Annotated in this window: 210 protein-coding genes, 1 tRNA gene, 1 other RNA gene, 1 pseudogene and 2 riboswitches (2 of these 215 running past the window's edge); of the genes and pseudogenes, 58 read left to right on the forward strand and 155 right to left on the reverse strand. The window is 67.8% G+C overall.

Annotation, left to right across the window (positions count from 1 at the left end):
- The 16 genes from tolA to IP93_RS00615 all read right to left on the reverse strand — a co-directional run.
- Positions 1-621: the 5' portion of a cell envelope integrity protein TolA gene (gene tolA / locus IP93_RS00540; protein ID WP_144810964.1), read on the reverse strand. 351 nt of this gene lie to the left of the window's left edge; 621 of the gene's 972 nt are visible here — the first part of the coding sequence; the start codon lies at positions 619-621; its stop codon lies beyond the left edge, outside the window.
- The gene (gene tolR, locus IP93_RS00545; RefSeq protein ID WP_144810966.1) at positions 618-1,058 is read right to left on the reverse strand and encodes a protein TolR; all 441 of its coding nucleotides are present in this window, start codon (positions 1,056-1,058) and stop codon (positions 618-620) included. Before tolR ends, tolA begins: the two co-directional genes overlap by 4 nt.
- Before the next feature lie 3 nt (positions 1,059-1,061).
- Positions 1,062-1,853, reverse strand: coding sequence for a protein TolQ (gene tolQ / locus IP93_RS00550; RefSeq protein WP_144810968.1), 792 nt, complete (start codon positions 1,851-1,853; stop codon positions 1,062-1,064).
- A gap of 99 nt (positions 1,854-1,952) precedes the next feature.
- Positions 1,953-2,405 carry a tol-pal system-associated acyl-CoA thioesterase gene (ybgC, locus tag IP93_RS00555; protein WP_144810969.1) on the reverse strand — a complete coding sequence of 151 codons (453 nt, stop codon included), beginning with the start codon at positions 2,403-2,405 and terminating at the stop codon, positions 1,953-1,955.
- Complete coding sequence (ruvB, locus tag IP93_RS00560) at positions 2,395-3,435, reverse strand: Holliday junction branch migration DNA helicase RuvB (RefSeq protein ID WP_144810971.1); 1,041 nt, start codon at positions 3,433-3,435, stop codon at positions 2,395-2,397. Before ruvB ends, ybgC begins: the two co-directional genes overlap by 11 nt.
- A gap of 100 nt (positions 3,436-3,535) precedes the next feature.
- Positions 3,536-4,531, reverse strand: coding sequence for an LLM class flavin-dependent oxidoreductase (locus IP93_RS00565; protein ID WP_144810973.1), 996 nt, complete (start codon positions 4,529-4,531; stop codon positions 3,536-3,538).
- A 74-nt stretch (positions 4,532-4,605) separates the two neighbouring features.
- A complete protein-coding gene (locus tag IP93_RS00570; protein WP_144810975.1) occupies positions 4,606-6,525 on the reverse strand; it encodes a potassium transporter Kup in 1,920 nt (639 codons plus the stop codon).
- A 43-nt stretch (positions 6,526-6,568) separates the two neighbouring features.
- Positions 6,569-7,159 (reverse strand): Holliday junction branch migration protein RuvA, encoded by a 591-nt coding sequence (gene ruvA / locus IP93_RS00575; protein WP_144810977.1) that lies wholly within the window; start codon positions 7,157-7,159, stop codon positions 6,569-6,571.
- A gap of 4 nt (positions 7,160-7,163) precedes the next feature.
- Entirely contained in the window at positions 7,164-7,691 is a 528-nt protein-coding gene (gene ruvC / locus IP93_RS00580; RefSeq protein WP_144810978.1) for a crossover junction endodeoxyribonuclease RuvC, read from the reverse strand.
- A gap of 17 nt (positions 7,692-7,708) precedes the next feature.
- Positions 7,709-8,449: a YebC/PmpR family DNA-binding transcriptional regulator gene (locus IP93_RS00585; protein WP_144810980.1), complete on the reverse strand. Its 741-nt coding sequence runs from the start codon at positions 8,447-8,449 to the stop codon at positions 7,709-7,711.
- A gap of 40 nt (positions 8,450-8,489) precedes the next feature.
- A complete protein-coding gene (locus IP93_RS00590) occupies positions 8,490-9,197 on the reverse strand; it encodes an esterase/lipase family protein (RefSeq protein ID WP_242006670.1) in 708 nt (235 codons plus the stop codon).
- A 2-nt stretch (positions 9,198-9,199) separates the two neighbouring features.
- Positions 9,200-9,745 (reverse strand): DUF3016 domain-containing protein, encoded by a 546-nt coding sequence (locus IP93_RS00595; RefSeq protein WP_144810982.1) that lies wholly within the window; start codon positions 9,743-9,745, stop codon positions 9,200-9,202.
- 48 nt (positions 9,746-9,793) lie between these two features.
- Positions 9,794-10,312: a GNAT family N-acetyltransferase gene (locus IP93_RS00600; RefSeq protein WP_144810983.1), complete on the reverse strand. Its 519-nt coding sequence runs from the start codon at positions 10,310-10,312 to the stop codon at positions 9,794-9,796.
- Positions 10,313-10,451: 139 nt separating this feature from the next.
- Positions 10,452-10,742 (reverse strand): DNA primase, encoded by a 291-nt coding sequence (locus IP93_RS00605; RefSeq protein WP_144810985.1) that lies wholly within the window; start codon positions 10,740-10,742, stop codon positions 10,452-10,454.
- Between the two features lie 105 nt (positions 10,743-10,847).
- The gene (aspS, locus tag IP93_RS00610) at positions 10,848-12,623 is read right to left on the reverse strand and encodes an aspartate--tRNA ligase (RefSeq protein WP_144810987.1); all 1,776 of its coding nucleotides are present in this window, start codon (positions 12,621-12,623) and stop codon (positions 10,848-10,850) included.
- Between the two features lie 62 nt (positions 12,624-12,685).
- Complete coding sequence (locus IP93_RS00615; protein WP_144810988.1) at positions 12,686-12,988, reverse strand: FmdB family zinc ribbon protein; 303 nt, start codon at positions 12,986-12,988, stop codon at positions 12,686-12,688.
- 318 nt (positions 12,989-13,306) lie between these two features.
- Between IP93_RS00615 and IP93_RS00620 the strand changes: the two genes are divergently transcribed.
- Positions 13,307-14,017, forward strand: coding sequence for an SIMPL domain-containing protein (locus tag IP93_RS00620; RefSeq protein WP_158636238.1), 711 nt, complete (start codon positions 13,307-13,309; stop codon positions 14,015-14,017).
- 48 nt (positions 14,018-14,065) lie between these two features.
- Here the strand turns inward: IP93_RS00620 and IP93_RS00625 are convergent, their stop codons facing one another.
- Both IP93_RS00625 and IP93_RS00630 read right to left on the reverse strand, forming a co-directional pair.
- The gene (locus tag IP93_RS00625) at positions 14,066-14,542 is read right to left on the reverse strand and encodes a YbhB/YbcL family Raf kinase inhibitor-like protein (protein ID WP_144811490.1); all 477 of its coding nucleotides are present in this window, start codon (positions 14,540-14,542) and stop codon (positions 14,066-14,068) included.
- 273 nt (positions 14,543-14,815) lie between these two features.
- A complete protein-coding gene (locus IP93_RS00630) occupies positions 14,816-16,750 on the reverse strand; it encodes an ABC-F family ATP-binding cassette domain-containing protein (RefSeq protein WP_144810992.1) in 1,935 nt (644 codons plus the stop codon).
- A 140-nt stretch (positions 16,751-16,890) separates the two neighbouring features.
- Between IP93_RS00630 and ybaL the strand changes: the two genes are divergently transcribed.
- Positions 16,891-18,594, forward strand: coding sequence for a YbaL family putative K(+) efflux transporter (ybaL, locus tag IP93_RS00635; protein WP_144810993.1), 1,704 nt, complete (start codon positions 16,891-16,893; stop codon positions 18,592-18,594).
- A 26-nt stretch (positions 18,595-18,620) separates the two neighbouring features.
- Here the strand turns inward: ybaL and IP93_RS00640 are convergent, their stop codons facing one another.
- Genes IP93_RS00640 through btuB form a run of 11 tightly spaced genes read right to left on the reverse strand, consistent with a single transcriptional unit; the run spans position 18,621 to position 29,488 of the window.
- Positions 18,621-19,352, reverse strand: a complete 732-nt coding sequence (locus tag IP93_RS00640; protein ID WP_144810995.1) for an adenosylcobinamide-GDP ribazoletransferase — start codon at positions 19,350-19,352, stop codon at positions 18,621-18,623.
- Positions 19,346-19,951: a histidine phosphatase family protein gene (locus IP93_RS00645; protein ID WP_144810996.1), complete on the reverse strand. Its 606-nt coding sequence runs from the start codon at positions 19,949-19,951 to the stop codon at positions 19,346-19,348. The genes IP93_RS00640 and IP93_RS00645 overlap by 7 nt, the downstream gene beginning before the upstream one ends.
- On the reverse strand, positions 19,948-21,048 hold the full coding sequence (gene cobT, locus IP93_RS00650) for a nicotinate-nucleotide--dimethylbenzimidazole phosphoribosyltransferase (RefSeq protein WP_144810998.1): 1,101 nt from the start codon (positions 21,046-21,048) through the stop codon (positions 19,948-19,950). The genes IP93_RS00645 and cobT overlap by 4 nt, the downstream gene beginning before the upstream one ends.
- Positions 21,045-21,566 (reverse strand): bifunctional adenosylcobinamide kinase/adenosylcobinamide-phosphate guanylyltransferase, encoded by a 522-nt coding sequence (gene cobU / locus IP93_RS00655; RefSeq protein ID WP_144811000.1) that lies wholly within the window; start codon positions 21,564-21,566, stop codon positions 21,045-21,047. Before cobU ends, cobT begins: the two co-directional genes overlap by 4 nt.
- Positions 21,563-23,167, reverse strand: a complete 1,605-nt coding sequence (locus IP93_RS00660; protein ID WP_242006672.1) for a cobyric acid synthase — start codon at positions 23,165-23,167, stop codon at positions 21,563-21,565. The genes cobU and IP93_RS00660 overlap by 4 nt, the downstream gene beginning before the upstream one ends.
- The gene (cobD, locus tag IP93_RS00665; RefSeq protein ID WP_144811001.1) at positions 23,164-24,147 is read right to left on the reverse strand and encodes a threonine-phosphate decarboxylase CobD; all 984 of its coding nucleotides are present in this window, start codon (positions 24,145-24,147) and stop codon (positions 23,164-23,166) included. The genes IP93_RS00660 and cobD overlap by 4 nt, the downstream gene beginning before the upstream one ends.
- A complete protein-coding gene (gene cbiB / locus IP93_RS00670) occupies positions 24,140-25,075 on the reverse strand; it encodes an adenosylcobinamide-phosphate synthase CbiB (RefSeq protein WP_242006673.1) in 936 nt (311 codons plus the stop codon). The genes cobD and cbiB overlap by 8 nt, the downstream gene beginning before the upstream one ends.
- A complete protein-coding gene (locus tag IP93_RS15815; RefSeq protein ID WP_144811005.1) occupies positions 25,072-26,379 on the reverse strand; it encodes a cobyrinic acid a,c-diamide synthase CobB in 1,308 nt (435 codons plus the stop codon). The genes cbiB and IP93_RS15815 overlap by 4 nt, the downstream gene beginning before the upstream one ends.
- A gap of 4 nt (positions 26,380-26,383) precedes the next feature.
- Positions 26,384-27,010 (reverse strand): cob(I)yrinic acid a,c-diamide adenosyltransferase, encoded by a 627-nt coding sequence (cobO, locus tag IP93_RS00680; protein WP_144811007.1) that lies wholly within the window; start codon positions 27,008-27,010, stop codon positions 26,384-26,386.
- Between the two features lie 2 nt (positions 27,011-27,012).
- Positions 27,013-27,594 (reverse strand): hypothetical protein, encoded by a 582-nt coding sequence (locus IP93_RS00685; protein WP_144811009.1) that lies wholly within the window; start codon positions 27,592-27,594, stop codon positions 27,013-27,015.
- A 31-nt stretch (positions 27,595-27,625) separates the two neighbouring features.
- Positions 27,626-29,488, reverse strand: a complete 1,863-nt coding sequence (btuB, locus tag IP93_RS00690) for a TonB-dependent vitamin B12 receptor (protein WP_144811010.1) — start codon at positions 29,486-29,488, stop codon at positions 27,626-27,628.
- 116 nt (positions 29,489-29,604) lie between these two features.
- Positions 29,605-29,850: riboswitch (cobalamin riboswitch) on the reverse strand.
- A gap of 139 nt (positions 29,851-29,989) precedes the next feature.
- On the opposite strand from btuB, the gene IP93_RS00695 reads away from it, so the two are divergent.
- Positions 29,990-32,368 carry a TonB-dependent receptor plug domain-containing protein gene (locus tag IP93_RS00695; RefSeq protein ID WP_144811012.1) on the forward strand — a complete coding sequence of 793 codons (2,379 nt, stop codon included), beginning with the start codon at positions 29,990-29,992 and terminating at the stop codon, positions 32,366-32,368.
- A 236-nt stretch (positions 32,369-32,604) separates the two neighbouring features.
- On the opposite strand, the gene clpB is transcribed toward IP93_RS00695, so the two are convergent.
- The 4 genes from clpB to rluD all read right to left on the reverse strand — a co-directional run bounded on the left by clpB (position 32,605) and on the right by rluD (position 39,097).
- Positions 32,605-35,190 carry an ATP-dependent chaperone ClpB gene (gene clpB / locus IP93_RS00700; RefSeq protein WP_144811014.1) on the reverse strand — a complete coding sequence of 862 codons (2,586 nt, stop codon included), beginning with the start codon at positions 35,188-35,190 and terminating at the stop codon, positions 32,605-32,607.
- Between the two features lie 478 nt (positions 35,191-35,668).
- On the reverse strand, positions 35,669-37,279 hold the full coding sequence (locus IP93_RS00705; protein ID WP_144811015.1) for a SulP family inorganic anion transporter: 1,611 nt from the start codon (positions 37,277-37,279) through the stop codon (positions 35,669-35,671).
- Positions 37,276-38,067 carry a peptidoglycan editing factor PgeF gene (pgeF, locus tag IP93_RS00710; protein ID WP_242006674.1) on the reverse strand — a complete coding sequence of 264 codons (792 nt, stop codon included), beginning with the start codon at positions 38,065-38,067 and terminating at the stop codon, positions 37,276-37,278. Before pgeF ends, IP93_RS00705 begins: the two co-directional genes overlap by 4 nt.
- Before the next feature lie 55 nt (positions 38,068-38,122).
- Positions 38,123-39,097, reverse strand: coding sequence for a 23S rRNA pseudouridine(1911/1915/1917) synthase RluD (gene rluD / locus IP93_RS00715; RefSeq protein ID WP_144811017.1), 975 nt, complete (start codon positions 39,095-39,097; stop codon positions 38,123-38,125).
- Between the two features lie 91 nt (positions 39,098-39,188).
- On the opposite strand from rluD, the gene IP93_RS00720 reads away from it, so the two are divergent.
- Complete coding sequence (locus IP93_RS00720; protein WP_144811018.1) at positions 39,189-40,046, forward strand: outer membrane protein assembly factor BamD; 858 nt, start codon at positions 39,189-39,191, stop codon at positions 40,044-40,046.
- Between the two features lie 38 nt (positions 40,047-40,084).
- Here IP93_RS00720 and IP93_RS00725 read toward each other — a convergent pair whose 3' ends face one another.
- From IP93_RS00725 to sucC, 7 genes are all read right to left on the reverse strand, one after another.
- On the reverse strand, positions 40,085-40,381 hold the full coding sequence (locus IP93_RS00725; RefSeq protein WP_144811020.1) for an addiction module antidote protein: 297 nt from the start codon (positions 40,379-40,381) through the stop codon (positions 40,085-40,087).
- Positions 40,382-40,442: 61 nt separating this feature from the next.
- Positions 40,443-40,730, reverse strand: a complete 288-nt coding sequence (locus tag IP93_RS00730) for a type II toxin-antitoxin system RelE/ParE family toxin (protein WP_144811022.1) — start codon at positions 40,728-40,730, stop codon at positions 40,443-40,445.
- Positions 40,731-40,798: 68 nt separating this feature from the next.
- The gene (locus IP93_RS00735; protein WP_144811023.1) at positions 40,799-42,430 is read right to left on the reverse strand and encodes an NAD+ synthase; all 1,632 of its coding nucleotides are present in this window, start codon (positions 42,428-42,430) and stop codon (positions 40,799-40,801) included.
- Between the two features lies 1 nt (position 42,431).
- Positions 42,432-42,752, reverse strand: coding sequence for a CcdB family protein (locus IP93_RS00740; RefSeq protein ID WP_144811025.1), 321 nt, complete (start codon positions 42,750-42,752; stop codon positions 42,432-42,434).
- The gene (locus tag IP93_RS00745; RefSeq protein ID WP_144811493.1) at positions 42,752-43,000 is read right to left on the reverse strand and encodes a type II toxin-antitoxin system CcdA family antitoxin; all 249 of its coding nucleotides are present in this window, start codon (positions 42,998-43,000) and stop codon (positions 42,752-42,754) included. Before IP93_RS00745 ends, IP93_RS00740 begins: the two co-directional genes overlap by 1 nt.
- Before the next feature lie 388 nt (positions 43,001-43,388).
- Entirely contained in the window at positions 43,389-44,264 is an 876-nt protein-coding gene (gene sucD, locus IP93_RS00750; protein WP_144811026.1) for a succinate--CoA ligase subunit alpha, read from the reverse strand.
- A gap of 13 nt (positions 44,265-44,277) precedes the next feature.
- Positions 44,278-45,444, reverse strand: coding sequence for an ADP-forming succinate--CoA ligase subunit beta (gene sucC / locus IP93_RS00755; RefSeq protein ID WP_144811028.1), 1,167 nt, complete (start codon positions 45,442-45,444; stop codon positions 44,278-44,280).
- Between the two features lie 250 nt (positions 45,445-45,694).
- Between sucC and IP93_RS00760 the strand changes: the two genes are divergently transcribed.
- Both IP93_RS00760 and IP93_RS00765 read left to right on the forward strand, forming a co-directional pair.
- The gene (locus IP93_RS00760) at positions 45,695-47,311 is read left to right on the forward strand and encodes a sensor histidine kinase (RefSeq protein ID WP_144811029.1); all 1,617 of its coding nucleotides are present in this window, start codon (positions 45,695-45,697) and stop codon (positions 47,309-47,311) included.
- A gap of 80 nt (positions 47,312-47,391) precedes the next feature.
- Complete coding sequence (locus IP93_RS00765; protein ID WP_144811031.1) at positions 47,392-48,909, forward strand: sigma-54-dependent transcriptional regulator; 1,518 nt, start codon at positions 47,392-47,394, stop codon at positions 48,907-48,909.
- Positions 48,910-48,945: 36 nt separating this feature from the next.
- Here the strand turns inward: IP93_RS00765 and IP93_RS00770 are convergent, their stop codons facing one another.
- From IP93_RS00770 to IP93_RS00780, 3 genes are all read right to left on the reverse strand, one after another.
- Entirely contained in the window at positions 48,946-49,875 is a 930-nt protein-coding gene (locus tag IP93_RS00770; RefSeq protein ID WP_144811033.1) for a T6SS immunity protein Tli4 family protein, read from the reverse strand.
- Between the two features lie 86 nt (positions 49,876-49,961).
- Entirely contained in the window at positions 49,962-51,443 is a 1,482-nt protein-coding gene (locus IP93_RS00775) for an esterase/lipase family protein (RefSeq protein ID WP_144811034.1), read from the reverse strand.
- Positions 51,444-51,611: 168 nt separating this feature from the next.
- Positions 51,612-54,551, reverse strand: coding sequence for a type VI secretion system Vgr family protein (locus IP93_RS00780; protein ID WP_144811036.1), 2,940 nt, complete (start codon positions 54,549-54,551; stop codon positions 51,612-51,614).
- Between the two features lie 311 nt (positions 54,552-54,862).
- Here IP93_RS00780 and IP93_RS00785 point away from each other — a divergent pair, with 311 nt between their 5' ends.
- The 5 genes from IP93_RS00785 to IP93_RS00805 are packed head-to-tail and all read left to right on the forward strand — an operon-like array spanning position 54,863 to position 60,983.
- Positions 54,863-55,324, forward strand: a complete 462-nt coding sequence (locus IP93_RS00785) for a pilin (protein ID WP_144811037.1) — start codon at positions 54,863-54,865, stop codon at positions 55,322-55,324.
- A 7-nt stretch (positions 55,325-55,331) separates the two neighbouring features.
- On the forward strand, positions 55,332-57,053 hold the full coding sequence (locus tag IP93_RS00790) for a hypothetical protein (protein WP_144811039.1): 1,722 nt from the start codon (positions 55,332-55,334) through the stop codon (positions 57,051-57,053).
- A gap of 57 nt (positions 57,054-57,110) precedes the next feature.
- On the forward strand, positions 57,111-58,838 hold the full coding sequence (gene pilB, locus IP93_RS00795) for a type IV-A pilus assembly ATPase PilB (protein ID WP_144811495.1): 1,728 nt from the start codon (positions 57,111-57,113) through the stop codon (positions 58,836-58,838).
- Positions 58,839-58,841: 3 nt separating this feature from the next.
- Positions 58,842-60,098, forward strand: a complete 1,257-nt coding sequence (locus IP93_RS00800) for a type II secretion system F family protein (protein ID WP_144811041.1) — start codon at positions 58,842-58,844, stop codon at positions 60,096-60,098.
- 21 nt (positions 60,099-60,119) lie between these two features.
- A complete protein-coding gene (locus tag IP93_RS00805) occupies positions 60,120-60,983 on the forward strand; it encodes a prepilin peptidase (protein WP_144811042.1) in 864 nt (287 codons plus the stop codon).
- Between the two features lie 24 nt (positions 60,984-61,007).
- On the opposite strand, the gene coaE is transcribed toward IP93_RS00805, so the two are convergent.
- The 6 genes from coaE to IP93_RS00835 form a co-directional block, all read right to left on the reverse strand.
- Positions 61,008-61,634, reverse strand: coding sequence for a dephospho-CoA kinase (gene coaE / locus IP93_RS00810; protein WP_144811044.1), 627 nt, complete (start codon positions 61,632-61,634; stop codon positions 61,008-61,010).
- Positions 61,631-61,939, reverse strand: coding sequence for a type II toxin-antitoxin system RelE/ParE family toxin (locus IP93_RS00815; protein WP_144811045.1), 309 nt, complete (start codon positions 61,937-61,939; stop codon positions 61,631-61,633). The genes coaE and IP93_RS00815 overlap by 4 nt, the downstream gene beginning before the upstream one ends.
- A complete protein-coding gene (locus IP93_RS00820; RefSeq protein ID WP_144811047.1) occupies positions 61,927-62,184 on the reverse strand; it encodes a type II toxin-antitoxin system Phd/YefM family antitoxin in 258 nt (85 codons plus the stop codon). The genes IP93_RS00815 and IP93_RS00820 overlap by 13 nt, the downstream gene beginning before the upstream one ends.
- A gap of 45 nt (positions 62,185-62,229) precedes the next feature.
- Positions 62,230-63,282: an 8-oxo-dGTP diphosphatase MutT gene (mutT, locus tag IP93_RS00825; RefSeq protein ID WP_144811049.1), complete on the reverse strand. Its 1,053-nt coding sequence runs from the start codon at positions 63,280-63,282 to the stop codon at positions 62,230-62,232.
- A gap of 14 nt (positions 63,283-63,296) precedes the next feature.
- Positions 63,297-66,005 carry a preprotein translocase subunit SecA gene (secA, locus tag IP93_RS00830; RefSeq protein WP_144811050.1) on the reverse strand — a complete coding sequence of 903 codons (2,709 nt, stop codon included), beginning with the start codon at positions 66,003-66,005 and terminating at the stop codon, positions 63,297-63,299.
- A gap of 110 nt (positions 66,006-66,115) precedes the next feature.
- Positions 66,116-67,039 carry a M23 family metallopeptidase gene (locus IP93_RS00835; RefSeq protein WP_144811052.1) on the reverse strand — a complete coding sequence of 308 codons (924 nt, stop codon included), beginning with the start codon at positions 67,037-67,039 and terminating at the stop codon, positions 66,116-66,118.
- 7 nt (positions 67,040-67,046) lie between these two features.
- Here IP93_RS00835 and IP93_RS00840 point away from each other — a divergent pair, with 7 nt between their 5' ends.
- Positions 67,047-67,478 carry a DciA family protein gene (locus IP93_RS00840; protein WP_144811054.1) on the forward strand — a complete coding sequence of 144 codons (432 nt, stop codon included), beginning with the start codon at positions 67,047-67,049 and terminating at the stop codon, positions 67,476-67,478.
- A gap of 313 nt (positions 67,479-67,791) precedes the next feature.
- Here IP93_RS00840 and lpxC read toward each other — a convergent pair whose 3' ends face one another.
- The 17 genes from lpxC to rsmI form a co-directional block, all read right to left on the reverse strand.
- Positions 67,792-68,700 (reverse strand): UDP-3-O-acyl-N-acetylglucosamine deacetylase, encoded by a 909-nt coding sequence (gene lpxC / locus IP93_RS00845; protein ID WP_144811055.1) that lies wholly within the window; start codon positions 68,698-68,700, stop codon positions 67,792-67,794.
- Positions 68,701-69,040: 340 nt separating this feature from the next.
- Complete coding sequence (gene ftsZ / locus IP93_RS00850) at positions 69,041-70,312, reverse strand: cell division protein FtsZ (RefSeq protein ID WP_144811057.1); 1,272 nt, start codon at positions 70,310-70,312, stop codon at positions 69,041-69,043.
- A 184-nt stretch (positions 70,313-70,496) separates the two neighbouring features.
- A complete protein-coding gene (gene ftsA, locus IP93_RS00855) occupies positions 70,497-71,747 on the reverse strand; it encodes a cell division protein FtsA (RefSeq protein WP_144811059.1) in 1,251 nt (416 codons plus the stop codon).
- Positions 71,744-72,556 (reverse strand): cell division protein FtsQ/DivIB, encoded by an 813-nt coding sequence (locus tag IP93_RS00860; RefSeq protein WP_144811060.1) that lies wholly within the window; start codon positions 72,554-72,556, stop codon positions 71,744-71,746. Before IP93_RS00860 ends, ftsA begins: the two co-directional genes overlap by 4 nt.
- Positions 72,553-73,554 (reverse strand): D-alanine--D-alanine ligase, encoded by a 1,002-nt coding sequence (locus IP93_RS00865; RefSeq protein WP_144811496.1) that lies wholly within the window; start codon positions 73,552-73,554, stop codon positions 72,553-72,555. The genes IP93_RS00860 and IP93_RS00865 overlap by 4 nt, the downstream gene beginning before the upstream one ends.
- A 2-nt stretch (positions 73,555-73,556) precedes the next feature.
- The gene (murC, locus tag IP93_RS00870) at positions 73,557-75,017 is read right to left on the reverse strand and encodes a UDP-N-acetylmuramate--L-alanine ligase (RefSeq protein WP_144811062.1); all 1,461 of its coding nucleotides are present in this window, start codon (positions 75,015-75,017) and stop codon (positions 73,557-73,559) included.
- Positions 75,014-76,108 (reverse strand): undecaprenyldiphospho-muramoylpentapeptide beta-N-acetylglucosaminyltransferase, encoded by a 1,095-nt coding sequence (gene murG, locus IP93_RS00875; protein WP_242006675.1) that lies wholly within the window; start codon positions 76,106-76,108, stop codon positions 75,014-75,016. Before murG ends, murC begins: the two co-directional genes overlap by 4 nt.
- Positions 76,105-77,442, reverse strand: coding sequence for a putative lipid II flippase FtsW (ftsW, locus tag IP93_RS00880; RefSeq protein ID WP_144811064.1), 1,338 nt, complete (start codon positions 77,440-77,442; stop codon positions 76,105-76,107). Before ftsW ends, murG begins: the two co-directional genes overlap by 4 nt.
- Before the next feature lies 1 nt (position 77,443).
- Positions 77,444-78,529 (reverse strand): phospho-N-acetylmuramoyl-pentapeptide-transferase, encoded by a 1,086-nt coding sequence (gene mraY, locus IP93_RS00885; protein ID WP_144811065.1) that lies wholly within the window; start codon positions 78,527-78,529, stop codon positions 77,444-77,446.
- Entirely contained in the window at positions 78,519-79,910 is a 1,392-nt protein-coding gene (locus IP93_RS00890; protein WP_144811067.1) for a UDP-N-acetylmuramoyl-tripeptide--D-alanyl-D-alanine ligase, read from the reverse strand. Before IP93_RS00890 ends, mraY begins: the two co-directional genes overlap by 11 nt.
- Entirely contained in the window at positions 79,907-81,391 is a 1,485-nt protein-coding gene (locus IP93_RS00895) for a UDP-N-acetylmuramoyl-L-alanyl-D-glutamate--2,6-diaminopimelate ligase (RefSeq protein ID WP_144811069.1), read from the reverse strand. Before IP93_RS00895 ends, IP93_RS00890 begins: the two co-directional genes overlap by 4 nt.
- On the reverse strand, positions 81,388-83,160 hold the full coding sequence (locus tag IP93_RS00900) for a peptidoglycan D,D-transpeptidase FtsI family protein (RefSeq protein WP_242006698.1): 1,773 nt from the start codon (positions 83,158-83,160) through the stop codon (positions 81,388-81,390). Before IP93_RS00900 ends, IP93_RS00895 begins: the two co-directional genes overlap by 4 nt.
- A 143-nt stretch (positions 83,161-83,303) precedes the next feature.
- On the reverse strand, positions 83,304-83,513 hold the full coding sequence (gene ftsL / locus IP93_RS00905; protein WP_144811499.1) for a cell division protein FtsL: 210 nt from the start codon (positions 83,511-83,513) through the stop codon (positions 83,304-83,306).
- Positions 83,514-83,566: 53 nt separating this feature from the next.
- Positions 83,567-84,508, reverse strand: coding sequence for a 16S rRNA (cytosine(1402)-N(4))-methyltransferase RsmH (gene rsmH / locus IP93_RS00910; protein ID WP_144811072.1), 942 nt, complete (start codon positions 84,506-84,508; stop codon positions 83,567-83,569).
- 11 nt (positions 84,509-84,519) lie between these two features.
- A complete protein-coding gene (mraZ, locus tag IP93_RS00915; protein ID WP_144811074.1) occupies positions 84,520-84,966 on the reverse strand; it encodes a division/cell wall cluster transcriptional repressor MraZ in 447 nt (148 codons plus the stop codon).
- A gap of 387 nt (positions 84,967-85,353) precedes the next feature.
- An RNA gene (gene rnpB, locus IP93_RS00920) (RNase P RNA component class A) lies at positions 85,354-85,705 on the reverse strand.
- Between the two features lie 46 nt (positions 85,706-85,751).
- Entirely contained in the window at positions 85,752-86,573 is an 822-nt protein-coding gene (gene rsmI / locus IP93_RS00925; protein WP_144811075.1) for a 16S rRNA (cytidine(1402)-2'-O)-methyltransferase, read from the reverse strand.
- A gap of 70 nt (positions 86,574-86,643) precedes the next feature.
- On the opposite strand from rsmI, the gene IP93_RS00930 reads away from it, so the two are divergent.
- The 4 genes from IP93_RS00930 to IP93_RS00945 all read left to right on the forward strand — a co-directional run bounded on the left by IP93_RS00930 (position 86,644) and on the right by IP93_RS00945 (position 90,510).
- Positions 86,644-87,993 carry a penicillin-binding protein activator gene (locus IP93_RS00930; protein WP_144811077.1) on the forward strand — a complete coding sequence of 450 codons (1,350 nt, stop codon included), beginning with the start codon at positions 86,644-86,646 and terminating at the stop codon, positions 87,991-87,993.
- Positions 87,968-88,378, forward strand: coding sequence for a YraN family protein (locus IP93_RS00935; RefSeq protein WP_144811079.1), 411 nt, complete (start codon positions 87,968-87,970; stop codon positions 88,376-88,378). The genes IP93_RS00930 and IP93_RS00935 overlap by 26 nt, the downstream gene beginning before the upstream one ends.
- A 67-nt stretch (positions 88,379-88,445) precedes the next feature.
- A complete protein-coding gene (locus tag IP93_RS00940; RefSeq protein WP_144811081.1) occupies positions 88,446-89,828 on the forward strand; it encodes an FAD-binding oxidoreductase in 1,383 nt (460 codons plus the stop codon).
- Positions 89,829-89,925: 97 nt separating this feature from the next.
- The gene (locus IP93_RS00945; protein WP_144811082.1) at positions 89,926-90,510 is read left to right on the forward strand and encodes a uracil-DNA glycosylase family protein; all 585 of its coding nucleotides are present in this window, start codon (positions 89,926-89,928) and stop codon (positions 90,508-90,510) included.
- A gap of 3 nt (positions 90,511-90,513) precedes the next feature.
- Here the strand turns inward: IP93_RS00945 and thiL are convergent, their stop codons facing one another.
- The 9 genes from thiL to glyA form a co-directional block, all read right to left on the reverse strand.
- Complete coding sequence (thiL, locus tag IP93_RS00950) at positions 90,514-91,476, reverse strand: thiamine-phosphate kinase (RefSeq protein WP_242006676.1); 963 nt, start codon at positions 91,474-91,476, stop codon at positions 90,514-90,516.
- A 4-nt stretch (positions 91,477-91,480) separates the two neighbouring features.
- Positions 91,481-91,945, reverse strand: coding sequence for a transcription antitermination factor NusB (gene nusB, locus IP93_RS00955; protein WP_144811085.1), 465 nt, complete (start codon positions 91,943-91,945; stop codon positions 91,481-91,483).
- Positions 91,942-92,439 (reverse strand): 6,7-dimethyl-8-ribityllumazine synthase, encoded by a 498-nt coding sequence (gene ribH, locus IP93_RS00960; RefSeq protein ID WP_144811087.1) that lies wholly within the window; start codon positions 92,437-92,439, stop codon positions 91,942-91,944. Before ribH ends, nusB begins: the two co-directional genes overlap by 4 nt.
- A gap of 46 nt (positions 92,440-92,485) precedes the next feature.
- Positions 92,486-93,601 carry a 3,4-dihydroxy-2-butanone-4-phosphate synthase gene (gene ribB, locus IP93_RS00965; RefSeq protein WP_144811088.1) on the reverse strand — a complete coding sequence of 372 codons (1,116 nt, stop codon included), beginning with the start codon at positions 93,599-93,601 and terminating at the stop codon, positions 92,486-92,488.
- A complete protein-coding gene (locus IP93_RS00970) occupies positions 93,598-94,245 on the reverse strand; it encodes a riboflavin synthase (protein ID WP_144811090.1) in 648 nt (215 codons plus the stop codon). Before IP93_RS00970 ends, ribB begins: the two co-directional genes overlap by 4 nt.
- Positions 94,246-94,438: 193 nt before the next feature.
- Positions 94,439-94,604: riboswitch (FMN riboswitch) on the reverse strand.
- Positions 94,605-94,787: 183 nt separating this feature from the next.
- The gene (locus tag IP93_RS00975; RefSeq protein ID WP_144811092.1) at positions 94,788-95,552 is read right to left on the reverse strand and encodes a class I SAM-dependent methyltransferase; all 765 of its coding nucleotides are present in this window, start codon (positions 95,550-95,552) and stop codon (positions 94,788-94,790) included.
- Positions 95,553-95,587: 35 nt separating this feature from the next.
- Positions 95,588-96,685, reverse strand: a complete 1,098-nt coding sequence (ribD, locus tag IP93_RS00980) for a bifunctional diaminohydroxyphosphoribosylaminopyrimidine deaminase/5-amino-6-(5-phosphoribosylamino)uracil reductase RibD (protein ID WP_144811094.1) — start codon at positions 96,683-96,685, stop codon at positions 95,588-95,590.
- A gap of 64 nt (positions 96,686-96,749) precedes the next feature.
- Positions 96,750-97,271, reverse strand: coding sequence for a transcriptional regulator NrdR (gene nrdR / locus IP93_RS00985; protein ID WP_144811095.1), 522 nt, complete (start codon positions 97,269-97,271; stop codon positions 96,750-96,752).
- A gap of 81 nt (positions 97,272-97,352) precedes the next feature.
- On the reverse strand, positions 97,353-98,621 hold the full coding sequence (glyA, locus tag IP93_RS00990; RefSeq protein WP_144811097.1) for a serine hydroxymethyltransferase: 1,269 nt from the start codon (positions 98,619-98,621) through the stop codon (positions 97,353-97,355).
- A gap of 373 nt (positions 98,622-98,994) precedes the next feature.
- On the opposite strand from glyA, the gene ettA reads away from it, so the two are divergent.
- Entirely contained in the window at positions 98,995-100,659 is a 1,665-nt protein-coding gene (gene ettA, locus IP93_RS00995; protein ID WP_144811099.1) for an energy-dependent translational throttle protein EttA, read from the forward strand.
- A gap of 157 nt (positions 100,660-100,816) precedes the next feature.
- A complete protein-coding gene (gene pyrF / locus IP93_RS01000) occupies positions 100,817-101,629 on the forward strand; it encodes an orotidine-5'-phosphate decarboxylase (protein ID WP_144811101.1) in 813 nt (270 codons plus the stop codon).
- Positions 101,630-101,654: 25 nt separating this feature from the next.
- On the opposite strand, the gene IP93_RS01005 is transcribed toward pyrF, so the two are convergent.
- The 16 genes and pseudogenes from IP93_RS01005 to xerD all read right to left on the reverse strand — a co-directional run bounded on the left by IP93_RS01005 (position 101,655) and on the right by xerD (position 120,766).
- Entirely contained in the window at positions 101,655-102,518 is an 864-nt protein-coding gene (locus IP93_RS01005) for a glycosyltransferase family 2 protein (protein ID WP_144811103.1), read from the reverse strand.
- 173 nt (positions 102,519-102,691) lie between these two features.
- Positions 102,692-103,525: pseudogene (locus IP93_RS01010) on the reverse strand (glycosyltransferase family 2 protein); the annotation flags it as partial.
- Between the two features lie 21 nt (positions 103,526-103,546).
- Positions 103,547-105,772 carry a type II secretion system secretin GspD gene (gspD, locus tag IP93_RS01015; protein ID WP_144811106.1) on the reverse strand — a complete coding sequence of 742 codons (2,226 nt, stop codon included), beginning with the start codon at positions 105,770-105,772 and terminating at the stop codon, positions 103,547-103,549.
- Positions 105,773-105,853: 81 nt separating this feature from the next.
- Entirely contained in the window at positions 105,854-106,648 is a 795-nt protein-coding gene (locus IP93_RS01020; protein ID WP_144811108.1) for a general secretion pathway protein GspN, read from the reverse strand.
- Positions 106,638-107,255: a type II secretion system protein GspM gene (gspM, locus tag IP93_RS01025; RefSeq protein WP_144811109.1), complete on the reverse strand. Its 618-nt coding sequence runs from the start codon at positions 107,253-107,255 to the stop codon at positions 106,638-106,640. Before gspM ends, IP93_RS01020 begins: the two co-directional genes overlap by 11 nt.
- On the reverse strand, positions 107,236-108,405 hold the full coding sequence (locus IP93_RS01030) for a PilN domain-containing protein (protein ID WP_144811111.1): 1,170 nt from the start codon (positions 108,403-108,405) through the stop codon (positions 107,236-107,238). Before IP93_RS01030 ends, gspM begins: the two co-directional genes overlap by 20 nt.
- The gene (locus IP93_RS01035) at positions 108,402-109,292 is read right to left on the reverse strand and encodes a type II secretion system minor pseudopilin (protein ID WP_144811113.1); all 891 of its coding nucleotides are present in this window, start codon (positions 109,290-109,292) and stop codon (positions 108,402-108,404) included. Before IP93_RS01035 ends, IP93_RS01030 begins: the two co-directional genes overlap by 4 nt.
- Positions 109,289-110,008, reverse strand: a complete 720-nt coding sequence (locus tag IP93_RS01040) for a prepilin-type N-terminal cleavage/methylation domain-containing protein (protein ID WP_144811501.1) — start codon at positions 110,006-110,008, stop codon at positions 109,289-109,291. Before IP93_RS01040 ends, IP93_RS01035 begins: the two co-directional genes overlap by 4 nt.
- A 2-nt stretch (positions 110,009-110,010) precedes the next feature.
- Entirely contained in the window at positions 110,011-110,427 is a 417-nt protein-coding gene (gene xpsI, locus IP93_RS01045) for a type II secretion system protein XpsI (RefSeq protein ID WP_144811503.1), read from the reverse strand.
- Positions 110,428-110,498: 71 nt separating this feature from the next.
- Entirely contained in the window at positions 110,499-110,954 is a 456-nt protein-coding gene (gene xpsH, locus IP93_RS01050; RefSeq protein WP_144811114.1) for a type II secretion system protein XpsH, read from the reverse strand.
- 63 nt (positions 110,955-111,017) lie between these two features.
- Positions 111,018-111,452 carry a type II secretion system major pseudopilin GspG gene (gene gspG / locus IP93_RS01055; protein WP_144811116.1) on the reverse strand — a complete coding sequence of 145 codons (435 nt, stop codon included), beginning with the start codon at positions 111,450-111,452 and terminating at the stop codon, positions 111,018-111,020.
- A 78-nt stretch (positions 111,453-111,530) separates the two neighbouring features.
- Positions 111,531-112,748 carry a type II secretion system protein XpsF gene (xpsF, locus tag IP93_RS01060; RefSeq protein WP_144811118.1) on the reverse strand — a complete coding sequence of 406 codons (1,218 nt, stop codon included), beginning with the start codon at positions 112,746-112,748 and terminating at the stop codon, positions 111,531-111,533.
- Between the two features lie 4 nt (positions 112,749-112,752).
- A complete protein-coding gene (gspE, locus tag IP93_RS01065) occupies positions 112,753-114,453 on the reverse strand; it encodes a type II secretion system ATPase GspE (protein WP_199747051.1) in 1,701 nt (566 codons plus the stop codon).
- A gap of 186 nt (positions 114,454-114,639) precedes the next feature.
- Positions 114,640-118,581: a phosphoribosylformylglycinamidine synthase gene (purL, locus tag IP93_RS01070; RefSeq protein WP_144811119.1), complete on the reverse strand. Its 3,942-nt coding sequence runs from the start codon at positions 118,579-118,581 to the stop codon at positions 114,640-114,642.
- A gap of 231 nt (positions 118,582-118,812) precedes the next feature.
- Positions 118,813-119,670: a thioredoxin fold domain-containing protein gene (locus IP93_RS01075; RefSeq protein ID WP_144811121.1), complete on the reverse strand. Its 858-nt coding sequence runs from the start codon at positions 119,668-119,670 to the stop codon at positions 118,813-118,815.
- Positions 119,671-119,812: 142 nt separating this feature from the next.
- A complete protein-coding gene (xerD, locus tag IP93_RS01080) occupies positions 119,813-120,766 on the reverse strand; it encodes a site-specific tyrosine recombinase XerD (protein ID WP_144811123.1) in 954 nt (317 codons plus the stop codon).
- 29 nt (positions 120,767-120,795) lie between these two features.
- Between xerD and IP93_RS01085 the strand changes: the two genes are divergently transcribed.
- The gene (locus tag IP93_RS01085) at positions 120,796-121,254 is read left to right on the forward strand and encodes an RDD family protein (RefSeq protein ID WP_144811125.1); all 459 of its coding nucleotides are present in this window, start codon (positions 120,796-120,798) and stop codon (positions 121,252-121,254) included.
- Positions 121,255-121,269: 15 nt separating this feature from the next.
- Here IP93_RS01085 and lptG read toward each other — a convergent pair whose 3' ends face one another.
- Together lptG and lptF are read right to left on the reverse strand one after the other, a co-directional pair.
- Complete coding sequence (gene lptG / locus IP93_RS01090) at positions 121,270-122,433, reverse strand: LPS export ABC transporter permease LptG (RefSeq protein ID WP_425480006.1); 1,164 nt, start codon at positions 122,431-122,433, stop codon at positions 121,270-121,272.
- Positions 122,382-123,461, reverse strand: a complete 1,080-nt coding sequence (lptF, locus tag IP93_RS01095) for an LPS export ABC transporter permease LptF (RefSeq protein WP_144811128.1) — start codon at positions 123,459-123,461, stop codon at positions 122,382-122,384. The genes lptG and lptF overlap by 52 nt, the downstream gene beginning before the upstream one ends.
- A 208-nt stretch (positions 123,462-123,669) precedes the next feature.
- Here lptF and IP93_RS01100 point away from each other — a divergent pair, with 208 nt between their 5' ends.
- The 3 genes from IP93_RS01100 (at position 123,670) to IP93_RS01110 (ending at position 128,714) form a co-directional block, all read left to right on the forward strand.
- Positions 123,670-125,160, forward strand: coding sequence for a leucyl aminopeptidase (locus tag IP93_RS01100; protein ID WP_144811129.1), 1,491 nt, complete (start codon positions 123,670-123,672; stop codon positions 125,158-125,160).
- Positions 125,161-125,203: 43 nt separating this feature from the next.
- Positions 125,204-125,647: a DNA polymerase III subunit chi gene (locus tag IP93_RS01105; protein ID WP_144811131.1), complete on the forward strand. Its 444-nt coding sequence runs from the start codon at positions 125,204-125,206 to the stop codon at positions 125,645-125,647.
- Positions 125,648-125,810: 163 nt separating this feature from the next.
- Positions 125,811-128,714 (forward strand): valine--tRNA ligase, encoded by a 2,904-nt coding sequence (locus IP93_RS01110; RefSeq protein WP_144811133.1) that lies wholly within the window; start codon positions 125,811-125,813, stop codon positions 128,712-128,714.
- Positions 128,715-128,754: 40 nt separating this feature from the next.
- Here the strand turns inward: IP93_RS01110 and IP93_RS01115 are convergent, their stop codons facing one another.
- From IP93_RS01115 to pssA, 4 genes are read right to left on the reverse strand one after another with little or no spacing between them, the layout of a single operon-like run.
- Positions 128,755-129,207, reverse strand: coding sequence for a hypothetical protein (locus tag IP93_RS01115; RefSeq protein ID WP_144811134.1), 453 nt, complete (start codon positions 129,205-129,207; stop codon positions 128,755-128,757).
- Positions 129,207-129,695: a ribosomal protein S18-alanine N-acetyltransferase gene (gene rimI, locus IP93_RS01120; RefSeq protein WP_144811136.1), complete on the reverse strand. Its 489-nt coding sequence runs from the start codon at positions 129,693-129,695 to the stop codon at positions 129,207-129,209. Before rimI ends, IP93_RS01115 begins: the two co-directional genes overlap by 1 nt.
- A complete protein-coding gene (locus IP93_RS01125; protein WP_144811138.1) occupies positions 129,692-130,177 on the reverse strand; it encodes a hypothetical protein in 486 nt (161 codons plus the stop codon). The genes rimI and IP93_RS01125 overlap by 4 nt, the downstream gene beginning before the upstream one ends.
- A complete protein-coding gene (pssA, locus tag IP93_RS01130; protein ID WP_144811139.1) occupies positions 130,174-130,944 on the reverse strand; it encodes a CDP-diacylglycerol--serine O-phosphatidyltransferase in 771 nt (256 codons plus the stop codon). The genes IP93_RS01125 and pssA overlap by 4 nt, the downstream gene beginning before the upstream one ends.
- A 79-nt stretch (positions 130,945-131,023) precedes the next feature.
- Here pssA and IP93_RS01135 point away from each other — a divergent pair, with 79 nt between their 5' ends.
- The 3 genes from IP93_RS01135 (at position 131,024) to IP93_RS01145 (ending at position 134,053) form a co-directional block, all read left to right on the forward strand.
- A complete protein-coding gene (locus IP93_RS01135; protein WP_144811141.1) occupies positions 131,024-131,431 on the forward strand; it encodes a DUF4124 domain-containing protein in 408 nt (135 codons plus the stop codon).
- A 172-nt stretch (positions 131,432-131,603) separates the two neighbouring features.
- The gene (locus IP93_RS01140) at positions 131,604-133,334 is read left to right on the forward strand and encodes a proline--tRNA ligase (protein ID WP_144811143.1); all 1,731 of its coding nucleotides are present in this window, start codon (positions 131,604-131,606) and stop codon (positions 133,332-133,334) included.
- A 353-nt stretch (positions 133,335-133,687) separates the two neighbouring features.
- The gene (locus IP93_RS01145; protein ID WP_144811144.1) at positions 133,688-134,053 is read left to right on the forward strand and encodes an H-NS histone family protein; all 366 of its coding nucleotides are present in this window, start codon (positions 133,688-133,690) and stop codon (positions 134,051-134,053) included.
- A 172-nt stretch (positions 134,054-134,225) separates the two neighbouring features.
- On the opposite strand, the gene IP93_RS01150 is transcribed toward IP93_RS01145, so the two are convergent.
- Positions 134,226-135,476, reverse strand: coding sequence for a threonine/serine exporter family protein (locus tag IP93_RS01150; protein ID WP_144811146.1), 1,251 nt, complete (start codon positions 135,474-135,476; stop codon positions 134,226-134,228).
- A gap of 112 nt (positions 135,477-135,588) precedes the next feature.
- On the opposite strand from IP93_RS01150, the gene IP93_RS01155 reads away from it, so the two are divergent.
- The 5 genes from IP93_RS01155 to IP93_RS01175 all read left to right on the forward strand — a co-directional run bounded on the left by IP93_RS01155 (position 135,589) and on the right by IP93_RS01175 (position 140,887).
- Entirely contained in the window at positions 135,589-136,710 is a 1,122-nt protein-coding gene (locus IP93_RS01155; RefSeq protein WP_425480013.1) for an ABC transporter permease, read from the forward strand.
- On the forward strand, positions 136,707-137,513 hold the full coding sequence (locus IP93_RS01160; RefSeq protein ID WP_242006700.1) for an ABC transporter ATP-binding protein: 807 nt from the start codon (positions 136,707-136,709) through the stop codon (positions 137,511-137,513). The genes IP93_RS01155 and IP93_RS01160 overlap by 4 nt, the downstream gene beginning before the upstream one ends.
- Before the next feature lie 2 nt (positions 137,514-137,515).
- Positions 137,516-138,442, forward strand: coding sequence for an MlaD family protein (locus IP93_RS01165; protein WP_144811150.1), 927 nt, complete (start codon positions 137,516-137,518; stop codon positions 138,440-138,442).
- 86 nt (positions 138,443-138,528) lie between these two features.
- Positions 138,529-139,149, forward strand: a complete 621-nt coding sequence (locus tag IP93_RS01170; protein WP_242006701.1) for an ABC-type transport auxiliary lipoprotein family protein — start codon at positions 138,529-138,531, stop codon at positions 139,147-139,149.
- A gap of 106 nt (positions 139,150-139,255) precedes the next feature.
- On the forward strand, positions 139,256-140,887 hold the full coding sequence (locus tag IP93_RS01175; protein ID WP_144811153.1) for an electron transfer flavoprotein-ubiquinone oxidoreductase: 1,632 nt from the start codon (positions 139,256-139,258) through the stop codon (positions 140,885-140,887).
- Between the two features lie 69 nt (positions 140,888-140,956).
- Here IP93_RS01175 and IP93_RS01180 read toward each other — a convergent pair whose 3' ends face one another.
- The 6 genes from IP93_RS01180 to rfbB form a co-directional block, all read right to left on the reverse strand.
- Positions 140,957-141,589, reverse strand: coding sequence for a CoA transferase subunit B (locus tag IP93_RS01180; protein WP_144811155.1), 633 nt, complete (start codon positions 141,587-141,589; stop codon positions 140,957-140,959).
- On the reverse strand, positions 141,589-142,326 hold the full coding sequence (locus tag IP93_RS01185) for a CoA transferase subunit A (RefSeq protein ID WP_144811157.1): 738 nt from the start codon (positions 142,324-142,326) through the stop codon (positions 141,589-141,591). The genes IP93_RS01180 and IP93_RS01185 overlap by 1 nt, the downstream gene beginning before the upstream one ends.
- Before the next feature lie 180 nt (positions 142,327-142,506).
- On the reverse strand, positions 142,507-143,406 hold the full coding sequence (gene rfbD, locus IP93_RS01190) for a dTDP-4-dehydrorhamnose reductase (protein WP_144811158.1): 900 nt from the start codon (positions 143,404-143,406) through the stop codon (positions 142,507-142,509).
- A gap of 1 nt (position 143,407) precedes the next feature.
- Positions 143,408-143,968 (reverse strand): dTDP-4-dehydrorhamnose 3,5-epimerase, encoded by a 561-nt coding sequence (rfbC, locus tag IP93_RS01195; RefSeq protein WP_144811160.1) that lies wholly within the window; start codon positions 143,966-143,968, stop codon positions 143,408-143,410.
- Positions 143,969-143,974: 6 nt separating this feature from the next.
- Positions 143,975-144,889: a glucose-1-phosphate thymidylyltransferase RfbA gene (gene rfbA, locus IP93_RS01200; RefSeq protein WP_144811162.1), complete on the reverse strand. Its 915-nt coding sequence runs from the start codon at positions 144,887-144,889 to the stop codon at positions 143,975-143,977.
- The gene (rfbB, locus tag IP93_RS01205; protein ID WP_144811163.1) at positions 144,886-145,941 is read right to left on the reverse strand and encodes a dTDP-glucose 4,6-dehydratase; all 1,056 of its coding nucleotides are present in this window, start codon (positions 145,939-145,941) and stop codon (positions 144,886-144,888) included. The genes rfbA and rfbB overlap by 4 nt, the downstream gene beginning before the upstream one ends.
- 176 nt (positions 145,942-146,117) lie before the next feature.
- On the opposite strand from rfbB, the gene IP93_RS01210 reads away from it, so the two are divergent.
- Together IP93_RS01210 and IP93_RS01215 are read left to right on the forward strand one after the other, a co-directional pair.
- A complete protein-coding gene (locus IP93_RS01210; protein ID WP_144811165.1) occupies positions 146,118-146,864 on the forward strand; it encodes an electron transfer flavoprotein subunit beta/FixA family protein in 747 nt (248 codons plus the stop codon).
- A gap of 18 nt (positions 146,865-146,882) precedes the next feature.
- Positions 146,883-147,824 carry an electron transfer flavoprotein subunit alpha/FixB family protein gene (locus tag IP93_RS01215; RefSeq protein ID WP_144811167.1) on the forward strand — a complete coding sequence of 314 codons (942 nt, stop codon included), beginning with the start codon at positions 146,883-146,885 and terminating at the stop codon, positions 147,822-147,824.
- 169 nt (positions 147,825-147,993) lie between these two features.
- Here IP93_RS01215 and IP93_RS01220 read toward each other — a convergent pair whose 3' ends face one another.
- From IP93_RS01220 to IP93_RS01315, 20 genes are all read right to left on the reverse strand, one after another.
- Positions 147,994-150,222 (reverse strand): FG-GAP-like repeat-containing protein, encoded by a 2,229-nt coding sequence (locus IP93_RS01220; protein ID WP_144811168.1) that lies wholly within the window; start codon positions 150,220-150,222, stop codon positions 147,994-147,996.
- Positions 150,223-150,627: 405 nt separating this feature from the next.
- Positions 150,628-151,314 carry a class I SAM-dependent methyltransferase gene (locus tag IP93_RS01225; RefSeq protein ID WP_158636239.1) on the reverse strand — a complete coding sequence of 229 codons (687 nt, stop codon included), beginning with the start codon at positions 151,312-151,314 and terminating at the stop codon, positions 150,628-150,630.
- Positions 151,315-151,660: 346 nt separating this feature from the next.
- Positions 151,661-152,050, reverse strand: a complete 390-nt coding sequence (locus tag IP93_RS01230) for a GtrA family protein (RefSeq protein ID WP_144811180.1) — start codon at positions 152,048-152,050, stop codon at positions 151,661-151,663.
- Positions 152,047-153,036, reverse strand: coding sequence for a glycosyltransferase family 2 protein (locus IP93_RS01235; protein ID WP_242006678.1), 990 nt, complete (start codon positions 153,034-153,036; stop codon positions 152,047-152,049). Before IP93_RS01235 ends, IP93_RS01230 begins: the two co-directional genes overlap by 4 nt.
- A gap of 5 nt (positions 153,037-153,041) precedes the next feature.
- Positions 153,042-155,153 carry a hypothetical protein gene (locus IP93_RS01240; protein ID WP_158636240.1) on the reverse strand — a complete coding sequence of 704 codons (2,112 nt, stop codon included), beginning with the start codon at positions 155,151-155,153 and terminating at the stop codon, positions 153,042-153,044.
- A 44-nt stretch (positions 155,154-155,197) separates the two neighbouring features.
- Positions 155,198-155,638: a hypothetical protein gene (locus IP93_RS01245; protein ID WP_144811184.1), complete on the reverse strand. Its 441-nt coding sequence runs from the start codon at positions 155,636-155,638 to the stop codon at positions 155,198-155,200.
- 35 nt (positions 155,639-155,673) lie between these two features.
- Positions 155,674-156,600: a class I SAM-dependent methyltransferase gene (locus tag IP93_RS01250; protein ID WP_144811185.1), complete on the reverse strand. Its 927-nt coding sequence runs from the start codon at positions 156,598-156,600 to the stop codon at positions 155,674-155,676.
- Positions 156,597-157,178 carry a D-glycero-alpha-D-manno-heptose-1,7-bisphosphate 7-phosphatase gene (locus tag IP93_RS01255; protein WP_144811187.1) on the reverse strand — a complete coding sequence of 194 codons (582 nt, stop codon included), beginning with the start codon at positions 157,176-157,178 and terminating at the stop codon, positions 156,597-156,599. The genes IP93_RS01250 and IP93_RS01255 overlap by 4 nt, the downstream gene beginning before the upstream one ends.
- Positions 157,179-157,180: 2 nt before the next feature.
- Complete coding sequence (locus IP93_RS01260; RefSeq protein ID WP_158636241.1) at positions 157,181-157,879, reverse strand: nucleotidyltransferase family protein; 699 nt, start codon at positions 157,877-157,879, stop codon at positions 157,181-157,183.
- Complete coding sequence (locus tag IP93_RS01265) at positions 157,866-158,453, reverse strand: D-sedoheptulose-7-phosphate isomerase (RefSeq protein ID WP_144811190.1); 588 nt, start codon at positions 158,451-158,453, stop codon at positions 157,866-157,868. Before IP93_RS01265 ends, IP93_RS01260 begins: the two co-directional genes overlap by 14 nt.
- Positions 158,450-159,481 (reverse strand): GHMP family kinase ATP-binding protein, encoded by a 1,032-nt coding sequence (locus IP93_RS01270; RefSeq protein WP_144811192.1) that lies wholly within the window; start codon positions 159,479-159,481, stop codon positions 158,450-158,452. Before IP93_RS01270 ends, IP93_RS01265 begins: the two co-directional genes overlap by 4 nt.
- On the reverse strand, positions 159,478-162,855 hold the full coding sequence (locus IP93_RS15820; protein ID WP_242006679.1) for a glycosyltransferase: 3,378 nt from the start codon (positions 162,853-162,855) through the stop codon (positions 159,478-159,480). The genes IP93_RS01270 and IP93_RS15820 overlap by 4 nt, the downstream gene beginning before the upstream one ends.
- A gap of 68 nt (positions 162,856-162,923) precedes the next feature.
- On the reverse strand, positions 162,924-163,688 hold the full coding sequence (locus tag IP93_RS01280; RefSeq protein ID WP_144811194.1) for a sulfotransferase family protein: 765 nt from the start codon (positions 163,686-163,688) through the stop codon (positions 162,924-162,926).
- Entirely contained in the window at positions 163,685-164,542 is an 858-nt protein-coding gene (locus IP93_RS01285; protein WP_144811195.1) for a hypothetical protein, read from the reverse strand. Before IP93_RS01285 ends, IP93_RS01280 begins: the two co-directional genes overlap by 4 nt.
- The gene (locus tag IP93_RS01290) at positions 164,539-165,471 is read right to left on the reverse strand and encodes a glycosyltransferase (protein WP_144811197.1); all 933 of its coding nucleotides are present in this window, start codon (positions 165,469-165,471) and stop codon (positions 164,539-164,541) included. Before IP93_RS01290 ends, IP93_RS01285 begins: the two co-directional genes overlap by 4 nt.
- Positions 165,468-166,751, reverse strand: coding sequence for an ABC transporter ATP-binding protein (locus tag IP93_RS01295; protein WP_242006680.1), 1,284 nt, complete (start codon positions 166,749-166,751; stop codon positions 165,468-165,470). The genes IP93_RS01290 and IP93_RS01295 overlap by 4 nt, the downstream gene beginning before the upstream one ends.
- A gap of 168 nt (positions 166,752-166,919) precedes the next feature.
- Complete coding sequence (locus IP93_RS01300; RefSeq protein ID WP_144811200.1) at positions 166,920-168,467, reverse strand: hypothetical protein; 1,548 nt, start codon at positions 168,465-168,467, stop codon at positions 166,920-166,922.
- 395 nt (positions 168,468-168,862) lie between these two features.
- Entirely contained in the window at positions 168,863-170,068 is a 1,206-nt protein-coding gene (locus IP93_RS01305) for a type II secretion system F family protein (RefSeq protein WP_144811202.1), read from the reverse strand.
- A gap of 4 nt (positions 170,069-170,072) precedes the next feature.
- Positions 170,073-171,773 carry a GspE/PulE family protein gene (locus tag IP93_RS01310; RefSeq protein ID WP_199747027.1) on the reverse strand — a complete coding sequence of 567 codons (1,701 nt, stop codon included), beginning with the start codon at positions 171,771-171,773 and terminating at the stop codon, positions 170,073-170,075.
- Positions 171,774-171,848: 75 nt separating this feature from the next.
- A complete protein-coding gene (locus IP93_RS01315) occupies positions 171,849-172,652 on the reverse strand; it encodes an ABC transporter permease (protein ID WP_144811203.1) in 804 nt (267 codons plus the stop codon).
- 132 nt (positions 172,653-172,784) lie between these two features.
- Between IP93_RS01315 and gspG (IP93_RS01320) the strand changes: the two genes are divergently transcribed.
- The 10 genes from gspG (IP93_RS01320) to IP93_RS01365 all read left to right on the forward strand — a co-directional run bounded on the left by gspG (IP93_RS01320) (position 172,785) and on the right by IP93_RS01365 (position 180,581).
- Positions 172,785-173,243: a type II secretion system major pseudopilin GspG gene (gene gspG, locus IP93_RS01320; RefSeq protein ID WP_144811205.1), complete on the forward strand. Its 459-nt coding sequence runs from the start codon at positions 172,785-172,787 to the stop codon at positions 173,241-173,243.
- Positions 173,240-173,641, forward strand: coding sequence for a pilus assembly FimT family protein (locus IP93_RS01325; RefSeq protein ID WP_144811206.1), 402 nt, complete (start codon positions 173,240-173,242; stop codon positions 173,639-173,641). Before gspG (IP93_RS01320) ends, IP93_RS01325 begins: the two co-directional genes overlap by 4 nt.
- Complete coding sequence (locus IP93_RS01330; RefSeq protein WP_158636242.1) at positions 173,638-174,075, forward strand: PulJ/GspJ family protein; 438 nt, start codon at positions 173,638-173,640, stop codon at positions 174,073-174,075. The genes IP93_RS01325 and IP93_RS01330 overlap by 4 nt, the downstream gene beginning before the upstream one ends.
- Before the next feature lie 7 nt (positions 174,076-174,082).
- Entirely contained in the window at positions 174,083-174,670 is a 588-nt protein-coding gene (locus IP93_RS01335) for a pilus assembly FimT family protein (RefSeq protein WP_144811209.1), read from the forward strand.
- A 46-nt stretch (positions 174,671-174,716) separates the two neighbouring features.
- The gene (locus IP93_RS01340) at positions 174,717-175,736 is read left to right on the forward strand and encodes a type II secretion system protein GspK (RefSeq protein WP_144811211.1); all 1,020 of its coding nucleotides are present in this window, start codon (positions 174,717-174,719) and stop codon (positions 175,734-175,736) included.
- 259 nt (positions 175,737-175,995) lie between these two features.
- Positions 175,996-176,760, forward strand: a complete 765-nt coding sequence (locus tag IP93_RS01345; RefSeq protein WP_144811212.1) for a hypothetical protein — start codon at positions 175,996-175,998, stop codon at positions 176,758-176,760.
- Positions 176,757-177,341 (forward strand): hypothetical protein, encoded by a 585-nt coding sequence (locus IP93_RS01350; RefSeq protein ID WP_144811214.1) that lies wholly within the window; start codon positions 176,757-176,759, stop codon positions 177,339-177,341. The genes IP93_RS01345 and IP93_RS01350 overlap by 4 nt, the downstream gene beginning before the upstream one ends.
- Entirely contained in the window at positions 177,338-177,829 is a 492-nt protein-coding gene (locus IP93_RS01355; RefSeq protein WP_144811216.1) for a hypothetical protein, read from the forward strand. The genes IP93_RS01350 and IP93_RS01355 overlap by 4 nt, the downstream gene beginning before the upstream one ends.
- Positions 177,826-179,991, forward strand: a complete 2,166-nt coding sequence (locus IP93_RS01360) for a type II secretion system protein GspD (protein ID WP_144811217.1) — start codon at positions 177,826-177,828, stop codon at positions 179,989-179,991. The genes IP93_RS01355 and IP93_RS01360 overlap by 4 nt, the downstream gene beginning before the upstream one ends.
- 68 nt (positions 179,992-180,059) lie before the next feature.
- On the forward strand, positions 180,060-180,581 hold the full coding sequence (locus IP93_RS01365; RefSeq protein ID WP_144811219.1) for a hypothetical protein: 522 nt from the start codon (positions 180,060-180,062) through the stop codon (positions 180,579-180,581).
- Between the two features lie 118 nt (positions 180,582-180,699).
- Here IP93_RS01365 and IP93_RS01370 read toward each other — a convergent pair whose 3' ends face one another.
- The 5 genes from IP93_RS01370 to IP93_RS01390 all read right to left on the reverse strand — a co-directional run bounded on the left by IP93_RS01370 (position 180,700) and on the right by IP93_RS01390 (position 185,270).
- A complete protein-coding gene (locus tag IP93_RS01370; protein ID WP_144811221.1) occupies positions 180,700-181,866 on the reverse strand; it encodes a cystathionine gamma-synthase in 1,167 nt (388 codons plus the stop codon).
- 40 nt (positions 181,867-181,906) lie between these two features.
- The gene (locus tag IP93_RS01375; RefSeq protein WP_144811222.1) at positions 181,907-183,283 is read right to left on the reverse strand and encodes a pyridoxal-phosphate dependent enzyme; all 1,377 of its coding nucleotides are present in this window, start codon (positions 183,281-183,283) and stop codon (positions 181,907-181,909) included.
- Between the two features lie 101 nt (positions 183,284-183,384).
- Positions 183,385-183,603 (reverse strand): HP1242/YdcH family protein, encoded by a 219-nt coding sequence (locus IP93_RS01380; protein WP_144811224.1) that lies wholly within the window; start codon positions 183,601-183,603, stop codon positions 183,385-183,387.
- Between the two features lie 339 nt (positions 183,604-183,942).
- Positions 183,943-184,890: an OmpA family protein gene (locus IP93_RS01385; protein WP_144811226.1), complete on the reverse strand. Its 948-nt coding sequence runs from the start codon at positions 184,888-184,890 to the stop codon at positions 183,943-183,945.
- Positions 184,890-185,270, reverse strand: a complete 381-nt coding sequence (locus IP93_RS01390) for a DUF4398 domain-containing protein (protein ID WP_144811227.1) — start codon at positions 185,268-185,270, stop codon at positions 184,890-184,892. The genes IP93_RS01385 and IP93_RS01390 overlap by 1 nt, the downstream gene beginning before the upstream one ends.
- A 94-nt stretch (positions 185,271-185,364) precedes the next feature.
- On the opposite strand from IP93_RS01390, the gene IP93_RS01395 reads away from it, so the two are divergent.
- Positions 185,365-186,480, forward strand: a complete 1,116-nt coding sequence (locus IP93_RS01395; protein WP_144811513.1) for a PilT/PilU family type 4a pilus ATPase — start codon at positions 185,365-185,367, stop codon at positions 186,478-186,480.
- A 16-nt stretch (positions 186,481-186,496) separates the two neighbouring features.
- On the opposite strand, the gene maiA is transcribed toward IP93_RS01395, so the two are convergent.
- The 6 genes from maiA to rplM form a co-directional block, all read right to left on the reverse strand.
- Complete coding sequence (maiA, locus tag IP93_RS01400; RefSeq protein WP_144811229.1) at positions 186,497-187,159, reverse strand: maleylacetoacetate isomerase; 663 nt, start codon at positions 187,157-187,159, stop codon at positions 186,497-186,499.
- A 111-nt stretch (positions 187,160-187,270) separates the two neighbouring features.
- A complete protein-coding gene (locus IP93_RS01405) occupies positions 187,271-188,257 on the reverse strand; it encodes a fumarylacetoacetate hydrolase family protein (protein WP_144811230.1) in 987 nt (328 codons plus the stop codon).
- A gap of 83 nt (positions 188,258-188,340) precedes the next feature.
- Positions 188,341-189,108, reverse strand: a complete 768-nt coding sequence (locus tag IP93_RS01410) for a hypothetical protein (protein ID WP_144811232.1) — start codon at positions 189,106-189,108, stop codon at positions 188,341-188,343.
- Between the two features lie 126 nt (positions 189,109-189,234).
- Positions 189,235-189,309: transfer RNA gene (locus IP93_RS01415), tRNA-Gln, on the reverse strand.
- A gap of 36 nt (positions 189,310-189,345) precedes the next feature.
- Positions 189,346-189,738 carry a 30S ribosomal protein S9 gene (gene rpsI, locus IP93_RS01420; protein ID WP_144811234.1) on the reverse strand — a complete coding sequence of 131 codons (393 nt, stop codon included), beginning with the start codon at positions 189,736-189,738 and terminating at the stop codon, positions 189,346-189,348.
- Positions 189,739-189,749: 11 nt separating this feature from the next.
- Positions 189,750-190,178, reverse strand: coding sequence for a 50S ribosomal protein L13 (gene rplM / locus IP93_RS01425; RefSeq protein WP_144811235.1), 429 nt, complete (start codon positions 190,176-190,178; stop codon positions 189,750-189,752).
- Between the two features lie 157 nt (positions 190,179-190,335).
- Here rplM and IP93_RS01430 point away from each other — a divergent pair, with 157 nt between their 5' ends.
- A complete protein-coding gene (locus IP93_RS01430) occupies positions 190,336-191,574 on the forward strand; it encodes a (Fe-S)-binding protein (RefSeq protein WP_144811237.1) in 1,239 nt (412 codons plus the stop codon).
- A 9-nt stretch (positions 191,575-191,583) separates the two neighbouring features.
- On the forward strand, positions 191,584-192,225 hold the full coding sequence (coq7, locus tag IP93_RS01435) for a 2-polyprenyl-3-methyl-6-methoxy-1,4-benzoquinone monooxygenase (protein WP_144811239.1): 642 nt from the start codon (positions 191,584-191,586) through the stop codon (positions 192,223-192,225).
- Positions 192,226-192,263: 38 nt separating this feature from the next.
- On the opposite strand, the gene speD is transcribed toward coq7, so the two are convergent.
- Positions 192,264-193,058, reverse strand: coding sequence for an adenosylmethionine decarboxylase (gene speD / locus IP93_RS01440; protein ID WP_144811240.1), 795 nt, complete (start codon positions 193,056-193,058; stop codon positions 192,264-192,266).
- A 180-nt stretch (positions 193,059-193,238) separates the two neighbouring features.
- On the opposite strand from speD, the gene crp reads away from it, so the two are divergent.
- Positions 193,239-193,925: a cAMP-activated global transcriptional regulator CRP gene (gene crp / locus IP93_RS01445; protein WP_144811242.1), complete on the forward strand. Its 687-nt coding sequence runs from the start codon at positions 193,239-193,241 to the stop codon at positions 193,923-193,925.
- A gap of 6 nt (positions 193,926-193,931) precedes the next feature.
- The gene (locus IP93_RS01450) at positions 193,932-194,315 is read left to right on the forward strand and encodes a TFIIB-type zinc ribbon-containing protein (protein WP_199747029.1); all 384 of its coding nucleotides are present in this window, start codon (positions 193,932-193,934) and stop codon (positions 194,313-194,315) included.
- A 1-nt stretch (position 194,316) separates the two neighbouring features.
- Here the strand turns inward: IP93_RS01450 and IP93_RS01455 are convergent, their stop codons facing one another.
- From IP93_RS01455 to IP93_RS01490, 9 genes are all read right to left on the reverse strand, one after another.
- On the reverse strand, positions 194,317-195,087 hold the full coding sequence (locus IP93_RS01455; RefSeq protein WP_425480007.1) for a haloacid dehalogenase-like hydrolase: 771 nt from the start codon (positions 195,085-195,087) through the stop codon (positions 194,317-194,319).
- Entirely contained in the window at positions 195,084-195,875 is a 792-nt protein-coding gene (gene trpC, locus IP93_RS01460) for an indole-3-glycerol phosphate synthase TrpC (protein WP_144811244.1), read from the reverse strand. The genes IP93_RS01455 and trpC overlap by 4 nt, the downstream gene beginning before the upstream one ends.
- Positions 195,876-195,938: 63 nt before the next feature.
- Positions 195,939-196,976 carry an anthranilate phosphoribosyltransferase gene (gene trpD, locus IP93_RS01465; protein WP_144811246.1) on the reverse strand — a complete coding sequence of 346 codons (1,038 nt, stop codon included), beginning with the start codon at positions 196,974-196,976 and terminating at the stop codon, positions 195,939-195,941.
- Between the two features lie 29 nt (positions 196,977-197,005).
- Complete coding sequence (locus tag IP93_RS01470) at positions 197,006-197,587, reverse strand: anthranilate synthase component II (protein WP_144811248.1); 582 nt, start codon at positions 197,585-197,587, stop codon at positions 197,006-197,008.
- 256 nt (positions 197,588-197,843) lie between these two features.
- Positions 197,844-198,560 carry a hypothetical protein gene (locus tag IP93_RS01475; RefSeq protein WP_144811250.1) on the reverse strand — a complete coding sequence of 239 codons (717 nt, stop codon included), beginning with the start codon at positions 198,558-198,560 and terminating at the stop codon, positions 197,844-197,846.
- A 219-nt stretch (positions 198,561-198,779) separates the two neighbouring features.
- Positions 198,780-200,294 carry an anthranilate synthase component I gene (gene trpE / locus IP93_RS01480; protein ID WP_144811251.1) on the reverse strand — a complete coding sequence of 505 codons (1,515 nt, stop codon included), beginning with the start codon at positions 200,292-200,294 and terminating at the stop codon, positions 198,780-198,782.
- A gap of 118 nt (positions 200,295-200,412) precedes the next feature.
- Positions 200,413-200,559: a hypothetical protein gene (locus IP93_RS15580; protein WP_158636243.1), complete on the reverse strand. Its 147-nt coding sequence runs from the start codon at positions 200,557-200,559 to the stop codon at positions 200,413-200,415.
- Between the two features lie 139 nt (positions 200,560-200,698).
- Complete coding sequence (gene rpe / locus IP93_RS01485) at positions 200,699-201,373, reverse strand: ribulose-phosphate 3-epimerase (protein WP_144811253.1); 675 nt, start codon at positions 201,371-201,373, stop codon at positions 200,699-200,701.
- Positions 201,374-201,484: 111 nt separating this feature from the next.
- Complete coding sequence (locus IP93_RS01490) at positions 201,485-201,817, reverse strand: J domain-containing protein (protein ID WP_144811255.1); 333 nt, start codon at positions 201,815-201,817, stop codon at positions 201,485-201,487.
- A gap of 231 nt (positions 201,818-202,048) precedes the next feature.
- Between IP93_RS01490 and IP93_RS01495 the strand changes: the two genes are divergently transcribed.
- The 3 genes from IP93_RS01495 (at position 202,049) to IP93_RS01505 (ending at position 204,554) form a co-directional block, all read left to right on the forward strand.
- Complete coding sequence (locus tag IP93_RS01495; protein WP_144811256.1) at positions 202,049-202,975, forward strand: phosphoribosylaminoimidazolesuccinocarboxamide synthase; 927 nt, start codon at positions 202,049-202,051, stop codon at positions 202,973-202,975.
- A gap of 114 nt (positions 202,976-203,089) precedes the next feature.
- Positions 203,090-203,566 (forward strand): Mpo1 family 2-hydroxy fatty acid dioxygenase, encoded by a 477-nt coding sequence (locus tag IP93_RS01500; protein WP_144811258.1) that lies wholly within the window; start codon positions 203,090-203,092, stop codon positions 203,564-203,566.
- 91 nt (positions 203,567-203,657) lie between these two features.
- Positions 203,658-204,554, forward strand: a complete 897-nt coding sequence (locus IP93_RS01505; protein ID WP_144811260.1) for a DMT family transporter — start codon at positions 203,658-203,660, stop codon at positions 204,552-204,554.
- A gap of 36 nt (positions 204,555-204,590) precedes the next feature.
- Here IP93_RS01505 and IP93_RS01510 read toward each other — a convergent pair whose 3' ends face one another.
- Together IP93_RS01510 and nhaA are read right to left on the reverse strand one after the other, a co-directional pair.
- A complete protein-coding gene (locus tag IP93_RS01510) occupies positions 204,591-205,469 on the reverse strand; it encodes an SDR family oxidoreductase (protein ID WP_144811261.1) in 879 nt (292 codons plus the stop codon).
- Positions 205,470-205,472: 3 nt separating this feature from the next.
- Entirely contained in the window at positions 205,473-206,705 is a 1,233-nt protein-coding gene (gene nhaA, locus IP93_RS01515; protein ID WP_144811263.1) for a Na+/H+ antiporter NhaA, read from the reverse strand.
- A 93-nt stretch (positions 206,706-206,798) separates the two neighbouring features.
- On the opposite strand from nhaA, the gene IP93_RS01520 reads away from it, so the two are divergent.
- On the forward strand, positions 206,799-208,628 hold the full coding sequence (locus IP93_RS01520) for a methyl-accepting chemotaxis protein (RefSeq protein ID WP_144811264.1): 1,830 nt from the start codon (positions 206,799-206,801) through the stop codon (positions 208,626-208,628).
- A 13-nt stretch (positions 208,629-208,641) separates the two neighbouring features.
- On the forward strand, positions 208,642-210,870 hold the full coding sequence (locus IP93_RS01525; protein WP_144811266.1) for an EAL domain-containing protein: 2,229 nt from the start codon (positions 208,642-208,644) through the stop codon (positions 210,868-210,870).
- A 35-nt stretch (positions 210,871-210,905) separates the two neighbouring features.
- Here IP93_RS01525 and IP93_RS01530 read toward each other — a convergent pair whose 3' ends face one another.
- Together IP93_RS01530 and IP93_RS01535 are read right to left on the reverse strand one after the other, a co-directional pair.
- The gene (locus IP93_RS01530) at positions 210,906-211,643 is read right to left on the reverse strand and encodes a helix-turn-helix transcriptional regulator (RefSeq protein ID WP_144811268.1); all 738 of its coding nucleotides are present in this window, start codon (positions 211,641-211,643) and stop codon (positions 210,906-210,908) included.
- Positions 211,644-211,849: 206 nt separating this feature from the next.
- Positions 211,850-212,803, reverse strand: a complete 954-nt coding sequence (locus IP93_RS01535) for a sodium:calcium antiporter (protein WP_144811269.1) — start codon at positions 212,801-212,803, stop codon at positions 211,850-211,852.
- Between the two features lie 135 nt (positions 212,804-212,938).
- Between IP93_RS01535 and IP93_RS01540 the strand changes: the two genes are divergently transcribed.
- The gene (locus IP93_RS01540) at positions 212,939-213,649 is read left to right on the forward strand and encodes a hypothetical protein (protein ID WP_144811271.1); all 711 of its coding nucleotides are present in this window, start codon (positions 212,939-212,941) and stop codon (positions 213,647-213,649) included.
- Between the two features lie 28 nt (positions 213,650-213,677).
- Here IP93_RS01540 and hmgA read toward each other — a convergent pair whose 3' ends face one another.
- Together hmgA and hppD are read right to left on the reverse strand one after the other, a co-directional pair.
- The gene (gene hmgA, locus IP93_RS01545; protein WP_144811272.1) at positions 213,678-214,979 is read right to left on the reverse strand and encodes a homogentisate 1,2-dioxygenase; all 1,302 of its coding nucleotides are present in this window, start codon (positions 214,977-214,979) and stop codon (positions 213,678-213,680) included.
- A gap of 17 nt (positions 214,980-214,996) precedes the next feature.
- Positions 214,997-216,088, reverse strand: a complete 1,092-nt coding sequence (hppD, locus tag IP93_RS01550; RefSeq protein ID WP_144811274.1) for a 4-hydroxyphenylpyruvate dioxygenase — start codon at positions 216,086-216,088, stop codon at positions 214,997-214,999.
- Between the two features lie 97 nt (positions 216,089-216,185).
- Here hppD and IP93_RS01555 point away from each other — a divergent pair, with 97 nt between their 5' ends.
- Positions 216,186-216,656, forward strand: a complete 471-nt coding sequence (locus IP93_RS01555; RefSeq protein WP_144811275.1) for a MarR family winged helix-turn-helix transcriptional regulator — start codon at positions 216,186-216,188, stop codon at positions 216,654-216,656.
- Between the two features lie 140 nt (positions 216,657-216,796).
- On the opposite strand, the gene IP93_RS01560 is transcribed toward IP93_RS01555, so the two are convergent.
- On the reverse strand, positions 216,797-218,305 hold the full coding sequence (locus IP93_RS01560) for a peptide MFS transporter (protein ID WP_144811277.1): 1,509 nt from the start codon (positions 218,303-218,305) through the stop codon (positions 216,797-216,799).
- 197 nt (positions 218,306-218,502) lie between these two features.
- The gene (locus tag IP93_RS01565) at positions 218,503-219,384 is read right to left on the reverse strand and encodes a tryptophan 2,3-dioxygenase (protein WP_144811279.1); all 882 of its coding nucleotides are present in this window, start codon (positions 219,382-219,384) and stop codon (positions 218,503-218,505) included.
- Between the two features lie 161 nt (positions 219,385-219,545).
- Here IP93_RS01565 and IP93_RS01570 point away from each other — a divergent pair, with 161 nt between their 5' ends.
- The 4 genes from IP93_RS01570 to IP93_RS01585 all read left to right on the forward strand — a co-directional run bounded on the left by IP93_RS01570 (position 219,546) and on the right by IP93_RS01585 (position 226,574).
- Positions 219,546-222,809 (forward strand): lamin tail domain-containing protein, encoded by a 3,264-nt coding sequence (locus IP93_RS01570; protein ID WP_158636244.1) that lies wholly within the window; start codon positions 219,546-219,548, stop codon positions 222,807-222,809.
- A 154-nt stretch (positions 222,810-222,963) separates the two neighbouring features.
- Complete coding sequence (pdhA, locus tag IP93_RS01575) at positions 222,964-224,037, forward strand: pyruvate dehydrogenase (acetyl-transferring) E1 component subunit alpha (RefSeq protein WP_144811282.1); 1,074 nt, start codon at positions 222,964-222,966, stop codon at positions 224,035-224,037.
- Positions 224,038-224,051: 14 nt separating this feature from the next.
- Entirely contained in the window at positions 224,052-225,062 is a 1,011-nt protein-coding gene (locus tag IP93_RS01580; protein WP_144811518.1) for an alpha-ketoacid dehydrogenase subunit beta, read from the forward strand.
- A gap of 90 nt (positions 225,063-225,152) precedes the next feature.
- Positions 225,153-226,574: a dihydrolipoamide acetyltransferase family protein gene (locus tag IP93_RS01585; RefSeq protein ID WP_144811284.1), complete on the forward strand. Its 1,422-nt coding sequence runs from the start codon at positions 225,153-225,155 to the stop codon at positions 226,572-226,574.
- 117 nt (positions 226,575-226,691) lie between these two features.
- Here IP93_RS01585 and IP93_RS01590 read toward each other — a convergent pair whose 3' ends face one another.
- Together IP93_RS01590 and IP93_RS01595 are read right to left on the reverse strand one after the other, a co-directional pair.
- A complete protein-coding gene (locus IP93_RS01590; protein ID WP_144811285.1) occupies positions 226,692-227,813 on the reverse strand; it encodes a fatty acid desaturase family protein in 1,122 nt (373 codons plus the stop codon).
- An 11-nt stretch (positions 227,814-227,824) separates the two neighbouring features.
- Positions 227,825-228,245: the 3' end of a ferredoxin reductase gene (locus IP93_RS01595; protein ID WP_144811287.1), read on the reverse strand. Its footprint extends 713 nt past the window's final position; only the last 421 of its 1,134 coding nucleotides appear in the window; the start codon falls outside the window, past its right edge; the stop codon is at positions 227,825-227,827.

Here is a 228,245-nt window from a genome sequence, read left to right on the forward strand (position 1 = left end):
GGCCGCTGCCGCGCGCGCGTCGGCGATGCGCTGCAACTCGGCCTGGGCCACCTTGGCGTCACGGGCCGCGAGCGCCTTCAGGCGTTTGATTTCGGCCAACTGCTTCTGGCGTTCCTGCTCCTGCCGGGCCAGGCGCTGCCTGCGCTCGGCCTCTTCCTGGCGCTTCTGTTCGGTCAGGTCCACCTGCTCCTGGCGGCGCTTGGCTTCCTGCACCCTGGTCTCGGTGGCGGGCGTTGGCGTCGGACGGTCCACCACCGCGTCCTGGTTGCGCTCGTCGGGATTGACCAGCAGCTCCTGCGGCGCGCTCTGCCGCGGCGCCACCTCTTCCTGCGGCACCGGCTCGGGCAAGGGTTGTGGCACGGGCGCCTCCTCCTCCTCGACCGGTTCGGGCAGCGGCTGGGACTCGGCGACCGGCTCGGGGCGATTGGCCAGCGTGCGTTGCATCGCCCGCGACAGGTCGCTGGCGTCCACCAGCTCGGCCGACACCGGCGACCCCGCCGCGGACGGCGGTCGCTGCGCCTTGGTCCACCACAGGCCCGCGAACATCACCAGGAGCACCAGCGCATGCAACAGCACCGCCAGTCCGATCGCGCGCGAGGTATCGGCGCGGGTTTCCCTCATTGCGCGGCGCCCTGCTTGGGCTGGCTCATCAGGCCCACCTTCTCCACGCCGGCGCGCTGCAGCAGCACCATCGCATCCATCACCCGCTGGTAGTTGGCGGTGGCGTCACCGGCCACGTATACCGCGGCCTTGGGGTCCTGGTTGACGATGGCGCGCAGCTTGGCTTCCAGCGCCTGCGCAGTGACGGCTTCGTTGCTGCCCGCCTCCACCGCCAGGAACAGGTTGCCGTCGCGGTCCACGCTGACCACGATCGGGTCCTTCTTCTCCTGGATCGACTTGGCGTCCGATTGCGGCAGGTCGATGTCCACGCCCAGGTTGAGCAGCGGCGCGGTGACCATGAAGATGATCAGCAGCACCAGCATCACGTCGATGTAGGGAACGACGTTGATCTCGGCCTTGAGCTTGCGCTTGCGGCGACGCCCGGTTGTACCCGCCATCGATCAGGCCTCGTCGAGTTGCGACTGGCGCTGCAGGATCGAGGAGAACTCCTCGGAGAACGCGTCATAACGCACGGCGATGCGCTCGACCTTGGTGGCGAAGCGGTTGTACGCCCACACCGCCGGGATCGCGGCGAACAGGCCCATCGCGGTGGCCACCAGCGCTTCGGAAATACCCGGCGCCACGGTGGCGATGGTCGCTTCCTTCAGCTGCGCCAGGCCCTGGAACGAGATCATGATGCCCCACACCGTGCCGAACAGGCCGATGTACGGGCTGATGGAGCCGACGTTGGCGAGGAACTCCAGGTTGTGCTCCAACCCATCGATCTCGCGCGAGGTGGTGGCGCGCATGGCGCGCTGCGCGCCTTCCAGCTGGATGCGCGGGTCGGCGCCCTTGCGCTGGCGCACGCGGTTGAACTCGCGGAAACCGGCTTCGAAGATCGCCTCCATGCCGCCGACGTCGCGGCTGCGCTCGGTCGCGCCGGCGTACAGCTTGGACAGCTCGGCGCCCGACCAGAAGCGTTCCTCGAAGTGCTCGGCTTCCTTGGCGGCGCGATCGAGCACCGACTTCTTGCGGAAGATGATCGCCCACGAGGCGATGGACGCCAGAAGCAGGATCGCCATCACCAGCTGCACCGGCAGGCTGGCGTGCAGGATCAGCTGCAGCAGGTTGAGGCCATTGTCGCCCGCGGCGGCGGCACCCACGGTACTGGCGACATCCGCCACCGTGCTGGCAGGGGCCTCCTCAGGCAGAGCTTCGGCGGTGGCCTGCAGCGCGGTCAACAGATACGTCATTGCTCGATTCTCCGTGCCCCGTGGGGCCTGACAGGCGCGGTGCGGTGCGCGCCGACGGTGGTTCCGGGTTGTGTGTTGCATGCGGCCTTGCGGCCTGCACTACGGGTTGGTCTGCAGCGGATCGTCCGGCTGTTGTTCCGGCAGATGCGCCTGCAGCTGACCCAGTAGCGGCTGCGGGATGCCCCGTGGCCGGAAGCTGTCGGCATGCAGCGCGGCGATCCGGACCTGCGCGGTGACCAGCAGTTCATCGCCACGGCGGATGGACTGCGCGAACACCATGCTGGCCTTGCGGCACTCCTGCACCGCCGCGGTGATGGACAGTGCATCGTCCAACCGCGCCGGCTTCAGGAAGTCGATCTCCATCGCACGCACCACGAACACCAGACCGTATTCGTTGCGCAACAGTTCCTGCCCATAGCCCTGCGCGCGCATCCATTCGGTGCGCGCGCGTTCCATGAAGGCCAGGTACTGCGCGTGGTAGACCACGCCTCCTGCGTCGGTATCTTCCCAGTAAACGCGTGCAGGCCAACTGAACAAAGGCTCAACCGCCATCGCCGTCACCTTCGAAAAGCCCACCCGTTCCCGTTTTCGGCTTCAGCCCGATGTGGCGGTATGCCTTGGCGGTGGCCATGCGGCCACGCGCGGTGCGGATCAGGTAGCCCTGCTGGATCAGGTACGGCTCGATCACGTCCTCCAGCGTGCCGCGCTCCTCGCTGAGGGCGGCGGCCAGCGACTCCACGCCGACCGGGCCACCGTCGAACGACTCGATGATGGTACGGACCAGGCGGCGATCGAGGTCATCGAAGCCCTGCGGGTCGACCTTGAGCATGGCCATGGCCGCATCGGCGGCGTCACGGGTGATGCCGCCACCGGTCTTGACCTGGGCGTAGTCGCGCACGCGGCGCAGCAGGCGGTTGGCGATGCGCGGAGTGCCACGCGAGCGCTTGGCGATCTCCGCCGCGCCCTCGGGTTCGCAGGCGATGCCGAGGATCTGCGCCGAACGGCGCACGATGCGGGTCAGTTCCTCGGCGTCGTAGAACTCCAGGCGCTGCACGATGCCGAAGCGGTCGCGCAGCGGCGCGGTCAGCAGGCCGGCGCGGGTGGTGGCGCCGATCAGGGTGAACGGCGGCAGGTCCAGCTTGATCGAGCGCGCGGCCGGGCCTTCGCCGATCATGATGTCGATCTGGAAGTCCTCCATCGCCGGGTACAGCACCTCCTCGATCGCGGGCGAAAGGCGGTGGATCTCATCGACGAACAGCACGTCGTGCGGCTGCAGGTTGGTCAGCAGCGCCGCGAGGTCACCGGCCTTCTCGATCACCGGGCCGGAGGTCTGGCGCAGGTTGACGCCCAGTTCGTTGGCGATGACGTGGCTGAGGGTGGTCTTGCCCAGGCCCGGCGGGCCGAAGATCAGCACGTGGTCGAGCGCCTCGCCACGGCCCTTGGCGGCCTCGATGTAGATCTTCATCTGCTCGCGGACCGGTACCTGGCCGAGGTACTCGTCCAGCCGCTTGGGACGGATGGAGGCTTCGATCGCTTCGTCTTCGCGGGTGGCGCCGGGGGCGATGATGCGGGGGTCGTTCATCGGGCTATGTTCGCATGCCCCGCCGCCGACCGGCACCGCCCGCACCGCCCTGGGTGGGCCGCAGCGAAGCCCGGGAACGGCGGCGGGCGAGGCCCGCCACTCATGCGACGCCGGTGAACGCCTCGCTGGCCAGCCGGAAGGAGTGCTTGCGCGCCTCATGGTCGAAGATGTTGCCGGTCAGCATCAATTCGTCGGGGCGATGGCGCTGGACGAAATCGGCGATACCCTCGCGCAGGTCCCGGGCGTCGCCGACCACGCTGCATGCCAGCGCCTGCATGGCCGTCGCCTTTTCCGCAGGCGTGCAGATCGCATCGATATCGTCGATGGGCGGCGGGACCAGTCCCTGCTCCCCGCGCCGCAGGCGCACGAATGTCTGCTGCAGGGTAGTGAACAGGCGCGTCGCCTCGGCACGGGTGTCGGCGCCGATCACGTTCATGGCCAGCATCGCATGCGGTTGCTTCAGGCGCGCCGACGGGCGGAAATCGCGGTGGTACAGGGCCATCGCCTCCTCCATCGCCGCCGGCGCGAAATGCGAGGCGAACGAGTACGGCAGGCCCAGCGCCGCTGCCAGGCGCGCGCCGAACAGGCTGGAGCCAAGGATCCACACCGGCACCTCCAGACCCGCACCGGGCACGGCCTGCACCGCCTGTCCGGGCTGCACCGGCCCGAAGTAGTGCAGCACCTCCTGCACGTCCTGGGGGAACGCATCGGCGCTGTCGTGATAGCGCCGCAGGGCACGCGCGGTGGCATGGTCGGTGCCTGGGGCGCGCCCCAGGCCCAGGTCGATGCGGCCGGGATACAGCGAGGCCAGGGTGCCGAACTGCTCGGCCACCTGCAGCGGCGCGTGGTTGGGCAGCATCACCCCACCGGCACCGACCCGGATGCTGGACGTGCCGCCAGCGACGTGGCCGATCAACACCGCCGTGGCGGCGCTGGCGATGCCCGGCATGTTGTGGTGCTCGGCCAGCCAGTAACGCGTGTAGCCCAGCGATTCGGCGTGCCGGGCCAGGTCCAGCGCATTGGCGAACGCCTGCGCGGGCGTGCCGCCCTCGGTAACCGGGGCCAGGTCGAGCAGGGAGTACGGGATCGTGGTCATCCCACCCAGATGCCGGCGGCGGCGGCGGGATTCAAGGCCGGGCCGCGCTACCACGCGATGGCATCGCGCCGGCCTCAGATCTCGACCTGCGCCCCCAGCTCCACCAGCCGGTTGCCGGGAATCCGGAAGAATCCGGTCGCCGGTGCCGCGTTGCGGTGCATGAAAGCGAACAGCCGGTCGCGCCACACCGGCATGCCGCGATGGGCACTGGCCACCACCGTCTCGCGGCTGGCGAAATAGGTGGTGTCCATCGGGTCGAAATAAATGCCGTCCTGGTCGCACGAGCGCATCAGCGCCAGCGGCACATCCGGGGTTTCCATGAAGCCGAACCGGACCAGCACGCGATGGAAGTCCTCGCCGATGGCATCGATCTTCAACCGCTTGTCCTTCGGCGCGTACGGCACCGTCAGCGTCTCCACGGTCAGGAACACGTTGCGCTCGTGCAGCACCTTGTTGTGCTTGAGGTTGTGCAGCAACGCATGCGGCACCACCCCGGTCTGCGCGGTCATGAATACCGCCGTGCCCGGTACGCGCACCGGCGGCGCCAGCATCAGGCCGGGCAGGAACGTATCCAGCTGGATGCCTTCCTTCTGGATCTCGGCGTGCAGCAGCTCGCGGCCTCGGCGCCAGGTGCGCAGCAGGGTGAACACGATCAGGCCCAGCATCACCGGGAACCAGGCCCCATCAAAGAACTTGGCGCCGTTGGCGATCACGAAACCCACGTCGACGATGAAGAACACCACGCAAAGCGGCAGCACCCACATGCGCCAGCGCGGCCACAGTGCATACGCGACCAGGGCCAGCAGCAGGGTGTCGATCAGCATCGTCGCCGATACCGAAATGCCATAGGCCGAGGCCAGTGCGGTGGAACTGCGGAACATCAGCACCACCGCGAACACGGCGATCATCAGCATCCAGTTGATGTAGGGGATGTAGATCTGGCCGATCGTGGCACTGGAGGTGTGCTTGATGCCCATGCGCGGGATATACCCCAGCTGCATGGCCTGTCGCGCTACCGAGTACGCGCCGGTAATCACTGCCTGCGACGCAATGACCGCCGCCGCGGTGGCCAGCACGATCATCGGGTAAAGCGCCCAGCGGGGCACCGACTCGTAGAACGGGTTGATCACCGCCTCCGGGTGACCGAGGACGAACGCCCCCTGCCCCAGGTAGTTCAGCATCAGGCTGGGCAGGACAAGGATGTACCAGCCATAGCGGATCGGTCGCGCGCCGAAATGGCCCATGTCGGCATAAAGCGCCTCGCCGCCGGTGACGGCCAGCACCACCACGCCCAGGATCAGCACCGAGTGCGAACCATGTTCCCAGAAGAAGCGAGCGCCCCACATCGGATTCAACGCCTTGAGCACCTCCGGTCCCTGCATGATGTTGTGGATGCCGATGGCTGCCAGCGCCAGGAACCACACGCAGGTGATGGGGCCGAAGACGCGCCCGACCTTCTCGGTGCCATAGCGCTGCGCGATGAACACCGCCAGCAGGATCACCAGTGAAGCCGGCACGATGAACCGGTGCAGCCCGGGAGCGGCCACCTCCAGGCCTTCGACCGCGCCGAGCACGGTGATGGCCGGGGTGATGACGCTGTCGCCGAAGAACAGCGAGGCGCCGAAAATGCCGAGGATGCCGATGACGTAGGCCGCCTTGCCGCCCTTGGGCAGCGTGCGCTGCGCCAGCGTCATCAGCGCCATGATGCCGCCCTCGCCGTCGTTGTCGGCGCGCATGATGATGCTGACGTACTTGAGCGTCACCACGATCATCAGCGCCCAGAACACCAGCGACAGGATGCCCAGCACGGTGTCGTGGTTGCCCACCAGGCCGAAGTGCGGCGAGAACGCCTCCTTCAACGTGTACAGCGGGCTGGTACCGATGTCACCAAAGACGACGCCGATGGCGCCGACGACGAGACCGGCCAGCCCCTGCTTGCCGTGACCGTTGGAGGTGTCGTGCGATGCCGGGGTGGCGGGAACGGTGGAGGCCATGGAAGGGTCTGCTTGGAGGGCGGCCATTCGGGCCGCCGACAGGTCAGCGAAGGGCGGACTTTAGCGCTTTACGGATGATGGTGGCGGCATCGTCGCCGGCTTCGGTGGCGTCGCGCGCCATGCGGGCGGCTTCGGCCGGCTTGTAGCCCAGCTGCTGCAGGGCGATGACCGCCTCGGACTGGGCGTCGGCGGGGGCGCCGGGTGCATTGAGCGTGGTGCCGGCGCCGGCCAGGTCGGCGGCGCGGTCGCGCAGTTCCACCACCATGCGCTCGGCGGTCTTCTTGCCGATGCCGGGGATGCGGGTCAGCGCGGTGATGTCGCCGGCCTGCACCAGCCGCGCGAACTCGTCGACGGACACGCCGGACAGCACGGCCAGCGCGATCTTCGCGCCAATGCCGGTGACCTTCTGCACGTCGCGGAACAGGCGCCGCTCGGCCTCGCGCAGGAAGCCGTACAGCGACACGCTGTCCTCCTTCTGCGCGTAGTGGGTGAACAGCGCCACCTCGCGGCCGAGGTCGGGCAGGTCGTAGAAGGTACTCATCGGCGCCTCCAGCTCGTAACCCACGCCGTGCACGTCCACCACCAGCCATGGCGGCTGCTTGTGGACCAGGGTGCCCTTGAGGCGTCCGATCATGCGGTCATGCTCCCTTGCGGCGCAGCAGCGCGGTGGCCACGCCGGTGCGCGCGGCGGTTTCGCGCATGTGCGCGTGGGTCAGGGCGATGGCCAGCGCGTCGGCCGCGTCGGCCTGCAGCTTCATCGCGGGCAGGTTCAGCAGCAGGCGCACCATGTGCTGCACCTGCTCCTTGTCGGCGGCGCCGCGGCCGACCAGCGACTGCTTGACCACGCGCGGGCCGTATTCGGCGATCGGCACTTTGCGCCGCACCACCGTGGCCAGCGCGGCGCCGCGGGCGTGGCCCAGCTTCAGCGCCGAGGTCGCGGACTTGTCCATGAACACGCTTTCGATGGCCACTTCCTGCGGCTGCCACTCGTCCAGCACGCGCTCCAGGCCTTCGCACAACAGGCCCAGCCGCGACGGGAAATCCTCGGCGTCGAGCAGCACCAGCGCCTCGCAGTGCACGTAGGTGCAGCGGCCGCCGGGCGCGACATCGATGATGCCCACGCCGGTGCGCTGCGAACCCGGGTCGATGCCGAGGATGCGGGTCACGGGATTGGCCTGCGCCGTCAGGCGTAGGCGTCCTCGCCCAGGTCGGCGTTGGAGTAGACGTTCTGCACGTCGTCCAGATCTTCCAGCCAGTCGAGCAGCTTGGCCACCTGCTGCGCGGTCTCGCCCGCGACGGCGATGTCGTTGTCGGCGCGGTAGGTGACTTCGGACTGGTCGGCCTTCAGGCCCGCGGCGTCCATCGCCTCCTTCACGCTGGCGAACGCGTCGGGCGCGGTCAGCACGTCGATCGAGCCATCCTCCGGATACACCACGATGTCATCGGCGCCAGCCTCGATCGCGGCCTCGGTGACCTGCTCCTCGTTGGCGCCGGGTGCGAAGCTGAGCACGCCGGTCTTCTTGAACATGAAGGCGACCGAACCATCGGTGCCCAGGTTGCCGCCGAACTTGCCGAAGGCGTGGCGCACGTCGGCCACCGTGCGGACCTTGTTGTCGGTCAGGCAGTCGACGATGACGGCCACGCCGCCCGGGGCGTAGCCCTCGTAGCGGATTTCCTCGTAGCTGATGCCTTCCAGCTCGCCGGTGGCTTTCTTGATGGCGCGCTCGACCACGTCCTTGGACATGTTGGCGTCCAGCGCCTTGTCGATGGCCACGCGCAGGCGCGGGTTGTTGCCCGGGTCACCACCGCTGCTGCGGGCGGCCACGGAGATTTCACGGATGATCTTGGTGAACATCTTGCCGCGCTTGGCGTCTTGTGCGCCCTTGCGGTGCTGGATGTTGGCCCACTTGGAATGGCCGGCCATAGGGTTCTGCGGTCCTGGATGGAGATGTTGCGGCGCGGAATTATAGGCCGGCCGGCGGCCGCGCGCTGTCCGCGACGCCCCGGCCGGCGCGGTCTTCGCCGACGGACGGCCCGGAGGCGGCGAACCGCCCCCCGCCCAGGAAGCTCAACGCCAGTTGCGCCGCCACCTCGGAGAACAGCAGTCCGGAGTGGCTGGTGGGAATCACGGCGTGGTCGGCCAAGCCGGGCAGGCAGGTTTCCGCGACCGCGACGGTGCCGTCGTTGGGGCCGGGAAAGCGGCCGAAGAACTGCCCCAGGCCCAGCGGCTGCTCGCCCGCGACCACGCCCACCTGGGCCTGTCCGCGCCACGCCGGACAACCCGTGCGCAACAGGTCCGCGGACCGGCCCAGGCATGCCGCCCCCAGGGCACGACTGGCCAGCCCCGTGGCCGCGGCGCTGCCGGCCAGGGGCGAGCCGAGGCAGACCACCCGCCCGACGGGCAGGTCGGGATGGTGCTGCAGCGTGCGCAACGCCAGCAGTCCGCCCAGGCTGTGCGCTACCACGTCCCCGGGTGCGCGCATGGCTTCGGCCAGGGCGGGAATGACCGCGTCGGGGCCGCGCGTCACCGGCGCGTAACCAAACAGGTGCGGCACGTACCCGGCCTTGCGCAGGCGATGCGCATGCCAGCGCATCGAGGCACGCGGCATCCACAGGCCGGGGAGCAACAGGACCCGACGACCGCCACCGTCAGCCGCCGGACCGCGGTGCATGCTCAGCGCCCACCCAGCTCGCGACGGAGCCAGTCGTCGAGCAGCCGCTTCTCGTACCGCAGCGGATCGGAATCCATGATCGACTGCCGCTGCATGAAGCCGACGTCGACCAGCCTGCGCTCGCCCTCGGCGATCACCGCACCGCTGCCCGCCAGGTGGCGGAAACGGAGGTGGATGCGCGGCGGGTAGATGTCACGCACCACACGGAAGTCATGGCCAACGGCTGCGCTGCGACCCGGCTCGTATTCGCCCGCCCGGTTCACGTCCATCAGTTCCACTTCAAGTCGCTCGCCGGGCGCCAGCATTGGTTCGGCTTGCCGGCGCAGGTGCTCGGCCAGCGGGCGGATCCACTGGCCCCGGTCCACGGGCATGGCGCCCCACGTGGGTTCCGAGAACCCTTGCGGGTCCTGCCAGGAGACCGCCACGGGGCTCGGCCCGGCCAACGCACCTGCGCCGATGGCCTGTCGGGTACTCGCGCAGCCAGCGGTCACCAGCGCGGCGACCAGCGCCAGTCCCGACCAGTGCCTGATGGAAAGATGCCGTCCCATCGCCCTGCTCCTCGTTGGGGGGATGACGGGATTGTGCACCCAAACCGGTTAACGCGGCGGCAGGCGGCGCAGGATGAATTCGTGGTCGCGGACGCGACCGACCGGAAACTCGTAATCGCCCACGTGCTCGAAACCGGCGCGGGCGTAGAAACGCTGCGCGCCGAAGTTCTCCGACCACACGCCGATCCACAGCGGGCGCGGACCGTCGCGCTCCAGCCAGTCAAGCGCGGCCTTGAACATGCGACCGCCCCAGCCACCGCCCTGGTGCGACTGCAGCACGTACAGGCGTTTGAGTTCGCCGTCGCCGGGTTGGACATCCGGGTGCGGCAGCCCGCATGGGCCAGCGGCCGCGTGGCCGATGGCCACGCCATCATCTTCCAGCAGCCACACGGCGTAATCAGGGTGGGCGAGGATGACGCGTTGCCTGTCGACGTCGTAGGCCTCGTCGAGGAACGCGGCGAGGTCCTCGGGCGGGTACAGGTGGTCGAAGGTTTCGATGAAGGTGCGGCGCGCCAGATCCGAGAGGACCGGCGCGTCGTCGACGGTGGCGCGGCGGAGGGTTGGCATCACGTTTACCGGGGGAAGCACTGGCGAGGCCTGCAAAGGACGGAACGCGCAGCAGCCACGGTGGCGCCTATCTCAGGCATTTCCATGGTGCATCGGGAGGACACTTGTTTCGACGCCGGCCAGTGGGCGCAGTGAAGACTCAGGCGTCGTCCTCTTCCTCGTCGCCCTCTTCTTCGTCCTCTTCTTCATCCTCTTCCTCGTCGTCCTCTTCTTCCTCGTCCTCTTCGTACTCGTAATCGTCTTCGCCGAAGTCCTCGCCGTCCCAGCGGCCTTCGCCATCCGGCACGAAGGCCAACGACATGGCGTTGGGCGCGGTGCCCACGCGCACCAGCCAGCCGCCGAACACGCGGGCGCGCTCGGTCACCAGGGCGGTGTCGGCGCCTTCATTGGCCAGCTTTTCCCACTGCAGGGCAAATGCGGTTTCGTTCATTGCGAGGACTCCAGGAACGGGGCAGCAATCGGGTGCGGCGTGCGCCGCGGCAAAAAGAACGGGAACATCATTGGCAGACCTGCGAAACCTACTGGCTCGGCCCAATCAGCCCGACTTCGCGGCAGGTTCGCGCACCTGCACGTGCACCTCGGCCAGCTGCGCGTCGGGGATCGGCGACGGCGCGTCGGTCATCAGGCACTGCGCTGAGGTGGTCTTGGGGAAGGCGATGACGTCGCGGATCGACTCGCTGCCGGCCATCAGCGCGGCGATGCGGTCGATGCCGAAGGCGATGCCACCGTGCGGCGGCGCGCCGTACTTCAGCGCGTCCAGCAGGAAGCCGAACTTGCCCTGCGCTTCCTCCGCGCCGATGCCGAGCAGCTCGAACACCGCCGACTGCATCGCCGAACTGTGGATGCGGATGGAGCCGCCGCCGATCTCGTTGCCGTTGAGCACCATGTCGTAGCCACGGCTGACCGCGGTTTTGGCATTGGCGCGCAGGTCGTCGATGGAGTCCACGGCCGGCGCGGTGAACGGGTGGTGCAGCGCCACGTAGCGGCCTTCCTCGTCATCCCACTCGAACATCGGGAAGTCGGTGACCCACAGCGGGGCCCAGCCGTCGGCGACCAGGTGGAAGTCCTTGCCGGCCTTCAGGCGCAGCGCGCCCATGAAGTCGCTGACGGTCTTGTACTTGCCGGCGCCGAAGAAGGCGATGTCGCCGTTCTGCAGGCCGATGGCCTCCAGCAGTGCCTTGAAAGCATCGTCGGCGAAGAACTTGGCGATCGGCGAGTTGACCGCGCCGGCCTCGTCCAGCTTGACGTAGGCCAGGCCCTTGGCGCCGTACTTGGCGGCGTGCGCGGCATATTCGTCGATCTGCTTGCGCGACAGCGACGCGCCGCCCGGGATGCGCAGGGCGACCACGCGGCCATCCTCATCGTTGGCCGCATCGGTGAAGACCTTGAACTCGCAGCCCTTGACGAGTTCGGCGACGTCCACGAACTCCAGCGCGATGCGCAGGTCCGGCTTGTCCGAACCGTAGCGGCGCATGGCCTCGGCATAGGTCATGCGCGGGAACTCGCTGGCGAGCTCCACGCCCATCACTTCGCGGAAGACGTGGCGGATCATGTCCTCGGTGAGGTCCTGCACGTCGCGCTCGGCGACCCACGCGAACTCCATGTCGAGCTGGGTGAACTCCAACTGGCGGTCGGCGCGCAGGGCCTCGTCGCGGAAGCAGCGTGCGATCTGGTAGTAGCGGTCGAAGCCCGCCATCATCAGGATCTGCTTGAACAGCTGCGGCGACTGCGGCAACGCGTAGAACTCGCCCGGGTGCATGCGCGCCGGCACCAGGAAGTCGCGTGCGCCTTCCGGCGTGGCCTTGGTCAGGATCGGTGTCTCGATGTCCTGGAAACCTCGTGCATCGAGGTAATGGCGCAGCGCGGACACCAGCTTTGTGCGGGTGCGCATCTTGCGCTGCATCGCCGGGGTGCGCAGATCGAGGTAGCGGTACTTGAGGCGGATGTCCTCGCCCGGGTTCTCGTGGGCGTGGAACGGCAGCGGCTCGGCCTTGTTCAGCAGCTCGATCTTCGTGGCGACCACTTCGACCTTGCCGGTGCGGATCTTGTCGTTCACCGCATGGCGCGCGCGCACCACGCCGGTGATGCGCAGGCAGTCCTCGTAGCCCACGGCCGCGGCGGCAGCGAGCACTTCGGCGTTGCCGGCGGTGGCCGCATCGGGCTCGGCGACGATCTGGACGATGCCTTCGTGGTCGCGCAGGTCGATGAAGCACAGGCCGCCCAGGTCGCGGGCGACGTCGGCCCAGCCGCACAGGGTGACGGTCTGGCCGATCAGCGCCTCGTCGACGAGGCCGCAGAAGTGGGTACGCATGGAGACTCCGGGTCGATACGGACCGGCGTGGGGCCGGCGAGCCGCCTAGTTTAGCGGCTGAGTCAGGTCCCTGTAGCGGGCTTGCTGGCAGCCGGCTTGGCTTCGGGCTTGGGCTCCGCCTTCGCCTCGGCCTTGGGGGCGCCGCTGGTGCCCTCCCCGGCCAGGTTGCGCTTCTTGTCGCCGTCCTTCTTGAAGTCGGTCTCGTACCAGCCGCCGCCGGCCAGGCGGAATTGCGGGGCAGTCAGCTGGCGGCGCACCTGGGGCGCCCCGCAGGACGGGCAGTCGGTGGGGTCGGCGTCGGACATCTTCTGTAGACGGTCGAAGCTGTGGCCGCAGGCGGCGCATTCGAAGGCGTAGATCGGCATGGCGTGGTGCGTGTGGGGTTTCGGCAGGAAAGGGCGGAGGCACCCGGCCGCGCGCGAGGGCGCGCCCGGACCGGGATTCGGGGCATGGATGCGGGCTCGGGCGGACAGAATCAAGCCGCCGCCCGTGCACGCCACGATACAGCGCGTGCGTCTCGGTCGCATGCGGGATGCGTCGGACGCCCCGGCCAGCGGCGCCCGCGGACAGCGACTGCGGCAGGCCGTGCAGCCCGTCGAAAGCTGCCCGTGCGCGGGCCATCGCGCAAGACCGGGTTCAGGTTGGGAGGCTATGCTGCGGGTTCATTCGCAAGGAGACGCGTCATGGCCCAATCCCGCTCACTTCTGGCCGCGGTGGTGGTAGCCGCGGGCCTGGCCGGCGCCGGCTGGTTCGCCTCGCAGGGCATGGCCCGCCTCAAGACCCAGGACCGCTACGTCACGGTCAAAGGCTCGGCGGAGAAGATCGTCGATGCCGACCTGGTGGTGTGGCCGCTGTCGCACACCGTGGCCGGCAACGACCTGCCGCAGGTGCAGCGGCAGCTGGACGCCAACACCGCGACGATCCACGAGTTCTTCACCAAGGCCGGGTTCAAGGCCGACGAGATCGTGGTCTCACCGCCACGGCTGGAAGACCGCTGGGCCTGGGCCTATGGCGAGAACCGGCCGCCGGAACGCTACCGGTACTCCACCACCGTCACGCTGCGCACCAGCCGGGTGGCCGATGCCATCGCCGCGGTGCGCCGCACCGGGGAGCTGGTCAGCCGCGGCATCCTGATCGGCGGCCAGGACGGCGGCGGCAGCGCGCCCACCTTCGACTACACCCAGCTCAACGCGATCAAGCCGGCGCTGATCGCCGAGGCCACGGCGGCCGCGCGCAAGTCTGCAGAACAGTTCGCCAAGGACTCGGGGGCGCGGCTGGCCGGCATCCGCAGCGCCAACCAGGGCGTGGTCTCGATCAATGACCGCGACCAGGGCAGCCCGCAGGTCAAGACTGTGCGGGTGGTGACCACGGTGGAGTATTTCCTCCGCGACTAGTTGTACTTGTCGCGGGCCGACCGCATCGAAACGCGCGGCAGACAGCTCTCAGCGTTGGCGTTGGTAGGTACCGACCAGCGCGGTGTGGGCCAGGATGCGCCCCTCCATCGCCTTCATCAGGTGCGCCTTGTCCGGCTGCCTGAGGTCGGGCAGCACCACGTCCAGCGCGTAGAGCTTGTGGAAGTAGCGGTGGCGCCCGACTGGCGGACAGGGCCCGCCATAGCCCGTGCGTCCCCAGTCATTGGTGCCCGGCCGGGTGCCGGCGGGCAACTGGCTCGCCGCCACGCCCTCGGGCAGGCCATCCGCGTCAGGCGGCAGGTTGTAGAGCACCCAGTGCACCCAGGTCATGCGCGGTGCGGCGGGATCGGGTGCGTCGGGGTCGTCGACCACCAGCGCCAGGCTTCTGGTGCCTGCGGGCATCCCCGACCAGTGCAGCGCCGGCGAGGCGTCGCCGCCGTCGCACGTCAGGCGCGCGGGCATCGACGCCTCGTGTGGGAACGCCGTGGACGTCAGCTGCAGCGGCATGGTCGGCTCCTTGGCACCGCCGTACCCGCTCGCGAGGAGGCTTGCGAGGGCCAGTGCGGCACTGGGTACGGATCGGGCAACGGGCATGGCCCCGCTCCTGTGGACAACGCAAGTCTGTCCCCACTGCGGTTAAGCCCGTGCGTGCGTCACACCGCGACTGCCAGGCCGCTCAGGCGAGGTCGCTTCGAGCCCGGTCGCTTCAAGCGGGGTCGCTGCAGGTCCGATCGCTGCGGACCGTGCCTCTTGCAGGCCGGGCGCCACGAGCCGAGGCAGTCAGGCCGCGTCGTACAGCGACAAGTACGCCTCTTCCGCCTCGGCCAATTGCGCCGCCAGCGTGACGCGCTGCTGTGACAGCCCGGGCACGTCGGCATAACGCGTGGGATCGGCCAGGTCCATGTCGATGGCGTGCAGCTTCGACTCCAGTTCGGCCACGCGGGCCTCTGCCTGCGCGAGCTTGACCGGGTTGGCCTTGCGCGATCTGGCAGCCGGGGCTGGCGCCGCGGCGGCGGTGCGCGTGCTGGCGACCGCGGCGGTTTCGGCCACGCCGGGCATCGCCGCGCTGATCGCGTCCAAATCGTCCCCGCCCTTGCCGGCCTTCGCCGCCTTCACCTGCTTCACCGACTTGCCGTCGTTGCTGTTGTCGCGGCTGCGCAGCCAGCTGGCGTAGGCGTCCAGGTCGCCGTCGAACGGCTGCGCCACGCCATCGGCCACGCGCCAGAAGGTGTCGCAGACCAGGCCGATCAGGTGGCGGTCGTGGCTGACCATGACGATGGCGCCATCGAAGTCACTGAGCGCCTCGGCCAGCGCCTCGCGCATTTCCAGGTCGAGGTGGTTGGTCGGCTCGTCCAGCAGCAGCACGTTGGGCTGGGTCCAGGCGATCATCGCCAGCGCCAGTCGCGCGCGCTCGCCGCCGCTGAAGCCGTCGACCGATTCGAAGGCGCGATTGCCGGGGAACTGCCACTTGCCGAGGAAGTCGCGCAGCGCCTGCGTGGCCACGCCCGGTGCGATGTCGCCCAGGTGGTCGATGGGGCTGCGGCCCTCCTGCAGCGACTCCACGGTGTGCTGGGCGAAGTAGCCGATGCGCAGGTCCGGATGGCCGCCGCGCTCCCCGGTGAGCAGCGGGATGTCGCCGACCAGTGACTTGACCAGCGTGGACTTGCCGGCGCCGTTGGGGCCGAGCAGCGCAACGCGGTCGCCGGCCTCGAGGATGAAGCCGACGTCCTCCAGGACCACGTGGTCGCCATAACCGCAATCCGCATCGACCAGGCGCAGCAGCGCGTGCGGCAGCTTGGCCGGTGCCGGGAAATCGATGTGCAGCGAACGCTCGGCGCGCACCGCCTCGGTGCCGGCCAGCTTTTCCAGGCGCTTCATGCGGCTCTGCGCCTGCTTGGCCTTGCTGGCCTTGGCCTTGAAGCGGTCGATGAACTTCTGCAGGTGCTCGCGCTCGGCCTGCTCCTTCTCGTGCGCGATCTGCTGCTGGCGCAACTGCTCGGCGCGCTGGCGCTCGAAGGCGGTGTAATCGCCCACGTACAGCTTGGCCTTGCCCTCGTTGAGGTGGATGGTGTGGGTGGACACGCCGTCGAGGAACTCGCGGTCGTGCGAGATCATCAGCAGGGTGCCGGGGTACTTGAGCAGCCACTGCTCCAGCCACAGCACCGCGTCCAGGTCGAGGTGGTTGGTGGGTTCGTCCAGCAGCAGCAGGTCGGACGGGGTCATCAGCGCGCGCGCCAGGTTCAGGCGCACGCGCCAGCCACCGGAGAACTCCTTCACGGCGCGCTCGTGGGTGTCGGGCGAGAAGCCCAGGCCGTGCAGCAGCTTGCCGGCGCGCGCGGTGGCGTCGTAGCCGTTGAGCTCGGCCAGGCGCAGGTGGGCGTTGGCCACCGCTTCCCAGTCTTCACGCTCCGCGGCGGCGCGTTCGGCGAGGATGACCTTGTGCACCTCGGCATCGCCGGAGAGCACGAACTCCAGCGCGGGCTCGTCCAGCGCCGGGGTTTCCTGCGCCACGCTGGCGATGCGCACGCGGGCAGGCACGTCGATGTCGCCACGGTCGGCTTCGACCTCGCCCTGGATGGCGGCGAACAGCGACGACTTGCCGGTGCCGTTGCGGCCGATGACGCCCACGCGCCAGCCGGCGTGCAGGGCAAGGTCGACGTTGGACAGCAGCAGGCGTTCGCCGCGCCGCAGGGCGAAATCTCGGAAGGCAATCATGGCGACATTGTACGTGGCCACGATAGGCGGCAGGGATCTAGGCCGGAAGGCCTTGCCGGATCGGGGCCTTTGGATCGGGTTCCGGTTGTGAAGGCCGAAACCAGCCCTTATACCTGTATGTCTTGGCCTTGGGAGAGCCGATGCACCACACGTCCCTGATCGCGATCCTCGTCGCCGGCTTCGTGCTGGCCTTCATCTTTGGCGCACTGGCGCAACGGCTACGGCTGTCGCCGCTGGTGGGCTACCTGATTGCGGGTATCGTGGCGGGGCCGTTTACCCCGGGCTTCGTGGGCGACCAGACGCTGGCGCCGCAGCTGGCCGAGATCGGCGTGATCCTGCTGATGTTCGGCGTGGGCCTGCACTTCTCGCTGCGCGACCTGATGTCGGTGAAGGCCATCGCCGTGCCCGGTGCGATCGCGCAGATCGCGGTGGCCACGGTGCTGGGCTGGGGCCTGGCGCGAATGCTGGGCTGGTCGCATGGCGCCGGCATCGTCTTCGGCATCTCGCTGTCATGCGCCAGCACGGTGGTGCTGCTGCGCGCCTTGGAGGAGCGCCGCCTGCTGGATACCAGCAAGGGCAAGATCGCGGTCGGCTGGCTGATCGTGGAGGACCTGGCGTGCGTGCTGGCGCTGGTGCTGCTGCCCGCGCTGTCGGGCCTGTTGAGCGGCGAGGCGGCGGATGCCGTTTCCGTGTGGAAGGCCATCTTCTCGACCATCATCAAGGTCGGCGCGTTCCTGCTGGTCATCCTGCTGGTCGGCCGCCGGGTGATCCCGTGGGTGCTGGAGCGCGTGGCCGGCACCGGCTCGCGCGAGCTGTTCACGCTGTGCGTGCTGGCGATCGCACTGGGCGTGGCGTTTGCGTCATCGGAACTGTTCGGGGTGTCGTTCGCGCTGGGCGCGTTCTTCGCCGGCATGCTGCTCAACGAGTCGGAATTCAGCCACCAGGCCGCCAACGAGACACTGCCGCTGCGCGATGCATTCGCGGTGCTGTTCTTCGTGTCGGTCGGCATGCTGTTCGACCCGTCCATCCTGCTGGAGCGCCCGCTGCAGGTGCTGGCGGTCTGGATGATCATTGTTTTCGGCAAGTCGGCGGCCGCTTACGTGCTGGTCCGGGCCTTCGGCAAGGACCACGGCACCGCACTGCTGATCTCGGCCAGCCTGGCGCAGATCGGCGAGTTCTCGTTCATCCTGGCGGCACTGGGTTTGCAACTGGAGATCCTGCCGCAGGAAGGCCATGACCTGGTGCTGGCCGGCGCCCTGCTGTCGATCATGACCAACCCGCTGATGTTTGCCTGGGTGGATCGCTTGCGCAATCGCGAAAAGACGCAGGCCAGCGACGAGGCGACGGCAGCCCAGCGTGCGGCCGACCACCTTGCCCCCGGTGTCACCGAGGCGTTGTCAGGCCACGTCATCTCCATCGGCTACGGCCGCGTGGGCAGCGAACTGGGCCGGCTGCTGAGCGCGCGCGACGTGCCAGTGGTGGTGATCGATACCGATGAGGACCTGATCGCGCGTGCGCGTGCGAACGGCATCCCCGCCATCCGCGGCAACGCCGCCAACGAGCTGGTGCTGCGCGAGGCGGCGCCGGAGCGCGCGACCACGGTGATGCTGGCCATCCCCAACGTGCTGGAGGCCGGTGAGATCATCGCCAAGCTGCGGCTGATCAACCCGGCGCTGACCATCGTGGCGCGCGCGCACAGCGATGGCGAGGTCAAGCACCTGCTGGAACATGGTGCCGATGGCGCGGTGATGGCCGAGCGCGAGCTGGCGCACAGCCTGGCCGAGATGGTGATGGCCACGCCGCCCTATCGCGGCGACCACCACCTGCCGCCTGCCGTGGCTTGACGGTATGGGCGCCCTGGGTGGGCGCCTCAATTGATCGCGAGCACCCAGGCGACCATCGCTGCAGCTTCCACGAGTTCGGCCAACGCACCCGCGGTGTCACCGGTAAATCCGCCCAGTCGTTGCAGGCATGCACGACGCCACAGCACGAATACCAGCGCGGTCACCGCCAACACCAGCGCACCGGCCATGCCGAACGCGAATGGCACGACGGCGGTGGCGAGCACTGCGGTCATGCACAGGCCACGCCGTGCGTGCAGCAGGCCGGTGCCCATGCCCAGCACACGCGCGTAGGGCGTGGTGAGGAAGGCCAGGGTCAACGTGGCCCGGCCCAGCAGGGGTGCCAGCAGCAATCCGCCCCACGCATGTGGCGGCAGGCTGGCCAGCGCGGCGAACTTGAGCAGCAGGAGCAACACCACCGCACTGACCGCCATGGGGCCACTGCGCGGGTCCTTCATGATGGCGAGCGTGCGTTCGCGGTCGCCCAGGCCACCGACCCAGGCATCGGCCGAGTCGGCCAGGCCGTCCAGGTGCATCGCGCCGGTGCTGGCCACCCAGACCGCCAGCATCACCGCCGCGGCGAGCAACGGCGGCGCATCGCGCAGCGACCACGCAACGCCCACCAGCATCGCACCGAGGGCTGCGCCCACCAGCGGGTAACACGCCAAGGATCGCGCCTGCGCGCTGGTGTCGGCAAACACACCGGCCGGAACCGGCACGCGGGTCAGGAAACCAAATGCAAACAGCAGTGGTTTCAGCATCGGGCACCCACAACGGTCTGCTGGTTGGCGGCGACAACGTCACCTGCGCGGGCGCGCGATGGCCACGGCAGGCGATGGATCGACGCGTGCGCCACATCGATGCCGGCCATGTCGCCAAAGCCGCGGCGCTCCACCATGCAGCGCAGCAGTCGGATGGCGCCGCCGTGGGTGATCACCAGCACGCGCTCGCCTGGCTCGCCGACCGCTTCGTCCAATGCTTGCGACAGACGCCCCGCGAAGGCGTGGAACGTTTCCGCGCCCGGCGGTGGATGCGCCACTGGATCGGCCCAGAAGCGTCCCAGCGCCTCGGGCTGTTCCTCGCCCAGGATTTCCAGCGGCATGCCCTGCCACTGGCCGAAGTGGTATTCGGCCAGGCGCTGGTCGATCCGCAGCGGGAGCCCACGCTGGCTGGCCAACTCGCTGGCGAAATCGGCACAGCGCCGCAGCGATGAGCTCACGATGCTATCCCACTGCCGGCCCGCCACGGCAGCGCGCAGTTGTGCCCAGCCCTGCGCGGTCAACGCGTCATCCAGCTGGCCGCGGTAGCTGCGTTGCCCGGTGTCCCCATGGCGCAACAGGTCGAATCCGGCAGCAGTCACGGCTTCGACACCCCGGCCTGATCGAACGTGGCCATGCGGTTGTGCAGCGCGCACGCCAGCCGCAGCAACGGCACTGCGGCAGCGGCACCGCTGGCCTCGCCCAGGCGCAGGCCCAGGTCGAGCAATGGGCGCGCGTCCAACGCCTGCAGCAGGCGCGCGTGGCCCCGTTCGTGCGATCGATGGCCGAACAGCAGCCACGGGCGCACGCCGGGGTTGATCCGCACCGCAGCCAGTGCCGCGGCAGTGGTGATGAAGCCGTCAACCAGCACCGGCACCCCTGCCTGCGCGGCCGCGACGAACGCGCCGGTGAGGGCGGCGATCTCGAAGCCGCCCAGCCGCCGCAGGTATTCCCGCGCCACGACGGCATCGGCATTGATCCGGGTGTCGGCAACGACATCAGCGTCGACTTCAACGTCGGGGCCACGGTGCAGGGCCAAGGCCCGTGTGACCACGGCCGCCTTGTGCGCGATGCCCGCACTGCCCAGCCCCGTGCCCGCTCCCGCCAGTTCGTCCGGGCCGGCATCCAACAGCGCACAGGCCAATGCCGTGGCCGCCGTGGTGTTGCCGATCCCCATCTCGCCGCCTATGAACAACTGCGCGCCGGTCGCGGCGGCCTGCGCGACGCTGGCCGCGCCGACGGCGAGCGCCGCGTCCAGTTGCGCCGCGGTCATGGCCGGGCCTTCGCAGACGTTGCCAGTGGCGGGCGCGATGATGCGGCGGGTGACACCGGCGATCTCGCCGGGATCGTTGACCGTACCCAGCGTGACCACGTCCAGGGTGGCGCCGAGTTCGCGCGCCAGCACGCTGATCGCCGCGCCGCCGTTGGCGAAGTTGCGCACCATCTCGCCGGTCACTGCCTGCGGAAAGGCGGAAATGCCTTCCGCCGCGACGCCGTGGTCGCCGGCAAACACGCTGATCCACACCCGGTCCAGGTTCGGTGCTTGGCTGCGCTGCAGGCCGGCCAGCTGGATGGCGATGGTTTCCAGGCCACCCAGTGATCCCAGTGGTTTGGTCAACTGGCCTTGTCGGGCGCGCGCAGCGTCGATGAAGGTGGAATCAGGTGTGGCGCAAGCGGCTTCCAGCCAGTGCAGGGTCATTCGGGAGATCCTTTCAGGGTAAGCGGCAGGCCCGCCGCGACGAACACGACGCGGTCGCACCGTACGGCCAGTGACTGGAGCAGGCGCCCAGCCTCGTCGACGAAGCGGCGGGTCAGTTCGCCCATCGGCACGATGCCGAGGCCGACTTCGTTGCTGACCAGCAGCACATCGCCGGGCAACGTGGGCAGCGCGGCGAGCAGCGCATCGCGTTCGGCGACCACGCACGCAGGATCGGGATGGCCCAGCAGGTTGCTCAGCCACAGCGTGAGGCAGTCGACCAGCAGCACGCGGTCGGCGCGCGCGTGCTCACGCAGCGTGTTGGCCAGCGCGAGCGGCTCCTCGACGCATCCCCAGTGCGCAGGGCGATGCTCGCGATGGTGGGCGATGCGTTCGGCCATTTCGGCGTCGGCCGGCTGCGAGGTGGCGATGTAGATGACCTCGCGTCCGGAGGCGGCGGCGAGGCGTTCGGCCAGCGCGCTCTTGCCGGAGCGGGCACCACCGAGGATCAGGGTGTTCATGCAAGGCCCATCAATGCTGCGATTCGGGTGGTGTCCAGGTGCTGCTCCACCGCGTCGGCCAGGCGTTCGATGCTGGCTTCGCGCAGGGCGTGCAGGTCGAGGCTCGCGGCATCGTCCAGACCCGCCCAGCGAAGCCAGTGCGCCAGCGCCTCGGAGTCGTCGAACAGGCCGTGCAGGTAGGTTCCGATCACTTGCCCATCGCTGGAGCAGGCTCCGTCCACACGGCCGTCTCGCAGCTGCACGAGGGCTTGCGCGAGGCCCACGCCCTCGGTGATGCCGCAATGGATTTCGTAGCCGCGAATGGAGGCGCCATGCGTCCGGGGCGATTCACTTCCAGCACGCGGGCGTTCCACGGACAAGACACGCGATGTCGATGTCGACGTCGATGACGTTGACGTTGACGTTGACGTTGACGTTGACGTTGACGTTGACGATCGAGCGTATGACGTGGGTTCAGGCAGGAACAGCTGCCCTTCAACCATGCGCAACTGTTTTTTCGGCGCCAGCGTCGTCTCCACGTCCAGCCAGCCGAGTCCCTCGCTGACGCCCGCCGGTCCTTCCAGGCCGAGCGGATCACGCACGACGCGGCCCAGCATCTGGAATCCGCCGCAGATGCCGATCACCTTGCCGCCATACCGCAGGTGCCGCGCGATCGCCTTTTCCCAACCCTGCGCGCGCAGCCATGCGAGGTCGGCGCGGGTGGACTTGGAGCCCGGCAGCACGATCAGGTCCGCCGGTGGTGGCAACTCACCCGGCCCCATGACGCACAGGTGCACCTGCGGATGCGCGCGCAACGCGTCGAAGTCGGTGTGGTTGCTGATGCGCGGCAGCGCCGGCACCACCACGCGCAGTTGGCCATCGCCCTGCGCGGTGACGGCGCGTGGCAATGCATCCTCCGCCTCCAGGTGCAGGCCATGCAGGTACGGCAACACCCCGAGCACCGGCTTGCCGGTCTCGCGTTCCAGCCAGTCCAGGCCCGGTTGCAGCAGCGCGATGTCGCCCCGGAACCGGTTGATGACGAAGCCCGCCACGCGCGCCCGCTCGCTGGGCGACAGCAGCGCCAGCGTGCCCACCAGGTGCGCGAACACGCCGCCGCGGTCGATGTCCGCCACCAGCACCACCGGGCAATCCACCGCCTCGGCATAGCCCATGTTGGCGATGTCGCGGTCGCGCAGGTTGATCTCGGCGGGGCTGCCGGCGCCTTCGACCACCACCAGTTCGTGTGCGGCCGACAGCCGCGCATGCGACGCCAGCACCGCCTCCATCGCGACGCGCTTGTAGTCGTGGTAGCCCACCGCATCCATGTTGCCCACCGCGTGCCCGTGCACGATCACCTGCGCGCCGGTATCCGTGTTGGGCTTGAGCAGCACCGGGTTGAAGTCGGTGTGCGGCGGCAAGCCACAGGCCTGGGCCTGCACTGCCTGCGCCCGGCCGATCTCGCCGCCATCGACGGTGACCGCCGAGTTCAGCGCCATGTTCTGCGGCTTGAACGGCGCCACGCGTGCGCCGCGTCGCCGCGCCCAGCGGCACAGCGCCGTGACCAGCGCGCTCTTGCCGGCATCGGACGTGCAGCCCTGCACCATCAGCACGCGCGCGGTCATCGCGATACCTCGGCCAACGCGTGGTCCAGGCGCTGGAAGTCGGCCTCGTGCAACGGCAGCCCAAAGCGCAGGCTGGCCGGGTGTTCGAACAGCCGGACCAGGATCGCCCGGCGCGCGAGCGCGTCATGCAGTTCCGCGGCCCGCGCATCGCGACACCACTGGAAGAACGCCGTACCGCCGGTCGGCGACAGGCCGTTGGCCCGCAGTATGGCGTCCAGCTGCGCAGTGCGTTGCCGGAGTCGCGCGCGTGCCCCGGCCTGCCAATCGCGATCGGCAAGCGCCTGTTGCACGGCATGGCGCGCAGGACCGGCCAGCGTCCACGGACCCAGACGCTCGCGCAGGGACTGCAACAACGCCGGTGCCGCACACACGAACCCCGCGCGCGCACCGGCAAGCCCGAAGAACTTGCCCACCGAACGCATCACGACCAGGCCTTCGCCGCCACTGTCCGCACACAGGCTGTCGTCCGGCGTCGCATCCATGAAGGCTTCGTCCACCACCAGCCAGGCCCCGCGCGCGTGCAGGCGTTCATGCAGGCGGAGCAGCGCGGACCGGTCGAAGACATCACCGCCCGGGTTGTTGGGATGGATCAGCACGACCACGTCGAGTCGCGCGTGCTCGTCCAGCAACGCGTCGGCCGACAGGCGTTCGACCCGGTGGCCCGCCCGCTCCCACGCATGCGCATGCTCGGCATACCCGGGCGCAAGCACGCCTACGCGCGAATGCGGCCGCAGCAGCGGCAGTGCCTGGATCGCCGCCTGCGAACCGGCCACCGGCAACACGTGCGGCGCACGGTAATAGCGCATCGCCGCCTCGACCAACCCGTCGTCATCCTCGGGCAGACGGTGCCAGGCACGCGCGGGAATCGGCGGCACCGGCCACGCCTCGGGGTTCACGCCGGTGGACAGGTCCAGCCAATGATCCGGTGCGATGCCGTAATGCCGTGCCGCGCGCAGCAGGCGGCCGCCGTGTTCAAGCATGCCAGGCCTCCAGCACTGCACTGAGCGCGGTGGCCAGCCACAGCGCGGCCAACCACGCGAACACGCCGTGACGAACCAGTCTCAGCGCCGAACGGATGGTCGACGCATCGGGCGGGGCGCCCTCACCCAATGCCGGGCGCTGCGTCCAGGTGCCGTGGTAAGGCGCTGCACCGCCCAGCCGCACGCCGATGGCACCGGCGCCGGCCGCCATCACTGGACCCGCGTTGGGGCTCTTCCATGCACGCGCCTGCGTCTTCCAGCTTCGCCATGCGCGGCGCGTGTCGCCGCACAGCGCGTAGGTGGCCGCGGTCAGCCGCGCCGGCACCAGGTTCAGTCCATCGTCGATGCGTGCCGCGGCCCAGCCGAAACGCGCGTATCGCGGGGTCCGATAGCCCCACATCGCATCCAGCGTGTTGGCCAGCCGGTACGCCACCGCGCCGGGTGCGCCCAGCAGCACGAACCAGAACAATGCGCCAAACACCGCATCGCACCCGTTTTCCAGCACCGACTCGCTGGCGGCGCCGGCGACCTGCGTGGCATCCAGTGCACTGGTATCGCGGCTGACGACCTGCGCGACCGCGGTGCGTGCCCGGGGCAGATCGCCCTCCTCGAGTGCGTCGGCAATGGGCCGTGCGTGGTCCCACAGGCTGCGGTGACCCACCGTCAGGTACAGCAGCACTGCCGACAAGGCCATGCCCAGCCCAGCTGAGTACGCTTGCGCCGCCTGCACCGCCCAGGCCACCAGCGCCACGAGGGGCGCCACCACCACGCACCACGCCAGCACGCCCGCGGTGCGCCGGTCGGCATGCAACACCCGCTCGATCATTCCGGCCCAGCGTCCGAAACCGACCAGCGGGTGCAGGCGCCGCGGCTCACCCCATGCGGCATCCAGCAGCAGCGCCGCCGTGGTGGCAATGGCCACGCTCAAGGCCGTAGCAGCCGCACCGCGGCGGCGGGGTTGGAGGGAAAATAGAAGTGCACGAAGCTGGCGGTCAGGCGCCGGTCGCGGTACACCGCCTCGCGGCTGGGGCCACCATTGGGGTTGGTCGCGGTGGCGAGCGCGGGTGCGGCAATATCGGCCTGCGCATAATGGAACGTGTGGCCGCGCAACGTGCCCTCGGGCAACGTGACCTGCTGCAGCCCCAACCCGGCCAGTCGCGGCTGCAGGCGCGCGCTGCCTGCCAGGAGTCCGGCCATGGGCCGCATGTCGCCCTCGCGATCGGCCAGGGCGTCCAGCCCAAACAGCAGGCCACCGCATTCGGCCAGCAACGGCTTGCCGGCGTCGCGGTGCGCGCGCAACGCGGCATGCAGGTCCACGTTGGCGGACAGCGCATCCAGGTGCAGTTCGGGATACCCCCCGGGCAACCACGCCGCATCGGCCGGCGGCAACGGCTCACCCGCCAGCGGCGAGAAGAACCGCAGTTCCGCGCCTGCCTCGCGCAGCAACTCGAGGTTGGCCGGATAGAGAAAACAGAATGCATCGTCACGGGCGATGGCGATACGCACGCCGGCCAGTGCGCCGGCCACGGAGGCGGCCTCCGCTGTCGCGCCCGTCCACGGCGCGAACGCCACCGCCGGAGGCAACTCGGTACTCGCATGCCGCGCCCACGCATCGGCCAGTGCATCGAGCGTGCGATCGACACTGCCCACCTCGTCCGCCGGCACCAGTCCGAGGTGGCGCTCGGGCATCGCCAACGCCGGATCGCGCGGCAGTGCGCCCATCCACCGCAGCCCTACGGGCAGGCTCTGGGCCAGCAACGAGGCGTGGTAGTCACTGCCCACGCGGTTGGCCGCCACGCCGTGCACGCGCAGGTCGTCGCGGTAGCGCGCCAGACCCAGCGCCAGCGCACCAAAGGTCTGCGCCATGGCCGAGCCGTCGATCACCGCGAGTACCGGCAGGTCGAAACGCACCGCCAGGTCAGCGCTTGAAGGCGCGCCGTCGAACAGTCCCATCACTCCTTCGACCAGGATCAGGTCGGCCTCGGACGCGGCCGCGTGCAGGCGCGCACGCACGTCGGCCTCGCCGTTCATCCACAGGTCGAGCTGGTACACCGGTGCGCCACTGGCGCGCTCCAGCACCATCGGGTCGAGGAAGTCCGGACCGGTCTTGAACACCCGCACCCGCCGCCCCTGGCGCGCGTGCCAGCGCGCCAGCGCGGCGGTGACGCTGGTCTTGCCCTGCCCCGACGCGGGCGCGGACACCAGCAAGGCAGGGCAATGGTGTGTGTTCATGGCCTCAGAGCTCGATGCCCAGCTGCGCCTTGATGCCCGCCTTGAACGCGTGCTTGACCAGGCGCATCTCGGTCACGGTATCGGCGGCTTCCACCAGCGCATCCGGCGCGCCACGGCCAGTGATCACCACGTGCTGGCGCGGCGGGCGCGCGGCCAGCGCGGCCAGCACCTGCTCCACCGCGATGTACTCCTTCACCAGTGCGATGTTCAGTTCGTCCAGCAATACGAAGTCGTAGGTCTCGTCGGCCAGCATCGACGCCGCCACCGCCCACGCGGCCTGCGCCGCGGCGACATCGCGATCGCGATCCTGGGTTTCCCAGGTGAAGCCCTCGCCCATCACGTGGTAGTCGAGGCGATCGGCAAACGCGTCGCCCATGGTGCGGAAGAAGGCATCTTCGCCGGTGGAGAAGCTGCCCTTGATGAACTGCACTACGCCGCAACTGAAGCCGTGCCCCAGCGAGCGCGCCAGCATGCCGAAGCCCGACGAGCTCTTGCCCTTGCCGTTGCCGGTGTTGACCACCACCACGCCACGGTCGATGGTGGCCCGCGCGATCCGGCGGTCCACCAGTTCCTTCTTGCGCTGCGCCCGTTCGCGGTAGCGCTCCTCGGGCGTCAGCACGTCCTCACGCATGCTCAGGCCCCGGCCATGCGGCCGGCATCACGCTGGCCCAGTGCCCGCGCGACCACCGCATGCACCACCAGCGCGACGACCACATAGGCCATCGAGGTGCGCACGAACATCGGCGCCCAGTGCATCAGTCGCGCCACGTACTCGGCGAAGTGCGGCTCGGCGTAGCGCCCCCCGAGCCAGTAGAACGCGCCATTGGAGATCACGAACGACAACGTGTTGGCCAGCAGCGCCACGCCAGCCGCCATTGCCAGCGAACCGGCCGAGGCCTGCAAACGGCCTGCGAACACCCGCCCCGCGTACCACAGCACCGCATATGCCGGCAGCAGGAACGAATACGCCGGGGTGATGCAGAAGTCGCTGGTGCCGGCGTAGCGCACCGACACGAAGTCGAGTGCGCCCGCCAGGGCGACGAAGCCAAGGAACGCCAGGTGCCGGCGCACGTACAGGCCACCGAGGAAGAACACCGCCATCGATGCATCCGGAAGGTGGATGGCCGTGCCGAAGTGGCTGAAACGGGTCATGCACATCAGTACCGCCAAGGCGGCCACCATCACGACGGTGTTGCGGGTATTCAAAGGCTTCATCGAACCGATCTCCTTGTGACGAAGGACTGGCTTACTGCGCCGCGTAGCGCAGGGTCAGCATCCAGGTGCGGCCGGGCTGGGCGTAGAACGCCGCCGTCTCGTACTGCTTGTCGAAGACGTTGTTGACGCTCAGGTTCACCCGCCACGCCGGGTTGAACGCATAGCCGGCGCGCAGATCGGTGGTGGCGTAGCCGCCCAAGCGATGGGTGTTGGCCAGGTTGTCGTAACGCTCGCCGGCGGCGGTGACGCTGGCGCCGACGTTGAATGCACCGAAGCTGCGGTCCGCGTCCAGACGCGCGGTCTCGCGGGCGCGACGCGGCAGGATGTTGTCGTGGTTGCTGCCGGTCGAACGGTTGCGCGGATCGATCCAGGCCGCGCTGCCACGCAGGTCCCAGCCGGCCAGCTGCGTGCTGACGCCCAGCTCCGCGCCCTCGATGCGGGCCTCGTCGATGTTGATCGCGTAGCACTCCCAGGTGGGCGTGCAGTAGGTGCCAATCAGGTCGTCGACATCGGTCTGGAACGCGTTGAGCGACCATTCGCCCCAACCGTGCTTGCCACGCAGGCCCAGTTCGGCGCTGCGCGAGGTTTCCGGGGTCAGCGCCGGGTTGCCGTAGAACGGGAAATACAGCTCGTTGAAGGTCGGCGCCTTGAACGCGGTGCCGTAGCTGGCGGTCAGGCGCAACGCTTCGGTGAAGTCCCAGCCCCACAGCGCGCTGCCGGTGGTCTTGCCGCCGAACTGGCTGTTGTCGTCGCGGCGCACGCTGGCCTGCAGCGAATGCCCCCCGAAGCCCTGCTGCCACTGCGCAAACCCGGCGCGGTTGATGCGTTCGGTCACCGCGTACAGCGTGTCGCTGTCCACCTCATCGCGCACCCAGTCAAAACCGGTGGTCAGCGTACCGCCGCCGAAATTGAAATCAGCCTGCAGGCCGCCCTGGTCGCGGTCGGTGCGGAACAGACTGAGGTACACACCGTCGTTGAACTGCCGGCTCTTGTCCTCGCTCTGGCCGAGGTTCAGCGTGAACGTGGCGAGGTCGCCCGCCCGGTAGCGCACGCGCGCACCGCCCGTCTGCTGCACCGTCCTGGCCTCGTTGCCGGCATAGATGCTGCCGTCGTACTCGTTCTCGCCCTCGGCGCGCAGCGCACGCAGGTCCACGTTCCACGCGTCGCCGAAGGCATAACCGCCCTGAGCCGACACCGAGTTGTTGGTGTAGCCATCACGGTCCGGGTCGTAGCCGAAACAGCCGGTGGGGCTGACGCAGGCATTGATGCCATCGGTGGTGTCGTGGGCCACGTTGAGCGCGTACCAGCCCTTGTCGCCGCGGCCTTCGACGCCTGCGGTGGCTTTGTACGTCGATTCGGTACCCGCGCCCACGCTGAAACTGGGCGAGAACGCCACCTGCGGGCGCCGGGTGAAGATCTGGATCACGCCACCGATCGCCTCGGAGCCGTACAGACTGGAGAATGGCCCGCGCACCACTTCGATGCGTTCGATCTGCTCGACCGGGATGTCCTGCAACGCCGCCTTGCCCGACGTGGCCGACCCCACCTTGAGGCCATCCACCAGCACCAGCACGTGGTCGGACTCGGTGCCGCGCAGGAACAGCGAGCTCTCCTTGCCCGCGCCACCATTGTTGGCGATGGACGCGCCCGGCACCTTGCGCAGCAACTCCGGCAGCGAGGCCGGTTGCAGCCGCTGGATCTCCTCGCGGTCGATCACGGTCATCGCGGCCAGCGTGGCGTCCTGGGTACGCGCGGTGCGGGTGGCGGTGACGACCACGCCGTCCAGGTCGGTGGCCTGGCCTTCGGCGAAGGCGGGGACGGCACTCAGGGTGGCGGCCAGCGCCAACGAAACCGCCAGCACGTTGCGGCGGGTACGGGAATTACGGGAAACCATCGGGTACTGCTCCTTGGCCGCGCCTGCCCGCGCGGAAAACGTTGGGAATGGACAGGCGGCAAGAAAGGACGCAGACGCCACGCGCGTGCATGGCCCCCGTGACATCGCCCACCGCATGTCAGGTCATGCCAGTGGCCGGTCTCCGGGCTCGCGGGTGGGCGCTTTCATGCGTCCGGGGACGGCGCCTTCCCGTGCCGATGGCACAGTGGCATTCGCCGGTCCCGACCCGTCCTGGGTCACCTCGCCTACCGTTGCGGGGGCAGCTCCGGAATTGCCACGACCATCGACCAGACGGCGGGCGCACCGGATTCCCGTTTCAACCACCGGCTTGGCCGGCGGTCACCTCAGGCAGCGGGCATTCTAGCACCCCCGGCCCGTTCCGGCCTTATGCCCTTTGCGTGGGTCGCATATGACCAAAGAATATATCTTTTCATCCGGATGAATATTGCAGGCTTGTGAATATCCGGTTAATCATTGGTCGACCCCCTACCCGGAACGCCCATGACCCGCCTGCCCCTGACCGCCGCCATTGCGCTGGCCCTCGCCGCCCCGGCGGCCTTCGCCCAGACCGCGCCGACCACCGAAAGCGATGCCAAGACCCTCGACCAGGTAATCGTCACCGGCACCCGCGTCTCCGACCGCACCGTGGCCGAGTCGCTGTCACCGATCGACATCATCACGCCGGAAGCACTGAACGCCACCGGCACCACCGAGCTGGCCACCGCGCTCGCGCGCGCGCTGCCCTCGCTCAACTTCCCGCGCCCCGCGCTGACCGACGGCACCAGTGCGATCCGCCCGGCGCAGCTGCGCGGCCTCTCGCCCGACCAGGTGCTGGTGCTGGTCAACGGCAAGCGCCGCCATGCCTCCTCGCTGCTCAACCTCAACGGCACCATCGGCCGCGGTTCGGCGCCGGTGGACCTCAACACCATCCCGGTCTCGGCCATTGCCCGCGTGGAAGTGCTGCGCGACGGCGCCTCGGCGCAATACGGCTCCGATGCGATTGCCGGCGTGGTCAACGTGGTGCTCAAGGGCGCCGAATCGGGCGGAAGCCTCGCCGCCACCGTGGGCCAGTACTCCGCGGGCGATGGCGAGCAGGCGCAAGTGGCCGGCGACAACACCTTCGACCTCGGTGGCCGCGGCTTCCTCAACGTGGCCGCGCAGATGGGCACACAGGACCTCACCAACCGCGCGCGGCCGTTCGCGGGTACGCCGGGCCCGACCCAACCGGCGCTGGGGCAGAAGGCGTTCGTGATCGGCGACCCGGAAGTGGATTTCGGCGCGGTCTCGTTCAACGCCGAGTACGACCTGACCGACAGCATCACCGCGTACGCGTTCAGTGCGATCAGCAACCGCGACATCACCTCGTTCGCGTTCTTCCGCGCGCCCAACAACCCCACGCAGAACATCCGGTCGATCTACCCCGACGGCTACCTGCCGGAGATCAACAACGTCTCGCGCGACCGTTCCATCGTGGCGGGCCTGCGCGGCGAGACCGCCAACGAGTTCAAGTGGGACGTGAGCTACAACCACGGCTACAACAACCTCGAGTTCTTCACCCGCAACACGCTCAACGCCAGCCTCGGCCCGACCTCGCCGACCTCGTTCTACGACGGCGCGCTGGAGACCACGCAGAACATCCTCAACGCCGATTTCAGCAAGGCGCTGGACTGGGGCCTGGCCTACCCGGTGACGCTGGCGTTCGGCGCGGAGCTGCGCAACGAGAAGTGGAACCAGTCGCCGGGTGAATTCGGCTCCTATGCCCAGGTCGGCAGGCTGCCAGGTGGCGCGCAGGGCTTCGGCGGCTTCGCGCCCAGTGTGTCGGGCCACTACGACCGCGACAGCTGGGCGGTCTATGCCGACCTGGAGGCCGATATCACGGATCAGTTCTCCGCGGGCGCGGCGGTGCGCTACGAAGACTACGACGACTTCGGTAGCCAGACCTCGGGCAAGCTGTCGGCGCGCTATGCGTTCAACGATGCGGTGGCGCTGCGCGGCACGGTGTCCAGCGGGTTCCGCGCGCCGTCGCTGGCGCAGCAGAACTTCCAGACAGTGAGCACGCTGTTCCTGGCCGGCATTTCCGATCCGTTCGAGGTGCGCACGTTCCCGGCCAGCAGCCCGACTGCGCAGGCGTTCGGCGCCGAGCCACTGAAGGCGGAGGAGTCGCTGTCCTACAGCCTGGGCCTGGTGCTGCAGCCGCTGGATGCGTTGTACGTGACCATCGACGCCTACCAGATCGACGTGGATGACCGCATCGTGCTGTCGTCCAACCTGACCGGTACCGCGGTGCGCACGCTGCTGGAATCACAGGGCATCTTCGGCATCAACGGCGGCCGCTACTTCACCAACGCCATCGACACCCGCACCCGCGGCGTGGACGTGGTGGGCAGCTACCGCTTCGCACTGGATGGCGGCACGCTCGACCTGACCGGTGGCTACAACTACACCGAGACCGAGATCACCCGCGTGGCGCCCAACCCGCCGGAACTGGCCGCCAACGGCCTCAACCTGGAGCGCATCGACCGCACCGAGCGCGGTCGCATCGAAGATGGCTTCCCGCACACCAAGTTCCTCGCGTCGGCCACGTGGGACTTCGCCAGCTGGGGCTTCAACGTGGGCGCCACCCGCTACGGCAGCGTGACCACGCGTCCGTCCAGCGCGGCCAACGACCAGACCTTCGATGCCAAGTGGCTGCTGGATGCCTCGGCCACCTACAAGCTCGACCGCTGGGCCTTCACCCTCGGTGCGGACAACCTGCTCAACGAGTACCCGGACGAGAACACGTTCCCCAACTCGACCAACGGGCAGTTCCCCTACAGCAACCTGTCGCCGTTCGGCTTCAATGGCGCATTCGTGTACGGGCGGGTGGCGTACAAGTGGTGATCAACACCATCGCCTGATCGGGTCGCCTGATCGAGGCACATGCCGCCGATGGTGGCATGTCCCGCAAACCGCAAGGAAAACGCAAACGGCCCGGGAAATCCCGGGCCGTTTTGCTTCCGTTTAAAGCCAGGTCGGATGGTCATATCTGTCGCCTTCCGCTTGGCAGTGCGGTGCATGCTGACACGGCTCGGCGCAAAGCAGCGCGCGCACTGCCAACCTGATGCGCACGCCCGGCCTCAGCCTTTGCGGAACACCAGCGCCCCGCCCTCGGCCTCCACCTGCACCGTGTCGCCGTTGGCGAACTCGCCGGCCAGGATGCGCTGCGCCAGCGGATTCTCCAGTTGCTGCTGGATCGCCCGCTTCAGCGGCCGCGCGCCATACACCGGATCGAAGCCGACGTTGCCCAGCAGGTTGAGCGCGTTGGCCGACAACGCCAACTTCAATCCGCGCTCGGCCAGGCGCTTCTCCAGGCCCTTGAGCTGGATCTTGGCAATCTCGCGAATTTGCGTTTTGTCCAACGGGTGGAACACGACAATGTCGTCGAGGCGATTGATGAACTCCGGGCGGAAATGGCTCTGCACCACGCCCATCACCGCGGCCTTCATCTTCGTGTAGCCCTCCGCCGTGTCGTCCGTGGCCATGTCCTGGATCATCTGGCTGCCCAGGTTGCTGGTCATCACGATGACGGTGTTGCGGAAGTCCACCGTGCGGCCCTGCCCATCGGTCAGGCGACCGTCGTCCAGCACCTGCAGCAGGATGTTGAACACGTCCGGATGCGCCTTCTCCACCTCGTCCAGCAGGATCACGCTATACGGGCGACGGCGCACCGCTTCGGTCAGGTAGCCGCCTTCCTCATAGCCCACGTAGCCCGGAGGCGCGCCGACCAAACGGCTGACTGAGTGCTTCTCCATGAATTCGCTCATGTCGATGCGCACCATCGCGTCGCTGCTGTCGAACAGGAACTCGGCCAGCGCCTTGCACAACTCGGTCTTGCCCACACCGGTGGGGCCGAGGAACAGGAACGAGCCCGACGGCCGGTTGGGATCGCTCAGGCCCGCACGCGAGCGGCGCACCGCATCGGACACCACCTTGATCGCCTCGTCCTGCCCGACCACGCGGCCGTGCAGCACCTCCTCCATCTTCAGCAGCTTCTCGCGCTCGCCTTCCAGCATCTTGCTGACCGGGATGCCGGTCCAGCGGCTGACCACCTCGGCGATCTCCTCGGCGGTGACCTTGTCCTGCAGCAGGGTGAAACCCTTGGTCTCGGCTTCCTGCGCGGCGTGCAGCTGCTTCTCCAGCGTCGGCAGCGTGCCGTACTGGATCTCACTCATGCGCGCGAAGTCCTGCTTGCGCTGCGCGGCCTCGAGTTCCAGCTTGGCCGCTTCGATCTGTTCCTTGATCTTGGTTGCGCCCTGCAGCGTGGCCTTCTCCGCCTTCCACACCTCTTCCAGGTCGTTGAACTCGCGCTCCAGCGTGGCAATCTCGGCTTCAAGATCGGCCAGGCGTTGCTTCGACGCCTCGTCCTTCTCCTTCTTCAGCGCCTCACGCTGGATCTTCAACTGGATCAGCCGGCGCTCCTTGCGGTCCAGCTCCTCCGGCTTGGAGTCGATCTCCATGCGGATGCGCGACGCAGCCTCGTCCATCAGATCGATGGCCTTGTCCGGCAACTGGCGGTCGGCGATGTAGCGGTTCGACAGCGTGGCCGCGGCGACGATGGCCGGGTCGGTGATCTCCACGCCGTGGTGCACGGCGTACTTCTCCTTCAGGCCGCGCAGGATGGCGATGGTGTCTTCCACCGACGGCTCGCCGACGAACACCTTCTGGAAGCGGCGCTCCAACGCCGCGTCCTTCTCGACGTACTTGCGGTATTCGTCCAGCGTGGTCGCGCCGATGCAGTGCAGCTCGCCGCGGGCAAGCGCGGGCTTGAGCATGTTGCCCGCGTCCATGCTGCCTTCGGCCTTGCCGGCACCGACCATGGTGTGCAGTTCGTCGATGAACAGGATCACCTGGCCTTCGTTCTTGGCCAGGTCGTTGAGCACGGCCTTGAGGCGTTCCTCGAACTCGCCGCGGAACTTGGCGCCGGCGATCAGCGCGCCCATGTCCAGGCTCAGCACGCGCTTGCCGCGCAGGCCTTCGGGCACTTCGTTGTTGATGATGCGCTGGGCCAGGCCTTCGACAATCGCGGTCTTGCCCACGCCCGGCTCGCCGATCAGCACCGGGTTGTTCTTGGTCCGGCGCTGCAGCACCTGGATGGTGCGACGGATCTCCTCGTCACGGCCCACCACCGGGTCCAGCTTGCCGCTCTCGGCGCGCGCGGTCAGGTCGATGCAGTATTTCTCCAGCGCCTGGCGCTGGTCTTCGGCATTTTCGGATTGCACGCTCTCGCCTCCGCGGATCTTGTCGATGGCCGCTTCCAGTGTCTGTTTGTTGGCGCCGGCGGCCTTGAGCGCCTTGCCCACGTCACCGCCCTCGTCCAGCGCGGCCAGCACGAACAGTTCGCTGGCGATGAAGGCATCGCCGCGCTGCTGGGCCAGTTTGTCGGTCACGTTGAGCAGGCGGCCGAGGTCGTTGCCGACCTGCACGTTGCCGGCCTGGCCGGTGACCTTGGGCAGTTTTTCCAGTGCTTCGCCCAGGCGCTCGCGCAGCAGCGGCACGTTGACGCCAGCCTGTGCCAGCAGCGGGCGGGTGCTGCCGCCCTGCTGGTCGATGAGGGCGGCCAGCAGGTGTGCCGGTTCGATGAAGTTGTGGTCGCGCCCGACGGCCAACGACTGGGCGTCGGCGAGTGCCTGCTGGAAGCGCGAGGTGAGCTTGTCCATCCGCATGGGGTTTCCCCTTCAAGTCATGGGCGGCCAGTAGGCCGCAATGCTTTGCAGATGCGGCTGGGGGCCGCGGGAATCAAGCGTGTTTCAAGGCTTGTTCAGGGAGTGTGGAGGGTTGGGGTTGGGGGGACTTGATCGGGCTCAAATCGGGCGCATTTTGTAGTGTCGGCTTGGGCGGAGGTGTTGGTCTGAGGAAGAGCGTCGGCTTCGGGGGGGGGGCGGCGGCGGACGGGCGGGGCATTGCTCCTCCGCTCCGTCGGCACATCCTGTGCCGAGTCGCGGCCGCCCGCCATCCATGGCGGGCTCTACGCAATACCCCACCCATCCGCCACCGCTACGCGACGTGGGGCGTCGCGGTGCTTGCGTCGAAATACCCACGAGGGAGGCTGCTCTACCGCAGGCAGGAACCCTGCCACGTACGGCACAGTCATCGGCGCGCCGCTCACCTAGTTGCAGCCGGACTAGACCACGGTCGTTGGCGTCAGGCCGTAGTGTCCAGACGCACCGGATCACGCTGCAGGGACAGGGCCGCCAGCAACGCGGCCAGCGCCAGATATGCGCCCACAAACTGCCCCGAGATCTGTCGCGGCAGGCCCTCAAGGTTCCACGGCAGGTAGATGCCGCCCTGCGGGTGCACGGAGTGGATGATGCCGAACAGGGCCAGCGCGGCGCCCGCCAGCAGGAAGGCGGAGGCGCGCAGCAGGCGGCCGTCGATCATGGCGGCGACCGCCGAGATCCAGATCATCGCGGTGATGATGAAGCCGTTGCCGAGGGTCACGATCACCGCCATCTCGGGCAGGCCGTGGCTGTCGCCAGCCTGCATCAGTCGGGCGAAGTGGTCCGGGGCGATCCACGCGGGGTTGCCGGCCTTGATCGACAGCATGTAGGCCACCGATGGCAGGAAGCCGAGCACCATCGCGGTGGTGTGCCTGGGCGGGGTGGCGTGGAAGGCCTGCGTGGTGATGTCCAGCGCCACGTACACGATGATCGGCGCCAGCACCGCCAGCGGCAGCCACTGCACCAGCCCCGAGACCAGTCCGAGCATGCCGCCGATGCCGATGAACAGGCCGGTGAGCAGGGTGTAGCCGCTGCGCGCGCCCATGTGCTTGTACGCCGGCTGGCCGATGTACGGGGTGGTCTGCGCCACGCCGCCGCACAGGCCGGCGACCAGCGTGGACAGCGCCTCGGTCAGCAGGATGTCACGGGTGCGGTAGTCGTCACCCGCCGCGCGGGCGCTCTCGCTGACGTTGATGCCGCCCACCACCATCAGCAAACCAAACGGCAGCAGCAGCGGCAGGTACGGCACGGTGTAGGGCAGTCCATCGACAAAGCCCAAGGTCGGCCACGGGAAGGCCACGGTCAGCGCGGTAGCCTGCGGCCACTGGAAGCCCGGCGCGCCCAGGCCCAGTGCACCCAATGCGTAATACAGCGCGGTGCCGAACACGAACGCGACAAACACGCCCGGCAGCTTGACCGGCAGCCGCCCCTTCGCCACCAGCACGTACAGCAGCAGGCCCAGCGTCACGAAACCCACCACCGGCGAGCGCAGCGCCTCGACCAGCGGCAGGAAGCCCATCAGCACCAGCGCGATGCCGGCGATGGATCCCAGCAGGCCGGCGCGCGGCACCAGCCGCGTCACTGCCTCGCCGGCAAACGACAGCACGAACTTCAGCGCGCCCATCACCATCAGCGAGGCCATGCCCAGCTGCCAGGTGGCATTGGCCGCCGCGGCCTCGTCCATGCCCGCCTGCTTGAAGCCCGCGAACGCCGGCCCCAGCACCAGCAGCGCCATGCCGATGCTGGTGGGCGCGTCCAACCCCAGCGGCATCGCGGTGACATCATCGCGGCCGGTGCGCGCAGCCAACCGCCGCGCCATCACCGTGTAGATCAGGTTGCCGACCAGCACGCCCAGCGCGGTGCCGGGAAACATGCGCCCGTACACGACCTCCGCCGGCATGCCGAACAGGCCCACCAGCGCCATGGCGATGAAGCCCAGGATCGACAGGTTGTCGACCACCAGGCCGAAGAACCCGTTGAGGTCGCCCGCGACGAACCAGCGGCGCGGTGTGGAAGTGGAAGTGGACGTGCTCATCGCCCCGGCTCCATCCAGACCAGCGAGACCATCCGCCCGGTGCGGCGATCGCGGCGGTGCGAGTAGAAGCGGTCCGGTGCGGACAGCGTGCACAGGTCGCCGCCGCTCACGCGGTCGGGCGCAATGCCTGCCGCCGCCAGCCGACGCCGCGCCAGCGCGTACAGGTCCACATGCCAATGGTGCTCGCGGGTGCTGGTGAAGGCGCTGCCGGCGGCCCAGTCGCGCGAGACGAAGGCGTCGTACACGTCCACGCCGACCTCGTAGCGCTGCGGCCCCGCGGCCGGCCCCAGCCAGGCACGCACGCGGTCCGGTGGCGTGCGCATCGCGGCCACCGTGGCCTCCAGCACGCCATCGGCCAGGCCGCGCCAGCCCGCATGCGCGGCGGCGACCTCACTGCCGTCGTCGACGCAGAACAGCACCGGCAGGCAGTCCGCCGTGAGGATGGCGAGCACCACGCCGGGCTCGGAGGTGACCGAGGCGTCGGCTTCCGGCAACAGCATGGGCGGCACATCCAGCCCGAAGCGCACCACGCCAACCCCATGAACCTGCCGCAACCAGCGCGGCTCCGACGGCAGGCGCGCGTGGGCCACCAGCAAGTCGCGATTGCGCGCCACATCGGCGGGATCATCGCCCTCCGCGGCCGTGCAGTTGCCCATGTTGAAGGTATCGAACGGCGCCTGCGACACGCCCGCGCCATGGCGCAGCGTGGTCAGGCCATGCACGCCCCGCGGCGCCGGCCAGCCCGCACGCAGCCAGGGCATGCCATCAAGGTCAAGGGGATCGGTCATGGCGCGCTGCTCTCCACAGGGTGTCGGTCGCCTGGCGTCAAACGCCGGCCGCGCCTCAGCGGCTGGAGGCCGCCGCGGCCTCGGCATCGTCGTGCAGCACCTTCACCAGTGCCTGCATGTCGGCCGGCATCGGTGCGCTGCAGCGCACCGGCTCGCCGGTCACCGGGTGGGAAAATTCCAGTGTCTCCGCGTGCAGCGCCTGGCGACGGAAACCGCGCAACGCCTCGATCAGCTCCGGCGACGCGCCCTTGGGCAGCTTCAGCGACCCGCCGTAGAGCGGATCGCCCACGATGGGGTGCTTGAGGTGCGCCATGTGCACGCGGATCTGGTGCGTGCGTCCCGTCTCCAGCCGGCATTCCAGCAGCGTGTGCGCGCGGAAGCGCTCGCGCAGGCGGAAGTGGGTCACCGCGTCCTTGCCGTCCTCGCGCACGGCCATGCGGATGCGGTCGCGCGGGTGGCGGTCGACTGGCGCGTTGGCGGTGCCACCGGAGACCAGCGCGCCCACCACCACCGCCAGGTACTGTCGGTGCACCTGGCGCCCGGACAGCTGTTCGATCAGCGCGGTGTGCGCCGGCAGCGTGCGTGCCACCACCATCACCCCCGAGGTGTCCTTGTCCAGGCGGTGCACGATGCCCGCGCGCGGCAGGTTGGCCAGCGCCGGGTCACGGTGCAGCAGCGCATTGACCAGCGTGCCCGCCGGGTTGCCCGCACCCGGGTGCACCACCAGCCCGGCGGGCTTGTTGATGACGATGACGTGCTCGTCCTCGTACAGCACATCAAGCGCGATGTCCTCCGGCTCGGAGTGCGTCTGCACCTCCAGCACGACCGTCACGGTGACGGTCTCCCCCCCGCGAACGGGATCGCGTGGGCGGGCCACCTGGCCGTCCAGGCGCGCGTCCCCGCTCTTGATCCACGCCGACAACTTGGAGCGGGAATAGTCGGGGAACAGGTCGGCCAGCACCGCATCGAAGCGGCGGCCGGCGGCCTCGTCCGGGACGGTGGCGGTCAGGGTCTGGGGGGCCTCGGTCATCTGGGCTGGCTCTCGCACCCGGTTAAGGGGCTGGTGGGCGGGGGCTGCTATTATCGGCCCTTCACGCCCCAAGCGCCCGTCGATGCCGACCATGACCCAACGCTCCGCCCTGTTGCGCACCACCGCCCTGCTGCTGGCCATCACCGTCGCCGGTTCCGGCTGCGCCCGCATGGGCAAGATGTTCAAGGACGAGAACGCCAACGAGGGCCAGCCCGTCGAGCAGTTGTACGACAAGGGCCACACCTCGATGAAGAACGGCAACTGGGCCTCGGCCGAGCAGACCTACAAGCGCCTGGTCGCCCAGTATCCGTATGGCGAATACACCGAGCAGGCGCTGATCGAGACTGCGTACGCGCAGTTCAAGTCCGGCAAGCACGACGACGCGATCAGCAGCATCGACCGCTTCATCCGCACCTACCCCACGCACCGCAACATCGCGTACCTGTACTACCTGCGCGGGTTGGCGAACTCCAACCGGGACACCGTGTTCCTGCAACGCGTGTGGCGCCTGGACGCCAGCCGCCGCGACATGGCTACGCCGCACCAGGCCCACAACGATTTCTCCATCGTCGTCGACCGGTACCCCAACAGCCGTTACGCCGAAGACGCGCGCAAGCGCATGAACGAGCTGAGCGACCTGTTCGCGCGGCACGAGCTGGACGTGGCGCTGTACTACCTGCGTCGCACTGCGTACGTCGCTTCGGCCACCCGGGCCAAGTATCTGCTGGACACCTATCCGCAGAGCACCTACGAGAACGACGCGATGGCCACGCTGGCCGCCGCGTACACCGGGCTGGGCAACGAGGCGCTGGCCAGCGAGGCCAAGCGCGTGCTGCAGGAGAAGGCGCCCAACCATCCGTACTTGGCCGGCAAGTGGCCGGACTACCCGGGCAACTGGCGCAAGCTCAATCCGTTTGCGGGTGAGAAGTCGGCGCTGGATATGGATTGAGGGGAGTTGTGGCTTCGGTGGGGGGCGGTGTTGCCGCCTCAGGCCGCGGTAGCGTGCAACTGCACGCCAAGCGCCTTGGTTACCTTCAGCACGGTGGCGAAGTCCGGGCTGCGGTCACCGGATAAAGCCTTGTACAGGCTCTCGCGTGAGAGGCCGGCGTCGCGGGCCACCTGACTCATGCCCTTCGCGCGCGCAATGTCGCCAAGCGCCTTGGCAATGAACGCTGCGTCGCCATCTGCCTCGGCAATGCAGGCATCCAGGTACAGCGCCATTTCCTCTGCCGTCCGCAGGTGCTCGGCAACATCGTAAGTTTCGGTGGTGGTCTTCTTGCTCATGACGGTACCTTTGCGCCTCTTCAGATACGCCCACGCCACAACTAGACTGGCGCGGCACGACTTAGAGATTGCGGGCGAGTTCGTGCGCCTTGCGGATATCCCGCTGCTGGGAGCCCTTGTCGCCCCCCACCAGTAGAACCACCAACGCATTGCCTCGTTGCGTGTAATAGACGCGGTAACCGGGGCCAACATCGACGCGCAACTCGGACACCCCACCGTCCAGATGACGGTGATCGCCCGGATTACCCATCGCCAAGCGCTCGATACGCGCCTGGATGCGGGCACGGCCCACCAGATCCTTCAGCCCCTCCATCCAATCCCTGAACTCGAGGGTGCGCCTGATCTCCATGGCGTAAGTGTATCCCACTGGCTACACCTTGGCAAATCCCATCCGTCGTCCGGCACGCGCGCCGCGCCTCAGGCCCGATACCCGTTAGTGATCGGATAGCGCCGTTCGCGCCCGAATGCCCGGTGCGAGACCTTCGGTCCCGGCGCCGCCTGGTGCCGCTTCCACTCACCGGTGCGCACCAGGTTCAACACCCGGTCCACCGTCTCGGCGGCAAATCCTGCCGCCACGATCTCGTCGCGCGATTGCTCCTGGTCAACATGGCGCAGCAGGATCGCGTCCAGCACGTCATACGGCGGCAGCGAGTCCTGGTCCTTCTGGTTCTCGCGCAGCTCGGCGCTGGGCGCACGGGTGATCACGCCCATCGGGATGACCGGGTCGCCCACCGTGTTGCGCCAGCGCGCCAACGCGAACACCTCGGTCTTGTACAGGTCCTTGATCGGTCCGTAGCCGCCGCACATGTCGCCGTAGATGGTGGCGTAGCCGACCGCGTATTCGCTCTTGTTGCCGGTCGTCAGCAGCAATCCGCCAAACTTGTTGGTCAGCGCCATCATGATCGCGCCGCGGCAGCGTGACTGCAGGTTCTCCTCGGTCACGTCCACGTCGCGGCCTTCGAACACCTCCGACAACGCGCCCAGGAAACCCTGGAACGGTTGCTCGATAGGCACCTCCAGCAGGCGCACGCCCTGCTCACGGCATTGCTCCAGCGCCAGGTCATTGGACAGGTCGGCCGTGTAGCGCGACGGCATGCGCACCGCGGTCACGTTGTCCGCGCCCAGCGCGTCCACGGCAATGGCCAGCACCAGTGCGGAATCGATGCCGCCCGACAACCCCAGCCATGCCTTGGTGAAACCGTTCTTGTGGCAGTAGTCGCGCGTGCCGCGCACCACCGCGCGCCACGCCAGCGCCTCGCGGCTCTCGTCGCCATCGCCCGTCCACTGGCAGGCGGCGAACCGGCGTTCCTTCGCGTCATAGTCCACCACCAGCCACTGATCGGTGAACGCCGCTGCGGCCGGATGCACCGCGCCATCACCGTCGGCCACCACCGATGCACCGTCGAACACCAGCGCATCCTGCCCGCCCACCACGTTGAGGTAGGCGATGCCCACGCCATGGTCGCGCGAACGCTCCTCGATCAACGCATCGCGCTGCAGGTGCTTGTCGCGTTCGAACGGCGAGGCATTGGGCACCAGCAGCAGCTGCGCGCCCGCGCGCACGGTCGAAGTAACGGGCTCGTCGAACCAGAGGTCCTCGCAGATGACCAGGCCCACGTTCACGCCATTGACCGCGAACACGCAATCGCCGCCATCCGGATCCACGTCGAAATAACGGCGCTCGTCGAACACCGCGTAATTGGGTAGCTCGCGCTTGCGGTAGGTGTGCTCCACCCGGCCCTCGCGCAACACGCTGGCCGCGTTGTACACCACGCTGCCCGCCGACTGCGGCCACCCCACCACCGCCACGATGCCCTTGGCGGCGCCCGCCACCCGCTGCACCGCCGCCTCGCATTCAACCAGGAACGACGGCCGCAGCAACAGGTCTTCCGGCGGATAACCGCTGATCGCCAACTCCGGGAACAGCACGATGTCGGCACTGTACTCATCGCGCGCGAAGGCGATCATCTCCGCGATGCGCTCGGCGTTGGCCTGCACGGCCCCCACCGGGAAGTCGAATTGCGCCATCGCGACGCGTAGCGTGGTCATGTCAGATCCCTGATATCAGCAAATCGAGCGCCGCCAGTATGGCCGCACGTTCATGGGAAAGGTCAGCCTCGATCACGCCAAGGTCCGCCACCTCGGTGGCGGCCAACAATGGCACCACCAGCACATGCGACTTTCCGTTGACCTCCAGCATAGGGGCCAGTGACGAAATCGGGGGCGGATGTCGGCCGCGTACCACCGGCACCATCGGCACCACCACCCGAGTCCCCGTTTCCGAAATCAGGTCGCTCTGCACGTTCAGCAGCAAGGGGTATGCCGAATGCGTAGCCGCATTGCGGTTGCGGTAGACGCAGAACTGGCGCATCAGGGCTTGCGGAACATCGGACTGAACACCCCGTGCTCGGCCACCCACGCGTTGTAGCCCTTGATCGCCTCGCGGTTCTCGGCCAGCCAACGCTCGCGCTTGCGCGCCCGCACCTCGGCCTCCAGCGCCCGCTCCAGCGTGGCGGACAGGTTGATGTCCAACGCCCGGGCCTCTTCCAGCAACCCCTGGTTGATGCTCACGTTGGTAGCCCGCTTGCCGTAACCGGCGTAGTCCTCACGAATGCGCATGAATCCACCCTCAACGATGCGCATTTATAATGCGCATACCGGACCTGCACGTCAACAGCCCCCACACAGCCTGAAACAGAGCAGGCTTGTGGAGAATCGAGGAGAAATCGGCCGTGGGCCGTGTGCCGTGGGCCGCCTCACCGCGTGGGAGACCAAGCTTCGCTCCTCCCCCAAGACCTCTTATCGGTTGGCGGGAGGCGGAGCATGGGGGTATTGCGGAGAGTCGGCCATGGATGGCCGACGGCCCCGACTCGGGGCAGGATGCCCCGACGGAGGGGCGCAGCAATGCCCCCATGCTCCGCCTCCCCCCGTACCGCAACACACACCGCACCACAAAAGAGAAAGGCCACCCGAAGGCGGCCTTCCCCAACACACAAAGCGCAACCGCTTACTTGGCCAAAAGCTTCGCAATAGCCGCACCCAGGTCGCCCGGCGACTTCACCGTGGTCACGCCCGCCTTCTCCATCGCGGCGAACTTGCCCTCGGCCGTGCCCGAACCGCCCGAAGCGATCGCACCGGCGTGGCCCATGCGCTTGCCCTTCGGCGCCGAGGCACCGGCGATGAAACCAACCACCGGCTTGGTCACGTACTGGCTGATGAACTCCGCCGCTTCTTCCTCGGCCGAACCGCCGATCTCGCCGACCATGATGATGCCTTCGGTCTGCGCATCGTCCTGGAACAGCTTCAGGCAGTCGATGAAGTTCAGGCCGTTGATCGGGTCGCCGCCGATGCCGATCACCGTCGACTGGCCCAGGCCCGCCGCGGTGGTCTGCTTCACGGCTTCATACGTCAGCGTGCCGGAGCGCGAGACGATGCCGATCTTGCCCACCGAGTGGATGTGGCCCGGCATGATGCCGATCTTGCACTCGCCCGGGGTGATGACGCCCGGGCAGTTCGGCCCGATCAGCACCACGTCGTCGTAGCCGTTGAGCACGTTCTTCACGCGCAGCATGTCCAGCACCGGGATGCCCTCGGTGATGCACACGATCACCTTGATGCCGGCGTCGGCCGCTTCCATGATCGCGTCGGCCGCGAACGGCGGCGGCACGTAGATGACCGAGGCATCGGCGCCGGTCTCGGCGACGGCGTCGGCCACGGTGTTGAAGACCGGCAGGCCCAGGTGGGTGGTGCCGCCCTTGCCGGGGGTCACGCCGCCGACGACCTTGGTGCCGTACTCGAGCATCTGCTCGGCGTGGAAGGTGCCCTGCGAGCCGGTGAAGCCCTGCACGATCACCTTGGTGTTCTTGTTGATCAAAACGCTCATGGTGTCGTTGTCCTTACTTGCCGGCGACGGCCGCAACCGCCTTCTTAGCGCCGTCGTTGATGTCGTCGGCCGGGGTGATGGCCAGGCCGGAGTTCTTCAGCAGCTCCTTGCCCTGTTCCACGTTCGTGCCTTCCAGGCGCACGATCACCGGCACCTTGACGTCCACTTCCTTCACCGCGGCGATGATGCCCTCGGCGATCATGTCGCAGCGCACGATGCCGCCGAAGATGTTGACGAAGATCGCCTTCACCTTGTCGCTGGACAGGATCAGCTTGAACGCCTCGGTCACGCGCGCCTTGGTCGCGCCGCCGCCCACGTCGAGGAAGTTGGCCGGCGAACCGCCGTTGAGCGAGATCACGTCCATGGTCGCCATCGCCAGGCCGGCGCCGTTGACCATGCAGCCGATGTTGCCGTCCATGGTGACGTAGTTGAGGTCATGCTGGCTGGCCAGCACCTCGGTCTCGTCTTCCTGGCGGATGTCGCGCATCGCCACCAGTTCCGGGTGGCGGAACGAGGCGTTGTCGTCGGAGTTGATCTTGCCGTCCAGCACGGCCAGGTCACCGTTGGTGAGGATGGCCAGCGGGTTCAGCTCGACCAGCGCCAGGTCCTTCTCGTGGAACAGCTTGAACAGGCCCAGCATGATCCTGGTCAGCTGGCCGACCTGCTTGGCGTTCAGGCCCATCGCGAAGCCGATGTTGCGGCACTCGAACGGCTGCAGGCCCTGCACGTAGTTCACGTTGAGCGTGTGGATGGCTTCCGGCTTCTCGGCGGCCACCTGCTCGATGTCCATGCCGCCTTCGGCCGAGGCGATGAAGGTGACCGAACGGGTGGAGCGGTCCACCAGCACCGACAGGTACAGCTCCTTGGCGATGTCGGTGCCTTCGCACACCAGCACCGAGTCGATCGGCAGCTCGACGCCGGCGGTCTGGTAGGTCGCCATCTTCGTGCCCAGCAGCGCCGAGGCGTACTGCTTCACGTCGTCATACGAGCGCGCCAGCTTGACGCCACCGGCCTTGCCGCGGCCACCGGCGTGGATCTGCGCCTTGACCACCCACAGGTCGCCGGGGATGGTCTTGGCGGCTGCGACAGCCTCGTCGGGAGTGCGGGCAACCACACCGACCGGCACCGCGATGCCGTAATCGGCAAAGAGCTGCTTTGCCTGGTATTCGTGAAAGTTCATGCGTCACCGAGGGGAGTTGGAGTCATCCCATGCGGGGCATCCGGCAGGCCGGCGCGCGGGCAATGGGGCCGGCCATTGTCGCCGATCGGGCCCCCGCGGGCAAAATCGACCTTGGGCCAAGAACCCGCCGCCCCGGCGGGAGCGGCCGCGCCACGAGCGCGCGGGACGCTGGACATGCCGCCCATCATCGCCCCGCGGCAGCCGGTGACCTCGGCCTATACTCGCCCGGAACCCCGCAGGACGCCCCTCTTTGCTCTTTTTCCGCCCCACCCCGGACGCCTCTGACGCCGACCGCGCCCTGCGCCGGGAGCTCTACTTCTTCACCCTGTACCGGGTGTTCGAGGCGGTGCTGCTGGTCTTCGTGCTGTTCGGCCCACTCCCTGACCTCGCGGGCGATGCGCGTCACCCGGTGTTCGCACGCGGCCTGTCGCTGGCCTACCTGGTCGTGTCCGTGGTGCTGTTCCTGGTCGGCGGCCGGGGCGACGTCCGCATCCACACCGTGGTCGGCGTGGCCGTCGACCTGCTGCTGGGCACCCTTGCCATCCACGCCCTGCCCGCCAGCGGCGCCAGCATTGCCCTGATGCTGGCTTTCAACGTCGGCGCAGGCGCGCTCTTGCTGCGCACGCGCTACGGCATCGCGATTGCCGGCCTGGCGACCACGGCCCTCATCGGCGAGTACACCTGGAGCCACCTCGTGGAAGGCGGCGCCGGCATGACCCTGGGACAGGTACTGCTGACCTCCGCCGCGTACCTGACACTGGCCGGCCTCACCAGCACCCTGGGCCGGCAGCTGCGCGAGGGCTACAACCTGGCCGAGGCCCGTGGCGCCGAAGCCGCGCAGCTGTCGGAGGTCAACGAGCTGATCATTCGACGCATGCGCACCGGCGTGCTGCTGGTCGATGGCCAAGACAACATCCGGCTGGCCAACGAAGCCGCCTCGCTGCTGATGGGCGAAGCCGGCGACGCGGACGCCCAGGGCATCCGGCACCTGGGCGTGGCCCTGCCGGAGCTGGCCCGCCGCCTGCAGCGCTGGCGCGCCGGGGAAACCGAAGCTAGTCCCATGCAGATCAGCCCCGACCAGCCCGAGGTGGTCCCGCGCTTCACCCGGCTGTTGGCCAACAGTGACCAGGTGCTGATCTTCCTCGACGACACCGCGTTGGCCGCCCGGCGCGCGGAGTCGCTGACCCTGGCCACACTGGGCCGCTTCTCGGCCAGCCTGGCCCACGAGATCCGCAACCCGCTGGCCGCCATCAACTACGCGGTGCAGTTGCTGGAGGAGTCGCCCGACATCCCCACCGCTGACCGCCGCCTGCTGGAGATCATCCGCCAGCAAGGCACCCGGATGAACGGCATTGTCGAGAACGTCCTTGGCCTGGCGCGGCGCGATCACGCCAAACCCGAGCACGTCGATCTGGGCGAGCAGGTCCGCCAGTTCGTCGATGACTACCGCCAGGGCCACCCGCTGGAGGACGACACCGTCCAGGCCACCACGCCCAAGGCGCCGGTGCCCGCACTGGTCGACCCCCGCCAGCTGCACCAGGTGCTCACGGCCCTGGTCTACAACGCCCTGACCTATGGCCGGATGCCCGGCCAGCCCGCGCGGGTGACGGTGCGCGTGACGGCCGACGGCAGCGGCCAGCCCATGATCGAGGTGCTCGACCGCGGCCCCGGCATCCCCGAACGGGTGCAGAGCCAGCTGTTCCGCCCGTTCTTCACCACCTCCAGCCACGGCACGGGCCTTGGCCTGTACATCGCCCGGGAGCTGTGCCGCGCCAACCAGGCCAGCCTGGACTATGTGCCCGTCCCGGGTGGGGGCGCCTGCTTCCGCCTGCGCCTGCAGGGGCCGACCACGGCACGGCGTACCTGAATCCGACGGAGCGCACAACCCTGCAATCCCGCGCTTGGCCGCCCGGGCCCCATCAGTTATCGTCGGCGCCGGAGGATCGGATGGCAGAAACCCGCAGTGCATTGGTAGTCGACGACGAACGCGACATCCGCGAGCTCCTGGTCATGGCCTTGGGCCGCATGGGTTTGCGCTGCGACACTGCCTCCAGTCTTGCCGACGCGCGCAACCAGCTCGCGCGGCAACGCTTTGACCTGTGCCTGACCGACATGCGCCTGCCGGACGGCTCGGGCATGGACCTCGTCGCCGAGATCAGCCAGAAGCACCCCGAGACCCCGGTCGCCATGATCACCGCCTTCGGCAATGTCGAAGCGGCCGTGGAGGCCCTCAAGGCCGGCGCCTTCGATTTCGTCGCCAAGCCGGTGGAGCTGGGCGTGCTGCGCGACATGGTCCGCCACGCCCTCGACCTGCACGAGAAGGCCCCTCCCCCGGCCACGGTCGTGGATACCGTGGCCGCGCGTCTGTACGGCGACTCTCCCGCCATGACCACCCTGCGGGCCACGCTGGCCAAGGTCTCCCGCAGCCAGGCCCCGGTGTACATCGCCGGCGAGTCGGGCGTGGGCAAGGAACTGGTCGCCCGCACCATCCATTCCGAAGGCAGCCGCTCCGACGGCCCCTTCGTCCCCGTCAACTGCGGCGCCATCCCCGCCGAGCTGATGGAAAGCGAATTCTTCGGCCACAAGAAGGGCAGCTTCACCGGCGCCCATGCCGACAAGCCCGGCCTGTTCCAGGCCGCCGATGGCGGCACCCTGTTCCTGGACGAAGTGGCCGAGCTGCCGATGCACATGCAGGTCAAGCTGCTGCGCGCCATCCAGGAGAAGTCGGTCAAGCCGGTGGGCGCCAACATCGAGATCCCGGTGGACGTGCGCATCCTGTCGGCCACGCACAAGGACCTCGCGCGGATGGTGGCCGAAGGCCGCTTCCGCCAGGACCTGTACTACCGCATCAACGTCATCGAACTGCGCGTGCCGCCGCTGCGCGAACGCCTGGACGACCTGCCGGGCCTGGCCGACAAGATCCTGCAGCGGCTGTCGAACCACCAGGGCCGCGAACCGGCCCGCCTCGGCAGCGACGCGCTCGCTGCCCTGCGCGCCCACCCGTTCCCCGGCAACGTGCGCGAGCTGGAAAACGTGCTGGAACGCGCGATGGCGCTGGCCGACGGCGAGACCCTCACCGCCGATGACCTGTGCCTGCCGAGCGTCGCGTCCGCTCCGGCGACGGCGGGCCTTGCGGCCGGCACCTTGCGACCGGCCGTGCCTGCCACGTCCGCTCCGGTGGCTGTCGCGGCAGAGGGCGGCTACAGCAGCAGCTCGTTCAACGCCACCTTCGGGCCGCCGTCCCACTCGCATTCCGGCGCCGCCGCGGCGGGCATCGACCCGCGCACGCTGGACCCGCGCGACACCGCCACCAGCGCCCTGCCCTCGTACATCGAGGAAGTGGAGCGTGCCGCCATCGAGCACGCCCTCAAGGAAAACCGGTACAACAAGACCAAGACGGCCGCGTCGCTGGGCATTACGTTCCGGGCGCTGCGGTACAAGCTGAAGAAGCTGGGGATTGATTGAGCTGACGGCGGCCTTCATGCCGGTCGGCGGCTTCCGTTAGTTTGAGGTTGACCCAACGGCCCCCGGGCGGAGGCGAATCGAGCCGAGAATCGCGTCCCAGAACGCCAAGGCCTCCTCGTCGTTCGCGAAAGGAGCGTCGATGACCTCGCCGTTGTCGTCTGATTCGGCGCTGGTGCTCAGTTGCAGGGACATGAAGGGAAACTCGATCGAATCCGCCTGACCTTGCGACTCCCATAGGAACTCGTACGACCGCTTTCCGTTTTCATTGGCCCGGACAAGCAGTTCCTGTCCCTTGATGGGACCAATGTTCCGGTCGCGTCGCCTCAAGGTACTCGTGCCGTCCAGCAACGAAACGAGCATCGCGGGCACCAAAGGGACCCGGGACAGCAGAGGCCTGTCGGGGTTACCGGTGACGTAGCTGTCGTAGGAGAGTGTGACCGTGGGGTAACCAGGGACGTCAAGGCCCACGGCCACCTCCTCAGCGTTCAGTTCCGCGCCCTTCAAAAAGCCTGCCTCGATACAGAACCCCGGCGCTGCAGGCATCTCCTTATCGCCGCGATACCGAATCGACCCGGCAAGTTCGCGGCTGTATGCCTTGATCTCTTCGAAACGGCTGGCACTGCCATCGGTCGACATGGTCAAGGTGATCGCCGGCTGCTCGAAATGACTGAACAGTTCGTAGTGATGAAGGATCCGACTGGCGTCACTTGTCCACGACACCAATTCGGTCTGTCCCGGCCCGAAGTTTCGCGACTCTACGAACATGGTTCCGCCACGACTATGAAGGGCTTTTTTCAGCTCATCTTCCTTTGACTGGAGGCGCTTCAAGTAGACCGAAGTACTCTCACCGCGCACGACCTCAATGTCGTTATCCATGTACTTGAATCGACCAACAACCTCCGTCCCAGATGGCACCTCCAAGAGATAGCGACCTAAACAAACCTTCTCCTTGGCTTTCGCTTGCATAAGGCTTCTGTTCCTTTCCGATCCTGAAATTGGCAGGGCAATGAAGATTGCCGCAATGGCCACGAAGCAAATATTTCGACAAGTATTCATGCCCAGTTTGCGTTCCCTGCAATTCTCACCAAGCTATATAGAGTCGCCCACTGTGTTCGAAGATCCTCGTAGCTGGCTTGATGCTCGTAGCCCTCCGTTCGCCCTTTGGCGTTCACCCGCGCAAACTCTCCTCGCCCTTCGCTCCCGTGACGAAAGCGGGCAGCTACGGAACTGCCTGCCGGAGCAGACCCAGATGTTGCGGGGACGGTCCCGTCGCCTGCGTCAACCGCGTCCGCAAACGAGAGCTTGAAGGGCGCGAATCCTTCGGCGGACATCTTTAGATCTCCCTCGCCGTCGTCCTCAACTAGCGCAACACCGCTCAATCGGACCACGGGCCTGCCCTTCCAATGAATTGCCGCCCAACTTCGATGACGCAAGTCGTCGCCGTAGTGAATATAGGCCGGGGTAGGAAACCGTTCCGAAATGGCGTCTTGAAACGCTTTTACCGCCTCGATGCGCACGTCAAATTTGTCAAACCTGCTCGCTCCGCGCTTTGAAGGAGCTACTCCAGCCGGATCCAAGTGCTTTTCGTTATGCGCTGGCACCAACCCATACCACTCCCGACTCTTGTAGATCTCCTCGTACGGATCCTTCTCCGGGAGCCATTGCGCATCGTTGTCAACCATGCCGCCGAGCTTCAACCATGGCTTTCCCCCGTTGTAATCGCTGGTGGGTACCAGCTCCAACGCACCAGGAGAGTTGGCCATCACGGCCGTGACTTCCGCGGCGTTGCTACCAAGGATGACTTGGGCGACACCGTCATATCCGCAGCGGCAATGATGATAGGTGGCGGGTGCGCCGGTCGCCGGCATCACGCCATGAACTACTCCCAGTAACTTCCCGTAGTCATGGAGGCACGCAACTGCGCGCCCCACCAGCCCGCCCATGGAATGGGTCACCAGGATGACCTTCTCCGCGGCTTCGCCGGTGCGCTTGTAGTGAGCAAGTACGACGTCGTCGATGTAACGGATGATGTCCGCACCTGAGTCTTTATTGGACTGCAGCCAGTTGTATCCACCAGCCCAAACGTCGTATCGGTATTGGGCGGCATGTTGCAGGTCATCCATGGTCAACGGCGCGCCTTGCATCTCATCCCCATAGTCGGTTGGATTTCGCAGCCCCTCTTCGCTCCACCATCGCAGGAGCTCGCCCGACTCCATGATGTTGTTGAGTGTCCGCTCCATCTGACACATCACTGGCTGGTAGGCGGAACGCATAACCGTTCCCCAGCCTCGCTTTTTCGCGGTTTCTTTGTCCAGCGTTCCCTCTGTATCGATGGGACCGCGGGGATCGATCAGTACATTGCTGGGATCCAGCCGGCGCTGACGTGTCGCAGCACCACGAAACCAATAGCTGAACAGCTGACCGACGGCACTGAGGATTGGACCGACGCCATCCATGTTGGGCGGCCGCCATACAGCTTCCCCCTTCTCTGCACCGCTCTTGTTCTTGCCGGCAGACTGCAGGTTGGTGCCCATGATCCCCGGAAGAAACACGATAGGTATAACCGCGGAGGGACCCGCCAAGATGACGCATTCCGTTGCATCTGCCTCGGGCGTCAGAACAGTGGTCGCGGTAGGGCACTCTCCATGTCTGGCTTGCAGCGGAACAATGTAGGGCTGATCAATCCTTGTCTCGTACACGGCTCATTCCTTGCCTAACACTCGAATCCTTACTTGCTCCGGCCCCAGTCCCTTCTGGATGGGCAATCGACCCTCACCGTCAGTGACCAGCCGCAGGATGGCCCCATCTTGCCGGCTGACCTCCACACGCATATTTGCCATCGGCGTGCCCCGGACGCGATCGCGGACCACGTAGCGTTGATCGAACCGACTCTGGGGCCAGTTGTTCATTTCTCGACTGAGGTGCGCCGGCCCCACGAACTCCTTCCTCCCCGCATGCACCGTGATCTGCCCCGGGCACGCGATGGCGATGTTCCCGCCTTCAATCGTGATGCTCGCACCGCCGCTGGTCGCCAGATGCACCGCCTTGCCTGCTGCCAATTCCACTTCCGCGTGGGCACTTACAACGCGCAGGCCTTCGCGGGCCTGAAGCTTGATTGAGTCGTTCTGGGCCTGCAGATCCAGGTCGCCTTCCGCAGTGACGAGGCTCAAGGCCACGTCTTCTTCCAGCGCCCCCTCCACAGTGCCCGCCAGCCAGCCGATGGCCTGGCCTGCGTGCAGGCGCAGGTCGCCGGCTACGGCCAGGTTGCTGGCTTGGCCGCTGGCCAGGGTCAGGGTCTTACCTGTGCTCCAGTGCAAGCTCTGACCGGCGACGAGGCCGATGCCAGCCGGCGCGGCCAAGCCCAGTAGGGCGTCGGCCATGTGCGGCACATCGGCCCCGCCAGTTTTTCCAGCGTCTTTCCCGGCCGCCCGCGCAGGTGTGCCACTCACCCCTGGCGCAGTCGACGCGCTGAGCCAATCCGCGCCCGGCACCAACGCCCGCGCACTGGCATGCAACGCGCGCAGCGGTGGCGCATCGGCGGCCAGCGCGGACTGTCCGGGTGCGTTCACGCCCGCGTGTGCGGACAGGCGGCAGGTCGTATGGGTGATGGCTATGCCTGACATCGATGCGGCAAGTTCGGCCGCCTGTTTGAGCAGGGCTACGGCCGACACGTGCTCACCCGCGGGCGCGTCTTCATTGGCGCCGTAGGCACTGATCCACAACCCCCGCTCGGCACGCAGCGCGCCCCACAAGTCGGTGCGCAGCTCGAAGCCACCCCCGCGCGCAGCACCCCGGTGGTTGTCGTCCTGGTGGATCAGGTAGCCCAGGGTGAGTTCGCTTGCGGCATGGGTGGTCGCCAGTTGCAGGCGCAGCTCGCCGTCGCTGTCATCCAGCACCAACCGGTTGTGGCCGGCACCGCCGAACTCCTTCGATTTGAAGCCCACCATGGCCGCCGCATTGCGGTCGCCCTCGGGCCCCGGACTGGCCCCGTGCCACGGCGGGGCGGCACCGCCAGACAGATTGCCCTTGCCGCCCGGGGCCGGATCACCGCGACCGTTGTAGACCGTGCCCACCACCACCGGCCGGTCGACGTCGCCCTCCAGGAAGGCCACCAGGACCTCCTGGCCAATGCGCGGCAGGAACTGCATGCCGAACCCGGGCCCCGCATAGCGCTGGGCGACCCGCAACCAGCACGAGTCCAGGGCGGTGGCGGCTTCATTGCCATCGCTGCGCGGCCCCGCCACATCGCCGTCCTGCCAATGGAAGCGCACCCGGATGCGCCCCATTGCATCACAGTTCAGTTCGTGGGCACCGTTGGCGTGTAGCGCACCGTCAGGCCCAACCACACGGGCGGTCTGGTAGCCGACACGCGCCTTCTCCACCCGCATCGGACGCCAGCTCTTGGCGCGCGGCTGGGCGATGAAGGCGTTCGCGTACCCGACCCGATGCGCGGTGGTTCGCACCGCGGCCCACGTGGTGGCGTCGACATCGGGCACCGCATCCGGCAGCCCGTCCCCGAAAACCTGCAGGCCTTCGGGCAGCGGATTGGTGCCCGCATGCCAGACGCCCAGCACGGCCAAGTCGGACGGCGGCGTGGCACCACCCTCCTGTGGCGCCGCCAATAGCCTGAAGCCAACACCCGCGCGCAGGCCACGAGCCGTCCCTGTCCCCACCCATTGCGCCTGCTGTGCCTCCATCGCGCACGCCATCAGGCCCACCGCGTGTTCGGCATGGGTGCGGCTGGCAAAGGGATAGGCACCCAACGGCGCATAGTGCTCCAGCCCCACATCAAGACCGGATGGCCGATGCAGCGGTGCAGCCGCCGTCACCGTGGTCATGGTGCGGTAGTCCGTCCCGAGCACCGTGAGGGACGTGGCACCCAGTGTTTGCATCACCCCGATCGCGGTGATGGCATCGTATTCTTCCGCCGCGTCGGCGCGGTGCAACCGGATACCGGTTGATGCCGTCGACACATCCGGCAGGACCGTGCTATCCGAAAAGATCACCAGGCGATGTCCGGCAGGCGCGTCGGGTGCCTCTTCCAACCGCACCCCCAGGCCCTCTTCCGCGAGCAGCCGAGCCAGGAAGTGGGCGTCGGATTCCCGGTACTGCACGCAGTAGCTGCGGAGTGGCCGATGGGCTAGGAAAGGCCCGACATCGTCCGCGACGCGCCAATCCGCCCACGGCGAGTAGTCGGCCAGCACCGTTTGCACAATGGCCAGCAGGCCGGCTTGCTGGAAGACGCGACTGTGCCGACTCTGGGTCAGCAGCCACGGCCAAGGCACCAGTTGCAGCCGGTGCCGAAACGCCCGCAGGTCCCCACCCCGCTGCTGGACGGAGGCGACCAGTCCGCTCCGCGACACGCCACTGCCGTCGGCGGCCCGCGTGGCCAGCGTGGCGGGCTGCCCGATGGCCGCGGTGAGGTCGGGCGAGGTGGCCAGCAGGTCCACCCAGTACTCGGCGAGTACCAGATCGGGGGTTACGGGATGCGGGCCCAGCGCCTCGCGGCCGTGCCAGCAGGTCACCACCCACGCGGCATGGGCGGGCGCCAGGGCCGGCACCTCTAGGCTATGGGGGCGGGCTGCGCCGGACAGGCGCAGCCAATCGGCCAGACGGCCGGGAACAGAAACTCCGCTGTTCATGTGTCTCTCCGTGACAACGGCGACAGCGTAGCCCAGCGCGGGCGCGGTTGTCTCGCTGATCACCGAATGATGTGACCCTTTACGTCACTTTGTCGACCCGCAAGGTGACGTCATTGGTCACACAGTCAGGTCAATTCATTGCATCCGGCGTGACTGCGGCAACACTTTCGGCAACCCAAGGCGCCGTGTCCGCACTTGGCATTGTTTATGCGTATGCTCTTGGTGCACGTGCACCAGCACGGCAAGCCGACGGACCGGGGAAGCCGGACCTGCAGGCACGTGAGCTCTAAATCACTCCTAGGGGAAATACCATGAAGAAGAACATGCAAGGCTTCACCCTGATCGAACTGATGATCGTTGTGGCGATCATCGCTATTCTGATGGCGATCGCGATTCCCGCGTATCAGGACTACACCGTTCGTGCCCGAGTCAGCGAGGCGGTTAACCTCGTCGCGCCCGCCAAGCTTTCTGTGGCCGAATACACCCAAGACAAGGGCTCACTCCCGACTGACTCCGCCGCCGCTGGCTACACCAGCGCGTCTTCGAAGTACGTTTCGGGCATTGCCATTGCCAACGGCGTGATTACTGTCACGTTGGCCACGTCTGCTGACCTCGCCGGCATGTCCGGCCAAACTCTAACGTTCACCCCGAATTGGACCACGGGTGCAACTCGCGTCGATTGGTCTTGCTCAATCGCCTCGAACACCAACTACAAGTACGTCCCCGCCACCTGCCGCAACACGACGGCCAGCTCTTCGGCATCCTCTAGCTAAAAGCGCAATGCTGACCGTGATGGACCCAAAGGACCCCGGCATCGCCCGGGGTCTTTTTTTCGCGAAAGCCAAACCTGTAGCTATTTCGGCCATTATTGCGTTCACAATCACGCTCGTTTGGCTGAAAAGCGGGTTTTCAGCTTTTGACGACGGCGCCTATGCCTGGGCAATGGAAGAGCTTTTCTCTGGCAAGGTACTTCATCGGGACGTGCCTTGGCCCCACCCCGGTTACGTACTGTGGATCCTCCTGCCCTTTGAGCGTTTTCTGGAGCAGGACATTGCGAATTACCGCGCGCCCCTGCCGTGGCTCGCGGCCTTTACAAGCGCATGTGTGACCACACTCTTCCGCAACCCTTCTGCTTCGACGGGCGCACTTTGTGGCATCACTATTTCCGCTCTTGGGTTTGTTCAATTCGCCACCTACAGCGCGAGTTGGTTTGCGGTCGCGTGCATGGCGGGGAGCGTTGCAGCGGCACACAACTCCCGTAGCACCTCAGGAGCAAGCCGCACTATCCTAATTGTCACAGCGGGCTCGTTCGCTGGACTGGCATTTGGCTTTCGCGGCCCAAACGGGGTAGCAGCCTTGGTTGCCAGCTGCATGATAATCGCGCAAGTCGAAGCGAATTCTTCGCTACGGCCCGCCTCAGCATTAGACGTGGGGCTTGGAATGTGTTTCGCCCTGGCGGGACTCGTGATTTTCGCGCTGGCGGGCGACATTGAAAAGATCTACCTCGCAACCCCAGCAGTGCTAGCTTGCGGGCTAGCGACAGCAGCGGCCCTGCGAGGGAAACTTAAAACCCAAATCATCACGCTAGTCCAGCTAGCGCTCGGCTTCTTGTTGTCAATATCGCCGATAATTGCGTGGGCCATTGTCAATAACGCCACACGCGAAATATTGACTGACATTTATGAAATACCTCTTAGGATAAGCAAGGGTGTGGACCCCTACCACCCAAATGGCATCAAAGATCTCATCTCGCAATTCCTAGAAATAATCGACGGGAACTTATCCGGCATCACGTCGATGAACCTGATAGTGTTTCTCCTATTCGTAGCGAGCCCCGCCATCACAGTCCTCGCGCTGCGCAGAACGAACCAAAGCCCACACCCATCCTCAATGTGGATTCTTGCGGCATTCTCGGCAGTGGGGATACTTTCCTTGCCTCGGCTTCTCTACGCTTGCTATGTCATCCCATTTACAGCGCTTACCATTTACCAATGCTTTGAGCAGCGCAAGCGCTCCGGAATTACCCTCCTCTTACTGTGCGGAGTTTTTCTTTTCATTTCCCCCAGAGGATTATTCCCGGGTAGCTTTGGGTGGATGACCAACAAGTCAGGTATTGAGGTCGCGACATGTCCAGTTGACAGATGCTCGGTAAAGCTTGACGCAAGAGCCGCCAGCTTCTTCAAAACGGACATTGAAGTACTTCGCAACGCATACACCCCGGACACTCCCTATGTAATTCTGCACACTTCCGCCCCTTACGTTTACTTTCTCGACAACCCAACCCCCTTCACCCTGAATCGATACGACTATCTTGGCAGTTATGAAGAGACCGCTAGTTTTCGCTCGGAGTTTTTGTCGAACCCGAAGTTGATAGTCGCCGTTCCCCGGGACGAGGCAGATAAACATCAAGCACTTCTTACGGACTACAATCTGGACAAGACGGAAGGGCGATGGCTATTTTATAAGAGGGCAGCTGTCCAGCTAAGAACGAACTCGCCATGAACTCGTTCGATGTCTGACAAAGGCCTGCGTAAGCATCTCTTCCTGAAGGACACCTATATGAGCGCGACTGCAAACGCCAATCTGGTGGGAGTTACTGGTATTGCACGGCGCTTGGTCTTAGATGGCGCGCTGGATGAACAACGCGCGCGTGAAGCAATGGCAACCGCCACGGCGGACCGCAAGCCATTGGGCCTTTGGCTTGCCGAGCAACGCTGGGTCACCCCCGCGCAATTAGCGGCTGCTAATTCTGTCGAGTTCGGCACGCCCCTGTTTGACGTAGGCGCTCTGGATCCAGCCCTCTCGGCCATCAAGTTGGTCGACGAAGAGCTGCTGCGTAAGCACAACGTCCTTCCGTTACTTAAGCGCGGTAACCGCGTGTACCTGGGCGTTTCTGATCCCACCAACACTGCCGCTCTGGATGCCATCAAATTTCAGACCAACCTGGTCGTGGACGCCGTGCTGGTGGACGAGGACCGTATTCGCCGAACGCTAGACCAGTGGTTGGCGGCAGCGGACGCTCTGGCCGGTGATATGGACGACGGTGAAGGTCTCGAAAAGCTGGAGGTATCGGGCGGCGAGGATGACATTGCCGCCGGTGACGCTGGCGTAGACGCGAAGGGCGACGACACCCCGGTCGTCAAATTCGTCAACAAGGTGCTGGTCGACGCTATCCGCCGTGGCGCCTCGGATATCCATTTCGAGCCCTACGAGACGGACTACCGCGTACGCCTGCGTATTGATGGCCTGCTCAAGCAGGTGGCCAAGGTGCCACCCAAGCTCTCCCCCCGCATCGCGGCCCGCCTCAAGGTAATGGCCCAACTGGACATCGCCGAGAAGCGGGTACCCCAGGATGGTCGCATCAAGCTGAATCTGAGCAAGAGCAAGCAGATCGACTTCCGTGTCAGCACCCTGCCCACCCTGTTTGGCGAAAAGGTGGTGCTGCGTATTCTGGACGGGGGCGCCGCCAAGCTGGGCATCGACAAGCTGGGCTACGAGGAGGAGCAGAAGGCCGCCTTTCTTGAGGCCATCCACAAGCCCTATGGCATGGTGCTGGTTACCGGCCCCACGGGTTCGGGTAAGACGGTGTCGCTGTATACCGCCCTGAACATCCTGAATGACGAGCACCGCAACATTTCCACGGTAGAAGACCCCGTGGAAATCCGGGTGCCGGGTATCAACCAGGTGCAGATGAACATCAAGCGCGGCATGACCTTTGCCGCCGCCCTGCGCAGCTTCCTGCGCCAGGACCCGGACGTGATCATGGTCGGCGAAATCCGCGACCTCGAAACCGCCGAGATTGGCATCAAGGCGGCTCAGACCGGTCACATGGTGCTGTCTACCCTGCACACCAACGACGCCCCCCAGACCATCGCCCGCCTGATGAACATGGGTGTGGCGCCGTTCAACATCACCAGTTCGGTCACGCTGGTCATTGCCCAGCGCCTGGCCCGCCGGCTGCATGACTGCAAGCGCAGGGTGGACCTGCCCGAGCATGCCCTACTGGCCGAGGGGTTCACCCCCGAAGAAATCGCGGCCGGACTCACGCTTTTCGAGGCCGTGGGTTGCCCTGACTGCACGGAAGGGTATAAAGGACGGACGGGCATCTACCAAGTGATGCCCATGACCGAGGAGATCCAAGAGATCATCCTCGCAGGGGGGAATGCCATGCAGATTGCCCAGGCAGCCGAGCGCTCTGGTGTCAGTGACCTGCGTCGGTCCGCCCTGCGCAAGGTCAAGGCAGGCGTCACGAGCCTCACCGAAATCAACCGTGTGACCAAGGACTAAACCATGGCCGTGTCGCGATCCGCAGCCAAGCAGACCCCCGAGGTGCGCCGCAAGGATGCGCTGCCCGTCTTTGTCTGGGAGGGCAAGGACAAGCGCGGCATCGTCATGAAGGGTGAGCAGGTGGGCAAGAACGCCAACATCATCCGCGCTGAACTTCGCCGCCAGGGCATTGTTCCCACGGTGGTCAAGCCCAAGCCCAAGCCGCTATTCGGGTCCGCCGGCAAACGGATCACCCAAGGCGAGATCGCGATTTTCAGCCGTCAGATCGCCACCATGATGAAATCTGGTGTGCCCATCGTTACTTCCCTCGAGATTATGGCGGGGGGGCAGAAGAACCCCAAGATGAAGGAGATGCTGAACGGAATTCGGGCGGATATTGAAGGGGGCTCGGCTTTCAGCGAGGCATTGGCCAAGTATCCGGTTCAGTTCGACCAGCTCTATCGCAACCTTGTCAAAGCTGGCGAGTCTGCAGGTGTACTGGAAACTGTGCTGGACACAGTAGCCAGCTACAAAGAAAACCTCGAGGCCCTAAAGGGCAAGATCAAAAAGGCGCTGTTCTATCCGGCGACGGTCGTCGCCGTTGCAATTTTGGTGAGTGCGATCCTGCTGATCTTCGTGGTTCCCCAGTTTCAAGCCGTCTTTTCCAGTTTTGGCGCTGATCTGCCAGCCTTCACAAAATTGATCATCACGGCCAGCGACTTCATGATCGCCTATTGGTGGGCAGTGCTACTGCTTGTAGGTGGCGCGATCACAGGGTTAGTCATGTTGAAGAACCGGTCACCCGCGTTTGCAAACTTCATAGACCGAATGATGTTGAAGCTCCCAATCGTGGGCAAGATTCTGCATGAATCGTCTATCGCACGCTTCGCCCGGACCCTGGCGGTGACGTTCAAAGCAGGCGTACCCTTGGTGGAGGCGCTGGACACCGTAGCAGGTGCCACGGGCAACCAAGTGTATGAAAACGCCGTGTACCGAATACGCGACGACGTCGCGGTTGGCTACCAAGTGAATATGGCCATGAAGCAGGTCAACCTGTTCCCCCACATGGTTGTGCAGATGGTGGCTATTGGCGAGGAAGCAGGTGCCCTCGATACGATGTTGTTCAAGGTCGCCGAATTCTACGAGCAAGAGGTGAACAATGCCGTAGATGCCTTGTCAAGCTTGATGGAACCGCTGATTATGATTGTGTTGGGCGTGGTGGTAGGCGGCATGGTCATCGGCATGTACCTCCCCATCTTCAAGCTCGCCGCCGCGATCTAAACCGCAGGACCGCACCCCGCAATGGCCTTCCTAGACCAGAACCCCGCCATCGGTTTTCCGCTGGCGGCCGGCCTCGGCCTGCTTGTCGGCAGCTTCCTGAACGTGGTCATCCTGCGGCTGCCTCGCCGCATGGAGTGGCAGTGGAAGCGCGACAGCCGCGAGATCCTCGGCGAGCCCGATACCTACGACCCGCCGCCGCCCGGCATCGTGGTGGAACGTTCGCACTGCCCGCACTGCAAGCATCAGCTGAGCTGGTACGAGAACATCCCGGTGGTCAGCTGGCTGGCGCTGGGCGGCAAGTGCCGCAGCTGCAAGGCCCCCATCTCCGCGCAGTACCCGCTGGTGGAACTACTGACGACGCTGCTGTTCCTGGCGTGCGTGTGGCGCTTTGGTTTTGGCTGGCAGGGCTTCGGGGCCATGGTGTTCACCGGCTTCCTAATTGCCATGTCGGGCATCGACCTGCGCACCCAACTGCTGCCGGACCAGCTGACCCTGCCATTGATGTGGCTGGGGCTGATCGCGGCCGCGGATAACCTCTACATGCCCGCCAAGCCTGCACTGCTGGGCGCGGTGGCCGGCTACGTCAGCCTGTGGAGCGTGTGGTGGGTGTTCAAGCAGCTCACCGGCAAGGAGGGCATGGGCCACGGCGACTTCAAGCTGCTGGCGGCCCTTGGCGCCTGGGTCGGGCTCAAGGGCATCCTGCCCACCGTCCTGCTCTCGTCGCTGGTGGGCGCGATCATTGGGTCGATCTGGCTCGCGGCCAAGGGCCGCGACCGGGCTACGCCGATCCCGTTCGGCCCTTACCTGGCAATTGCCGGGTGGATCACGTTCTTTTGGGGCGAACAGCTGGTGGACGGCTATTTGAAGCTGGCCGGGTTGGCCTGACCGACCGCCGTCACGGGGGCGATCTCAGGCCCCGACGCGCGCTTCCACGGCGAGGCGTCGGTACAGGCGGTCCAGCGCCTCCACATGCGCCTGCAGGGCCGCCAACGGCCCGTCATTGACGATCACGTCGTCGGCCACGGCCAGCCGCTGCTCCCGGGTTGCCTGCGCGGCAATCATGCGCTGCGCCAGGGCGGCATCACTGCCGTCGCGGGCCATCAGGCGGGCCTGCTGCACTTCCGCGGGGACATCCACCACCAGAATGCGGTCCAGCCAGGCATAGGCCTCGCGGCCGCCGCCCTCGGCCAGCAGGGGGATGGCCGCAATGGCATAGGCGCCGGGCGCGGCCTCGCAGGTGGCGCGCAATTGGGCGCGCACGCGGGGGTGGATGATGGCTTCCAGCCGGCGTCGCGCGGCTTCGTCGCCGAACACGTGCTGGCGCATGGCGGCGCGGTCCAGCGAGCCATCCGGCGCCAGGATGCCTTCGCCGAAGCTGGCGACCACTTCGGCCAGCCCCGATGAGCCGGGCGCTACGGCGTCGCGGGCGGCAATGTCGGCATCCGCCACGGTCACACCCAGCGCCTCGAACCGGCGGGTGACCTCGCTCTTGCCTGAGGCAATGCCGCCAGTGACGGCCACGATGTAGTCGCTCATTCGCTGCCCCCACGCAGGCCCGTCACAAGGCGCTCGGTGCGCACGACGTGCAGGATGTACACGGTGCCGGCCATCAAATCGTGACGGTACAGGATGCGGCACGGCGGTTCGACCAGTTGCCGGTACCGCCCGTCTGGCAACTCTGGAACGCCGGGACCGCTCTCGGGATGACGGCCCAGTTGCTCGACGCGCTGCAACACGCGCTGCACAAGCACCGCCGCGGCGAACGGGCTTTCAATCGCGATGTAGTCGGCAATCGCATCCAGATCGGTTACGGCCGGTTCCGTCCAGACTATTTCAGCCATCGTGCCAGGCGATCCTTCGCGTCGGCGTGGGTCAGGGTGCGTCCGTCCTGGACGGCTTGTTCGCCGCGGGCGATCCCTTCGAGAATCTGGACCCGGCGCTGCATGGACTCGAACGTGTCCACATCGACGAGGTAGGCGCTGGGCAGGCCATGTTGGGTGATCAGAATCGGCTCGCGATCCTTGGTCAGGCCCGCAATCAGCTCCGTGGCTTGGCGCTTGAGCGTGGTGACGAGTTCGATGCGCATAAAAGTGACACTAAAGTATCCCTTGCTGGAATTCAAGGGATGGACTCAGCCCCACCACGCACGGATGGCGGCGATGCCCTGTGCGCCGTGACGGCGCGCCTCCGGCAGATCGGCGGCGCCAAGGCCGCCGATGGCGTAGATGGGCAGCGAGACCGCCTCGCGCAGGCGGGCGAAGGCGTCCCAGCCGATGCCGGGTTCGCCGGGGTGGCTGGGGGTGGGCTTGAGTGTGCCGAGCACGGCGAAATCGCAGCCCAGGTCCTGGGCGCGGCGCAGGTCTTCAAGCGTGTGGCACGAGGCGCCGACGGGCACGCCGTCGGGCATGGGTCGGCGCGCGGGCTCGACCAGTTGCGCCGCACGCAGGTGCAGGCCCACGCTCAGCTGGGCCGCCAAGGTGGCGTCGCCGTTGACCAACACCTCGGCGCGCGCGGCGCGGCAGCGTTCCGCGGCTACGGCTGCCAGCAGGGGCCAACGGGCGGGGTCGTGGCCATGGGCACGCAATTGCACGCGGCGGATGCCACTGGCGAGCGCGCGGTCCAACGCCTGCAGCCATCGCTGCTCCGCAGGCGACAGCGGCTGCGGATCGCGACGCAGGCGTTGCCCGATCTGGCCGAGGTTGCCCACCACCCGGTCCACCGCCGACAGGACGCCCGTCGCACCGGGCTCCGGCGTGACCAGGTAGCGGTCCGGCTGTCCCAGTGCAGCCACCACCGGAACATCCGCGGGGGGCATCTCGTAGGCGGCCAGCTTGTGCGGGGGCACCCACACCAGCGCCTGGCCCTCGCGGCCGCGCGCCGTGCCGCTGAACGCGCGCACTTCGCGCACGTCCAGGCTCAAGTGCTTGTCGGGGTACTGCTGGGGAACGGTGATGACGTGATCGCCGATCTCCGCTTCGATGCCCAGCTCCTCACGCAGCTCACGCACGAGCGCGCCTTCGGGCGACTCGCCGGGCTCGCGTTTGCCGCCGGGGAATTCCCAGCGGCCGGCCAGGTCCCGGCCCTCGGTACGACGGGCCAGCAGGATGCGGCCGCGGGCGTCGCGGATGACGCCCGCTACAACCTCGATCGACCGCCGCGCCGGCTCAGCCACCGGCGCGGACATCGCGGACGCCTCGGTCAGGCGAGCTGTCCATGGCAGTGCTTGTACTTCTTGCCGCTGCCGCATGGGCAGGGGTCGTTGCGGCCGATGTTGGCGAAGGCGGCCTCGTTGACCTGCGCGGCTTCCTCGTCGGCGCCATAGCCGCCGGCGTCGGCGTGCTGGAACTGCATCTGCCGGGACTGCGCTTCGGCCTGGGCGCGCTCCTGTGCTTCCAACGCCGCGATCTCGTCCTCGGTCTGGATGCGCACGCGCGCCAGGAAGGTGGTCACTTCGCGCTTGACCTTCTCCAGCATGTCGCTGAACAGCTCGAAGGCTTCCTTCTTGTATTCCTGCTTGGGCTGCTTCTGCGCGTAGCCGCGCAGGTGGATGCCCTGGCGCAGGTAGTCCATGCGGGCCAGGTGTTCCTTCCAGTTCTGGTCCACCACGTTGAGCATGATGTGGCGCTCCAGCATGCGCATGGTCTCGGCGCCCAGCGCCTGCTCACGCGTGCCGAAGTATTCGTCCACGGCCTTGCGCACGTGTTCGGCGATGCCTTCGGCATCCAGCTCCTCGTGCTGCTTGACCAGGCCCTGCAGGTCCACCTGCACGCCCAGATCCTCGGCCAGGGTGGCCTGCAGGCCCGGCAGGTCCCACTGCTCGTCCACCGAGTTCATCGGCACGTAGCGCTGCACGATGTCGCCCACCACGTCGTCGCGGATGCCCAGGATGTTCTCCTGGATGTCCTCGGCGTCCAGCAGCTCGTTGCGCTGGCCGTAGATGACCTTGCGCTGGTCGTTGTTGACGTCGTCGAAGTCGAGCAGGTTCTTGCGGATGTCGAAGTTGTGGGCCTCGACCTTGCGCTGCGCGTTGGCGATCTGCTTGGTGACCAGGCCGCTCTCGATGACGTCGTCTTCCTTCAGGCCCATGCGCGCCATGACCTTCTGCACCCAGTCGGCGGCGAAGATGCGCATCAGGTTGTCTTCCAGCGACAGGTAGAAGCGGGACGAGCCCGGGTCGCCCTGGCGGCCGGCGCGGCCGCGCAACTGGTTGTCGATGCGGCGGCTTTCGTGGCGCTCGGTGCCGACGATGTGCAGGCCGCCAGCGGCCTTCACTTCCTCATGGCGCTGCTGCCACTCGGCCTTCAGGCGCGTCTTGGTGGCGTCGTCCACTTCGCCTTCGGCTTCCAGCGCGGCCAGTTCGGACTCCCACGAGCCGCCCAGCACGATGTCGGTGCCGCGACCGGCCATGTTGGTGGCGATGGTGATGGCGCCCGGGCGGCCGGCCTGCGCCACGATGTGCGCTTCGCGCTCGTGCTGCTTGGCGTTGAGCACTTCGTGGGCGATGCCCGCTTCGGTCAGTTGCTGGCTCAGCAGCTCCGACACCTCGATCGACGTGGTGCCCACCAGCACCGGCTGGCCCTTGGCGTTGGCGGCCTTGATCTCGTTGGCCACGGCGCGGTACTTGCCGGCGCGATTGAGGAACACCGCATCCGGGTAGTCCTTGCGCTGCACGGGCTTGTTGGTGGGGATTACGATCACTTCCAGGCCGTAGATGCTCTGGAACTCGTAGGCCTCGGTGTCCGCCGTGCCGGTCATGCCGGCCAGCTTCTTGTACATGCGGAACAGGTTCTGGAATGTGATGCTGGCCAGCGTCTGGTTCTCGCGCTGCACCGGCACGCCTTCCTTGGCCTCCACCGCCTGGTGCAGGCCGTCGGACCAGCGGCGGCCGGCCAGGGTGCGGCCGGTGAACTCGTCGACGATGATCACTTCGCCATCGCGCACGATGTAGTCCACGTCGCGCTGGTAGATGGCATGCGCACGCATGGCGGCGTTGAGGTGGTGGACCACGGTCAGGTTGCGCGGGTCGTACAGCTCGTCGTCGTCGCTGAGGATGCCGGCGCCGCGCAGCAGCGATTCGGCGTGCTCCTGGCCGGACTCGGACAGGTGCACCTGCTTGCCCTTCTCGTCCACCCAGAAGTCGCCTTCGCTGTCTTCCTTTTCCTGGCGGCTGAGCTGCGGGACGATGCGGTTGACCTTGATGTACAGCTCCGGCGACTCGTCGGCCGGGCCGGAGATGATCAGCGGGGTGCGCGCTTCGTCGATCAGGATGGAGTCCACCTCGTCGACGATGGCGTAGTGCAGGCCGCGCTGGAAACGGTCTTCCTTGGCCAGCGCCATGTTGTCGCGCAGGTAGTCGAAGCCGAATTCGTTGTTGGTGCCGTAGGTGATGTCGCTTGCGTAGGCGGCGGCCTTGTCGCCGTGCGGCATGCCCGGGTACACCACGCCCACGCTCAGGCCCAGCCAGTTGTACAGCTTGCCCATCCACGCCGAGTCGCGGCGCGCCAGGTAGTCGTTGACGGTGACCACGTGCACGCCCTTGCCTTCGAGCGCGTTGAGGTACACCGGCAGCGTGCCGACCAGGGTCTTGCCTTCGCCGGTGCGCATCTCGGCGATCTTGCCCAGGTGCAGCACCATGCCGCCGATCAGCTGCACGTCGTAGTGGCGCATGCCAAGTACGCGCTTGGCGGCCTCGCGGCACACGGCAAAGGCTTCGGGCAGGATCTTGTCGAGCGCTTCACCGTTGGCGATGCGCTGCTGGAACTCGGGGGTCTTGGCCTGCAGCTCGCTGTCGCTGAGCTTCTGGATCTCCGGCTCGAGCGCGTTGATCTTGTTGACGGTGCGTTGCAGTTGGCGCAGCAGGCGGTCGTTGCGGCTGCCAAAAACGCGGGTAAGCAGGCTGTTGAGCATGGACGGTTCCGAAGCGGAAATGAAAACAGGGCGCTGGGCGCCCTGTCTTGGCGGTCGTTCATTCTAGCGTGGTGGCGGGTCAACGCGCTTTCAAGCGCTCGCCACCGGCCTCAGCCGCGGACTTTCACCTGCAGCGGCGACTGCTGGCTCAGGAACTTGCGCGGGTTGACCACGGCGCCGTTCTGCCACACTTCGAAATGCACGTGGGCGCCGGTGGAGCGGCCCGACGAGCCGGCCTTGGCGATCTCGGTGCCGGCACGGACCAGTTCGCCCACCCGGCGGGTCAGGCGTGAATTGTGCGCATAGCGGGTGACAAAACCGTTGCCGTGGTCCACCTCGACGGTGTGGCCGTAGCCGGAGCGGTCGCCGGAAAAGCTGACCACGCCGTCGGCGGCGGCCAGCACCGGGTCGCCCACGTTGGCCTCGAAATCGATGCCCTTGTGGAACTGGCGGCCGCCCTTGATCGGGTCGGCGCGGGTACCAAACGAGGAGGTGATGTACTTGCCCTGGATCGGCTCGCGGCCGGGCACGGCGTTCATCGCCAGCTGGGTGTTGAACAGCAGCGACTCCAGCACGGACAACTGGTCGCCGGAGGCGGCGAACTTGCGCTTGAGATCGTCCATGCCGTCGACCAGTTCGCCCACCGGCATGTCCTCGACGGCATCGCCGCCGCCCACGCCGACCGGCTGGTCAAAGTCGAACTCGCCGTCCTGCAGCTGCCCCATGCGGGTCAGGCGCTCGCCCAGGGCGTTGAGGCGGTTGGCCTCGGCCTGCAGCTCGCCCAGGCGGGCGGCCAATGCGTTGACCTCGCGCTGGGCCTCGCGGCGGATCTTGTTGGTTTCGGCCTGTTGCTGCTGCACGTCGGCGCGCAGGGCGGCGGTGACCGCCAGGCTGGTGCCGCCGCCGAGGACGGCACCGGCGCCCAGCAGGACTGCGATGGCCAGCAACGGCCGGCGCGCGCCCTTGTGGGCCAGTTGGTGCACGAAGCGCAGGAACGGCCCGTGCGATTTGTTTAGGATGGTGTGATAGGTCATATGTCCGATGTCTGATTCCCGATCCCCGCCCTCCCCGCCTTCGCCCCAGGACGCACTTGACGTGCTCATGGCGGCGCCGGCCGGAAACACGTTGCGTCGCGCCTTGTGGCTCGACAGCGTGGACCGTCGGTTACGTCCCCATCTGCCCCCTTCATTGGCGGCGCATGCGCGCCTGGCCAACCTTGAACGCGGCAGACTCGTGTTTGTCGTCGATGCCCCGGTGTGGCACGCCAAGCTGCGGCTTGCGGCTCCGGTGATCCTCGACGCGGCCCGATCCATCGGACTCGACGTGGCCGAAGTCGTCGTCAAGACAACTCCCCCCGTTGCACCGCCTGGGCAGACAACGCGGAAGGCCATCCCCATGTCCGCGGCTGCACTGAAAGACCTGCAGGCGGCATTGGCGTCACTCAAGAACCCTGACCCCACAGGGTCTGACTGACGCCGACCGGGGCCGGATGGCGTGGCGCGCAACCTGCGTGCCGGCCGTCCTTTTCCGGGAGGACGGGGCATCCTAACGGCCGCCACTTCCCTTTTTGTTAAGTCGCCGGAAGCGTTTCGGTAATATATCGTTAAAATTACGTTAATACGTCACGCGACATTCACGTCCGTGACCGGTTCGGCAGTTGGAATGCGTAGGCCGGCGCGGAATGGCCGGGGGGCCGAAAACGTGCGGCCCGGTCGGACCGGACCGGACCGGACCAAACTGGCCCCCGGGCCCGGCCTTCACGCCAGGGCCGATCCGCCTGCGGCCGTCAGACCGGGACGGGAATGCCGTAGGTGACGGGCGCGTGGGCCTCGTCGGCGAAGGTCACTTCTTCCCAGGCCGACTGCTCGGCCAGCAGGGCGCGGACCAGCTTGTTGTTGAGGGCGTGGCCCGACTTGTAGCCCTCGTAGGCGCCGATGATCGGGTGACCGGCCAGGTACAGGTCGCCCACCGCGTCCAGGATCTTGTGGCGCACGAACTCGTCGGCGTAGCGCAGACCGTCGTCGTTGAGCACGCGGAACTCGTCCAGGACGATGGCGTTGTCCATCGAGCCGCCCAGGCCCAGGTTGCGCTCGCGCATGTACTCCAGGTCGCGCATGAAGCCGAAGGTGCGGGCGCGGCTCACTTCCTTCACGTACGAGGCGGTGGAGAACTCGATCTCGGCGCGCGATTGCGAAGCCGGGATGGCCGGGTGGTCGAACCGCACCGTGAAGCCGATGCGGAAGCCGTCATGCGGCTCGAAGCGGGCGATCTTGTCGCCGTCGCGCACTTCCACCGGGCGGGTGATGCGGATGAAGCGCTTGGGCGCGTCCTGCTCGGTGATGCCGGCGGACTGCAGCAGGAACACGAACGGGCCTGCGGAGCCGTCCATGATCGGCACTTCCGGCGCGGACAGGTCGATGTAGGCATTGTCGATGCCCAGGCCGGCCATGGCCGACAGCAGATGTTCCACGGTCTGGATCTTGGCCGGGCCGCGGCTCAGCCCCGTACACAGGGTGGTTTCGGTGACCAGGTCGGCGCGTGCGGGGATCTCCACCACCGGCTCAAGGTCAACGCGACGGAACACGAGCCCGGTGTCCACGGCGGCCGGACGCAGGGTGAGGAAAACCTTTTCACCGCTGTGCAGGCCCACGCCGGTGGCGCGGATCACGTTCTTGAGGGTGCGTTGACGGGGCATAGGCGGGGGAGGCCTTGGGTCTGGTTGCGTTGGCCGGCTGGGGCGGATGAGAACCAATCCCACGTTCAGTCGCGGAAGGTTAGCACGGCCGAACCTGAATCCCGGCGAAAACCGGGGACACAGCGTCCCGCCATTGTCATCGTTGCCGGCAAGACTGGCCGGTCGGCGCCGCATTGGCTGCAGCACGCCGACCGGCCCAATCCCCTGCCCGGAAGGGCTGGGGCAAAGTGTTCCACGCCCGGACAACGCCCTGCGGCATCGCCGGGTACATGGACAGGACACGGCCCCGCGGAGGGGACCGCCGGACGCCGCTGGCGACGGCGCCCGGGTGCCGCGCCGGTCAGTCCGCCTGGCGGCGGAGGAAGGCCGGGATGTCGAGGTAGCTGTCGAAGTCGGCGGCACCGGTGGACGAGGCCGGCTCGGCGGCCGGACGCGCCGCGTTGCTGCGCAGGCTGCCACCGAAGCTGGGGATGGCCGGGCCGGCCGGGTTGAACGAGGCACCGGGGGCGAAGGCGTCGGTGACGTCATCGATCGGCAGGCCTGTGGTGCCGTCCAGGCGGGCGGTGTTGCGCACCAGTTCGACCTGCGGGCGGCGGTGGGTCTGGAAGCCGTTGTCGCGGCCGGTGTCGCGCACGGACTGGCGGGCGGTGGCGCGGTTCAGGCCGGTGGCGACCACGGTCACCTTGACCTCGTCCTGCATGTCCGGGTCGAGCACGGTGCCGATGACCACGGTGGCGTCCTCGGAGGCGAAGCCTTCGATGGTGCGGCCCACTTCGTCGAACTCGGCCATGGTGAAGTCCGGGCCGGCGGTGATGTTGACCAGGATGCCGTTGGCGCCGGCCAGGTTGACGTCGTCCAGCAGCGGGTTCTGGATGGCGGACTCGGCGGCGGCCTGCGCGCGGTCGTCGCCGCGGGCGCTGCCGGTGCCCATCATGGCCAGGCCCATCTCGCTCATCACGGTACGCACGTCGGCGAAGTCGACGTTGATCAGGCCCGGGCGCACGATCAGGTCGGCGATGCCCTGCACGGCGCCCAGCAGCACGTCGTTGGCGGCGCGGAACGCCTGGATCATGGTGGCGTTGCGGCCAAGGACGGTGATCAGCTTTTCATTGGGGATGGTGATCAGCGAGTCGCAGTGGTGGCTCAGTTCCTCGATGCCCTTGAGCGCGACCTGCATGCGGCGGCGGCCTTCGAACGGGAACGGCTTGGTGACCACGGCCACGGTCAGGATGCCCATCTCCTTGGCCAGCTGCGCCACCACCGGCGCGGCGCCGGTGCCGGTGCCGCCGCCCATGCCGGCGGTGATGAACACCATGTCGGCGCCCTGCAGCGCGTCCATCAGGCGCTCGCGGTCTTCCAGCGCGGCCTGGCGGCCGACTTCGGGGTTGGCGCCCGCGCCCAGGCCCTTGGTGACGTTGCTGCCCAGCTGCAGCTGCAGCTTGGCGCCGCAGTTCTTGATCGCCTGCGAATCGGTGTTGGCGGTGATGAACTCCACGCCGTCGACGTTGCCATTGACCATGTGCGCGACCGCGTTGCCGCCGCCGCCGCCCACGCCCACGACCTTGATCACCGCATTCGGGGCCATCTGTTCAACCAGTTCAAAGTGCGCCATGTCCGTGTCCTCGATTGTCTAATTATGTGTGCTGCTTGTTGTGGGTGTCGTGTTGCTGTCTTGCCACTCGGGGATGCGCGTCCTTGCGAACTGTCTTTCGACAACGCGTCCACTTTGTGTCTCGTCGCCTCGCCTGCCTGCCGGTGGCCGCGCCTTCGCGACCGCCGCGTAACGTGTCGCGCCGTCAGAACTCGCCGCGGTACCAGGTTTTCAACTTGCTCAGGAAGCCACCCGCGCGCCCGGTGGGCAGCACCGGTCGGCGCGGATTCTCGATCTGACTGCCCATCAGCAGCAGGCCCACGCCGGTGGCGTGCACCGGGTTGCCGACCACTTCGCCCAGGCCGGTGACGTGCTGCGGGATGCCCACGCGCACAGGCATCTGCAGCATCTCTTCGGCCAGTTCGACCACGCCTTCCATCTTTGCTGCGCCGCCGGTCAGCACCATGCCCGCGCGCACGTGCTGTTCGAAGCCGCTGCGACGCAGCTCGGCCTGCACCATTTCGAAGATTTCCTCGTAGCGCGCCTGCACGGCCTGCGCCAGCGAGGCGCGCGGCATGCGGCGCGGCGGGCGGTCGCCCACCGACGGCACCTGGATCGACTCTTCCGCGGTGGCCATCTGCGCCAGCGCGCAGGCGTAGCGCACCTTGATCTGCTCGGCCTCGGGCGTGGGCGTGCGCAGCATGTGCGCGATGTCCTCGGTGACCTTGTCGCCAGCGATCGGCAGGCTGGCCGAGTGCGCGATCGCGCCGCCGACGAATACCGCGATGTCGGTGGTGCCCGCGCCCATGTCGACCAGCGCCACGCCCAGTTCGCGCTCGTCGCTGGTCAGCACGGCGTTGCTGGAGGCCAGCACGCCCAGGATCAGGTCATCGACCTGCAGGCCGCACTTCTGCACGCACTTGGTGATGTTGGCGGCGGCGGCGGCGGCGCAGGTGACCAGGTGTGCGTGCACCTCCAGGCGCACGCCGGTCATGCCAACCGGGTTGCGGATGCCTTCCTGCGACCCGTCGAGCACGTAGTCGCGCGGAATGGCGTGCAGGATCTTCTGGTCGGCCGGGATGGCGACGGCCTTGGCCGCTTCCAGCACGCGGTCCAAGTCGGCCAGGGTGACTTCGCCATCGCGGATCGGCGCCACGCCCTGCGAGTTGCGGCACTGGATGTGGCTGCCGGAGATCGACGCGTACACCGAGCGGATCTCGCAGCCGGCCATCAGCTCGGCTTCCTCGATGGCGCGCTGGATGGACTGCACGGTGGAGTCGATGTCGACCACCACGCCGCGGCGCATGCCGCGCGATTCGTGCGAGCCGATGCCGATGACCTCGATCGGGTTGCCCGGGCCGTTGTGGTCGGGCGTGTACTCGCCGACCAGCGCCACCACCTTGGAGGTGCCGATGTCCAGGCCGACGATCAGGGATTTGTCACCCTTGCGGTTCATGTCTGTCCTTGCTGCGTGGTGCTGCCGCCCGGCTGTGCCGGTGCGGACGGAGAAACGGGAGCCTCCGGCCTGGCCGGCGCGGGCGCGGGCGCCCAGGACAGGGCAAAGCCGTTGGTGTAGCGCAGGTCGGCGCGGGTCAGCACTTTCTCCTGCTGCGCCAGCAATTGCGGCATCAGTCGCACGAAGCGCTTGAGCCTGGCGCGGGCCCCGCTGCGGCCCACGATCACTTCGGAGCCGGCCGCGGCCAGCTCGCCGCTACGCGCACGCGAATGCAGCACCAGGCTCCAGCTGCCGCGCGCGTCGATCTGCAACACGTCCACATCGAAGCCGATGGGCGTGAACAGTTCGCGCGATTCGTTGTACAGCGCGACCACTTCGGGCACGCGCGATTCGGCGCCGCCCAGTCGGGGCAGGCCCGGGGGCACCTGCACGCCCTTGGCGGGGAACAGGCGGCCCTGCTGCGAGAGCAGGCGGTCATCGCCCCAGCGGGCGAAGGGGCGATGTTCGGTCACGCGCACTTCCAGCACGTCGGGCCAGCGTTTGCGCACGTCAGCCGACTCCACCCACGGCAGCCGCGCGACCGCAGTGCGCGCGCCTTCCAGATCCACGGCAAAGAAGCCGCGCTGCGCGTAGGGCATCAGCGTCTTCTGCAGCAGCGCGCCGTCCACGCGCTGGAACTCGCCGGTCACGCGCAGCTTGGACAGCGGCCATTGCGAGGCCCCCACCCAACCGTTGACCACGGCCACCACCGGCAGCGCCACGAGGGCCACCGCAAGCAACCAGCCGGCGAGTCGCAGGATCGCACTCACGCCGCCGCACCCCCTTGCACGCTGGACTCCAGCACGCGCCAGCACAGCGCTTCGAAACCGATGCCGACCTGGCGCGCGGCCTTGGGCACCAGCGAGTGGCTGGTCATGCCCGGCGCGGTGTTCACTTCGAGCAGGTAGAACTGGCCAGTGCCGCGGTCGCGCATCACGTCCACGCGGCCCCAGCCGCTGCAGCCGGCGGCCAGGAACGCGGCCAGCGCGATGCGGCGGATCTCCGCTTCGGCGTCGCCTTCCAGGCCCGGGCACAGGTACTGGGTGTCCTCGGCGATGTACTTGGCGTTGTAGTCGTACCACTCGCCCTTGGGCACGATGCGGATCGAGGGCAGCGCGGTGTGGCCGTCGCCGTTGGCCAGGATGCCGACGGTCAGTTCGTCGCCGACCACCAGCTGCTCCATCAGCATTTCGCCGGGGTAGCGGGCGGCCAGCGCGACGGCGTCGACCAGGCCGGCTTCGTCGTGCACGCGCGAGACGCCCACGCTGGAGCCTTCGCACGAGGGCTTGATGATCAGCGGCATGCCGATCTGGCGGGCCGCCGCCTGCACGTCGTCACGCACGCCCTGCTCACTGCGCGCCAGGCGCACGTAGCGCGGGGTGGGCAGGCCGACGCTCAGCCACACCTGCTTGGTGCGGATCTTGTCCATCGCCAGCGCCGAGCCGAGCACGTCCGAGCCGGTGAACGGCACGCCCAGCGCGGTCAGCAGGCCCTGCAGCACGCCGTCCTCGCCGCCGCCCTTGTTGCCGTGGAGGATGTTGAACACGCGGTCGACCTTGCCCGCGCGAATGGCGTCGACCAGCGCGGGGATGCCGTCCACCGCGAACGCGTCGACGCCGGTGGCACGCAGTGCATCCAGCACGTTGCGGCCCGAGTCGAGCGACACCTCGCGCTCGGAACTGGTGCCCCCCATCAGCACGGCCACGCGGCCGAACACGGACGGGTCGCTGACGCGGGGAGCGGCGAAGGACAGGTCGCTGGCCGGCATGCTCACGGGGTTTCTCCTTGCGAAGCCGCGTCGGGGAAGCCGGCACGGGCGATGGATTGCGCGGCGTGGCCGATGTCGCCCGCGCCCATCATCAGCAGCAGGTCGCCATCGGCGAGGATGTCGGGAAGCACGCCCGCCAGTTCGCTGGCGGCATTCACCACCACCGGATCGATGCGGCCACGCGCGCGGATGGCGCGCGCCAGCGACTTGGCATCGGCGCCGGCAATGGGCGCTTCGCCCGCGGGATACACCTCGGTCAGCACCAGTGCGTCCACCGTCGACAGCACCGCGGCGAAGTCGTCGAACTGGTCGCGGGTGCGGCTGTAGCGGTGCGGCTGGAAGGCGACGACCAGGCGACGCTCCGGCCAGCCGCCGCGCGCGGCGGCGAACACCGCCTCCAGTTCCCTGGGGTGGTGGCCGTAGTCGTCGACCAGCATGACCTTGGCGCCCCTGGCCGTGGTGGGCTCGGCCAGCAGGTTGAAGCGTCGGCCGATGCCGGCGAACTTCTCCAGCGCGCGGGCGATGGCCTCAGCGGTGACGCCCAGTTGCCAGGCGACCGAGGCGGCGGCCAGCGCGTTGAGCACGTTGTGGCGACCCGGCAGCGCCAGCGTCACCGGCGTGCGCGAGCCGTCCGGCAGGCACAGCGTGAAGCGCATGTGCGGACCGGCCTGCTCGACGTCGACGGCGTGGACATCGGCGTGGTCGCCAAACCCGTAGGTCATCACGTGGCGCGAGGTGCGCGCGGCCAGTGCCGCCACTTCCGGATCCTCGACGCACAGCACGGCCAGGCCGTAGAACGGCAGGCGGTGCAGGAATTCGTCGAACGCGGCCTGCACCTTGGCGAAGTCGCCGCCGTAGTTTTCCAGATGGTCGGCATCGATGTTGGTGACCACGGCGATCTGCGGGTTCAGGCGCAGGAAGCTGCCATCGCTCTCGTCGGCCTCGGCCACCAGCCATTCGCCCTTGCCCAGGCGCGCGTTGGCGCCGGCGGCAAGCAGTTGCCCGCCGATGACGAAGGTGGGGTCGATGCCGCCCTCGGCCAGCACGCTGGCGGTCAGCGAGGTGGTGGTGGTCTTGCCGTGGGTGCCGGCCACCGCGATGCCGCGCTTGAAGCGCATCAGCTCGGCCAGCATCTCCGCGCGCGGCACCACCGGGATGCGCTGCGCGCGCGCTTCCATCAGTTCGGGGTTGTCGGCCTTGATCGCGCTGGACACCACCACGCAGTCGGTGCCGAGCACGTTGGCCGCGGCATGGCCCTTCTGCACGCTGATGCCGAGTGACGCCAGGCGGCGGGTCACGGCATTGTCGGCATTGTCCGAGCCGGAGACCTGGTAGCCCAGGGTGCACATCACCTCGGCGATGCCGCTCATGCCCACGCCGCCGATGCCGACGAAGTGCACGCGCGGGAAGGCCTTGGCGAGGTCGCCATTGTGTTGCAGGCGGCGGCGAAGGGCCGAACTCATGCGGTGTGCTCCAATACGATGTCGGCGACGCGGTCGGCCGCGTCGGGTTTGGCGAGCGCGCGCGCGGCCTGGGCCATGCGCAGCAGTGCTTCGCGCTGGCTGAGGGTTGCGAGGCTGGCGCCCAGGCGCTCGGCCAGGTCGTCGCCCTGCGGCAGCAGCTGCGCGGCGCCGCGCTCGACCAGGTACTGCGCGTTCTTGGTCTGGTGGTCGTCCACCGCCTGCGGGAACGGCACCAGCAGGCTGGGCACGCCCACCGCGCACAGTTCGGCCAGGGTCAGTGCGCCGGCGCGGCACACCACCACGTCGGCCCAGGCATAGGCGGCGGCCATGTCGGCGATGAAGGGTTCGATCGAGGCCGCCACGCCGGCATCGGCGTAGGCCTGCTCGGCTTCGGCGCGCATCTTCTCGCCGCACTGGTGGCGGACTTCGAACGCCAGGTTGCCGCGCAGGCCGGCGATGGCCTTGGGCACCGCGGCATTGAGCGCGCGTGCGCCCTGGCTGCCACCCAGCACCAGCACCCGCAGCGGTCCCTGGCGGTCGGCGAAGCGCTGTTCGGGCGGTGCCACGGCGGAAATCTCCGCACGCACCGGGTTGCCCACCACTTCTTCCTGCACGGTGTGGAAGGTGTCCGGGAAACCGGTCAGCACGTGGCGCGCCAGGCGCGACAGCACGCGATTGGTCATGCCGGGGGCACGGTTCTGCTCGTGCACCACCAGCGGGATGCCGGCCAGTCGTGCGGCCAGCCCACCCGGGCCCGCCGCGTAGCCACCAAAACTGATCACCGCGCGCGGCTGGCGCTGGCGCAGGATCTGCCCGGCTGCGCGCACGGTCGACAGCAGTTTGAACGGCGCAGCCAGCAGCGTGGTGATGCCCTTGCCGCGCACGCCGCGCACCGCGATGGTGTCGATGGCGATGCCGTGCTGCGGCACCAGCCGGGTTTCCATGCCGCCTTCGGCGCCCAGCCACAGCACCGGCTGGCCACGCTCGCGCAGCGCGCGCGCGACCGCAAGGCCGGGGAAAATGTGGCCACCGGTGCCACCGGCGAGGATCATCACCGGGTGCAGGTCGGTATCGGTGGCTGCGGGCTTCATGCGCCCCTCCCGAAGATCGGTTCGATGCGCTGGCGCAGGCGGCTGGTGCCGCGTGCCGCGTCCGCGGTCTTGGCGGCGCTGGCGCGGGCCGCGGTGGCCATGCCCGGCAGCGGCTGCGCGGTGGGCGGAATGTAGGCGGGCGTGCCGGAGGTGGCCGCGGCGCTTTCGCCACGTCGCAACGCCACCTGGCGCTGGGCGCGGTCAAGCTCGTAGGACACGCGCAGCAGCAGGCCCACCGCGATGCAGGTCATCATCACGCTCGAACCGCCGTAGGAAATCAGCGGCAGGGTCAGGCCCTTGGTGGGCAGCAGGCCCAGGTTCACGCCGATGGACACCAGCGCCTGCAGGCCGATCCACAGGCCGATGCCGAAGGCGCAGTAGCCGGGGAAATGACGGCCCATCTCCACGCAGCGGTAGCCCACCCAGAACGCGCGGCCGACGAAGGCGGTGAACAGGCCCACCACCACCAGCACGCCGAGGAAACCGAACTCTTCGGCGATCACCGCCATGATGAAGTCGGTGTGCGCTTCGGGCAGGTAGGACAGCTTCTGCACCGAAGCCCCGAGGCCGACGCCCAGCCATTCGCCGCGCCCCACGGCCATCAGCGCGTTGGCCAGCTGGTAGCCGGCGCCGAACGGATCGGCGAACGGGTCGGTGAACGAGGTGATGCGGCGCATGCGGTAGGGCTCGGCGATGGCGATCACCGCCAGCACCGGCAGTCCGACCATCACCGGCGCGAACATCCGCGGCATGTTGACGCCGCCCAGCACCAGCATGCCCGCGGTGATGGCCAGCAGCAGCGACGACGAGCCGAAGTCCGGCTGCATGAGCAGGATGGCCACCAGCACCACCGCCACGCCCAGCGGCTTGAGCATGGCCGGCCAGGTGGCATTGACCGCTTCGCTGAAGCGCTTGAGGTAGCTGGCCAGCCAGATGATGAAGAACAGCTTGACCGCCTCCACCGCCTGGAAGCCGGCGATGCCCAGGTTGAGCCAGCGGCGAGCGCCGTTGACGGTCCTGCCGATGCCGGGCAGGAACACCAGCAGCAACAGCACGAAGCACGCCAGCAGCAGCCACCAGCTGTGCTGCTCGACCGTCTTGAGGTCGGTGCGCGCGATCCATGCGGCCAGCACCAGTCCGCCGCCAATGAACACGCTGTGGCGCAGCAGGTAGTAGTAGGGGCTGTTGCCTTCGTCCTCGGCGATGGCCACCGACGCCGAACCGACCATCACCACGCCCAGGCACACCAGGGCCAGGGCAATGCCCAGCAGCCAGGGGTCGAATCGGCCCTGGATGGCGTCGAAGCGGGTGGCCTGGCGGGCGGCGGTGTCCATGTCAGCGCACCTTCAGGGTGGCGAGGCCGACCAGCACGAGCACCACCGAGATGATCCAGAAGCGCACGATCACGCGCGGCTCCGGCCAGCCCTTGAGCTCGAAGTGGTGGTGGATGGGGGCCATGCGGAACACGCGCTTGCCGGTCAGCTTGAAGCTGGCCACCTGGATCATCACCGACAGCGTCTCGATGACGAAGATGCCGCCCATGATCACCAGCACCAGTTCCTGGCGCACGATCACCGCGATGGTGCCCAGCACGGCGCCCAGCGCCAGCGCGCCGATGTCACCCATGAACACCATCGCCGGGTAGGTGTTGAACCACAGGAAACCCAGGCCCGCACCGGCAATGGCCGCACAGATCACCACCAGTTCGCCCGCGCCCGGCACCGCGGGGATCTGCAGGTACCTGGCGAACTCGGCATGGCCCGCGGCGTAGGCGAACACGCCCAGCGCGGTGGCGACCAGCACCGTCGGCATGATCGCAAGGCCGTCCAGGCCGTCGGTCAGGTTGACCGCATTGGAGAAGCCGACGATCCACAGGTAGGCGATGGCGACGAAGCCAACGCCCCCCAGCGGCAGCGCCACCGACTTGAAGAGCGGCACGTAGAACGTGGTGGCGGCCGGCACGTCGGCATACAGGTACAGGTACAACCCGGCGGCCAGACCGAACAGCGACTGCAGCGCGTACTTGGTGCGCGACTTCATGCCGTTGGGATCGCGCTTGACGATCTTGATCCAGTCATCCCACCAGCCGATCCAGCCGAAGGCGACCATCACCGCCAGCACCACCCACACGTACTTGTTGCGCAGGTCGCCCCACAACAACACGGATGCGAGCACCGTGAGCAGGATCAGCGCGCCACCCATGGTGGGCGTACCTGCCTTGGAAAAATGCGACTGTGGGCCATCCTTGCGGATCGGCTGGCCACCCTTGAGCTGGCCCAGGCGGCGGATCACCGCCGGACCCCACCACAGCGACAGCGCCAGTGCGGTCAATGCACTGAGGATGCCGCGGATGGTCAGGTAGTTGAACAGGCCGAACAGGCTCTGCAGCTGCTCCAGCCAGCGCGCGAGTTCAAGCAGCATGGGTGCCCCCCTTGTCCGCGCCCACCAGCGCGGTCACGATCCTGTCCATCGCGCTTCCGCGCGAACCCTTGACCAGCACGCGCACGCCCTCGTGCAGTTCGGCGCGCAGCGCCGCGGCCAGCGCATCGTGGCTGTCGTATTGCGTCGCACCTTCGCCAAAGGCGCTGGCCGCAGCTGCACTCAGCGGCCCCAGCGCGAACAGGCGGCGCAGGCCCGCGGCCTTGGCGCGGCGCCCGGCTTCGGCGTGCATGGCTTCGGCGTCGTCACCGAGCTCGCGCATGTCGCCCAGCACCAGCCAGCCCTCGCCGCCGCTGGCGGCCAGGGTGTCGATGGCGGCGGCGAGCGAGCCCGGGTTGGCGTTGTAGCTGTCGTCGACCAGCACCGCACCGTTGGCCAGGGTGTGCGCGATCAGCCGGCCGGCCACCTGTGGCGCCGCGGTCAGCCCTTCGGCAATGACGTCCAGCGGCACGCCCAGCGCGCCGGCCATCGCGGCGGCCGCCAGCGCATTGCGGACGTTGTGGCGTCCGGGCATGGCCAGACGCACCGGCGCCTCGCCCACGGGCGTGACCAGCGTGAAGTGCGAGCCATCGGCATCCAGCGTGATGTCCGTGGCCATGACATCGGCACTGTTGTCCAGGCCGAAGTACACCAGCGAGCGACCGTGCGCGCGCTCGGCGAAATACGGGGCGAAGGCGTCGTCGGCGTTGATCACCGCCGTGCCGTCGGCGGGCAGTGCATCGTAGATCGCGGCCTTGGTGTCGGCCACCGCCAGCAGGCTGCCCATGCGCTCCAGGTGCGCGGGGGCGATGTTGTTGACCAGTGCCACGTCCGGCCGCGCGATGCGGGTCAGGTAGGCAATGTCGCCCGGCTTGCCGGCGCCCATTTCGTACACGGAGAAACGCGCATCGTCCGGCGCGTCGATCACCGCCAGCGGCAGGCCGATCTCGTTGTTGCGGTTGCCGGGATTGGCGTAGGTCTTGCCGGCGCGCTCGAGGATCGACAGCACCAGCGTCTTGACGCTGGTCTTGCCGTTGCTGCCGGTGATGGCCACGACCTTGCCGCCCACGCGCTCGTGCTGCAGCGTCGCGGCCAGGTCGGCCAGCGCGCGCTCGGTGTCGTGCACCACGACCTGTGGCAGGTCCCAACCGGCCACGCGCGCCGGCATGTGCTGCGACACCAGCGCCGCGGTCGCGCCGGCCTCGGCCGCGTCCTGCACGTGCTCGTGGCCGTCGAAGCGTTCGCCCTTCAGCGCGATGAACAGCACCCCCTCGCCGTTGAACAGGGTGCGCGTGTCGGTGGACACGGCGAAGACCTGGCGGTCCTCGCCTTCCAGGCGCCCACCGACCATGCGCGCGATCGCGGAAAGCCACAGCGTCTTCATGCGCGGGCCTCCAGCGCGGCGCGCGCCACGTCCGTGTCGTCGAAGGGATGCTGCACGCCGTTGATCTCCTGGTACGGCTCGTGGCCCTTGCCGGCGACGAGCACGATGTCGTCCGCGGCGGCGGCGGCCACGGCGAAGGCGATGGCCTTCGCACGGTCGCGCAGCACGTGGACGGCCTGCGGCGCGGCGAAGCCGGCCATGATGTCCTGCACGATCCGGTCGCCGTCCTCGGCGCGCGGGTTGTCGTCGGTGACCACGACCACGTCCGCCAGACGCTCGGCGATCGCCGCCATCTGCGGACGCTTGCCGCGGTCGCGCTCGCCGCCGCAGCCGAACACGCACAGCAGCCGTGCGCCGGCATGGCCGCGCAGCGAGGCCAGCGCCTGCTCCAGCGCGTCGGGCGTGTGCGCGTAGTCGATCACCACCAGCGGACGGCGGCCCGTTGGGGCTTCGTCGCCACCGAGGCGGTTCATGCGGCCGTGGATCGGCTGCAACTGGCCCAGCGTCGCGGCAATCGCGGCCGGCGCCTGGCCCTGCGCATGCAGGGTGGCGGCGACGGCCAGCAGGTTGTCGACGTTGAACCGGCCCAGCAGCGGCGAACGCACCGGGTGCACCTCGCCATTGATGGCCAGCTCGAAGTGGATGCCGCCTGCGTCCAGGCGCAGCGACTGTGCGCGCACCACCGCATCGGCATGGCCACGCGAGCTGAAGCCGACGCAGCGCACGCCCTCGGCCAGCAGCGCCGGCAACGTGGCGCCGTACGCGTCGTCGAGGTTGATCGCCGCACCCTTCAGTCCCGGCCACTGGAACAGGCGCGCCTTGGCCGCGCCGTAGGTGTCCATGTCGCCGTGATAGTCGAGGTGGTCGCGGGTGAGGTTGGTGAATACGGCCACGTCGTAGTGCAGGCCAGCCACACGCCCCTGGTCGAGGGCATGCGAGCTGACTTCCATGGCCACCGCCTGAGCGCCGGCCGCGTGCAGCTCGGCCAGCAGGCCGTGGGTGCGCAACACCAGCGGCGTGGTGAAGCCGGTCGGCACCACTTGGCCATACAGGCCGGCACCGAGCGTGCCGACGGTGCCGGCGGTGATGCCCTGCAACGTCCAGGCCTGGGCCAGCAACTGCACGGTAGTGGTCTTGCCGTTGGTGCCGGTCACGCCGACCAGGGTCATTGCGTCGGTGACGCGGTCGTGGAAGTCGTCGGCGATCTCACCCAGGCGTGCACGCAGGTTCGGCACCGCGATGGCACCGTCCGGCGGCGGCAGATGCGACGGTGCGGGTGGCTCGAACAGCACCGCCACCGCGCCCGCCGCCTGCGCCTGCTGCGCGAACTGCAGGCCGTGGGCACCGAACCCGGCGATGGCGACGAACGCGCAGCCGGGCGTGGCCTCGCGGCTGTCCATGACCAGTGCGGAGATGCGCAGATCGCCGGGGATACCGGCGACGTCGGGCAGCAGGTCGGCGAGGCGCTTGCCGCTACTCATGGCGCGCCCCCCATCACCGGCGCCGGCAGGCCGGCGATGCTTGGGGCAGCACTGGGCAGCACCGGGCCATCCTTCACCGGCTTGCCACCGTTGGCCCTGATCCGCTTTGCCTCGGTTTCGGCCTGCGCGGCCAGCCAGGTATCGATGTCGTCGGGCGCCACGTCCATCAGCCGCAGCGCGCCCTCCATCACGTTCTTGAACACCGGGGCCGACACCAGGCCGCCGAAATAGCCTTTGCCCGGGTCCGGGTCGTCAACCACCACCACCATCGAGAACCGCGGGCGCTCGACCGGCACCAGCCCGGCAAAGAACGAAACATAGCGGCGCGAATAGCCGCCGGTGCTGTTGAACTTGCGCGCGGTGCCGGTCTTGCCCGCCACGTGGTAGCCCAGGATCGCCGCCTGCGTGGCGGTACCGCCGGTCTCGGTCACGGTCTGCATCATGTGCAGCACTTCGTTGGCGATGGCCGGATCCAGCACCTGGCGCGATTCGCGCTCCTCGCCCTTGACGAACGTCGGGCGGGTCAGCATGCCGCCGTTGCCCAGCGCCGCGTACGCCACCGCGATCTGCAACGGCGTGGCCGACAGGCCATAGCCGTAGGACATGGTGGCCTTGGTGGTGCCGAACCACTTGGAAGGCTGCGGCAACAGCCCCGGCGACTCGCCCGGGAAGCCGCTCTGCGGCACCTGGCCGTAGCCGAAGCCACGGATGAACTCGTAGAAGAACTGATCGTCGAGCTTGGCCGAGATCTTGGCCGCGCCCAGGTTGGAGCTCTTGGTGATGATGCCAGTGGTGGTCTGGAGGCCGTAATTGCGATGGTCGCGGATGGTGTAGCGGCGATCCAGCGCCATGTAGCCGGGGTTGAGATCGAACACCGTGCTGGGCGTAATCACGCCGGCTTTCAGCCCCGCGGCCACGGTCAGCGGCTTCATCGTCGAGCCCGGCTCGACCACGTCGGTCACCGCGCGGTTGCGGTGTGCGTCGATGTTGGTGCCGCCACCGGCGTTGGGGTTGTAGCTGGGCAGGTTGGCCATCGCCAGCACCTCGCCGCTGGCCACGTCCAGCACCACCACCGACCCGGCGCTGGCACCGGTGCGCAGCAGCGCGCTGCGCAGTTCGCGGTGCGCCAGGTACTGGATGCGGCGATCAATGGTCAGCGTGAGGTCCTTGCCCGGCTCGGCCGGCGTGACCAGATCCACACTCTCCACGATGTTGCCCCGGCGATCGCGGATCACGCGCTTGCTGCCGGGTGTGCCGCGCAGCCAGTCCTCGAAGGCCAGTTCCAGCCCTTCCTGGCCGCGGTCGTCGACGTTGGTGAACCCCAACACGTGCGCCATCGCCTCACCCTGCGGGTAGAAGCGGCGGTATTCGCGCTGCGAGGCCACGCCTGGGATCTGCAGGGCCAGGATGCGCCGCGCCTCGTCGGGATTGATGCGGCGCTTGAGGTAGACGAATTCCTTGCCTGCCTTCTGCCCGACCTTGCGCGCCAGGTAGTCGGCGGGCACACCCAGCGCCTTGGCCAGCTCGGGGATGCGCGCCGGGTTCTTCAACAACTCTTGCGGATTGGCCCAGATCGACTCCACCGGCGTGGACACCGCCAGCGGCTCGCCGTTGCGGTCGGTGATCATGCCGCGCGAGGTCGGAATGGGCAGTTCGCGCTTGAAGCGCGCCTCGCCCTGCTGGCGGTAGAACTCGTTGTGCACCACCTGCAGGTCGAACGCGCGGCCGACCAGAACCACCGAGCACAGGCCCAGCGCACCACCGACCATCACCAGGCGACCGCGCAGGTCGAAACCCCCGCGGCTGCGGCCACGCCCACGGCCGCCGTCGCCACGCAGCGCCTGCAGGCGCGAGCGGATCGCGGCCAGCAGGCGCTGGCCGGGCGTGGCGTGGGGCTGTGCGTCGCGGCGGGTCATGGCCGGATCACCACGGTTTCGGCGCCTTCGGGAAACTTCATGCCGAGGCGGTCACGGGCCACCTGGTCGATGCGGTTGCTCTCCGCCCAGGTCGCCTGCTCCAACTGGAGCCTTCCGAATTCGATATTGAGGTCGTCGCGGGCCTTTTCCAGTTGGCTGAGCTGGATGAACAGGCGACGGTGCTGGTGGCGCGCCTGCACCACCATCAGCGCGGACACGATGTTGGCCACGATCAGCGCTACCAGGGCGATGCGCAGCGTCACGCGGCCACCCCCAGCTTCTCGGCCACGCGCAGCACGGCGCTGCGGGCGCGCGGGTTGGCAGCGGTTTCCTCGTCGGTTGCTTTCTGCGCGCCGTCGATGGCCAGCAGCGTGGGCGTGAACGCCTGCTCGACCGGCATGCGGCGGTTGGCCGGCGGCGCCTTCGAATACCTGGCGATGAACTGCTTGACGATGCGGTCTTCCAGCGAGTGGAAGCTGATTACCGCCAGCCGACCGCCGGGTTTGAGCCGCGCCATGGCCGCGTCCAGGCCGGCCTCGAGATCGGCCAGCTCGCGGTTGATGAAGATGCGGATGGCCTGGAAGCTGCGCGTGGCCGGGTGGATCTTGCTGTCGCCTCGCGGCATCACGGAGGCGATCAGCTCGGCCAACTGCGCGGTGCGGAGCAGCGGCTGCGCGTCGCGGCGGGCAACAATCGTGCGCGCGATCTTGCGGCTTTGGCGCTCCTCGCCGTAGGTCCACAGCACGTCGGCGATCTCACGCTCGTCGGCACGGGCCAGCCACTGCGCGGCGCTTTCGCCGGATTCGGGGTCCATGCGCATGTCCAGCGGCCCGTCCTTGCCGAACGAGAAGCCGCGCTCGGCCACGTCCAGCTGCGGCGAGGACACACCGAGGTCGAACAGCACGCCGTCCAGCCCTTCGGCGGTGGCGGACCACTGCGCCAGCTCGGCGAAGCTGCCGCGGTAAATCGCGACGCGCGCGTCCGCGCCGAACTCACGTTCGGCCACGGCGATCGCCTCGGGATCCTTGTCCATCACCAGCAACTTCCCCTTGGGCCCCAACTGCGCCAGCACGCCGCGGGCGTGTCCGCCCCGGCCGAACGTGCCATCCAGGTAGGTGCCATCACCCATCACGCGCAGGCCTGCCAGCACCTGCGTGTACATGACCGGGAGGTGGCCGGATGCCGCATGCGCGCGGTCCATGCCACCGCCCGTCACAACTGCAGATCGAGCAGCTCGTCGCTCAGATCGTCGTCAGTGATGACCTGACGGATCTGCTCGTGATGCGCGTGCTCGCTCCACAACTCGAACTTGTCGCCCATGCCCAGCAACACGGCTTTCTTCTCGATGCCGACGGCGCTGCGGTGGCTGGGGGGAATGGTGATGCGGCAGTTGCCGTCCAGCTCGACCATGTGGGCCGCGCCCACCAGCTTGAGCTGCATCACCCGGCTGAACTTCTTCACCCGCGGGAGCTTGTTGACGTCGTCGCGGACGCGCTCCCACACGTGCAGCGGATAGATGTAGAGGGACCCGGATTCGAACGGGTTGTAGGTGATCACCAGTTTGTTGCCGCAATCGCGCGCGACAAGGTCGCGGTAGGCGGTGGGCACCGCCAGCCGGCCCTTCTCGTCGATCGTGATGGCGGTTTCGCCCTGGAACATTGAGCACCTTGTGCGTGCCACCTCTAGGCGGGTAGCTTCGCCACTGGAAAACCACAAAAAACCCGGTTTTCCCTCTGATGCCCACCTTAGGCAGGCCCTATAGGGTTGTCAACAACTTTCCAGTGGGAATTTCACTTGGCGCATCAAGGGTTTAAGGCAAACTTCACACTCTTATTCAAGACTTATCCACTAAGTCTTGTTTCGTCTCATATTTTGAGATTCGGCGGGTCTTCACCACCGGATAACAATCACTTGCACGTGGTCCTTCCATCCCCTCCGCAGCCGGGGATGGCGATGGTGCGGTGCGCAAGAATCCGGTAGCCGCTGGTCGCTCCGCGGTCGGACGCGCCATCCGAGCGGCACCGGAGCCTGGGCGATGGAGTGAAGTGGCGGAGCCGGCCGGTAAGCCGGGTTCTGTCGTGGACAGTCATTCCTCTAGGCGCAGCGTCACCGCTGCGCTCAAGCAACCTACCCGGAGACACCGCGGGCCGCGGCATTGCCTCCCTATTTGGTCTTGCTCCCGGTGGGGTTTGCCGTGCCGGTCTGTTGCCAGACTCGCGGTGCGCTCTTACCGCACCGTTTCACCCTTGCCACGCATCCCGAAGGACCGTTCGGCGGTCTGCTCTCTGTTGCACTTTCCGTCGGCTCGCGCCGCCCAGGCGTTACCTGGCACCGTGCCCTATGGAGCCCGGACTTTCCTCGGCATTCTTGCGAATGACGCGACTGTCTGGCCGGCTCCGCCGTGCGTATTGTCGCATGGTTCCAACGGTTGCCGGATGGCGTGGTTATTGGCCGTACAGCGCCTTCCGCGGCGCGCCGCTCAATTCGGCGGCCAGCTTGGCCGCGGTGGACGGCGGCAGGTGCTCGGCCAGCTTGGCGTACAGGCGCTTGCCCTCGGCCAGGCGCGCATCCGCGTCATCGCCCGCGCCTTCGACCACGACCACGAACTCGCCCTTGCGCTGGTTGGGGTCGGCCTGGACCTTGGCCAGCAGCCCGGCGAGCGTGCCATCGAGCACGGTCTCGAACAGCTTGGTCAACTCGCGCGCCAGCACCGCCGGGCGCTGCGGGCCAAAAGCGGCGGCCATGTCTTCCAGCGCCTCGTCGATGCGGTGCGCGGATTCGTAGAACAGCAGCGTGCGCGACTCCGCGGCCAGCCGCGACAGGCGCTCGCGGCGCGCGGCGCCCTTGGCCGGCAGGAAGCCTTCGAAGGCGAAACGGTCCGACGGCAGGCCGGCCACGCTCAGCGCGGCGATGGCCGCACAGGCACCGGGCACCGGCGAGACCCTGATGCCGGCCGCACGCGCGGCGCGGACCACGCGGTAACCGGGGTCGCTGACCAGCGGGGTGCCGGCATCGGAGACCAGCGCGAGCGACTCGCCGGCCTGCAGGCGCGCCACCAGCTGCGCCGCCTGCGCGTCCTCGTTGTGCTGGTGCAGGGCCACCAGCGGCCGCTCCAGGCCGAAGTGCGACAGCAGTTGCCGCGTGTGGCGGGTGTCCTCGGCGCAGACCGCGGCGACCGTGCGCAGCGTTTCCAGCGCGCGCGGGGACAGGTCGCCGAGGTTGCCGATGGGCGTGGCGACGACATGGAGGGTGCCGGGGGTGTGCATCGTGCTTCCACAGGGGGGACGGGTAGAATCCTAACCCGGTCCCCCAGGAACGCCGCATGGCGGCGGCTGCATGTCGATGATGACTGTGTCGAGGAAGTGGATGTTCGCGCCGGTGCTGTTGGCGGCGCTGGCCGGAGGCTGCGTCACCACGCCGAACGGAGGCCCTCGCACCACGCAGGCCAGCCGTTCGCCGCAGATGCAGCAGGCGCAGGCGCTGGCAGTGGGCGCCGCCGCGCAGGCCGGCCCCGCCCGCAAGGCGCAGGATGAACAGATCGACCGGCTGCTGGCGCAGCTCGACAATGCCACGCTGGCGCGCGACACCGCGGCCCTGCCGCAGGGCGACCCCCTGTACAACCACGCGGGGCGCGCGCTGCTGTTGCGCGGCCTGCCGTTGCCTCGTCCGTTCGACCGCAGCGCGTGGAAGTTCGATGCAGGCAACCGCCCCGCCGCCGACCGGGACGGCTACCGGCCGCCGGTGAGGCTGGCCGTGCTGCTTCCGCTGTCCGGCAGCTTGGCTACCGCCGCGGCGCCAGTGCGCGACGGGTTGCTGGCCGGCTACTTCGCCGAGACGCGGGCCAAGCCTGAAGTGCAGTTCTACGACACCGCCACGGGCGTAACCGCTGCCTACGAGCGTGCCGTGGCCGAAGGGAATGATTTTGTCATCGGCCCCTTGGGGCGCGATGAGGTGACCACCGTCTTTTCCCGACCGTCGCTGCCGGTACCGGTGTTGGCGCTCAACCGGGGCGACGTGCCGCCGCCCGCCGGCAACGCCAGCTTCTCGCTGACGCCCGAAGACGAGGGCGTCGCCGCGGCGGAATGGCTGCTCGCGCGCAAGGCGACCCGGGTCCTGGTGGTCGGCGGCGAGGACGACAGCCAGCGGCGGGCCACGCTCGCGTTGCGTGAACGCCTGGGCGAGCGTGGCGCCGTGGTCGTCGACGTCGTCGGCAGCGCCACAACGGATTACGCGTCCCACGCACAAAAGGGCGTCGATGGCATGTTCCTGGCAATCCGTGGCCCTGCCGCACGCGCGGTCATGGCGCGATTCAGCCTGGCTGGATTGACTGGCAAGCCGGTGGTGGCGACGTCGCAACTCCTCTCCGGCACGGGCAACGCCGCGGAGGACGCTGCACTTGATGGCATCGCCTTCCCCGCCGAGACCTGGTCGACGCAGGGAATCCACGGACTGCCGAGTGCAACTGCCGCCGCGGCATTGCTGCCCAGCGCGCAAGGTCCGGCGGCGCGCCTGTTCGCCTTCGGTCATGACGCATGGCAGCTGACTGCCTACCTCGAACGATTGGCGTCATCGGCCGACGGTCGCATCCAGGGCGCCACGGGCACGCTGCGCATTGACGGATTTGGCAACGTGCAGCGCACGCCTGCGTGGTCCACCTTCCGTGGCGGCATCGTCGTTCCGCTCTGACGCGGCCGCGCCGCGTGACCGGCGCGCCGTGGGCGCTTCGGTCGAGGCGGCCGCGCGCGACCACCTGATGACCCAGGGAATGATCCCGATCGCGGCCAATGTCGGCTACCGCCTGGGCGAACTGGACCTGGTGATGCGCGATGGCGACAGCCTGGTCTTCGTCGAAGTCCGTTACCGCCGCGACGACCGGTTCGGCGGTGGCGCGGCCTCCGTGGACTGGCGCAAATGCCGCAAGATCGTCCGCGCCGCGCAGTTGTTCCTGCTGCACCACCCACGCTGGGCGGATGTGCCCTGCCGCTTCGACGTCATTGACGCTGAAGGCGATGCCGCGGCACCCACTCTGACGTGGCTGCGCGACGCCTTTCGCGTGGATGACATTCGATGAGGAGGCCGCAGCGGAGTGCGCTGCACTTCCGGCGAAATTCGCCTGGGTCGCTGGCGGGCGTGCGCCCATGAGCGCCCTGCCCCAGTCGCTGCACGTCGAACTCGCGGCCCTGCTCGGCGACGCCTGGTGCACCGACCCGAGTGAGCGGCTGGCCTACGCCTTCGACAATTCACGGCGCGAGAGCCTGCCCGACGCGGTCGCACTGCCCACCACGCGCGAGCAGGTGATCGCGCTGATCCGTGCCTGCCGCGCCCACCGCGTGCCGCTGGTGGCCCGCGGTCGCGGCACCAACACCACCGGTGCCACGGTGCCGGTGGCCGGCGGCGTGGTGGTGTCGTTCGAACGCATGAACCGCATCCTCGACATCCGTCCGGGCGACCGCTGCGCGGTGGTGGAACCGGGCGTGCTCAACGGCGACCTGCAGGCGGTGCTGCAGCCGCATGCGCTGTTCTGGCCACCGGACCCGACCAGCGCGGCATTCAGCACGGTCGGCGGCAACCTGGCCTGCAACGCCGGTGGCCCGCGCGCGGTGAAGTACGGCGCCAGCCGCGACAACGTGCTCGCGCTCACCGCGGTCACCGGCGCGGGCGAGCTGATCGAGTGCGGCACTGCCACCACCAAGGGCGCCACCGGCTACGACCTGCACCGCCTGCTGGTGGGCAGCGAGGGCACGCTGGCGCTGATCGTGGAGGCCAGCCTGCGACTGACGCCCGCGCCTGCTTCGCGACGCGCGCTGCGTGCGATCTACCGCGACGTGTCCAGCGCGGCGCAGGCGGTGGCGCGGCTGATGGCGCAACCGGTGACGCCGTCGATGCTGGAATTCATGGATGCGCATGCGGTGCGGCTGGCGCGCGACGTGGGCGGCGCCGACCTGCCGGCCGATGCCGGTGCGTTGCTGATGATCGAAGCCGATGGCGATGCGGAGACATTGCCGCACGACATCGAGGCACTGGCCCGCGCGGCCGAAGGCGATGGCCTGGTCTCGCTCGACGATGCCGCCGACGATGCGGCCCGCGCGAAGCTCTGGGCCGCGCGCAAGGCGCTGTCGCCCTCGTTGCGTACGCTGGCGCCGGGCAAGATCAACGAGGACGTGGTGGTGCCGGTGTCGCGCATTCCCGCGCTGGTCGATGGCGTGCAGGCGTTGGCGCGCGAGTTCGACTTGCCCATCGTCTGTTTTGGCCATGCCGGCAACGGCAACCTGCACGTCAACCTGATGTACGACCCGGCCGATGCGGCGCAATCGGAGCGCGCACGCGCCGCGATGGCGCGGGTGTTCGCGCTGGCGGTGTCGCTGGGCGGCACGCTCTCGGGCGAACATGGCATCGGGCTGGCCAAGCGCGACTTCATGCCGCAGGCAGTGACGCCGCCGACGCTGGCGCTGATGCGGCAGTTGAAGGTGGTGTTCGACCCCGACGGCATCCTCAACCCGGGCAAGCTGCTGCCGCCGTGAACGAATCTCGTGCGAGGGCGCGGCGGTTTACAACGCTGGCTATCGCCTGCACCGTTTGCCCTGCGCCTGGCTTCTTTGCTTGCGGGTCGCTGCTTCCATGAGCCGCGAACTGGACCACTTGCTGCGCGACATCCGCGCCTGCCGCATCTGCGAGGCGCACCTGCCGCTGGGTCCCAATCCCGTGCTGCGCGCCAGCGCCACCGCACGCCTGCTGGTGGTGGGCCAGGCGCCGGGCACCAAGGTGCACGCCACCGGCATCCCCTGGAACGACGCGAGCGGCCAGCGCCTGCGCGCATGGCTGGACATGGATGCGGACACGTTCTACGACGAGCGCCGCGTGGCCATCGTGCCGATGGGCTTCTGCTACCCCGGCAAGGGGCCGTCCGGCGACCTGCCGCCGCGGCCCGAATGTCGGGCGACGTGGCATCCGAAGCTGGTGCCGCTGATGCCCGAGGTTCGCCTGACCCTGCTGATCGGCCAGTACGCGCACGCCTATTTCCTCGGTGCGCGGCGCAAGGGCTCGCTCACCGACACGGTGCGCGCATGGCGCGAGTACGCGCCGCAGTACCTGCCGCTGCCACACCCCAGCCCGCGCAATGTGGGCTGGTTCAAGGCCAATCCGTGGTTCGAGGCGGAAACGGTGCCGGACCTGCGCGAACGCGTGCACGCCGTACTGGGCTGAGTCTCAGCCGGAAAAATGTTCGTAACCGGCTCGCGACGGCACCCACGGTCGACCTGCCGCGTCAAGCAAGCGAAGCTGTGCAGTCGCTGCGGTCACGGTACCGATACTGGTGAGCGGAATCGCCATCTCACTCGCGATGCGCACCAGCGCGGCCCGCGATGCGCCGGGTGCGGTGAAGCACAATTCGTAATCATCGCCGCCGGTGGCCTGCAGATGCATGCGCCGCGGTACGTCGAAGGCCTTCACCAGCGCTTCGGATGCCGGTAGCGCCGGGGCATGCACGTCAATGCTCACGCCACTGGCCTGCGCCACATGCGCGAGGTCTGCAGCCAATCCATCGGAGATGTCGATGCAGGCGTGGACCAATCCCACCAGTGCGCGCCCCAGCGCCACGCGCGGCGTTGGCCGATCAAGTCGATCTCGCAGGCCAGAGGCCACAGGTTGGCCAGACGTCCATTGAGCCAACGCACCCGCGGCATCGCCCACGGTGCCGGAGACCCAGACCTCGTCGCCGACACGCGCGGCATCGCGACGCAATGCAAGCCCCGGCGCCACGAAACCATGCACGGTCACCGATACCGACAACGGCCCGCGCGTGGTGTCACCGCCGACCAGGGCGACGCCATGCATCTGCGCCAGGCCAAGGAAGCCATCGAGGAATGCATCCACCCACGCGGCATCGCTGTGCGGCAGGGACAGCGACAGCGTGCACCACGCGGGCATGGCGCCCATCGCGGCGAGGTCGGAAAGGTTGACGGCGAGCGCCTTCCAGCCGATGTCGGCCGGCGCGGTTTCCTCGGGGAAATGCACGCCCGTGTTGAGCGTGTCCATCGCCACCACCAGCTGCTGGCCGGGTGGCGGTTGCAGGATGGCGGCGTCGTCGCCGATGCCCAGCACCACGTCGTCACGCGTGGCCGCGCGCCGGCGGATACGCTCGATCAGGTCGAATTCGGCGGTGCTGCCCACAGACTCAGCGCGAGCGGCCGGCGCCCACTTCCACCGCACGCCATGCGGCGGCGGCATGGTCCAGCACGCCGTTGACGTAGGTGTGGCCGTGCTCGGCGCCGAAGCGCTTGACCGTTTCGATGGCCTCGTTGATGACCACGCGGTACGGCACGTCCGGACGCAGCCGTAGTTCGTAGGCGGCAATGCGCAGCGCGGCGCGCTCCACCGGGTCCACCTGTTCGACCTCGCGGTCGAGGAACGGGGCGAGGGCCTCGTCCAGCGCCTTGACGTGCTCGTCCACACCGCGCACCAGGTCCTCGAAGTAGACGAGGTCGGCGGGCTCCTTGGCCTGCTCGTGGGCGAACTGGGCAATCACGTCGTTGACCTTGGCACCGGACAGTTGCCAGGCGTACACGGCCTGCAGCGCGCGGCGGCGCGCACGCGAGCGGGCAACAGGATCCACGCCATCGGGGCGGCGACGGTTGTTCATTCCAGCACCTCCAGCAGGTCCTGCGCGGCGGGCAACTGGTCCAGCAAGTGGCACATCTCGATCACCACCAGCGCGGCCTCCTCGCCCTTGTTGCCATGGCTGCCGCCAGCGCGAGCCTGGGCATCCTCGAAACGGTCCACGGCGAGCACGCCGTTGGCCACCGGCAGGCCGTAATCCAGCGCCACGCGCATCAGGCCTTCGGAACAGCCATCGGCCACCTGCTCGTAGTGGCGGGTATCGCCGCGCACCACGCAGCCCAGCGCCACCACGGCGGCGTGCTGTCCAGCGGCGGCGATGCGCGCGGCGGTCAGCGGGATCTCCCACGCGCCGGGCACGCGGATCACGTCCACCGCGTCCTCGGCCACGCCGTTCTCGGTGAAGGTCTTGCGCGCACCGGCCACCAGCGTGTCGGTGATGCGCGGGTTCCAGCGGCTGGCGATGATGGCGTAGCGCGCGCCGGTGGGGCTGCGCAGGTCGCCTTCGATGTGGGGCATGTCGGGGGCCGGTCGTGGGGTAAGAGGGTTAGTTTAGCCGCTGGACTCAAAGCCCGTGCGGATCCACGTACTCCACGACCTCCAGGCCAAAGCCCGCCAGACCGATCTGCTTGCGCGCGGTGCCCAGCACGCGCAACCGGCTCAGGCCCAGATCGGCCAGGATCTGCGCGCCCGCACCCGTGCGGCGCCATTCGGTCAGGGCGTGGCCGGCGCCGGGGGTCAGCTCCTCCTGCTGGGCCGGTTCGCGCAGGCGCGCCAGCAGCGCGTCCGGGGTGGCGGTGTCGGCCAGCACCACCAGCGCGCCACAGCCTTCGCGGGCGATGGTCGCCAGCACGTCGCCCACCGCCGGACCGAAGTCCGGCCGGCGCCAGTGCAGCGCATCGGCCAGCGGGTTCTGCACGTGCACACGCACCAGCGTGGGCACGGCCTTGTCCGGCGTGCCGCGCAGCAGCGCGAAGTGCAGCGCATGGCTGAGGCGGTCGCGGTAGGTGGTCAGCTGGAACGGGCCGTGGCCGGTGTCGATCTCGCGGCTGTCCACGCGCTCGACCGTGTGCTCGGTGGCCAGGCGGTAGCGGATCAGTTCCTCGATGGAGCCGATCTTCAGCCCGTGCTCCTTGGCGAAGGCCTCCAGCTGCGGGCGGCGCGCCATGCTGCCGTCGGCGTTGAGGATCTCCACCAGCACGCCCGACGGCTCCAGCCCGGCCAGCAGCGCCAGGTCGGTGGCGGCCTCGGTGTGGCCGGCGCGGTTGAGCACGCCGCCCGGCTGCGCCTGCAGCGGGAAGATGTGGCCCGGCTGGCTGAGGTCCTCGGGACCGGCGTCGGGGCGCACCGCGGTGCGCACGGTGTGGGCGCGGTCGTAGGCGCTGATGCCGGTGGTCACGCCCTCGGCCGCCTCGATGCTGACGGTGAAGTTGGTGTGGTGCGGCGAGGTGTTGTCGCGCACCATCGGCGGCAGGCCCAGCTGGCGGCAGCGTTCGCGGGTGAGCGACAGGCACACCAGGCCGCGCGCGTGGGTGACCATGAAGTTGATGTCCTGCGGCCGCACCAGCTCGGCGGCCATGATCAGGTCGCCTTCGTTCTCGCGGTCTTCGTCATCGACGATCACGACCATGCGGCCGGCGCGGATTTCCTCGAGGATCTCGGGGATGGGGGCGAAGCTCATGCGGGTTCTCCGGGGGTGGTGCCGCTTGCGAAATGGTCGTCGGTGGCGGGGCTGCGATGGGCAAACAGGCGCTCGGCGTAGCGCGCGACCAGGTCCACCTCGAGGTTGACCGCATCGCCGACCTTGGTCTGCTGGAAGGCGGTGTGCGCCACGGTGTGCGGGATCAGCGCGACTTCGAAGCCGGCGTCATCGACCTCGTTGACGGTGAGGCTGACGCCGTCGACGCAGATCGAGCCCTTCTTGGCGATGTAGCGCAGCAGTGCAGTCGGTGCGGTGAAGCGCCAGCGCAGCGCTCGCGCATCCTCGGTGATGCGCTCGACGCGGCCCACGCCGTCGACGTGGCCGCTGACGATGTGGCCGCCGAGGCGGTCGGTGGGGCGCATGGCGCGTTCGAGGTTGACCAGCGCGCCTTCGGGCAATGCACCGAGGGTGGTCAGCGCCAGGGTCTCGGTGGAGGCGTCGGCCTCGAACGCGGTGGCGTCGAAGGCGATGACGGTCAGGCAGGTGCCGTTGACCGCGATGCTCTCGCCCAGGCGCACATCGTCGAACGGCAGGCTGCCCACCTCGATGCGCAGGCGGGCGTCGCCGCCGCGCAGTTCACGCGTGGCCAGGCGGCCGACGCCTTCGATGATGCCGGTGAACATCAGGCGCCTCCCGCAAGCACGCGCCGATGCGCGGGACGGAAGGAGACATGGGCGAACAACGGATGGGACATGGCACGTTTCCCGCGTGGAGGGCGAGCGAAAAACGTCCCAAGGCAATGGCATGCGCGGCGCTCCCCGACCCTGCGAACCGGGAATGCCCCGCCGCGCGCACGGGCGTCGCAGCGGTTGCGCACGCCGTCTTCTTTCATCCGGACTATGACCGTCGGCTCCGGCATTGGACCGGATCTGCTGACCTTTCCGCGGAAGAACCGATGGAAAGCGCTCGCGGGCTCGTTGCTCGGCACGGGGCCGGGCGACCTACCGCCGGTGGGGAGTTGCACCCCGCCCTGAAGACGTCGCGTGGTTGCCGCCGAAGCGGCATCGGCATTCTACCACCGGCCGGCCGCAAGGCCCGTGCGCGGGGGCGCATCCTGCGTGGAACGCTGTGTTGGCGACGCAGGACCGACGGTCGACGATCCGACGGTGGCAGGGCGCACGTCCTCTGGCGGGCCGGAGTGATGGCGCCCGCAAGCCTGGTGGACTCAGGGCTTGCGCCGCAGGTGCAGGAACAGCGGCCAGGTGATGGTGCGTACATCCGCAGCATCGCCCCACGCCGCCGCCAAGGCCGGCGCGTGGTGGGCCACCGGATCGATGCCGGTGACCGCCAGGCAGCGGGCACTGGCCGACATGCTGGACAAGTAGCGCAGGAAATGCGGCAACGACCATTCCGCTTCCAGCCACAGCGACGGCGCCGGCACCGCGGGAAACGGCCAGTCGTAACCGGCGTAGCGCGCATCGACCTGCTCGCGTTCCGGCGGCCAGTGCGGTTCGATGCGGGCACGGAAGGCCGCCACGGCCTCGGTCATGCCCTCGGGAGCGAGGAAGTCGGGGTAGCCCCATGCCGCCAGCACGCCGCCGGGCGCAAGTACACGCTGGCATTCGGCGAAGAACGCCGGCCGGTCGAACCAGTGCAGCGCCTGGGCCACGGCGACCAGTTGCACTGACCCCTCGGCCAGGGTGGTGCGCTCGCCGGGCTCGACCGCCAGCGACACGTTGGCCGCAGCTTCAGCGTGCGCCCAATGCGACGACAACTGCTGGGCACTCGGATCGGTGGCGTGGACGTGGGCGAAGCGCGCAGCCAGCCCACGCGTGGCCTGGCCGCTGCCGCAGCCCGGCTCCCATACGTGCGCGCTGGCCGGCACGTGGGCAGCCAGCGCATCGAACAGCGCGTCGGGATACTCGGGTCGCGCGGCGGCGTAGGCGTCGGCGACGCCGGAGAAGTGGTCCTTGAAACTGCTCGTACCCATCAATGGCTCCTCGTTCCGCCCTGCGGGGGGTGTCCCTATCCGGTGTGCATGGGCTGCAGCAGCAGCCGCACATCGTGGCCGATGTAGCGCGTTTCGACGATGCGCAGGTGGTGGCGCTCGGCCATGGTGGTGATGCCGAGGCCATCGAACATCGGCCGTGCGTTCTCGCCCAGCAGCACCGGCGCCACGTAGAGCAGGATCTCGTCCACCAGCCCGGCGGCCATGAAGGCGCCGGCCAGGGTGGCACCGGCCTCGATCTGCACTTCGTTGATCTCGCGTTCGGCGAGCAGCTTGAGCACGGCCTCCAGGTCGAACAGCCCGCCCTTCACCGGCGCGGTCGCCGCCTGCGCGGTCATGCCGCGCGGCCGTTTCGCGTCGGGAGCGTGGATGTACAGCGTCGGCGCATCGCCCTCGCGCACGCGGCCGCGGGTGACCGTGGCCAGGCCCGGGTCGAGCACCACGCGCAGCGGCGGCAGGAACGGAGTGTCATCGCCCAGCCGCACGGTGAGTGACGGATCATCGGCCAGCACGGTGCCGGCGCCGGTCAGGATGGCGCCGGCGCGGGCGCGCCAATGCTGCACGTCGTGGCGCGAAGCCTCGCCGCTGATCCATTTGGACTCGCCGTTCTCAAGCGCGGTGCGGCCGTCCAGGCTGGTGGCCAGCTTGATCCGCACCCACGGGCGCCCGCGCTCCTGACGCGACAGGTAACCGCGGTTGAGCCCGCGCGCATCACCCACCATCAGCCCGCTTTCGACGGCGATGCCGGCGGCCTGCAGCTTGTCGAAGCCGGCACCGTCGACCTGCGGGAACGGGTCGCGCATCGCCGCGACCACGCGCGACACGCCCGCGGCCACCAGCGCGTCCGCGCACGGACCGGTGCGACCGGTGTGCGCGCACGGCTCCAGCGACACGTACACGGTGGCGCCCTTGGCACGCTCGCCGGCCTGCTGCAGCGCATGCACCTCGGCGTGCGCCTCACCGGCGCGCACGTGCCAGCCCTCGCCCACCACTTCATCACCGTGGGCGATGACGCAACCGACCATCGGGTTGGGGCGCGTGGTGTAGGCGCCGCGCCCGGCCAGGCGGATGGCACGGGCCATCATGGCGTGGTCGGTGGCGGAAAAATGGTCCATCTGTCCTCCAGAAGCGGATGCGGTCACTGCCGGCATGGCCAGGCACTGACGTCGGGCAACGCCGTCAGCGTTTGCGACCCTTGGCGACGGGCTCGGCCTCGCCTTCCAGCAGCGACAACTGTCCTTCTCCGCCGTGGTCGCTTTCCAGCCGGTCGAGTTCCTCGCGGAAATCAGCCACGTCCTGGAAGTCGCGGTACACCGAGGCAAAGCGCACGTAGCCGACGTGGTCCAGCTTGCGCAGCTCGGCCATGACGAACTCGCCCAGCCGGCGCGAAGCCAGCTCGCGCTCGGCGGTCATTCGTGCGCGGTGCACCACGGCGCGTACCGCCGCCTCGATCTGTTCCTCCGACACCGGGCGCTTCTGCAACGCGCGGTCGAAGCCGCTGCGCAGCTTGCGCGCATCGAAGGCCTCGCGGCGGCCATCGCTCTTCACGATGGCCGGCAGCTTCAGCTCGATGGTTTCCAGGGTGGAGAAACGTTCGCCACACGCCTCGCACACGCGACGGCGACGGATGGTGGCACCGTCATCGGACACGCGCGAGTCGATCACGCGGGTGTCCAGGTGCTGGCAGAAAGGGCAATGCATGCGTCTAGGGTGGCCGTTGACGACTAAGGGATCAAGCGGGTGCAAAAGCAGACGCCCCGCAGGAGCGGGGCGTCGCGTGCATCAACCGTAGACCGGGAACTGCTTGCACTGCTTGCTGACGTTCTCGCGCACCCCGGCGATGACGTTCTCGTCATTCGGGTTGTCCAGCACGTCGCAGATCCACTCGGCCAGCGCCACGCAGTCGGCTTCCTTGTAGCCGCGGGTGGTGACGGCCGGGGTGCCGATACGCAGGCCCGAGGTGACGAAAGGCTTGCGCGGGTCGTTGGGCACCGAGTTTTTGTTGACGGTGATATGGGCCTTGCCCAGCGCCTCTTCCGCCTGCTTGCCGGACACGTCCTTGCCGATCATGTCGACCAGCATCAGGTGGTTTTCGGTACCGCCGGAGACGATCTTGTAGCCACGGGCAATGATCACCTTCGCCATCGCCTGTGCGTTCTTCACCACCTGCTGCTGGTACTCGGTGAAAGCCGGATCCAGCGCTTCCTTGAACGCCACCGCCTTGGCCGCGATCACGTGCATCAGCGGGCCACCCTGGATGCCCGGGAAGACGATCGACTGCAGCTTCTTCTCGATCTCCTCGGCCTGCTCGCCCATCGCCGCACGGCTGGCGACGATGATGCCGCCACGCGGGCCGCGCAGGGTCTTGTGCGTGGTCGAGGTGACCACGTGCGCGTGCGGCAGCGGGTTCGGGTACACGCCCGCGGCGACCAGACCGGCGACGTGCGCCATGTCGACGAACAGGTAGGCGCCGACCTTGTCGGCAATGGCGCGGAAGCGCGCCCAGTCGATCTTCTGCGAGTACGCGGAGAAGCCGGCCACGACCATCTTCGGCTTGTGCTCCAGCGCCAGGCGCTCGACTTCGTCGTAGTCGATCAGGCCCTGGTCGTTGACGCCGTACTGCACGGCGTTGAGCAGCTTGCCGGAGATGTTGACCTTGGCGCCGTGGGTCAGGTGGCCGCCGTGGGCCAGCGACATGCCGAGGATGGTGTCGCCCGGGTTGAGCAGGGCGAAGTACACGGCCTGGTTGGCCTGCGAGCCGGAGTGCGGCTGCACGTTGGCGTAATCGGCACCGAACAGCTGCTTCAGGCGCTCGATGGCCAGGTTCTCGGCCACGTCCACGTATTCGCAGCCACCGTAGTAGCGCTTGCCCGGATAGCCTTCGGCGTACTTGTTGGTCAGCTGGCTGCCCTGGGCTTCCATCACCAGCGGGCTGGCGTAGTTTTCCGAGGCGATCAGCTCGACGTGGTCTTCCTGGCGGCGGGTCTCGTCGGCAATGGCCTTGGCGAGTTCGGGGTCAAAAGCTTCGATGCGGGCATTGCGCTGGAACATTGCCACTCCGACGGGTTTGGGGACTGGGGGGGGTTGCCCAGTTTAACGGGCCGTGAAGGCTGGGGCTAATGGGTGGCTTCGTGGGGCGACTGTCTAGCGTCTGGGCGCCGGGCCGGGATGGTCCGCGGCCCCTCCGTCGGGGCAGGATGCCCCGACGGAGGGGCGCAGCCACCCCCACGCTGGCCGGCGACCCCCACCCGAAGCCAAAACAGTCCCCCTGAACAAGAACCGCCAACCACCCCCAGCAAATTGGCGCCAACGCCCGCCATCCGCGATAATGGTGCGATCCCCAGTGCCCCCGGCCCTGCCCCGCGCAGGGTGCCGACGCATGCCCAGCGACGCCCTCGAGGCGCCGCGCCCGACCGGAGCCCCCATGTCGCAATTCATCTACACCATGAACGGTGTCAGCAAGACCGTTCCGCCCAAGCGCCAGATCATCAAGGACATCTCGCTGTCCTTCTTCCCCGGCGCGAAGATCGGCCTGCTGGGCTTGAACGGCGCGGGCAAGTCGACCGTGCTCAAGATCATGGCCGGCGTGGACAAGGACTTCACCGGCGAGGCGCGTCCGCAGCCCGGCATCAAGGTCGGCTACCTGCCGCAGGAGCCGCAGCTGGACCCGACCCACACCGTGCGACAGGCGGTGGAAGTGGGCCTGGGCGAGATCATCAACGCGCAGGCCGCGCTCGATCGCGTGTACGAGGCCTACGCCGAGGAAGGCGCCGACTTCGACAAGCTGGCCGCCGAGCAGCAGCGCCTGGAAGCCATCCTGGCGTCCGGCGATTCCCACACCCTGGAACACCAGTTGGAAGTGGCCGCCGACGCGCTGCGCCTGCCGCCGTGGGATGCGGTGATCGGCAACCTGTCCGGTGGTGAAAAGCGCCGCGTGGCGCTGTGCCAGCTGCTGCTGCAGAAGCCGGACATGCTGCTGCTGGACGAACCGACCAACCACCTCGACGCCGAATCGGTGGAATGGCTGGAGCAGTTCCTCGCGCGCTACACCGGCACCGTGGTGGCGGTCACCCACGACCGCTACTTCCTCGACAACGCCGCCGAGTGGATCCTCGAGCTCGACCGCGGCCGCGGCATCCCGTGGAAGGGCAACTACACCGACTGGCTGGTGCAGAAGGAAGAGCGCCTGAAGCAGGAAGAGAACCAGGAGAAGGCGCGGCAGAAGGCCATCGCCAAGGAACTGGAGTGGGCGCGGCAGAACGCCAAGGGCGGACGCAGCAAGGGCAAGGCGCGCCTGGCGCGCATTGAGGAACTGCAGTCGGTGGACTACCAGAAGCGCCAGGAGACGAATGAAATCTTCATTCCGCCGGGCGAGCGCCTGGGCAACAAGGTCATCGAGTTCAAGAACGTCAGCAAGAAGTTCGGCGACCGCCTGCTGATCGACAACCTGAGCTTCCAGGTGCCGCCGGGCGCCATCGTCGGCATCATCGGCCCCAACGGCGCCGGCAAGTCGACCCTGTTCAAGATGATCACCGGGCAGGAGAAGCCGGACTCGGGCGAGATCGACATCGGCCCGACCGTGAAGCTGGCCTACGTGGACCAGAGCCGCGACAAGCTGGAAGGCAACCACAACGTGTTCCAGGAAGTCTCCGGCGGCCTGGACATCCTCAACATCAACGGCGTGGAGATCCAGTCGCGCGCGTACATCGGCCGATTCAACTTCAAGGGCCAGGACCAGCAGAAGCTGGTGGGCTCGCTGTCGGGCGGTGAACGCGGCCGCCTGCACATGGCCAAGACCCTGCTGCAGGGCGGCAACGTGCTGCTGCTGGACGAGCCGTCCAACGACCTGGACATCGAAACCCTGCGTGCGCTGGAAGACGCGTTGCTGGAATTCCCGGGCAACGCGTTCGTGATCTCGCATGACCGCTGGTTCCTGGACCGCATCGCCACGCACATCCTCGCCTTCGAAGGCGACTCGCACGTGGAGTTCTTCCAGGGCAACTACCGCGAGTACGAGGAAGACAAGAAGCGCCGCCTGGGCGCGGAAGGCGCGCAGCCGCACCGCCTGCGCTTCAAGGCGCTGAAGTAAGCCGTGCCGAAGACGCCCACGCCGAGTGGGCGTCTTTGCATGGCATACGGCGCAGCCAGCTCATACGGCCTGCGCGCAGAGGGTTGATGGGGCAGTCACTGCACCGCTGGGTACGCTAGCCATAGGCGCCTGGGCGCCCGGGCAACAGGAGTCGACGATGGATTTCATGCAGCAACTGCGCAACCGCTGGCAACAGGCCGACTCGCTGGTCTGCGTCGGCCTGGACCCGGAACCGGCGAAGTTCCCGGCGAAGTTCGCGGGCGACCCGGACGCGGTGCTGCACTTCTGCACCGACATCGTCGATGCCACCGCCGAGTTCGCCTGCGCGTTCAAGCCGCAGATCGCGCACTTCGCCGCGCTGGGCGAGGAGGGCGCGCTGCAGCGCGTGATCGCGCACATCCACGCGCGCCACCCTGGCATCCCGGTGATCCTGGACAGCAAGCGCGGCGACATCGGCAGCACCGCGCAGCATTACGCCACCGAAGCCTTCGACCGCTATGCCGCCGATGCGGTCACCGCCAACCCGTACCTGGGCCGCGACTCGATGCAGCCGTTCCTGGACCGCGCCGACCGCGGCGTGGTGGTCCTGTGCCGCACCTCCAACCCCGGTGCCGGCGACCTGCAGGACCTGCTGGTCGATGGCCGTCCGCTGTACCAGCACGTGGCCGGGAAAGTGGCGCGCGAATGGAACGGCAACGGCAACTGTGCGCTGGTGGTCGGCGCGACATGGCCGGAGCAGCTGCGCGAAGTGCGCGCGATTGTCGGCGACGTGCCGTTCCTGGTACCGGGCGTGGGCGCGCAGGGTGGTGATGCCGGCGCAGTGGTGCGCAACGCACGCACCGCCGATGGCACCGGGCTGATGATCAGCAGTTCGCGCGCGGTGCTGTATGCCTCGCGCGGTGAGGACTACGCCGAAGCGGCGGCGGCGGCGGCCAAGGCGTTGCGCGACGAGATCAACCAGCACCGCTGAGGTGCGTGATTGGTCCGCGCTGCGCTCAGCGTTTCAGCGCGGCGCGGAGCACCGAAAGCGGGAACCGCAACCAGATGGCGAGAAACACCGCCGCACCCACCAGGGTGCCGCGCCGCGGCGCCTCGAACTTGCGGAAGTAGCGCCAAAGGCCGCGGTGCTTGTGCCACTCCACGAACACGGGGCGGGAGCGGCTGGAGACGCCGCGCACGTGCAGCACGCGCACGGCATTGGCCACCGCCACCGCGCCACCTGCCGCGCGCACGCGCCGACACAGGTCCAGGTCCTCGGCATGCAGGCGGTAGCCCTCGTCGAAACCGCCGACGCGTTCGTACAGCTCGCGTGGCACCAGCATCAGCGCGCCCGAAACCGCATCGACCGGTTGCAGCGGCTGCGCGTCATCGATGGCCACCGCCAGCATCGCCTTGCCGGTGGGGTTGCGCATGACCCCCTGCAGCATTCCGGCGAAGTCGGGATCGCGGCGGCGCGCCGCCGGGTCGCGGCGCCCCGCCTCATCCACCAGGTCCGCACCGACCAGCGTCGGCGGCGTCGTGGGTGCCAGCGCGAGCATCCGGCGCACGGAATCACGCTCGACCAGGCAGTCGGGATTGACGAACACCAGCCACGGCGTGTCCAGGTCGCGCGCGCCCTGGTTGCAGGCCACGGAGAATCCGGGGTTATCAGGGTTGGCGATGAAGCGCACGCGCGGATCGGCCAGTGCGTGGCGTTGCACGACCTCCAGCGTGTCGTCCGCCGACTGGTTGTCGACCACGCGGATGGCCGTGATGCCCTCGGCCTGCCGCAGGCGCGCCAGGCAGTCGTCGATGGTGCTGGCGCTCTGGTAGGTCACGACCACGGCGCCGACGCCTGCGCCCTCTGGGGCAAGGCTCATTCCGGCGAATCCTGGCCGCCCGTCGCGACCGCGTGAGCACTGTCCGCCGCCACCGCATTCACGCCACGATCCGGGACCGGATCGACGTGGGTGGCAGATTCGGACGTGGCGACTTCGAAGATGTCGGTAACGGGCGTCTCGGCCCCGGGCGCCACGGCCTGGGCCGACGATACAAACAGATCGCCCTGCAACTCCGGCGGCCCCAGCGTGGCCAGCAGCCGGGCCAGCTGCTGTCGCTCCCCGTGGAGCGGGTCGTGCATGAGGAACTGCGCGAGGCGCGAATGCCAGTCGGGCCAGCGGACCGCCAGGCGATCCATGTCCCCTTCCGCAGGCATGCCCTCGCCGGGGCGCGCCACGAACGCGGAGTCGCAAAGCACGTTGCGCCAGCCCAGGCCCGCCAGGCGCAGGCACAGGTCGATCAAGGCGGCATACCATGAGCCGTAGCTGTCCACATCCAGCCCTCCGGCGCGCGCCACGCCGCGCAACAGCACTGCGTGGCCGACGGCGGTGGGCAGTTCGGGCATCAGCGCCGGCATGTGCGCGGCAGCGTGCGACAGGCGCCGGGGTTCGGCCGGCATGGGCCCGATCTCGCCGATACGCGGCCAAGCCGCCGTTTCGCCAGCGTTCGACCACGGGGTGACGGTGGCGATCGCGCCATCGGCGTGCAGGCAACTGGCCATCCGTTCCAGCCAGCCCGGAAGCGGCACCGCATCGGGTGCCAGCACCGCCACGTCCATGCCATCACAGGCGGCCAGCACCTGGCCCAGATGGGCGCTTTCACCCACGCCACGCTGGCGACGGGTGTAGTCGGCCTTCAACCGCGTGCGCGCCATCCAGCGTTCGATGACGGCGTAGCCGCGCGGGCCGGCGCAAGCATCGTCGGCCAGCCACACGCGCGTGCCCGCCGGCGTGCTGGCGTCCAGCGCGGCGAGGCAAGCGTCGAGGGCTTCGTCGTCGGTACCCACCGGCAGGACCACGATGGGCAACTGGCCCTTCGCATCACCCATGCGCACGCCCCGCTTCGGCCATCAGTACGCCCGCTTGGCCGGCAACGGCTTCAGCGCACGGAAGCGCTGGCCGTACTCGTCGGTAAGGTCACGCGCTTCCTGCGGGTTGCGGATGATGGACGGGGTCAGCAGCACCACCACTTCGCTGCGCGTGGTGTTGGTGGAACGCGTGCCGAACAAGCCGCCGATCAGCGGGATGCGGCTCAGGCCCGGCACGCCCGACGAGCCCTTGCTCATGCCATCGCTGATCAGACCGGCCAGCATGACCGTGTCGCCGCTCTGCACGGCGGCTTCGGTCTTGAGTTTGCGGGTGTTGACCGGCGGATTGCAGGTGCCCTCGAAATCCACGCGGTTGCAGCGCGACGGCAGCGGGCCCGGCGAGCTGACTTCCTGCACCAGGTCCAGGAACACCATCCCGTCCTTGCTCACCCGCGGCCGCACCTTGAGGATCACGCCGGTATCCAGGTACTGCACCTGGCCATAGGAGGTGTTGACGCTGGTACCGGGGTTGACGGTGACCGACTCGATGGGGATGCGCGTGCCGACGTTGAGCATGGCCTCGGCGTTGTTGCGGACCACCACCGAGGGGGTCTGCAACAGCTTCAGGTCCGTGACTTCGTCCAGGGCGGTGATCACGGCTGCGGCGTTCTTGCCCAGGAAGGTCCAGCCCAGCCCGGTCGAACCCACCACCCCGGAGACATCGCCCCAGATCTGCCGGCCCAGCGCGCTGGCCAGGCCTGCACCGCCGTTCTCGACCGAGGCATTGACCGCGTTCTCGAAATACCAGTTGACGCCGTAGCTCAGGTCGCCGGTCAGCGAGACCTCCACCACCTGCGCCTCGATGTGCACCTGCATCGGTATCACGTCCAGGCGTTCGATGACTTCCAGGATGGAGCGCCACGCCGCCGGGTTGGCGCGGACCAGCAGCGAGTTGGTCTCCTCCACCGCCGACACGCCCACGCGGCTGCCCTCCACGTCCAGCGTCACCGCTCCGTTGCCGCCGCCACTGCGCGGGCTCAGCGCCATGCCTTCTCCGAGGCCGCCGCTGTTGGTGCTGCCGCCTTCGCCGGTCATCTGCGCAACGCTGCCGTTGCCGCCGTCCTTGAGCTCCACCGACTCCAGGCCCGGCATGAGCGACGGCGCGCCATCACTGGCCGAGCCGCCGCTGCCGCTGCCGCCGAACACCTCGGCCAACCGGTCGGCCAGGTCCTTGGCCTTGATGTACTTCAACTCGTAGGTGAACAACTGCGACTCGCCACCGGCGCCATCGATACGCTCCAGCCAGCTGCGGATGTCGTCCAGGTACGCGGCCTGCGGGGTGATCACCAGCACCGCGTTGGCACCCTCCAGCGGCAGGAAGCGGAACATGCCCGCCACCGGGGTCTTGCTCTGCTCGCCGAACACCTTTTCCAGGTCGGACACCACTTTGGTGGCCTTGCCCGACTTCAGCGGAAACACCCCCACCGACATGCCCGACAGCCAGTCCACGTCGAACACCTCGATCGTGCGCAGGTAGTTCTCCAGTTCGGCGCGGCTGCCGCCCACCGTGATCACGTTGCGCGCGCCGTCCACGCCCACCACCGCATTGGGTCGCGCGTACGGCTTGAGGATCTTCTCCATCTCGCTGGCGGACACGTAGCGCAACGGCACGGTGCGCACCTCGAAGCCGCGCGCGGTCGCCGCCGAGCCAGCGCGCGCGGCGACGTTGCCGGCCAACGCCTGGTCGGCAGCCACGACGTTGTAGCGGCCGCCGCTGTAGACCAGGCGCGCGTTGTTCCAGCCCAGCACCATCTCCAGCAGGTTCATCGCATCGGCCGGACTGACCGGCTTGGGAGTCGCCAGCGTCACCGTGCCCTGCACGCCCGGGGCGATGACGTAGTTCTGTCCCAGCATGTCGCCGAGGATGGCCTTGACCACCGCATGCAGTGACTCGCCCTCGAAGTTGAACGTGGCCTGCCCGCCGCTGCCGCCGAAACTGGGTGGTGGCGCGGACGCGGCGCGACGGTTGATGACCTCGCCGGTGCCGCGGCGGATCTGCGGCTTGGGCTCGGCATCGCTGGCCGCGAGCGGCTGGCGCGTGACCGCGCCCCCCACCGCTTGGGTGGACGTGGCGGCGATACCCGCGGTGCGCTGCAACGAGGCCGGATCGGCGTCGCGGCGCACGTCGGCCTGCGGCACGCTGGCACAGGAGGTGGCGAAGGCCATGCTGCAGCCGAGCCACAAGGCGCGCGTGAGCGGTGATGCCATCGAAGGAATGGCGGCGGTCGCAGACGGGCCGGTACTCGCGCGCAATGGATGGGAAGAAGTCATGACATGCACTCTTGAAGGTTACTTGGCCGGCGGCTGCTGGTTGGCTTCGCGACGCAACTGTTCACGACGGGCCTGGATGCGTTTGCGGATGGCCTCCATCTGGGCCTCCGGGGTAACGGGTGCGGTGGTGGTGCCTGGCGCGGACGTCGCGGGTCGCGCGCCCGGGGACGGCGTGGCGGGGCTCGAATCGACCACTGCGGGCCCTTGCGGTCCCGGTCGCTCGTTCGAGTCGGCCCCTGACGGGGATGGCGTGGCGGACGGTGCCTGCGGCGTGATGGCGGCTGCGCCACCGGCGGTGGGCTTTGGCCCGCCCGTGCCATCGAACACGCGCAGTTCCAGCGTCTTCTGGCCCTCGGGCCCTTCGAACACTGCGCTGCGCGGATTGAGCGAAACCAGTCGCCATGCCGGCTGGGGCTCCGGCGCGTCGCCCAGCTTGACACGCAGGGACTGGCTGCCGTCGGGCGGCTGCAGGATCGCCAGTTGCAGGCGCGGGGTGATCAGCACGCTGGTCAGCACGTAGTCGAAGGCACTGGCGGCATTCGGGTCGCCCTGCCCCTGCAGGTAGAACGGCTTGGGCCGGCGGTCGGTCGCGAACAGCGGGCGTTGCGCGATCTCGTCATACCGGGTGAGCGCGCCAATGCGTCCGGGCACGGGGTTGCGCAGCGGCGGCAGCGGCTTGGCGATGGCAGCCGCGTCCGCCAATGCCGGCAGGCGCCGCCCCATCCCCGCCAGGGCCAGGGTCACCGCCAGCAGGCCCCAGCCTGCGGCGCCGGCCAGCAACCAGGTCAACGGACGGGCGGTTTCAACGCGCACGGGCGGCCTCCGCGGAAGGCGACAGGTAGCCGTACAGGTCGAACGCCACGTCCAGGCCGCCATCGCCCGGATTGCGTGCGCCGGGAGCGAAATACATGCGCTGGGCCAGGATGTTGAGGTTGTCCACGAACAGCCGCGGCGCGCCGCTCTCCAGCGAATGCAGGACCTGCGCCAACTCCGGGTTGCCGCAACGCAGGCGCACCTGCACCACCACGCGGTCGAAACGCTCGCGCTTGGGCTGCCCGGCCAGTGGCGAGCGGTTGGTGATCGCGCAGCTGCGGTTGCCCGGGCTGGCCTCCGCCACCACGCGCTCCAGTCGCTGGATCAAACCGGCGGTCGCCAACTCGGCGTTGCCTTCCGGCAGGAAACCCGGGGTGGCCGCCTGGCGACGGGTGACTTCCGCCAGGCGCCGCGCCACTTCGGGCGCCTGCCCGAGTTCGGCCTGGATGCGCTGCTCCCGTTCGCGCAGGGCGATGATCCGCTCGTTGAGCTGCAGCATCGGCGCCGTCCACCATGGGTGTACCAGCAGGGCATAAGCCACCAGCAGTACCGCCAGCAGCAGGCCAAGAGCCAGCCAGCGGTCGCGTTCAGCGGTTGGTACCGGCATTGCCACGCGGGGCCTCCTTGGTGGCTGGCGCGACCGGTCCGATTTCCGCGCTGAGGGTGAATCGGTCACGCCCGGACGAGGGGTCCGGCTGCAGGGCACCGGTCAGCGCCGGCGAGCGCCACAACGGCGAGCCCTGCAGACGCCCGATCAGCGCGGGGGCTTCGTTGCTGAGACCGATCAGGGTCAGGCGCTCTCCTTCGATCGCCAGCTTTTCAAGGTACGTGCCATCGGGCAGCCGGCGCGCCAGCTCATCGATCACCTCGACCGCCGCGGGGCGTTCGCGGCGCGCGTTGTCGAGGAAGGCCTGGCCTTCGATCAGCGACACCAGCTGCTGGCGCTGTGCGGCGGCCCGGCGGGCCGGCGCCGCATCGCGCTCCAGCCGCCGTTCCAATGCTTCGGCCGCCTGCGTGCGGTTGCCCAGCACCAGCCACAGTGACAATCCCAGGCCGACGATGGCGACGGCCAGCAGCGCCCAGTTCCATGCCTGCCAGGGATCGGGGCGGCGGTGGCGCCGTTCCGGCGGAAGCAGGTTCACGCCCAGCGGCGCCCCGTCGGCACCGGCCACGTCCACGCCAGCCAGCGTGCCGGCAATCGGGCCCAACCGCGTCAACTGGGCCTCCATGGCCTGGCGGGGCACGGCCACCAGTTCGGCATCCAGCTGGGTCGCCCGGCGACCCACGACCCGCACATCGAACACCACGGCGTCGGCGCTGAACGGGGTCTGGCGGTCGATCTCGAAGCCAACCACATCGCGCAGGCGTTCGGCTGCGGCGGCGGGAAGAGTGAGTTCGCGGCGCAGCGCCACGGCCGTGGGCAGCAACAGGGCGCGCGGCAGTTCGGCGGCATGCGAGGAGAGCACCTGGGCCAATGGGTCACCCGCCGCTGCGGCGGACCGCGGGCCGGTGCCCTGGTCGTCGGAGATCGCGGGCAACCGAGCCAGGTCGCGCAGGTCGGTGCCCTGCTGCAGGCGCAGCAGCACATCGTCGTCACCAGGCTGCATCAGCAACCGTCCCGCGCCCAACCCAAGCACGCGCCGCCAGCCGGGCGGCAGCCACGCAACCAGCGCCTCCTTCCACCAAGCCAGGAAGCCACCGGCCCCCGCAGGCACCAGCGTTCCGGCATGTCCCAGTCGGTCACGCAACCGATTCATCGCGATGAAGCTCCTTCCTCCCAACGCAACGCGGTGTAGGCCATGCCTGGCACCGCATTGGCTCCTACGCGAACAACGGCCCGCAACACCGACTCGCGGCCATCGACCAGCCGCGCGCGGCTCTCAATACTATACGTGCCACTCCCGGCGGCCACGACAGCCCCGCCCTCCGTGGCGGCATCCGTGCGTGCAGCCGATGCGCCACGGGCGGCGATCACGGCGCTGCCGTCCTGCCCCATCGCGTCCAGCACCAATGCCGGGGCGAATGCGGGATCCGGGGCGGCGCGGCCACTGTGCACGGTGAGGTAGGGCTCGATCTTGGCGTACAGCGCCGGGGTCATGCCCAGCACCTGCTCCAGTTCGGCGACGCTTTCCAGTTCGGCGTCCTTGGCGCCGTAAGGCAGGCCCGCGGCGGCGTATTCCGGGTCCTCTGCGCCCCCACCAGGCTGGGTCAGCTGGTCGGGATCGCGCCAGTCGAGCACCGCCGCCGCCAGCTGCATCGACCGATCCGCAGGTTCACCCGCGGCGCTGAACAGGCCGGCCAACAGGTTGAGGTCGGACTGGTTGAGGTCGATCTTGCTGTTCTCGTCCACCAGCTTCACCGTGAGCGTTGCGCCGCCATAGGCCCACTCGAAGGGTCGGCCATCCGGCGTCCAGCGCCGACGGGGATCAGTGTCGTCGACGCGGGTGAGCGCGTATTCCAGCCCCGCGCGCGCGATGGCGTTGGCGGCCACGCCGCGCACCAGCGCCTGGCCCTGCATCGACTCCACGCGGGCCGACAGCGCGAAGCCGCCGATCAGGCCGGCCAGCAGCAGCAGCAACCACAGCACCAGCAGCAACGCGGCGCCGCGCGCCGGGCCCGCGTGACGCGGAGGACAGGCCTTCATCGGGTCACCATCTCGGACTCGCCGACGGCCGGCGACGCGACGTTGCTGGCCATGGGCAGCGCGACCACCAGCGGCGCCCATTTGCGGCCATCGGCATCGGTCAGCGACACCTCCACCAGCAGGGGCAACTGGGCTACGGACGTCCAACGCTCCTGCCATTCCCCGAGGCCACCTTCCGCGCCCAGGCCACGGTAGCGGAAGGTGGCCTCGCGCAGGCCTTCGACCAGCACCTCGGGCGGGCGCGGCGGATCCTCCGCGATCGCCTGCCCGGCCAGCACCAGTTGCAGGTCCAGGGTCAGCGCGGTCTGGCCTTCGGCGTCGGCCACGGCCAGTTCGTGCAGGTAAGGCCCGCCACGTCCAAGATAATCGGGCAGGTCGGCGACGAAGCGCAGCCGGTCGGGCTCTCCGCTGAAACGGGCCGATTCGCCGGTTTCCTCGTCCATGCCGAACGCCACGGGGCGCGCCGCCGCCAGCCGCTTGCGCAGGAAGCCGGCCACCGCGCGTTCGCGTTCGCTGCGTTGCGCCAGGGCCTCGCCCCGCCCCGCGGTGCGGGTCGCGGCGCTGAGCGTGGCGAAGGCCAGCGCCAGGGCCGTGGCCAGCAGCGCGGTGGCCAGCAGCACCTCGATCAGGGTGAAGCCGGCCGTTCTGGCGGCACCGCCGCCACACCGGCTGAACGTCCGGGCGCCATGCGTGATGGCGGGGTCGAAGCCATGCATTTTCATGGCACACCCTCGCCGGTATCGGCGACCAGGCGCAGGCTGCGCACGACCAGCCGCTGGCCCGATCGCCCGTCGCCCCATTCCACTTCCAGCAGCACTTCCAGCAACCGCGGAGCCTGCTGGGGAACGGGCACCGGCGTCGCGTCCCGCGATGTGTCGCGCCAAGACTGCACGTCGAGCCGCCAGCGGTAGGCACCGTCCTCGAACTCACCCTCGCGCTGCTGCGGCCGCAACGGGGCTTCCATGTCCACTTCATCCAGCAGCGATCGGGCGTGCAACGCGGCCCGCCCGCCGTCGGCGGCGATGCGCACCTGGCGTGTGGCGCCGGACAGCGTGCCCAGCAGCAAGGTCAGGCCGAGCGCCAGCAGGGCGAAGGCAACGATGACCTCGATGAGGGTGTAACCGCGCTGCGGCATGCCGTAGCGGCGAGGCAGTGCGTGCGGGCGGCCGGCTGGCATGAGGAGGTGGCGGTGGTACTGGTCACGGCTCACGGCGCCGCCTCCACGCGCTTCAGGCGCACCTCGCCGGTCATCCACGCCACGTCGATGCGCCACGCGGCGCGCTCGTCACTGAGCTCGATGCGCCCGCCAGTGGCCGCGCCATCGTTGAAGAACTGGATGGCACCCTCGCCTTGGGTGGGCTGGACTTCACGGGCGCCGATGAAACGCACGCCCAAAGCGGCCGGAATCTCGCCGCTACGGTTGTTGGGCGCCTGCCAGCGGTGACCCTGCGGGTCGATCACGAAGCGCTGCGGTTGCCCGGTGGACAACGCCAGGGTGCGGGTATAGCGCAACTGCGCGGCGATCTGCTTGGCACTGGAGCGCAACTGCATGCCGCGCCAGCCGCCGCCCAACGTGGCCGCGGCCAGCACGGAAATGCCGGCAATCAGCGCGATCACCAGCAGCATCTCCAGCAATGACACGCCTGTCTGCGCGCGCTTCATCCGCTCGGTCCCGCTCCTGCGTTGGCTCCTGCCGCGCGGTCCACGCGTGGGCGTGGTGCCCCGTCACTCGTACTTGATGTCGGTGTCGTAGCTGCTGCCGCCTGGCTTGCCGTCCTTGCCCAGGATCACCAGGTCGAAGTCACGGCCTTCACCAGGCGTGCGGTAGTCGATGGCATGGCCCCACGGATCCTTGAGCTCGGCGGGCTTGGCGTACGGGCCCAGCCAGCCGCTGGCATCCCCCGGCTGGGTGACCAGTTCCTCCAGTGCATTCGGCAGCCGGCCGGTGTCCATCTGGAACGACTCGACCTTCTGCGCCAGCGTCGCCACCTGCGACTTGGCCAGGTTGGCCTTGGCGCGGTCAGCACCGCCCAGCACGCGGCTGCCGACGAAGGTCAGCACGGCGCCGATCAGCACAATCACGATGATGATCTCGATCAGGCTCATGCCGCGTTGCGTGCCGGCGGCCGGCGATCGGGTCAGGGTGTGGTTGATTCGCATTGCATCCATCCGTAACGGGGTGATTCCAGTGTCAACGAGCATCGCATGCCTGCTCCCCACCGGCGAGTCGGCGTTGATTCAGCCGATCGCATTGGTGAGGTCGTACAGCGGGGTGAGCACGGCCAGCACGACCAGCGCCACCACGCCGGCCAGCACGACCGTCACCACCGGCACCAGCGCCGCCAGCATGCGGTCCAATGCCAGTGCGGTTTCCTGTTCGAAGGTCTCGGCGGTCTTGACCAGCATCGTGTCCAGCGCGCCGGATTCCTCGCCCACCTGCACCATCTGCAGGGCCAGCCGCGGGAAGCGTTTGCCCTTGCCCAGCGCGGTGGACAGGGCGATGCCGTTCTTCACCTCTTCGGCGGCGGCTCCGACGTCGGCGGCCAACACGCGGTTGCCCAAGACGTTGCGGCCAATGCCCAGCGCCGCCATCAGCGGCACGCCGTTGCGCAGCAGGGTGCCCAGGGTGCGCGCCAGCCGCGCGGTCTCGACCTTGGCCACCAGCGCGCCGGCGAACCGGCGGCGCAGCAGCCAGGCATCCAGCGCCTCGCGGAAGGCCGGATCGCGTCGCTTGCGATCAAACCACCACAACGCCAGCGCCGGCACGGCGACCAGCACGATCCACCAGTCGCGCACGAACAGCCCGATACCGAGCACGATCTTGGTGAACAGCGGCAACTCGGCATCCAGGCTTTCGTACATCTGCGCGAACTGCGGCACCACGTAACCCAGCAGGAACAGCAGGCTCAGGCCCACCATCACCAGCAGGATGGCCGGATAGATCAACGCATTGACCACCCGCCCCTGCAGCGCGCGGCTGCGCTCCAGGTAGTCGGCCAGCCGCGCCAGCGTCTCGTGCAGGCTGCCGCCGGCCTCGCCGGCACGGACCATGTTCACGTAGAGTCGCGAAAAGGTGCCGTGCTGGCGCTCCAGCGCGGTGGACAAAGAGGTGCCACCGCGCACCGCGTCGCGCACGTCGGCAATGGTGCGCCTGGCCGCCTCGTCCTCGGGCAACTCCAGCAGGATCGACAGCGCGCGGTCCAGCGGCTGGCCGGCACCTAGCAGCGTGGCCAACTGCTGGGTGAACTGCACCAGCCGCGCACCCGCGAACGCCCTGGGCTTGAACAACCCGGCCCAGAACGGCGCGCCACCGCCTTCGCTGGCCAGTCGCGCCTCCACCGGCAGATGGCCCTGCTCCTGCAGGCGCAGCACCACCTCGGCGTCGCTCGCGGCTTCCATCTGCCCGTCGAGCATCTCGCCGCGCGCGTTCAACGCCTTGTAGCGGAACAGCGGCATGGGCTCAGGCGTCCTCGGTGACGCGCAGCACTTCCTCGATGGTGGTCTGCCCGGCCAGCGCCTTGGCGATGCCATCCTCGTACATGGTGCGCATGCCGGCCTGCCGCGCGATCTGCTCGACCTCGCCCATGCCGGCGTGGCGCATCACCGCGCGGCGCAGTTCGTCGTTCATCACCAGGAATTCCATGATGGTGGTGCGGCCGAGGTAACCGGTCGGCGCCAGCGCCGAAGCGCGCGGGTGGTAGAGGAAGATCTCGCCCTCGGGCTGGTAACGGCGCAGGCTGAATTTCTCGATTTCCTCTGGCGACGCCGGATACTTCTCCGCATGCGTCGGCTCCAACCGGCGCACCAGCCGCTGGGCGAGGATGCCGTTGATGGTGGAGGTCAGCAGGTAGTCCTCCACGCCCATGTCCAGCAGGCGGGTGATGCCGCCGGCGGCGTTGTTGGTATGCAGCGTGCTCAACACCAGGTGGCCGGTGAGCGCGGACTGGATCGCGATGCGACAGGTCTCCAGGTCGCGCATTTCGCCGATCATGATGATGTCGGGATCCTGGCGGACAATGCTGCGCAGCGCATGGGCGAAGTCCAGCCCGATCTGCGGCTTGGCCTGGATCTGGTTGATGCCTTCGATCTGGTATTCGATCGGGTCCTCGACGGTGATGATCTTCACGTCGGGGGTGTTGAGCTTGCTCAGCGCGGTGTACAGCGTGGTGGTCTTGCCCGAGCCGGTGGGACCGGTGACCAGCAGGATGCCGTGCGGCTGCTCCAGCACCTTCTGGAACTGCGGCAGGAAGTGGTCGGTGAAGCCCAGCCGCTTGAAGTCGAACACCACCGTCTCGCGGTCGAGCAGGCGCATCACCACGCTCTCGCCGTGCGCGGTGGGCACGGTGCTCACGCGCAGGTCCAGCTCCTTGCCCTGCACGCGCAGCATGATCCGGCCGTCCTGCGGCAGGCGGCGCTCGGCGATGTTGAGCTTGGCCATGATCTTGATGCGGCTGATCACCGCGGCGGTGAGGTTGACCGGCGGGCTTTCGCCGTCGATCAGCACACCATCCACGCGGTAGCGCACCTTCAACCGGTTCTCGAACGGCTCGATGTGGATGTCGGAGGCGCGCAGTTCCACCGCGCGCTGGATGATGAGGTTGACCAGGCGGATGACCGGCGCCTCGGAGGCGAGGTCACGCAGGTGCTCCACGTCTTCCAGGTCGCCACCACCCTCGCCTTCGGCGGTCTCGATGATCGCACCCATCGCGCTGCGGCCCTGGCCGTGCCAGCGCTCGACCAGATCGTCGATTTCCGAGCGTAGCGCCACCTGCGGGCGAACCTCGCGACCGGTGGCCAGACGCACGGCATCGAGGATGTAGGTGTCCTGCGGGTCAGCGACCAGCACGTCGACGGTGGTCTCGGTCTCGGCCACCGGGCAGACATGGAACTGCTTCATGAACTTGATGGTGAGCGCGCTGCCCTCGGGCGGCAGCTCGGGCAGGTCCTTGGCGCTGACCAGCGGCAGGGCCAGGACCTCGGCCACGGTCTCGGCGTGGTCCCGCTCCGAGACCAGGCCCAGTCGGGCGAGCAGCGCCAGCAGTTGGCCCCCGGCCTCTTCCTGAAGGCGTCGCGCACGCCCGAGATCGGCCTCTTTCAGCCGCCCCTTGGCCAGCAACGCCTCGACAATGCGCGTCTCCACGCCGCCTTCAGCGGGCTGGATACTTCCTGTTTCCGTGACCACCGCGTTCACACCGCCTCCGGCAAACCGTGGGGCCTGACTTTAGCAGGTGACGCGAGTGCCACGGATGAGCGGCCAAAGGAGTGGCGACTCGGTTCGCCCCTCCGCAACATGGGCGCCACGAAAGCCCCCGGCCGCGCGCACGAGCCGGGGGCGGTGCGCGTCCCCTCAGCCCACGTGCACGCGCGCGTTGCGGAACATCCGCAGCCACGGCGAATCGTCGCCCCAGTCCCTGGGCGCCCAGCTCAGGTTGGCGCTGCGCGGGGTGCGTTCCGGGTGCGGCATCATGATCGTGACGCGGCCGTCGGGGGTCGACAGGCCGGCGATGGCATCAGCGGACCCGTTCGGGTTGAGCGGGTACTGCGTCGCGACCGCGCCATTACCGTCGATGTAGCGCAGCGACACGTTGGCGGCAGTGCGGTCGATGCCGTTGTCGAACTCGGCGCGGCCCTCGCCATGTGAAACCACGATCGGCAGGCGCGAGCCGCCCATGCCGCGCAGGAACAGCGACGGCGACTCCACCACCTCGACCAGCGACAGGCGGCCTTCGAACTGCTCGCTGCGGTTGCGCAGGAACACCGGCCAGTGCTCGGCGCCGGGAATGATCGGCTTGAGCTGGCTCAGCATCTGGCAGCCGTTGCACACGCCCAGCGCGAAGGTGTCGGTGCGGGCGAAGAACGCGGCGAAGGCGTCACGCAGCGCGCTGCGCTCGAGGATGCTGGTCGCCCAGCCGCGGCCCGCGCCCAGCACGTCGCCGTAGCTGAAGCCACCGCACGCGGCGAAGCCGGTGAAGCCGTCCAGCTGCACGCGACCGCTGATCAGGTCGCTCATGTGCACGTCGAAGGCCTCGAAACCGGTGCGGTCGAACGCCGAGCCCATCTCGATCTGGCTGTTGACGCCCTGCTCGCGCAGGATCGCGACCTTGGGCTTCAGGCCGGTGTTGATGAACGGCGCGGCGATGTCCTCCTGCGGGTCGAAACCCAGCTTCGGCTTCAGCCCCGGCGCGTTGAACTCACGCGCGATGGCCCGTTCCTCGTCGGCACATTCGGGATTGTCGCGCAGCTTCTGCAGCGCGTGGCTGGTGGCCCACCAGGCATCGAACAGCTCGTCCCAGCGCCATTCGGCCAGCGTGCCGCCGTCCTGCACCACGCGCACCACCGGCGCGCTGGTCGGCTTGGCGATGCGCTGTGCGCAGTCGATCAGGCCGTGGCGCGCGACCAGGTCGGCAAACGCGGCGCGGTCCTCGTCGGCGATCTGCACCACCGCGCCGAGCTCTTCGTTGAACAGGGTGCGGAACGGATCCTCGCCCCAGCCATCGAGGCCGATGTCGAGGCCGCGGCGCGAGCAGAACGCCATTTCCGCCAGCGCGGCAAAGGCGCCACCGTCGGAGCGATCGTGATAGGCAAGCAGCAGGCCGGCCTCGCGCGCCTCGCGGATCAGTTCGAAGAAGTCGCGCAGGCGCTGCGGGTCGTCCAGATCCGGCACGCCCAGGTCGCCGCGTTCTTCGCCCTGTCCAGCGAAGGCGGGCAGTGCGCCGTTACCATCGGCCGCGTCGGGATGGCACTGCGCCAGCACCGAGCCGCCGAGGCGCTGCTTGCCGGCGCCCAGGCCGATCAGCCACAACTCGGACTCGTCCTCGCGCGAGAGCAGCGGAGTCAGCTGCTGGCGCACGTCGACCACCGGCGCGAACGCGCTGACGATCAGCGACACCGGCGACACCGACTTGTGGGCCGCGCCGTCGGCGTGCCACTGCGCCTGCATCGACAGCGAGTCCTTGCCCACCGGGATGCTCAGCTCCAGCTCGGGGCACAGCTCCATGCCCACCGCCTTGACGGCGTCGAACAGCAGCGCGTCCTCGCCCGGGTGGCCGGCAGCGGCCATCCAGTTGGCGGACAGCTTGATGCGGTTGAGCGACTCCACCGGCGCGGCGCACAGGTTGGTGATCGCCTCGCCCACGGCCATGCGCGCGGCGGCGGCGGCGTCGAGCAGCGCCAGCGGGGTGCGCTCGCCGATGGCCATCGCCTCGCCGACGAAGCCTTCGAACCCGGTGAAGGTGATGGCGCAGTCGGCCACCGGCATCTGCCACGGGCCGACCATCTGGTCGCGCGCGGTCAGGCCGCCGACGCTGCGGTCACCGATGGTGACCAGGAAGCTCTTGGAGGCGACGGTCGGGTGCGCCAGCACGCGCAGCGCGGCATCGCGCAGGTCCAGGCCGGCCCACTGCAGCGCCGGCCACGGCGCGTCGGCCGGGTGCGCGGTGTCGCGGTGCATCTTCGGCGGCTTGCCGAACAGCACGTCCATCGGAATGTCGATCGGCCAGTCGCGGCCGGGCTCGCGTGCGTTGGCGACGGTGGCACCGTAGCCGACCACCAGGTGTTCTTCGGTGGTGGCGTGGCCCACGACGGCGAACGGGCAGCGCTCGCGCTCGCAGATGGCGGTGAATTCTTCGATGCGGTCCACCGGCACGCCGAGCACGTAACGCTCCTGCGACTCGTTGCACCACAGCTGCATCGGCGACAGCGAAGGATCGTCCTTCGGCACCTTGCCCAGGTCGATCACGCCACCGAGGTCGGAGTCGTGCAGCAGCTCGGGGATGGCGTTGGACAGGCCGCCTGCGCCGACGTCATGCGCGGTGGCGATCGGGTTGTCGGCGCCCATCGCCACGCAGCGGTCGAGGACCTCCTGGCAGCGGCGCTCCATCTCCGGGTTGTCGCGCTGCACGCTGGCGAAGTCCAGGTCCTCGGCGCTTTCGCCGGAGGCCACGGAGCTGGCGGCACCGCCGCCCAGGCCGATCAGCATCGCCGGGCCGCCGAGCACCACGACCGCATCACCGGGCTTGAGGCCAAGCTTGGTCACCTGCACGCGGTCGATGGCACCGAGGCCGCCGGCGAGCATGATCGGCTTGTCGTAGGCGCGCGCATGGGCGCCTTCGTCCAATTCGAAGCTGCGGAAATAGCCGGTCAGGTTGGGGCGGCCGAATTCGTTGTTGAACGCCGCGCCGCCGATCGGGCCGTCGAGCATGATCTCCAGCGCTGGCGCCATGCGCGGGTTGAGCGCGCGTTCGCGCTCCCACGGTTGCGGCAGGCCCGGGATGCGCAGGTGCGAGACGCTGAAGCCGGTCAGGCCGGCCTTGGGCTTGCCGCCACGGCCGGTTGCGCCTTCGTCGCGGATCTCGCCACCGTTGCCGGTGCTCGCACCGGGGAACGGCGCGATCGCGGTCGGGTGGTTGTGGGTCTCGACCTTGATGCAGAACGCCGAGTCGACCTCGGCCTCGCTGCGGTAGGCGCCGGTCGCCGGGTCCGGGCGGAAGCGGCGGCTGGCGTAGCCCTCCACCACCGCGGCGTTGTCGGCGTAGGCCGACAGCGTGTGCTCCGGGGTGTGGGCGTGGGTGTTCTTGATCATCTTGAACAGCGAGGTCGGTCCGCCGTTCACGGTCATGTCGCGGCCGTCGATGGTCCACGACGCGTTGAAGATCTTGTGCCGGCAGTGCTCGGAGTTGGCCTGCGCGAACATCATCAGCTCGACGTCGGCCGGGTTGCGGCCCAGCGCGGTGTAGCGCTCGCGCAGGTAGGCGATCTCGTCGTCGGCCAGGGCCAGGCCCAGGCGGGTGTTGGCGGCTTCCAGCTGGTCCAGCGGGATGCGCTCCACCTCGCCGCGCGCCGGCACCGCGAACAGGCCTTCGCCGGCCTCGCGGCTGTCCAGCACCGACTGGGTCATCGGGTCGTGCAGCACCTTGGCCAGCGCGGCCTGGGTGGCGGCGTCGGCCGGCCAGCCGGCCAGGTCGTAGCGGATGCCGCGCTCCACGCGGTGCACCGGCTGCCCGGCGCCGCGCAGCAGCTCGGTGGCCTTCGACGCCCACGGCGACAGCGTGCCCAGGCGCGGGGTGACGTAGCGGGAGACCGCTCCGGACTCGCGCGGCGCGGCAGCAGCGCTGGCCTGCAGGATGCGGTCGAGCGCCGCGCCATCCGGCGTCTGGCCCGGGTCGGCATCGACCCAATAGACCCACCACGCGCCCAGCAGGCGCAGGTCGGCATGGATGGCTTGAAGGCGGGCTTGCAGGCGTTCGCGGCGGAACGAAGACAGGGCGGGTGCGCCCTCGAGGACGATCATGTCCGGGGAACCGTGCTACGTCGGGCCCGCCATTGTAACCGAGGCCTCACGACGGCGTTGCCCAGCCGCCGGTTGACCCGTGGTCCCTACCACCACGGGCCGTGGCTGACCCCATGCCGCACATGATCGGGGAGCCCCAATCCAGGCCGCCACCCGAAGGGGCGGCCTGGCGTGACAGGCTCGTCTGCGGAAGCACCCCCGCAGGCTGCCCGCAGGGTTCCTGGTGCCCGGTCAGGCGCCAGTGGCGGGCTTGGCGGGGGCTGCCGCCGGCTTGGCATCCTCACCCGACAGACGGTCCAGCGTTGCACGCAACTGGGCAGGCGGCACGTAGCCACCGACCTGGGTGCCATCGCGGGTCAGGATCATCGGCGTGCCGGTCAGGCCGGCGCGCTGGCCCACGTCGTACTGCATGCTCACCGTGTTCTTGCAGTCGACCATCTTGACCGCCTTGTCGGTCTTGGCATCGGTCAGGGCCTTCTTGCGGTCCGCCGCGCACCAGACGGACACCATCTTCTTGTGGTCCTCGCTGCCGATGCCCATGCGCGGGAACGCGAGGTATTCGACGGCGATGCCCTGGCGGTTGTACTCGGCGATCTCGCTGTGCATCTTGCGGCAGTAACCGCATTCCACGTCGGTGAATACCGTGACGGTGTGCTTGGGGTTGGGCGGCGAGAACACGATGCGCTCGCTGGCCGGGATGGTCTTGAGCAGGTCCACGCGCATGCCGGCGAGGGTGGCCTCGCTGAGGTTCTTCCTGGCCGCGACATCGAACAGCGCCCCGCCCGACCCCGGCAGGAACAGGTACTTGCCGTCATCGCTGATGTACACGACCTGGCCACCGACGATCGCCTCGCGGAAACCGGGCAGGGGCGCGGCCGAGACCTTGTCCACGGTGACCTGCGGGCTCAGCTGGCGGATCGCGTCCACCGCGCGCGCTTCCGGCGTGCCGGCCGCCGGCTTGGCCGCGGTCACGGCCGCCGGATTGGCGCTGCTGGCCTGGGCGCCGGGCGCCTGGGCGGACTGCGGAGCCTGCTGGGCGCAGGCGGAAAGGCTGATCGCGCCGAGCGCGGCGATGAGGATGCGCTTCATGAAGGGGATGTGTTCCATGGTGATTCAAGGATTGGACCGCGGCGCAGGACCGGGGTTCCAGCGGATTGTGTCACGACCAACGGCGTACCCGGCCGGGATGGGACCCGACGGTGGTGAAACCGCGATGCACGGCACCCTCGCCTCACCCCCGCGGATGGTGACGGGCGTGCAACTGCTTGAGCTGTTCGCGCGCGACCAGGGTGTAGATCTGCGTGGTGGACAAGGAGGCGTGGCCCAGCAGCATCTGCAGCGCACGCAGGTCGGCGCCGCGGTTGAGCAGGTGGGTCGCGAAACTATGCCGCAGGCCGTGCGGGCTGATCCGTCGCGGCTCGATCCCGGCCGCTGCCGCGTGCCGCTTGACCAGGTGCCAGAACTGCTGGCGCGTGGGCGCCTCGCCACTGGGCTCCAGGAACAGCGGTGCCAGCGCGCGGCGGCCGGCCAGTTGCGGGCGCGCGTGCGCCAGGTAGCGTTCCAGCCAGTGCTGCGCCTCTTCGCCCAGCGGCACCAGCCGCTCCTTGCTGCCCTTGCCAGTGACGCGCAGCGCGCCTTGGCGCAGGTTGACCGCGGTGGCCGGCAGGTTGACCAGTTCGCTCACGCGCAGGCCGGCGGCGTACATCAGCTCCAGCATGGCGCGGTCGCGCAGGCCGATGGCCATGCCCGTGTCCGGTGCCGCCAGCAGCGCGTCGATCTCGCTTTCGGCCAGCGCCTTGGGCAGGGAACGGGGCAACCGCGGCGGCTCCAGCAGTCCAGTCGGGTCATCGCTGCGGTCACCACGGCGCAGCAGCCATGCATACAGCGCGCGCAGGGCCGACAGAAGTCGCGCGTTGCTGCGCGGCGAATAGCCTTCGCGGGTGCGCCAGGCCAGGTAGTCGAACAGCGCGGCACGATCGGCGCCGGCCAGGCCGCCGCCTCGCCCTTCGCGCCAACGGGCCAGTCCTTCGAGGTCGCGGCGGTAGCTGTCCAGCGTCAGCCGCGACAGCCCGCTCTCGGCCCACAAGGCTTCGAGGAACCGGCTGATGAGTGACTGGTCCGCGTCCGGCACGGGCGGCAATGCCATCACCCGTTGGCGGCGTTCGGCAGGGGTGCGCGACGTCATGCCGGCAGCTTAGCGACTATCCTTTCGTGATGACATTGCCCTCCGACACCCCACGCGCGCTCATTGGCTGGCGCCTGCTGGCCCTGTTGTACGACCTGTTCCCGGTGCTGGCGCTGTGGATGGTCGCCAGCGCGCTGTTCACCGCCGGCCACCAGCTGTCCGGTCACGGCGCGCGCGAGAACATCGCGCCTTTCAGCCTGCTGCAGTGGTTGCTGTGGCTGGCGTGCTGGCTGCTCACCGGCGCCTATGCCATCGCCAGTTGGCACCGCGGCGGCCAGACGCTGGGCATGCGCCCGTGGCGGTTGCAGGTATCAGGCGAGGACGGGGCTCCCGCGACGCTGCACGCGCTGCGCATCCGCTATGCGGTGGGCACCGTGTCGCTACTGGCCGCGGGCCTGGGGTTCTGGTGGGCGTGGATCGACCGCGATCGCCTCACCTGGCACGACCGTGCCAGCGGCACCCGACTGCGGCGACGGCCCAAGGCTTGAATCCGCCCCCCGGCATCAGCCGGAACGCCGATGGAACAGCGCCATCGACACCATCACCATGATCAGCGTGGGCAACAGGTAAGCCAGGCGGAAGTCGAACTTGTAGACCTGGGCCAGCCGGACAAACTGCGTCTGCAGCAGCCAGAACGCCAGCGCGAACACGATGCCGATGAACAACCGCTTGCCCAGCCCGCCGCTGCGCAAGCTGCCGAAGGCGAACGGGATCGCCGCCAGCACCAGTGCCAGCGCATTGAGCGCGTAGAACCAGCGACCCCAGTACACCTCTTCGAAATCACCCGCATCCAGGCCGTTGCGCTGCCGGTAATCGATCACCGCCTTCACCTCGGGCGACGGCATGTAGCGCGGCTTGGCCATGCCAGCGGTCAACGCGGCGGTATCCAACCGCGACTCCCACCGCTCCTGGGCCACCTGCTGACGCGACACCGAGCGTTCGCCGAAGGCGGTGCGGGTCACGTCGCGCAGCAGCCAGCCGCCGGGGCGGTGCTCGGCGACCTTGGCCACGGCCATCGACTTGAGCCGCCCATCGGGTTCGAACTCGTACAGGCTGACGTCGCGCAGTTCCAGCCAGCGGTCCTGGCCGTTGTCCCGCTCGTCGCCGCCGCCGGCGTTCAGGATGACCGCGCCTTCGCGCGCCCACAGGCCGGAGTAACGCGCCACGATCAGGTCATTGGACTTGGCCGATGCCTTGAGCGCGGCGGCCTGCCGTTGGCCCCAGGGCGCCAGCGTCTCGCCATTCACCACCATCGCCAGGGTCAGCACCGCCAACGCGCCGGCCACGGTCAGGCTCAATCGCCGGCGTGACAGGCCCACCGCGCGCAACGCGGTCAATTCCGAGCTTGCGGCCAGCTGGCCCAGGGCCATCAGCGCACCAATCACCGCGGCCGTGGGAAACAGGTTGTAGGCGCGCCACGGCGTGCCGAAGGCCATGTAGGCCACTGCCTTGGGAAAGTCGTAGTTGCCCTTGCCGATGTCGCCGACCTCGCTGACCAGGCCCAGCATCAGGTCCAGGCCGAGCAGCACGGCCCAGGTCAGCAGCACCGAACCCAGCACCGCGCGCCCCAGGTAGAGGTCATGGATTTTGGGGAAGGCCCGCCCGAAAACCGCCATCAGCGACGCCCCCACAGGCCGCCCGGGTGGCCATCGCGAACGTACATCCACATGCCCAGCAGAAGCAGCGGCAGCACCAGCCACCACATGCCCACGGCCGCAGGCAGTTTGCCGTCCTCCAGCCAGCCGCGCGCCATCAGCATCAGGCTGGTCGCCACCACGAACCCGAGGAACCCCATGAGCAGGTGGCCATAGCGCGCCTGCCGTGGCGATGAACGCGACAACGGCACCGCCAGCAGCGCGAACGCGAGCGCCAGCAGCGGCGGCGCCAGTCGTGCGTGCACCTGGGCGTTGGCTTCGGGGCGGTCATCGGCCAGCAGCGCCCACGTCGACATCACTTCCGGGTCCTTGGGATCGAACTTGCCCACTCCCGGCGGCAAGCGCACATCATTGCTGGCGTAGCGCAGCAGGCGATAGCCCAGCCCGTCGTGGCGCGGCCCCTCCACCTGGAAACCGTCCTCCAGGGTAAAGAAGCGCTCGCCATCCGGATGCACGGTCAGGTGTCCGCTGTTGGACGTGGTGATGTCCATCCGCTCGTCGGTCTGGCGGTGGATGAAAATGCGCTGGAAGCGGGTGCCGTCGCCCGACATGCCCCCCACGTACACCACGCCACCGCCCGGCAGTTCAGTGAACCGCCCCGGTTCCAGCCCTGCGATCAGCAGACTGCGATTGGCATCGCTGATCATCTGCTTGGAAATGCGATGGGCCGTCGGCCCCAGCCACAGCGAACTCAACGCGATCACGGCCACCACCGGCCCCACCAGCATCATGACCGGCCGCAGCAGGCGGCGCGGGCCCACCCCGGCCGCGGTGATGACCGGCATTTCGGAATCGCGGTACAGCCTCCCGAAGCCGAGCATCACCCCCAGCAGCAGTGCGAGCGGCAGGATGATCGGCAGGTAGTTGAGGAACTGCAGCCCGATCTGCGCCAGCAGCAGCCCCGCCGGCACCCGGCCACTGCTGATGTCGCGCAGCACGTCGGCCAGTACCGCGCCCATGCTGACGATCAGCAGCACCACCAGCACCGCGAAGGTGGACTGGGCGAGTTCGCTGAACAGGTAGCGGTCGAGCTTGGGCATCGGGCCTCGGTGGGTTGGCGGCGCCCCGGTCCGTTTTTCGGGAATCCGGCACGGTGCTTTAGACTTGGGGGTTCGTCCGGCGATGCCGGGCCCGCGAGGGCCCCGCCCGCTGCACATTCTGGCCTGAAACGACCGTTCGCGCCGCCGGATTGTACGGAATGACGCCTGAAACGGCCGTATGGCCTCTGCACCTTCTGGAAACTGCCGCATGACCCTCGAATTCGACCTGAACCGCGACGCGCCCGCCTCCACCACCACCGACTGCCTCGTGGTGGGTGCCTTTGCGGACAACACCCTGACCCCGGCCGGCCAGGCGCTGGACACGGCCAGCGGCGGCCGCCTGCACACCCTGCTGGAGCGCGGCGACGTCAGCGGCAAGACCGGCAAGACCGTCCTGCTGCACGACCTGCCGGGCGTGACCGCTCCGCGCGTGCTGGTGATCGGGCTGGGCGACGTGGGCAAGTTCGGCGTGCCGCAGTACCTCAAGGCCGTCGGCGATGCTGCCCGCGCTCTGAAGAGCGGCCCGGCGGCCGACGCGGTGTTCACCATCGCCGAAGTGCCGGTGGCCGGCCGCGACGCCGCCTGGAACATCCGCCAGGCCGTGATCGCCGCCGACCACGCCTGCTACCGCTACACCGCGACCCTCGGCGAGAAGGCGAAGAAGAAGGTCGAGCCGGGCCTGCGCACGCTGGCCATCAGCGGCAGCGACGAGACCGCACTGGCGCAGGGCAAGGCAATCGCCAATGGCGTGAAGTTCGCCCGCGAGCTGGGCAACCTGCCGCCCAACATCTGCAACCCGGGCTACCTGGCCGAGCAGGCGCAGACCTTCGCCGGCAAGTTCGCGACCACCTCGTGCGAGGTGCTGGACGTGGCGCAGATGGAGGCACTGGGCATGGGTTCGCTGCTGGCCGTGGGCCGCGGCTCGGCCAACGCACCCAAGCTCATTGCGCTGCAGTACCGCAACGGCGGCGACGCCAAGCCCTACGTGCTGGTCGGCAAGGGCATCACCTTCGACACCGGCGGCATCAACCTCAAGACCCAGGGCGGGATCGAGGAGATGAAGTACGACATGTGCGGCGCCGCCACGGTGATGGGCACGTTCGTCTCTGCGGTGGGCATGAACCTGCCGATCAACCTGGTGGTGGTGGTGCCGGCGGTGGAGAACATGCCCGACGCCGACAGCTACCGCCCGTCCGACGTGCTGACCAGCATGTCCGGCAAGACCATTGAAGTGGGCAACACCGACGCCGAAGGCCGCCTGATCCTGTGCGACGCGCTGACCTGGGCTTCGAGGTTCGAGCCGGCCGCGCTGGTGGACGTGGCCACCCTGACCGGTGCGTGCATGGTCGCGCTGGGCAAGTACGCCTCGGGCCTGATGAGCAAGCACGATGACCTGGCGGGCGAGCTGCTGGCCGCCGGCGAGAACGTCTTCGACCGCGCCTGGCGCCTGCCGCTGTGGGACGAGTACCAGGGCATGCTGGATTCGACCTTCGCCGACGTCTACAACATCGGCGGCCGCTGGGCCGGCGCCATCACCGCGGGCTGCTTCCTGTCGCGTTTCACCGAGGGCCAGCGCTGGGCGCACCTGGACATCGCCGGCTCGGCCAGCGACGAGGGCAAGAAGGGCATGGCCACCGGCCGCCCGGTCGGCCTGCTGAGCCAGTGGCTGCTCGACCGCGCCGCGGCGCCGGCTGCCTGATCACCCGTCCTCTCGTCCCCCTGACCTCCGGACCCGCGCCCGCATGGCCAGCGCCGAGTTCTACCTGATCCAGAAGCCGCGGTTCCGCGAGGAGCCGCTGCTGCTGGTGTGCAAGCTGGCGCAGAAGGCGCATGACGCCGGACTGTGGACGCTGGTGCTCACGCGCGACGCCGCCCAAGCCGAGGAGCTGGACGACCTGTTGTGGTCGTTCGACGACGACGCCTTCGTGCCGCACCAGATCGCCGGCGTGGCCGACGAGGGTGACGAGGAAGACGGCGACCACCTGGCGCCGGTGCTGATCGCGCCGCCGTCGGTGGACACCGCGGTGCGCCCGCTGGTGATCAACCTGCGCGACAACCCGGTGGAAGGCAGTTTCGACCGAGTGCTGGAAGTGGTGCCGGCCGACGAATCCGCGCGCGGGCCCCTGCGCGAGCGTTGGCGCCAGTACCAGGCCCGCGGTCTGGAGTTGAAGAAGTACGACATGTAATCCCGGCCTTCGAGGCGGCATAACCCGCTTCGATGGCCAAGCAGATCCTGGCTGACCCGCACACGGGTGAGGGCGCAGCCGCGACAACGCGACGCATGGCAAGGCCACCTTCGGCACCAGGCCACGTCGCGCGTCCATCCAACTTACTGATCGCGACATCCCCATGACCTCGCTCTCCTCCAGCTACGATCCGACCCAATTCGAATCCCGCCTGTACCAGCAATGGGAGAGCAGCGGCGCGTTCAAGCCCAGCGGCAAGGGCCAGCCCTACACCATCCTGCTGCCGCCGCCCAACGTGACCGGCACCCTGCACATGGGCCACGCGTTCCAGCACACACTGCAGGATGCACTGGTGCGCTACCACCGCATGCGCGGGTTTGATGCACTGTGGCAGATGGGCACGGACCACGCCGGCATCGCCACCGAAATGGTGGTGTCGCGCAACCTCGCGCTGGAAGGCAAGGGCGAAACCCGCGACTCGCTGGGCCGCGAGGGCTTCATCGCCAAGGTGTGGGAGTGGAAGCATCACTCCGGCGACACCATCGAGCGGCAGATGCGCCGGATGGGCGCCTCGGGTGACTGGTCGCGCCGCGTGTTCACCATGGACCCGATGGCCGCCGATGCCGTGGCCGAGGCCTTCGTGAAGCTGCACGAGGATGGGCTGATCTACCGCGGCCAGCGTCTGGTCAACTGGGACCCGGTGCTGAAGACCGCGATCTCCGACCTGGAAGTGGTCAACGAGGAGGAAGAAGGCCACCTGTGGTCGATCGAGTACCCGCTGACCGATGGCAGCGGCACGCTGGTCGTGGCCACCACGCGTCCGGAAACCATGCTCGGCGACGCCGCGGTGATGGTGCACCCCGAGGACGAACGCTACGCCCACCTGATTGGCCGCTCGGTGACGCTGCCGCTGACCGGCCGCGAGATCCCGGTCATCGCCGATGACTACGTCGACCGCGAGTTCGGCACCGGCGTGGTCAAGGTGACGCCCGCGCACGACTTCAACGACTACCAGGTGTGGAACCGCCACGTCGGCACCGGCGTATTCGATGCGCTGCCCAACCGCGGCTTGATCAACATCTTCACGCCGGATGCGAAGGTCGTCGGGCGTGCACACGGCGACGCGTCGCACGAAGGCGCCCTCGCCGACGCCAACGCGCTCATCAACATCCCCGCCGCCTACCACGGCCTGGACCGCTACGACGCGCGCAAGGCCATGCTCGTCGACCTGGAGGCCGCCGGCCGCCTGGTCGAGACCAAGCCGCACAAGCTGCAGGTGCCGCGCGGCGACCGCACCGGCCAGGTGATCGAGCCGTACCTGACCGACCAGTGGTTCGTGAAGATGGACACCCTCGGTGCGCGTGGGCTTGAACTAGCGGGCGGCGTCGACGGCAAGCCCGGCAAGGTCAAGTTCGTCCCCGGCAACTGGATCAACACCTACCGCCACTGGATGGAGAACATCCAGGACTGGTGCATCAGCCGCCAGCTGTGGTGGGGCCACCGCATCCCGGCGTGGTACGACGCGGCGGGCAAGGCCTACGTCGGGCGCAGCGAGATCGAGGTGCGCACGCTCAACAACCTCGGCCCGGACGTCACGCTGACCCAGGACAACGACGTGCTGGAGACCTGGTTCTCCTCCGCGCTGTGGCCGTTCAGCACCATGGGCTGGCCCGATCCGGACGCGATGTTCAAGCGCGGTTACGAGCGCTACCTGCCCTCCTCGGTGCTGGTCACCGGTTTCGACATCATCTTCTTCTGGGTCGCCCGGATGATCATGATGACCGACCACCTCACCGGCGAGGTGCCGTTCCACGACGTCTACGTGACCGGCCTGGTGCGCGACAAGGACGGGCAGAAGATGTCCAAGTCCAAGGGCAACATCCTCGACCCGCTGGACATCATCGACGGCATCACCCTGGACGCGCTGGTCGCCAAGCGCACCACCGGCCTGATGCAGCCGAAGATGGCCGAGAAGATCGACAAGGCCACGCGCAAGGAATTCCCCGAGGGCATCCCGGCGTTCGGCGCCGATGCGCTGCGCTTCACCATGGCCGCGCTGGCCGGCCACGGCCGCGACATCAAGTTCGACCTCAACCGCGCCGAGGGCTACAAGAACTTCTGCAACAAGCTGTGGAACGCCACGCGCTTCGTGCTGATGAACACCGAAGGCTTCGCCGCGCGCGACGCGCTGGCGGAAGGCCACGCACCCGCCGTGCCGCAGCCGGTGACCGACGCCGAGCGCTGGATCCTGGCGCAGCTGGAGCGCACGGCCGCCGAGGCCGCGCAGCACTTCACCGACTACCGCTTCGACCTGTTGTCGCAGTCGCTGTACGAGTTCGCGTGGAACCAGTTCTGCGACTGGTTCGTCGAGCTGGCCAAGCCGGCATTGAACGGTGATGACGCAGCAGCCGCCGAAAGCACCCGCCACACCCTGCTGTACGTGCTCGAGCGCCTGCTGTGCCTGCTGCACCCGCTGGTGCCGTTCGTGACCGAGGAGCTGTGGCAGGCCGTGGCGCCCAAGCTGGGCCTTGCCGGCACGATCATGCGCCAACCCTATCCGCAGGCCGGTGACATTGGCGGCGACCATGCCGCCGCCGAAGCCGACGTGGAGTGGCTGAAGGCGATGGTCTCCGCACTGCGCAAGGTCCGCAGCGAACTCAACGTGGCGCCGGGCAAGGCCGTTTCGCTGCTGCTGGCCGATGGCGTGGACGCGGATCGCACGCGCACATCGCGCTTCGATTCACAGCTGAAGTTCCTGACCCGCGTGGAGCGGATCGAATGGCTGGCCGGCGCCGACCAGGCACCGGCCGCCGCTGCCGCCGTCGTCGGTGAACTGAAACTGCTTGTGCCGCTGGAAGGCCTGGTCGACCTGGGCGCCGAACGCGCGCGCCTGGACAAGGAACTCAAGCGCGTGGAAGTCGAGATCGCCAAGTGCCAGGGCAAGCTGGCCAGCGACACGTTCGTCGCCAACGCCCCGGCCGCGGTGGTGGACCAGGAGCGCAAGCGCCTGGTCGACTGGAACGTGCAGCGCGAGGCACTGGCGGCGCAGCGCGCCAAGCTGGGCTGAAGCACGCCGCGGCGGGTTTCGAGCAACCCGCCGCGATGCTTCAGAAACTCTTGTTCTCGGTGGTGATCTGTTCGCGCTCGGCGCCTGCCGAGCGCTCGGCGAAGGCATCGACATCCATCGCGGCCAACGCGCACGTCGCCGCATCGGTCGGCACGCGGATCACCAGCCCCTCCAGCGCGATATACCCGGGTCGCGGGTCCAACTTCTTGCTGCGGGTGACATAGGCCGCTTCGTGCTGGCGCAGCACCACGGCATTGCCGCCATGATCGGCCGCCGCGCGGGCGAGCTTGTCGAAGGCCCGCTGGTAACTGACGCCGCGCGCACCGCGCGTGTCCTTCGAGCCGATCGAGACCGATACGCGCCCCATCTTCGCCTCGACACACCCCGGGACCGCCTCCAGCACCGGGACCGTTTGCGCCGATGCAGCCTCCCCTGCGTGTGCGGGGACCGCCACCAGCAACATTCCCACCACCAGCATCGCTCGCATGGCCATCAACGTTCCTCCCTGAAGATCTCCATTGCCATGACGATGGCGTCTTCACGCCCGTCCCGTGCGGGATAGTAGCGCGGTCGCCGCCCGATCTCGTTGAAGCCCTCGTCGTGGTACAACGCGATCGCCCCCACATTGGAGGGGCGGACCTCCAGGAACACCCGCTCGGCACCGCGCCCGCGCGCGACATGCATGACCGCGCGCACCAGCCTGCGCCCCAGGCCGCGGCCCTGGTGTTCCGGGGCCACGCACACATTGAGGATGTGCGCCTCGCCCGCGGCGATGCTCATCAGCACGTAGCCGATGACCACGCCCGCCTCCTCCAGCACCCACGCCGCATAGTCCGAACGCAGGCAGTCGCGGAAGATGCCCAGCGTCCAGGGGAACTCGTACGCGCGCGCCTCCACGGCATGCACGGCGACCAGATCATCCTCGCGCATCGGCCGCAGGTTGGACGCCGCCGGGGACATCTCGCTGGGGAGCGCGCTCATGGCCGGAACCGCGGCTGCAACGACCGGAGCCGTGGCCACAACGCGCGCTTGGCGGCCGGATTGCCTCGCAGCGCCGGCACGTCCACACCCAGTCGCTCAAGCACGGCACGCGCCTCCGAACGGGTGCGTTGGCCCGTGGCGCGCAACAGGGCGCGCTCGAGGGCGTCGCCGGGCGCGCGGGATGGCATGGCGGCGGATGACCGCTGCGGAGCCACGTCAGCGGGTGCGGTCTGGCGCGGTGATGCATCGCGATTGGCCGGGCGCGGAGCCATTCCGTCGACGGCAGGCGGCCCATTGCCGGGCCCACGTTCACGAACGTCACGGGGGCCCTGACCCGATGGCGGCATCGCCACGCGGACCGGTTCGCCTGGCGACTCCACGGCGAACGCATCCACGCCGGAACCATCGCCGGCCAGCACCAGCACGCGATGTCCCAAGGCCTTCAGCCACGCCTGCTGCTCGGGCGACCACAACGTGGTCATGGCGCCACGTCCTCCGGACGGCGACGCAGGCGACGCCAGGCCGCGTATACCGGCCCGAACAGCGCATAGATCGAACAGATCGCCAGCAACACCGTGGGCGGATCGATGGCGATGGCCACCAGCACCGCGACCACCAGCACCGGCACCAGGAACGGCACGCGGTCATGGCTGGGGCCGGCGCCCTTGAAGCTGTAGTAACGCATGCGGCTGACCATCAGCAACGCGGCGACCACCGTCAGCGCCAGCGCGGCGTAGCGCAGTTCCGTGCCGGTGAAACCGAACGCATCGAACGTCCACACGAAGCTCACCACCAGCCCCGCGGCCGCCGGACTGGCCAGGCCGATGAACCAGCGCTTGTCCACCTGTCCCACCTGCGAGTTGAACCGGGCCAGGCGCAATGCGGCGCACGCGGCATACAGGAACGCCGCGATCCAGCCGATCTTGCCCGGAGTCACGCCGTCCAGCTTCAACGACGCCAGCGCCCAGTGGTACATCACCATCGACGGTGCCAGCCCGAAGCTGATCAGGTCGGCGAGCGAGTCGTACTGCACGCCGAATTCGCTCTGGGTGTTGGTCAGGCGCGCCACGCGGCCGTCCAGACCGTCCAGCACCGCGGCGATGAACACGGCGATGCAGGCGTCGGCAAACTGCCCCTGCGTCGCCGCGATGATCGCGTAGAAGCCCGCGAACATGCCGCCGGTGGTGAACAGGTTGGGCAGCAGGTAGATGCCCCGGTGGCGGGGGCGTGGCATGTGCGGTCGATCCATGTCTGGCAGTTTAGCGCTTGCCTGCCCCCCGGCACGGTGTTGCAATCGGCCTGGCCACCCATTCCAGCCGGAGCCCCGCATGCCCCGCCCCGCCAGCCGCATTTCCGCCGTGCCCGTTGTCCTGGCCGCTGCCGTGCTGGTGGCGCTCGCGCTCCCGGCCGCTGCAAGCAAGGTCTACCAGTGGAAGGACGCCCGCGGCGTGACCCACTATGCCGATGCCCCGCCGCCGGGCCAGAAGGCCGAGCAGCGCAGCCTCCAGCAGCGCGCACCTGCTGCTCCAGCCAAAGCGGTGGTCAACGCCGACTGCAGCAACGCCCGCAGCAACCTCGCGGTCCTCAAGGGCAGCGGCCCCGTGGGCCTGGACGCCGACCGCGACGGCAAGCACGAGCGCGAACTGACCCCGGCCGAGCGCGCCGAACGCACCACACGGGCCGAGGCGGCGGTGAAGACCTACTGCGAAGGCGGTACGCTCCCGCCCGTGCGCTGAGCCCCCGCACCCGCACCCCGGCTGGGCGACGCATGCCCGGCGTCGCCGCCGTCCCGCGAGGCTTTCCACGGGCTGATGCCGGTTGCCTCGCGGCCCGCCATTCCAGCCTTCGTCGGTGACTACGGCGCGCGCATGGCAAAATGGCCGCTTCCCTCCGCGTGAAGCCCTCTCGATGCGCCTGTCGCAGTTCCACCTCCACACCACCAAGGAAACCCCGGCCGACGCCGAGATCATCAGCCACAAGCTGATGCTGAAGGCCGGCATGATCCGCAAGCTGGCGGCCGGCCTGTACACCTGGACCCCGCTGGGCCTGCGCGTGCTGCGCAAGGTGGAGCGTGCGGTGCGCGAGGAGATGGACGCCGCCGGCGCGATCGAGCTGCTGATGCCGACCATCCAGCCGCAGGAGCTGTGGGAGGAAACCGGGCGCTGGGAGAAGTTCGGCGGCCAGCTGCTGAAGATCAAGGATCGCAAGGAGGCCGGCTACTGCTACGGCCCCACCGCCGAGGAGGTCATCACCGACTTCGCGCGCAGCGAGTTGTCCAGCTACAAGCAACTGCCGGTCAACTTCTACAACATCCAGACCAAGTTCCGCGACGAGATCCGCCCGCGCTTCGGCGTGATGCGCGCACGCGAGTTCCTGATGAAGGACGCCTACTCGTTCCACATCAGCGAGGACGACCTGGCGCGCGAATACCGCAACATGTACGACACCTACAGCCGCATCTTCACCCGCCTCGGGCTGAAGTTCCGCGCGGTGTTCGCCGACACCGGCGCGATCGGCGGCAACGCGTCGCACGAATTCCACGTGCTGGCCGACTCGGGCGAGGATGCCATCGCTTTCTCCACCGGCTCGGATTACGCCGCCAACGTGGAACTGGCCGAAGCCGTGGCCCCGGGTCCGCGCCCGGTTGCCGCCGAAGCGATGCGAAAGGTCGACACGCCCACGCAGAAGACCTGCGAGGACGTGGCCGCGCTGCTGGGCATCGCACTGGAACGCACCGCCAAGTCGGTGGCGATCATGGGCGAAGACGGCGAAGGCAACGACGCTGGCGAGAGCGGGCAGTTCGTACTGGCACTGGTGCGCGGCGACCACGTGGTCAACGAGATCAAGCTGGCCAAGCTCGCCGGCCTGGGCGAGTACCGCCTGGCCACCGAGGCGGAGATCGTCGAGCACCTGGGCGCGCAGCCCGGCTTCCTCGGCCCGGTCAACGCATTGCGCCCGATCCGCGTGGTCGCCGACCGCAGCGTGGCCGCGATGGCCGACTTCGTGGTCGGCGCCAACGAGAACGGCTTCCACCTGGCCGGCGTCAACTGGGGTCGCGACCTGCCCGAGCCCGAGGTCGCCGACATCCGCAACGTGGTCGAAGGCGATCCCTCGCCCGACGGCCACGGCACGCTGGGCATCGCCCGCGGCATCGAGGTCGGCCACGTGTTCCAGCTGGGCCGCCGCTATGCCGAGGCGATGAAGTGCACCGTGCTGGACGAGACCGGCAAGGCCGCGGTGCCACTGATGGGCTGCTACGGCATCGGCGTGTCGCGCATCGTCGCCGCCGCCATCGAGCAGAACCACGACGACAACGGCGTGTGCTGGCCCGAGGCGATGGCGCCGTGGCAGGCCGCGGTGTGCGTGATCAATCCGAAGAAGGACGCCGCCGTGGCCGAGGCCGCCGAGGCGCTGTACCGCGAACTCAACGCCGCCGGCATCGAAACCGTGCTCGATGATCGCGGCCTGCGCCCCGGCGCGATGTTCGCGGACATGGAGCTGATCGGCATTCCGCACCGGATCGTGGTATCCGAGCGCGGCGTGGTGGCGGGCACCTTCGAATACCGCCACCGGCGCGCCAACGAGGCAGAGAACCTCGATCGCGCGGGCCTGGGCGTCAAGCTCGGCCTGGCACGCTGAAAACGGCGGCGGATCACGCGGGGCGGACACCCCCCGCGAAACCCCGACGGAAAACCCGGCTGATACAGCCGGGTTTTTCATTTTCCGCCTGCCCGAACCACCGTGTCCGTTCCGGTCCGTGCGCTGGTACGCATGGCGGCTCCCGCCGTTGGGAATCGGCCGCGCGACATCCACCCCGGCGCACGACGGTCCACGCGGGACACCCCGGAAGTTGCGCCGGGATTATCACGCCATTCGCGCCCAACATTTACCGCGATCAATAACCGCACTACCATCGCCCGGTGCAGCGCATTCGCAAGCCGGGATTCCCGGCACCTGTATCCAGATAATCCCCCCCCAATACTGGAGGTTCCATGTCGATCAATCTCGACACCCTGTCCGCCAGGGAACTGCAGGCCCTGATCACCCAGGCCAAGAAGCGCAAGACCACGCTGGCCAAGCGCAAGCCGGTCGCGGCCGTGCGCAAGAAGGTGATGGCGTTGATCAAGGCCGAAGGCTACACCGTTGCCGAATTGTTCGGTGCCGGCGGCAGCACGCCGCGTGCCCCGGCGCCACGCAAGGCCGCTGCGCGCAAATCGACGGCGGGCAGCAAGGTGGCCCCCAAGTACCGCAACCCGGCCAATTCCGCCGAAACCTGGAGCGGCCGTGGCAAACAGCCGCGCTGGCTGGCGGCGCTGACCGGGACCGGCCGCAAGCTGGATGAGTTCCTGATCAAGTGATCGATGGCGGAATCCCGGACCTTCCGGGTTTCCATTGACGGTTAATGACCACAACGCCGGCTCCACGCCGGCGTTGTCACAACCGCCGCCCGCTGGTTCCGGTTTGCGGTTTGCGGTTTGCGGTTTGCGGTTTGCGGAATACTCCTGGCTGCCGCCCCGCGCCTGCGCGGCACTACAGATTGCGCCGCGTCGACAGCAGCAGATTGCCAAACAGCAACCCCGCGATCAGCGCGAGCAGGATATTGATCACCGCCAGCACCGCCTGCTGCCCCGCGCTCACGTCCTGGGTCTGCAGCAGGCTCAGCAGGCCGCGCAGGCTGATGCTGCCGGGCACCAGCATGATGATGCCCGGGACCCGGATGATCGCGCCCGGGCGGTGCCACCAGCGCGCGTAGGCGTTCCCCGCCGCGGTCATGGCCAGCGCGGCCAGGAACACGCCGGCCGGGCTGCCGAATGCCTGGCCGGCAAACCGCGCGATGAGATAGCCCGACGCCGCCGCCAGCATGACCCGCGGGTAATCCCGCCGGTGCGCCTTGAACAGCACCGCGAAGGCGAACGCCGCCACCACCAGCGCGCCCCACTCCACCCAGTCGCTTTGCGGCCGCAGTGCCCGTACCTGTGGCTCCAGCCCAATCAGGTCCGCCACGTACAGCGCGATCACCACGCCCACCGCCAGTTGCATCACCGTGGTGACGGCCCCGGCAAACCGCCCCGTGCCCGACATCAGGTGTTGGCTGCTGAGTTCATTGACCGCGTTGGTCAGCGCCAGGCCCGGCAACAGGACCACCAGCGAAGCGATGATCACCGTGTTCTGGTTCAGTGGCGCCACCAGGCTGGCCACCAGGATGGCCACCATGGCCGCCATCACCGCCGCCACCGCATCCAGCGCTTCGCGCAGTTGTGGCCGGGTGGCGGCGTACTGCACCAGCCATCCGATCAACAGCCCGTTGATACCGGCCACGCCGATGTCCAGCCATGGCAGACGGAACAGCCCACCCACGCCCGCGGCCGCCAGGCCAAAAGCCAGCACCTCCATCAGCTGCGCTCGCCGCCCCGGTGGCTGGTCCAGGGCGCTCATCGTCGCGTGGGCCTCGGCCAGCCCCATGCGCCCGGCAATCACCTCCTCGGCGATCCGGTCGGTCTCGGCGAGGCGGTGCAGGTCATTCTGTCCCAGCGGCAATCGGATCACGCGCGTGGTATCGCGCTCGCCCGGGGGGCGCGTCGGATCGCTGAAGGTCAGGATCATTCCCGTGGGGTTGGACCAGGGCTCGCATTCCACGCCCAGGCGTTGCGCGGTCGCGGTGATGGCGCCTTCCAGGCGTTGCGCGGTGGTGCCGTACAGGTGCAGCCGCTCGGCCAGTTCGATGAGGAAGTTGATGCGGTCCGCGTAACTGGCGGCACTGGGCAGCGCTTGGGTCGACATGCCGGCAAGCATCGCATGCAGGCCATGACACCGATAGCGCCGGGCGCCTGTATCCGTCACCAAGCGGACACGGAGCAGCATCGAGCCTGTATGCTCGCCCCAGCGCCCGAACCTGCCGCCCGCCCCTCCCGTGCGACTGCCCGAGCTCACCGCCAATCCGCAACAGCCGTCGCAGCTCCGCCTCCGCGGCGGCTGGACGCTGGATCATGCCGAAGCGATCGGCCGGCAGCTGTCCGCCGCGCCGGCGGATGCCACCTCCGTCGACGCCAGCGACGTCGAAAGGCTGGACTCGCTGGGCGTGCTGCAGCTGATGCGCTTCGCACGCCGCCGCGACCTCGACTTCAGTCGCTTCACCTTCCACGATCGTCACCGCGCGCTGGTGGCCGCCATCGAGGACGTGGCCGACGACCGCCCCAAGCGCAAGCGCGAGTACGGCGTCAACGCCGCGCTGGAGCGCATGGGCCATTCGGTGGTGGACAACCTGAAGGACTCCACCGCGCTGCTCGGCTTCCTCGGCGAAGTGCTGCTCAAACTGCTGCGCATGGTGCGCGAGCCCTCGCGCTTCCGCCCCACCGCCACCGTGCACCACATGGAGCAGGTGGGCCTGGACGCGGTGCCGCTGGTGGCGTTGTTGTGCTTCATGGTCGGCGCGGTGGTCGCCTTCCTCGGCGCCAACGTGCTGCGCGACTTCGGCGCGGTCATCTACGTGGTCGAACTGGTCAGCATCTCGTTCCTGCGCGAATTCGGCGTGCTGCTGACCGCGATCATCCTCGCCGGCCGCACCGCCAGCGCGTTCACCGCGCAGATCGGCACGATGAAGAGCCGCGAGGAAGTGGACGCCATCCGTACCCTCGGCATGGACCCGATCGACCTGCTGGTGATCCCACGCCTGCTGGCGCTGGTGGTGATGCTGCCGCTGCTTACCTTCGTGGGAATGGTGTTCGGCCTGCTCGGCGGCCTCACGGTCGGCGCCTACGGCCTGGACATCCCGCCGCCGCAGTACCTGTCACGCATGCAGGACACCATGGAGGTGCGCCACTTCATCGTGGGCCTGACCAAGGCGCCGATGTTCGCGGTGGTGATCGCGCTGATCGGCTGCCTGGAAGGCCTGCAGGTGCAAGGCACCGCGCAGTCCCTGGGCGAGCGCACCACCTCCAGCGTGGTGCAGGCGATCTCGATGGTGATCGTGCTGGATGCGCTGGCCGCCATCTGGTTCATGGAGATGAACTTCTGAACGCCGTCCTTGCCCCGGATCCGCGTCCCATCATCCGCGTGCGTGGCGCGGTCAACCGCTTCGGCGAGCAGGTCGTCCACGATGGCGTCGACCTGGATGTCCGCCCCGGCGAGATCCTGGGCGTGGTCGGCGGCTCAGGCAGCGGCAAGTCCGTGCTCATGCGCACCATCCTCGGGCTGCAGGAGCCCTCGGCGGGCGAAATCGAGGTGTTCGGCATCGACGCGCGCAGCACCGATCCGCGGCAACGTCGCGAAATCGAACGCCAGACCGGTGTGCTGTTCCAGGACGGCGCGCTGTTCTCCTCGCTGACCGTGGGCGAGAACGTGCAGGTACCGCTGAAGGAGTACCACCGCGACCTGACCGATTCGCTGCGCTACGAGCTGGCGCTGCTCAAGGTCAAGCTTGCAGGCCTGCCGGCCGATGCGGTGGACAAGCTGCCCTCGCAACTGTCCGGCGGCATGCGCAAGCGTGCGGGGCTGGCGCGGGCGCTGGCGCTGGACCCGCCGCTGCTGTTCCTCGACGAACCCACCGCCGGCCTCGACCCCATCGGCGCCGCCGCCTTCGACCAGCTGATCATGACCCTGCAGCGCGCGCTGGGCCTGACCGTGTTCCTGATCACCCACGATCTGGATACCCTGTACACCATCTGCGACCGTGTCGCCGTGCTGGCCGACCGCCGCGTGATTGCCTGCGCGCCGGTCGCCGAGGTCGAACGACTGGATCACCCCTGGGTGCAGTCGTACTTCCACGGCCCGCGAGGACGCGCCGCACGCGACGCCCACGACGCCAACAAGGACCATTGACCATGGAAACCAAGGCCAACTACGTCCTCATCGGTGCGTTCTCCATCGTGGTGACGCTGTTCATCCTGCTGTTCGCGCTATGGGCCGCGAAGTACTCGTCCGAACGCGGCTGGCAGGATTACCTGGTGATCTTCAACGAGCCGGTCACCGGCCTCAGCGAAGGCAGCTCGGTGCAGTACAACGGCATTTCCGTGGGCACCGTGAAGACGCTGCGACTTGCACCGGACGACCCGCGTCGGGTAATCGCCAGCCTGCGTGTGCAGGCCGACACGCCGGTCAAGTCCGACACGCGCGCCAAGCTGTCGATGACCGGCATCACCGGCACGCCATTCATCCAGCTGACCGGCGGCAGTCCGACCAGTCCATCGCTGATCGAGACCGACCGCCGCGAGGTGCCGGTGATCCAGACCGAAGCGTCGGCGCTGCAGAACATCGCCGATACCGCCAACCGGCTGGTGGCGCGCCTGGACCAGGTGCTGAGCGAGGAGAACGTCAAACGCATCTCCGACACGCTGGCGCACCTGGAAGCGATGACCGGCTCGGTGGCCAAGCAACGCGAGGACGTGCGCTTGCTGATCGTCAACGGCCGCAAGGCCAGCGAGCAACTCACCACCACCTTGGCGGCCACGCAGGGTGCGGTGGAAAACCTGGACCGCGAGCTGGCGTCCAAGCTGCCGCCGCTGATCGCCAAGCTGGACACCACGCTGGCCAAGCTGGACAGCGCGGTAGGCGGTGCCGACACCCTGATCAACGAGAACCGCGGCGCCATCCGCAGTTTCACCAACGACGGCCTGGGCCAGATCGGCCCGACGCTGACCGAGTTGCGGGTGCTGGTGCGCGACCTGCGCCGGATCACCGACCGCCTCGACGGCGGCGCCGCGGATTACCTGCTCGGACGCGACGCGCCCAAGGAGTTTGAGCCGAAATGACCCTGCCTTCGCCCGTCGCCTCCGTCCAACTTGCAGCCACGCGCGCCAAGCGCCCCGGCAAACACGCACAGCCCCTGTTTCGACTGATGCTGACGATGGGCCTGGCATTGGCCATGGGCGGTTGCGCCCTGCTGTCCACCGGCCGCGGCGACGGGGTCGTGCAGTACGCACCCGATCCGCGGGTGCAGCCCGAAGCAAGCTGGCCCACGGTGCGCTGGTCGCTCACCGTCGCCCAGCCGACCGCGGCACGCGCCATCGACGGCGCACGCATCGCCGTGCGCCCCACCCCACAGGAACTGCAGGTGTACAAGGGCGCACAGTGGGCCAAGCGCCCCAGTGAGATGCTGGAGGACGCGGTGCTGCGCGCGCTGGAGGATTCCGGCCGGATTGGGGTCGTCACCCGCCAGGGCGCCGGCATCACCACGGACTACCGGCTGGTGCTGGACGTACGCCGCTTCGAATCCGACTACGCCAGCGGCCAGCCCGCTGCGACCCTCGAGGTCCGCGCCAAACTGTTGCAAGGGTCTGCGCCGGATGTTGTCGCCTCGCACACGTTCACGCAGGCCGTGCCCGCGCGCGATACCGCCGTGCCAGCGGTGGTCGACGCCTTCGGGACCGCACTGGCCGGCATGGCACGTGACCTGGCGGGCTGGACGCTGGCCACCGGTGCCTCCAACGAGGCGACCGCTGCCGCGAAGTCCCGCTGATCCACCCCTGGCCGGGGCACACCTGGCGCTGCCACGGCCCGTTTGACTTGGTGCTCCAGCCGAAACCCGCGACAATGGATGGATTGACGCAAGCGGGGACGCCAGCATGACCGACCAGGCCGAGATTGAACGCGACGTGATGGAGTACGACGTCGTGACCGTGGGCGCGGGCCCCGCCGGCCTGTCGTTCGCCATCCGGCTGAAGCAGCTGAACCCCGACATCTCGGTCTGCGTGATCGAGAAGGCCAGCACCATCGGCGCGCAGATCCTGTCCGGTGCCGTGATCGAGACTGGGCCGCTGGACGCCCTGCTCCCCAACTGGCGCGACAATCCGCCGCCGATCTGCGTGCCCGCTACCAAAGACGAGTTCTGGCTGCTGAGCAGGGACGGCGGCCGCAAGCTGCCGATGCCGCCGGGCATGAACAACCACGGCAACGTCATCGTCAGCCTCGGCGCGATGTGCGCATGGCTGGCGCCGCAGGCCGAGGCGCTGGGTGTGGAGATCTACCCCGGCTTTGCTGCCGCTGAGACGCTGCACGACGGAGACGGCAAGGTCATCGGCGTGCGCATCGGCGACATGGGCGTGGCGAAGGACGGGTCGCACAAACCCGGCTACACCGCCGGCATAGATATCCGGGCCAAAGTCACCGTGCTGGCCGAAGGCGCGCGCGGCCACCTGACCAAGCGCCTGGTCAAGCGCTTCGAACTGGACAAGGACAGCGACCCGCAGGGCTACTCGATCGGCATCAAGGAGCTGTGGCAGGTCCCCGAGGACCGCGTGCAGCCGGGCAAGATCGTGCACAGCTTCGGCTGGCCCGCGGACACCTACACCTACGGCGGCAGCTTCCTGTACCACCTGGACAAGGGCCGCATCGCGCTGGGCTACGTCAGCGGCCTGGATTACAAGGACCCGGAGTACAAGCCGTGGGAGGCCTTCCAGCAGTGGAAGAACCACCCGATGGTGAAGCCGCTGCTGGAAGGCGGCAGTATTGTGTCGGCGGGCGCGCGCGCCATCGTCACCGGCGGCTGGCAGTCGCTGCCCAAGTGCGAGATGCCTGGCGCGCTGTTGATCGGCGACACCGCCGGCCTGCTCAACGTGCCCAAGGTGAAGGGCACCCACCAGGCCATCCGCAGCGGCATGCTGGCCGCGGAGCACCTGGTCGCGTCGCAATTGGCGCCGGAGGGCTTCGACGCCAAGCTGCGCGCCTCCGATGCGATGGCGGAGCTGAAGAAGGTCCGCAACGTCAAGCCGGGCTTCAAGCGTGGCCTGTGGTTCGGCATGTTGAATGCGGCGTGGGAAACGGTCACCGGTGGTCTGTCGCCGTGGACGTTGAAGAACAAGGCGGACTGGTCGTCGCTGGACAAGGTGGGGGCGCAGGAACAGCCGAAGCGGGACTACCTGGAACGCACCCTTGCCCCGCGTGACCGTCTGGCGAGCGTTTATTTCGCCGCCACCGAACACGACGAAGACCAGCCCGTGCACCTGCGCGTGCACGACACCACGGTGTGCGTGACCCGCTGCGCCGAGGAATACGACAATCCCTGCACGCGCTTCTGCCCGGCCGGCGTGTACGAGATCGTGGCCGATCCCGATGGCCCCGCCGGCACCGGCAAGCGCCTGCAGATCAACGCCGCCAACTGCGTGCACTGCAAGACCTGCGACATCAAGGATCCGTACCAGATCATTGATTGGGTCACGCCGGAAGGCGGGTCGGGGCCGAACTACCAGAACCTCTGAGGAAGGCGCACCCGCCTGACGGACAACCGCCGCAGGCAGGTGCACCAAAGGCGCGGCAGGCGCGAGGACTCAGCCGCGCCGGAACGCCACGCCAGTGCTGGCGCGCAGGTCGTCCTCGCTGACGCCCGGTGCCAGTTCGCGCAACACCAGGCCGTCCGCCGTCACGTCCATCACCGCCAGGTCGGTGATGATGCGGTTGACCACGCCCACGCCGGTCAGCGGCAGCGTGCATTCGGGCAGGATCTTGTGCTCGCCGTTCTTGGCGGTGTGCTCCATCAGCACCACCACGCGCTTCACGCCGGCCACCAGGTCCATCGCGCCGCCCATGCCCTTGACCATCTTGCCGGGCACCATCCAGTTGGCCAGGTCGCCCTTGTCGGTCACCTGCATCGCGCCGAGGATGGCCAGGTCGATGTGGCCGCCGCGGATCATCGCGAAGGAATCATGGCTGCCGAAGAAGCTGGCGCCCGGCATCGTGGTCACGGTCTGCTTGCCGGCATTGATCAGGTCGGCATCGACTTCGTCATCGGCCGGAAACGGGCCGATGCCCAGCAGGCCGTTCTCCGACTGCAGCCACACGTCCATCCCTTCGGGGATGTAGTTGGCCACGAGGGTCGGCAGGCCGATACCCAGGTTCACGTAGGCGCCGTCGGCCAGTTCCTGCGCGGCGCGCTGCGCCATCTCATCACGGGTCCAGGCCATTACTTCGCTCCTCGCACGGTGCGCTGTTCGATGCGTTTCTCGGGCGTGGCGTTGACCACGATGCGATCGACGTAGATGCCCGGCAGGTGCACGTGGTCCGGATCGATGTCGCCGATCTCCACCAGTTCCTCCACTTCGACCACGCACACGTTGCCGGCCATCGCGCAGGCCGGGTTGAAGTTGCGCGCGGTCTTGCGGAATACCAGGTTGCCGGCCTTGTCGGCCTTCCACGCCTTGACCAGCGACACGTCGGCCTTCAGCGCGGTTTCCAGCACATAATGCTTGCCGTCGATCTCGCGCGTCTCCTTGCCTTCGGCCACGATGGTGCCGTAGCCGGTGGCGGTGAAGAACGCGGGGATACCGGCGCCGCCCGCGCGCAGGCGCTCGGCCAGCGTGCCCTGCGGGTTGAACTCCAGTTCAAGCTCGCCCGAAAGGTACTGGCGCTCGAACTCCTTGTTCTCGCCCACGTAGGACGAAATCATCTTGCGGATCTGCCGCGTACCCAGCAGCTGGCCGAGGCCAAAGCCGTCGACGCCAGCATTGTTGGAGATCGCGGTCAGGCCCTTCACGCCGGAGTCGCGCAGCGCGGCGATCAGCGCCTCGGGAATGCCACACAGGCCGAAACCGCCAACCGCAAACGTCTGGTTGTCGGCCACCAGCCCGTCGAGGGCGGCAGCGGCACTGGGAAATACCTTGCTCTTCTTGGCCGTGGGGGACACGGCAGTGGCTTCGGCCATGGGGGCACAACTCCATGCGGGAGAGCGCCAAGTCTACCGGTGCGCCATCGCGCCCGACACTGTACGAGAGGGCATGGATGGCCCTCGACGGATCAGGGAGCGCCCACCGGAATCCGCCCGGCCCACCTTTGCATCAGGCATTCGAATGCGTTTCGGGCGTAGACCGCCCGAACACCAGCCTCACGCCGCGTCGCGTACCCGCAATGTTCGGTTCAAGGCCTCGCGCCAGTCCGGCAGCACGACCTTCCATTGCTGACGCAGCGACCGGGTGTCGAGCACCGACCATGCAGGGCGCGCTGCCGGCGTCGGGTAGTCGGCCGTGCTGATCGGTACCACGCGCGGCCGCCTGGAAAGCAGACCCAAGGCCAGCGCTTCGTCAAAGATCGCCTCGGCAAAGCCATGCCAGCTGGTCTGTCCATCCGCCACCAGATGGTGCGTCCCGCCTTCCTGCACCCCCTGCTGCAGGATAGAGGTGGTCACATCCGCGATCAGCCACGCGGGCGTCGGCCCGCCCACCTGGTCGGCCACCACGCGCAGTTCCTCGCGCTCGGCACCCAGCCGCAGCATCGTGCGCAGGAAGTTGTGGCCATGCAGGCCATACACCCAAGCGGTGCGCAGGATGAGATGGCGCACGCCGCTGTCGCGTATTGCCTGTTCGCCGGCCAGCTTGCTGGCGCCGTACACCCCCAGCGGCGCGGTCGGGTCCTGCGGCAGGTACGGGCGCGACGCGCTGCCGTCGAAGACATAGTCGGTGGAGTAATGCACCAGCGGCACGTCGCGTTCGGCGCACGCCTGCGCGATCTCGCCCACGGCGCCCGCGTTGGCGCGGAATGCGGCATCGCGCTCGTTCTCCGCCTTGTCCACCGCGGTCCATGCCGCGGCATTCACCACGATTCCGGGTGCCAGCCGGCGCACGGCGCGCGCCGCTTCACCGGGGACAGACAAGTCCAGCACGTCGCAGCGCGAGCCATCGGGCAAGGCACCGCTGCGGGTGGTCACCACCACCTGTCCCAGCGGCGCAAGCCTGTGACGCAGCGCGTGCCCCACCTGGCCGTTGCCGCCGATCAGCAGGATCCGCATGTCACGCGTCCTGATAGACCGGCAGCCGATCGAGTGGAATGTCGGCCAGCAACGGCGCGGCCGCATCCTTGGTCGACAGTTGCGGTTCGGCCACCGGCCAGTCGATCCCCAGCGCCGGGTCGTCCCAGCGCAGGTTGGCATCGGCTGCCGCGTCGTAGGTCGCCGTGCACAGGTAGGTGAACAGCGCGTGCTCGCTCAATGCCACGAAACCGTGCGCGAACCCTTCGGGGATCCAGAAATGGCGCTTGTTCTCCGCGCTCAACAGTACGGCGGTCCACTTGCCAAACGTGGGCGAGCCGCGGCGGATGTCCACCGCCACGTCCCACACCTCGCCTTCCAGCACCGACACATACTTGCCCTGCGGATTGGGCCACTGGTAGTGCAGTCCGCGCAGCACGCCGCGTGCCGATCGCGAGACGTTGCCCTGCACGAAGCGCGGGGCCAGGCCCAGCGGCGCCAGCTTGTCGTGGTTGAACGACTCGAAGAAAAACCCGCGGTCGTCGCCGAACACGCGCGGCTCGAACACCAGGCAGCCCGGCAGGTCGGTTTCAATGACTTTCATGGGGCCTCAGGGCACGTAGCCGCGGTCGATCAGGCTGAGCAGGTACTGGCCGTAACCGTTCTTGCTCAGCGGCTTGGCCAGGCGGACCAGGTCGTCATTGCCGATCCAGCGGTTGTTCCATGCAATCTCTTCCGGGCAGCACACGCGCAGGCCCTGGCGCGCCTCGATGGTCTCGATGTAGTTCGATGCCTCCAGCATCGACTGGTGCGTACCCGTGTCCAGCCAGGCGTAGCCACGGCCCAGTCGCTCAAGATGCAGCCCGCCTTCGTCCAGGTAACGCTTGTTGAGGTCGGTGATCTCCAGTTCGCCGCGCGGCGAAGGCGCGAGACCCGCCGCGAAATCGCTGGCTCGCCCGTCGTAGAAGTACAGTCCGGTCACGGCGTAGCTGGACCGCGGCGCCGCCGGCTTTTCCTCCAGCCCCACCACGCGCCCGTCCGCGTCGAACTCGGCCACGCCGTAGCGCTCCGGGTCCCTGACCCAGTAGCCGAACACGGTGGCCCCTTCCAGGCGTTCATCCGCGCGCCGCAGCATCGCGCTCAGGCCGGGGCCATGGAAGATGTTGTCGCCCAGCACCAGGCAGCTCGGGCTGCCGGCCAGGAACTCGCGCCCGATCAGGAACGCCTGCGCCAGGCCGTCGGGACTCGGCTGCACGGCGTACTCGATCTTCATCCCCCACTGCGAGCCATCGCCCAGCAACGCCTTGAACAGCGCCTGTTCGTGCGGGGTATTGATCACCAGCACTTCGCGGATGCCCGCCAGCATCAACACGCTGAGCGGGTAGTAGATCATCGGCTTGTCGTACACCGGCAGCAGTTGCTTGCTGATGGCCTGGGTGATCGGGTACAGCCGCGTGCCCGAGCCGCCGGCCAGGACGATGCCCTTGCGGCCGCTGGTGGACGCCACCGGCACATGGCCGGTCATGCCACGCCCCCGATGCGCTCCAGGCGGTAGCTGCCGTCCAGCACGCGCTGCACCCACGGCTGGTTGTCCAGGTACCAGTCCACGGTGCGGGCGATGCCCTCCTCGAAGGTCACCGACGGCGCCCAGCCCAGTTCGGACTGCAGTTTGGAGGCGTCGATGGCATAGCGGCGGTCATGACCCGGGCGGTCCTTGACGTAGGTGATCAGCGACTCGCGCGCGCGGCCGTCGGCCAGCGGTCGGCGTGCATCCAGCAGCGCGCAGATCGCCTTGACCACGGTGATGTTGGTGCGCTCGGCATCGCCACCCACGTTGTAGGTCTCACCCACGCAACCCGCCTCCAGCACGCGACGGATCGCGGCGCAGTGGTCGCCCACGTACAGCCAGTCGCGCACGTTCAGGCCATCGCCGTACACCGGCAGCGGCTCTCCGGCCAGCGCCTTGGCGATTACCAGCGGAATGAGCTTTTCAGGGAATTGGTACGGGCCGTAGTTGTTGCTGCAGTTGGTGGTCAGCACCGGCAGACCGTACGTGTGGTGGAACGCGCGCACCAGGTGGTCCGAGGCCGCCTTCGACGCCGAGTACGGCGAGTTGGGCGCGTACGCCGTGGTCTCGGTGAACCGGCCGGTCTCGCCCAGCGTGCCGTACACCTCGTCGGTGGACACGTGCAGGAAGCGGAACGCGTCGCGCGTCGCAGCGTCCAGCGCCTTCCAGTAATCGCGTGTCTTTTCCAGCAGGGCCAGGGTGCCCACCACGTTGGTCTGGACGAAGGCAGCAGGGCCATCGATGGAGCGGTCGACGTGGCTCTCGGCAGCGAAGTTGACCACCGCGTCGGGCCGGTGCTCGCGCAGCAGGCGCTCGACCAGTCCGGCATCGCCGATGTCGCCCTGCACGAACACGTGGTTCGGGTCCCCGGCCAGCGCGGCCAGCGTGTCGAGATTGCCGGCGTAGGTCAGCGCATCCAGGTTGACCACTTTCACGCCCGCCCGGATGGCATCCAGGACGAAGTTGCCGCCGATGAAACCGGCGCCGCCAGTCACTAGCCACGTTGCCATGCTGCTCCAGGAATCGATGGGTACGACCGCTCATTGTAGCGGGGGCACGTGGCCGGATCCGGCGACACTTTCCCCAACCATGCGGTATGGTATGGCAAGTCACGGGAACCGCCGCAACCGGTTAAAATGCGCGGTTCATGGCTCCCGGGCCCTCTCCCACCAGGAATTCCCGCACGATGAAGATCCTCGTTGGCTACAAGCGCGTGGTGGACTACAACGTCCGCATCCAGGTCAAGCCGGACGGCACCGGCGTGGTCACCGACGGCGTGAAGCTGTCGGCCAACCCGTTCGACGAGATCGCCCTGGAAGAGGCCCTGCGCCTGCGCGACAAGGGCATCGCCACCGAGGTCGTGGTCGCCACGATCGCCCCGGCCGACGCCCAGGCGCACCTGCGCAATGGCCTGGCGATGGGCGCCAACCGCGCCATCCACGTGGTCGCCGACGGCCCGCTGCAGTCGCTGACCGCCGCCCGCGCCCTGCTCAAGCTGGTGGAGAAGGAGCAGCCGGACCTGGTGATCCTGGGCAAGCAGGCCATCGACGACGACGCAAACCAGACCGGGCAGATGCTGGCCACCCTGTGGGGTCGCCCGCAGGCCACCTTCGCCAGCAAGCTGGAGGTGGCCGACGGCAAGGCCACCGTGACCCGCGAGGTCGATGCCGGCCTGGAAACGCTGGACGTGGACCTGCCGGCGGTGGTCACCACCGACCTGCGCCTGAACGAGCCGCGCTTCATCAAGCTGCCTGACATCATGAAGGCCAAGAGCAAGCCGCTGGAGACCATCGCCTTCGCCGACCTGGGCGTGCAGGAAGGCGCCGGTCTGAAGACCACCCACTACGCCGCGCCGGCCAAGCGCAGCAAGGGCGTGATGGTGAAGGATGCGGCCGAACTGGTCGCGGCGCTGAAGGCCAAGGGCCTGCTCTGACTTCGAGGAATTAACGACATGTCCAACGTCCTGATCGTCGCCGAGCACCTCGACGGCAAGCTCAACCCCGCCACCGCCAAGTGCGTGTCCGCCGCCAAGGCGCTGAACCCGGCGGCCATCGACATCGTGGTGCTGGCCGCCGACCCGGCCGCCATCGCCGCCGAGGCTGCCGCGATCGACAGCGTGCGCAAGGTGCTGGCCGTGGCCAACGCCGCCAATGCCAACGCCATCGCCCAGGTGCAGGCCCCGCAGGTGGCCGCGCTGGCGGCCGGCTACAGCCACGTGTTCGGCCCCTCCACCACCTTCGGCAAGGATCTGATGCCGTGCGTGGCCGCCCTGCTGGGCGTGTCGCAGGTGTCGGACGTGATGGCGGTGGAAGGCAGCCACACGTTCAAGCGCCCGATCTACGCGGGCAACGCCATCGTCACCGTCGAGGCGCCGGCCAACGCACCGGTGGTGGCCACCGTGCGTACCGCGTCCTGGCCGGAAGCCGGCAAGGGCGGCAGCGCCGCGGTCGAGGCAACGTCGGTCGAGGCGTCGCTGCCCGCCCACACCCGCTACGTCGGGCTCGCCGCCGGCAAGTCGGACCGTCCGGACCTGCAGAGCGCCAAGCGCGTGGTCTCCGGTGGCCGCGGCGTGGGCTCGGCCGAGAATTTCAGGATCATCTACGACCTGGCCGACAAGCTGGGCGCGGCGGTCGGCGCCTCGCGCGCGGCGGTGGATGCCGGGTACGTGCCCAACGAGCTGCAGGTGGGCCAGACCGGCAAGATCATCGCCCCGGAGCTCTACGTGGCCGTCGGCATCTCGGGCGCGATCCAGCACCTCACCGGCATCAAGGACGCCGGCACCATCGTCGCCATCAACAAGGACGGCGATGCACCGATCTTCGAGATCGCGGACATCGGGCTGGTCGGCGACCTGTTCCAGTTGCTGCCGGAGTTGCAGGCGCAACTGGGCTGAGACCACTGCCGGGCGGAGCGTCCGACCGGCAGCGTGCGATGATGGGGCCGGGTGGCCCAGGGACCGCCGCGCCGCTCGGGCGATACCGGGCCCACGGGCGCCGGAACGCCGAATGGAAAATGCGAAGGGGCGGATCAATGATCCGCCCCTTCCTTGTTTCCCGACCCGGTCAGTCGTACTGCGGCAGGCTGGGGTCGAACGGCCGCCAGCCGTCGCCGTAGTACTCCGGCGCCGTGAACTTCGCCTGGCCGGCGATGTTCAGCCATACCTTGCTCTGGTTGCCGGTGGCGAACATCAGGTCGCCGCGACCGTCGCCATTGTAGTCACCCGCCGCCACGAGCGAATAGGGTTCGCCAAAATCACTGGTGCCCGCATTACCAACGTAGATGCCCGAGACGACGCTCGCACCGTCCATCTGCCAATAGGCCATCTGCGAACCCGAACGCCACATCAGGTCGGACTTGCCGTCGCCATTGAAATCGGCCGATGCGTAGGGCTGCCAACCGGAGCTGTAGTAGGGGGTGAGGCCGGACTCCGCGAACCGGCTGTTACCCTGGTTGATCCAGAACTTGACATGGAAGCCATTGGCCAACGCCGTATCGGCCAGGCCGTCGCCGTTGAAATCGCCTGCCGCCACCAGCCGGTATCCCATGCCGGCATTGCCCGTGTATCCCTGGTCGCGCTTGTCGGCGCCATCCATGAACCAGTGGGCCACCTCGCTGCCATTGCGCCACAGCAAGTCGGCCTTGCCGTCGCCGTCGATGTCCATTGCCGCGAACGGCTGCCAGTCGGGGCCGTAGTAGTACGACTTGGTGTGGACGAACGTCTGCTGCCCGTTGTTCATCGAGATCAGCAACTGGTTGCCCGTGGTCCAGGCCAGGTCCACGAAGCCGTCGCCGTTGAAGTCGCCTGCGGCGATCACGCGGTACCCCGGGCCGGGTTTGCCGACCCAGCCGGAGCCGATCGTGGCCAGGGTGTTCTTCAGCCAGAACGCCGCGTCGCCCTGTTTGTGCCAGAACAGGTCGGACATGCCATCGCCATTGACGTCCATGGTCGATTTGCGCGACGTCACGGGCACCTGGTCGGCACGGAATGCGGCGATGGTCGGGATGGTCTGGTTCAGGCTGCGCGCATTGTCGGCCTGGTTGGCCACGCCGCAGGGGCGGCCGCCACACATCGTGATCGCGGGATTGGAGAACACCCGGTACCGCGTCTGGCTGCTATCGCCATACGCCATCACGGTGTAGAAGTTGCCCTGCGTGGCGTCGGTCTTGTACCCGAACGACCATTCGAAGGCGCCGTAACTGAGATCACCATTATCAGTGGCCGTGGCGCGGTCATGCTGGGAGCCCATGTTATGGCCCAGCTCATGGGCCAGGGTTTCGTCGCGGCAGAAGTAGTTCTTGCCGTCCTCGCCCAGGTCCGTGCCATCGGACACCACCGAGTAGCCGAAGTACTCGTGTCCGGCAACGATCGCGACCTTGCCACCGCCAATGAGCCAGGCGATGCCGCAGCCATCGTTCTCTGGCGTGTGGAACTTGCGCACCAGCGAGACCAGGTCCGCACCGTAGCGATCGCGCGCTGCGCGCAACTCATTGAAAGCGGGCGCCGGCGTGGTCCGCGTGGACGGCGCCTTGAAGCCCGTCATCTCCTGCAGCGCAATCTCATTGTCGGTGGCGTCCGGATATTCCACGCGCATGGCGTGGACCAGGCGCACGTTGGCGCCCACCTGGCTGTTGACGTAGGACTGGTTCACCACGTCCACCAGATAATGCAACCGGGTCAATGCCTGGGAGTCACCGCCCAGACCGGTCGCGAACCCGCCGGTATAACCGAGCAGCACATCAACCGTGGTGCCCGAGGCCGCGGTGGCGGCCGCGGTCGTGACCTGCCGCACCAGCGGCTCCACCTGGTCACCGGCCATGCCCTGGCCCGCCAGTGTCGGCGGCAGCAGATAGTCGGGGCCGGTCGGATGGGTGGCCGAATTGCGGACCTGCGCCAGTTGCACGGGGTCGGTGGTGATCAGCCAGGTCTGACCTGCCTGGGTCCACACACGCATCGACGGCTGCCCCGGCGCATCGATCGAGCCGAACACCGCCTTCTCGCCGAACGTGAGGATGACCTCCCGGTCGCCATCACGCCCCACGAACGTCCAGTTGCCATCGGGATGCTCGACATGGCGCTGGTAGCTGAATTGCAGCGGGGTGCCATCGGGGGCCGTCAGCCGCAACGTGCCCTCGGCAACGGCTCGCAGTGCATGGCTTTCGCTCAGCGAGACGGGGTGCCAGGCATAGGCGTCGTGCACCTGCGCCGGCGACGCAGCCCGCAACAGCAACTCACCCCGGTCGGGCAGCGACGCGATCGAGCCCGAGCCCTGGCGCCGCCCAGTCCGGGACATTACCGGGTCGCCACCCGCCAACCCGGCAGTTGCCTGCCCGGTCACCTGCCCGTCCGAATCTCCCGCCGCCAACGCCTGGACGCCGTAATGCCCGGCGGTGCCTGCAACCGCCAATAACCCGATCGCCAGACATACTGAACGCAACTTCCCCACGTAAGAAACCCTCAACTGCCAATACCCGTATCAACGCCCGGCCGTCGCCGCGCCCCTACCTTACTCCAACCGGACAGGGCGGGATTGAATCGCGGTCCATCATCATCCAACCATTCAGGCGGCTGAACGCCACCCACGTCGTTCCCGGGTGTGATCACCGCTGGCGAAAAGCAGATCGGTGCGGTCGTTGCACTCGCCGACACCGGTGACGGTTACCCGATATGGCTCACCGCAAGCAAGGACGGCAAGACGCTACCCCGCAGGTGCGTTTGAACGCTGCCCAAGCTTTGTCGCGACAAGGTACTGCGACCAGCCGGTCGCAAGCCAGAAGGCCGCCTGACGACCAAACGGATCTTCGGCATCGCGAAAGGCGGCCATGAACTGATCTTCCAGCCAAGGCATGCGGATCACGCCGCCGCTCTCGATTTCGAATCCCGCAGCCTCAAGCCCCTCCACGACGGTGGCCCTGGACGGCAGGTCGCGATGAGTCGCATCATCGTGAAAATGCGTGATCATGAGATCGACGCCCTGCGCCTTCGCCTCAGGTTGCCGCACCTGGTTCAGCGCATTCTCTGATGGCCACTCGATATAGACGCGCCCCTTGGGCGCCATACGCTCACCCAGCCATGCAGCCAGCGTGTCAGGCTCGGCGATGTGTTCGATGAAGTGGGAGCACAGCACAGCATCGAACTGCAGTCCGTTGAAGGCCGGCGGAGCCAGGTTCCAGTCGCCGAGCTCCCAACTGGCGAACGCATCGAAGTGCTCGCCCTTCTCAAGCCCATAAGCGTGGCACTCCAGATCCGAACGGTCAGGCTCCGGCCAGCGCAGCAACACAGAAAGCGAGCCGTCGCCTGCGCCCAAATCCAGAACCCGTGCGCCTCTAGCCAGCATTTTCAGGAACGCGGTTCGCGGATGCAGCATGGCATAGAGCTGCTGCAAGGCACCATCGTCAAGTAGCGCCTGACGGGGTCGACGGTACCACTCTGTTATCTGGTCCAGATCCATTCCGTATGGCCAAGAACACTTGGCAACGCCTGAGAGGCAGGCAGAGTGGCGGAATTCACTGGCGTGCGCAATCGTTCCCCGACAACCCGAGATCTGAACTGCGGATCTTTCGGCACTTTGAGGCTGCGCATCCAATGCGACCTCTGTTCCACCGCGCTCCAGATCGCGCGGGTGGCGGATAAACTCATCCGCTGGCCATCCGGCGCGAGTTCCAATGCGTCGCTCACGCTTGTTGCCAGTTGAGGTCAGCGTCGGCACGCAACTTGTTTCGCGCGGCACACTAACGGTAGATCCAGACGCGTGACAGCAGGAACGCAACCGCTGCCAACCCCACGTCGACCACCGGTTTGGCCGCCCACGCCCAACCCAGCCCGACTAAGCGGTCGATGGCGTACATGGCCGCCGAACTGACCAATGTAAGCAACCCCCAAGTCGCCGCGTAACGACGGAATCGGGGCCATCCAAGGCGGCCCCCCGTTTCGGTGCGGAAGGTGAAGACGCCATTCAGGTAGAACCCAAGGCAAGCGCCGAACAACCGCCCAGCGATATTGGCCGGAACCGCGGGTACGCCCAACGCACTGATACCGACGAACATCCCCCAGTCGACCAGCAACTGCGCCGCGCCGACCAGTCCATAACCCACGCTTTGACGGAGCAGCAAGGTGCTCATCGCTGGTCGTGCGTCTTCAGGAGCGGACCGGCAATGCGGCCAGCAATCGGCATCCGTGGCACCGACGCGATGTCGTAGGAGAGAAACGCGAGCAGCAACTGCAGGCCTATCAAAATGGGCATGGCAGCCAGCATCACCGTCCCGCTCGACGCGAACTGCGCGGTGCTATTTGACAACCACCACTGGTACGCACCAAAGCCCGTCCCGAACGCCAACATGGCGACGCCGAAGAGCAACTCAAGCGAGGCCACGGAAAGGTCACGCAAGAAATAGTTGTAGAAGATCCGTTTGGCAAGATTACGCAGGTGTTTGGACAGGAACTCCCCCAATACCTGGCCTATCCTCAAGTTGCTGGCTTCGTCCTCGTACTTGGCATCCATTGGCACGTCCATCACAACCGCACGGTACGTCCCCAGCCGGAACAGCATGTCAGTTTCAAAAAAATAGCGCTTGCTGAGGCGCTCATGCGGCAGTGCTGCAGCCACCCGCGCCGAAATCGCGGTATAGCCGTTGGTGGGATCGAAAATGTCCCAGTACCCGGTCGAGAACTTCGCCATGAACGACAGCACAGCGTTGCCGAACAGCCGGATCCCGGGCATGCGCGCAATATGCCGGAGATCGTAGAAGCGATTGCCCTTGGTGTAATCGGCCTCACCCCGGAGAATCGGTGCAACAAATCGCGGAATCAGCGCCGGGTCCATCTGGCCGTCGCCATCCACTTTCACAATGACGTCCACGCCCTCGTCGATCGCATGGCGATACCCCGTGAGCACGGCCCCGCCTACTCCCTGATTGTGCTCATGAAACAGGACCCGCACTCGCGGGTCGCGACATTGCTCCACCACCAGATGTCCCGAGCCTTCCGGGCACGCATCGTCCACCACGACGATGTGCGATACCTGCGGCCCCATGCCCTCGATGACCTGCAGAATATGCCGCCCCACCTTGTAGCTGGGAATCACGACCGCAACGGTCGGTTCAGTCACGGAAATCAATGCTGGTCACCAGGGTGAATGAGTCGATGCGCTTCGTCGCGCCGTCGCTGGAAGCCTCGATCGCAACGCACCGGGCCGGAAATCGGCCCCCACAATTCCGCAGACCCTGCGGAATCGATGCGTGTCAGGCCGATGCGTTCCAGTGCCTTGCTCAATGCCGACCCTGGGGCGCGCCGCCCGACGACATGGGTTACCCCCATGGCTCGCACCAGTTGTTCCCAACGCCCACCTTCGGGGTCGGCATCAGCCCAGGCACGGGCCTCATTGAGCCTCGGGTCGTACCAGGCCATCGCACTGGCACGCCCATAAAACCCACCGACAAATGGTGCCTCAGGATCGGCCATCAGCACGCAAGCCTCCGGTGCGTCGCGGGTCAGTCGCGCCAGCAGCGCACGCTCCGGCACAACCATCCGCTCGATCACGGCCGATGCAGTCGCCCCATCGCGGGCCAATCGCGCCCAGTGGTTGTCGTGTGCAATCCAGCTGGTGGTAGGCATCAACACGATGTTCACCAGCACGATAACCAGCGTCAGCACGTACAGCACGGCTGGCTTCAAATACCGCGCCAATCCGACCAGCCCAACCGTGGACAGGACCGCGATAGCCGGAAACACATACCGCAGGTACTGGACCTGCCAGAAGAGCAAAACGCCGGCTGCGGCGAACCACAGCGCGACCCAGCGACCGGCGTGCCCACGCACAATTTCGGCCACCACGCCCGGCAAGGTCGCCAACAGTGCAATGCCGGCTGCCCCGGCATACGACTCGGCGAAACGCTTCGTGTCGAACGTGAGATCCCAAAGGGTGCGCCAGTCGATACCGGCATTCCAGCGTTCATCCTGAAAATTGACTGCCGGCATGTAGGGAGACTTGAACACCGCATTGAATAGCGGAAACACCGGATTTCCGGTTACCAGCGTCGCGTAGGCGTAACTTGATCCGCCGATGACCGCCGCCACCAGCACCAACGCGAGCAGTTTCCCTGCCGCGCGCTCCCGCAATAGCCTCCAAGTCATCAAGACCAAGACCGGAAGCACATAGATGGCGTTTGCGGTCTTCAGCCCCGCCAGCAGGCCCAGCATGGCACCGGTGACCAACACAGAACGCGGCTTGCCCTTGCCCGCAATCATGTCCGCAGCCAGATGCAGCAACACGGCCGCGGACGCACCGTCGACCTGCATCGTCGACGCAAAATGCGCACTCAGTGGATGGGAGGCAAACAACGCGGCAGCCGCCCAGCCCACCCGTGCCGAACCACCGATGGCGATCGCCAGTCGGTACGCGCCGGCCATGCCAAACAGTAGCCATAGCGCATCGACCGCCGCTCGGGCTTCCTGCGCCGCGAGCAGGGCGGTGACACCATGGAGGACATTGCTCGCCCACGGCGCCACGGCCCAGACCTGACTGGAAACGTCCAGTCGGTAGTACCCGCCGGACAGCAGTTGATCGGGCAGCAGCAGATGCGCGGCGTTGTCGTCGTAATTGAGCGTTGGCAGCCACAATCCAAGCGCGGCCACCGCGGCCGCGACCACTGCCATGGCGACACTGGCACCATGTTCGCGGGTCGCGTGCTGCCAAGCTCCTGCGGCCCGTCGAACCTGTGCCGTCAGGTCGCGTCGGCACAGCAGGATGACGGCGCATGACAGCAGCAGATACACGCGCGGTCCGTGCACCTGGAATGGCAGCAGCCAGCCCACGATCGCCGCGACTACCGCCATTCCCGCCAACCCGCTGGACCAGGGCGACACCACCCGCTCACGATCCAGCAGGCCCCCGATGGCCGCGCTGACCAGCAGCAGGACAATCCCCGCCGATACGGTCATGGGACCGGCGTAGTAGACGACTCCGGCCACCACCGCCGCCACCATGGCGGTGACCGCGGCCGTAACCGACCACGACCGCCGCGTGACTCCCCAGGCAATTGCCGCTACCACTGCCAATACGGCAAAAAGCTTGAACAACAACCCGAGGTAGTCGGCGCGCACCTCGCCCAACAGCTGATAGCGATAGACCCCGAACGCGACACCGCCTAACGGCAGCAGCAGTAGCCAGCCGATCCATCGCTCGCGCCAAGTCAGTGCAGGCAACGTCACACTCGCGGATTGCACGGGATTCTCCGGCGAACTACCCGATGGGCAACGACAGGGTCAGGTTACTGGCAGGGCAGACCCGAAACTTCATGGCTGGCCAGCTCCTTGCCCGTGGCAGCATCCAAGAGGTGGAAGCGAACACCCGCGACCACCCATTTACCCGTCTTCGCCTCGCCAGTTGCGCCGCCGGCAGCAAAGGTCTTGCGCTTCGGCGTTTTGATACTGTCGACTTCAATGCGGACGGCGCTGACCGCCGCGTCGTTGACCCGCCACTTGACCGTGGAAACCACTTTATCCTGGCCGTCGCACATATGGACGGCACCCGGCTCAACCACGAAGTCCACTGGGGAATTGACCGCCGAGGCCGTCCCCGCGGCGGTGGGAACCGGGCTCTCGGCAGCCGCAGGCAACGGGAGCGAGTCCACCGGCGGTGTATTGCGCGAGCATGCGACAAGGCCTGCAACGGAGACGGCGGCGAGCAGAGTCAAAGATTTGATGGTCATTTCGTCATCCTGGGACGTTGTTTGGAAGCGAATGCTCAGCAGCCGAGGTTAGCGGCCTGCAGCGCCCCCTGCAGCGAAAGCGCCCAACGGGTGCGCTCCTGGTATTCCGCGAAATACAGGTAGGAGCGTGCCGTTTCGAAGGCGGCATAGTAAAATAGTTCATTACGCCTCAGCAGGTCCTCGTTTTCGGCAACTGGCTGGTATATCCGCTCGTCAAAGGTAGGCGATTCGGACGGCTGGTATTCGGCACAAAAAGCGAACGACTTGCCCGGCAGCCCCCCCACCCGCAGCCCATGGCGGGCGAAGATCGCCGACACTGCTCGCAGCGAGTAGCTGATGATGTGCCCGCGTCGCAACGGATCCAGGTAGGCCGGATCCTCATTGCGTACATACTCGGGCATCCCGGTGTTGAACAGCCAGAAACTACCTGGCGCACTCACTCTGGCAATGCCCGAAACCAGGTCATCCAGCATTTTCGGCGTGAGATGCTCGACCACCTCGATGCAGACGCCCGCATCGAAGGTCCCCTCCAATTCATCGACGCTCCCCACATGGAAGTTGGTGCCGTGGACGGCATAGGGTGGCGGAAACTTCTCAACACCATGAAAGACCTCGCCATTGGTATCCAACAGCTCCTGCAGCTTGCACAGCAGGAAGCCAGGGCCAGCGCCGACATCAAGAAAGCGGTGCACCGGCCTGCGGCAATAGAGGATCGCCTCCCCCGCACGGCACAGCGAGGCGCCTGCGGCACGCTCCAACGCACCCGCCCGCTCCTGCTCCCAGTATTCGCTGGCGTACTCCCCCACCAGGGCGACACCGGCATCCATGTCCGCAATGACCTCGGGTGCAATGTGAATGCTGCCGCACCCCCCGCACAGGTAGTAGGGATAGCCGTCGACAACCGCGTAAGGGGCACTCGCCCCGGCTTCACAGACCGGACATGCCACGTTGCTTCTACTCATGCCGCCTCCCTGTCGAACATCGCCCTGATGGCTTCCAGCCCTACCCCGCCGGGAGCGACCAAAATGCTTCGCCCCACCCCAGCCGCACGCGCCGCTTCGATGTCACTGCTCTTGTCACCGACCAATACCGATCGTACAGGGTCGATACCCATACTTTCGATCGCAGCCAGGATCATGCCCGGCTTGGGTTTGCGGCACAGGCACTGGCGCAGGTAGTCACCACGTCCGGCCTCGGGATGGTGGGGGCAAAAGAACGTCGCCGCAATGCACGCACCGCGCGCGGCGAACTCCTCGTGTACCCAGTGCGTATACGCGACGAACGCAGCCTCGTCATACAAGCCGCGTGCGATCCCTGCCTGGTTCGTGACCACCACTGGGATATAGCCCGCCGCCATGGCGCTGCGGACCAGTTCGAAAATCCCGGGCACCCAATCCGTTCCCGCGGGAGTATGGACGTAACCGTGATCCAGATTGATCACACCATCCCGATCAAGGAACAGCGCTTTGTGCGGCGCTGGAAGCCGCTCCATCCAGGCTTGCACCGCAGGGTTCAACACATGGTGCGCAACGGCGGCCACGATCAGCCGCCGAATATCGTCTGTGCGCGCAGATAATCGTCCGGTACCCCGATATCGATGAAACCCCGGGTATCGGCATAGCCACAGACGCTGCCGGCCGCGGTCATCGGGACCAGCACCTCCGTCTCGAAGGAGTACGCCTCCAGCTGCGGCAGCGCGGCGATCGCCTTGGAGCCTAGAAAGTAGCACCCGGCATTGACATACCCCGGACCACTCCCTCCTTTCTCCCTGAAGCGCGTGATCCTGCCGGAATCGCACTCCACGGCGCCATAACGCGCAACGTCATCCACCCGCGCGAGAGCCACGCCGATGTTCGCGCCGGATTCCGATACCGCATCGGCAATCCCGGCCGCACTGTAGTCGAGGTAGGTATCGCCGTTGAGCACATGCACCGCGTTGCCGCGCAGTCGCTGGCAGGCCTGCCGCACGGCTCCGCCAGTCCCCAGCGCATGCTGCTCGACCGAATACTCCACCTGCATGCCTCGCCATGAGGCGCCAATCGCCGCCTCCACCACATCGGACATGTAACCCGTGGCCAGCACCACGTGGCGGATGCCGTTGTCGGCCAATTGGTCCATCACCCAAGCGAGGAACGGCCGTCCCGCCACAGGCGCCAACGGTTTGGGCAGGTCCGGCACCACGGCACGCAGCCGCGTGCCGAGCCCGCCGACCAGCACGATGGCTTCGTCAGCGGGCTTCACGCGGGTGCATCTCCGACTCGATAAGGGCGCACAACAGGTGGCCCAGGAACTCATGGCCCTCCTGGATGCGCGGGGTCTCGCTGGAGGGCACCTGGAAGCAGGTCGTGCACAGGGGCGCCAACTTGCCACCGCCCTCGCCGGTGAAGCCGATCACCGCGATCCCGCGCTCGCGGGCGGCGTGCGCCGCACGCAACACGTTGGGCGAATTACCGGACGTCGAAATGGCGATCAGCACGTCACCACCTCGTCCCAGCGCCTCCACCTGCCTCGCAAATGTGTAGTCGTAACCGTAGTCGTTGCCGACTGCGGTGAGGATGCTGGTGTCCGTCGTCAGCGCGACCGCCGCCAGGCCGGGACGGTCGTAGTAGAAGCGGCTCACCAGTTCACCCGCCCAGTGCTGGGCGTCGGCGGCACTGCCGCCGTTGCCGGCGAACATCAGCTTGCCACCCGCACGCAGCGCACCCACGCACACGTCCACGGCGCGCACCAGGTCATCGGCGATGGTGGCGTCGCCCGACATCCGCTGGAAATTGGCCAGCGCCTTCCGGAACTCGGCGGAAATGAAATCCTTCATCGGTTGGCCCTCCAGGCGACGGCGCCATGCGGATTGAAGTGGAAATCGAGCAGGGTGCCACCCTGCATCCGCAGCGCGGCCGAAAGCCGCACCCGGTCTCCCGGATCGCACACGAACATCATGAAGCCGCCGCCACCGGCGCCGGACACCTTGGTCGCCACGGCGCCGTGCGCCATGGCCGTCGCCTCGGCCGCGTCGATCATCGGGTTGGTGATGCTGGCCGCCATCCGCTTCTTCGCCTCCCAGCCGCGCTGGAAGGTGCGCGCGAACGCATCAAGGTCACCGCGCAGCAGCGACTCCTTCATCTGCACGGCCTCGAGCTTCAGCTCGTGCATCGCGTCCACGGACCGCTGGACGCCACCGGCTGCATTCCGCGCCTGCTCGTCGATGATCCGCGCGGACTCGCGCGACACCCCGGTGAAGTACAGCAGCAACGAGGCTTCCAGCTCCGCCAGCAGCCAATCCTTCATCCGCAGCGGATTGACGATCACGCGATCACCCGCATGGAACTCCATGAAGTTGAAGCCGCCAAACGCCGCCGCGTACTGGTCCTGCTTGCCACCGGCCAGCCCCAGGTCCTCGCGCTCGATGGCGTACGCAAGGTGCGCGACCTCGTACTCGCCCAGCGGCAGCGAGAAGTACTCCGACAGGGCCGTGACCAGCGCCACCACCAAGGTGGACGACGAACCAAGCCCGGACCCCGGCGGCGCATCGGAAAAAGTACGGATCCGCAGTGGCGGTCGCTCGCCGTTGAGGAAGTCGCGACAGATGCGCAGGTACGCGCCCGCCAGCAGCTTGACCCCCGGATCCACCGACTCCGCGTCAGCGGGCTCGCAACGCGCGTGCACGCCCTGGTCCTGCGCGTGCAACTCAAGCTCGCCATGGCCTGCGTCATCCACGGTGGCATAGGCGTACTTGTCGATGGTCGCGTTCATCACTGCGCCACCGTGCAGGTCGCAATACGGCGCGACATCGGTGCCACCGCCAGCCAGCCCCAGGCGCAGCGGCGCCCTCGCACGCACGATCACGCCGTCGCCTCCGTCCGCGCACCGGCGGGCAGGCCGCATGCATCCAGCAGCGCGGCGGCCATGGCCTGGCGCGAGTACCGCGCACTCACGTATTCCGCTCCCGCGCGCGACGCCTTGCGCCAACGCGCATCGTCGCCGAGCAGCGCCACGATGGCCTGCGCGATGGCCTGCTCGTCGTCATGCACATCGGCCACGCTGGCCAGGCCAGGCAGCCCCTGGGCGCCGACCGTGGTCGTCACCAGCGGCAACCCCTGCTGCAGGGCCTCCACCACTTTGCTCTTCACCCCTGCGCCAAAACGCAGCGGCACCGCCGCCACCCGCGCGCTGCCATAACGCCGCGCCAGTTCGGCATCGGAGACAAACCCGGTGACTTCGACCCGCGAACCCGCGAGCGCACGCACCCGTTCGGTGGGATTGGAGCCGACCAGCGCCACGCGCACGTCGGGGTGCACGGCCCATACGTGCGGCATGATGGCTTCCACCAGCCATTGCGCCGCGTCGACGTTGGGCGGATGCCCGAAACCGGCAACGAACAGCACGCCAGCGCGCGCGTCCGGCTCGGCACCGCCGACGAAGTCATCCCAGGCATAGGCGTTGATGCCACGCGCATCCACGCCGGGCTCCAGCGCCTTCACCTGCATGGCCTCGTCGTCGGAGGGGTACAGGACCACGTCGCTGGCACGCCAGAGGCCACGTTCCATCGCCTCCATGGCGGCGCAGGCGGCGTCCGGCGCCGTCCCGGTACCCAGGACCCGCGCTTCGTCCTGCATGCGGCGGAAATGCAGGTCGTGGCCGTAGTAGACGATCCGGCCGCGGCAATGCCGGCGCACCACATCGACCAGCGGCGCGGCGACATGCGGCCGCGACAGCAGCACCGCATCGAAGGAGCCACCGTGCTCGCGCATCAGGCGTTCGAAGCCGCCCTTCCAGCCGCGGCCGTAATAGACCTCCACGCCCATGCGCTGCAGCGCGGGCGAGTACTCGGGGTCGCGGTGCAGGTTCTCGGGCCAGAACTTGACCACGCAGCCCGCTTCCACCAGCCGCTGCAGGAAGGCGAACATCGTGCGCGAGCCCGCGTCGCGGTCGGGTTGCGGCACGTAGTGATCGACCACCAGCACCACCGGCCGGTCCCAGGCACGGTCGCGCGCGCGCAGCAGGTCCATCCCGTTCGGGTAGTGCCGGGCCAGCACGTCGCGCCAGCGCTGCAGGAAGGTCTTCTGGTTGGCCACCTGGTATGCCTTGATCCCGGCCCCGGTATCGGTGCCGTGCGAAATTCCCTCATGGTGCACCACCACCGAGAACGGCGTGTAGTACACCTCCAGCCCTTGCGCCCGCACCTGGAAGGCCAGGTCGGAATCTTCACTGTAGGCGGGGACATAGCGCACATCGAAGCCCCCCAGCGCACGGAACAGCGCCGTGGGCAGCAACAATGAAGCACCGGAGCAGTAGTCCACCCGGCGCACGTAATTGAACTCGGCGGCCTCCGGATCGCCGAGGCGACCCCAATTCCAGGCCGAGGCGTCGCGCCACACGATACCGCCCGCCTCCTGCAGCCGGCCATCGGGATACACCAGTTTGGAGCCGACCATGCCGGCATCCGCATGCGTCTCCATCACCCGCACCAGCTCGTCCAGCCAGCCCGGCAGAACCTCGGTGTCGTTGTTGAGGAAGCAGACGTAGTGGCCGCGGGCCAAGTCGAGCGCCTGGTTGCACGACAGCAGGAAACCGAGGTTCTCCACATTCTCGTGGTAGCGCAGGCCCGGCACCCCACGGAATGCCTTCATGGCCGGATCGTCCGAACGATCCTCCAACACGAGAACTTCGAATGTGGTGCGGTCCGCCAGCTGGGCCAGCGAGCGCAAGCAGCGTGAGGTGTAGTCGGGCTTGCCGTAGGTGGGCACGACCACCGTCACGACCGGGTCAGCCACCTGCGGAAACGACAGGCCGTCTGTCCAACCGGCGGCATCGCCAAGCGCGTGTTCGATCGGCGACGCGAGCGGGCTCAAGGATGGCGCCTGCAGCAACGGCGCAGCCGGCAAGTCCACCTGCGTTGGCGTGCCCCTGACCCGGGCCATCAACCACCGCAACGGCGCGGTCATCCGCCACGACGTAGACCCCAGCACCTGGTCCATGTGCTCGGTCAATGTCATCGCGTGGCCCTGCCAGGCGCGCGCCGTCTCCGCCCACACGTCAGCCCGCTGAACGACTGCCTCCAAGGCACCTCGTGTGTCGGCGAGCTGACGAGAAAGGGTTTGATGTGCATCGCGCGCATCGCCAAGCTGACGGGAAAGCGCCTCATACGCACCGCGCTCGCGCGCAAGCTCACTATCCAGACGCTGCGCCCACGCGATCGCATCCGCATGTTCCTGCACGGCCTTGCCATGCCATTCACGGACTTCGGCCAGTTGTGCATCCAACGCCAATGCCCAACCGGTACGCTCCTCCAACTCGCGACGTACGGCCCCGACCTCGGCTTTCGCCTCGGTCGCGTCGTGGCGGTTGACCATCAACATCGCCGAGAGCCCGTCCACCACCCCCCGCGCGGGCGCAAGCAATCGATCGAACGTCGCCGCGGCCGCTTCCAGCGCGGGCAGGGCGACATCACGGTCGCCTACGGCGGCGGCCAGGGGATACACCAACGGAGCGCATTCCGGGTCTGGCGCGCGCGCAGCGTGGTGATGGCGCAACGGCGGCGCCAACCAGGCATCCACGGCCGCGTCCACGTCGGCGTCACGGCGCACGGGTAGTTCCAACGCCGCGGCCACGCGCTCGATCTCTACCCGCCAATTCTCCAGCATCGCGTCATAGGACAGCACCGTATGCGGCAGCCCCTGCGTGTCCGCAACCGATTCCAGCAGATGGCGCGCCCACAGCAACTGCCCCACCGCCTCGGGCAGGTTGTCGCGGCGCTGCAACGACTGCGCCACCTCCAGCGGGCTGCGGGTGACCAGCAGCGCCTTGGTGGCCACGCCGCGCGCCTGCAGCAGGTCCCGCCACAGCGGCACGAAGCGGCACATGCGCGGGTCCTTCACCGCCCAGAACGGGGCCTGGCCGAACTCCCGATCCACCACGCGCTGCAGCGCCTCGCGGGCCACCTGCGCGGCCTGCGACCCCAACCAATCGACCGGCAGCGGCCTGGGGTCATCCCAGGCCATGCCCAGGTCCGCCAGCAACCGCTCATGCACGGCCACGACCGCCTGGTGCTCCCAGAAGCCCCCCGGGTTGTCACGCCCCGCGGCCATGAGTTCAGAGCCGAGGTCCGCACCCAGCAGGTTCAACGCACGCGTCACGGCAGAGGTACCGCTGCGATGCATCCCCAGCACCAGCACGGCCACGGGCGCACCGGTGTACCCCGGGCTGGCAACGGCGGTCATTTAAGAAAATAACAAGCAGACATTCGGGCGATTATACCGGTGCGCCCCGGCTCCCCGCGCCGCCGCGGTCAGGCCCAGTCCAGCCCAAATTGTGTGCGCGCCGTCGCCATTTCCCGCCGCAGCAGCCAACTCAGCACCCTCCAGCGCAAACCGCGCCGCGGCAAGGGCGGGTACCCGCCTTCAAACACCCGCGGGAATGTCATGTCCGCCACGGGCTCAACCCCTAGAAAGCGGCACACACGCGCCAAGGTTTCCGCCGGTGCTGCCGCCAACTCCTCATTGCGCAACACCAGCACTTGCTCGCGGGGAAAGTGTGCGTACAGGTTGGATAACTGCGCCGCATAATCCCCGCGTCGGCGGTAACTGTGCCGGCGCAGCGGCGACCGGGGCGCCAGGTCATCCAAGTGACCGCGCAAGCGCCAACGCTCCAGCAGCATGGCGGGCCAGAACGGCCAGGACTCCCAGCCCCGCTGCCGCTCCATCCGGTAGTGGGAATACGCCCGCTCCACCGGATGGCGCAGGATCAGGACCCAGCGCATGCGCGGGTTGTAGGCCGCAATGCGCCGCACGATGCGTGGCAAGAACACATAGACGGGCGTGGCATCTCCGTGGATGCGTGGCACCGCCGTGGTGACATCGCCAAAATGCGCCGCGTACCACGCATCGACGTCTGCCGCCGACCAGCCCTCATCAAAGTCCGGGGCGTCAAACACGTGGGCCTCCTTGTCCCGCGGCAGCGCCAAACCGGGATGGCAGGCCAGAAACTTTGCCAGCGCGGTCGTGCCCCCCTTCTGCACGCCGCCCACCACAAACTCGACCCGCGGCGGGCTCATGCGCCCCCTCCAGCGGCGAGGCCATCCGCCAGATCCACGATGTCGGTCTCGCGGTAATAGTCCCGCCAGGCGCCAGGCGCAGCCAACAGGCGTTCTGCCAGACCACGGCACTGTCCGGCGTCGTACAGCCGACTGGCATTGCGTTCTTCCAGCGGCCGGCACGGAACCGCCAGCCCGGTCGCGCGCGCCAGCACCGCACCACCGCTGGCCACCACCTGCTCGTAGGCCAGGATCCGCTCCGGCGGCAGGTACGCCGCATACCGGGAGAACACCCAGTCCAGCAACAGCAACTGGCGCCCCACCCGATCCGGCTCCGCATCCAGCCGCGCCCTGAGCGACGGGTCCAACCGCTCGCCCGCCGGCATCCGGCCCTGTGTCACCGGCAGGTCCACCGAATGCCACGACGCCAACACCGCCAACGGGTTGCGGATCACCGCAAAGGTCTCAAAGCGCGTCGCGAGCTGCGGCAGCAGCGCGGTAAAGGCCGCGTTGTGCTTGATCACCAGTGTGAACGCCGGGCCAAGCGGCTTGTCGATGCGGATCTCGCCGCGATGCGCCTGCCTGATGCGCTGCCCATCCGTGCCACGCTGATGGCCGAACGGATTGTCGGGTACCGCACCCCCGACGTGGTTGGAGATGGCGCGCCCCTGCGCCAGCAGCGATGCCCGCGACTGCGCGAAAAAGGCGTCGATCATGTCCAGTGCAGCCTCGGGGTCATCCTGCGGAAGCCGCTCCACCTCCATCGGCTCGAACAGGGCGACGGCGTTGTCCGCCTCACCCAGCAGACGGCAGCACAGCGTGGTGCCCGAACGCGGCACACCCGTCAACGCAATCCGGCGTCCACCAGTATTCACGGCGTGCACACTTCGTCGAGCAGGTGGCCGAAGGCCTCGCGTTCCGCCGCAAGCGAGTGCCGCGCGGCCGTGGCCCGGCCGGCCGCCACCAGCGACTGGCTGTCCCGGTCCGACAACAGGCGCTCCACCGCAGTGACCAGCGCGGGCACGTCGGCGGGCGGCATCAGGCAATTGACCCCGTCCCGGGCGTACTCGCCGCTGCCACCACAGGGCGGCATCACCACCGGGCACCCCAGGGCCATGGCCTCCAGTCCCGGCAGGAAGAAGCCCTCGGTCGCATGCGGCAGCAGCACCGCCACGCGGGCCCCGGCCAGCGCCGCCAGAAAGCGCGGGCGCGGCAACCACCCATCCGACAACTCCGACGCAATGCCACGTTCGCGCAATGCCGCCTGCAATGCCGCACCCAGCGCCGGCTGCTTGAGTGCACCGATGAACACACCGGAGCGGGACCCGCTGGCCTGCGCCACCGCAGGCAGTGCAAGGCCCGCCGGGATGGTGCGTACCGGGCCATTGACCTCACCGGTGGCCAGGATCGCATCGGCCACGGCGGTGCTTACGCAGATCCGCCACGCACGGCGGCGCAGGAAGTCGCGTAAAGGCAGATCAGGATCCGGCCGTGCATGCCGCACATGCTGCACCAGGTTGATCACGCACGGAGCACCCGGGCTCGAGTCCGAGCCCGCTGGCAGCGCCTGCCAGTCCATGCCTGCAAGGAAGACGATGTCCGCCTCACCCGGCTGCCACGCCCGCACGATCCGTTCGGGCGTCTCCATCCACGGATTGCTGGCATCGCACAAGGAATCGGCTGTCAGATACACCTGCGCATCCCACCCCAGTGCGAGTGCGTGGTTGAAGTAGTCCCAGACCTTGCCGTGGCCCCCGGTATATCCCCGGAAGTCCCGATGGAACAGCATGCGTCCGCAGCTCATGCCCCGGACCCGACTCCGGACTCGACCCCGGTCCCAACCTCGATTTCCATCGGCACCGGGAACAGGCCGGTAAAGCGGTCGCGGCTGTCATCCACCACCTCGAACGACAGCCACCCTTCCTGGCGCGACAACACCGTGGTCCGTTCCAACGCCGGCGAATCCACCACGCGGGTGCGGATGCGGTAGATGCCCTGCTGGAAGGACGCCGCCATCGCCACGCGCAGGCGAGCCACGCCTTCGGTCCGGGGCAGCGCGATCCGGCGCCCGGTCAGCTGCAGGCCGCGCCCGTCCAGCACGTCAAAAATCAGGTGCGGATGCTCCACCGCCGCGTGCAGCCGCACCTGCAGTTGCGCGTCCAAGCGGTCGCCATGGCGCAGCGCCACGTGGCGCGCGCCGCCGTTCACCGTGGCCCCCACCACGCAGGCATCGGCCAACCCATAGCCACCGTCGATACGCTCCAGTTGCTCCGCACGCTGGTCCTGCAGTGCCGTCAGGGCGCGCTTGTGGGTACGGTGCAGGTATTCGGTGATGACTTCATCCGGCAACCCCTCCATCACGATGCGCCCGCGCTCCAGCAGCATGGCGCGATGGCAGAACGCCTTGACCGCGTTGAGGTCGTGGCCGACGAACAGCAGCGTGGTGCCGCGCGACAGGATCTGGTCGATCCGCGCCATCGCCTTGGCCTGGAACGCCGCATCACCCACCGCCAGCGCCTCGTCCACGATCAGGATGTCCGGGTCGGTATGCACCTGCACCGCGAACGCCAGGCGCAATGCCATGCCCGAGCTGTAGGTCTTGACCGGTTCGTCGATGTAGTCGCCGATGTCGGCGAAGGCGACGATGTCGTCCATGCGCTCGCGCACCTGCGCGGGCGTCAGGCCCAGGATGGCGGCGTTGACCTTGACGTTTTCGCGGCCGGTGAGCTCGGGGTTGAAGCCGGAACCCAGCTCCAGCAGAGCGGCGACCCGACCGTTGACCACAACGGTGCCTTCGCTGGGGGGCAAAACCCCGGCGACGATCTGCAGCAAGGTGCTCTTGCCGCTGCCATTGTGGCCGATGATGCCCAGCGCCTCACCGCGGCCCAGCGTGAAGCTGAGTGCGCGCAAAGCCTGGTGGTAGTGCAGGCGTTCCGCGGCTTGCTTTCGCAGCCACCCTGCGAGCAACGGGAATGGAATCAACACCGACAACCGGTACAACAGCGGCACCCACAAGCGACTGGCGGGCGTTGCCCAGAGCCGGTAGGTCTTGCTGACGTCGCGGACCGAGAGTGCCGGCTGCACCGCTGCATCAGCCGGTAGGATCGGGGAAGCAATCAAGCGGGGGTGGCCTGTGTCGGGAGGCCTGGAACCGAGGCCACGACGAGTGTGTAAGGCCCACAAGGATAAGCCAAAACAAAAAAGGACGGGCGGCTTGCGCCGCCCGTCCCGGGTTACCTCACTGAGCCAGGATTAACGCTTGTCCGGGGTCAGGTTGGTGATGGTGCCGGTTTCCAGGTTGCGGTTCAGGGCCGAGCCCACCAGGCCGGCGCACTCGCCGTCGGCGGTCACGTACCAGCGACCAGCGCCGTCGCCGAAGCTGCCGGTGCCCTTGGCCGAACCGTTCTCCAGGTCTTCCGAGTTCAGCGTGACCGAGGTGCCCACGGCCATGTTGAACTTGATGGTGCTGTCACCGGCGACGCCGTTGTCGTCCTGGGCGGTCAGGGTGACCGGGCAGGTGATCGGGCCGTTGTTGGTGAAGCGCAGGAACGACTGGGCACGGCTGTTGGCGGCCGGGTTGACGTTCTGGAACTCCAGCACGGTGCCGTTGTAGCGCAGCGGCAGCAGGGCGCCGAGGCGGGCCGACGGATCGATCACGTTGGCGTTGGCGAAGTCGATCTCGACGTTGGCATCCACCAGCTGCGGCACGATGGCGGTCGCGGCGGTGGTGGCGAAGCAGACGAACAGCGTGCCGCCGTTGGCGCCACCCCAGTCAGCCGCGACGGTATCGAAGGTGATCGTGTTGCCGCCGCTGATGATGCCGTTGCCGTTGCCACCGCCGATGGCGGCATCGCAGTTGGCGGCCGCGCTCAGGTACACGCGGTCATTGCCCGTGGCGGCATTGAACGCACCGAAGTCGGTACCGGTCACGGTCACGGCGATAGCGTCGTTAGCGGCGTCGTACTGGAACACACCCGCGCCCGGGGTGCCGGAGTTGTTGGCACCGGTGAAGCCGTCAGCGCGCACGGCACCCAGAGCACCCACCTGAGTGATGCCCAGGGCGATCGAGCCGGCGTTGAACTGCAGACGGTCGGTGTCAGCGCTACCACAGCTGTTGCCGATCTGGCCGTTCGGCGAGAAGCGCAGCTTGGCGGCCACGGTCGGGTTGGTGCAGGTGCCGACGTCGATGCGCTTCAGGGTGTCACCGTTCTGCGGGTTGACCACCACCGTGGTGCCCTCGACCGAGGTCGCCAGCGCGGCGCCGGTGATGGTCTGGAACACCTGCGCGGTGTTGGAGTCGAACAGCTCGATGGTCACCGGGACCGAGCCACCGTTGGCCAGCGCGCCAAGGTTGATCAGGTCGATGTCGCCCGCAGCCCAGTTCAGGAGCGCACCCACGGTGATGTTCGGGACGGCCGGGGCCGGGGCCGGGGTGACCGAGAACACGGCAGTGGCCGAACCGGCCGCCGGAATCGCAGCGGCAAGTGCCGGCGCGGAGTAGCCGACAAGAGCAGCGCCCTGCGTCGGAGCAACCGTCGTGGTGGCGAAACGCACGCCATTGCCCAGCGTCACGCGCACGCCGAAGCCAGTGGTGCGGCCGATGATGTTGTCGGTCGAGACGGTGGAAATGGTGTACGCCGCCGTGTTCGAGATGGCGGCGTTCTGGCTGCCGAACAGGTTGCTGGCGAACGTGGAATTCGTGTTGGCCGGGTAACCGGCCGTGGCCGCCATCGCAACGGCCGGCAGCGACAGGGCTGCGGCAACGGCGAGCGCGACGGTGTTCTTGTGGAACTTCGACATGTCGATCAACTCCATGAGGTTTTGAAAGTTAACTTACGTGTAGCTCTTTACCGGCCACCTGCTTACCCCGGTACCGTTGGGCACGCCCTCTGGCAACCGGTCGCTTTCGTGAACCCGACAAAGAGGTTTAATGAAACATCCCCTCGAGTCCCCGGACAGCAAGCTACGGGGGGCACGTTAACCAAGCGTTACTGCATCCGTCAAGCGTTCGTAAAGCGGGCAGCGTCCCCTCCCCCCTTTGCGGCCCCTGCTCGCCGCCCAAAAAGGGCGTCAGCAGAGAAAGATTCTTGAGTTTGTTCAGCCTGTCAAGGCCGCAGGCACCCCGGGCGCCACGATTTTGACACACTAAATAGTGTACCAACGGGCACCAGGTGTGCACCCGGTCACGAACCGGATCATACGGCAATGTCGTTGGCACTGGTGATGGCCAGGATGATGCCGATCATGATCACGCCAATCATCGAGCCGATCAGCAGGATGGCGATGGGCTCCAGAAGCGCCAGAAACTGCTTCATGCGCGTGCGCCCGGACTCCTCGCACATGCGCGCCAGCGACTGCAGCATGGCCGGCAACTCGCCCGAGCGCTCGCCCACCCGCACCAGGTTGTAGCCGGTGGCGGTCAAGGTGCCCTGTTCCTCCAGCGCATCGGCCAGCGTGCCGCCATTGCGCACCGTACGGGACGCTTCCTCCAGCCGCGCCCGGCGGCCCGGGGCCCTCACACCCGCCTGGGCCAGCCCGAGGGCCTCCATCAGCGGCACGCGGTTGCCCAGCAGCGTGGCCAGGATCCGCGCCCACGCGGCGGTCTCGGACTCCACCCGCCACGTGCCCAGCACGGGGACGCGCTCGAGCTTTTCGTACCAGCGCGCCACGGTAATGGGGTTGCGCAACGCACGCACCAGCCCTGCTGCTGCCACTCCCACGAGCAGCAGCACCAGCCAGAAGTACTCGCGCGCGAGCATGCCCGTGTTGAGCACCGCCCACGCCAGGAATGGCAGGTCATCGGCCCGTTTCAGCAGCGCGGCAAACTTGGGCACCACGAAGGTAAACATCATCACCACTGCGCCCAGCCCGGCCAGCACCAGAATGGCCGGATAGGTCAGTGCCTGCCGCACCTCGCCGCGCACGGCGCGGTCGTATTCCATCTGCGCGACTGCGTCGCTCAGCGCCCGCCCCAGCAGACCGGCCTTCTCTCCACTGCGCACCAGCGTGCCGACGTACTCGGGCAGCGGCAGCCCGGAGGCCCCCAGCACCTGCGAGAATGGCTGCCCCTGGCGCAGCCCTGCGGACATGCCCTCGAAGGCCTGGAGCAGGCGCGGGTGGTGCGCGGAACGTACCTGGGCGGACACCGCCTCGGCCAGGCCAACACCCGAGTTCAGCAGCGTCGACAGTTCGTGCAGCGCCAGGATGATATCGCCGGTGTGGAGGCGTCGCTCGCGGCGGCGCCCTTGCGGCAGCGCCCGCCCGCCCCCGGCATGAAGCGCAACCACCGACAGACCACGGCGCTCCAGCAGGCGGGCCGCTTCACGTTCGGACTGCGCACTCAGCTCGCCGGAGAGCGCGACCCCGTCGGCGTTGAGCGCCTGGAAGTGGTAGAGCGGCATGTCGTCAGACCGCCGTCACGCGCAGCACCTCGTCCACCGAGGTCACGCCCTGCCAGGCCTTGAGCAGCCCGTCCTCACGCAGGAAGCGGTGACCGCGTTCACGCGCCATGGCCCGCAACTGCTGTTGGCTGGCACCGCTGACCACCGCCTGCTGCATGGTCTCATCCACCGGCACCAGCTCGTAGATGCCCACCCGCCCCCGATAGCCGGTGTGTTGGCACTGCGCGCACCCGACCGGCTCATGCCAGCGTGCGGGCGCATCGCCCAGCACGCGCCGGGCCCACTGGGCGGTTTCGTCGGCGATGGCGGGCAGCACATGCGTGGCGGGCTTGGCGCAATGCGGGCACAGGCGCCGCACCAGGCGCTGGGCCTGCACGCCCTTGAGCGGGGTGGCCACCAGGAACGGCTCCACCCCCATGTCGATCAATCGGGTGAAGGCGCCCAGCGCATCATTGGTGTGCACCGTGGACAGGACCAGATGCCCGGTCAGCGCGGCTTGGATGGCGATTTCGGCGGTTTCACGGTCACGGATTTCACCCACCATGATCACGTCCGGGTCCTGGCGCAGGATGGAGCGCAACACGCTGGCAAACGTCAAACCGATATCCGCATGGGTCTGGATCTGGGTGATGCCAGGGAGTTGAAACTCCACCGGGTCCTCGACGGTGATGATTTTCTTCAACCCGTCATTGCTGGCCGCCAGCGCCGCATACAGTGTGGTCGATTTGCCTGAACCGGTAGGGCCGGTGACCAGCACAATGCCGTGCGCCTCACGGGTCCACCCGCTGAGCATCTCCAGATGGTCGGGCGCCATGCCCAGCAGGTCCAGGCCCAGGTCCTTGCGCTCCTTGGGCAGCAGGCGCAGCACGATCGACTCGCCATGCACGCCCGGCAACGCCGAGGCGCGGATGTCCATGGCCTGGCCGCTGGCTCGCACGCTCAACCGCCCGTCCTGCGGCAACCGGCGCTCGGCGATATCCATGCCCGAGATCAGCTTGAGCCGCGACGCCACCGCATTGAAACGCTCCCGCGGCAATTGCAGGCGGGTGTACAGCACGCCATCAATACGGAAACGCACGGTGAACTGGTGCTCATCGGGCTCCAGGTGGATGTCGGACGCGCGCTGCTCGACCGCTTGCGCCATCAAGCTGTTGACCAACTCGACGACGGGCGCCTCCTCGGCCAGCTCCCGCAGATGACGCACATCGTCCGCGCCGGGTTCGCTTTCGCGCGAAGCCTGCGCCAACGCGTCCAGGGTGCGCTCGATGGTCTGCGAGGCGGCCAACACCGGCCTGATCTCACGGTGCGGGTACAAGTAAGCCAGTGCTTCCTGGAGGGGGAGATCCAATGGGTCGCGACTGGCACACCATGCCTGGCCCTCACCGTCCTCCCAAAGCAGCGCCCCCTGATCCACCATCCAGTCGGTGGACGCCGCGTCGGTCCCAGGAACGACCCACTCGGCCACGGTGGCCGGCAATTCCACATCGCGGCCGGCCACGGGGAGCCCCAACTGGGCCGACAATGCATCCAGTAGCTGATCCTCCGACAGCGCGCCGATGCGAATCAACAGGCTCCCCAGCCGCCCGCCCACGCTCCGCTGCAGTTCGACCGCACGTTCCAGGTCCGCAGGTCGCACTGCCCCACGCTCCAACAGGATCTCCCCCAGCAGCATCGGGGCGGGCAGTTCGGCTGGAGTGGCGTTCATTGGCACCATGGAAAGCACGGTCGCGGTTGCAAGCATTGTCCCGGATCGCCCGGGGGATGTCTTCCCCCGCGCAGGTCACAGCAGATCCGCAAACCCCCTCCGCAGCACCGAAAATGTCAGCCACCCCAATGCAAGCAGGGCGGCTGCAGCGGAAAAATACAGCCCAAGGGCTGACGGATCCGGCCAAATGCCGCGCAGGATGCAGTCGCGCAACGCCTCGGTCGGCCAACTGATGGGGTTGATGTCGATCACGCCCGCCAACGCAGGCGGGACCATGCTGCGCGGGAAGAACACCGTGCCCGTGAACATGGCGATCATGACCAGCACCGTGGCCACTTGCCCCAGGTCGCGCAGGTACACGCCCAAGCCGGCGAACACGAGCGCCAATCCATACAGCAGGGCAAGATACGGAAGCAGGATCAACGGCGCCGCCAGCGCCGAAAGGTGCCACCCCTCGCCCAAGGTGCCGTTGACCACCACCAGCAGTGCGAACCCCACCACGGCGTGGACCAAGGCGCTGCCCAACGGCACCGCCACCAGCACGGGCAAGGGGAACACCATCTTGCGCACGAAGTTGCTGTTCCGCTGCATCAGCCCCGGCGACTGGCCCACCGCTTCCGCGAACAAGCCATGCACCAGCAACCCGGTGAAAAGATTGAGCGCAAACCCCAGATGGTCGCCGTCGGCCAAGCCTGGCCAGCGGGCCCGGAAAACCGCCCCAAACACGAAACCGTATACCGCCAGCATCACCAGCGGCATGATGACGGGCCAGGCCCGGCCCAGCAGGGTGCCGCGGTAGCGCACCGCCACATCCTGCGCAACCAGGGTGCGCCAGAGGGTGAACAGTTCAAGCGGTCGCTGAAAGTGAACGCGGCTCATGCGGGCAGTGGGCCCTTGATGCAAAGGCCGTAAGGGTAACAGCCAATCCCCTGCCGGGCTTCGTACAGGGAAGCGTGACAGCAAAGGCGCTAGAATCGGCAGCTGCGTTCCCCTACCACCGGATTTCCGCCCATGCGTTCTCGCCTTGCCGCCCGACACTCCGCGCAAGCCTCCCGCGGCTTCACCCTGCTCGAAATGATCGTGGTGCTCGTGATCATCGGGTTGATCATGGGCCTGGTGGGACCGCGACTCTTCAGCCAAGCCGACAAGGCCAAGGTACAGACGGCCGAGACGCAAGTCCGGATGCTGCGGGGAACCCTGGAAACGATGCGCCTGGACATCGGGCGCCTGCCCACCGAGGAAGAGGGGCTTGCACTGCTGGCCGAGCGCCCATCGAATACCCAGCTTGCCCAGCGCTGGCAGGGCCCGTACCTGGAAGATGGGGTCCCTCAGGACCCGTGGGGCAATGCCTACCAGTACGCCCCGAAGCCTTCGGGCAACCACGCATTTTCACTGTTTTCGCTCGGAGCCGATGGTCAACCCGGCGGTGAGGGCAATGACGCGGATATCGGCCAACTCCCCGACCAATGACGCCCCTGCGCGGCTACACGCTGCTGGAAATGGTGGTCGTGATGGCATTGCTGGCCTTGGCGACCGCCATGGTGGCTCCGTCAAGCTATCGGATGATCCGGACCTGGCGCGAAGCGGACAAGGTTGAGCGCGTGTTGCGTGATCTCGCCACTCTGCCAGTCACCGCACGGGCCAAGGGCAGGGAGTGGCGCTTGAAGCCGGATGACGCCCAGGAGCTCTCGAAGGCGATAGCGATGCCAGAGGGGTGGCGGTTGAATCTTGACACCCCGTTGGTGGTGCGGGCCAATGGTGCGTGCAACGGGGCCAGTGGCACGTTGCAGACGGGTTACCAGACGCTCCCGTTCAAGCTCGAAGCCCCCTTTTGCCGGGTGCGGCTCCTGCCGGCGGGCACCAAGTGATCCGCGCGCCAAGCACCCGCCACGCGCAAGGCTTCTCGTTGCTGGAAGCCATCGTCGCGATGGTGGTGATGGCGTCGACCCTGTTGGTGCTGTACGGGTGGCTTTCGTCCAGCACATTGGCGCTGACACGCGTACAGGCTCAGTCACGGGCCCTTGAGGATGCGCGATCCGCCTTGGCCATCATGGAGACCGTCAATCCCATGCTGGACCCACGCGGACAACGAACCATTGGGCCGATCAGCGTCGCTTGGCAGGCGACGCCAGCGTTTGCGCGCCGTAGCGGCATCAGCCGGGCAGGTATGCCCACGCTGTTCGATTTCACGCTGTTTGACGTTGACGTCAAGGTCACGCGCGAAGGACGTCTGGTCAAACAATTCCGCTTGCGCCGTGCGGGATGGGAAGCGGTCAGGGACTTGAGCGGCGAAGCGGACTGATTGCGCCATGAGCAAATCCATGTCGGGGCTGACATTGCTGGAAATGATGGTGGTCCTGATGATTGCCAGCATGGCCTTGGCCTTGGGGTTCCAGTCACTGAGCCAATGGCAGCGCGCCAATGCCGCCATTGCGACCCTCGGCAGCGACGCGCGGCATTCGGCACTCACCGAAAGCTGGCTTCGCGCGTCCCTGCACGGCCTCGTCGCAACAGTCCCCGTCAGCTTCAGCGGAGACGCAACGCAGTTGCACGGTGTGACACTTGCGCCGGTCCTGGCCAGTCAGGGCGGGGCGACGGCGGTTCGCTGGAAGCTGGACACATCCCCCCGCGCCGGCCCGGCGCTGGTACTGGAAGAGGACGGCACCACGATGCGACTGCCGCTCTCGGACACACGAGCCGCGCACTTCACGTATCTGGACAAGGACGGCCGCGATCACCGCGAGTGGCCACCGGCCCTTGGTGTCGGCGACCAGCTGCCGGCGGCGGTTGCCCTGGTTCGGGTGGGCGCGGAGGGCGCCGCCTCCCGAATCTGGGTCACCGAGATTTTCGGACCACGCAACCCAACCGACCTTCCCTACGAGCCGGACCGTGATTAGGCCGCCCCGCCCCCCCCAGCAAGCCAGCGGCTTTGTCCTGGTAATCGTGCTGGCCTTGTTGGTGGTCCTGACGCTGTTGGCGAGCTCCGTCGCGGTCACGGCCAGTCAAGCCGTAAGCGAGGCACAGGCCAATCTCGACCAGTTCGACCGTGAACTAGAGGCGGTGTCCACCCGAGACACGCTGCTGTTCATGCTGTCCACGCAGCCACGCACACTTGCCGGCCTCACCGTGGACGATGCCAAGGCGCAGGCCTCCCGGATTCCAGCGGATGAGGATCTGGACGGAGTGGCCGTGATGCCCGTGGGCAACGAAATCAAGCTGGATGGAACCGCCTACGCAGGCCTGGGCGATATCGTGTTCTCGCTGCAGGACGACCGCGGCCTGATCAGTCCGAACTGGTCACCCCCTGCGCTCATCAATGGGTTCTATTCGAGCCTGAAAGTCCCTCCCGACCAGTGGAATGCACTGGACGCCAAACGCCTGGACTATCAGGACCCGGATGACCTTCACCGGCTCAATGGCGCGGAGAAACTGCATTACCAACAAGCAAAAATGCCCATCCCGATAAACCGGGCCGTCACCACCCCCCTTGAGTTCAGGCGCATCCTTGGCTGGAACGGCATGTTGGAAAGCGTAGACGACAGCGACTTGGTTGGAACACTCACCACTGGAAGGAGTGTCGCTATCAACCTAAATACAGCTCCCGCCTCAGTCCTGGCCTTGATTCCAGGCCTGGACGTCGATCAGGCGGCGCGATTGGCTGCGCTCCGCAACGAAGTCCCCTTTACCTCGGTCAGGCAGGTGGAGCAGACGTTTCCGATTTCTCCGGTGGCGTCGGAGTTCTTGACCCTCTTTTCAAGTCAGTCCGGCAACCTTACTCTATGGGGTCGCCATTTTGGCGTTAAGCGACTGATTCACTGGACCCTCACGCCGTTCAATGACGGCGGCCCACCATGGCGTCTTGATTACGAGGTAACCCTGCCACGTGGCAACGAATCCGATCCGGCCGTGGCTGAGCCGCCTGAAACGCCGCTTTTCGCCCAGCCGGATCCGGCTGGGAAGTGAGGCCAACGCGCCCTTGCCGGGGGGCGAAGGGGACGGACTGGTCTGCATCGTAGGCCGGGAGCTTTGCCTCTTCCTTCCGGTTGACGCAAGCAAAATCCCTGAGAAGCAGCGTCATGCCTTTGTCGGCATGGCCGTACGACGTGCCGCCCCTTTTTCCGATCCGGACTTCGGGGTTGTTTGGTCAGGGGGCCGTGCCAGCGTCTGGTACTGGTCACAGGCGCGCGTGCGGTCACTCTTGGCCGGGCCGGTACCACGCCGAGTGGATTTCGTTCCCGAAGCCCTGCTCACGGGAAAGGCTGGCTCTGACAGCGAAGAAATCCTGAGGCTGCCGAACGGCATTGAAGGGCGAATCTGGAGGCAGGGCATACTCATCGCGAGCCGCTGGTGGCCGGACATGCCCTCGCCTGACCAATGGCATGGATTTCTGCGTGGCGCAGGCGTTCCGTCAAACCCAGGTCTTTCCTTACCCGCTGCCGTCGATGCCCCCATAGAACAGCAACGCTGGAGCCCCGGACGCGCCGGAAGAGTTGGGTCGACCTTGACCGGGTTCGATCATTACCTCCCCAAGGCGGCCTTGGCGGCAGGGTTCTTGTTCGTGCTGGTGGCATCCACGCAACTGGGAAGCATCCTGCGCTCAGTTGCAGATATCTGGAGAGCACAACACGCGGCACAGGACCTGGATGAACCGCTGAAGCGGATCCTTTCCGCTCGAGCGAATGCGGACCGCAACATTGCCGCCATCGAATCGCTGCTTTCCCTTCGGGCTGGTTTGCCGCAACACCGCTTGCTCGCCGAAGTTTCACGGCTGATGGCCGGCAAGGAATGGCAACTCCGCATGTGGCTGCAGCCCACACCCGACCGAGTGGAGGCAACACTGGTCATGTCGAACCCCGATGCACAGTCGCTGGTGTCGGCATGGGAGGCTTCTCCCATGTTCAGTGACGTCAGCACGGAATTGTCTCGCCAGCAGAACGAAATCACCCTGCGGGCCAATGTAACGCACCCCCACAAGGCCGCGCCATGAACAAGCTGCTGCCCCATTGGAATGCGTTGCGCCAGCAACTGGATGCCAACCCTCGACTGAAATGGGGAGCGGCCCTGATCGTCGCGCTGCTGCTGGTGTTTGTCGTGCAGGAATTGGAAAGCGCGCGGGTGCACCTGCAAAAGCGCGCCATCGATGAAGAAGTGAAGCTACGCCGCATCAAGTCACTGCAGGGTCAGAATGTGTGGCTGTCACGTGAACAGGAAACCGAGCGCCTGCACAAGGCACTGCTGGCAGAGCTTCCCGAAGTTGCCACCCCTGGACTGGCCCAGGCAGGCCTACAGACGTGGCTGCGGTCCTTGACCGCCAAGAGTCCGCAAGGCAACGAAATCAAAGTGTCAGTAGACCCGGCCGCGGCAGTAGAGGAGATTCCCGGCGTCATCCGGGTTCATGCCACGCTCAGCGGTGGAATGCCGGCACGACAGATAATGGATCTCATGCGCCAGATCGAAAGCGCCACCAATCTGGTCATGATCGAAACAACGCAAATTCGTAGTGACCAGAACAACAATTTCAACATTTCCATGAATGCGTACTACCGCAACCAGGCGCCAGCACCATGAAATGGCAACCATGGGTGGTTGCCTGTGGCGTGGGCGGGATCCTTGCGGGCGCAGCGTGGCCGCCCCCCCCGATTCCGCGGGCGAAGAAGGACGAAGCCTCCTGGTCAGTGCCTGCGCAAGAGCGGGTCAAGCGTTATTCCAGCGAGGCTTACCAGCAGGCACGGCAAGGCGTGCGCTGGGCTGGAGACGCCAGTGGTGGCAGCAACCCTCAGGCGGCCTGGCGGCTTGCCGGTTTGGTGTACGCCCCGGTGCCTACTGCCCTGATCATGCGCCTCGACAATTCGACGATCGAGCGGATTCGCACAGGGGGCGCGCTACCTGACGGCAGCAGCCTGATCAAGATCGAAGGAAACACGATTCAGGTACAGCAGGACAACTGCCAGCTCACCTACCAGTTGCACTACCAGCAACCCATCAGTGCATCCACTGGATGTCCGACGCCCACCGCTCCCGTCAGCGATGCGGAGAAAAGGGAGAGTAGTACATGACCCATCATCGCAACGCGGTCGCCATCATCGCCTTCGGCCTGACCGTCCTGTCGGGGTGCACAACCACGCCCGCCAAACTCACGGTTCCCGCAGGGTTAGCGGTTCCGGAACGAGTTGGCGTAGATGAGAGTGCACGACCAGCGGGAGGCCAGCCCCAGGAGCAGCGGGAATTGCGGCAAACGCAGACCCCAACCCGGGACCTTGCGGCGACAGTAGCGGCGGGACAAAACATCATCGACTCACTGCCTCCGATGAACGCGGAACCAGTGAGCGTCAACGTGCAGAACTTGCCGATTCCGGTATTTGCGGATGAGGTTTTCGGGAACATGCTCGGACTCAATGTGAGCATTGACCCAGCCGTTTCCCAGTTGCAGGAACTGGTCACGCTGCATACAACAGAACGTCAACCTCCCCGCGAATTGTTCCATATCGCCCGACAGGTACTCGCAGAATATGGCGTACTGGTCAGCATTGAAGGACGCATCGTCCGGATCAAAATGGGAGCCAAGGATGCGTCACCCATTCCACCTCTGGTGGTCAGCGGACGCGCCTTGCCGGCCGTCCCGATCAGCCACCGTCCGGTGTTTCAGTTGATTGAACTGGAAGTGGTACGCAGCGGTGACGCTGCACGTTGGCTGACAACGCTGTTCGGGGAAGAAATAAAGGTAACCGAGGATTCGATTCGCAATGCGGTCCTGATCAATGGCAAGCCAGCACAGATCCGCCAGGCCATCGACGCGCTGCGCGTCTTTGACCGACCGTTGATGCGTGGGCGCAAAAGCACGCGGCTGGAGCCGGCCTTCATGACGGCGGAGCAGTTGGCGGACAGATTGGTTGAAGTGCTCAACGTCCAGGGATATGGCGCCAGCCGCTCGCTTGGCGCTCCTTCGAGCGTATTGATCGTGCCCATCCAGGCCGTCAACTCCATTTTGGTCTTCGCGGTTTCTCAGGATGTTCTGGATTACGCCGTGTCCTGGGCACGGGAGCTCGACAAGCCCAACGCCGCCGCGGGCGCCCAGTCGATGTTCTACTACCAGGTCAAGAACACCAAGGCAGCGGAGCTGTCACAAGTATTGAGTGGCAGCATGTCCTTGTCGAACGCCCAACAGGCCAACCAAGGCGGCACGTCGCAAGCTGCCGCACAAGGGGGTGCGCCAGCGCCAGCACCACAAACGTCGAGCGGTCGCGTTGCAGGGCTTTTGGTGGACGAACCGCGCAATGCCCTCATCTATCAAGGTGACCCGGCACAGTGGGAGCGACTGCTGACGCTGATTCGGCAGATGGATCGTGCACCCCGCCAAGTGATGGTTGAAGTGACCATTGCGGAAGTCACCCTCGAGGACGGCGATCAGTTTGGCGTGAGCTGGTTGGCCAAGAATGGCTTTGGGCGTTTTGATGGTAACGCGCTCTTCGGCAGCCTCCCCGGGTCAGGCAACGGCAACGGAAATGGAAGTTCCTCGAGCAATGGCCTGACTTACCTGCTTGATGTCGCGGGGCAGAATCGGCTTGCATTGACGGCGTTTGCCAACGACAACCGCGTCAGCATCCTCTCTACGCCACGACTGCTGGTGAAGAGCGGCAGCGAGGCGAACATCGACATCGGCACTGAAGTGCCAACCATTACGATGACGACGACCTCCAACCAGCAAACGGAAGGCAATACGAACCTCCTGCAATCGATCCAGTACCGGAAGACCGGCATCATTCTGCGGGTCAAGCCAACGGTTTACTCGGACGATCGGATCGACTTGGACATCACACAGGAAGTCAGCGAGGCCCTGCCGATCGGGGACAATGCAGCCATCAGCTCACCGTCGATTTTCAACCGGTCGCTCAACACTTCCCTCAGCCTGCGGGATGGCGGCTCGGTGGTGATGGCCGGCCTGATGTCCGAGCGCAACACCAAGTCGGACAGCGGCATCCCCCTGATCAAGGACGTGCCGATACTCGGCAACCTGTTCAAGAGCCAGTCACGCAACAAGAACAAGACTGAGCTTGTTTTGATGATCGTGCCCTATATCGTCGAATCGGATGATCGGATGACTGCAATCAGCCAAGCGGTGGTCGACAAGTTCGAACTACTGGAGTTGCAGCCCGCCACAGGAACGATACCGAACACCTCCCCCGCACGGGGGATGCCCACAAGCAAGCAGCCGCACTGACGGCCATTCGTCCGCACCATCACGCTAGAGAGAGGAAACCCGTGCGATACGCCCCGATAACCGCAGCCATGTTGCTGATTCTTGTTTCCGGCTGCGCGCGCCAAGAATCGGAAGAGGACGTGGTGCCGCCACCCGCTACCACCACTGCGACGGCGCCCGTCGAGGAAGACTACTCCCACTTGCCCCCACCGGTCGTGGCGCCAGTCAAGCTCGAAGTGACGTTGTCACCCAAGGCGCAGGCAGAGCTCTCGAAGTTGTCCGAGGGCATTGTCGTGGAAGCGGTTTACGCCGGCGACCCGGTCCCTGCAGCCTCCACCCAGACAAACGAGTTTGGCCTGCTTGACCTCGGCAAGGCGACCAAGGAACTCAAAGGTCCAGGCACGGTCACTCTTGCGGAAGACGTCATCGATCGCAGCAAGCTCGACCTTATTGTCGGACAGCCCCAGATCATGTTGAACGTGCGATCAGCGAGGAAGGCTACGCCGAACAACATCCTCGCCTGCAAGTTCTACTGGGAGTCAGTGGCAACGGCCAGCAAGCAGACCGTGCAGATTCCGTGCACCCTATTGTCGGAAGCACCCGCCGAGTAAGCACGCTCATAAGATATCGGATGAGCGTGCGGGCTTGGGGATCACGCGGAACGTCATCTCGCGTGATCCTGCTGGCGACGTTGGGCTAAGCGCCTATCGTCGCCGTCCATCATCACGCTCAAGCGAGCGCCCGCCCCACATCCCCACGCAAGTCGACCACATCCTCCACGCCGACACTCAACCGCACCAGGTTGTCCGTCACCCCCAGCGCCGCCCGGCGCTCAGCCGGCACGGACGCATGGGTCATGATGGCAGGGTGATTCACCAGGCTTTCGACGCCACCCAGCGACTCCGCCAAGGCAAACAGCTCGGTACGCTCGCAGAACTGCCTGGCGGCATCTGGGCCGCCCTTTAGCCAGATCGAAACCATCCCGCCGAACCCGTGCATCTGGCGGGCAGCCAGTGCATGTTGCGGGTGCGAGTTCAGGCCTGGGTAGGCCACTTTGTCGATGGCCGGGTGCGCTTGCAGCCATTCCGCCAACGCCATTGCATTCTCACAGTGCGCCTTCATCCGCAGATGCAGCGTCTTCAACCCACGCAGCGCCAGGAAGCTGTCGAACGGGCCCTGCACGCCACCGACGGCGTTCTGAAGGAACGCCATCTTCTCCGCCAGCTCGGCATCGTCCCCCACGACCGCCATGCCGCCGACGATGTCGGAGTGGCCGTTGAGGTACTTGGTGGCTGAATGCATGACGATGTGCGCGCCCAGCTCCAGCGGCCGCTGGATAACGGGCGAGCAGAAGGTGTTGTCCACCACCACGATCAAGCCGCGCCTGCGGGCGACGGCCGCGATCTGCTCGATGTCCACCAGCTTCAGCAGCGGGTTGGTCGGCGTCTCGATCCAGACCATCCTGGTGTCGGGACGGATCGCGGCCTCGAAGGCCGCCACGTCGCTCAGGTCCACCCAACTGAAATCGAGCCCCGCCGAACGACGCCGCACGCGCTCGAACAGGCGGTAGGTGCCGCCGTACACGTCGTCCATGGCGATGACATGGCTGCCCGCGTCCAGCAACTCCAGGATTGTGGAGGTCGCAGCCAAACCCGATGCAAAGGCGAAGCCGCGCGTCCCACCTTCCAATGCCGCGACGCAACGCTCGTAGGCGAAGCGCGTGGGGTTGTGGCTGCGCGAGTACTCAAACCCCTGGTGGACGCCCGGGCTTGACTGCACGTAGGTCGATGTCGCGTAGATCGGCGTCATCACCGCACCGGTGCTCGGATCGGGAGATTGCCCGGCGTGGATGGCGAGCGTGCCCAAGGCATACGTGCGTGCGTGCGTATCGGTCATGGCATGGATTCCGTTTCGTTCGGCGGGAGCGCGGGGGTACTTACTGCACCCGGCGCCGCAAATAGTTCAACAGATCAATCCGGGTAATCAGCCCCAGGAACTTCTCGCCCTCGGTGACGATGGCCACGTGCCCGCGGTCGAACACCGGCAGCAGCGCCTCGATCGGCGCGCGCACGTCCACCTTGTCCAGCTTGCTGACCATCGCCGTGGACACCGGATCACGGAACCGCGACTCGTCGCCGTACACGTGCAGCAGCACGTCGCTCTCGTCGACGATGCCGATGAGGCGGTCGCCGTCCATCACCGGCAGCTGGCTGACGTCGTACAGCTTCATGCGCTGGTATGCCGTGACCAGCAGGTCGTTCGACCCCACCACCACCGTGTCGCGCTGAGAGAACGGGCGCAGGATCAGGTCGCGCAGATCGTTGTACGGTTCACGCGCCAGGAAGCCGTTGTCCAGCATCCAGTAGTCGTTGTACATCTTCGACAGGTACTTGTTGCCGGTATCGCAGACCAGCACCAGCACCTTCTTTGCGTGGGTCTGTTCCTGGCAGTACTTCAGCGCCGCCGCCAGCAGCGTGCCGGTGGACGAGCCGCCGAGGATGCCCTCCTTCTCCAGCAGCAGGCGCGCGCTCAGGAAGCTCTCCTTGTCGCTGATCGCATACGCCTTCTTCACCCGGGTGAAATCGGAGATCGGCGGCAGGAAGTCCTCGCCGATGCCCTCCACCATCCAGCTGGCCGACTTGTCGCTCAGCGTGCCGCGGTTGATGTATTCCTCCAGGATCGAGCCCACCGGGTCGGCCAGGATCAGCTCGGTCTGCGGCGACTGCGTGGCGAAGCAGCGCGACAGGCCGGTCATGGTGCCCGAACTGCCGCAGCCGAACACGATCGCGTCCAGCCCGCCCACCTCGGCCATCTGCGCCAGGATTTCCGGGCCGGTGCCGTGCTCGTGCGCGGCCGGGTTGTCGGGGTTGCCGAACTGGTTGATGAAGTACGCGTCCGGGGTCTCGCGGGCGATGCGCTCGGCCATGTCCTGGTAGTAGTCCGGATGGCCCTTGGCCACGTCCGACCGGGTCAGCACCACCTGCGCGCCCATGGCCTTGAGGTTGAAGATCTTCTCGCGGCTCATCTTGTCCGGCACCACGAGGATCAGCTTGTAGCCCTTCTGCTGGGCCACCAGCGCCAGGCCGATGCCGGTGTTGCCGGCGGTGCCTTCGACCAGGGTGTCGCCGGGCTTGATGTCGCCGCGCGCCTCGGCGGCTTCGATCATCTGCAGGCCGATGCGGTCCTTGATCGATCCGCCCGGGTTCTGCGATTCCAGCTTGAAGTAGAGCTCGCACACCCCGGTGTCGAGGTTGCGCGCCTTGACGATCGGCGTCTGGCCGATGAGTTCGAGTACGGAGGCGTGGATGGGCATTCGGAACCTGCGGCCGCGACCGTGCGGCGAATCCACGCAGTGTAACCGGCCGCGGGCACCCAAGGCCGACGAGGATGGCCCGGGGTGCCCGTCGGCGGGTATCAGTGGGACCGGGTGTCGTACATGCGGATCAGGCGGTCCTTGGCAGCCAGCTTCTCGCGCTTCATCTGGTGGAGGGTGGTGTCGTCAATCGGGAGTACGCCCAACTCGGCGTCCGTCACCTTCTTGTGGAGGAGCTGATGGCGTTGGTAGAGCTGCTTGAACTCCGGATTGCTCTTCATCAGCGCGTCGATTTCCAGCTGCGGTTGACCTTCGAACATGAGTGCCTCCTTCAGCACAAATGCAAACGCCCCGACCGGGCGGTCGAGGCGTCGCGGGAAGTCTTCATGGTGGCCAGATCCATCCGGGGGCCGGGATCACAGGGCCCCGGCTCCGGCTTGCCGACGGCGGGATCCTTTGAATTCGACACCTGCTGCATGGGCCTGGCTCATCGCCAAGCGGAAAATGGACCGCTTGGAAGATTGACCCTACTCCTGCCAATCCGGGTGGGCAATAGGCCTTGGTTGAATACCGACGGAAGGTCGACCGGTCGCGCAGGCCCGGGCCCCGCCACATGGACCCCGCAGGCGATTGGCGAACTAAACCGCTGATGAATAACGCTATTTTGACGAAACGACGACATCCACCCGGCGGTTCGCGGCACGTCCGGCGGCGGTGCGGTTGTCCCCCACCGGCTGGTCGGCACCGTGGCCCACCGCCTGCACCCGCCCTGCCGCTACGCCGCCGGCAACGAGCGATGCACGCACCGCGTCGGCCCGCTGTTGCGACAGGCTGCGGTTGGCCGCGGCGCTGCCCTGGCTGTCGGTGTGGCCCTCGACCCGGGCGCGCGTGCCGGCGACCGCCTGCAGGTACGCGGACAGGGCCTTGACCGTTTTGGTGGCGCCCGGGGTCAGGCTGGCCTTGCCCGAGGCAAAGGACTCACCGGCCAGCGTGAAGACCTCGCCGCGGGCGTCCACCCGGGACGGCGGCAGCTTGGCCCCGGCCACGAGTTCGGCCTCCTGGCGGGCCAGTTGCAGCTCACGCGCGCGGGCGGCATTCAGCTTGGCCTCCTGGGCACCGGCCACGCCTTCCAGCGCGGTTTCCACGTCCTGGCGGACCAGGGCATCGGCTTCGGCCTGGGCCCGCAGGCGGGCGGCCTCTTCCGCTTGCAGCTGGGCCTCCATGCGCAGCCGCTCGGCCTCGGCGCGGGCACGGGCGGCATCCTGGCGCGAGGCTTCGAGCATGAGTTCACCACGTTCGCGATCCAGGCGGTCGATCTCGCGCTGCATGAGCTGGGTGCGGGCGGCGATCTCCGCCGTCTCCACCCGGCGCTCGGCCACGAACAGGGCCGCCTCGCGCTCGCGACCGGGCGCCTTGGCCAGCGCGTCCAGGGCCTGATGCGCCTGCAATCGCTCATAGGCGGCCAGCCCGGCGAACCTGGCATCGGCCTCCACGGCCACGAGTCGTGCGTTGAGGCGGGCCATGGCATCCGCCTTGTCCTGGGCAAACGCCTGGCCGGCGGCCAGGGTCAGGCCGAGGGCCATTGCGATCAACACCGGACGCGTCATCACGGCCCCTCCTCCAGTTGCAGGCGGCCACGCAGTTGGGCCACTTCGGCCTGGCGCTGGGCCAGTTCGGCGCGTGCCACGGCTTCGCGGCTCTTGGCATGGGCCAGGTCGGCCTCCGCGGCGGCGGCCAACGCCATGCGGCGGGCGTCCTCCTCCTTGCCTGCGGCCATGGCCGCCTGCGCGCGCACCAGTGCGTCGCGGGCGGTCTCCAGGTGGTCCGGCGCATGCTGCGCGGCGTCCGCGCCGTCGGCCCGTGCCACCGCCTGCTGCGCGCCGGAAAGTTCCTGGGTAGGCGGCGGCAGCGACGCACACGCACCGAGTGCACAGATCACGAACGTGGCCAGCAGCGGAAATCGAAAGTGTGCGAAGCTAGGATTCATCAAGGGGTGCCGTGATTGAGTGGGCTCGCGCGGCCATTGTCTTAAGCGGGTGGCTGCCTTGCAACGGTACGCCATCGCCACCGAGGAGTCGCACATGGACATCGGCTATTTCCTGAAGCTGATGACGGACAAGAACGCGTCGGACATGTTCCTGACCACCGGCGCCCCGGTGTATATCAAGATCGAGGGCAAGCTGCACCCGCTGGGCAGCACCGGCCTGCCCGCCGGCATGGTCAAGAAGATCGCCTACTCGCTGATGGGCGAAGGCCAGGTGCCGCAGTTCGAGCGCGACCTGGAGCTGAACATGGCCTACGGCCTGCCCGACTCCGGCCGTTTCCGCGTCAACGTGTTCAAGCAGCGTGGCGAAGTGGGCATGGTGATCCGCGCCATCCGCAGCACCATCCCCTCGATCGAGGAGCTGCAGCTGCCGCAGGTGCTGAAGGACATCATCATGGCCCCGCGCGGGCTGGTGCTGATCGTCGGCTCCACCGGTTCGGGCAAGTCGACCACGCTGGCGTCGATGATCGACCACCGCAACAGCAATACCAGCGGCCACATCCTCACCATCGAGGATCCGATCGAGTACCTGCACCGGCACAAGAAGTCGATCGTCAACCAGCGCGAGGTCGGCCTGGACACCCACGCCTTCCACAACGCGCTGAAGAACGCGATGCGCGAAGCGCCGGACGTGATCCTGATCGGCGAGATCCTGGATGCGACCACGATGGAAGCGGCGATTGCCTTCGCCGAAACCGGTCACCTGTGCCTGGCCACGCTGCACTCCAACAATGCCGACCAGACGCTGGAGCGCATCCTCAACTTCTTCCACGAATCGGCGCACAAGAACGTGCTGATGAACCTGGCGCTGAACCTCAAGGCGGTGGTCTCGCAGCGCCTGGTGGTCGGCACCGACGGCCGCCGCCTGCCGGCCGCCGAGGTACTGATCAACACCCCGCATGTGCGCGACCTGATGCGCCGCGGCCAGGTGCACGAGATCAAGCAGGCCATGGAGGAGTCGCTGGAAGACGGCATGGAGACCTTCGACCAGTGCCTGTTCCGCCTGCACAAGGAAGGCAAGATCGAGATGGAGGAGGCGTTGCGCGCCGCCGACTCGCGTGATGGCCTGGCGCTGAAATTCCGTCTGTCGGAGGGGGGCTCGGGCGAGCACGACCCCTACGCGGACGTGTTCGACACTGCGGCCTCGCACTGAGGCCGCGCACCGCGACTCAAGCGGGCGGGCAGTCGGGCTGGCGTTCGGGGCGGGCCGCGTCGAACGCGGGCAGCTCGCGACACGCCTGGTCAATCCGCGCAATGGTCGGAAACGCGCCGAGGTCCAAACCGAAGCGGCGTGCGTTGTAGACCTGCGGCACCAGGCAGCAGTCAGCCAGCGTGGGGCGGTCGCCTTCGCAGAACCGGCCCGTGGCGGGGTTGTCGTTGAGCATCGTCTCCACCGCGGTGAAGCCCTCGACGATCCAGTGCCGCACCCATTCGTCGCGCTCGGGCTGCGGCACGTTCCATTCACGATCGAAGTACTGCAACACCCGCAGGTTGTTGAGCGGGTGGATGTCGCACGCGACCATCTGCGCGATCGCGCGCACGCGCTGGCGGTCGCGCGCGACCGCAGGCAGCAGCGGCCGGTCTGGCCAGGTTTCGTCCAGGTACTCCAGGATCGCCACCGATTGGCGCAGCATGCGCTGTCCATGCTGCAGCACCGGCACCAGTCCCTGCGGATTGGCCGCGCGGAAAGCAGCCCCATGCTGCTCGCCGCCATCGCGGAGCAGGTGGACGGGGGCGATCTGGTAGGCCAACCCCTTGAGGTTGAGACCAATGCGCACCCGGTAGGCGGCGCTGGAGCGCCAGTAGGAATACAGCTTGAGCGTGTCGGTCACGTGCGGGCGTCCTGGTTCCCCGTTACCAGTTCCTTCCGCGACGTTACCGTCGCGAGCGGAAACCGACCGACCTTCGGTCGGCTCCCAAGGCCACTGGTCAGGCCATGCAGATCAGGCTGCGGGACCTTCGATGCGCTGTTCGATGGCGCCGAAGATGCTGGTGCCGTCGTGGTCGAGCATCTCGATGCGCACGCGGTCGCCGAATTTCATGAACGGCGTCACCGGCTTGCCCTGCTCAAGGGTCTCGACCGTGCGCCGCTCGGCAAAGCACGACGCGCCCAGCGAGGTGTCCTCGTTGGCCACCGTGCCCGAGCCGACGATGGTGCCGGCCGACAGCGGCCGGGTCTTGGCCGCATGCGCCACCAGTTGCGCGAAGTTGAACTGCATGTCCACGCCGGCTTCCGGCGCGCCGAACCACTCGCCGTTGACGTGGGTGAGCAGCGGCAGGTGCACCTTGCTGTCCTGCCAGGCCTGGCCCAGCTCGTCGGGCGTCACGAACACCGGGCTGAGCGCCGAACGCGGCTTGGATTGCAGGAAGCCGAAGCCCTTGGCCAGTTCGGCCGGGATGAGGTTGCGCAGCGAGACATCGTTGACCAGACCCACCAGCTGGATATGGCCGGCGGCCTGCTCGGCGGTCACCGCCATCGGCACGTCGTCGGTGACGATCACCACCTCGGCCTCCAGGTCGATGCCGTAGTCCTCGCTGACCACCTTCACCGGATCGCGCGGGCCATGGAAACCGGCGCTGACGGCCTGGTACATCAGCGGATCGACGTAGAAGCTTTCCGGCACCTCGGCGCCGCGCGCGCGACGCACGCGCTCGACGTGCGGCAGGTAGGCGCTGCCATCGACGAACTCGTAGGCACGCGGCAGCGGTGCCGCCAGCGCACTCATATCGACGTTGAATGCACCTTCGGCGGTGCCGGCATTGAGCGCGTCATAGAGCGCATTGAGTCGCGGAGCGGTGTTGGACCAGTCCTCCAGCGCGCGCTGCAGCGTGTCGGCGATGCCGGTCGCGCGCACGGCGCGGGAAAGGTCGCGGGAAACGACAATCAGCGCGCCGTCGCGGCCGCCTTCCTTCAACGATCCAAGTTTCATCGGAGTGATCCACCGTTATTTCTGCGCGATGCGCGAAAGTTACAATTGTAACTTCTGCGGGCACGCCACGCCGGCCGACCCGGCTACTCGCGGACGCAGACCACGTCCGGGTTGCTTGCCGCCATGGCCAGGCAGCGCTGCAGCTTGAGTGCCGCTTCCTGCGCCGCGCGCCGGCCCGCGGCAGTGTCGGCGGCCTGCTTGCCGCCGGTGCCGCGTCGGTCGCCACTGGCGGCCGCAACCGGGGAACGGGCCACGTCGAAGACGATGGACGCCAGCACCTGGTCCCTGGCGCGGTCGTTGTAGAACACGCCATAGGTACCGGCCGGCAGGCGCCAGGTCTCCACCTGGTCCCAGAAGCGGCCGTCGGAGAAGACACCGCGCGCACGCTCCGGCACCTGCGGCTGACGGGTGGCGGCGTTGACGAGGAGGACCTGCAGCGCGGCCCCTGCCGCGCCCGGGAAGCCGCCCTCGGCACGGATCACCCAGCCACCGGCAGAATCCTCGAAGGCCCGGCACGCCACGCCGGCGCAACGGATGTTGGCCAACCGCATGCCGTGCGCAACACCCTCACCGGCAACAGCGGTATCGCCGACGCGTTGCCACTGCCACGTCCGCGCCTCGGCCGCGACTGCGGTGTCGGCCACCGGTGTCGCTTCGCGTTGCACCACCGCCGGCGCAACGCGCGGTTGTATCGGGTCCGCCGTTCGCGATGGGACGTCCGCGGCACGCGAGCGGACCGCGTCCGCCGACCGCGGCTGCACCGCATCGGCCATGCGAGGCTGCACTTGCGCGTGTGCGGCCGCACACGCCACCAGGATCATCGCACCGGTCACGCCCTGCATACGCTTCATGCGGCCCCCCAGCCCCTTTTTGAGCCACCACTATCCGCGGGCCGCCCGCGGATGGCAATGATCGCCAAGGACGCCACGCTGCAGGCAACAAAAAACCCGCCTTGCGGCGGGTCCCTTGTTTTGTACTGGCAGCCCCGGAAGGATTCGAACCTCCGAATGTCTGAGTCAGAGTCAGATGCCTTACCGCTTGGCGACGGGGCTATGGAACAGATTGTAACCGAAGTGGTTGCAGAAGGATTAGCGCTTGGAGAACTGCGTAGCGCGACGTGCCTTGTGCAGACCGACCTTCTTGCGCTCGACTTCACGGGCGTCGCGGGTCATGAAGCCGGCCTTGCGCAGCTCGGACTTCAGCGACTCGTCGTACTCGACCAGCGCGCGGGCGATGCCCAGGCGGATGGCGCCGGCCTGGCCGGTGATGCCGCCGCCGGCGACCGTGATGGTCAGGTCGAAGGTGTCGGTGTGCTTGGTCAGCTCGAGCGGCTGGCGCACGATCATGCGGGCCGTCTCACGACCGAAGAAGTCTTCGATCGAACGCTGGTTGATGGTGATCTTGCCGTCGCCCTTGCGCAGGAAGACGCGGGCGGTGGACGACTTGCGGCGGCCGGTGCCGTAATTCTGCTGGAGTGCCATGTGTCAGTACCTTAGATGTCGAGCGGCTGCGGCTGCTGGGCGGCGTGCGGGTGCTCGGCACCCTTGTAGACCTTGAGCTTGCGGTACATGGCACGGCCGAGCGGATTCTTCGGCAGCATGCCCTTGACGGCGATCTCGATCACGCGCTCCGGGTGGCGCTCAAGCGCCTGGGCCAGGTTCTCGGTCTTCAGGTTGCCGACGTACCCGGTGAAGCGGTGGTACTTCTTGTCGAGCAGCTTGTTGCCCGTGACGGCGATCTTCTCGGCGTTGATCACGACGAGGTAGTCACCGGTATCGACGTGCGGGGTGTATACCGGCTTGTGCTTGCCGCGCAGGCGGCGGGCCAGCTCGGAAGCGAGGCGACCGAGGGTCTTGCCGGAGGCATCGACCACGTACCAGTCACGCTGGACGGTCTCATTCTTGGCGCTGAAAGTCTTCATGACTGCTCTACTGATGGGTACATGGTCGGGCTGGTTCCGCGGGCCATGGGCCACCGGAACTTCACCGCGCGATGTAAGGGCGGAACGAAAGAAGCGGGATTGTAGCCGGGCGATCACGCCACCGCAAGTCCGCAGCCGGCAATGGTAGCATCCGCCCATGCCTGCCGCATCCCCGCCCCCCACCGACCCGCTGGTGGCCCTGGCCGACCGCTGCGTGCAATGCGGCCTGTGCCTGCCGGTATGCCCCACCTACGTCCGCGACCGGCTGGAGGCGGAATCGCCGCGCGGCCGGATCGCGATCATGCGGGGCCTGGCGCTTGGCGCCATTGCCGCCAGCGACACGGGCGACGCGCACCTGGACCACTGCCTGGCCTGTCGCAGCTGCGAGGCCGTCTGTCCGGCCGGCGTGCAGTATGGCGCGCTGCTGGGCCTGCAGCGCACCCGGCAGCGTGCCCGGCGCGGCGCCCGCCTGTCGCAGCGGACGATCGAGTGGCTCGCCGCACGCCCTGCATGGCTGTCCACCCTGTTGGCGCTGTATCGATGGGGTTTTCCCTGGATGCCTGGCTGGCTGCGTCGATTGCCGCGGCCTCCCGCGCCTCCCATGGGGGGCAACGCCACACGCCTGGAGGCTGCGCTGCCATCCCGCGCACCCGGCACGGACGCGCTGCCACGCGGCAACGGCACGAGCCCGACCGTGGCGCCGGCACCCGCTGCCACGGTGGCGCTGTTCGCCGGCTGCGCGGGGCATGTCTTCGAAGCCCCCGTGCGCGCGCAACTGGCAGCGCTGTGCCGCGACCTGGGTTACCGCGTCACCGATGCACCGGGCCAGACGTGCTGCGGCACGCTCCATCGCCATGCAGGTGATGCGGACGCGGCATCGCGGCTGGCAATCCGCAACGCGACCGCGCTACGGGATGTCGACCACGTGTTGACCCTGGCGTCGGGCTGCCATGAAGCCGTGGCCGAGGCGGCTGGCACCCGCAGCGAGGACGCGATCGCCTTCCTCGGGCGGCACCTGCAGCGCTTGGACTGGGCCAGCTGCGGCGACCATGTGGCCGTGCACCTGCCCTGCACCCAGCGCAACATCACCCGCACCGTTCCGGCATTGCGCCACCTGCTTGCCGCGGTCCCGGGCCTGAAGGTCACCGAGTTGAGCGCCGGTTCCGGCTGCTGTGGCGCGGCGGGCACGGCGATGCTGCAGGACCCGGCACGCGCCGCCGGCTACCGCCAGCCGCTGCTGGACCAGCTCGCCGCCAGCGGCGCCAACCGCCTGCTGAGCGCCAACCTGGGTTGCCGCCTGCATCTGGGCACGGGCACCGCGGTGACCGTCGAACACCCGCTGGAATTCCTGCTGGGTTTGGCACGGATCAAGAACACGTCACCGGCGGCGTCCTAGACTGCACCCATGCATACACGCGCCCTCACCCCATTCGACCGCCTGGCCGTGGAAGCCCAGCGCGCCCTGGAAACCGTGCTCGGCAGCCCGCCGGCGGTCCGCGCCAACCCGGCGGCCGGGCAGGCCGATGTCCTGCTGGACGATGGCAAACGCCGCCATGCCGCCGGACTGATGCGCATCAACCACGTGGGCGAGGTCTGCGCGCAGGCGCTGTACTGCGGCCAGGCGGCCGTCGCCCGCGATGCCGGCACGCGCGAGCATCTCCTGGAGGCCGCACAGGAAGAGACCGACCACCTGGCCTGGTGCGCCGATCGCCTGCGCGAGCTGGACAGCCGCCCAAGCCTGCTCAACCCGCTGTGGTACGCGGGCAGCTTCGCCATAGGCGCGCTCGCGGGGCTGCGCGGGGACGGGTGGAACCTGGGCTTCGTGGTCGAGACCGAACGCCAGGTGGAGGCGCACATCGACGAGCACCTGGCCTCGCTGCCGCCGGAGGATGGTCGCAGTCGCGCCATCCTTGAGGTAATGAAGGCCGACGAGGCGCGGCATGCGGACGAGGCGGAGGCGGCCGGGGCGCGGGCATTGCCGACGCCGGTGCCGGCGTTGATGGCGGCGGCGTCGAAGGTGATGAAGGCGATCGCCTACAGGATCTAGGGTGTGGGGCCGGAGCCGGGCAGCGGGTGCGCGGGTGATCAGTCGACCAGGTTGCGGCCGTGGTACAGCTCTTCGATCTCGCGGCGCAGGCGCGCTTCGATCTTCATGCGCTCCTTGAACGACAGGTTCTTGGCCTTCTCCTCGAACAGGTAGGTGTCGAGGTCGAAATCCTTCAGGTGCATCTTGGTGTGGAAGATGTTTTCCTGGTAGACGTTCACGTCGAGCATCTCGTAGCGCGAGCGCACGTTCTTGGCCAGGTAGTCCTGGATCGAGTTGATCTTGTGGTCGATGTAGTGCTTCTTGCCCTTGATGTCGCGGGTGAAGCCACGGACGCGGTAGTCCATGATCACGATGTCGGACTCGAGGCTCTCGATCAGGTAGTTCAGCGCCTTCAGCGGCGAGATCACGCCGCAGGTGGCCACGTCGATGTCGGCGCGGAAGGTCGCGATGCCGCTGTCCGGGTGGGTTTCCGGATAGGTGTGCACGGTGATGTGCGACTTGTCCATGTGCGCGACCACGGCGTCGGAGATGATCTCCTTGCCGGCGGCCTTCTTGTCGATCACCGGCTCTTCCGAGATCAGGATCGTGACCGATGCGCCCTGCGGGTCGTAGTCCTGGCGCGCGATGTTGAGGATGTTGGCGCCAATGATCTCGGCCACATCGGTCAGGATCTGGGTCAGGCGGTCGGCGTTGTAAGCCTCGTCGATGTACTCGATGTAGCGCTGGCGCTCGTCCTCGGAGGCGGCGTAGCACACGTCATAGATATTGAACGACAGGGCCTTGGTGAGGTTGTTGAAACCCTGCAGCCGCAAGCGCGGCAACGGCTTGACCACGGTCTTTGTCCCGGTGATGCGAGGAAGGGGGGCAATTATGGGGCATATTGCACCCCCCCGGGGAAACGGACGTCAATTCTTCCACCCGGGGAACCACTGACCCGGCAGGACAGATCCTGACCATTTGCGACATTGCGCGCTTGGCCCTAAGCTCCGTGGATAATGCTGAATATCGACTCAATGCCCTCCAGACCGGCCGAATCCGTGACAGTCCAGCGCCATGCCAGCCCCCTCCTGCCTGACGGGGCCACCATTGAACGCTTTCTTGCCCACTGCCACCGTCGCCGGTATCCGTCGCGTACGGACGTGTTCCGGCCTGGAGACGTGGCCAGCACGCTGTACTACGTGGTTTCCGGCTCGGTCAGCATCATCGCCGAGGAGGAAGACGGCCGCGAACTGGTGCTGGGCTATTTCGGCCCGGGGGAATTCGTCGGCGAACTGGGCCTGTTCATCGAGAGCACGCAGCGCGAGGTCATCCTGCGGACGCGCAGTGTGTGCGAACTGGCCGAGATCGGCCACGAGCGCTTCTACGACCTGCTGCTGACCCGCCTGGCCCCGGACGCACCGAAATTGCTGTATGCCATCGGCGCGCAGATATCCCGCCGCCTGCTGGACACCAGCCGCAAGGCCGGCCGCCTGGCCTTCCTGGACGTGACCGACCGCATCGTCCGCGCGCTGCACGACCTGGCCATGGAGCCGGAGGCGATGAGCCATCCGGACGGCACCCAGATCCGCGTGTCGCGCCAGGAGCTGTCACGCCTGGTGGGCTGCTCGCGCGAGATGGCCGGCCGCGTGCTGAAGAAGCTGCAGGCTGACGGCAAACTGCACGCCCGCGGCAAGACCGTGGTCCTGTATGGCACCCGCTGAACCATGATGAGCGCGGTACTGTCGTGCCCGAAATGCGGCTCGCCGATGGAGCGGGTCGTACGCCTGGCGGGCCATGCCGACCGTTGCACGCGTTGCGGCGGCCTGTGGTTCGAGATGATGGAACACGAGCACCTGAAGGATGCCGCCGCGGCGATCGACACCGGCGACGCGCAGGTGGGCCAGGAGTACAACCGGATTGACCGGATCAGTTGCCCCAGCTGTCCGGCGAGCCCGCTGATCCGCATGGTGGACCCGCAGCAGCCGCACATCTGGTTCGAGAGCTGCAAGCGCTGCTACGGGCGCTTTTATGACGCAGGCGAGTTCCGCGACTTCGCCGAGCACACCTTCGCCGAGTTCTTCCGCGACCTGGACGCGCCGGCGCGCGAGTGATTCAGGCCACGGGGTCGCCGCCGCGGCCGGGGCAACCCCAGTTGAGGATTGGCGTGCACTCCGGCAGCAGCCGGCGGAACATCGCCACGCGCGAGGGTTTGGGATTGACCACCACCGGCCGGGCCGCGGCCTGCAACAACGGCAGGTCGGCGCTGCTGTCGGTATAGGCCACCGCGACCGGCGCGGTGAAGCCGGCTTCGCGCAGCATCACCATCTTCATTGCATGGTGGCAATGGCGGCGGGGGCCGACGCCGCCCAGGCGGGGCACGACCTCGGTGCCGACCACGGGCACGTCCTCGTGGGCAACGAACGCCAGGATGGCCCGGGCCAGCTCAGGCGGTGCGCCGGTGGCGACGACCACCCGGTCCCCCGCGGTGCGGTGGCGGTGAAACACCTCGAGCGCGACCGGCAACAGGCGTTCGCGGATTTCGTCCGTGTGCAGCGCCACGTAACGGTCGATGGCCGCGTTGAAGTCCCCCACGCCCCGCATGCCCAGCGACCCGGCCCAGACGAAGGCCGAGATGCCATGCCGTCGTGTCGGCAGGAACGCGATCAAGGGGGCGAACACCGGCGCCAGCACCAGTGCCAGCAGGCGGCGCCACCAGTGGCGCTTCACCAGCCAGGCGAACAGGTGGGTGCCGGAGTCGCCGTCGTACAGGGTGTGGTCGAAGTCGAACACCACCAGCGGGGCGTCGATGCGCACCCCCGGATACGGGACGACGCGCGCGGGGGCATCCGGCGCTGCGTCCTGCATGGCGCCCTGCCCGCTCATGCGCCGAACATCGCCTTGAGCGCCACGCCCGGCTCCGGCTGGCGCATGAACGATTCACCGACCAGGAACGTGTGGATGCCGGCGCCGCGCATGCGCGCCACGTCGTCGCGATTGGCGATGCCGCTTTCGGTGACCATGATGCGGTCGGCGGGCATCGCCGCCTTCAGTTCCAGCGACGTGTCGAGCGAGACCTCGAAGGTGCGCAGGTTGCGGTTGTTGACGCCGATCAGCTGGCAATCGGTCTGCAGCGCGCGCTCCAGTTCGTCGATGTCGTGCACTTCCAGCAACACGTCCATGCCCAGCTCGTGCGCCAGGTTGGCCATCTCGATCATCGGTCCATCCTCGAGCGCGGCCACTATCAGCAGGATGGCGTCGGCGCCGATCATGCGCGCCTCGTACACCTGGTACGGGTCAACGATGAAGTCCTTGCGGATCACCGGCAGGCTGCAGGCCGCGCGCGCCTCGCCGAGGTAGGCGTTGCTGCCCTGGAAGAAGTCCACGTCGGTCAGCACCGACAGGCAGGCCGCGCCACCGGCCTCGTAGCTGCGGGCGATGGACGCAGGGTCGAAGTCCTTGCGGATCAGGCCCTTGGACGGACTCGCCTTCTTGACCTCGGCGATCACCGCGGCATCGCCGGCGTCGAGCTTGCGCTGGATGGCGCGCACGAAGCCGCGTGCCGGCGCCTGCTGCGCGGCACGCGCGCGCAGTTCTTCCAGCGGCCGCACGCGGCTGCGCTGCTCGATCTCCTCGGCCTTGCGGGCGAGGATGCGATTGAGGATGTCACTCATGCGGTTCTTCCGGAATGCGTGGGGATGCGGACCTGGGCGGCGGCGGATGCACGGAGGGGCATGTCAGCCGGCTGCCGCCAGTTCGCGGGTGACGCGGACGAAGGTCTCCATGCGCGCACGCGCCGCACCGGAGGCCATGGCGTGCCGCGCGCGGGCAATGCCATCGGCAATCGAGTCCGCCACGCCGGCCACGTACAGCGCGGCACCCGCGTTGAGCGCGACGATCTCGCGCGGCAGGCCGGGCGCGTCGTTCAGCGCTTCCCGGACCATCGCGATCGATTCCTGTGCGTTGGCCACGCGCAGGTTGCGGCTGGCGGCCATGGCGATGCCGAAGTCCTCGGGGTGGATCTCGTACTCACGGACCACGCCGTCGCGCAATTCGCCGACCAGGGTGGCGGCGCCGAGCGAGATCTCGTCCATGCCGTCGCGACCCCAGACCACCAGCGCGCGCTGCGCGCCCAGTTGCTGCAGCACGCGCACCTGGATGCCGACCAGGTCGGGGTGGAACACGCCCATCAGGATGTTGGGCGCATCGGCGGGGTTGGTCAGCGGGCCGAGGATGTTGAACAGGGTGCGCACGCCCATCTCGCGGCGCACGGGCGAGACCACCTTCATCGCCGGGTGATGCAACGGGGCGTACATGAAGCCGATGCCGCAGGTATCCAGGCACCTGGAGACCTGCTCGGGCTGCAGCTCGATGGTCGCGCCCAGCGCCTCCAGCGCGTCGGCACTGCCGGAGCTGGACGACACGCTGCGCCCGCCGTGCTTGGCGACCTTGCCGCCCGCGGCGGCGATGACGAACGTGCTGGCGGTGGAAATGTTGAAGGTATTGCCGCCATCGCCACCGGTGCCGACGATGTCGACCAGGTGGGTGCGGTCGGCGATGTCGACCTTGCGCGACAGTTCGCGCATCACCGTGGCCGCGCCGGTAATCTCGCCGATGGTCTCCTTCTTGACGCGCAGGCCGGTGAAGATCGCCGCGGTCATCACCGGCGAGACTTCGCCGCGCATGACCATGCGCATCAGGTCCACCATCTCGTCGTGGAAGATCTCGCGGTGCTCGATGGTGCGTTGCAGGGCTTCCTGCGGGGTGATCGGCATGGGGGCTCCGGGCTGTGGCGCGCGACGACTCACGCGCGCTGGAGGAAATTGCGCAGCAGCGCGTGGCCGTGCTCGGTGAGGATGGACTCGGGATGGAACTGCACGCCTTCGACCGGATGTTCGCGGTGGCGCAGGCCCATGATCTCCTCGAAGGAACCGTCGGGATTCTCGGTCCAGGCGGTGACTTCAAGGCCGTCGGGCAACGTGTCGCGGTCCACCACCAGCGAGTGGTAGCGGGTGGCCTCGTAGGCATCGGGCAACCCCGCGAAGACGCCGCTGCCTTCGTGGCGGATGCGCGACGTCTTGCCGTGCATGATGTTCTTCGCGCGGATGACGTTGCCGCCGTAGGCCTGACCGATGCCCTGGTGGCCCAGGCACACGCCGAGCAGCGGCGTGGTGGGGCCGAGTTCGCGGATCACGTCGACCGACACGCCGGCTTCATTGGGCGTGCACGGACCCGGCGAAATGACAATGCGGTCCGGCGCCAGCGCCCGGATCTGCGGCACGGTCAGTTCATCGTTGCGCACCACCTTGACCTCGGCGCCCAGCGACTGCAGGTACTGGACGAGGTTCCAGGTGAAGGAATCGTAGTTGTCGATCATCAGCAGCATGGCGCTTCTCCGGCCGGGATCCCGCGTACTTCGTGGCCGGCCCAGGCATGCAGCAGCTGCCCGCTCCCGTACCCCGCGCGCGTTGCACGCACGCCTGCCGCGGTGGCAGGTGCCCATTGTGCCGCATCCCGTCGGTTCCTTCTGCAACCGGCCGCGCCGAACGGGTGCGGCAACGCGGTCGGCAGCCCATTGCGCCGCGGCCGCCAGCGGTGTGCGCCTGCCGGCCGCGATCCGGCCCACCCACCGCTCGTCCGGCTTACCCGCGCGAGCGGATCTCCACGACGTCGTCACGACGCAACGGCACCGGGGCGCTGTCGATCCGGGCCTTGGTTTCCGCCAGCATGGCCGGCAGCACCACCAGGTAGCTGACCAGCCCTTCGGTCAGTTCGACCAGCTGCTCGGCCACCTCGCGGTCGATGGTGGCTTCATCCTCGAAACGGTGGCCGATGGCACCTGCGGGGGCCAGCAACGGGGCGATGTTCTGCAGCGGCCTGGCGAGATCGACCTCCTTGATCAGGGCATCCAGCTCCCGCGAGAGTGGCAGTTCGCGCTTGTCGGCCCCCAGCAGCCGCTTGGCCAAGCCGTCCAGGAAGTGGCGCATGGTGATGGCCGACGCGCCCCACTCGGCGTGGTTGAACAGCTTGATGGCCGACTCGTAGGTACGCCCCAGCGGCGCGGACAGCGTGCGCAGGTGTTCGATGCCCGCGACCAGTTCGCGACCGCTGGCGGGCGGATCGATGTAGAGGATGGGCGGCGCCTCATCGTCGCGACGGTCGAACTTGAGCAGGAACATCACATCGCCGCTGCAGCGCGGGCATGGCGCTTCGGCCACGGCCAGCAGGCGTGCATGCTGGTGCCAGGCGACCGGGCTGAAGGTGGCCTCGCGCAGGCAATGCGGGCACACCAGTTCTATCTGTTGCGGATGGCCGTTGGAAAATCGGGCCAGGACTTTCGACTCGTGGACGACTTGCATGGCAGCCCCCTCAAGGTCACGTCACCGATGCCGCACGGATCCCCGGTCCATTGGAGGGCCGCTCCTGTGAAGGAAACGTTGTGAAGGGCACCCCGGGGCCACCGGCCATCGGTCTGCGCTGACCGGCCGCGCCGCGCGATTCGAGGCGGCAGGGCACTCAAGGCGCGACATGACGCGCATGCATCCGCATCCGCGACACGCGTGACCCCCTTGTGGCACTCAGAGCCCGCGCGCGGCCTCGGCCACGGCGCGGAACAGCGCGCGGCCCTTGTTCATCGTCTCCTCCCACTCCTTCTGCGGGTCGGAGTCGAAGACAATGCCGGCACCGGCCTGCACGTACAGACGGCCGTCCTGGATCACGGCGGTGCGGATGGCGATGGCGGTGTCCGCATCGCCATTGCGACCCGGTTCGCTCCAGCCCAGGTAGCCGATGCTGCCGGCATAGACATTGCGGCGCGTGGGCTCCAGTTCGCGGATCACCTCCAGCGCGCGGATCTTGGGCGCGCCGCTGACCGTGCCCGCGGGGAAGGTGGCGCGCAGCACGTCGGCGTAGCTCAGGCCGTCACGCAGCTCGCCGGTGACTTCGCTGACGATGTGCATGACGTGGCTGTAGCGTTCGATCACGAACTGTTCGCCCACTTCCACCGTGCCCGGCTTGCTGACCCGGCCGACGTCGTTGCGGCCCAGGTCGATGAGCATCAGGTGCTCGGCGCGTTCCTTGGGGTCGGCCAGCAGTTCGGCCTCGAGTGCGTCATCCTGTTCGGGCGTGGCGCCGCGCGGGCGGGTGCCGGCGATCGGGCGCACGGTCACCTCGCCGCGGCCCTGCGCGTCGTGCTGCAGGCGCACCAGGATCTCCGGCGAGGAGCCCACCACCTGCATGTCGCCCACGTCGAGGAAGTACATGTACGGCGACGGGTTGAGCGCGCGCAGGGCGCGGTACACGTCCACCGGGCGCGCCTTGAACGGCACGCTCAGGCGCTGGCTCAGCACCACCTGGAAGATGTCGCCGGCACGGATGTACTCCTTCGACTTCTCCACCGCGTCGATGAAGCCCTCGCGGGTGAATCCGCTGACGAAATCCGCTTCGTCCAGCACCTGCCCTTCCAGCGACCGGGGGTAGCCGGAGCCGCCCTGGCGCAGGCGATGCACCAGTTCATCGAGGCGGCGGTTGGCCTTGGCCAGCGCGCGCGGGTTGTTGGCTTCGGCATGCACGATCAGGTACAGCCGGCCCTTGAGGCTGTCGAAGACCGCGACCTCCTCGCTCTGCATCAGCAGGATATCGGGCGTGCCCAGTTCGTCCGGCAAGGGTCGACGCTCGTGCGCGGCAGCCAGGCGCGGCTCCAGGTACTGGATGCATTCGAAGCCGAACCAGCCGACCAGGCCGCCGGTGAAGCCCGGCAGGCCCGGCACGCGTGGCACGGAGTACGCGGCGCGCAGGCGCTCGACCTCGGCGAAGGGGTCGTCGACGGTGCGGCTCTCGACCAGCTCACCATCCTCGGTCACGAACAGCGTGTGGCCAGCGAAGGCGTACACGCGCCTGGCCGGCAGGCCGATGATCGAATAGCGGCCGAAGCGCTCACCGCCTTCGACCGATTCAAACAGGTAGGTGTGCGGACCGTCGGCGAGCTTCAGGTACACCGACAACGGCGTGTCGAGGTCGGACAGCACCTCGCGCACGACGGGGACATGGGTGTGGCCTTCAGTGGCGTGCGGCTGCAGGGAAACGGGGGACATCACGCGGGAATTCCTCAAGGAGCGACGGGGCGGCGGCAACGGCGGCACGGGGCCACCATCGCCAACCCACGTTGGCCAGAAGGGAATGCGGGTCCGCCCGGGAGATCATGCGGATACTCTAGCCGTTGACGTCCGGGTCCGCGACCGTTGCGGCCGCAAACGCGGGGCCAGGCGGCATCACGATGCCGTGTTCCGGCATGTCCGGCATGTCGACGAAGCCCGGCAGCCGCACGCGACTGCCGTCGTGAACGCCTCGTCCTGTCATCATCGCGTCACGGTCGACCCGGAGCATGGAAGGCCATAGCAGGGACGACAGGCGGGGGCGGGATTGCCCTCAGAACACACAAGGCCGGTGCCCGTGATGGGCATCGGCCTTGTACTTTGCGACACCCGGCTCGATCGGCTCAGCCGCGCACGCCGGCCACCGCTGCCCTCATCCGGCCGATGACGTCAGCGTAGTCGGGTGCGTTGAAGATGGCCGAACCAGAAACGAAGGTGTCGGCACCGGCGGCCGCGATCTCGGCGATGTTGTCGGCCTTCACCCCGCCATCGATTTCCAGGCGGATGGGGCGGCCGACGCGGTCGATCATCTCGCGCACGCGGCGAAGCTTGTCGAGCGTGGTGGGAATGAACGCCTGCCCGCCGAAGCCCGGGTTGACCGACATCAGCAGCACCATGTCCAGCTCGCCCAGCGCCCAGTCCAGCACTTCCAGCGGCGTCGCCGGGTTCAGCACCAGGCCGGCCTGGCAGCCGTGCGACTTGATCAGCTGGATGGTGCGGTGCGCGTGGCGGCTGGCTTCCGGGTGGAAGGTGATCATGGTCGCGCCGGCCTTGGCGAAGTCCGGCACCAGCGTGTCCACCGGCTCCACCATCAGGTGCACGTCGATCGGCGCGGTGACGCCGTGTTTGCGCAGCGCCTCGCACACCAGCGGGCCGATGGTCAGGTTGGGCACGTAATGGTTGTCCATCACGTCGAAGTGCACCCAGTCGGCGCCGGCCTTCAGCACGTTGTCGACCTCCTCGCCGAGCTTGGCGAAGTTGGCCGAGAGGATGGACGGGGCGATGACGGTGGGTTGCATGGGCGGCTCGTGGGATGGTTGCGGCGGGGTCGTGGGTGACGGCGGCTTGGGGCGTCGTCGGGTGTCGGTGGCCGAATCAGCTTCTGATGCCGGCGCAGGCAATGCGGCCGTTCACCGCTTGCGCAGCGTCTTGATGCGGTCGTAGGCGGCGTTGATCTCGCGCGCCTTGGCCTCGGCCTGCTCGCGCAACTCGGGGGCGGCGCCGGCCATGCGGTCGGGGTGGTACTGCGAGATCAACCGGCGGTAGGCCTGGTCGACCTCGGCGTCGCTGGCGTCGGAGGTCAGGCCGAGCGCGGCGTAGGGGTTGTCGCGGCGGAGCTTGAACCAGTCCGCGTCGAAGGCGTGGCCGATCAGCAGGCCGATCAGCGCGCCCAGCGGCGGGTTGCCGCGCAGCAGCGCGGCCCCGGCGAAGAAACCGAGCAGCTTGCCGTACCAGCGCTTCATGCGGGGGGCCTTGCGGTCATGCGGACGGTCATGCGGAGGGCCTCTGGCCGGCCCGGATGCGGGCCACCGCGCATTTTACCTGCAACGGCGGCCCGGACCGTCGTACACTGCCCGGCCCGGTCGCGCCCGCGCGCGGGTCAAGGCCCTTCCCGGCGACACCTGCCGGCGATCGGCGGCGATGCCAGGCGTGCTGCGGCGGGGGTCCGCGCACACCTTGTTGGGGGCTTCACGTTGTCCACGACCCTGCTTCAGTCCGACCTGCCTGGCCTGCCGCTCCGCCATCGCGGCAAGGTCCGCGACGTCTTCGATATCCCCGCCGACCGCCTGCCGCCGGGCACGCCGCCGGGTGATTACCTGCTGATGGTCGCCACCGACCGCCTCAGCGCGTTCGACGTGGTGCTGCCCGACCCGATCCCGGGCAAGGGCGAGATGCTGTGCCAGATCAGCAACTTCTGGTTCGCCAGGACCGCGCACATCATCCCCAACCACCTCACCGGGATCGACGTGGCCTCCGTGCTGCCAGCCGGCGTGGACCCGGCGCTGTACGCCAAGCGCGCGGTGGTCACCAAGCGGCTGAAGCCGGTGCCAGTGGAATGCATCGCCCGCGGCTACATCATCGGCAGCGGCTGGAAGGACTACCAGCGCACCGGGCGCATCAGCGGTATCACCCTGCCCGATGGCCTGCGCCAGGCGCAGAAGCTGGCCGAACCCATTTTCACCCCGTCCACCAAGGCGGCCGTGGGCGACCACGACGAGAACATCGACTTCGATACCGCGGTCAAGCTGGTCGGGCCGGACCTGGCCGAGCAGGTGCGCGACGCCACGCTGCGCCTGTACTCGTTCGCGCGCGACTACGCGGCCGAGCGCGGCATCCTGCTGGCCGACACCAAGTTCGAGTTCGGCACCGACGCCGATGGCCGCCTGTACGTGATGGACGAAGTGCTGACGCCGGACTCCTCGCGCTACTGGCCGGCCGACGAGTACGAAGTGGGCACCAGCCCGCCCAGCTACGACAAGCAGTTCGTGCGCGACTACCTGGAGACGCTGGACTGGGACAAGACCCCGCCGGGCCCCACGCTGCCGGCCGAGGTGATCGAGCGCACCCGCGCCAAGTACGCCGAGGCGCTGCAGAAGCTGGCCGGCATCAGCGTCGACTGACCATCGGCTGCGATGCGATGCACCGGAAGGCGCCCTGCGAGGGGCGCCTTTCTTGTTGGCATGACATCGGCAACCGGCACCGCGATACTCGGGGCAACGGCCCAGGAGACAGGCATGAGTACGAGCGAACGACCGATCGACCGCTGGTTCGCCCGTTATTCCGGCGACCACCGCAACCCGACCAACCAGGTGATCCACGTGGTCTGCGTGCCGGCCATCCTGTGGAGCGTGATCGCGCTGCTGTGGTGCATCCCGGCACCGGGTACGTGGTTCAAACCGGGGTTCTGGGCGGGCGTGGCCATGGTGGTCACGGCGCTGTTCTACTACCGCCATACGCGCAAGCTGGGGCTGGGCATGGTGGCGGTGTTCGTGCTGATGGGGCTGCTGACGCGCTGGCTCTACGACACCTTTGGCGTACACACCCTGTCGTGGCTTGCGATCAGCGTGTTCGTGGTAGCGTGGATCGGCCAGTTCGTGGGCCACAAGATCGAGGGGCGCAAGCCGAGCTTCCTTACCGACGTGACCTATCTGCTGATTGGGCCCGCCTGGGTGCTGGCCAAGCTGTACCGGCGGCTGGGCTGGGCGTATTGAAACACCGCCGCGGCGCGCAGCCGCCCGAAGTCGCATGCTCCGGCGTGCCCATGCGAGCGCACAATAGGGCGCCGACACCGGTGGACCGTCGATGCCCCCCCGCGACCTTGTCCTGATCCTGCTGGTCTGCCTGACCTGGGCAGGCAACTTCCTGACCTCCGCATTGGCGCTGCGTGAGATTCCGCCAGTGCTGTTCACCGCACTGCGGTTCGTGCTGCTGGCGGTGCCGCTGCTGTTCTTCCTAAAGCGCCCGGCGCCGGGGCAGTGGCCTCGACTGGTGGCCGTGTGCCTGCTGGTGGGGGTCCTGCATTTCGCGACCAGCTTCACCGCGCTGAAGCTGGCGGGCGACCTGTCCTCGCCCGCGATCGTGCTGCAGAGCTACGTGCCGATGACCGCGGTGCTGGCGTGGCTGGTGCTGGGCGAGCGCTTTGCGTGGCGCACCGGGCTGGCGATCGGCATCAGCTTCGTCGGCGTGCTGGTGCTGGGCCTGGACCCGATGGTGCTGGACCGTCCTGCCGCGCTGGTGATGATGCTGGTGTCGGCGTTCTTCCTGGCACTGGGCACGGTGTTGATGAAGGGCCTGCGCGGGCTGGATGCTTTCAGCCAGCAGGGCTGGACCGCACTGATAAGCGTGGTGCCGTTGCTGGCGGCCAGTGCAGTGCTGGAACCCGGCGCCATCGCCCGCCTGCCCGAGGCCAGCTGGGTGGCCTGGGCCGGCGCGCTGTACGCCGCCTTCCTGTCGTCGCTGGTGGGCCATGGCCTGTACTACGTGCTGGTGCAGCGGCATCCAGTGGCACAGGTGACGCCGTGGCTGCTGCTGGTGCCGGTGCTGGCGGTGGGGCTCGGCATCGCGTTCTGGGGCGACCGCCCGGGGCCGCGGTTGTTCATCGGCGGCGCGATGGTGCTGGGCGGCGTGCTGGTGATCGCGCTGCGCACGCTGGCGAAGGCGCGGTTGGCCAACACGCGCACCGGACGCGAGGCCCGCTAGCGGCTTCCACGCCCACGCCGTGGCGTGGCGGCGCGCTCAGTCCGCGGCGTCGCCCGCGCGCGGCTCGAACATCTCCGCAGTGGGGCGGAACGCGCGTGGCGCATAGCCGAAATCGCGCGCGGCGGGGGCGACATCGAACACCAGGTCGCTGCGCATGCGCCGCACGGCGGCCTCGCCCAGGCCGGTGGCGCTCCCGGTGAGCTGGGCCACGAAAAGCGCCGTGGTGAACAGCGGCGATGGCAGTTCGACCAACCGCGGCGCTGGCTGCAGCGTGGCCAACACGCGCGCGACCATCTCGCGATAGGGCAGCGTTTCGCCGCCGGGTAATGCGTAGGCGCGCCCTCGCGCAACTTCCGTGGCGACACAATCCAGGGCCGCCTGCGCGAGGTCTACCACGTGCACCGGCTGGCGCAGGCCACCGGCATTGCGTGGCAACGGGAATCGCCCCCAGCGCCGGGCCAGCACCGCGATCCGGGTCAGGGTGGCGTCACGCCCCGCGCCGTAGACCAGCGTCGGCCGCAGGATCGTGGCGCCCGCATGCCGCTGCCGGGCCGCGTCGAACACCGCCGCCTCACCGTCGCGCAGGCGACGCGCCACGTCACGCTCGTGGGCATCGGCGGAACCCAGCTTGGTGTCCGCGCTGGTGGAGCCGAACGCGACCACGCGACCGCACGCCAGGTCCGATGTGGCGTACCAGCGCGCGAACGCATCCAGCGGGCCACAACTGAAAATCGCGTCGACCTGCGCGGGCAACGCGGGCATGCGGCCGAAATCGCCCCGCAGCCACGCCAGGCCCGGCCGGTCAGGCTGTGGATCACGCGACAGCGCGGTCACCCGCCACTCCGCCCGCGACAAGCCGGCAAGCAACGGACGACCGATCTGCCCGGAGGCGCCAAACACCAGTGCATGCCGCATGGTTCAGGCCCGGGGCGGTGAGGGCGGCAGCACCGCGCGCAACCACAGGAAACCCAGCGTGGCGGCAATCACAGACGCGCCCAGGATGCCGAGCACCGCCTCCTCGTACAGCCTTGGGTCCTGGTAGGCGAGTGAGGCAATGAACAGGCTCATGGTGAAGCCGATGCCGCACATCATGCCCAGGCCCAGCATCGCGCGCAGGTCCATGCCCGCGGGGAAGCGCGCCCAGCCGAGCGCGCGCATCAGCACCGCGGCACCGACAATGCCGATCGGCTTGCCCACCACCAGCCCCAGCACCACGCCCAGCGGCAGCGCCGCCTGGGCATCGGCCAGGCTCAGCCCCCCCAGGTACAGACCGGCGTTGGCGAAGGCGAACACCGGCAGGATGACGTAGGCAACCCACGGATGCAGCGCGTGCTCGAGGTGTTCCAGCGGCGAGTGCTCGATTTCGTCGGGGATGTCGTTGTGCTTGTTGACGTGGGGAATCATCAGGCCCGTGGCCACGCCCGCCAGGGTGGCGTGCACGCCCGACTTGAGCACGCACACCCACAGCACCGCGCCCAGCAACAGGTACGGAGCCAGCCGCGTCACGCCACGACGGTTGAGCAACCACATGCCCGCCAGCGCGGCACCGGCCCACGCCAACGCAGCCAGCGACAGGCCGTGCGAGTAGAACAACGCGATGATCAGGATGGCGATGAGGTCATCGACCACCGCGATGGTGGAGAGCAGCAGCTTCATCCCCACCGGCACGCGCGAGCCCAGCAACCCCAGCGCACCCAGGGCGAAGGCGATGTCGGTGGCGGTGGGCACGGCCCAGCCACGCATGGCCTGGGCATCGCCATGGTTGAGCGCGGTGAACAGCAGCGCCGGGACGGCCACGCCCGCACTGGCGCACACCAGCGGCAGCACCAGCTGGTCACGCCCGGCCAGTTGTCCGCTGAGCGTTTCGCGCTTGATCTCCAGCGCCACCAGCAGGAAGAAGATGGCCATGAGGCCATCGTTGATCCACAGCACCGCGGGCTTGGCGATGTCCAGCGCGCCCACCCGCACCTCCACCGGCATGTCGCGGAAGGCGTCGTAGGCCTCATTCAGGGGCGAGTTGGCGAAGATCAGCGCCAGCAGGGCCGCGCCAATGAGCATGATGCCGCCGGCGGCTTCGAGCCGGAAGAACTCCCCGAGGGCCTGCAGCGCGCGCACTGGCACCGATGGGGTATGCACGGTCGAATCGGTCATTCGCGGAGTATACCGGCCACCTGCATCGGCCCGGTGTTTCACCGGTAGCCGCCCGGTACCCGCAACCGTACGCTAGGCCCTCGTCCGAGGGCCATGGAAATGACTTTGTCGCTGCTGTCGCTCGTCGACCCACTTGCCGCGATTGGATTGGCCCGCGATAGAAGAAGGGCCAACCACCAGTCGTCGCAGATCGTCGAGAACGCCAGTGCCTGCATCATGGTCTCGGACGCCGACGGCATCATCGTATCCATGAACGCCGCGCTGCGAGCGCTGTTCCTGGAGACGGCGGACGATATTCGCCAGCAATATCCGTTCTTCGACCCGGCGAAGCTGATCGGCACATCGTTCGACGTCTTTCACGCCGATCCTGGGCACCAATGCAACCTGCTGCGCTCGCTCACGGCCCGTCACGTGGCGCGAATCCGTATCGCGGCACGCACTTTCCAACTGGTCGTCACGCCGCTCCGTGATGATGCAGGCCTCACCACCGGCTACGCGGTGGAATGGACCGACCTGACGCCACTGCTGGCGGTCAGCCAACGCGAAACCCGGTTCCGCTGCGCCCTGGACAACATGAGCACGAAGCTGATGATCGCCGACGCCGACGGCGCGATCGTCTACCTCAATCACGCATTGCTCAGGATGTTCCGGCGCTGCGGCGGGGCACTCCGGGAACGCTTCCCCGGCTTCGATCCCGACCACCTCATCGGTCGCAACATCGACCTCTTTCACCGCCGCCCCGAACACCAGCGCGCAGCGCTCCGCGAGCGCGTTGGCAGGATACCGGCAACCATCGAAGTGGCCGGGACCAGGCTTGAGCTGGAGGCGATGGCCATCCGCGACGCCGACGGGACCTACCAGGGCGCCTTCGTGGTCTGGGACGACATCAGCGCGGTCCATTCGCTGCTGGGTGATGTGGCCGCCGGCGAACTCGGGACCCGTCTTGAAAGCGAGCACTTCGATGGCAGCATGCGGCGGCTTGCTGAACTCCTGAACCAGGTGATGGAAACCATTTCGGCACCGATCGACAACGCGGTTCGAACGGTCGGCGCGCTATCGACCGGCGACCTTACGGCCAGGATGGGCGACAACGGCCGCGTGCTGCACGGCGCTTATCTGGACCTGCAAGACAGTCTGAATCGCTCGATTGAATCGCTTGCCGGGATCGTCGGCAGCATCCAGACCGCCGCACGTTCGGTGCATCAAGCCGCCGGTGATATCTCCGAAGGAAGCGCCGAACTCAGCGAACGTTCGGAGCGGCAAGCTGCGGCAGTCAGGGAGTCGGTGTCCGATGTCGCCGAGGTCACCGCCATCTCGCACGTCAACGCCGAACGCCTCACGGCCGCATCGACCAGCGCCACCGGGATCTCCCGGGATGCCCAGGCGGGTGCCGCACTGGTCCGGGACATGGCAACGGCGATGCGGCAGATCCACGCGGAGAACAACCAGGTCAACGAGTTCCTGGCACAGATCGAGGCAATCGCGTTCCAGACCAACCTGCTGTCCTTGAACGCCGCCGTTGAAGCAGCCAGGGCGGGAGTCGACGGCAAGGGGTTTGCCGTGGTCGCCAGCGAGGTACGGGCACTGTCGCAGCGCTGCACCGAGTCGGCCCGCCATATCCGGCAGTTCGTCGAGTCTTCGGTCAGGACGGTGACGCAGGGGCGCCGCCTGTCGACTGAGGCCAGTGCCCGGATCGAGCAGATCGTGGATTCAGTGCAGGCGCTCGACGCGTCGTTGCATGAAATTTCCCGCAATGGGATCGAGCAGCAGGCCAAGGCCAGGCATATTGGAGAGGTAACGGCACAGATCGACGCCATTACCCGGCAGAACGGGGTTCTGGCGGAGCAGACCGCGGTTTCGGCAAGGTCGCTGCAGGGACTTGCGGCCCAGTTGCTATCCCGAACCGGCGAATTCCGCACCTGATCGGCGACGGAGCATGGAGTTTCCCGGATCGGAATGGGCCTCGATCTCAATCGACGAGCATGAGTTGCAGCTTCGCAAGCGGTTCCTGGGCTTGTCGAGCGACGATGCGACGACGTTGGAAGCCCTGCGCGAAATCGTGGGCGCCAACCACCAGATGTTCGTCGACGACTTCTATGACCACTTGTCCACGTTCGAGGAAACCGCCAAGCACATCAGCGAGGACGAAACGCTCGCCCGGCTCAAACGCGCCCAGCATCGCTATGCCGTCGAGCTCCTCTCGGGGAACTACGACCTGGACTATGCGCGCAACCGCCTGCAGGTCGGCTTCGTCCACCATCGGATCGGTCTTGCGCCCCATCTCTACCTCGCCGCGTGCGGCCGGCTGATCACCGGCATCGCCCGGTCATTGCCTTCCCTTTTCCAGGAGGGGCAACCCAAGGGTGCGGAGGCACTGATCGCGCTGGTCCGCGTGTTGATGCTCGACGTGGGATTTGCCATGGACGCGTACGTCCACGCCGACCGCAAGGCCTTGGCGGACACCGTTGCTTCCCTCCGGGACAGCCAGAGTCGACTGGCCGAATCGCAGGAACTGGCGCAACTGGCCCACTGGGAGCTGGTGCCTGAAAGCGGGGAATTGCGTGCCTGCGCACGCACCCTGGAGTTGCTATGCATGGATCCGACAAGCGCCCTGCCGGCGCAGGACCGGCTGCGCCAATGGATCCATCCCGACGATCGGCGCATGGTGGACGACGCGCTGGAAAGCGCAATGACGTCGGACGCGACGTACGACATCCGCTATCGCGTCGAATGCGTCGATGGCCGGCGTTATGCCCTGCGTGAGCGGGGGCGCGCCTTGCGGGATCCGGACGGCAGGACGCTGCGGGTGATCGGCGTGATTCAGGACATCTCGTTGCAGTCCGCCCAGCTGTCCCGCATTGAACAGCTTGCGCACTTCGACAACCTTACCGGGCTACCCAACCGCGCGCACTTCTATGCCGCATTGGATCGGGCAATCTCCGCCTGCATGCAGAACGGCGGTTCTTTTTCGCTGCTCTTCATCGACCTGGACAACTTCAAGGACATCAACGACACGAAGGGCCATGGCATTGGCGACCTCGCCCTCGTCGAGATAGCGAAACGGATCAAGGGATACCTGAGATCGCAGGACCTGGTCGCGCGACTTGGCGGCGATGAGTTTGTGGTACTGGCGGAAAGGACCGACGCGGCCGCGGCGAGGAAACTGGCAATGGCGATCGTCGAATGCCTCACGCCTGCGATCTGGGTCCGCGGCGAAGCGTTCCGCATGAAAGCAAGCATAGGGATTTCAAGCTACCCGCTCGACGGCGAGGACAGCGAGCGTCTCGTCCGGAACGCCGACACCGCGATGTACGCCGCGAAACGCTCGCGCAGCGGGATCGAAGCCTATCGCGCGGACATGAGCCGTCGGCTTGAACGGAGGATCGACATGGCCAGTCGCCTCGACCAGGCGCTCAGGCACGGCGAACTGCAACTTCATTACCAACCGCAGGTTCGGCTCGACGACGGCGGGATCGTCGGCATGGAGGCGCTTCTCCGCTGGCACGACACTGAACTTGGCTGGATCAGGCCCGACGAGTTCATTCCGCTTGCCGAGGAGCGCGGGATGATCGATGCCGTGGGCGATTTCGTCGTGGGACAGGCCTGCGCGCAGATTCGCGCCTGGCGGGGGGCAGGCCTTCTGCTTCCCGGCCGGTTGGCGCTGAACATATCGGCGATGCAGCTGGACGCAGACACATTTTCCGAACGCCTCATCACGGCCGTGACGCGGGCAGGCCTGAGCCCCACGGAATTCGACCTTGAGCTGACGGAAAGCGGCATCATGGTCGACCCCGTCCGGTCGTTGGCCATCATGAAGTTGTTGAAGGCCGCCGGGTTCTCGCTTTCGGTTGACGACTTCGGGATGGGCTATTCCTCGCTGTCGCACCTCAAGGGCTTCCCCTTCGACAAGATCAAGTTGGACGGAAGCTTCGTCCAAGGAATGCTCACCGACCGGAGCGACTACGCGATCGTGATGGCGACCGTGACCATGGCCCGCAACCTGGGACTGCAACTGGTCGCCGAAGGCGTCGAGACAGCGGATCAGGCCGTCGCACTCAAGTCGATAGGCTGCGAGCTCGCGCAGGGTTTCCTCTACGGCCGGGCTTGCCCTCCGGAAGTATTCGCTGCCCGATGGCTGCAATCGGCGCCAGCTGCTGGTCACTGAGCTGCACGTGCGACGGCATGCCGAACGCCTATTCCTCAGTGCGCGGCGATGGTGGGCAGCCAATGCCCTTGCCGCCAGCGCATGCTCGCGTAGGCCAGCGAAGCCGTGTTATCCAACCCGAGCTTTTCCTTGATCCGGCTACGGTAGTACTCCACCGTCTTGACGGAAAGAGCGAGCTTTGCCGCAATCTCGCTGGGGCCGACGCCCTCGCCCACCAGCAGGAACACATCCAACTCCCTTGGGGTCAAGGGCAGCTTGGGCTTTTGCAGCGTCGCCTTGAGCGGACAGTGGTCGCATGGCCCTGCATCCGGTTGGCGCCGATTGCAGGTGACAAGCTGCCTGAGGGCCTGGCGGACTTCGGGATCCCCGGCGGACTCACTCAACATGCCGCAGGCACAGACAAGGTCGGGCAGTTCGCCCTCGCCCACGTGATGCCTTGGCGTGACGAGCAGGACCCGTGGCCGGGTCTCGCTGCTCGCGAATGCCGCCCTGAACGCACCGCTCCGATCCAGGTCCGGGTCCAGAAGCAAGCAATCCACGGCATTGTTCCCGGACTGCGCGATGACCTTCCATGGATCCTGGTCGGACAAGCAACGGTCGACTTCCGGCATTGCGCGCAACAGACGGAACAGGCCCTCGCGGACAAGCGGTTTGGTCACGGCAACGAAGGCGTTGATGGTTCCCGCGCCGGTCGTCACTGCCGGAGACGCTCCTGCGCGCGCGCGCAGCCCACCAACGCTCTCGTCCCCTGACGCCCTCTTCACCGCGATCATTCCTCATTCATCGGCGGGTCCGCTGGAAATTCTTGCCGCCGCCAGAACCTGCCAGGTCCTTGTAGCACGCCGCGAGCAGCAGCGCCTATTGGAAGAAGCCTCATTGTCCGCTGACTTTGTTACCGTTGGCGCGAGGCACGGCCCCCGACCATGCAGGGGCCATGGCTCATGACCTGGCATGCGGCGCCACGCCTCATCGGCCGGGCTCAGTGCTGGATCATCACCAGCTCGAACGCCACCCACCCCAACAGTGCCACCATCAGCGTGCCGCCCTCTCGCCTGCTCACGCGCAGGTCGCCACGCAGCATCGGCACCATCATCAGGGCAAACACCAGCGCCGACGGCAGCTCGAAGCGCACGAACGACGCGGGCAGCGGCAGCGGGTTGAACACCGCCATGCCGCCCAACACCAGCAACACGTTGCACAGGCTGGAGCCGATGACATGCCCGGCGACCAGGTCGCCCTGTCCGCGGCGTGCGGCGGTGATCGCGGCGGCCATTTCGGGCAGGGCGGTGCCGATAGCCACCGGCAGCAGCCCGGTGAGCAGCGGGCCCATGCCCAGGCCGGCGCCCAGCACCGGCGCGTGGGCCACCACCAGGCGCGATCCGTAGTACAGCAGCACCACGGCAAGCACGAAGCGCACGATGTTCAATGCCAGGTCGCTGCGGGTACGGGCAAACGCCTCGATTTCCGCCTGCAGATCCGGCGTTTCGTTGCGGCCGCGCACCAGCGCGAACGCCACCACGGCGACGAACGCGACCAGCAGCACCAGGCCATCGCCGCGCGAGAGCACGCCATCGAGCCCCAACCCCATGACCGCCAGAGTGCCCAGCAGCAGCACCAGCAACAGCGGCGACAGGGCGCGCCAGTGCACCAGCAACGGCGCGGCGAACGCGGCCGCGCCCAGCGTCAGGCCGACGTTGACCACGTTGCTGCCCACCGCATTGCCCAGGGCCAACGACTGCTGGCCGCGCACGATGGCCTGCCCGTTGACCGCCAGCTCCGGCAGCGACGTGGCGAAGGCCACCAGCAGCAGGCCGGTGGTGAAGGGCGTCAGTCCCAGGCGCTGCGCCAGCCCCGAGGCGCCCTTCACGATGGAATCCCCGCCCAGTGCGAGCAGCACCAGGCCCAACAGGAACATGCCAACGGCAGTGAGCATTGTCCTTCCTCCCCTAGGGTGACAGGGGATTCTAAGCCGGCGCCGGTGGCGGATGCGCCCCCCTGACGACCGGCGCGGGCCCGGCTCCGGAAATGGGCATGTCATCACGCATTCATACGGCCTGCCTATCGTGCAGTGGGCCTGACCATGGAGGACCACTCGATGCTGCTGGCGAAGACCGACAAGGCCCGCACGGCCATCCAGAACCGCGATGCAGGCCTGACCGCGCAAGAGCGCCACATCCTGATCGTCAGCAACGGCCAGCGCAGCCTCAACGACATCGTGTCGATGCTCGGCCCGGCGATATTGGCGTCCATCGACCGGCTGCTGCGGGACGGCTACCTGCAGCCCGCCGCAGCGGAACGCACGGTGGACGGCTTGGCCTCGACGAGCCAGGGGATGCATGCCCTGCTGCGGGCATCCCGCGACCTTGCCAGCAAGGTGCAGGAGCGCGCGCACGTCGTCATCGAGGCTGCCACCACGGCAGCGGCGCCACCGCCGACGTCATTCCCGGCCGAGCCCGTGGCAACGCTGCCCACGCCACCCGCCGCGCCGCGCGTTGGCCCGCGACGATCGCTGGCTGCGGCCAAGATGTACATGCTGGACATGCTGCAACTGCAGCGCAGTAGCGAGGCTGCCTCGCTCAAGCTGGCGATCCAATCCAGCAGCAGTGGCGAGGAGATCCTGGGCAGCCTCATCGACAGCCTGCGCCACCTGCGCGATGTCGCCACGGCCTCCTATTACGACCGCGTCGCCATGCGCTTGGGCGAGGTGCTCCCCGAGGAATTCGTGCCGCACCTCGCCGCTGCGATGCGGGTGGACACGGCGGCCTCCAGCGCAGCCTGAAGCCGGCGACAACGCCGGCGCCACGGGTTCAGGCCGGCGCGCGGAAGTGTTTCACCAGCCCCGCCCAGCATGCCTGGTATTCGCGCTGGCGGTGCGATGCCGCGATCGCCTGCGCCGTCGGCCGGATCACCGCGCGCGTCTCGAACATGAAGGCCATCGTGTCGCTGATGTAATCGGGCTGGCTGAGGTCGGCGCTGCTGGCCTTCTCGAACGTGGCCGCATCCGGGCCGTGGCCAGTCATGCTGTTGTGCAGCGAGCAGCCGCCCGGCACGAAGCCCTCGGCCTTGGCGTCGTAGGCGCCGTGCACCAGGCCCATGAACTCGCTGGCGATGTTGCGGTGGAACCAGGGCGGTCGGAACGTGTCCTGCATCGCCAGCACGCGCGGCGGGAAGATCACGAAGTCCATGTTGCTCACGCCCTCGCTGTCGCTGGGCGAATGCAGCACCAGGAAGATCGACGGGTCCGGGTGGTCGTGGCTGATCGAGCCGATGGCGTTGAAACGGCGCAGGTCGTACTTGCACGGCGCGTAGTTGCCATGCCAGCCAACCACGTCCAGCGGTGAGTGGCCGATATAGGCGCGCCACAGGTGGCCCTGGAACTTGGCGACCAGCTCGAAATCGCCTTCCACGTCCTCGTAGGCCGCATTCGGGATCTGGAAATCGCGCGGGCTGGCCAGGCCGTTGCTGCCGATCACGCCCAGGTCGGGCAGCTTGAGCATCGCACCGAAGTTCTCGCACATGTAGCCGCGCGCCTCGCCGTCGGGCAGCGACACGCTGAAACGCACGCCGCGCGGGATCAACGCGATTTCCTGCGGCTCCACGTCCAGTACGCCCATCTCGGTCTCGATGTGCAGGCGCCCGTGTTGCGGCACGATCAGCAGCTCGCCGTCGGCGTCGTAGAACCAGCGCCCCTGCATGTCGCGATTGGCGGCGTACAGGTGGATGCCCACGCCGGCCTGCGCGGCAGACCCGCCATTGCCCGCCATGGTGAACAGCCCATCGATGAGATCGGTGGGCGCCGAAGGCGCGGGCAGCGGGTTCCAGCGCAGTTGCTCCGGCGTGACCGGTCCGGTGCCAAAGTCGTTGTGGAAGCGCGGCTGCTCAAAGGACTTGAACTCGCCATGCACCGCCGACGGACGGATACGGTACAGCCAGCTGCGGCGGTTGGCATGGCGCGGCGCGGTGAATGCCGTACCCGTCAGCTGTTCGGCATACAGGCCGTGCGCCACGCGCTGCGGCGAATTGCGCCCCACCGGCAGCGTGCCGGCGATCGCCTCGGTGGCGAACTCGTTGCCGAAACCCGTCTGGTAGCCGTTGCTGCTGATCGCCATCGCACCCGTCCTTGTAGTCAGATCACGCCGCGCTTCATCTGGTCGCGCTCGATGCTCTCGAACAGCGCCTGGAAGTTGCCCTCGCCGAAACCCTCGTTGCCCTTGCGCTGGATGATCTCGAAGAAGATCGGACCGATCGCGTTCTGGGTGAAGATCTGCAGCAGCTTGCGGGTCTTGGTCTCCGGATCGGCGTCGATCAGGATCTTGTTGCGCGCCAGGCGCGGCACGTCCTCGCCGTGGTTGGGGATGCGCTGGTCGACCACGTCGAAGTAGGTGTCCGGCGTGTCCAGGAACTCGATGTCCTGCGCGCGCATCGCCTCGACGGTGTCATAGATGTTGTCGGTGAAGCAGGCGATGTGCTGGATGCCCTCGCCCTTGTACGCGTCCAGGTACTCGTTGATCTGGCTCTTCGGGTCGCTGGACTCGTTCAGCGGGATGCGCACGATGCCATCCGGCGCGGTCATCGCCTTCGACACCAGGCCGGTCTTGGCGCCCTTGATGTCGAAGTAGCGGATCTCGCGGAAGTTGAACAGGCGCTCGTAGTAGTCCGACCACTGCTGCATGTTGCCGAAGTACAGGTTGTGGGTCAGGTGGTCGATGAAGGTCAGCCCGAAGCCCTTCGGGTCCTGGTCGGCGCCTTCGATGACCACGTAGTCCCCGTACACGCTGCCGTTGTCGCCGTAGCGGTCGACCAGGTACAGCATGCAGTCGCCGATGCCCTTCACCACCGGCGCGTCCACTGCCTTCGTGTCGGCCTTGTCGGTGACCGCCTCGCCACCGTTGTTGACCACGGTGTCGAACACCTTGGCCGCCGGCTCGCGGAAGCGGATGGCGAAGCCGCAGGCGCTGGGGCCGTGCTTGGCGGCGAAGTCGGCGGCGAAGCTGTCCGGTTCCTCGTTGACGAGGAAGTTGACCCCGCCCTGGCGGTACACGGTGATCGCACGTGCCTTGTGGCGCAGCACGGCGGTGAAGCCCATGCGGCGGAAGTAGTCGTGCAGCAGCCCGCCCTGCCCGGCCGGCGCGGCGAATTCGACGAACTCGAAGCCGTTGATGCCAAGGGGATTCTCGAAGGTGGTGACCTGCATTCCGAGGTTGGGCTGGGCGTTCATGGCATGCTTCCGTAATCGCGGCCGGCCCGTACGGGTCGGCGTGAGGGGATGAGGCTTTATAGTTTCATCTGAAACAAAGATCAAGGCAACCGACCCCATGGCACCCCACCGCCAGCTCGACCTGGACCGCTTCCTGCCCTACCGGCTTTCAGTGCTGTCCAACCGGATCAGCAGTTCGGTGGCGGAGATATATTCCGAGCACTTCCAGCTGACCATCACCGAGTGGCGGGTCATGGCCATCCTCGGCCGCTACCCGGACCTGTCGGCCAACGAGGTGGCGCAGCGCTCGGCGATGGACAAGGTGGCGGTCAGCCGCGCGGTGGCACGGCTGATCGACGCCGGCCGCCTGACCCGCGGGATGCACGATGACGACCGCCGTCGTTCGGTGCTGCGGCTGTCGGCCGAAGGCATGCGCATCTACGACCAGATCGCGCCGCTGGCGCTGGATTTCGAGCGCCAGTTGCTGGGCGACATGACCGAGGAAGAGCGCGCCCTGCTGTTCCGCGTGCTCGACCGGCTGGACGAGCTGGAACTCAAGGTCGAGGCGGCCAAGACCATCCACGGCTGACGTCCGCCGACGCGGCGCCTCGGGGGTCGTCGGCGGGACTCCGCACCAACAAAAACGGCGGCCCGAGGCCGCCGTTCCCGTCCCTGCGCCCGACGGCGCCGGGGTGTGGACCGCCCGCGCATGGCGGGCGGTCTTGGGGCTTACTTCACCCCATGCATCAGGCGCTGGATCAGCGGCGCGATCAGGAACAGCACCACGCCGGCACCCATCAGGGCCCAGAAACCGAATGTGTAGCCGCCCAGCGCGGACGCGGTGGTCATGCCGCCTTCGCCGCTGACGTGGCCGGCGAACATGCCCGACAGGTTGTTGCCGATGCCGGTGGACAGGAACCAGCCACCCATGCCCAGGCCGACCAGGCGCACCGGGGCCAGCTTGGTCACCATCGACAGGCCGATCGGCGACAGGCACAGCTCACCGATGGACTGGATCCAGTACACCGCGAACAGCGTCCAGAACGGGATCTTGTTGGTGGCCGGGTCCAGCAGGCTGGACAGGGCGAACATCAGCAGCAGGAACGCCAGGCCGTTGAAGATCAGGCCCAGGCCGAACTTGCGCGGGATGGACGGGTTGGCGCTGCCCAGCTTCACCCAGATCCACGCGATGATCGGGGCCAGGGTGATGATCGCCACCGAGTTGACCGACTGGAACCACGCCGTCGGGAATTCCCAGCCGTTCAGGTTGCGGTCCACGATCTGGTCGGCGAGGAAGGTGAACGAGCTGCCGGCCTGCTCGAAGAACATCCAGAACAGGATGTTGAAGGCGAAGATCACCAGCATGGCGATGACCTTGTCGCGGGCCACCGCGCCGTTGCGGAAGCCTTCGACCAGCAGCATGCCGGCCAGGCCGATGAACAGGACGGTCAGGATGATCTGCAGCTTGGCCGAACCCATCGCCAGCAGCGAATACACCAGCGGGATCGCGGCCAGCGCACCGAGCGCGACATAGGCCACGCGATGCTTGCCCGGCGCTTCCGCCGGGGGACGGCCGATGCCCTGCAGCTGGCGGCGGCCGAACCAGAACCACACCAGGCTGATCAGCATGCCGATGGCCGAGGCGATGAACACGATCTTGTACGCCGGCATGGCGTCGGTGCCGAACACCTTCTGCGCCAGCAGCTGGGTCAGGATCGGCGCGATGAACGCACCGGCGTTGATGCCCATGTAGAAGATGGTGAAGCCCGAGTCGCGGCGCTCGTCACCGGTCGTGTACAGCTTGCCGACCATCGTGGAGATGTTCGGCTTGAACAGGCCGTTGCCCACGACAATGGTGGCCAGGCCCAGGTTGAAGATCTGCTGGCTGGGCAGCGAGATCATGAACAGGCCCGCGGCCATGAACACCGCGCCGAGCAGGATCGAGCGCTGGTAGCCGATGACCCGGTCGGCCACGTAACCGCCGAAGATCGCGCCGGCGTAAACCAGCGCCAGATAGGAGCCGTAGGTCAGGTTGGCCGACGCCTGGCCGGACGGGTCACCGCCATGGAACTGGGCGACGATGTACAGCACGAGTGCCCAGCGGATGCCGTAGAACGCAAAGCGCTCCCAGAACTCCGACATGAACAGCATCCACAGGGGCTTGGGATGGCCCAGGATCTGCGGGAACTGAGGAATGGGCGCTTCGTTGCCCTGGCTGGGTGCTGCGGCTCCGCTCATGCGGGGTCCCCTGTATGGCTCAAAAAAGAAAGGTGCAGCCCGCGCGGAGGGCGCGGGACCCGGGAGATTTACCGGCTGTGGGCGGCTACGTCAAACCGGCGGCGCATTGCTGCGCCGCAGCATCCCGCGCGACCCTGCACAACGACGCATCACCCGCCGGGTGCGAAAGGCGCCGTGGAAAAGGTATCCCGCGCATCTCAGCCCGCCGGGGCGCCGTAGCCGTTCCCCGTGCCGATGGAGGTCCGCACTTCGAACAACTCCGGAAAGAAGGTCAGCTCCAGCGCCTGCTTGAGGAAGCCCACGCCGCTGGAGCCGCCGGTACCGCGCTTGAAGCCGATGATGCGCATCACGGTGCGCATGTGGCGGAAGCGCCACAGCTGGAACTGGCTCTCCAGGTCCACCAGGTCCTCGCATAGCGAGTACTCGCGCCAGTACGTGTCGGTGTCCTCGTAGATCCGCTCGAACACCGTGCGAAGCGCGGGGTCGGACACGTGCGGCTGGCTCCAGTCACGCTGCAGGTGGTGCGCGGGGATCGTATGGCCGAACCGCGACAGATACTGCAGGAAATGTTCGTACAGGCTCGGGGCGTTGAGCACCTCGGCCAGTCCGGCCTGCAGCCCGGCGTCATGGGCAAACACCTTGAGCATGGCGGCGTTCTTGTTGCCCATCAGGAACTCAATGGTGCGGTACTGCAGCGACTGGAACCCCGACGACGGGCCGAGGATCGCGCGGAAGCCCATGTACTCCGAAGGCGTCAGCGTCTCCAGCACGGACCACTGCTCGGTCAGCTGGCGCATCACCAGCTTGCAGCGCGCCAGCACCTTGCGCGTCTGCCACACCTCGTCGCGGCCCAGGTGGGCAATGGCGGCGCGCAACTCATGGATCATCAGCTTCATCCACAGCTCCGATGTCTGGTGCTGGATGATGAAGAGCATCTCGTCGTGGTGCGGGGGGCTGGACAGCGGCTCCTGCGCCGACAGCAGGCGCTCCAGGTGCAGGTATCCACCGTAGGTCATTCGCCCGGAAAGGTCGGTGTGGATGCCGGTTTCCAGTTCGCGCTGGTTCTTGTCGACGGTCATGGGGACGCCTCGGAATAGCCCATCAGCGTACCCCAGCACCGCGGGGATGGCGCAGCGCGGCATGCAATCGTCATCTTCCTGCCATACCGCACGGGCAGGCTGCCTGCACCTTCATGCCCGGCGCATGCATGCCAACCGCCGGCCGCCACCAGGGGAACACCATGCACAACCAGATCAGCCGTCACGCGGCCGTGGCGCTGTCGCTCGCCATTCTCGCCTGCGCGGGAAGCGCACAGGCACAGGTGGTGATCAGCCAGATCTACGGCGGGGGCGGCAACGCCGGCGCCACCTACCGCAACGACTTCATCGAGCTGCGCAACCTCGGCGCCGCGGCGGTCAACCTCAACGGCTGGAGCGTGCAGTACACCTCCTCCGCCGGGACCACCTGGAGCGGCCGGACCAACCTGACCGGCAGCATCGCGCCGGGCGGTTACTACCTGGTCCAGCAGGCGGCTGGCAGCGGTGGCACCGCCGCACTGCCCACTCCGGACACGACCGGCGGCATCGCCATGTCGTCAGCCAGCGGCAAGGTCGCGCTGGTGCGGTCCACCACCGCGCTCACCGGCGGCTGTCCGCTGGCCGATGCCAACCTCGAGGACTTCGTCGGCTTCGGCAGCTCGGCGAACTGCTTCAAGGGGGCGGCGCCCACCGGCACGCTGTCCAACACCACCGCCGCGCTGCGCAAGGGCGACGGCGCGACCAACAGCAACGACAACGCCGCCGACTTCGTGGTGGGCGCACCCGATCCGCGCAACAGCGGCAGCACGCCGCCACCTCCGCCGGAACCGGCGGTCGCGCTGAGCATCGCGCAGATCCAGGGCAATGGCCTGGCATCGCCGCACGCGGGCAAGCGCGTGGTGACCGAGGGCGTGGTCACCGGCATCCGCTTCAACAACGGCTTCTTCCTGCAAGGCGCCAATGACGACGGTGATGCCACCACCTCCAACGCGGTGTTCGTGTTCACCCGAAGCGCGCCGCCGGCAAGCGTGCGCGTGGGCCACCGGGTGCGGGTAACGGGCAAGGTCGAGGAGTTCACGCCGTCCAATCCCAACCAGCTGAGCATCACCGAGATCACTTCGCCCGAGGTGGAGCTGCTGGCCAGCGGCATGGCCTTGCCGGCCGCGGTGGCACTGACCGCCGCCGACCTGGCGCCGCAGGCGCGGCCGGACACGCTGGAACGCCTGGAAGGCATGCGCGTCAGCGTCGCCCAGGCCGTGGTGGTCGGTGCCGCCGATGGCAGCATCAACGAACGCAATGCCACCTCCACCAGCAACGGCATCTTCCACGTGACCCTGCCGGACGTGGCGCGACCGTTCCGCGAACCGGGCATCGGCGCGCTGGACGTGATCCCGATCCCCGCCGGCAAGAACCCGCCGCGCTTCGACACCAACCCCGAGCGCCTGAGGGTGAACAGCCGCGGCCAGGTCAATGCGACCCTGCTGGCGGTGGATGTCGGCGCCAAGGTCGGCGGACTGGTGGGCGTGCTGGATTACGTGTCCGGCACCTGGACGCTGCTGCCCGACCCGGCGAGCGAAGCCGTGCCGGCGCCGACGGTGGCCGGTGGTCGCATGCCCGAAGCGGTCAACGACGCCGACTATGACGCGGTCACCGTGGCCGGCTTCAACCTGCTGCGCTTCTTCGACGAGGTCGCCGACAACAACGGCGCGGCGACCCTGACCGCCGCTGCGCTGGACAAGCGCTTGGCCAAGACCGCCGGTGCGATCTGCGATTACCTCAAGGCGCCGGACATCCTTGGCGTGGTCGAGGTGGAGAACCTGCGCGTGCTGGGCCTGCTGGCCGAGCGCATCAACACCGGCTGCGCGCGTGCGCCCGCCTACGTGCCGATGCTGGAAACGGGCAATGACGTGGGCGGGATCAACGTCGGCTTCCTGGTCAGCCAGCGCCTGGTCGGCGGTCAGCCGCGCGTGGTGGTCGAATCGCTGACCCAGTTCGGCAAGGGCACCACGCTCAGCAATCCGGACGGCAGCAGCGCCCTGCTCAATGACCGGCCGCCGCTGGCGCTGCGCGCGCGCGTGCAGCAAGACAATGGCGCCCGCTTCGACGTGACGGTGATCAACAACCACCTGCGCTCGCTCAACGACATCGACGACACCACGCCGGGCAGCGGCGGCTGGAGCACCGGCGGCGCGCGCGTGCGCGCCAAGCGCGGCGCCCAGGCGGCGTACCTGGCCGGGCTGGTGCAGTCGATGCAACAGGAGGATCCCAACCGCAACATCGTGCTGGTGGGTGATTTCAACGCCTTCGAGTTCAACGACGGCTACGTCGACGTGCTCGGCGTGATCAAGGGCGAGGCCGCCGCCGAGGACCAGGTCATCTCGTACGTGGCCAGCCCGGTCACCGCGCCGCTGATCGACGGCTCGCAGCTGGTGGCCGACCCGGCCGCACGCTACTCGTACGTGTACGAAGGCAATGCGCAGTCGCTGGACCACGTACTGGTCAACGAGGCGCTGCTGCTGGGCGCGGGCAACCTGCGCGTGGAACACGCACGCATCAACGCCGACTTCGGCGTGCACCACTACGGCGATGCCAGCGTGCCGCTGCGCGTGTCCGACCACGACCCGGTGCGCGTTGCGATCAGCGTGCCGTCGTTCCGCAGCGCCGACCTGTCGGTGAGCGTGGCGCAAGCCGCGTCGAGCGTGCACGTGGGTGACGACGCGGTGTTCAACGTGACCGTCGGCAACGCGGGCCCCGGTGCTGCCGAGTTCGCCGCCATCGCTTTCGCGGTCGAAGGCGATGCGATGCCGGTGGTCGCACCGGCCGCGGGCTGGACCTGCGACGCGCCGGTGGCGCAGGCCGGCAACACCAGCGTGAGCTGCACCACGCCAGCGCTGGCCGTCGGCGGCACCGCGGCGTTCACGGTGCGCGTGACCGCGCCCGATGCACTGGGCGGCAAGCAGCTGCGCCTGGCCGTGGCCGTGCGTTCGCAGATCACCGATCCGGCCAACGCCGACAACCAGGCGGAAGCCTCGGTCGCGGTGGAAGCGCTGGCCGACCTCGCGGTCACCATCGACGACGGCAACACCTATCGCGTGCCGAAGAAGCTGCACTATGGCCACACGGTGCCGTTCGCTGTCGCCGTGGCCAATGCCGGCCCCGACGCGGCGTGGCAGCCGACGCTGCGCCTGCAGGGCGACGCGCCGGCCGCGAACGTCGCCCTGGAGGCACCGGCGGGCTGGACCTGCACCGTGGACGGCGACGACGTCCGCTTCACCGCGCAGTGCGCCTTCGCCGGCGCACTCGCCGCCGCCGATGCGGCGCGGATCATCGCTCGCGTGCTGGTGCCGGCGCGTCCGGACAGCACCGGCTTCCTGCATCTGCAGGCCGAGGTCGGCATGTCGACGCCGGAACGCCGCGCGATCGACAATACGGCGCAGTACGCCAACCGTATCGTCGGCGTACCCTGAACGCGACCAACGGCTGCTTCAATCACCCGGTAGCGAAGGAAGCGCGGCACATGCCGCGCTTTTTTCGTTTTGTCATGCCGCAGCGCGCAACGGCACTTTACGGTCGCCCGCCTATCATGTCCGGATCGATGATTCACCGGAGGAAGACCCCGCGATGACGATCGCCGCTCGCTACGAGATCGAGTACCTGCAATACCTGGGGCCCGAAGGCGCCCTCGTCGCCGAGCCGCCCGCCGACCTGGCCGACCCCAAGGTGCTGCTGCCGCTGTTCAAGCAGATGCTGTTCGTGCGCACCTTCGACAGCAAGGCCATCGCCCTGCAGCGCACCGGCAAGCTGGGCACCTACGCCGCCTGCCTGGGCCACGAGGCCACCCATGTGGGCATCGGCGCCTCGATGCAGCCCGACGACACCTTCGCCCCCAGCTACCGCGAATACGGCGCGCAGTTCATGCGCGGGGTGAAGCCGCGCGAGGTGCTGCTGTACTGGGGCGGCGACGAGCGCGGCAACGATTTCTCCGGGCCGAAGCAGGACTACCCGTGGTGCGTGCCGATCTCCACGCAGATGCTGTACTCGGCCGGCGCGGCGCTCAAGTTCAAGCTGCGCGGCGAGAAGAACATGGCGGTGGCGGTGTGCGGTGACGGCGGTTCGTCCAAGACCGACTTCTACGCCGCGGTGAACTCCGCCGGTGCGTACTCGCTGCCGCTGGTGCTGTGCGTGGTCAACAACGGCTGGGCCATCTCGGTGCCGCGCTCGGCGCAGACCGGCGCCGCCACGCTGGCGCAGAAGGGCCTGGCCGGCGGCCTGCACTGCCTGCAAGTGGACGGCAACGACATGATCGCGGTGCTGGAAGGCATGCGTCGCGCCAGCGAGCGCGCGCGCAGCGGCGAAGGCGGCAGCGTCATCGAATTCATGACCTACCGCCTGCACGACCACACCACCGCCGACGACGCACGTCGCTACCGCGACGAGGCCGAGGTCAAGGACGCGTGGAAGCGCGACCCGATGACCCGCCTGCGCACCTACCTCACCGCCAAGGGTGCGTGGAGCGAGGCCGAGGAAGCCGCGTGGATCGAGGAATGCGGCAAGCGCGTCGACGAGGAGATCAACGCCTACCTCAACACCCCGGTGCAGCCGGTGGAGGCGATGTTCGACTACCTGTACGCCGACATGCCCGAGGACGTGCGCAAGCAGCGCGCCGCCGCGCTTGCCCTGGAGGGACGCGCGTGAACCAGGCCCAGACCATGACCAAGATCGATCCCAACGCCAGCACCCCCGCCGCCATCACCCTGATCGAAGCCGTCACCCAGGCGCTTGCGTACGAGATGCGCGCCGACGACCGCGTGCTGGTGCTGGGCGAGGACGTGGGCGTCAACGGCGGCGTGTTCCGCGCCACCGCCGGCCTGCATGCGCAGTTCGGCAGCAGCCGCGTGCTGGACACCCCGCTGGACGAGACCACCATCGCCGGCCTGACCGTCGGCCTGGCCACGCAGGGCATGCGCCCGGTGGCCGAGGCGCAATTCGACGGCTTCATGTACCCGATGGTCGACCACATCGTCTGCCACGCCGCGCGCATGCGTTACCGCACCCGCGGCCGCCTGAGCTGCCCGATGGTGCTGCGCGTGCCGTGGGGCGGCGGCATCCGCGCGCCGGAGCACCACAGCGAGGCCAACGAAGCGATCTTCACCAACGTGCCGGGCCTGCGCGTGGTGATGCCGTCGTCGCCGCAGCGCGCCTACGGCATGCTGCTGGCCGCGATCCGCGACCCGGACCCGGTGATCTACTTCGAGCCCAAGCGCATCTATCGCGCGTACAAGGAAATCGTGCCCGACGACGGCGAGGCATTGCCGCTGGACGTGTGCTACGTGCTGCGCGACGGCACCGACGTGACGCTGGTGACGTGGGGCGCGCAGGTGAAGGAATGCCTGGAGGCCGCCGACAGGCTGGCCGCCGAAGGCATCAGCGCCGAGGTCATCGACGTGGCGACGCTGCGCCCGCTGGACTTCGACACCATCGCCGAATCGGTCAGCCGCACCGGCCGCTGCGTGATCGTGCACGAAGCGCCCAAGACCGCCGGTTTCGGCGCCGAGATCGCCGCCCGCCTGGCCGAGGAGTCGATGTACGACCTCGTCGCGCCGGTGGAGCGCGTGACCGGCTACGACACCCACATCCCCCTGTTCCGCCTGGAGATGAAGTACCTGCCCAGCGTGGACCGGATCGTGACCGCGGCCAGGCGCACCCTGGCGGCGAGCTGACGCACGCCGACCCCATCGGACCCGCGCACATGGGCACGCGGGCCGCACCCGATAGACCGCGGACGCCACGGCGTCCAACGAGGATCCAGCATGAGTGACAAGAAGACGTTCCTGCTCCCCGACCTGGGCGAAGGCCTGCCCGACGCCACCATCGTCGAGTGGTACGTGAAGGTGGGCGATGTCATCCGCCTGGACGACAACCTGGTGTCGATGGAAACCGCGAAGGCGATGGTGGACGTGCCCTCGCCGGTGTCGGGCAAGGTGCTGCGTCTGGCGGGCGCCGCGGGCGACGTGATCGTCACCGGCGCCATGCTGGCCGAGTTCGAGATCGACCCTTCGATGCCGCAGCGCGCCGAAGGCCAGGACACCGGCCACCATCACGGTCCCAGCCATGGCGTCGGCAGTCATGCCCCCAGCGACGGTGACAAGGTAGTCGCATCCGACGATGGCGGCGCAATCAGCGCGCCAACGGCCGCCCCGGCCAAGCGCGAGGATGCCGGCACCGTGGTCGGCGCCATGCAGAGCTCCGATGCGGTGCGCAGCGAGCAGGCGGTCGCCGTCGGTGGCGTGAAGGCCATGCCGGCCGTGCGCGCGATGGCGCGCAAGCTGGGTGTGGACATCGCCCGGGTCAATGCGAGCGGTGCCGATGGCGTGGTGACCATGGACGACGTGAAGCGCGCGGCAGCGGGCGATCCGGCAGCGCTGCGGGCAGCAGGCGGCGCCAGCGCGCCTGCCGCGGCGGCCTACGCCGCGCCAGCGCAGGCCACCTCGTTCCAGCCGCAGGCCGCAGGCATCGCGCCCGCGGTCGCCGCCCGCAGCACCCTGTCGCAGTCGGGCAAGCCGATGCGCACCCAGCCGCCGGGCGTGGCCGCCAGCGGCCAGCCCGAACAGCTCAAGGGCGTTCGCCGCAACATGGCGCGGGTCATGGCCGATGCGCACGCCAAGGTGGTGCCCACCACCCTGTGTGACGACGCCGACCTGCACGACTGGCTCGGCAAGCAGGACATCACTGCGCGCCTGGTGCGCGCGATTGTCGTGGCCTGCAAGACCGTGCCGGCACTCAACGCGTGGTTCGACGGTGATGCCCTGAGCCGCACCATGCACCCCAACGTCGACATCGGCATCGCCGTGGACACCGACGACGGGCTGTTCGTGCCGGCACTGCGTAACGCCGACATGCTCGACGCACGCGGCATCCGCGAGGGCATCAACCGCCTGCGCGCGCAGGTCGAGGCGCGCAGCCTGCCGGCCAGCGAACTCAGCGGCTACACCATCTCGCTGTCCAACTTCGGCATGCTCGCCGGGCGCTACGCCACCCCGGTGGTGGTGCCGCCGTGCGTGGCCATCGTCGGCGCGGGCAAGCTCAGCCACGACGTGGTCGCGGTGATCGGCGGCATCGAAGTGCACCGCCGCATGCCGATCTCGCTGACCTTCGACCACCGCGCCTGCACCGGCGGCGAGGCCGCGCGCTTCCTCAAGGCGTTGCTGGACGACATGGCGTTGCCGCAGTAAGCGGCACGGGCTGCGCCACGCATTGGCGCAGCCGACCTGGAACGGGAACGGGCGGCGCGAGATGGCGTCGCCCGTCTTGCATCAGACGGCCAAAGTCCTGCCCGACCGTCGGGAGTTTCAGGTCGCGGGCTGCAGCGCGCACGGCCGGCTCGGCAGCGCATGGCGCAGGATGCGCCACACCACCTGGCCGAACTGCCTGGCCATCGAACCCGTGTTGTAGTGCTGGCCGTAACGCGCGCAGATGCGCCGCACTTCCACCGCCATCTCCGCATACCGATTGGCTGGCACATCGGGGAAGAAATGGTGTTCGATCTGGTGGCTCAGGTTGCCGGTCAGCACGTGCAGCCAGCGTCCGCCGCTGAGGTTGGACGAGCCGCGCAACTGGCGCAGGTACCAGTGGCCGCGCGACTCGTCCTTCACCACGTCACGCGGGAAGGTCTCCACGTGCGTGGTGAAGTGGCCGCAGAAGATCACCGCGAACGTCCACAGGTTGCGCAGGCCGTTGGCCACCAGGTTGCCCAGCAGCACCGGCAGGAAGAACGGTCCGGCCAGCGCCGGGAACACCAGGTAGTCCTTGCCCAGCTGCTTCACCCACTTGCGACCCACCGGCCGGAACTTGCGCCACATCGCGCGCGTGGTGGTGCGGCCGAACATCCAGCGGCCCAGTTTCAGCTCCTGGATCGCCACGCCCCACTGGAACATCAGCGCCAGCCCCAGCGCAGCCAGCGGCTGCAGCAGGTAAGCCGGGCGCCAACGTTGCTCGGGGAAGATGCGCAGCACGCCATAGCCCAGGTCTTCGTCCAGCCCGCGCACGTTGGTGTAGGTGTGGTGGCGGAAGTTGTGCGACTTGCGCCAGTTGTCGCTGGTGCCGGCGATGTCCCACTCGTAGCGCTGGCCGTTGAGGTGCGGGTCGCGCATCCAGTCGTACTGGCCGTGCATCACGTTGTGGCCCAGCTCCATGTTCTCCAGGATCTTGGACAGGGCCAGCAACAGCACGCCGCCGGCCCACGCGGCCCACATCCATCCGGTTGCATCCAGGGCCAGCGCCAGCGCACCAAGGAACAGCAGGCCACGGCCGGCCAGACCGGTGTAGCGCACCGCCGCGACGACACGGCGGATATAACGGGCGTCGCGTTGGCCCAGCGAATCCAGGATGCGCTTGCGCAGCGCGTCCAGTTCGGCGCCGAAGCGTTCCAGTTCGACGGCACCCAGGGCGCGATTGAGGGAATTGCGGGACATGCGGGACGGGCTCAGAGGTCGATGACGAGGTCGCTGACGGCACTGCTGACGCAGAGCTTCAGCGCGGACAGGGGTTCGGTGGTGGCTTCGCCGGTGTGCAGGTCGCGGCTGGTGCCGCTGCGCTTGCCGCAGGCGCAGGTGTTGCAGATGCCCATGCGGCACCCGGCCGCGGGCTTGATCCCTTCGGCCTCCAGCGCCGCCAGCAGCGGCATTCCGCGCGGCACTTCCAGCGTACGACCGCTGGCCGCCAGGGTGAGCTGCACGTGGCCGCCCTCCTCGACCACGCGCGGGGGTGGAGTGAACGCTTCGGCCTGGAACTCGCGGACCTGCGTGGCCAGCAGCGCGCGTGCATGCGCGACGAACTCGCCGGGGCCGCAGGCGAAGACGATGCGATCCGCCAGCGCGGGTACGCGCGCCGCCAGCAGTGCTTCG

It is taken from the genome of Aerolutibacter ruishenii (assembly GCF_007830115.1).
GTDB classification, from domain to species: Bacteria; Pseudomonadota; Gammaproteobacteria; order Xanthomonadales; family Xanthomonadaceae; genus Aerolutibacter; species Aerolutibacter ruishenii.

Coding starts and splice junctions, on each gene's coding strand:
- tolR (WP_144810966.1), bottom strand. CDS start 1,058: ATGGCGGGTACAACCGGGCGTCGCCGCAAGCGCAAGCTCAAGGCCGAG.
- tolQ (WP_144810968.1), bottom strand. CDS start 1,853: ATGACGTATCTGTTGACCGCGCTGCAGGCCACCGCCGAAGCTCTGCCT.
- ybgC (WP_144810969.1), bottom strand. CDS start 2,405: ATGGCGGTTGAGCCTTTGTTCAGTTGGCCTGCACGCGTTTACTGGGAA.
- ruvB (WP_144810971.1), bottom strand. CDS start 3,435: ATGAACGACCCCCGCATCATCGCCCCCGGCGCCACCCGCGAAGACGAA.
- IP93_RS00565 (WP_144810973.1), bottom strand. CDS start 4,531: ATGACCACGATCCCGTACTCCCTGCTCGACCTGGCCCCGGTTACCGAG.
- IP93_RS00570 (WP_144810975.1), bottom strand. CDS start 6,525: ATGGCCTCCACCGTTCCCGCCACCCCGGCATCGCACGACACCTCCAAC.
- ruvA (WP_144810977.1), bottom strand. CDS start 7,159: ATGATCGGACGCCTCAAGGGCACCCTGGTCCACAAGCAGCCGCCATGG.
- IP93_RS00585 (WP_144810980.1), bottom strand. CDS start 8,449: ATGGCCGGCCATTCCAAGTGGGCCAACATCCAGCACCGCAAGGGCGCA.
- IP93_RS00590 (WP_242006670.1), bottom strand. CDS start 9,197: ATGCACCGCGGTCCGGCGGCTGACGGTGGCGGTCGTCGGGTCCTGTTG.
- IP93_RS00595 (WP_144810982.1), bottom strand. CDS start 9,745: ATGGGACGGCATCTTTCCATCAGGCACTGGTCGGGACTGGCGCTGGTC.
- IP93_RS00600 (WP_144810983.1), bottom strand. CDS start 10,312: ATGCCAACCCTCCGCCGCGCCACCGTCGACGACGCGCCGGTCCTCTCG.
- IP93_RS00605 (WP_144810985.1), bottom strand. CDS start 10,742: ATGAACGAAACCGCATTTGCCCTGCAGTGGGAAAAGCTGGCCAATGAA.
- aspS (WP_144810987.1), bottom strand. CDS start 12,623: ATGCGTACCCACTTCTGCGGCCTCGTCGACGAGGCGCTGATCGGCCAG.
- IP93_RS00615 (WP_144810988.1), bottom strand. CDS start 12,988: ATGCCGATCTACGCCTTCGAATGCGCCGCCTGCGGCCACAGCTTCGAC.
- IP93_RS00620 (WP_158636238.1), top strand. CDS start 13,307: ATGGCCCAATCCCGCTCACTTCTGGCCGCGGTGGTGGTAGCCGCGGGC.
- IP93_RS00625 (WP_144811490.1), bottom strand. CDS start 14,542: ATGCCGCTGCAGCTGACGTCCACGGCGTTCCCACACGAGGCGTCGATG.
- IP93_RS00630 (WP_144810992.1), bottom strand. CDS start 16,750: ATGATTGCCTTCCGAGATTTCGCCCTGCGGCGCGGCGAACGCCTGCTG.
- ybaL (WP_144810993.1), top strand. CDS start 16,891: ATGCACCACACGTCCCTGATCGCGATCCTCGTCGCCGGCTTCGTGCTG.
- IP93_RS00640 (WP_144810995.1), bottom strand. CDS start 19,352: ATGCTGAAACCACTGCTGTTTGCATTTGGTTTCCTGACCCGCGTGCCG.
- cobT (WP_144810998.1), bottom strand. CDS start 21,048: ATGACCCTGCACTGGCTGGAAGCCGCTTGCGCCACACCTGATTCCACC.
- cobU (WP_144811000.1), bottom strand. CDS start 21,566: ATGAACACCCTGATCCTCGGTGGTGCCCGCTCCGGCAAGAGCGCGCTG.
- IP93_RS00660 (WP_242006672.1), bottom strand. CDS start 23,167: ATGACCGCGCGCGTGCTGATGGTGCAGGGCTGCACGTCCGATGCCGGC.
- cobD (WP_144811001.1), bottom strand. CDS start 24,147: ATGCTTGAACACGGCGGCCGCCTGCTGCGCGCGGCACGGCATTACGGC.
- IP93_RS15815 (WP_144811005.1), bottom strand. CDS start 26,379: ATGAACACACACCATTGCCCTGCCTTGCTGGTGTCCGCGCCCGCGTCG.
- cobO (WP_144811007.1), bottom strand. CDS start 27,010: ATGCGTGAGGACGTGCTGACGCCCGAGGAGCGCTACCGCGAACGGGCG.
- IP93_RS00685 (WP_144811009.1), bottom strand. CDS start 27,594: ATGAAGCCTTTGAATACCCGCAACACCGTCGTGATGGTGGCCGCCTTG.
- btuB (WP_144811010.1), bottom strand. CDS start 29,488: ATGGTTTCCCGTAATTCCCGTACCCGCCGCAACGTGCTGGCGGTTTCG.
- IP93_RS00695 (WP_144811012.1), top strand. CDS start 29,990: ATGACCCGCCTGCCCCTGACCGCCGCCATTGCGCTGGCCCTCGCCGCC.
- clpB (WP_144811014.1), bottom strand. CDS start 35,190: ATGCGGATGGACAAGCTCACCTCGCGCTTCCAGCAGGCACTCGCCGAC.
- IP93_RS00705 (WP_144811015.1), bottom strand. CDS start 37,279: ATGAGCACGTCCACTTCCACTTCCACACCGCGCCGCTGGTTCGTCGCG.
- pgeF (WP_242006674.1), bottom strand. CDS start 38,067: ATGACCGATCCCCTTGACCTTGATGGCATGCCCTGGCTGCGTGCGGGC.
- rluD (WP_144811017.1), bottom strand. CDS start 39,097: ATGACCGAGGCCCCCCAGACCCTGACCGCCACCGTCCCGGACGAGGCC.
- IP93_RS00720 (WP_144811018.1), top strand. CDS start 39,189: ATGACCCAACGCTCCGCCCTGTTGCGCACCACCGCCCTGCTGCTGGCC.
- IP93_RS00725 (WP_144811020.1), bottom strand. CDS start 40,381: ATGAGCAAGAAGACCACCACCGAAACTTACGATGTTGCCGAGCACCTG.
- IP93_RS00730 (WP_144811022.1), bottom strand. CDS start 40,730: ATGGAGATCAGGCGCACCCTCGAGTTCAGGGATTGGATGGAGGGGCTG.
- IP93_RS00735 (WP_144811023.1), bottom strand. CDS start 42,430: ATGACCACGCTACGCGTCGCGATGGCGCAATTCGACTTCCCGGTGGGG.
- IP93_RS00740 (WP_144811025.1), bottom strand. CDS start 42,752: ATGCGCCAGTTCTGCGTCTACCGCAACCGCAATGCGGCTACGCATTCG.
- IP93_RS00745 (WP_144811493.1), bottom strand. CDS start 43,000: ATGCGCATTCGTGAGGACTACGCCGGTTACGGCAAGCGGGCTACCAAC.
- sucD (WP_144811026.1), bottom strand. CDS start 44,264: ATGAGCGTTTTGATCAACAAGAACACCAAGGTGATCGTGCAGGGCTTC.
- sucC (WP_144811028.1), bottom strand. CDS start 45,444: ATGAACTTTCACGAATACCAGGCAAAGCAGCTCTTTGCCGATTACGGC.
- IP93_RS00765 (WP_144811031.1), top strand. CDS start 47,392: ATGGCAGAAACCCGCAGTGCATTGGTAGTCGACGACGAACGCGACATC.
- IP93_RS00770 (WP_144811033.1), bottom strand. CDS start 49,875: ATGCAAGCGAAAGCCAAGGAGAAGGTTTGTTTAGGTCGCTATCTCTTG.
- IP93_RS00775 (WP_144811034.1), bottom strand. CDS start 51,443: ATGGGCACCAACCTGCAGTCTGCCGGCAAGAACAAGAGCGGTGCAGAG.
- IP93_RS00780 (WP_144811036.1), bottom strand. CDS start 54,551: ATGAACAGCGGAGTTTCTGTTCCCGGCCGTCTGGCCGATTGGCTGCGC.
- IP93_RS00785 (WP_144811037.1), top strand. CDS start 54,863: ATGAAGAAGAACATGCAAGGCTTCACCCTGATCGAACTGATGATCGTT.
- IP93_RS00790 (WP_144811039.1), top strand. CDS start 55,332: ATGCTGACCGTGATGGACCCAAAGGACCCCGGCATCGCCCGGGGTCTT.
- pilB (WP_144811495.1), top strand. CDS start 57,111: ATGAGCGCGACTGCAAACGCCAATCTGGTGGGAGTTACTGGTATTGCA.
- IP93_RS00800 (WP_144811041.1), top strand. CDS start 58,842: ATGGCCGTGTCGCGATCCGCAGCCAAGCAGACCCCCGAGGTGCGCCGC.
- IP93_RS00805 (WP_144811042.1), top strand. CDS start 60,120: ATGGCCTTCCTAGACCAGAACCCCGCCATCGGTTTTCCGCTGGCGGCC.
- coaE (WP_144811044.1), bottom strand. CDS start 61,634: ATGAGCGACTACATCGTGGCCGTCACTGGCGGCATTGCCTCAGGCAAG.
- IP93_RS00815 (WP_144811045.1), bottom strand. CDS start 61,939: ATGGCTGAAATAGTCTGGACGGAACCGGCCGTAACCGATCTGGATGCG.
- IP93_RS00820 (WP_144811047.1), bottom strand. CDS start 62,184: ATGCGCATCGAACTCGTCACCACGCTCAAGCGCCAAGCCACGGAGCTG.
- mutT (WP_144811049.1), bottom strand. CDS start 63,282: ATGTCCGCGCCGGTGGCTGAGCCGGCGCGGCGGTCGATCGAGGTTGTA.
- secA (WP_144811050.1), bottom strand. CDS start 66,005: ATGCTCAACAGCCTGCTTACCCGCGTTTTTGGCAGCCGCAACGACCGC.
- IP93_RS00835 (WP_144811052.1), bottom strand. CDS start 67,039: ATGACCTATCACACCATCCTAAACAAATCGCACGGGCCGTTCCTGCGC.
- IP93_RS00840 (WP_144811054.1), top strand. CDS start 67,047: ATGTCTGATTCCCGATCCCCGCCCTCCCCGCCTTCGCCCCAGGACGCA.
- lpxC (WP_144811055.1), bottom strand. CDS start 68,700: ATGCCCCGTCAACGCACCCTCAAGAACGTGATCCGCGCCACCGGCGTG.
- ftsZ (WP_144811057.1), bottom strand. CDS start 70,312: ATGGCGCACTTTGAACTGGTTGAACAGATGGCCCCGAATGCGGTGATC.
- ftsA (WP_144811059.1), bottom strand. CDS start 71,747: ATGAACCGCAAGGGTGACAAATCCCTGATCGTCGGCCTGGACATCGGC.
- IP93_RS00865 (WP_144811496.1), bottom strand. CDS start 73,554: ATGCCGGCCAGCGACCTGTCCTTCGCCGCTCCCCGCGTCAGCGACCCG.
- murC (WP_144811062.1), bottom strand. CDS start 75,017: ATGAGTTCGGCCCTTCGCCGCCGCCTGCAACACAATGGCGACCTCGCC.
- murG (WP_242006675.1), bottom strand. CDS start 76,108: ATGAAGCCCGCAGCCACCGATACCGACCTGCACCCGGTGATGATCCTC.
- ftsW (WP_144811064.1), bottom strand. CDS start 77,442: ATGGACACCGCCGCCCGCCAGGCCACCCGCTTCGACGCCATCCAGGGC.
- mraY (WP_144811065.1), bottom strand. CDS start 78,529: ATGCTGCTTGAACTCGCGCGCTGGCTGGAGCAGCTGCAGAGCCTGTTC.
- IP93_RS00890 (WP_144811067.1), bottom strand. CDS start 79,910: ATGAAGACGCTGTGGCTTTCCGCGATCGCGCGCATGGTCGGTGGGCGC.
- IP93_RS00895 (WP_144811069.1), bottom strand. CDS start 81,391: ATGAGTAGCGGCAAGCGCCTCGCCGACCTGCTGCCCGACGTCGCCGGT.
- IP93_RS00900 (WP_242006698.1), bottom strand. CDS start 83,160: ATGGTCGGTGGTGCGCTGGGCCTGTGCTCGGTGGTTCTGGTCGGCCGC.
- ftsL (WP_144811499.1), bottom strand. CDS start 83,513: ATGGTGGTGCAGGCGCGCCACCAGCACCGTCGCCTGTTCATCCAGCTC.
- rsmH (WP_144811072.1), bottom strand. CDS start 84,508: ATGGACCGCGCGCATGCGGCATCCGGCCACCTCCCGGTCATGTACACG.
- mraZ (WP_144811074.1), bottom strand. CDS start 84,966: ATGTTCCAGGGCGAAACCGCCATCACGATCGACGAGAAGGGCCGGCTG.
- rsmI (WP_144811075.1), bottom strand. CDS start 86,573: ATGCACACCCCCGGCACCCTCCATGTCGTCGCCACGCCCATCGGCAAC.
- IP93_RS00930 (WP_144811077.1), top strand. CDS start 86,644: ATGTCGATGATGACTGTGTCGAGGAAGTGGATGTTCGCGCCGGTGCTG.
- IP93_RS00940 (WP_144811081.1), top strand. CDS start 88,446: ATGAGCGCCCTGCCCCAGTCGCTGCACGTCGAACTCGCGGCCCTGCTC.
- IP93_RS00945 (WP_144811082.1), top strand. CDS start 89,926: ATGAGCCGCGAACTGGACCACTTGCTGCGCGACATCCGCGCCTGCCGC.
- nusB (WP_144811085.1), bottom strand. CDS start 91,945: ATGAACAACCGTCGCCGCCCCGATGGCGTGGATCCTGTTGCCCGCTCG.
- ribH (WP_144811087.1), bottom strand. CDS start 92,439: ATGCCCCACATCGAAGGCGACCTGCGCAGCCCCACCGGCGCGCGCTAC.
- ribB (WP_144811088.1), bottom strand. CDS start 93,601: ATGAGCTTCGCCCCCATCCCCGAGATCCTCGAGGAAATCCGCGCCGGC.
- IP93_RS00970 (WP_144811090.1), bottom strand. CDS start 94,245: ATGTTCACCGGCATCATCGAAGGCGTCGGCCGCCTGGCCACGCGTGAA.
- IP93_RS00975 (WP_144811092.1), bottom strand. CDS start 95,552: ATGGGTACGAGCAGTTTCAAGGACCACTTCTCCGGCGTCGCCGACGCC.
- ribD (WP_144811094.1), bottom strand. CDS start 96,685: ATGGACCATTTTTCCGCCACCGACCACGCCATGATGGCCCGTGCCATC.
- nrdR (WP_144811095.1), bottom strand. CDS start 97,271: ATGCATTGCCCTTTCTGCCAGCACCTGGACACCCGCGTGATCGACTCG.
- glyA (WP_144811097.1), bottom strand. CDS start 98,621: ATGTTCCAGCGCAATGCCCGCATCGAAGCTTTTGACCCCGAACTCGCC.
- ettA (WP_144811099.1), top strand. CDS start 98,995: ATGTCGCAATTCATCTACACCATGAACGGTGTCAGCAAGACCGTTCCG.
- pyrF (WP_144811101.1), top strand. CDS start 100,817: ATGGATTTCATGCAGCAACTGCGCAACCGCTGGCAACAGGCCGACTCG.
- IP93_RS01005 (WP_144811103.1), bottom strand. CDS start 102,518: ATGAGCCTTGCCCCAGAGGGCGCAGGCGTCGGCGCCGTGGTCGTGACC.
- gspD (WP_144811106.1), bottom strand. CDS start 105,772: ATGGCATCACCGCTCACGCGCGCCTTGTGGCTCGGCTGCAGCATGGCC.
- gspM (WP_144811109.1), bottom strand. CDS start 107,255: ATGCCGGTACCAACCGCTGAACGCGACCGCTGGCTGGCTCTTGGCCTG.
- IP93_RS01030 (WP_144811111.1), bottom strand. CDS start 108,405: ATGAATCGGTTGCGTGACCGACTGGGACATGCCGGAACGCTGGTGCCT.
- IP93_RS01035 (WP_144811113.1), bottom strand. CDS start 109,292: ATGAAGGCCTGTCCTCCGCGTCACGCGGGCCCGGCGCGCGGCGCCGCG.
- IP93_RS01040 (WP_144811501.1), bottom strand. CDS start 110,008: ATGCATGGCTTCGACCCCGCCATCACGCATGGCGCCCGGACGTTCAGC.
- xpsI (WP_144811503.1), bottom strand. CDS start 110,427: ATGCCGCAGCGCGGTTACACCCTCATCGAGGTCATCGTTGCCTTCGCC.
- xpsH (WP_144811114.1), bottom strand. CDS start 110,954: ATGAAGCGCGCGCAGACAGGCGTGTCATTGCTGGAGATGCTGCTGGTG.
- gspG (WP_144811116.1), bottom strand. CDS start 111,452: ATGCGAATCAACCACACCCTGACCCGATCGCCGGCCGCCGGCACGCAA.
- xpsF (WP_144811118.1), bottom strand. CDS start 112,748: ATGCCGCTGTTCCGCTACAAGGCGTTGAACGCGCGCGGCGAGATGCTC.
- purL (WP_144811119.1), bottom strand. CDS start 118,581: ATGATCGTCCTCGAGGGCGCACCCGCCCTGTCTTCGTTCCGCCGCGAA.
- IP93_RS01075 (WP_144811121.1), bottom strand. CDS start 119,670: ATGAAGCGCATCCTCATCGCCGCGCTCGGCGCGATCAGCCTTTCCGCC.
- xerD (WP_144811123.1), bottom strand. CDS start 120,766: ATGACGTCGCGCACCCCTGCCGAACGCCGCCAACGGGTGATGGCATTG.
- IP93_RS01085 (WP_144811125.1), top strand. CDS start 120,796: ATGACATTGCCCTCCGACACCCCACGCGCGCTCATTGGCTGGCGCCTG.
- lptF (WP_144811128.1), bottom strand. CDS start 123,461: ATGCCCAAGCTCGACCGCTACCTGTTCAGCGAACTCGCCCAGTCCACC.
- IP93_RS01100 (WP_144811129.1), top strand. CDS start 123,670: ATGACCCTCGAATTCGACCTGAACCGCGACGCGCCCGCCTCCACCACC.
- IP93_RS01105 (WP_144811131.1), top strand. CDS start 125,204: ATGGCCAGCGCCGAGTTCTACCTGATCCAGAAGCCGCGGTTCCGCGAG.
- IP93_RS01110 (WP_144811133.1), top strand. CDS start 125,811: ATGACCTCGCTCTCCTCCAGCTACGATCCGACCCAATTCGAATCCCGC.
- IP93_RS01115 (WP_144811134.1), bottom strand. CDS start 129,207: ATGGCCATGCGAGCGATGCTGGTGGTGGGAATGTTGCTGGTGGCGGTC.
- rimI (WP_144811136.1), bottom strand. CDS start 129,695: ATGAGCGCGCTCCCCAGCGAGATGTCCCCGGCGGCGTCCAACCTGCGG.
- IP93_RS01125 (WP_144811138.1), bottom strand. CDS start 130,177: ATGACCACGTTGTGGTCGCCCGAGCAGCAGGCGTGGCTGAAGGCCTTG.
- pssA (WP_144811139.1), bottom strand. CDS start 130,944: ATGGATCGACCGCACATGCCACGCCCCCGCCACCGGGGCATCTACCTG.
- IP93_RS01135 (WP_144811141.1), top strand. CDS start 131,024: ATGCCCCGCCCCGCCAGCCGCATTTCCGCCGTGCCCGTTGTCCTGGCC.
- IP93_RS01140 (WP_144811143.1), top strand. CDS start 131,604: ATGCGCCTGTCGCAGTTCCACCTCCACACCACCAAGGAAACCCCGGCC.
- IP93_RS01145 (WP_144811144.1), top strand. CDS start 133,688: ATGTCGATCAATCTCGACACCCTGTCCGCCAGGGAACTGCAGGCCCTG.
- IP93_RS01150 (WP_144811146.1), bottom strand. CDS start 135,476: ATGTCGACCCAAGCGCTGCCCAGTGCCGCCAGTTACGCGGACCGCATC.
- IP93_RS01165 (WP_144811150.1), top strand. CDS start 137,516: ATGGAAACCAAGGCCAACTACGTCCTCATCGGTGCGTTCTCCATCGTG.
- IP93_RS01170 (WP_242006701.1), top strand. CDS start 138,529: ATGCTGACGATGGGCCTGGCATTGGCCATGGGCGGTTGCGCCCTGCTG.
- IP93_RS01175 (WP_144811153.1), top strand. CDS start 139,256: ATGACCGACCAGGCCGAGATTGAACGCGACGTGATGGAGTACGACGTC.
- IP93_RS01180 (WP_144811155.1), bottom strand. CDS start 141,589: ATGGCCTGGACCCGTGATGAGATGGCGCAGCGCGCCGCGCAGGAACTG.
- IP93_RS01185 (WP_144811157.1), bottom strand. CDS start 142,326: ATGGCCGAAGCCACTGCCGTGTCCCCCACGGCCAAGAAGAGCAAGGTA.
- rfbD (WP_144811158.1), bottom strand. CDS start 143,406: ATGCGGATCCTGCTGATCGGCGGCAACGGCCAGGTGGGGCACGCGCTG.
- rfbC (WP_144811160.1), bottom strand. CDS start 143,968: ATGAAAGTCATTGAAACCGACCTGCCGGGCTGCCTGGTGTTCGAGCCG.
- rfbA (WP_144811162.1), bottom strand. CDS start 144,889: ATGACCGGCCATGTGCCGGTGGCGTCCACCAGCGGCCGCAAGGGCATC.
- rfbB (WP_144811163.1), bottom strand. CDS start 145,941: ATGGCAACGTGGCTAGTGACTGGCGGCGCCGGTTTCATCGGCGGCAAC.
- IP93_RS01210 (WP_144811165.1), top strand. CDS start 146,118: ATGAAGATCCTCGTTGGCTACAAGCGCGTGGTGGACTACAACGTCCGC.
- IP93_RS01215 (WP_144811167.1), top strand. CDS start 146,883: ATGTCCAACGTCCTGATCGTCGCCGAGCACCTCGACGGCAAGCTCAAC.
- IP93_RS01220 (WP_144811168.1), bottom strand. CDS start 150,222: ATGTCCCGGACTGGGCGGCGCCAGGGCTCGGGCTCGATCGCGTCGCTG.
- IP93_RS01230 (WP_144811180.1), bottom strand. CDS start 152,050: ATGAGCACCTTGCTGCTCCGTCAAAGCGTGGGTTATGGACTGGTCGGC.
- IP93_RS01245 (WP_144811184.1), bottom strand. CDS start 155,638: ATGACCATCAAATCTTTGACTCTGCTCGCCGCCGTCTCCGTTGCAGGC.
- IP93_RS01250 (WP_144811185.1), bottom strand. CDS start 156,600: ATGAGTAGAAGCAACGTGGCATGTCCGGTCTGTGAAGCCGGGGCGAGT.
- IP93_RS01265 (WP_144811190.1), bottom strand. CDS start 158,453: ATGAAGGATTTCATTTCCGCCGAGTTCCGGAAGGCGCTGGCCAATTTC.
- IP93_RS15820 (WP_242006679.1), bottom strand. CDS start 162,855: ATGACCGCCGTTGCCAGCCCGGGGTACACCGGTGCGCCCGTGGCCGTG.
- IP93_RS01280 (WP_144811194.1), bottom strand. CDS start 163,688: ATGAGCCCGCCGCGGGTCGAGTTTGTGGTGGGCGGCGTGCAGAAGGGG.
- IP93_RS01290 (WP_144811197.1), bottom strand. CDS start 165,471: ATGAGCTGCGGACGCATGCTGTTCCATCGGGACTTCCGGGGATATACC.
- IP93_RS01300 (WP_144811200.1), bottom strand. CDS start 168,467: ATGTCGAAGTTCCACAAGAACACCGTCGCGCTCGCCGTTGCCGCAGCC.
- IP93_RS01305 (WP_144811202.1), bottom strand. CDS start 170,068: ATGCCGCTCTACCACTTCCAGGCGCTCAACGCCGACGGGGTCGCGCTC.
- IP93_RS01310 (WP_199747027.1), bottom strand. CDS start 171,773: ATGAACGCCACTCCAGCCGAACTGCCCGCCCCGATGCTGCTGGGGGAG.
- IP93_RS01315 (WP_144811203.1), bottom strand. CDS start 172,652: ATGAGCCGCGTTCACTTTCAGCGACCGCTTGAACTGTTCACCCTCTGG.
- gspG (WP_144811205.1), top strand. CDS start 172,785: ATGCGTTCTCGCCTTGCCGCCCGACACTCCGCGCAAGCCTCCCGCGGC.
- IP93_RS01325 (WP_144811206.1), top strand. CDS start 173,240: ATGACGCCCCTGCGCGGCTACACGCTGCTGGAAATGGTGGTCGTGATG.
- IP93_RS01335 (WP_144811209.1), top strand. CDS start 174,083: ATGAGCAAATCCATGTCGGGGCTGACATTGCTGGAAATGATGGTGGTC.
- IP93_RS01350 (WP_144811214.1), top strand. CDS start 176,757: ATGAACAAGCTGCTGCCCCATTGGAATGCGTTGCGCCAGCAACTGGAT.
- IP93_RS01355 (WP_144811216.1), top strand. CDS start 177,338: ATGAAATGGCAACCATGGGTGGTTGCCTGTGGCGTGGGCGGGATCCTT.
- IP93_RS01360 (WP_144811217.1), top strand. CDS start 177,826: ATGACCCATCATCGCAACGCGGTCGCCATCATCGCCTTCGGCCTGACC.
- IP93_RS01365 (WP_144811219.1), top strand. CDS start 180,060: ATGTTGCTGATTCTTGTTTCCGGCTGCGCGCGCCAAGAATCGGAAGAG.
- IP93_RS01370 (WP_144811221.1), bottom strand. CDS start 181,866: ATGACCGATACGCACGCACGCACGTATGCCTTGGGCACGCTCGCCATC.
- IP93_RS01375 (WP_144811222.1), bottom strand. CDS start 183,283: ATGCCCATCCACGCCTCCGTACTCGAACTCATCGGCCAGACGCCGATC.
- IP93_RS01380 (WP_144811224.1), bottom strand. CDS start 183,603: ATGTTCGAAGGTCAACCGCAGCTGGAAATCGACGCGCTGATGAAGAGC.
- IP93_RS01385 (WP_144811226.1), bottom strand. CDS start 184,890: ATGACGCGTCCGGTGTTGATCGCAATGGCCCTCGGCCTGACCCTGGCC.
- IP93_RS01390 (WP_144811227.1), bottom strand. CDS start 185,270: ATGAATCCTAGCTTCGCACACTTTCGATTTCCGCTGCTGGCCACGTTC.
- IP93_RS01395 (WP_144811513.1), top strand. CDS start 185,365: ATGGACATCGGCTATTTCCTGAAGCTGATGACGGACAAGAACGCGTCG.
- IP93_RS01405 (WP_144811230.1), bottom strand. CDS start 188,257: ATGAAACTTGGATCGTTGAAGGAAGGCGGCCGCGACGGCGCGCTGATT.
- IP93_RS01410 (WP_144811232.1), bottom strand. CDS start 189,108: ATGAAGCGTATGCAGGGCGTGACCGGTGCGATGATCCTGGTGGCGTGT.
- rpsI (WP_144811234.1), bottom strand. CDS start 189,738: ATGGCACTCCAGCAGAATTACGGCACCGGCCGCCGCAAGTCGTCCACC.
- rplM (WP_144811235.1), bottom strand. CDS start 190,178: ATGAAGACTTTCAGCGCCAAGAATGAGACCGTCCAGCGTGACTGGTAC.
- IP93_RS01430 (WP_144811237.1), top strand. CDS start 190,336: ATGCCTGCCGCATCCCCGCCCCCCACCGACCCGCTGGTGGCCCTGGCC.
- coq7 (WP_144811239.1), top strand. CDS start 191,584: ATGCATACACGCGCCCTCACCCCATTCGACCGCCTGGCCGTGGAAGCC.
- crp (WP_144811242.1), top strand. CDS start 193,239: ATGCCCTCCAGACCGGCCGAATCCGTGACAGTCCAGCGCCATGCCAGC.
- IP93_RS01450 (WP_199747029.1), top strand. CDS start 193,932: ATGAGCGCGGTACTGTCGTGCCCGAAATGCGGCTCGCCGATGGAGCGG.
- IP93_RS01455 (WP_425480007.1), bottom strand. CDS start 195,087: ATGAGCGGGCAGGGCGCCATGCAGGACGCAGCGCCGGATGCCCCCGCG.
- trpC (WP_144811244.1), bottom strand. CDS start 195,875: ATGAGTGACATCCTCAATCGCATCCTCGCCCGCAAGGCCGAGGAGATC.
- trpD (WP_144811246.1), bottom strand. CDS start 196,976: ATGCCGATCACCCCGCAGGAAGCCCTGCAACGCACCATCGAGCACCGC.
- IP93_RS01470 (WP_144811248.1), bottom strand. CDS start 197,587: ATGCTGCTGATGATCGACAACTACGATTCCTTCACCTGGAACCTCGTC.
- IP93_RS01475 (WP_144811250.1), bottom strand. CDS start 198,560: ATGCAAGTCGTCCACGAGTCGAAAGTCCTGGCCCGATTTTCCAACGGC.
- trpE (WP_144811251.1), bottom strand. CDS start 200,294: ATGTCCCCCGTTTCCCTGCAGCCGCACGCCACTGAAGGCCACACCCAT.
- IP93_RS15580 (WP_158636243.1), bottom strand. CDS start 200,559: ATGACAGGACGAGGCGTTCACGACGGCAGTCGCGTGCGGCTGCCGGGC.
- rpe (WP_144811253.1), bottom strand. CDS start 201,373: ATGCAACCCACCGTCATCGCCCCGTCCATCCTCTCGGCCAACTTCGCC.
- IP93_RS01490 (WP_144811255.1), bottom strand. CDS start 201,817: ATGAAGCGCTGGTACGGCAAGCTGCTCGGTTTCTTCGCCGGGGCCGCG.
- IP93_RS01500 (WP_144811258.1), top strand. CDS start 203,090: ATGAGTACGAGCGAACGACCGATCGACCGCTGGTTCGCCCGTTATTCC.
- IP93_RS01505 (WP_144811260.1), top strand. CDS start 203,658: ATGCCCCCCCGCGACCTTGTCCTGATCCTGCTGGTCTGCCTGACCTGG.
- IP93_RS01510 (WP_144811261.1), bottom strand. CDS start 205,469: ATGCGGCATGCACTGGTGTTTGGCGCCTCCGGGCAGATCGGTCGTCCG.
- nhaA (WP_144811263.1), bottom strand. CDS start 206,705: ATGACCGATTCGACCGTGCATACCCCATCGGTGCCAGTGCGCGCGCTG.
- IP93_RS01520 (WP_144811264.1), top strand. CDS start 206,799: ATGGAAATGACTTTGTCGCTGCTGTCGCTCGTCGACCCACTTGCCGCG.
- IP93_RS01525 (WP_144811266.1), top strand. CDS start 208,642: ATGGAGTTTCCCGGATCGGAATGGGCCTCGATCTCAATCGACGAGCAT.
- IP93_RS01530 (WP_144811268.1), bottom strand. CDS start 211,643: ATGATCGCGGTGAAGAGGGCGTCAGGGGACGAGAGCGTTGGTGGGCTG.
- IP93_RS01535 (WP_144811269.1), bottom strand. CDS start 212,803: ATGCTCACTGCCGTTGGCATGTTCCTGTTGGGCCTGGTGCTGCTCGCA.
- hmgA (WP_144811272.1), bottom strand. CDS start 214,979: ATGGCGATCAGCAGCAACGGCTACCAGACGGGTTTCGGCAACGAGTTC.
- hppD (WP_144811274.1), bottom strand. CDS start 216,088: ATGAACGCCCAGCCCAACCTCGGAATGCAGGTCACCACCTTCGAGAAT.
- IP93_RS01555 (WP_144811275.1), top strand. CDS start 216,186: ATGGCACCCCACCGCCAGCTCGACCTGGACCGCTTCCTGCCCTACCGG.
- IP93_RS01560 (WP_144811277.1), bottom strand. CDS start 218,305: ATGAGCGGAGCCGCAGCACCCAGCCAGGGCAACGAAGCGCCCATTCCT.
- IP93_RS01565 (WP_144811279.1), bottom strand. CDS start 219,384: ATGACCGTCGACAAGAACCAGCGCGAACTGGAAACCGGCATCCACACC.
- IP93_RS01570 (WP_158636244.1), top strand. CDS start 219,546: ATGCACAACCAGATCAGCCGTCACGCGGCCGTGGCGCTGTCGCTCGCC.
- pdhA (WP_144811282.1), top strand. CDS start 222,964: ATGACGATCGCCGCTCGCTACGAGATCGAGTACCTGCAATACCTGGGG.
- IP93_RS01580 (WP_144811518.1), top strand. CDS start 224,052: ATGACCAAGATCGATCCCAACGCCAGCACCCCCGCCGCCATCACCCTG.
- IP93_RS01585 (WP_144811284.1), top strand. CDS start 225,153: ATGAGTGACAAGAAGACGTTCCTGCTCCCCGACCTGGGCGAAGGCCTG.
- IP93_RS01590 (WP_144811285.1), bottom strand. CDS start 227,813: ATGTCCCGCAATTCCCTCAATCGCGCCCTGGGTGCCGTCGAACTGGAA.